Below are 226320 nucleotides of genomic sequence, written 5' to 3'. Positions count from 1 at the left end.
GCGAGGAGCGGAGCGACCGCGGAGGTGCCCCGGGCAGGAGAGCGGGGAGCGGCCCGGGCGCGGAGGCCGGCCGACAGCAACGCCCGATGAGGGGTTCTTGAGGGATCGGCGGCCTTGTGGCCCCCGCACCGGACCGCCAGGCTCGACGGCACGCCCAGCCCGCACCGGAAGGACTCTCGTCATGACCGCACCGGACACCGCCCGCACCGCTCCCGGGTGGTTCACCGCGGACGACTGCCGCCTGGACGACTTCCGCGCCGTCGTCGAGACGACCACCGATCTGTCCGAGTACCCCTCCGCCGACGAGGTGCGGGAGGGCGTCCTGGTCTACGGCTCGCGGCTGCGCGATGCCGTCGCCACCCCCGAGGGGCGCCGGGACGTGCAGGCCGAGCTGGCCCGCGCGCTCACCGACGGGCCGGGGATCCTGGTCTTCGCCGGCGCCTTCGCGGACACCGCGGTGGTCGACCGGGCCACAGCGGTGTTCCACGCCATGATCGACGAGCAGAAGGCGGCCGGGATCGTCGGAGGCGACCACTTCGCCACGCCCGGAGCCAACGACCGGGTGTGGGGCGCGCTGGACAAGTTCGCCGTCCGGGACCCGGAGGCCTTCGCCGCCTACTACGCCAACGACCTGATCGCGCTGGTCTCGGAGGCGTGGCTGGGCCGCGGCTACCAGCTCACCAGCCAGATCAACGTGGTGAACCCCGGAGGCAAGGCCCAGGTCGCGCACCGCGACTACCACCTCGGCTTCATGTCCGAGGAACAGGCCCTGGCCTATCCGGCCCACGTGCACCGACTCTCCCCGGTCATGACCCTGCAGGGGGCCGTCGCCCACTGCGACATGCCGGTGGAGACCGGGCCCACGATGTACCTGCCGCACTCGCAGAAGTACGCCCCCGGGTACGTCGCCTTCCACCAGCCGGAGTTCACCGCCTACTTCGACGCCCACTTCGTCCAGCTGCCACTGCAGAAGGGCGACGCCGCCTTCTTCAACCCGGCCCTGTTCCACGGCGCCGGCACCAACCGGTCGGCCGACGTGCGCCGCATGGCCAACCTGCTGCAGGTCTCCTCGGCGTTCGGCCGGGCGATGGAGGCCGTCGACCGCACGGCGATGTGCCGGGCGCTCTACCCGGTGCTGCGCGCCGGGAGGGCGGCCGGCGGCGACGAGCGCACGCTGCGCAACGTCGTCGCCGCCTCGGCCGAGGGCTACGCGTTCCCAACCAACCTCGACCGCGACCAGCCGATCGGCGGCCTGGCCCCCGAGACGCAGGCCGAGCTGGTCTGGCGGGCGCTGCAGGAGGACCGGTCCCCCGAGGAGCTGGACGCCGAGCTGACCGCCCAGGCCGAGCGGCACGCCAGCGCCCCGTGACGGAGGACCACCCCTCCCCCGACGCCTCGCCGGCTCGGCGTGGGCGGCTGAGGGGCGGCCGTCCGGCGTCGGGGGACCCGGGGGCGCCGGTGCGGCCGTCCGGGCAGGATGACCCGGTGCCCGCAGCGCGCCACGACCCCAGCACCGACGTGCTGCTCGTCCGCCATGGCGAGGTCGTGCCCGCGCACCCCGACCACCCCCACCCCCGGCTCGAGGACGGACAGGGCGACCCACCGCTGTCGCCGCTCGGCCGCACGCAGGCGGAGGCGGTGGGACGGCGGCTGCGCGACGTCGGCGTCGACGCCGTCTACGTGTCGACGCTGCGCCGGACCGTCGAGACCGCGCAGCCGCTGCTCGACGCCACCGGCCTGCTGCCCCGGGTCGAGCCCGACCTGCGCGAGCTGCACCTCGGCGAGTGGGAGGACGGGCTGATCGTGCAGCGCCTGGCCCAGGGGGACACGGTGGCCGTGCGGGTCGTGGCCGAGCAGCGGTGGGACCTCATCCCCGGTGCGGAGCCGGCGGCGTCCCTGGCCGCCCGGGTCCGTGCCGCGCTGCAGGGGATCGCGACCGCGCACCCGGGCCAGCGGGTCGCCGTCTTCACGCACGGCGGGGTCATCGCCCAGGCCCTCGCCCTGGCCACGGGCGCGCCGCCGTTCCCCTTCCTCAGCGGTCGCAACGCCTCGCTGTCCCAGGTGGTCCTGGTCGGGGAGCGCTGGAGCGTCCGCCGGTTCAACGACACCGCGCACCTCGCCGACGACCTCTCCCGCGTCGGCGTCCCCCTCACCTGAGGGAGGACCCCGTCCGGCCCGCTCCTCGCAGGGCTCAGGGCGGGGACGGCGGGACCCTGCACGGACCAAGACGGCGCCCGCCGTCCCCGGACCACGTGGTCCGGGGACGGCGGGCGGGATGTGCCGGGGCGAGCGGCTAACGCTTCAGCTCGTGCGACAGCTCCGCGAGCTCCTGACCGCCGGCCATCTCGGTGGTGAGCTCCTCGAGCGAGACCTCGGAGCGCTTCTTGTCGAGCACCCGGCGGCCGAGCTTGAGGATGATGAAGTGGTCGCCCACCAGATAGGCGTGGTGCGGGTTGTGGGTGATGAAGACGACCCCCAGACCCGCGTCCCGGGCGGCGGCGGTGTACTTCAGCACCACGCCGGACTGCTTGACACCCAGCGCCGCCGTCGGCTCGTCGAGGATCAGCACCCGCGCGCCGAAGTACACCGCCCGGGCGATGGCGACGCACTGCCGCTGCCCGCCGGACAGCGTGCCGATCGGCTGGTTGATGTCCTTGACGACGATGCCCATCTTCTGCAGCTCGGCGTCGGCGATCTCCCGCATCGCCTTGATGTCCAGCGGCGCCATCGGGTACTTCCCCTTGCGGATCTCCGACCCCAGGAAGAAGTTGCGCCAGACCTCCATGAGGCCCACCACCGCGAGGTCCTGGTACACGGTGGCGATCCCGGCGTCGAGCGACTCGCGCGGGGAGGAGAACTTGCGCTCCTGGCCGTCGACCCGGAGCGTGCCCTCGGTGTGCCCGTGCAGCCCCGAGATGATCTTGATGAGGGTGGACTTGCCGGCGCCGTTGTCCCCCAGGACGCAGGCCACCTCCCCCGCGTTCACCGTCAGGTTGATGCCCTCGAGCGCCCGGATGGCACCGTAGCTCTTGCCGACGCCCTCCATCTCGACCAGGGGCGCTCCCTTGGCCAGGTCCCGCGCGGCGTGCTCGGCGATGGTGTCGGTCACGTCATCTCCTCTGGGCGGCGTAGTTCTTGATGTACAGGTTGACGAGCACGGCAAGCAGCAACATCACGCCCAGGAAGGCGCGGAACCAGTTGGGGTCCCAGCCGGCGTAGACGATCCCCTGGGTGGTCATGCCGAAGATGAACGCGCCGAGCGCGGAGCCCACGGCCGAGCCGTAGCCACCGGTCAGCAGGGCGCCGCCGACGACCGCGGCGATGATGTAGATGAACTCGTTGCCGACGCCGAGGCCGGCCTGCACGGTGCTGAAGTTGAACAGCAGGTGCATGCCCAGGAACCAGGCGAGGAACGACACGCCCATGAACAGGCCGATCTTGGTGGCGCGGACGGGCACACCGACCGCGCGGGCGCTGGCCTGGTTGCCGCCGACCGCGGTGATCCAGTTGCCGGTGCGGGTACGCAGCAGCAGCCAGGTGCCGACGGCCACGAACAGCAGCCACCACAGCACGGTGACCTTCAGCGTGATGAAGCCGAGGTCGATGTCGCTGGCGAAGACCGCCTTCGCGGACGCGAACCCGTCGAGGGCGCTCGTGTTCGGCGTGGCGACCGTGCCGGTGACCAGCTTGGTGACGCCCAGGTTGATGCCCTGGAGGATGAAGAAGGTGGACAACGTGATGAGGAAGCTCGGGATCCCGGTCCGCATCACGAGGTAGCCGTTGACGAAGCCGATCACCAGCGCGATGAGCAGGCTCACGACGACGCCGACCCACATGTTGAGGCTGAACTGGTAGCAGATCATCGCCGACGCCAGCGCCGTCGTGGTCACCGCGACACCGGCGGACAGGTCGAACTCGCCACCGATCATCAGCAGCGCCACGCCGACCGCGACGATGCCGATGGTCGAGGAGGCGTACAGGACCGTTGCGAGCGCCGGGAGGGTCCGGAACGGCTCCGCGACGGCGTAGAAGAAGGCGAAGATGACGATCGCCGCGGCCAGCGCACCGATCTCGGGACGGCCGAGGACGCGGGAGACGAGGGATCGCTGGGCGCGGCCCGCGGGTGCGGCCGGGGGTGCGGTGGACGGCTTCGCCGCCACGGATGAGCTCATGGCCTGCTCCAGGGTCGGGAGGACGGGGCGGGGGGAGCCGGGCCGTCCGGCTCCCCCCGAGTGGGTTATCGGGTGTTGTTCCGCGCGTACTCGACGATCGTGTCGATGTTGGACTCATCGACCAGGGACGGGCCGGTGAGCACCGGGCCCCCGCCGCCGATGTCGTTGCCGTTGGTGAGGTTGAGCCACAGCGAGGTCACGGCCATGTAGCCCTGGACGTAGGGCTGCTGGTCGACGGAGAACAGGATGCCGCCGTCCTGGATCTGCTGGGCCACGTCGGCGTTGAGGTCGAAGGTCGCGATGTTGGCCTGGCTTCCCGAGTCGGCCTTGGCCTGCCCGGCGGCCAGCGCGATGTCGGCGCCGAGGGCCACCACGTTGGCGATCGAGGGGTCCTCCTGCAGCTTGGCGCCGATGGTCTGCTGCACCGCAGGCAGGTCGCGGCCGTTGACGTAGAGCACCTCGGTGTCGGGCTGGGTCTTCGCCACGCCGGCGCAGCGGGCCTCGAGCTGGACCTGGCCCTGCTCCTGGATGACGCACACGGTGTGGCCGGGGCTCTCCGCGGCGAGCTTCGTGCCGACGGTCTGCCCGGCCAGGTCCTCGTCCGAGCCGAAGTACATCGTGACGCCGTAGTTCCGGTAGTCGTTGATGCCGGCGTTGAACGCGACCGTCGGGATCCCGGCGTCGACCGCCTTCTGCACGTTCGGGCCCACGGCGTCGGGGGTGGGCAGCGTGGTCGCCAGCCCGTCCACGCCCTGGTCGATGGCGTTCTGCAGGAGCGTCGACTGCTCGCCGGCGTCCTGGTTGTTGGAGTAGTTCAGCGTGATGTTGTGGTTCGCAGCAGCCGCCTCGGCGCCGGCGCGGATCTTGTCCCAGAACGTGTCACCGGGGGCCTCGTGCGTGACCATCGCGATGGTGTAACTCTCGCCTTCCGCAGCAGCTCCACCGCCCTCGTTCTGCGCCCCGCCCTGGCTGCTGCACGCCGCCAGCGCCACGGTCGCTGCGCTGACCGCCACCGCCGCCTGCAGCGACCTCCGGGTGTTCCTCATGCGCGTCTCCTCGTCGGGATGGCCACCCTCCTGGCGGCCGCTGACCTGCCCAGCTCCCGGACGCCGCCCCCCGCGATGAGGTCCGTTTGTCTGGACATAGTGACATGTGGAATGTGACATGGCCCACCAGACGCGTCAAGGGTCCTCTGCGGAAGCGATCACGCCCAGCCCCCACGGCATGGGGCCGGGTCCGCTCAGACCGCCGGGACCTCGACCCGGGTGCCGCTCGCCGAGGAGGCGACGAGGGCGTCGAGGGTGACCGCGGCGCGGACGGCGTCGGAGAGGTCGACGCCCACCGGCCGGCCGGCTCCGATCGAGGCGAGCAGGTCGCGCAGCTCGACCACCTTGAGGTCGTCGTAGCCCATCGCGATCCCGGCGCCGGGTTGAAAGGCGGCATACTCCCCGGCCCCCGGCCCGACCAGCACGGTGGACACCGGCTGGTCCTGCGCCGCAGGTCCGCGGCTGAGCTGGAGCTCGCCCATCCGGCGGAAGTCCCAGGCCAGGCGGCCCGTCGTCCCGTGGACCTCGAAGCCGTAGGCGTTCTGCTCCCCCACCGCCACCCGGCTGGCCTCGAGCACCACCCGGGCCCCCGTCGACAGGCGGAGCAGCGCGGCCACGTGGTCGTCGTTCTCCACCGGCCCGGGCACGCCGCCGGCCGCGACGGCGTGCCCGGACGTCGCGCCGGTCGGGCGCGGTCGTTCGGGCACGAAGACCGTGGTGTCGGCGAGCACGGAGGTGATCTCGCCGTGCAGCACGTGCCGGACGAGGTCGACGGCGTGCGAGGCGAGGTCGCCCAGGACGCCGCTGCCGCCCCGCGCCCGCTCGTACCGCCAGGTCAGGGCGCCCTCGGGGGCGGCGGCGTAGTCGCTGAGGAAGGAAAACCGGGCGTGCGTGACCCGGCCGATCGTGCCCTCGTCGACCAGCCGGCGGGCCAGGGCCACCGCGGGCGCGTGCCGGTAGTTGAACCCCACGGCGCCCTGCACGCCGGCCGCGGCGACGGCGCCGGCCACCGCGCGCGCGTCGTCCGCGGTCAGGCCCACGGGCTTCTCGATCCACAGGTGCCGGCCGGCCTCCGCGACGGCGACGCCCAGCTCGCGGTGCAGCCAGTTCGGCGCGGTCACCGAGACGAGCTCGACGCGCGGATCGGCGAGCAGCTCGCGCCAGTCCGCCGTCGCGGAGGCGAACCCGAACTGCGCGGCGGCCGCCTCGGCCCGGCCGGGGACGTCGTCGGCGACCGCGACGAGCTCCGGGACCAGGCCCAGGTCCGGGAAGTGGTGCCGCAGCCGCGCGTGGGCCTGGGCGTGCACCCGCCCCATCCACCCGAAGCCGATGACCCCCACGCCGATCGTCCCCATGAACGCCCCCTCCGCGGCCGGTCGAGGGCGCGAGCGTAGGGCCGCGGGGACCGGCAGGGCGGGGACGGACGCCCGGGCGGCCGTCAGCGCTGGGCCGGGGTCAGGTCAGGGGCCGCACGGTCAGGAGCTGCTCGGCCCGCCCCACCGGGCCGGTGAGGTCGTGCAGCACGGTCGTGGTGAGGCCGGAACCGTCCGGACCGAAGACCACGGTGGTGTCCAGGCCCACCCAGCGGCCCGCGGGCTGCCGGTGCAGGTGGACCGTCAGGTCGATGTTGGGGAACATCCACTGCCTCGGCGAGCGGCGCACCGCGATGCCGTTGGCGGTGTCGACCAGGCCGACGAACCGGGCCAGCTCGCCGACCGGCTCGTCCGCGACCAGGGCGACCGGGGTGGCGAGCCACACGGTGGCCCGTCCCGGCTCGGGAGGGCGCAGCGGGCGCACGTCGAGCGAGGCGATGTAGCCGCCGGGCCACACCGCCGAGAGGGGCGACGACGGCAGCCCGTCCGGCGGGGGCAGGGGGTCGGGGGCGCCGCCGGCCACCGCCGCGGTGTCGTGCCGCGCCAGCCGCCACGCGCGGGCGCGCAGGACGGCCCGCCCGCCGGAGACGGCGACGGCCTCGAGCAGCTCGACGGTCCGCCCGGGGCGCACGACCTCCACGGAGACGTCGACCTCGTCGATCGGGACGACGCCGAGGATGTCGAACGTGATGCGGCCGGTGACCAGCCCGTCCGGAGCCGCACCGACGACCACGGCGCGCTCCGCGACGAACCGGTCGACCGCGTGCACGAGCAGCCCGTTGAGCGGGCTGATGTGCTGCTCGGTGACCGACCACGCGCCACCGGTGTGCTCGGTGGCCCGGAACCGGCCGGACCCGAGGCGCTCGAAGTAGGCCGGCGGCGCTGCGGTCGGGGCGGGGTCGGGCATGGTCGGCTTCCGGGGAGCAGGGTGGCGGGGCCACGCGGACGGCGGTGTCCCGAGCATGCCAACGCCGGACGCGGACCGGGCACCGTGGGGCGGCTCACCGGTTGATCAACGCAACGATCTGGGACCCTGGAGGCCATGACGGTCGCCCGGTCCCCTCGCGCCCTCGTCCCGGTGCTGGTCTTCGTCGGGACCGTCGTCGCCGTCATCAGCAGCCTGGGTGCGCCGCTGGTACCGGCGATCGCCGAGACCATGCGGACGACGCTGCCGGGCGCGCAGTGGTCGCTGACCGCCACCCTGCTCGTCGGCGCAGTGGCCACGCCGGTCGTCGGGCGGCTCGGCGACGGTCCGCACCGGCGCGGGGTCGTCCTCGCCGTCCTCGCGGTCGTGACGCTCGGCGGGATGCTGGCCGCCCTGCCGCTGGGGCTGGGCTGGCTGATCGCCGGCCGCGCGCTGCAGGGCGTCGGGCTCGGGCTCACGCCGCTGGCCATGGCCACTGCCCGCGAGGCGCTCGAGGGGGAACGCTCGCGGTCCACCATCGCCGTGCTGTCGGTGACGGTGGTCTCCGGTGTCGGGCTGGGCTACCCCCTGGCGGGCCTGGTCGCCGAGCTCGGCGGGGTGCACGCCGCGTTCTGGGCCGGCGCCGCCGTCAGCCTCGCGGCGCTGCTCGCCTGTGCGGTGGTCCTGCCGCCGTCGACGGCGGCCCCGCGGGGGCGGCTGGACGTCGTCGGCGCGCTGCTCCTGGGGGCCGGGGTGGCCGGGCTGCTGTTCGCCCTCGGCCAGGTCGAGGTGTGGGGGTGGACGTCGCCGCTGCTGTGGGCGCTCGCCGCCGCCTCGGCGGTCGCGCTGCTGGCCTGGGTCGGCTGGGAACGCCGGACGGCCTGGCCCCTGGTCGACCTGCGCCTCGCCCGCGGACGCCTGGCGCTCACCGCCCACTCGGCGGCCCTGCTGGTCGGGCTGTCCAACTACCTCCTGCTGACCGCCGTGCCCGTCCTCGCGCAGGCGCCGCCGTCCGACGGCGCGGGGTTCGGCACCTCCATCGTCGTCGCCGGGCTGACGCTGCTGCCGTTCTCGGCGGCGAGCGTGCTGGGCGGGCGGCTCGCCCGGCTCCTGGCCGACCGCGCGGGCCGGCACGTCGTCCTCCCGGTCGCGGCGAGCGTGCAGGGCGCCGCGTTCGTCCTGTTCGCCCTCGCCCGCTCGGACCTCTGGCAGCTCTTCCTCGTCATGGCCGTCGCCGGCCTCGGGGTCGGGGCCTCGTTCGCGGCGTTCCCCGCGCTCGTCGTCTCCGCCGTCCCGCCCTCGGAGACCGGGAGCGCGATGAGCCTCAACCAGGTGCTGCGGTACGTGGGCTTCGCGCTCGGCAGCGCCCTCACCGCCACCCTGCTCGCCGCGGCCACGCCCTCCGGTGCGGCCGCACCCGCGGCCGGCGGCTACACGACCCTCGCGCTCGTCGGCGTCGCCGTGTGCGCGACGACGGCGGCCGTCGCCTGGCTGGGACTCGGGTGGGGGCGGCGCTCCTCCCCCGGCCGGCCCGCGGAGGCCGCGACCCCGAGCGGGCAGCTCTCGGGGCGGTAGCCGGGCCGGTCAAGCCGTGCACCGCCCCGGCGCCGGCGAACAGGGCCGCCCCGACGGGCCGCTCCGCGGCGGTGGGCCCACCGCCCGCCGCCTACCTCGCGGGTAATCGACCGGCGGCTGCACCAGCGGGAGCGTGTCGGGCATGACCACCACCACGGTTCGCCCCGTCCCCTCCCTGCTGCGGCTCGCGCTGCGCCTGGACGCCGTCGTCACCGCGGCGAACGGCGCCGCCTACCTGCTCGCCGCGCCGCTGCTCGGCGACCTGCTCGGCCTGTCCGCCGGGTGGCTGCGCGGTGCCGGCGTCTTCCTGCTGCTCTTCGGCACCGTCGTCGGGGCGGTCGCCGCCCGGCCCGCGCCGACCGCCGTCCGCACCGTCGTGGCGGCCAACGTGCTGTGGGCGGTCGGCAGCGTCGCCGTCGCGGCGACCGGCGTGGGCGGCCCCACCGCCGTCGGCGCGGCGTGGACCGTGCTGCAGGCCGTCGTCGTCGCCGCCTTCGCCGGGCTCCAGGCCGCCGGCCTGCGGCGGTCCTGAGCCCGGGCCCGGGGCGACCGGACCGGCTACGGCCGCGACCCGGCCGCCCCGGCCGCGGCGCGGTCGTCGTCGGCGCTCGTGTCGGGGAAGTGGTGCGGCCCAGCAGGAAGTCCTCGGCGGTGGCGAACCACTCGACCGACTGGGCACCCGTGGCGTCGTCCCAGTACGGCGGCTGCCACCCACCGCGGCCGAACCCGCCCGAGCGGTCCTCGTCGGGTCGCCCGGACGCCTGCACGACGCCGTCCAGGGTCACGAACTCGGTGACGACCAGCTTCCGCACGGCTCCTCCTCGGTCCGGGCGGCCGCTCGCCGGCCGCCTGCACCGGCAGACCGCCGGGGCCGGCTGTCTTCATAGGGCCGCAGTTGGGCATAACGGCAATGGAGGTCGGCTCCGGGCGCGTGCGGGCGTCCGTGGCGGCGGGTCGTGCGACGGTGTGCTGCCACACCCCGACGTCGGGCCAGGAGGACGACCGACATGACCGCACCGGACCGCGAGGAGTCGCTGCGCGCGCTGTACCGGGCCTTCAACGCACGCGACATCGACACGGTGCTGGCCGCCATGACCCCGGACGTCGACTGGCCCAACGGCTGGGAGGGTGGCCGGGTCGTCGGGCACGACGCCGTCCGCCGCTATTGGGAGCGGCAGTGGGCCGAGATCCGCCCCAGGGTCGAGCCGACCGGCATCCGCGAGCGCCCCGACGGCACGGTGGAGGTCGCCGTCCACCAGGTGGTCCGCGACCGCGGTGGCGCCCTGCTCGCGGTCGGCGACGTCCGCCACGTCTACGCCTTCACGGGCGGCCTCGTGCAGCGGATGGACGTCGAGCAGTAGCGGCGGCCCCAGGGACGGCGGAGGCGGCGCCCCCACGTCGGGGACGCCGCCTCCGGGAGTACGGGGTGTCACCGTCTCCGGCGGCCCCTGCCGTCGTCAGCCGGCCGCCATGGCCAGCGGTGCGGCGGAGGCGACGAGCTGCCGCAGCTCCTCCAGGTCGAACGCGGAACCCATGGCGAGGAACCCGGCCCGGTTGGGGTGCAGGTGGTCGCCGGGGCCACCCACCGAGGTGTTGGTGTCGTAGGCGGGCAGCAGCCGACCGGGGTCGGCCGGGTCCTCGGTGGCCGCCGCGAAGTCGACCACGGCGTCGAACACCCCGCTGGTGCGGATGAAGTCGTTCACGGCCCGCCGCTGCTCGTCCGTCCCGGCCGTGCCGTAGTTCGCCAGGCCGGCCTCGGCGCCGCCCGAGGGGGTCAGCGTCGCCCCGATGATCGGGATCCCGGCGGCGTGCACCCGGTCGGCGATCTCCGCCATGCCGGCGGTGACCTCGGCCGCCGTCGCCCCGCCGCCGCCGAGGTCGTTGATGCCCTCCAGCAGGACGACGGCGCGCAGGCCGGGCTGGCTGAGCACGTCCTCGTCGAGCCGGTCGACGGCCGGCGGCCCGTCGCACGGGGTGCAGCCTCCCGGCAGGCGCCCCACCCGGGTCACCATGTTGCCGGCGATGCCCTGGTTCACGACCGAGACGACCTCGTCGTCGCCCTCGGCCAGCAGGCGACGCTGCAGCACGTCGGGCCAGCGGTCGTTGCCGTTGATGGTGGAGAAGAAGCCGTCGGTGATGGAGTCGCCGAGGGCGACCACCGTCCCGGCGTCCTCCCGCAGCACCTCCAGCCCGGTCAGGAAGAACCAGCTCGTCGTGGAGTGCGGGAACGCCTCATCGGTGGCGTCCCCGGTGTGGTCGCCCGCGCCCGGGTCCGTGACGTAGGAGCTGGTGAAGGACGCCGCATGCCAGGTCATCGGCCCGCTCGACCCCTCGACGTGCAGGCTCACCGCCACGTTGGACCGCTGCGCCTCGGCGTCGGTGAGCTCCATGGGGACGGGGTCGCTGCGCACCTCCTCACCCGGCTGCAGGGTCACCGACTGCCGGCCGTCGAAGGTGAGCTGCTGCTCGGTGCCCGGGACGACGGTGGCGCCGCTCTGCTGCAGGGCGGCGGTCGCGCGGCCGAAGGTCACCGGCTGCGTGCCGAACCGGTTGCTGAGCCGCACGCGCCACTCGTCGCCGCCGATGCCCGGGTGCACGACCATGCGCATGGTCTGGTCCTGCGCCTGCTCGTCGGGGAAGGCGTACTCGAGGAGCGGCTGCTCGACACCGGGCACCACCTCGCCCAGCGGCCCGGGCTGTGCCACCGCGTAGCCGAGCGGGTAGACGCCCTGCGGCGCGGTGGTCCACGCCGCCACCCACGGCTCCGCGCCGGGCTCCTGGTGCGTCGCCAGCGGCGGCGCCTGCTGCGGGGGAACCGCCAGCGCCGGTGCGGCCAGGACCACGCACCCGGCCGCCGTGAGGACGGCTGTCGTCAGGGATCGCACTCTCATGCTGCTCCTCCTCGAACCAGCGACCCCGTCGGGGTCTGAGGCGTGGCGGGAGGCTAGGGAGGCCGTCGGCCGTGGTGACAACAGCGCTCGTCCGACGATGTCGAACGGCCCTGCCCGCACCGCGTGTCGCGGCTGGACGCCCCGCGCTCAACCGGCGTCGGCCCAGGAGCGGACGACGGCGACGTCGAGCGGGAAGTCGACGGGGAAGGCGCCGAAGAGCAGCCGCCCGGCCGTCGCAGCGGCGCGGCGCACCTCCTCGGTGACCGACTCGGCGAGGTGCCCGGGCGTGTGGACGACGACCTCGTCGTGCAGGAAGAAGACCAGGTGCGGCCGCTGCTGCAGCGAGCCGGTGCCGCCCAGGCGCCACAGCCGGTTGCGCAGGTCGGCCAGCCAGCACAGGGCCCACTCCGCGCCGGTGCCCTGGACGACGAAGTTGCGGGTGAACCGCCCCCAGGCCCGGCGGTGCCGGTCGTGCTCCTCCCGGGACCCCGTGACCTCGGGCGGCTCGCCCAGCGCGACGGCGCGCTCGGCCCACGCGCCGGTGGGGCGTGGCGAGCCGCGGCCGAGCAGGGTGGTCACGACCTCTCCGCGCTCCCCGGCCCGGGCGGCCTCCTCGACCAGCCCGAGGGCCCGCGGATAGCGGCGGGTCAGCCGCGGCAGGACGCGGCCGCTCTCGCCCCGGGTGGCGCCGTACATCGCGCCGAGGATGGCGACCTTGGCCTGCGCCCGCGTCTCGACCACGCCACCGGCCACCATGCCCTCGTACAGGTCGGCCGCCCGGGCGGCCTCGGCCATCGCGCCGTCCCCGCTCATGCCGGCGAGCACCCGCGGCTCGAGCTGGGCGACGTCGGCGACGACGAGCCGCCAGCCGTCGTCGGCGACCGCGGCCGGGCGGACCTGCACCGGCACCGAGAGCGCTCCTCCACCGTTGGAGGCCCACCGCCCGGTCACGACGCCGCCGGGGACGAACGACGACCGGAACCGGCCCTCGCGCACCCATGCCTCCAGCCACGCCCAGCCGTTGGCGGTCAGCAGCCGGGAGAGCCTCTTGTACTCCAGCAGCGGGCCGACGACGGGGTGGTCGAGCTGCTCGAGGGTCCACGAGCGGGTGTCCTCCACCGCCAGCCCCGCCGACTGGAGCGCCCGCAGCAGGACGCCGGGCGAGTCCGGGTTCAGGTCCGGCGCCCGCAGCGCCGCGCGGACCTCCCGGGCCAGCGCCTCCAGCACCGCGGGGCGCCCGCCGTGCGGCGGACGCGGCCCCAGCAGCTCGGTGAGCAGGCGCGCGTGCACGTCGGCCCGCCACGGCAGACCGGCGTGCGTCATCTCGGCCGCCACCAGCGCACCGGAGGACTCCGCCGCCAGCAACAGCGCCAGGCGGGCGGGGTGCGTCGACGCGGCGAGCGCGGCCTGCTGGCGCTCGTGCTCGGCGAGCGGGTCGAGGCCGTCGGCCGGGTCCTCGAGCGGGAACAGCGCCGGGTCCGCGGGGGGGAACCGGCTGCAGCGCGTCCCAGGCCGCGGTCGCGCCGCCGGCGAGCAGGGACTGGTCGACGGAGGGCGAGCGCCGCAGCACCGCGTGCGTGAGCCGCAGGTCGGTGCAGCGCTCGACCCGGACGCCGGCGTCCAGCAGCCCCGGGTACCAGCGGGTGGTGTCGTCCCACACCCAGCGGACCGGCACGCACTCGCGCTCCCGGACGAACCGGGCGAGCTCGCCGGCGGCCAGCTGCGTCTCCCCGACCGTCGTCCCGTCGTCGGCGAGCTCGCGGGCCGCCACGACCCCCTCGGCCCGGCGCACGAGGACGACCCTGTTCACCCCCGCAGTCTCGCGGCCCGGTCCGACAGGTCGCGGACGCACCGAGAGGGCGTCGGTCACCCCTCGTCGGAGAACCGGTAGACCACGACGTCGATCGAGTCGGTCGCGAACGCGTACACGAACCGCAGCGGACCCTCGCCGGTGTTGCGGGTGCCGTGCTCGGCGTCACCGGGGACGAACACCGCCGATCCCGCCGTCACGGGTGCTCGACGCCGTCCAGGACGACGACCCCGCTGCCCTCGACGACGTGGTAGACCTCGGCCCGGGCGTGCCGGTGCAGCCCCAGCCGGCCACCGGGCGCCAGCTCGGCCAGCCCCGTGTGCAGCGCGGACGTCGGCGTGCGGTCGGCGCTGAAGAGCACCCGGAAGGAGACGTCGCCGCGCACCGGGTCGTCCCAGACCTCGGGCTCGGCCTCGTCGCTGTGCCGGACCTGTGGCGGCACTGCTCCCTCTGGCTCGTCGCTCCCCCGGCGCGTGGCAGAGGAGCCGTCGAGCCGCCGTTCGACCTCGCGGCGACGGGCAGCGGAGGCGGCCGCCTCGCGCAGCGCCCGGCCGACCGTCTCCTCGATCGTCGAGGTCGACAGCGCCACCCGGGCGGCGTCGAGGTCGGCGTCGTCGATGTCCACCAGGCGCTCCGTCACCAGGGGAGTGGACACCTCTGCGCCGACCCGTGGACACCGCCGAGCGGCCGGACGGCGCTGCGGAGTCCGCTGGCACGATGAAGCCCGCTGCGGAGGGCGGCGGTGTCCCTGACGGCGGCCACCCGCACCGCTCCCCCGACACGACCCTCGGAAGGACGCCCATGTCCCCCGCCGGCACCGACGAGACCTCCGTCGAGGCACTGCGCGCCCGCACCCGCGCCCTGTGCGCCGGGTTCCCCGACGCCTACTGGCGCGACACCGACCGGGACCGCCGCTACCCGCAGGAGTTCGTGGACACCCTCACCGCGACCGGCCTGCTCTCGGTCCTGATCCCGACCGAGTACGGCGGCGCGGGCCTCGGCGTGACCGAGGCGTCGGTCGTCATGGAGGAGATCAACCGCTCCGGTGGCCACTCCGCCGCCTGCCACGCGCAGATGTACACGATGGGCGCCCTGCTGCGGCACGGCAGCCAGGCCCTCAAGGACACCTACCTACCGCTGATCGCCCGAGGTGAGCTGCGGCTGCAGGCCTTCTCGATCACCGAGTCCGCGGCCGGGTCGGACACCACCGCCATCGCCACCACCGCGACCCGCGACGGCGACGACTTCGTGATCACCGGGCACAAGAACTGGACCAGCCGGATCCAGGAGTCCGACCTCGCCCTCGTGCTGGCCCGCACCAGCGAGCGGGGGGCCGACAGGACGCGCGGGCTGACCCTCTTCCTCGTCGACCTGCGCCGGGTGCGGGCCGAGCAGCCGGAGAGCCTCGAGGTCGTGCCGGTGCGCACGATGTTCAACTACGCCACCAACCAGGTCTCCTACCGGGGCGTGCGCGTGCCCGCGGACCACGTCATCGGCCAGGTGGACGCCGGCTTCCGGTACGTCATCGACGGGTGGAACGCCGAGCGCGTCCTGCTCGCCGCCGAGGCGGTCGGCGACGGCTACTGGTTCGTCGAGCGGGCCTCCGCCTACGCCATCGAGCGCGAGGTCTTCGGCCGCCCGATCGGCGCCAACCAGGGCGTGCAGTTCCCACTGGCCGACGCCTACATGAAGGTCCGTGCCGCCGATCTGATGCGCTACGAGGCGGCCCGGCTGTTCGACGCCGGCCGGCCGTGCGGGGCCGAGGCCAACATGGCCAAGCACCTGGCCTCCGAGGCCAGCTGGGCCGCGGCCAACGTCGCCCTTGACACCCACGGCGGCAACGGGTTCGTCGACGAGTACGACGTCGAGCGCAAGTTCCGCGAGACCCGCATGTACCAGGTCGCCCCGGTCAACAACAACATGATCAAGGCCTTCGTCGCGACCAAGGTGCTCGGGCTGCCGCGGTCCTACTGACCCGGCGCCCGCTCGCGCCGCGACGGCGCCGGGCGCCTCCCCCGCGGGCTCCCGGTCGCGCGTGCGCGACGCCTTCCCGTCCCCGGGACACTCGGACGCTGCCCACCATCCGGGGCAGGGGGTGACCCCGCCGAGGCACACCCGGTGGCGGGGTCCTGGAAGGGTGGCGCGATGAGCACTCCCCCGACGAACGACGCCTTCACCGAGCCCCACCTGCAGACCTCCGCGCTCCTCGTGATCGACACGCAGGCCGACTTCCTCGACGGCGGGACCGCGGCGGTCGCCGGCACGTCGGCCGTGCTGCCCGAACTCGCCCGGCTGGTCGCGGCCTACCGGGCGGCCGGGCGGCCCGTCGTGCACGTCGTCCGGCTCTACGACGGGGACGTCGACCTCGTCCGCCGGGCCGCCGTCCGGGCGGGCGCGCCGGTCGTGCGGCCGGGGTCGGCAGGTGCCCGGGTGGCCCCCGGCCTGCTGCCCGCGCCCGCGGTCGAGCTCGACGGCGTCCGCGCCATGTCCGCCGCGGAGGTCGCGCACGGGGGGGCGCAGGCAGCAGCGGCCGGCCGGGGCTGCTAGCCGTCCCGGCCTGTCGGTACGGACGGCGAGGATGGCGGCCGTGGTTGCCTTCTTCCTCCCCCGGGCGAGCGACGACGAGCAGGCCGAGCGGCTGTACGAGGCCCTCGCCGAGTTCGCCGGCTGCGAGCCCGCCCCCCCGGGCCGGCGCGTGCAGGCCATCGCCTTCCAGCAGGACGGCGCCCGGTGGGTCGCCGAGGTCGGTGCGGAGCTGCGTGGCGAGCGGACGACGCAGCAGCTCCGGCGCGGCGAGCTGATCGAGCGCACCGAGACGCTGACCTCGACCACCCGGGTGCTCGCCGTCTACCCCGGCACCCCCTTCGTGGTGGTGACCGACGCCCAGCCGATCACCGGCGCGCCGTCGCAGTGGGCCAACCCGTTCACCGCCCGGCCGGACGAGGTGACCCTCTTCGACGCGCCGTGAGCCGGCGGCGCCGGGATGCGGCCGCGTGCGGTCATCCGCCGGGGGACGACGACGACCGGCCGCATCCCGGCCCGCCCGACGGGTGGACGCAGCCGGGTGGGGCACCATGCGGGGGTCGACGGATCACCGAGGGCAGGAGGTGCGGGCGATGGACGCGGAGCTGCTGGGCGTCGCCCCACCGCCCCGTGCGGACGGCGCAGAGGTGACCGGGCCGACCGTCGCCGACGTGATGATCGGCCGGCCGAAGACCCTGCCCGCCGACGCCTCGGTCGCCGACGTCCGGGCGGTCCTCGCCGACGACCACGTCGTGATGGCCCTGCTCACCGAGGACGGCGTCCTCCGCGGCACGCTGCTGCGCGAGGACGTGCCGGACACCGCGCCGGCCGCAGCGCCGGCCCTCCCGCTGTCGCGGCTGGCCGGCCGGACCGTCGCACCGGCCGCCCTCCTCGCCGACGTGCACGCGTCCCTCCTGCGCACCGGCCGGCGCCGCCTGGCGGTGGTGGGCGACGAGGGCCGGCTGCTCGGGCTGCTGTGCCTCAAGCGCCGGCGCACCGGCTACTGCAGCGACGCGGGCGTGGCCGAGCGCGCCCGCTCCCGCCGGTGCACGCCGGAGACCCCTGCGCCGGCGGGGTGAGGGACCGGCGAACCGCTGGCGACCGCCACCACCGGCCGCACCCGCCGCTTCGAGGTGTTCCACGACGCCGCGCACCCGTCAGGGCTGGAGCTGCCCGTCCTGTCGTGACGCGTCGCGGCCCGGGTCCCCAGGAGGGACCCGGGCCGCACGTGCCGGAGACGGGTCGGCCACCCTCCAGGGACCCGCGCCGAGCCTGCGAGGCGTGGCGGGAAGGGTGGTCCTGCGTCAAGGGACGAGGATCGCCCGGCCCCGGACCTTCCCGGCGTCGAGGTCGCGGAGCGCGTCCACGGCCCTGTCCAGCGGGTACTGCTGGGTGTGCAGGGTGACCTTCCCGGCCTGCGCGAGCACCATCAGCTCGGCCAGGTCGGTGTAGGTGCCGACGATGTTGCCGACGATGTTCTTCTCGCCGGCGACGAAGTCCAGCGTCGGGATCCGGAGCTCGCCGCCGTACCCGATGACGAAGTACGAGCCGGCCGGGCCGGTCATGTGCCAGCCGTCCATCTCCGCGCCCTGCTCGGCGACGAAGTCGAGGACGACGTCCGCACCCCCGCCGGTCAGGTCCTGGACCGCCTGCACCTGGTTGCCGTCGGCGACCACGGTCTCGTCCGCGCCGATCTGCCGGGCGAGCTCGAGGGCATCGGGGTTGCGGTCGACGACGACGATCCGGGTGCCCGACAGGGCGGCCAGGCACTGGACGCCGATGTGGCCGAGACCGCCGGCGCCCTGCACGACCGCCGTCGTGCCCGGGTGCAGCAGCGGCAGGGCCTTGCGCACGGCGTGGTAGGCGGTGATGCCGGCGTCGGCGAGTGCGGCGACGTCGGCCGGGTTGGTGGACGGGTCGAGCTTCACGCAGGCGCGGGCGGTGGTGCGCAGGTACTCGGCCATGCCGCCGTCGTTGTTCGACAGCCCGGGGAAGAAGGCGTTCCCGCACTGCATGTCCCGGCCGGCGCGACAGGCCATGCACAGGCCGCAGCTGGGCTGGGGGTGCAGGATCACGGTGTCACCGACGGCGACGTTGGTGACACCCTCCCCGACCTCGTGCACCCACCCGGCGTTCTCGTGCCCGATCACGTAGGGCAGCTCCGGGTTCTGCAGGTCGGCCCACTGGCCCTCGAGGATGTGCAGGTCGGTGCGGCAGACCCCGGCGCCGCCGATCTTGACGATGACGTCGAGCGGACCCTGGATCTGCGGTTCGGGGATGTCGTCGATCGTGGGGTCGGCGTGGTACTCGTGCACGCGGACGGCCTTCACGGGTGGGTTCCCTTCGAGACGGTGAGCGGGAGCAGGGGACGGTCCTCGGGGCGGGGCGTCTGGTCGGCCTCCGACCCGGGGTAGCGGGTGGTGAGCAGACCCCGGCAGAAGTGGGCGTTGCCGTCGACGGAGATGCGCACCGAGCGGGCCCGGCGCAGCACCATCTCCGCCTGTGCGGGGTCGGGCCGGGTGCCGTCGTCGTGCACGAGCACCGGTGCCCCGTCGTCGACGGGCAGGCCCAGGGCCGCCCGCCGGCGCAGCAGCGCGTCGGTGGTGTGCTCGCCGGCCGGCAGGTCGCCGAGGGTGAGCGCCGCGACGTCCACCGTGGGGTCGGTGCGGAGCAGGGCGGTGATCGCCCGCTCCATCGCCGCGGTGTGCGCCTTGCGCTGGAACGTCGCCCGCAGCTCGTCGAGCGACTCCTCCGCCTCGTGCCCGAAGGTGCCCCGGTACCCCAGCCCGGCCGCCATCCCGCGGTTGATCAGGTCGGAGTCGTGGTGGTCGTCGAGCTCGACCAGCACGGACTGCACCCCCGGGACGGCGGACACCGCGTCGTGGGCGTCGGAGACCATGAGCCAGGCGAAGTTGGGCGCGCAGAACGAGGTGGGCAGCCGCAGGTGCACCTCGACGGTGGAGCCGTTCACCGACACCGAGCGGACGAAGCCGACGTCGGTGATCGGCTCGTCCAGCTCGGGGTCGACGACGGTGCCCAGCGCGGCCCTGACCTCGGTCTCGGAGACCTCGGTGGCGAGGTCGGGGAGCAGCGCGGTCATCGGCGTCCTCCTCAGACGGTGGCGAGGTCGGCGGCGGCCGGCTCGCGCGGGCCGGTGGCCGTCTCGTCGGCGTCGGGCAGCTGCAGGTGGGCCGGCACCGGCAGGTCGTAGAGCTTGGCCGCGTTGAGGCCGAGCACCTTCTTCTTCACCGCGGTGGTCAGCGGGGCGTACTCGGTCATGTCCTCGGGGATCTGGAAGTCCACGAAGCGCTCGACCAGCCACTTCGGCGTCCACAGCGCGTAGTCGCTGGAGAAGAGGATGCGGTCCTCGCCGAGCCAGTAGACGAGCTCGCCCATGATCTGCGCGAAGTAGCGCGGCCGGGTGTGGATGAACGGCATCGCGACGGCCAGGCCGGCGTACACGTTCGGCTCCTGCGTGGCGATCCAGCAGAAGTCCTCGAGGCGCGGCAGCCCGCAGTGCTCGACGACGAAGTTCAGGTCGGTGAAGTCCGAGGCCGCGTGGTCGACGTCGGCGACGTCGAAGGCGTCCCGGTCCAGCGGCCGGATGGTCGGGCCCTTGTGGATGTGGATGTTCCTGATGCCCAGCTCACGACAGGCCTCGAAGTAGCGGTAGGCCATGGGGTCGGTGAGCTTCCACCCGCGGGACTCGCCGTGCCAGTCGGCGGTGTAGAGCTTCACGCCCTTGAGCCGCATCCGCTCGGCGTTGGCCCGGAGCTCGTCGAGACCGTTCTCGCCGTCGCGCGGGTCCCAGTAGTGGTTGTAGGTGAGCTTGTCCGGGTGGGCCTGCGCGAGGGCGAACGCCTCCTCGGTCTGACCGAAGCCCCGGTGGTAGAACTCGGCGAGCCGGGCCGGCTGGAAGATCGCGTGGTCGACGATCCCGTCGACGAAGACGTCGCGCATCAGCCGCTCGCCGCCCTGGTAGAGGTACTCCTCGTAGCCCCAGGTCTCGGACTCCGGGCTGAGGTTGCGGTGGTAGTCGTAGAAGCAGTCGATGAACTGCTTGCCGTGGATGTTGCGCTGGTTCTCCGGACGCGCGTCCCACAGGGCGATGTGGGAGTCCACGACGTAGTACTGCTCGCCGTCCTTGCTGTACATCTCCGGCCTCCGTCGGCTCGCTGTGAGAGCGGTCACGCTCCCTGGCCGACGACGCTAGGCAGCGGGACACGGGCTGCAGAGCAGGTCGTTGTCTCACTTTGGGACGTCGTCCCGGCGGAACCGACGCGTACAGTCTCGTGACACACGACACAGCGGGTGAGTCCTCGCCCGCGGCCGGCGGAGGTGCCCGTGGACGTGCACCGGGACGAGTTGTCGAGCGCGGTCGGGCCGGTGACCGACCCCGAGCTGGCCGGGCGGACGGCGGCACCGCGGCTGCGCGCCTCGTGGCGGCGCAGCCAGGGCTACGGCGTCCCACCGGACGAGGTGATCCCCGTCTTCAGCGGCTCGCCGGACACCGGGTCGCTGCTCTACGAGTGCGCCCACCGGGTCCTCACCGACCTGCAGGCGACCATCCCGAACGAGCCGGTCAGCCTCATGGTGGCCGACTCCGAGGGGCTGGTCCTGGCCCGGATCGGCGACGACCGCGACATGCAGCGGTCGCTGGACCGGGTGCACCTGGCGCCCGGCTTCTCCTACAACGAGCGCAACGCCGGCACCAACGGCCTGGGGCTCTCCCTCGCCGACCGGGCGCCCTCGCTGGTCCGCGCCGAGGACCACTACTGCACCGACCTGCGCGGCTACACCTGCGCGGCGGCACCGGTGATCGAGCCGGTCACCGGCGAGCTGGCCGGCAGCATCAACCTCACGACCTGGTCGAGCAGCTCCTCCGGGCTGCTTCTGGGGCTGGCGCAGACGGCGGCCCACGCCACGAGCGCACTCATGCTCGTGCGCGCCGGCGGCCGGACGGTGCGGCCGGCGCCCCGCGGCGAGGTCTTCCACGTCATCGGCAGCCACCTGACCCCGGACGCCGGCGACCCGTGCGTGTCGGCGAGCTGGCGGGCCGCGACGGAGGAGGCGGCGGCCGCCGTCGCCTCCGGCCGGGTGACCGCGGTCGTCGGCGAGCCGGGCGCGGGCAAGGCCACGCTGGCCGCCCTCGCCCGCCGGCGGCTCGCCCCGCGCCAGCGGCTGCTGCACGCCCGGGCCCCCGAGTCCGGCGACGTCGCGGCCTGGCTCGAGCTGTGGACGCCGGAGCTGCGCGACGCGGACACCTGCGTGATCGTCTCCGGGCTGCAGCACCTGCCGGCGTGGGCGGCGGGCGAGCTCGCGCAGACCCTGGCCGCGGTCCGGCGGGCCGGGTCGCCCCAGCCGTTCGTGCTCTCCGCACCCGAGTTCGCGGCGATCCCCGGGCAGCTCGCGCAGCTGGCCGATGCCGTGGTCGAGGCGCCGCCGCTGCGGCTGCGGGCGGACGACGTCCTGCCGCTCGCCCACTGGTCGGCCCGCCAGGAGCGGCACCGCCCGGTCGACTTCACCCCGCGGGCGGCCCGCGCGCTGACCGGTTACGCCTGGCCGGGCAACGTCCGGCAGCTGCGCCGCGTCGTCCGGGACGCCGTGACCCGGGCCGACGTGGTCGACGTCCACCACCTGGCGCCTGAGGTGCTCGACGGCGGCAGCCGCCCGCTCAGCCGGCTGGAGCGCCTCGAGCGGGACGAGATCGTCCGCTGCCTCACCCGGCCCCACACCACGGTGACCCGCGCCGCCGAGGAGCTCGGCATCGGCCGCGCCACGCTCTACCGGAAGATCGCCCAGTACAAGATCACGGTGCCGCGCGCGACGGACTGAGCGCCCGCGGGGCGGTGGTCAGACCTGCCAGGGCGTCGTCTCGTCGAGCGCCACCAGCGCACGGGCCTGGGCCTCGGTGAGGTCGCCCGAGCGGGTCCACTCGTCGCGCAGGCCGCGCCGGGCGGCCGAGAGCGAGTGCAGCCGGGAGCTGTCCGGGGACCAGGAGTCGAGGAGCGCCAGCTGCCCCAGGCTGCGCACCAGGCGGCGGGTCCGCCGAGCTGCGTGGGAGGCGTGGGAGTCGGCCATGTCGCTGTCCTCGGTCTCGCGGGAGGGGGGTCGTCCCGCTGCGCTGGGTCTCGGTTGTCGGACGCGAGCCGCGGGCCGGCGTCCGACGTGTCGTCTCCACCGTACGAGCGGGCCGGCGCGCTCCGGGGGATCGCTGCGGTGAGGCCCCGCACACCGCACCCCGGACCGCGGTCAGGGGGCGGGGAAGGACCGGTCGCCGAAGAGGATGTGGCGGGCCGCCGCCCGACCGACCGGCGTGCGCAGCAGCGTGAACGCCGCCGCGGCGACGGTCGGCGTGCGCACCTGGGCCAGCCCCCGGCGCAGGATGAGCCGCCCCCGGAAGCGGGCGCGCAGCGCGGCACCGTCGTACCGCTCGAGGGCACGCGGCCGCCCGGTGCGCAGCGCGTCGTCGAGGACGTCGGCCGCGTGCTCCGACAGGCGCAGGCACGGGTCGAGGCCACCGGCGGTGAGCGGGGAGACCGCACCCGCCGCGTCCCCGACGAGCAGTCCGTCGGGACCGCTGATCCGACGCAGCAGGCCGCCGACGGGGATCGGGCCGCCCCGCCGCTCGACCTCCTCGGGACGGTGGTCGGCGGGCAGCCCGGGCGCGGAGGCGCGGAACCGGTCCAGGGCCCGTCGCATGCCGTCGGGGAACCGGTCGGCGTAGCCGGCGACGCCGACGTGGGCGTGCCGCCCGTCGTTGACCACCCAGGCCAGGTAGCCGGGCGCCAGGGAGGGGTCGAGCACGCAGTGGAACGTCGGTGGCCCCCCGCCGTGCGGGATCGCGAAGACCTCCTCGGCCCCGACCAGCAGGTGCCGGTTGCGGTCCAGCCCGAGGTCGCGGGCCACGCGCGAGCGGGCGCCGTCCGCGCCGACGACGAACCGCGCCCGCACCCGGATCCGGCCGTCCGGGCCGGCCAGCAGGTGCCCACCGTCCCGCCGGCCGTCGTACCGGGTGCCCAGCGCGACGCGGACGCCGGCGTCGGCCGCCTCCCGGGCCGCGGCCAGGTAGAGGGGGCCCATGTCGCCCACCCGGTACTCGTCGCGCCCGCTGACCAGCTCCACCGGACGGCCGCGTCCCGGGGGGTGGAGCACCACGCGCCGGATCGGCGGGCCGAGGCACTCCGCGGGCAGCGGGAAGTCGTCGAGGGTCTTGCGGACGAAGATGCCGGTGGTGCGGATCGCGCCGGCCAGCCCGGGCCGCCGATCGGCGAGGAGCACGTCGTGGCCTCGGCGGGCGAGCAGCGTGGCCGTGTGCAGCCCGGCCAGCCCGGCCCCCACGACGAGCACGTCGGCGCCGTCCCTCACCGGCGGGCCTCGTGCGCGGCGTGCGGTGCCTCGTGCTCGTCGGGGACCCACTCCAGCAGGTCGCCGGGCTGGCAGCCGAGCACCCGGCACATGGCCTCCAGCGTGCTGAACCGGACGGCCTTGGCCCGGCCGTTCTTCAGCACCGCGACGTTCGCCGGAGTCAGCCCGATGCGCTCGGCGAACTCACCCACGCTCATCTTGCGCTTGGCCAGCTCGACGTCGATGCGCACGACGATCGGCATCAGATGACCGCTTCCATGTCCGTCCGCAGCGTCGTGGCCTGCTGCAGCAGCGCACGCATCACCACCACGAGCAGCCCGACCACGGCGCCGGCCACGAGCAGGAGCAGGAGCACGAGCGGCGGGCCGGGGAGACCCACGCTGACGACGGACCAGACGAACGTGCCCAGGAAGAGGAGCCACGCGGCCGCGATCGCGCCCACGATCGCGTCCACCCAGGCCATGGACGCCGCGCTGAAGATGCGGTCGTCCTCGACCAGGGTGAGCAGCTTCCAGGTGCACACGATGACGACCTGGACGCAGCCCAGCCCCAGCACGGCGACCACGAGCGTCGGCCACCGCAGGTACGCCAGCTCCGGCGAGTCCTCGGCCATCGCCCCCGACAGCGCCGGCAGGAAGACCACCTGCGCCAGCACCAGGGCGGCGAACGCCACCGCGAGCAGGAACCTGAGCGGGCCGACCACCCGACGCGTCGTGATCACGCATCGATTGTCGATAGGTGCTTATCGGAAGTCAATCGATGACATGCGTCATCCCTCCGACGGGGTCGCTCGAGCACCCCGGGGTCAGCGCCCTCCCGCGTCGAGGACGGCGGCCAGCGCGTCCACGGCCCGGTCGACGTCGTCGGGCTCGACGACCAGCGGCGGGGACAGCCGGATGGTCTGCCCGTGCGCGTCCTTGACCAGGACGCCGCGCTCGGCCAGCCGCTCGCACGCGGCGCGCCCGGTCATCAGCGCGGGGTCGATGTCGATCCCGGCCCACAGCCCGCGCGTCCGCACCGCCTGGACGCCGTGCCCGACCAGGTCGTCGAGCCGGTCGCGCAACTGGACGCCGAGCTTGGCCGCGCGCTCCTGGTACTCGCCGGTCTCCAGCAGCCCCACCACGGCGTGCCCGATCGCCGCCGCCAGCGGGTTGCCGCCGAACGTCGACCCGTGACTGCCCGGCGTGAGGACGTCGAGGACCTCGTGCGTGGACACCACCGCCGACACCGGGACGATGCCGCCGCCGAGGGCCTTGCCCAGCAGGTAGACGTCGGGGACGACGCCCTCGAGCTCGCAGGCGAAGGTGGCGCCGGTCCGGCCCAGTCCGGACTGGACCTCGTCGGCGACGAACAGCACCCCGGCGTCGGTGCACGCCTGCCGCACCGCGGCGAGGTAGCCGGGCGGCGGCACGACGACGCCGGCCTCCCCCTGCACCGGCTCCAGCAGCACCGCCACCGTCTCCGGCGTGAGCGCCGCCCGCAGCGCGTCGGCGTCGCCGTAGGGCACCACGGTGAAGCCCGGGGTGAAGGGCCCGAAGCCCTCGCGCGCCGAGTCGTCGGTGGAGAAGCTGACGATCGTGGTGGTGCGCCCGTGGAAGTTGCCCGCCGCGACGACGATCTGTGCCTGCCCCGCGGGGACGCCCTTCACCCGGTACCCCCAGCGCCGGGCCACCTTGATCGCCGTCTCCACGGCCTCCGCCCCGGTGTTCATCGGGAGCACCAGGTCCATCCCGGCCAGCGCCGCCAGGTCACGGGCGAAGGGCCCGAGCCGGTCGTTGTAGAACGCGCGGCTGGTGAGCGTGACCCGCTCGAGCTGCTCCCGTGCCGCCTGCAGCAGGACCGGGTGGCCGTGGCCGAAGTTCAGCGCCGAGTACCCGGCCAGGCAGTCGAGGTAGCGGCGGCCGTCGACGTCGGTCACCCACGCCCCGTGCGCCTCGGCCACGACCACGGGCAGCGGGGCGTAGTTGTGCGCCGTCACCGTCTCGGTGAGCGCCGCGTGCTCGCTCGAGGAGAGCGGGCCGTCGGTACGCCGTGTCGTGGTCATGGGGGGCCTCCTCCGGGTGGGGCGTCGGTCTCTCCACCGGCCGGCGACCCGGTCGTGTCGGGCGGCGGCCGTGCCCAGAGGCTAGGGACGCCGGACAGCGGCATCAATGCTCCTCTGTTGCATGATCAGGGTGCATCCGTTGCGTCTGAGGGCCTACGGTGTTCGATGTGTTGCAGAGGCCTGTCGACCGCCTGGACCCGCTCGACCGGCAGATCATCGGCTGCCTGACGCGCGACGCCCGCGCCACGTACGCCGTCATCGGCGCCGAGGTCGGCCTGTCCGCGCCCGCGGTCAAGCGCCGGGTGGACCGCCTGCTGGCCGACGGGGTGATCCGCGGCTTCACCGCGCTGGTCGACCCCGAGGTCCTCGGTTGGACGACCGAGGCCTACGTGGAGGTGTTCTGGGAGGGGACGCCGTCCCCGCTGGAGCTGCGGCGCAGTCTCGGCGAGGTCCCCGAGGTGGTCGGCGCGTGGAGCGTCACCGGCTCCGCGGACGCGCTGGTCCACATCCTGGCCGCCGACATCCCGCACCTGGAGGAGGCCATCGAGCGGCTGCGGCAGCAACCCAACGTCCACCAGACCCGCAGCGAGGTCGTGCTCTCCCGGCTGATCGACCGCCCCCGCCCCTGAGGCCACCCGTCCCCCGGCTGGAGCGCCGGGCGGACGTGCCGATCAGGCGCCCCCGGCGGTCAGCGGGTCCCAGAACGCGCACTGGTGCTCCTCGGCCAGCGCGGCGTCGGGGACGGCGGTGCTCCCGCCGGCGGGCTGCAGCGAGAGCACGACCTGCTCGGCGTCGTACGACGGCCAGGCCGCCTGGCCGGGCACGCCGGGGTCGCCGCGCTGCACGAAGGCGGCCCAGTACTGCTTCATCTCCGCCGCCAGCTGCTGCTCACCGGCATCGAACGTGGGTGCGATGGGAACGCCGTTGTCGAAGCTCGGGAAGAGGTACGCCAGTTCGGCGGCGTGCCCCGCGCCCCACTCGTAGCCCGGGATCGGCTGCAGCCCGGGTCCGGTGCGGGCGGCGAACTCGTAGGCCCACGTCGGCACGTGCGCGGCCAGGTCACGGGTGAGCGCCCGGTTGGGGCAGCCGCCGATGCCGAACGCGAGGCCGGCGTCGGTGAGGATCGCACCCGAGAGGTAGGCGGGCGTGAACTGGTCCGCGTCGGCCGGCCACGGGTAGCGGGACAGGACGGCGTCGGCGTGCTCGGCGAAGGAGTCGCGGATCCACGTCTCGTACTGCTCCCTGGTCCAGCCGATGTTCCCGGCGGCGAAGGTCCGGCCCTCGTGCAGGGTGGCGCCGACGACCACCGGGACGCGCGCGAGGTCCCCGGTGCCGACCGCGACGCGCGGGTCCGTGGGGAGGAACGGCGTACCGGCGACCGGCGGGACCAGCGGGGTCGGGGCGTCGATCAGCTCACCCACGGGCTTGCCGCGCAGACAGGCCACCGCGCTCGCGAACGGGCTGCACCCGACCGCCTGCGCGACGACCTGACCCGTGGCGTCCGCGGCGTCCTGGCTGCGGCTCGGGCAGGAGCCGCTCTGGATCATGGCCCCGGCGAACAGGCCCCGGGACCCCGGGGCGACCAGGTGCGTGCAGACCGACCACCCGCCGGCCGACTCCCCGCCGATCGTCACCCGCGCGGGGTCGCCGCCGAAGGCGGCGATGTTCTCCTGGACCCAGCGCAGCGCCGCCTGCTGGTCCATGAGCCCGTAGTTGCCGGACTCGCCCTGGCGCGCGGTGAGCTCCGGGTGCCCGAGGAAGCCGAGGAGGCCGAGCCGGTAGTTCATGGTGACCCCGACGATCCCGGTCGCCGCGACGATCGCGGCCATGTCGGCCTGGTTGGAACTGCCGTTGACCAGGCCGCCGCCGTGGATGAACACGTAGACGGGCAGACGGTCCTCCGGCGTGGTCCCGGCGGGTCGTTGCACGTTGACGAACAGGCAGTCCTCGGTCTCCGAGCGCGGACCGTTCGTGCTCTCGGTCGCCGGGCAGCGGTTGCCGTAGGCGTCGGCCGGCCGGACGCCGTCCCACGGCGCGGGCGGCTGCGGCGGGCTCCACCGCAGCTCCCCGACCGGCGGTGCGGCGTACGGGATGCCGAGGTAGCCGTCCACGCCGCCGGCCTGCACGCCGCTCACCGCGCCGGACCCGGTGTGGACGACGGGCGGCTCACTCGACTCGGGCGCGGCCAGGGCCGCCGACGCCGGCAGGCAGGCGAGCACGAGGGCGGACAGCACCGCGGCCGACGTGCCGCGGAGGGAACGGGACATCGCGACTCCTCCTGCTCCGCCCGGCGCGGGCGGGGAGGTCGGCCGTTCTGATGGCTCCGAACGGGGCTGCCCATCCTGCTCCGGCCCGGCTGCCGGCAACAGTGCGGCTCCCCTCCGGTCCTGTGCGGGGCCGGAGGTCGTCAGAGGCAGAACGGACAGTCCGTGCCGCCGGCGGCGACCGTGCGCAGGCAGCGGAGCAGCGGACCGAGACGGGTGCCCTTCGGCACGAGGGCGTGCGCACCGGCGACCACGGCCTCGGGTTCCGCCTCGGGGCCTTCCCCGCTCAGCACGATGACCCGGGCCTCGGGCCGGGCGGCGCGCAGCGCTGCCGTGGCCGTCAGCCCGTCCATCCCGGCCATGGACACGTCCATGAACACGACGTCGGGGGCCAGGCGCGCGGCGGCCTCCACTGCCTGCATTCCGTCCGCGCACTCGCCGACGACGGTGAGGCCGTCCTCGTCGGACAGCGCCTCAGCGAGGGCCCTGCGCACCATCGGGTGGTCGTCGACCAGCAGGACCCGGATGTCGGCGGAGGCGTCGCCGGCGCATCCGTCCTCCGTCATCTGCACCCCTCCTCGCTATGCGGCGTGGACTCCCGGCCGGTCCTCGCCCTGGTCGGCAGTCGTCCTCCACGAGGTGCGACTGCCTACCACACCGGCTCCACCGACGGGCCGCCTGACGGCCGCTCGGCCTCGGCCCACCCAGCGAACGCCCAGCCCATGCCCAGGGCGGTCACACCGCATGCACCGACAGTGCCGGGCAAGACCACGACTCTCGCGCCTCCGACTCCTGCCGAGCCGGACGCCGAGCCGCGTGCCCCGTTCCTCCGCCGCTCTCCCCGACCGATCGTCGGCGGCGTCGCCGCCCTGGCCATCGTGCCGCGGGGCGAGGTCTGCGTCGCCGGCCTCTTCGGGCTGGTGCACGGCGCGGCGTTCGCCCGGGCCGCCTTCCCACTCCGGGGAGCCACGGTGGGTGCGCCTCCGGGGCGTCCGACGGTCCGGTGGGTGACGCTCCCGGGCAGCGGTCCCGCGCGCTGCGGGAGAGACTCCCGGACGGCACGAGGTCCTGCCGGGGACGGCCGCGGACCCGCAGGATCCAGCCTCCAGCCGGTACGCCTCCGGCGCGGCGCGGCGACCTCGGGGGGAGCGAGCGGCATGGACGTGCAGGTGACCGACGTCGTGGGAGCGGTGGGCCTCACCTCGCGCGAGGCGGAGGCACGGCGGCGGCGCGGCGAGGGCAACGTCGCCGTCAGCGCGTCGTCCCGCGGCTACGCCCGGATCCTGCGCACCAACGTCTTCTCGTTCTTCAACGTCATCCTCTTCGTGATCGGCGCGGCGCTGCTGGCGCTGGGCCGCTACAACGACGCCTTCACCAGCGTCGGGCTCGGGCTGGTCAACGCGGCGATCAGCGCCGTGCAGGAGATCCGCGCGAAGCGCAAGCTCGACCGGTTGCAGCTGCTGAGCCGCAGCCCGGTCACCGTGCTCCGCGACGGCCGCGAGGTCTCGGTGGCGCAGGAGGACGTCGTCCGCGGGGACGTGCTCCGGGTGCGCCCGGGCGACCAGGTCGTCGTCGACGGCCCGGTGCTCGACGGCGGCCGGGTGGAGGTCGACGAGTCGCTGCTCACCGGCGAGTCCGAGCCGCAGCTGCGGGGGCCCGGCGAGGACCTGCTGTCGGGCAGCTCCTGCGTGGGTGGCGGGGGCTCCCAGCTCGCCCGGGACGTCGGCGCGTCGAGCTACGCCAGCCGGCTGACCGCCGAAGCGCGCCGGGCGTCCACGGACACCACCCCGCTGCAGCGCCGCATCCAGTTCGTCGTCCGCCTGGTCATGGTCCTGGTGGCGCTGATGAGCGCCACCATCCTGCTGCAGGCCGCGCTCGAGGGGTTCTCGCTCGTGCGCGTCGTGCAGACCACGGCGGTGCTGTCCGGGCTGGTGCCCTACGGGCTGTTCTTCCTCGTGGCGGTTGCCTACACGGTCGGTGCCGCGAAGAGTTCCGACCGGGGCGCCCTGGTGCAGCAGGTGAACGCGGTGGAGTCGGTGAGCAACGTCGACGTCGTCTGCACCGACAAGACGGGGACGCTGACCACCGGCCGCCTCTCACTGGCGGAGGTCCGGCCGGTCGGCCCGCTCGGGGCCGCGGCCGTGGAGCGGCTGGTCGGCTCGCTGGCGCGGAGCGGAACCGCCGCCAACCTGACCTCCTCGGCGCTGGCCGCGGCGCTGCCAGGCGCGCCGTGGGAGGTGCGGGAGGAGGTCCCGTTCTCGTCGTCGCTACGGTGGAGCGCGCTGCGCACGGACGACGGGGTCCACGTCCTGGGCGCGCCCGACGCCCTGGCCCCGTCCCTGTCCGGCGCCCCGCTCACCGACACGGTGCGGGCGCTGACCGGGCAGGGACTGCGGGTCCTGGTGATCGGGCGCGCCGCCGATCCGCAGGCCCGGCTGCGCGACGACACCGGCCGGCCACGGCTGCCGGCCCTGGAGCCGCTGGCCGTCGTCGCCCTCGCCGACGAGCTGCGGCCGGACGTGCCCCGTACCCTCGCCGGACTCACCGCCGGCGGCACCGCGGTGAAGGTGGTCTCCGGCGACGACCCCCGCACGGTGGCTGCACTGGCCCGGCAGGCCGGGCTGGACGGCGGGGACCCGGTGACCGGCGCCGAGCTCGACACCCTCTCCGACCCGGAGTTCGACGACGTGGCGGCCCGGACGACGGTGTTCGGCCGGATCGCCCCGGAACAGAAGGAGCGCCTCGTCGCCTCGCTGCGCCGGCAGGGCCGGTACGTGGCGATGGTCGGCGACGGCGTCAACGACGCCCGCGCGCTCAAGCGCGCCCACGTCGGCGTGGCGATGAGGAGCGGCAGCGCCGTCACCCGCGACGTGGCCGACATCGTGCTCACCGACGACTCGCTGACCGCGCTGCTGCCCGCGCAGCAGGAAGGCCGGAGGATCATCTCCGGCATCGGCACCTCGATGCAGGTCTTCCTCGCCCGGGTCGGCACGCAGGGCCTGGTGATCCTCGCCGTGACGATGCTCGGCCTGGGGTTCCCCTACTCCCCGGCCCAGGTCGGGCTGACCCTGCTGACCGTCGGCCTCCCGACCCTCTTCCTCACCATGTGGGCCCGCCCCGCACTCCCGGACCCCCACCTGCTGACGTCGCTGTGGCGGTTCGTCGTCCCGGCGATGGTGGTCACCGCCGCCGGCGGCGTCGCCGTGTACGCCTACCACTACACGACGCTGCTCGAGGGGTTCACCGCGTCGGACGTCCCCGACTTCGTCGTGACGGACTTCGAGCGCTACACCGGGCTCTCGTCCGGTGAGGTCGGATTCGCGGAGGCCGCGGCGACCATCGGGGCCCAGACGGCGCTGTCCACCTTCGTCTCCTACGCCGCCTTCCTGCTGATCCTCTTCCTGAAACCCCCGCACCGGCTCTTCGCGTCGTGGACCCGGCCCGACGGTGACCGGCGGCCGGCCGTGCTCGTGGCCGTGCTCGTCGCCACGTTCACCGGCGGGCTGTTCGTCGAGCCGTTCACCGACTACTTCGGGCTCACCCACGCCGCCGACCCGGTCTTCACCACGGTCCTGCCGGCGCTGGTGCTGTGGTTCGCCGTCCTGACCGCGGCCTACCGGTTCCGGCTCCTGGAACGGGCCCTGGGACTGGCTCACCTGCCCGGGGCGAGCGCCGACGGACGTGGACCGGCCCACGGCTGACCGACCGGTCCGCTCCTCCCGCCGACGGTCGTCCGGGGCGCGGTCTCGTGCAGCACCCCCCGCCCAGGGTCGTGGAGGGCCTCGGCGGCGACGGTCAGCGCGGCGAGCACACCGTCGACGGCCGGATTGCCGACGGCGGGCCGGGTCAGCACCCCGACGTGTCGGTGGACGCCCACCCCGGCGAGCCGGGACGTTCCCACCCCCGGATCCGGGACGTGGCCCAGGACCGGCACGAGGGCCACGCCGAGGCCGGAGCGGACGAAGCCCCGGACGACGTCGTAGTCGTTGCTCCGGTAGCCCACCCGGGGCTCGAAGCCCGCCTCGGCGCAGATCCGGTGGAGGCACGTGGCACCCGCGGTCCCCTGCCTGGTGGCGACCCACGTGGCGTCCGCCAGCTCGTCGAGGCGCACCTCCCCCGCCCCGGCCAGGGGGTGTGCCGCAGGCAGCACCAGGACCAGGTCCTCGCGGAGCAGCGGGGTCACCGTCAGCGCGTGCGGACGCCGGACGGGGACCCGGGTGTAGCGGTGGACCAGTGCGACGTCGAGGTCGCCGTCGTGGACCCGAGGGGTCAGCTCGTCGGGTTCCCCCTCGTCCAGCAGGACCTCGACGGACGGGTGGCTGGCATCGTCCCGCTGTCAGACCGTGAACTTCACGCCCTGCGCCAGGGGCAGCTCGCCGGAGTAGTTGATCGTGTTGGTCGCCCGGCGCATGTAGCTGCGCCAGGCGTCGGAGCCGGACTCCCGGCCGCCCCCGGTCTGCTTCTCGCCACCGAAGGCCCCGCCGATCTCGGCGCCGGAGGTCCCGATGTTGACGTTGGCGATGCCGCAGTCGGAGCCGTCGGCGGCGAGGAAGCGCTCGGCCTCGGCCTGGTCGGAGGTGAAGATGCTCGACGACAGGCCCTGCGGGACGTCGTTGTTGAGCGCGATCGCCTGCTCCAGCGTCCGGTACGGCAGGACGTAGAGGATCGGCGCGAAGGTCTCCTGCCGCACGATGTCGGTCTGCGCCGGCATCCGCACGATCGCCGGTTCGACGTAGTAGGCGTGCGGAGCCTCGTCCGCGAGCCGGCGCTCCCCGCCCACGACGACCTCGCCGCCCTGCTGGCGCGCGGCCTCCAGTGCGTCCTGCATCGCCTTGAAGGAGGCGTCGTGGACGAGCGGGCCGACCAGCGTCCCCTCCTCGATCGGCGAGCCGATGGGCAGCCTGCGGTAGGCGGCGGCGAGCCGGTCGGTGAGCTCGTCGACGACGTCGACGTGGGCGATGACCCGGCGCATGGTGGTGCACCGCTGCCCGGCCGTGCCGGCGGCGGCGAAGACGACCCCGCGGGTGGTGAGGTCCAGGTCGGCCGACGGCGTCACGATCGCCGCGTTGTTGCCACCGAGCTCGAGCAGCGAGCGGCCGAAGCGGTCGGCCACCCGCGGGCCCACCACCCGGCCCATGCGCGTCGACCCGGTGGCGCTGAGCAGGGCGACGCCGGGGTGGTCCACCAGCGCCTCACCCACGTCGGCGCCGCCGAGGACCACCTGGCTGAGTCCCTCCGGCGCACCCTCCTCGGCGATGGCGCGGTCGAGCAGGGCGGCCGAGGCCAGGGCCGACAGCGGGGCGAGCTCGGAGGGCTTCCAGACCACCGGGTCCCCGCAGACCAACGCGAGGGCGGTGTTCCACGACCAGACGGCCACCGGGAAGTTGAACGCGCTGATCACCCCGACGACGCCCAGCGGGTGCCAGGTCTCCATGAGTCGGTGGCCGGGCCGCTCCGAGCTGATCGTCCTGCCGTAGAGCTGCCGGGACAGCCCGACGGCGAACTCGCAGATGTCGATCATCTCCTGGACCTCGCCCAGGGCCTCCGAGGTGATCTTGCCGACCTCGAGGCTGACCAGGGTGCCGAGGTCGGCCTTGTGCTCGCGGAGCAACTCGCCGAAGCGGCGCACCAGCCCCCCGCGGACCGGCGCGGGCACCGTCCGCCACGTCTGGAACGCCTGGCCCGCGCGGGACACCGCATCGTGCACGTCGGCCGCGCCCTGCCAGCGGACGGAGGCCAGCGGCGCCCCGTTGATCGGGGAGGTCACCGGGTGGTCACCGGAGACGGAGTCGAGGTCGACGCCGCAGCGGGCGGCGGCCTCCCGCGCCGAACGGCTGAGGTCGTCGGCGGTGGGCAGGGTGGTCACGAGCAGCTCCTCGGGTCGGGGGTCGGCGGCCACCACGCGGGGTCCTTCCACGGTGGGGGCACGGTGGTCATCTCAGCGGGTGTTCGGATCAGGCCGGCCACCGTGCAGGGCCCCGCCGCGAGCCTGCGAGTGGTGGGGGGCACGGTGGTCCCTTCTCAGACGATGTTCAGTTCGGGGCGCGCGTCCGCGCCGGCGAAGCGTGCGGCGCTGAGCCCGGAGACGTCCACGAAGGGCTCCTCGCCGAGGTACAGGTCGCGCACGACCTCGCCCACCGCCGGTCCCATGAGGAAACCGTGCCCCGAGAACCCGGTCGCGTACAGGAAGCCCTCCACCGTGTCGGCACGGCCGATCAGGGCGTTGTGGTCCGGGGTCATCTCGTACAGCCCCGCCCACCCGCCGGCGATGCCCACCTCGGCCAGCGCCGGCGCCCGCCGCTCGATCGCCGCCCCGAGACGCGGCAGCCACGCGTCGGACCGGGAGAGCCCGAAGCCGGGGATCTCCTCGGGGTCGGACATGCCCAGCAGCAGGCCCTCCCCCTCGCGGTGGAAGTAGAAGCTGGTCTCGAAGTCGATGGTGAAGGGCGTTCGCGGGTCGAGGCCCGGAACCGGCTCGGTCACCAGGATCTGCCGCCGCAGCGGGGTGACCGGGAGGTCCACCCCGGCCCAGGAACCGATCTCGGCCGACCAGGCGCCGGCGGCGCAGACGACGGTGTCGGTGCGGATCGTCCCGGCGTCGGTGCGCACACCGGTGACCCGGCCGTCCCGGACGTCGACGCCGGTGGCCGCGCAGTGCGGCAGCAGCGTGGCGCCCGCCCGGCGGGCGGCAGAGGCGTAGCCGAGGACGACGGACTCCGGCGTGCAGTGGCCGTCGGTCGGCGAGTACGCCGCGGCGAGCAGCCCCTCGGGTGAGACCAGCGGCGACAGGCGCCGGGCCTCCTCGACGCCGATCAGGCGGCTCGGGACACCGAGGGCGTTCTGCAGGGCGACGTTGGCCTCGAACGCCGCCAGGGCCTCCGGCGTGCTGAGCAGGAACAGGTAGCCGACCTGGTGGAGGTCGATCTCCTGGCCGAACCGCGCGGGGAAGTCGCGGAACGTCTCCAGGCTCCGCGCCCCGAGCGCGACGTTCACCGGGTCGGAGAACTGCGCCCGGACACCTCCGGCCGCCCGGCACGTCGACCCGCTCCCGAGGGCGTCCCTGTCCAGCAGCACCACGTCGTGGACGCCGGCCCGGGCCAGGGCGTGGGCCGTGCTGAGCCCGATCACGCCGCCGCCGATGACGACGACGGACGCGGAGGACGGCAGGTGGCAACGGGGCGCGGTCATTCCGGTCCTCCGTGAGCGGGAGCGCGGGAGCGTGCTGCCATCGTGGCGGTCGACGCCTGTGCAGCACCATCGATGCTTCGTCGCTCGGTCCGTTCAGCGTCTCCGCATGGACGTCGACCTCGACCTCGTCGAGCTCAGGACGCTCGTCGAGGTCCGCGCCACGGGCAGCATGACCGCGGCGGCGGCAGCCCTGGGGTGCACGACCGGGGCCGTCCAGCAGCAGATGGCCGCCCTGCAGCGATCGGTGCGGGCCGGGCTGTTCACCCAGGTCGGGGACTCCTGGCGCTCGGGGAGTCCGACGGGACCGAGCGGGACCTCCGGGCAGGTGCCGACCTAGCCTGAGGGCGTGTCCGCCCGCCCCCGTCCCCGTCGCTCGACGTACGCGCGCATCCCGGAGCGGGCCTGGCGGGCCATCGCGGGGAACTCCCCGCCGACCGCGCCGATCGGCCTGCGGGCCCAGCCCAGCCGGATGGACGACCTCACCGCGCACGCCGCGCTGGGCCTGGCCCTGCGCATCGGGGCGTCGATGCTGGCCGTCGGGGCCTCCGCGGCCGACGTGACGGCGACGGTGCTGCGCGTGACCGCCGCCTACGGGTTGGCCAACTGCCAGGTCGACGTCACCTTCACGTCGCTGACGGTCAGCTACGACCGGGAGAACGCGGTGCCGCTCACCGCGATGCGGATCGTGCGCACCCAGCGGATGGACTACACCCGCCTGCAGGGGATCAGCGACCTGGCGCGCACGGTCGGCACCGGGAGCCTCGACGTCGAGGAGGCACACCGCCGGCTGGACGGCGTCGTGTCGGCACCTCCCACGTACCGCCGCACCGTGCACGCGCTGGGCTGGGCCGGCGTCGCCGGTTCCGTCGGGTTCCTCCTCGGCGGCGGGTGGGCGGAGGCACTGATCGGGGCGCTGACCACCGCCCTGATCGAGCAGGTCATGCGCGTGCTCAACCGGCGCAGTCTGCCGTCGTTCTTCCAGCAGGCGGCCGGGGCCGCGCTCGCTACGGGCGTCGCCGTCGTGCTCCTCGCCTGGGACGTCGACGTGCGGACCTCACTGGTCGTCGCGGCCGGCATCGTCGTGCTGCTCGCCGGACTGTCCCTGGTCGGTGCCGCCGAGGACGCGATCAGCGGCTTCCCGGTGACCGCCGGGGCCCGGGCCTTCGAGGTGGTGACGTTGACCGTCGGCATCGTCGTGGGCATCGCCGGCGTGCTGGACGTCGCCCAGCGGGCCGGGATCCTGTTGGACGTCGTCGACGCCTCGCCGTCGGCCGTGCCCTTCGCCGTGGGGCTGGCGGCGTCGGCCGGGATCGCCGGGTTCTGGGCGCTGGCCTCCCACGCCCGCCCCCGCGCCGTCGTCCTCGCCACGGGAGCCGGGGCGGTGGCGTGGACGACGTCCTGGGCGGCCGGTGGCGTGGGAGCCGGCCCCGCGGTGGCCAGCGGGGTCGCGGCCGTCGTCCTCGGGTTCTGCGGGGAACTGCTGACCGACCGGCTCCGGATCCCACCGGTGCTCGTCGCGGTCTGCGGGATCGTCCCGCTGCTCCCGGGACTGGCGATCTACCGGGGCCTGTTCGCGATCGTCGTCGAGGGCGACGTCCAGGCCGGGCTCGGCGCCCTGGTCGGAGCCGCGGCGGTCGGGCTCGCCCTGGCCGCCGGCGTGACGCTGGGCGAGTACCTCGGCCGACCGTTCAACGGCGAGCGGGACCGCTTCGACGAGCGCGTCCGCCGTCGGGCCATGACCGCCGATTGAGCTCTGGTGCGGCGCCCGCGGCCGCGTGGGTGTGGCCTGGGTCACACGTCAGTAGAGTCGTTCCCCGCAGCCACCCGAACGCCAGCCGACCCGGGACGGGGAGCGCGATGGTCAACCGAGTGCTGATGTGGGCCGCCGGCAGCCCGAGGCTCCAGCGGCAGGTCACGCAGAACCCGATCGCCCGCCGGGCCGCCCACCGGTTCGTCGCCGGGGAGCGGCTCGACGAGGCGCTCGACGTGGCCACGTCGCTCGCTTCCCGGCGCATCGGCAGCATCCTCGACCTCCTCGGGGAGGGGGTCACCGACCTGTCCGGCGCGACCTCCGCCGTCGCGGAGTACGAGGCCGCCGCGCAGGCGAGCGCCGCGCGCGGGCTGGACGCCGCGATCTCCATCAAGCTCTCCCAGCTCGGCCAGACCGTGGACCGGGCGGCGTGCGTGGCGAACCTGACCGAGATCCTCGACCAGGCCAAGGCCGTGGGCGTCCCGGTCGAGATCGACATGGAGGACAGCAGCCTGGTCCCGGACACGGTGGCCCTGTTCCGGGACGCCGCGACCGCGCACCCGCGGACCCGGCTCGCCGTGCAGGCCGCGCTCCGTCGCACCCCCCTGGACCTGGAGACACTGGCGCCGCTCAAGCCGCGGGTCCGGCTGGTGAAGGGCGCCTACGCCGAACCCCTCGAGCGGGCGCACCAGGGCAAGGCCGAGATCAGGGCACAGTTCAAGTACCTGACCGACTGGCTGTTCGAGCACGGCTCCGACCCCGCGTTCGGCACGCACGACGACGAGCTCATCGCGTACGCGCGGACGGCCGCCGCCAGGGCCGGCAAGGGACCGCAGGAGTACGAGTTCCAGTTCCTCCACGGCATCCGCCGCGACCTCCAGCAGGAACTCGTGGACGACGGTCACCGCGTCCGCGTGTACATCCCGTTCGGTTCCGCTTGGTACCCCTACCTGACGCGCCGGATGGCCGAGCGCCCGGCCAACCTGCTGTTCTTCCTGCGCGCCCTCGTCGGTCGATGAACCGCATGACACCCGGAGCGTGATCCGCGATGCTCGACGCCGTCACCCAGGTCCCCCCGCCGGTCAACGAGCCGGTCCACGACTTCGCACCCGGCAGCGCCGAACGGGCCGCGCTGGAGGACCGGCTGAAGCAGCTCGCCGCCGAGCGGGCCGAGCTGACCATGACCATCGGCGGCGAACAGCGGGCCGGCCGCGGCGAGCCCATCGACGTCGTCCAGCCGCACCGCAAGGACGCCGTCCTCGGCACCATGCACAACGCCACCCCGGCCGACGTCGCCGACGCCGTGGAGGCCGCCCGCGCCGCCGCACCCGCGTGGCAGCGGATGTCCTACGACGACCGCGCCGCGGTCTTCCTCAAGGCCGCCGAGCTCCTCGCCGGGCCGTGGCGGCACACCCTCAACGCGGCCACCATGCTCGGGCAGAGCAAGACCTGCTACCAGGCCGAGATCGACACCCCCTGCGAGCTGGTCGACTTCTGGCGGTTCAACGTCCACTTCGGCCGGCAGATCCTCGAGGAGCAGCCGCAGAGCTCCCCGGGGGTGTGGAACCGCTTCGACCACCGGCCGCTCGAGGGCTTCGTGCTGGCCATCACGCCGTTCAACTTCACCGCCATCGCGGGCAACCTGCCCACCGCGCCGGCGCTGATGGGCAACACGGTGATCTGGAAGCCCTCCCCCACCCAGCAGCTGGCCGCCCACCACACCATGCGGGTGCTGGAGCAGGCCGGCCTGCCGCCCGGGGTGATCAACATGGTCACCGGCGACGGGCGCGCGGTCAGCGAGGTCGCACTCGTCCACCCCGACCTGGCCGGCATCCACTTCACCGGCTCCTCCGCGACGTTCGGGCACCTGTGGCGCACGGTCACCGAGAACCTGACCGGCTACCGGGCCTACCCCCGGCTGGTCGGCGAGACCGGCGGCAAGGACTTCGTCATCGCGCACCCCTCCGCCGACGTCGACGTGCTGCGCACCGCCCTGGTGCGCGGGGCGTTCGAGTTCCAGGGCCAGAAGTGCTCCGCGGCCTCCCGGGCCTACATCCCCCGCTCGGTGTGGACCCGGCTGCGGGATCCGTTCCTCGACGAGGTCGAGGGCATGCCGATGGGCGACGTCACCGACTTCTCCAACTTCCTGGGCGCGGTGATCGACCAGCGCTCCTTCGACCGGCTCACCGGTGTCCTGGACCGGGTCCGCGGCGAGCAGGGCGTGGACATCCTGGCCGGGGGCACCGCCGACGACAGCGAGGGCTTCTTCGTCCGCCCCACCCTGGTCCAGGCCGACAACCCCCAGCATGAGGTGTTCACCACCGAGTACTTCGGCCCGATCCTCGGGGTGTTCGTCTACGACGACGCCGACTACGACCGGGTGGTCCACGAGGCCGCCGACGCCGCCCCCTACGGGCTCACCGGGTCGATCATCGCCCAGGACCGCGCCGCCATCGTCGAGGCCATGGAGGTGCTGCGGTTCTCCGCGGGCAACTTCTACGTCAACGACAAGCCCACCGGCGCCGTCGTCGGCCAGCAGCCCTTCGGCGGCGCCCGGGCCAGCGGCACCAACGACAAGGCCGGCTCCCCGCTGAACCTGCTGCGCTGGGTGTCCCCGCGGTCGATCAAGGAGAGCTTCGTGCCGCCCACCGACTACCGCTACCCGCACATGGGCTGACCCCGCCCCGCCCCGGCCGCCCCCACCGGTGGCCGGGGCGCGAGGGTCAGGGCGCCTCGTTGGGATAGCCCTCCTCGTCCATCCGCCGGATGACCCGGGGGTCGAGCCGCCCCTCCCCCACGGCGGCGTCGACCTCCACGTCGACGACGGCGCCGTGCTCGTGCATCCACCGGTCGGCGCGGTGCTCCGCGGCGACCCCCTGCTCGGTCAGGTGGGCCTCGCCGATGGCCCTGCGCCGGACGGCGTAGGCGACGAGCACGACCGCCCAGGCGAGCAGGCTGAGCAGCAGCTGCGACCGGGTGCTGTCCCGGATGAGCATCTGCACGAGGATGCCGACGATGGCGGCCGCCGTGAGCAGGGTCAGGACCGGGTAGAACCACATCTTCACCCGCAGCCGCTCCGGCGGGATCGTCGGCCGCATCCGCAGCTGGGACAGGGTGATCAGCAGGTAGACGAAGAGGATGATCGCGCCGGAGGAGTTGAGCAGGAACAGGAAGACGGTGTCCGGCGAGACGTAGGCCGCGATGACGCAGAGGAACCCGACGACGCTGGACGCGAGGATCGCCCACGCGGGGACACCTCGGCCGTTGATCGAGAGCATCCGGCCGGGTGCCTCGTGCCGGGCAGCGAGCACGAACAGCATGCGCGAGGCCGTGTAGAGGCCGGAGTTCAGGCAGGACAGGACGGCGGTGAGCACGACCGCGTTCATGATCTCGGCCGCCGCCGGGATGCCCATCTCCTCCATCGCCGCCACGTACGGCGAGTCGCCGAGCTCCGTGGAGTTCCACGGCAGGATGGTGGCCAGCAGGAAGATGGAGCCGACGTAGAAGATCAGGATCCGGAAGACGACCGAGTTCGTCGCCCGCGCGATCCCCCGTTCCGGCTCATCGGACTCCGCGGCGGCGATGGTGGCGATCTCGGCGCCGACCATCGAGAAGACCACGATGACGATGCCCGAGACGAGCGTGCCGACGCCGTTGGGGAACAGGCCGCCGTGCTCGGTGAGGTTCGAGAAGTCGAGGTCACGGCCCGGCCACAGGCCCAGGACGAACAGCGCGCCCAGCGCGATGAACGCCATGATCGCCAGGACCTTGACGCCGGCGAACCAGTACTCGAACTCCCCGTAGGAGGCCACCGAGAACAGGTTGGTCGCCGTCATGAGCACCATCAGGACGAGCGCCATGACCCACAGCGGGACGTCGGGCAGCCAGCGCTGCAGGATCGCCGCCCCGGCCACGGCCTCGAAGCCGACCACGATGACCCAGAAGTACCAGTACAGCCAGCCCACGCTGAAGCCGGCCCAGCCGCCGAGCGACTGCCGCGCGTAGTCGGCGAACGACCCGGTCGAGGGGTTCGCCACCGCCATCTCACCGAGCATCCGCATGACCATGACGATCAGGACGCCGGTGAGGGCGTAGGTCAGGAACGCCGCGGGGCCGACCTCTCCGATGATCGCGCCCGAGCCGACGAACAGGCCGGCGCCGATGACGCCGCCGATCGCGATCATCGTGAGGTGTCGCTGCTTGAGACCCTTGTGGAGGTCGCCGCTCTCGGCGGGGCCGTGTGCCATGTCCGCTCCCTCGTGTCACAACGAGTCGGTGGGGGTCAGGCCTGAGCTCCTAAGGATGATGGTGGGGTCGCCCGGGCTGCGCCACTACAACGACTCCCCACGGTGACGCCGTGCGCGCGGGCACCGCTCGGCGCGCGGGAGGGCCACCGGACACCGCGGCTCCCGTGCCTCGCGGACCCCCACCCTCACCTGCCCGGGTAGCCCGGTCCGACCGCCCCCACGGTGGCGGGCCGGTCGAGCGCGGGAGCGCCCAGGGGCACCCAGCCCTCGACCGCCGTCCCCCGCCCGGGAGCGGTCCGGACCTGCAGCTGTCCCCCGACCGCCGCGATCCGCGACGCCATGTTGCGCAGGCCGCGGCCGTGCACGCCGGAGCCGGCCGGGGCCTCCCATCCCGGGCCCTCGTCGCGGACGCTCAAGTACAGCCGCTCCCGCTCGGTCGACAGCCGCACCCGGACCGGCGCACCCGGCGCGTGCTTGCGGGCGTTGCTCACCGCCTCGAGACAGCAGAAGTAGACGGCGGCCTCGACCTCCGGGGAGAACCGCTGGACCGTCACTCCGGTGCGGTCGACCCGGACGTGCGGGTCCCCCTCGAACTCGGCGCACAGGGCGGCGACCACACCGCGTTCGCCGAGGGGGGGCGCGGACAGGCCCGTGGTGGTACGAGCCAGGACGGTCTCCGCGGTCTGGAGCTGCTCGAGGACCTGGTCCAGCCGGGCGCGTGCCTCCCCCAGCCGTCCGGCCCCGAGCTCCACCTCGGCCAGGCCGAGCGCCATGCTCAGCGACACCAGGTGGTGCTGGACCCCGTCGTGCAGGTCGCGCTCGAGGCGTCGCCGTTCGCTGTCCGCCTCGGCCACCGCCCGGCGACGGGCGTCGGCGATCTCGGCGGCATGGGCGAGCGCCGCCCGCAGCTGGCGCTCCAGGTCGATGCCGACGCGCGCGGCCTCCAGCACGATCCCGAGACTGTTCGCGATCGCCTCCAGCAGGTCCTGTCGCTGGTCGTCCGCCCCGGCGACCGCGGCCCGGTCGATCGCCACCGTCCCGACCTCCTGCCCCCCGTGCAGGCTGGGGACCTCCAGGAACGTCTCGGCCTCCTCCTCTCCCGGCCGGACCCACTGGTAGCTCCGGTCGCGCAGCCCCGGCCGGTGCACGGTCAGCCGGCACGTGGTCGCGCCCAGTCCCCGGCCGACCACCTCCGCGATGCCGGCCAGGTCGGGAACGCCCCGGGTGGTCAGCCGTGGCAGTGCGGCCAGCTCGGCCAGCACGCCGTAGGGCGCCGGCCGGGTGCCGTACAGCAACCGGTCGGCCACTCTCTCGGCCATCAGGAAGACGGGGAGAAAGGCGAGAGCGCACAGCGCGACGGCCACTCCCTCGGCGACGACGGAAGCGGCCCGACTGCTCAGGACCGTGTCGACGACCACGTACAGGCAGCCGATCGACGCCGTGACGAGCACGACGACCAGGCTGCGGCTGAACCACCGCTGCGCCCCGACGGCTCCGGACCGCCGGCCGGCCCACAGCACGGCCACGGCCAGGACCGGCAGGGACAGCCGAGCGGCCCACAGGGACAGCACCACCTGTGGCATCGACGGGAACGACGTCCCCACGCCCACGGCGGTCGGATCGATGACGGGGAGTCCCGGCAGCCCCAGCCACACCAGCACCCCGGTGACGACGGCGAGCGCCGCCTCGACCACCACCGTCCCGACCAGTACACCGAAGAGCAGGCGCGCCGGCGCGCGCAACCGCTCGCTGTTGGCGGCGCGGTACCACCGGCGGGTGCCGACGATCCCGAGGAGCGGCAGCACAAGGCCGACCAGGAGCACGCAGCGGACGGACACCGGGTACACCAGGGCGGCGAGGACGGCGGCCAGCGCGACGCCGGCGGCCGCCACCCCCGCCCACGGCTCGGGACGTCCGGCCGGACGGCCCGGCGGCGTCCGGGCCATGGCGAGCACGTAGGCGACGCAGGTGGCCACCGGCAGGACGAACCGGGGGACGAGATCGACCCGATCGAGCCCGGTGACCGTGGCCAGTGCCTGCGACGCCGCACTCGACTGCAGGTTGAAGGCAGCGGCCGAGGCGGCCAGCGCGATCGCGAGCAGGGACCGGGTGGGGTCGTGGACACCGGAGACCAGCAGGGCGGCTCCGAGGGCGAGGACCAGCACGCTGAGGGCCGTGTCCGGTACCAGCTGGTACAGGGGCTCGGTCCGCGGTGCGCCAGCGAGCAGGCCCAGCGCCCAGTCGTGGCCGTCGGCGGCCTGCGCGGCGAGGCTGCGGGCGAGATCCGGTGAGTGGTGCACCACGGCCGCCACCACCCCGAGGCCGAGCCAGCCGACCGACAGCAGCGCACAGCAGACGAAGGCGACCACCGACACCGCACCGGTGCGTCGCCCCGAGCGCTCGGCGGTCACCGGACCGCGGTCCCCGCCTCGACGCTCCCCACGGCGGGCTCCACCCGGTCGGGCACCCAGGCCCGGACGACGACCGGGGGGTTCCCGTTCCCGGTGACGGTCGAGGGCACCCCGCCGTCCCCGTTCGTCTCGGTGATCAGCAGAGCACCGCCGAGGGCGACCAGGCGGTCGGCGTCGTCGGCGAGCAGCGCCTCGAGACGAGCGGCCCCCACCGGTGGGACGGGGTCCTCGATCACCACGCAGACCCGGCCGGGGGCGGGCTCCAGCCTCAGGGAGAGCTCCGGCCCGGCAGGTCGACCGGCCAGGGCACGGAGCACCGAGGCGGCGAGGTAGTAGAGGCCGGACTCCAGCTCCCACGCCAGGCGGGGCGCCGGGTCCGCCAGGAGCCGGACCGGTCGGGGGAGGTCGGCCGCCACCTCCTGGAGCGCGGCGGCCGGTCCCTGGTCACGGAGCACGGTCGGGTAGACGCCCCGGGCCACGGTGCGGAACCGGTCGAGGAGGTCGTCCAGGCGGACCCGCGAGCGGGCGAGGGCCACCCGGACGGAGGACCCGTCAGCCGGTGCACCGGTCAGGCCCGCACGGGCCTGCTCGAGGTCCGCCCGGAGCAGGACCAGACGGTCCCCCATCACGTGGGTGAGCTCGCCGACCAGCCGCCGCCGCTCCGCCTCCCTCGCGGAGTCGAGCCGTAGCCTGGAGGCGCGCAGCTCCTCGGCCAGGTCCGCCGCCTGCCGCACCCGCTCGCTGAGCTCCGCGTTGAGCGCGACGACCCGCAGCAGCAGCGCAGCGCCGTTGGCGACGTCGTTGAGCAGCCTGCGGTCCGCGGCGGTGATCGCCGTGGGCTTGGTGATCACCAGGGCGGCCCGGAGCGCTCCGCCGTCCAGCACCGGCACGACGTAGTCGGTGTCCGGCTCCACGAGCAGGTCCGCGAGCCGCTGCACGTCGCGTGGGGGTCCGGCGAGGGATCCGGCGTCCGGCGGGTGGTGTGCGGCATCCACCAGCCGGTCGCCGACCGCCAGCCAGATCACGGCGCGGTCCGCACCGGTGCCGACGGCGAGCACCTGGGCCAGTCCGGGTAGCACCTGCTCCAGGGAGCCCGCCTGGATCCGCCGGGCTGCCTCGGCCAACGCCGAGTACGGGCTCACCACGCCGAGCCCGGCGACCCGGGTGACCACGCGCCCGAGGGAGGACCACACCAGGAACAGGGCGATGGTCGCGAGCGCGACTGCGAGGAACGGCAGCATCACCCGGAGCTGACGAGGCGTGATCACCGCGCTGCCCGCGTGGACCACCACCAGGAGGACCGCGGCCACGCCCACGGCGACCAGCAGCGCGCGGAGCACCGCTGCCGTGCTGACCTGGGTCATCCTCACCACCGACCCCTGCTGGCCATGACGGCCAGGACACGCCAACGCTAGGCGGATGTGCCGACCGGGCCAACCCCTGCAGCCAGCGGAAACCGTTCCGCGGCCGCCGGTGCAGGCGGCCTCGTCCCGGGCACCCCCGGGTGCGGCTGGGGCGCTGGCTCACCGTCCCCGTGCCGTCAGGGCGGCGTCCGACCGTGCGGCGACCTCGCTCCGGACGCCAGACGTCACGATCGAGCCGGAATGGGTCTTTGTCCGCACATGCCGGACCGCCGTACGTTGGCCGCGTCACACCGGCAGCGATCCGCCGCGGGAGGAGGGGACGTGGAGAACCGCCACCTGCAGTACTTCGTCGCGGTCGCCGAGACCCGCCACGTCGGCCGGGCCGCCGAGCGGCTGCACATGGCCCAGTCCCCGCTGTCGCAGGCGATCCGCCAGCTGGAGTCACAGCTCGGCGCCACGCTGTTCACCCGGACGACCCGGCGCGTGGAGCTGACACCTGCCGGTGAGGCCTTCCTCCGCGATGCGCGCCGCATCCTCGACGCGGTGCAGGCCGCTCGGACCCGTGCGCACCTGATCGGGAGCGGGAACGCCGGGCTGCTCCGCGTGGGCGCGACCGGGCTCGCCACGCTCCGCCACCTGCCGCAGCTGGCGCGCATCGCCGCGCGGGAGCTGCCCGGCCTCGTGCTGCGGTTCCAGCCCGACCTGCTGATGCCGGCCCAGGAGCTCGCGCAGTGGCTGGACAGCGACGTCGCCGAGGCCGTGAAGCCGGAGCTGGTCCTGGACCCGCAGGACACCGGAGAGGGAACCCGCCGGTCGAGTACGACTTCGTGCTCGAGCGGGACGAGGCGACAGCAGCCGCCTGATGAAGGACCTCCCTGCCCCGCGCCGCTCGTGAGGGGCCCCGTCCTCCCCACCCCTCGCACGCTCGGGGCGGGACCCTGGAGGGGGCCGCACCCATCCGATCCTCGAGGAGCCCCAGCATGCTGTTCCACGTCCGCATGGACGTCGCCATCCCCCGCGACCTGGACCCGGACGAGCGCGCCTGGCTGTTGGCCGCCGAGGAGGCCCGCGCACTGGAGCTGCAGCGCAGCGGCACGTGGGTGCACCTGTGGCGGGTCGTGGGTCGGTACAGCAACATCAGCGTCTTCGACGTCGCCGACGGCGACGAGCTCCACGAGATCCTGTGGAACCTGCCGCTGTTCCCCTTCATGAGCATCGCGGTCACCCCGCTGACCGAGCACCCCTCGGCGCTGTCGGCCAACCCCTGACCCGGGCCGCGCGGCGCCCCGGGTCGGTGGCCGGCTCAGACGATGCGCACCTGCACGTGCACCTCCTGGGGATCGGTGTGGGTCATCGCGACGACCAGGTCGAGGGCCATCTCCTCGATGTCGTCGACGGTGTCGGCCTGGGTCGTACCGACACCCGGGACGTCGATCACCCAGTGGTCGCCCTCGCAGATCGCGGTCGCGGTGTAGCTGGCCATCCGTCCTCCACGGTCAGGTCATCGGCAGGGCGTCGCTGAGACCGGGTCACGGCGGTGCTGCGCCCGGTCAGGGCCCCGTGCGGGGCGCGGGTGTCGCTCCGTGGCCGAGGCGCACGTTGATCTGCTTGGTCTGGGTGAAGCCGGCGATCATGCCCTCGAGGGACACCTCCCGGCCGATGCCGCTCTGCTTGTAGCCGCCGTAGGACTGGCCCACGACCTGTCCCCCGCCCTGGTTGACCTGCACCCAGCCGGCCTCGAGCCGGTGTGCGGTGGTGATGGCGTGGTCGATGTCGGAGCTCCAGACGTAGGCCGCCAGGCCGTAGGCGGTGTCGTTGGCCATGCGGACGACCTCGTCGACGTCGGTCCAGGCGATGGCGACGACCACGGGCCCGAAGATCTCCTCGCGGGCGAGCCGGAAGCTGTTGTCGCCGCCGGAGAACAGCGTCGGGACGTGGAAGAACCCCTCGGCGAGGGGCCCGCTGGTGGGCGGCAGCCCACCCACCTCGACGCGCATGGTGGACAGCCCGTCCTCCAGGTACTCCCGGATGGAGTCGAACTGGGTCTCGTTGATCACGGCGCCGATGTCGCTGGCCTCGTCCAGCGGGTCGCCGACCTTCATCGCGCCCAGCCGCTCGCTCAGCCGGGCGAGGACCTCGTCGTGGACGTCGCGGTGCAGGTACAGCCGCGAGCCGGCGGTGCAGCTCTGGCCCTGCCGGCTGATCCGCGAGGACAGGACCAGGCCCTCGATCAGCTCGTCGGTCACCGCACCGGGGAACACGATCGACGGGTTCTTGCCACCCAGCTCCAGGGACAGGTGGGCCAGCCGCTCCCCCGCCTTGCCGGCGATGCCCCGCCCGACCTCGGTGGAGCCGGTGAAGGAGATCTTGTCGACGCCGGGGTGCTCGACCAGGGCGTTGCCCGCGGCCCGGCCGGTGCCGGTCACCACGTTGAGGACGCCGGGGGGCAGGAACTCCTCGCAGATCTCCGCCATGAGCAGGATCGACAGCGGAGCGTCCTCGGCGGCCTTGAGCACGATGGTGTTCCCGGCGGCCAGGGCGGCCGGGACCTTGAAGCCGGCGATCATCAGCGGCGAGTTCCACGGGAGGATCGCGCCGACCACCCCGAGCGGCTCCTGCCGGGTGTACTGCAGCTGCGACGCCCCGGCCGGCAGCGTGGTGCCCTTCACCTCCCCCGCGACACCGCCGAAGTAGCGGAACAGCTCGGCCAGCAGGCCCGCCTCGGGCCGCGCCTGGGTGCGCAGCGCGTTCCCGGTGTCGGCGGCGGTGAGCCGGGCGAGCTCCTCGGCGCGGCCCTCGAGGGCGTCGGCGATCCGCAGCAGCACCCGCTGGCGCTCCTTGAAGTGCTGGTCGCGCCAGGCGGGGAAGGCCTCCCGTGCGGCGGTGACGGCGCGGTCGACGTCCGTGGCGTTGCCGCGCGGGACGCGGGCGAGGACCTGGCCACGGTGACCCGGGCTGGTGATCTCCCGCCACTCCCCGTCGACGGCCTCGACCCAGTTCCCGCCGATGAGCATCAGCCGGGTGGGAGGGGACGTGCTGTCGGTGGAGGGGCTCAGGACGCTCTGCTCGGACATGGACTTCTCCTGTGCCTGGGTGGGGAGGGGTCGGCCGGCCGGGCCGGGCGTCCCGCTCGTCGGAGGGTGCGTCGCGTCGTCAGCCTGCACCCGACGGGCAGCGGCCCGGAACCCCGACGTCGCGTGCCCGCCCGGATCGGTCCGGCCGGCGCCGTCCGACCGTCGGGGTCACCCGGGTCAGGCGGCCGGTCGGCCTCCGCCGCGCGGCCCGCGACTGTGCGCCTTGGGGACGACGGTGGTCCCGATCGCCCGGACGACGACGACGGGCTCGTCCAACACGTCCGCCCCGGACGGGCTCTCGTCGTACCGGGAGGCGATGACCTTGCGGGCCTCCAACTGCACGGTGCGGCTGGTGGTGCCGATCCGGGTGACGGTCCCGGTGATCTCGAGGAAGTCGCCGGTGTGGACCGGCGCCAGGAACTCGACCTTGTCGTAGCCGACGAACAGACCCTCGTCGCCGTCGGTGATGATGGCGACCTCGGTCACGATGTCGCCGAAGAACTTGAGCACGCGTGCGCCCTCGACGAGGTTGCCCCCGTAGTGGGCCTCCTCCTGGCCGATGCGCACGCGCAGGGTGCTGACGATGGGCTCGGTCATGTCCTTGCTCCTCCAGTGGTCGGTGTGCCGGGTGGTGCGGATCAGGGGGCGGTGGTTAGCGCCGCGTCGACGGCGACTGCCCGGGTCCTGCTGACGATCACGGGGTTGACGTCGATGGCGGTGATGTCGGGAGAGGAGGCGCCCAGCCGGCTGACCGCGCACAGGGCGGGGACGACGCCGTCCCGGTCGAGCGCGCCCCCGCGCGCGCCGGCGATCATCCGGCCGACCCGACTGCGCTCCAGGAAGCCCCTCGCCGTCGGCTCGTCCAGCTCGCCGACGTGGACGTCCACGACGTCGAGGTACTCCGTCCACACGCCGCCGAGGCCCACCAGGCAGGTGGGGCCGAACACGGGGTCGCGGTGGAAGCCGACGAGGACCTCGAGGTCCCCGCGGACCATCTCCGCGATGAGCAGCTCGAGCGGCACCTCGTGCTGCGCCGCCCACCTGAGCATGCGGTCGGCCTCGCAGCGGACGGCGTCGGGGGTCGGCAGGCCGACCGCGACCAGCCCTGCCTCGGTCTTGTGCAGCAGGCCCTCCGCGACGCCCTTGAGGACGACGGGACCGCCCAGCTCGGCGAACGCCTCGACGGCAGCCTCCGCGGTCTCCGCCCGGACGGTGCGTGGCACCGTCAGGCCGAGCTCGGCGAGGGCGGCGAGCACCTCGTCCTCGGTGGACGGCAGCGGCCCGGTCGACAGTGGCGCAGCGAGCTGCAGGGATCCAGCGCCGGCGCCGGGGGCTGACTCCGCACGTCGGCCGAGCGCGGCCAGGGCGCCCAGTGCCGGGCGGGCACCGCGCAGCAGCGGGATCCGCGCCTGCGCGCAGAAGGCGGCGAGCTCCTCCGGCGGGTCCTGGCTGGCCGGGCTGAGGACGACGGGCACGGTGGTCGTGTCCGCGACGGCCTCGTGCAGCGCCTTGGCCAGGAACAGACCCAGGTCCTTCTCGTGGCTGCCGGCGGTCTGCTGCTGGTCGATGCCCACGACGAGCAGGTCGCCGCCTTCGGCGGCGGCGGCCCGCAAGGCCTCCGGGTAGATCACCTCGTACTCGTCGGTGCCCCAGGGGTCGAGCGGGTTGCGCGGGGAGAACAGCGGCCAGCGCTCGGTGAGGGACCGGCGGGCGGGCTCGCTCAGGCGGGGCAGCTCCAGACCGACGTCCGCGGCCACGTCCGCGAGCAGGTTGCCCTCGCCCCCGAGTTCGTGACCAGGTGCGCGCGCCGTCCCGCGATCCGCCGCCGGGTGCCCAGGACCTCGCCGAGGGTGAGCAGCTCGTCGAGGTCGGTGGCGATCACGGCGCCGGCCTGGGCGAGTGCGGCCGCGGCCGTCCGCGCGCCCCCGGCCAGTCGGCCCGAGTGGGCCTGGACGCCCTCCTGGGCCGTGGCCGACCGGCCCACGACGCAGGCGGCGAGCGTCTTGCCCGCCTCGGCCAGCTCCCGGCAGGCGGCCAGCGTCTCCTCCGCGTCGCCGATCGCCTCGACGAAGGCCAGGACGGCGGTCGTCTCGGGATCGGCGGCGAAGAAGCGGAGGTGGTCGGCGAGGGAGAGCACGGCCTCGCTGCCCGAGGAGATCGCGGTGGACAGCGGCACCCGCGGCCCGGCGTTGACGAAGGCCTCCACGATGGCGCCGCTCTGGGCCACCAGGCCCACGCTCCCCCGCCGCAGGTGGGGACCGACGCTGCCGATGTAGGGAGCGGCACCGGTCACCAGGTCCAGCACGCCCATGCAGTTGGGGCCCACCACGGCGAGGTCGTGCTCCTGCCGGAGCCGCTGCAGCCCGAGCACCAGCTCGTGCGCGACGGGCCCGGAGTCGGTGTGGCCGGCGCCGGGGACGACGAAGCTGCGCACACCGGCGGCCAGCCCCTCCTCAATCACCCCAAGCACACGATCGGCGCGGACCTGCACGAGCGCGAGGTCGACCGGCTCGTCGAGGTGGGCCAGGGTCGGCACCGCGGCCACGCCGGTCACCTCACGGTGCTTGGGCGTGACGGCGACGAGGCGACCCGCGTAGCCCAGCGCCCGGCTGTTCTCGAGCGCGACGCGGCCGACGAAGCGAGACGGCGACGCGCCGACGACTGCGAGGGAACGGGGCCTGTACCGCACGTCGATGGACACGGGATGAGGATCCGGGCCCTGGGGAGTCCGCGGAGAGGACAGAGTGTCGGGATCCGCCCGGCTCCCCGGACACCGTGCCGCGCCGGACGCCGCCCCGCCCCCGCAGGATCGGCACATGTCCGATCTGCCTTCCTCGGTCCGCGCCCTGCTCGCCGACGCCTCGGGGCCGGAGTCCCGCCTGGAGCTCCGCTCGCTGCCCACTGCCGACCTGGGCGACGGGGACGTCGTCGTCGCCGTCTCGTGGTCGAGCGTCAACTACAAGGACGGCCTCGCCTCCCGCAAGGACGGCAAGGTCGCCCGCATCGACCCGCTCGTGCCCGGCATCGACCTGGCCGGCACGGTCGTCGACCCGGGGAGCTCCGCCCTCGCCACGGGACAGCGCGTACTGGTCCACGGGTACGACCTCGGCGTCGCCCACCACGGCGGATACGCGGAGTACGCCCGCGTGCCCGCCGACTGGGTGGTCCCGCTGCCGGACGGCCTGAGCGAGCGCCAGGCGATGACCCTGGGCACCGCGGGCTTCACCGCGGCGCTGAGCGTCGTCGCCCTCGAGGAGCACGGCCTGACCCCCGGTGCCGGGCCGGTCCTGGTCACCGGGGCCAGCGGCGGGGTCGGCAGCGTGGCGGTGTCCGTTCTCGCCGGGCGCGGGTACGAGGTCACCGCGGTCACGGGGAAGGCGGAGGCGGCGGACTGGCTGCGTTCGCTCGGGGCGGCCGACGTCGTCGACCGGTCCGCGCTGGACGTCTCGCGTCCCCTGCAGCGGGAGACGTGGGCCGGTGCCGTCGACTGCGTCGGCGGGGAGACGCTCGCCGCCGTCCTGGCCTCCCTGCGCTACGGCGCGGCCGTGGCCGCCTCGGGCAACACCGGCGGCGTCGCCGTCCCCACCACGGTCTTCCCGTTCATCCTGCGTGGCGTGAACCTGCTCGGCATCGACTCGGTCCGGTGCCCGATCGAGCGCCGCCGCGCGGTCTGGGCGCGACTGGCCGCCGACCTGCGCCCTGCGTCGCTCGAGGACCTGGCCACCGACGAGGTGCCGCTGGAGGAGGTCCCGGGGGCACTCGCGCGGATCCTGGACGGCGGGGCGCGCGGACGCACCCTGGTGCGGGTCTCCTGAGCGCACCCTGTGGGAGCCGGGCCGGGTCTGCTCCGGGTTGACGGTCCCTAGGCTCGTAGCCCACCGCCGCCGTGCCGGGGGCTTCCCGGCACCGTCCGAGGAGCTCGCCTGTGGCCGGCATGACCGTCCGCGACGCACTGGCCGTGCCGGCCCTGCGCGGCGCCGGCCCGGTCGTGCTCGCCGGCGCCGCGGGGCTGGGCCGCCAGGTGCGCTGGGTGCACACCACCGAGCTCGTCGACATCGCTCCCCTGCTGCGCGGCGGCGACCTGGTGCTCAGCACGGGGATCGCCCTGCCGGACAGCGCCGACGACCTGGCGGCCTTCGCCGAGAGCCTGGACCGCAGCGACGCGGCCGGCCTGGTGATCGAGCTGGGACGGCGGTGGGCGGAGGTCCCGGCGGCGCTGGCGGCTGCCTGCGAGCGGCTGTCGCTGCCGCTGGTCGCGCTCGGCCGGGAGGTCCGGTTCGCGACCGTGGCCCAGGCCGTGGGCGAGCGGATCGTCGACTCCCAGCTCGAGGAGCTGCGCGAGGCGCAACGCGTCCACGAGGTCTTCACCGAGCTCAGCATCGCCGAGGCCGGCCCGGCCGAGATCCTGGAGTCGGTGCAGCGCCTGGCCGGCGCCACGGTCGTGCTCGAGGACGAGCAGCACCGGATCGTCGACTTCCGCTCGGGCCCGGGCGACGCCGCGGGTTTCCTCGCCGACTGGCCCGCCCGCTCACGGGTCGTCGTCCTGGACGGGCGCACCACGTGGGACGAGGCCAACGGCTGGCTGGTGACCCGCGTGGGCAAACGGGACCGCGGCTGGGGCCGTCTCGTCATCGAGTCCCCCGGCCGGCCCGCGCAGCGCCTCGTGGCGACCGCCGAGCGGGCTGCTGCGGCACTGGCCCTGCACCGGCTGCACGACCGGCAGCGCGACAGCCTGGTCCGGCGCACCCACCACGAACTGCTCGTCGGGCTGCTCGCCGACCCCAGCGCGCCGGACGTGCTGCAGCGCTGCGAACTCGCCGGGATGCCCCTGACCCGGCGGCAGCTCGTCGGCCTCGCCCTGCGCTCCCCGGTCGTGTCGGACGAGACCGGCCGGCGCGCCGGGCAGCTGGACGCCGCGGTGGCCGCGGTGGTGCACGCCGTGCACGAGATGCGGGTGCCCGCACTCGTCTGCGAGATCGACGGTGCCGTGCGGGCCCTGCTCTCCTTCAGCCCCTCGGCCGACAGCACCCGGGCGACGGAGGAACTCGCCGGTCGCGTGCACCGGCGGGTCCGCGTCGTCGCCGGCGCGGGCCGTGCCGTGGACCGGGTGGGCGACGTCGGGCGGACCCTGCGCGAGTCGCTGCACGTGGTCGACGCGGTGCGACCAGGCGCGCGGGAGCGCACCGTGCACCGGCTCGAGGACGTGCACCTGCGTGGCCTGCTGACCATGCTGGCCGACGACGACCGGTTGCGGCTGTTCACCGCACGGGAGCTCGACGCGCTGAGGGAGCACGACGCCCGCACGCAGACCGGCCTGCTGGACACGGTGCGCGCGCTGGTCCGCCACCCGGGCAGCAAGTCCGACGCAGCCGCCGAGCTGCACGTGTCGCGGTCGGCCTTCTACGACCGGCTCGCCAGGGTGGAGCAGGTGCTCGGCGTCGACCTGGACGATCCGGACATCCTCGTGTCCCTCCACGTCGCCGTCCTCGCCGACGAGGTGTTCGGCGGGGGAACCGGGTGAGGGGTCGGTCGGCCGGCGGCTCCCCGTGCCGGTCCGCGCCACGGGCGCACCCGCCGGCCGGGTGCGCCCGTGGGGGACGCGGGGTCGGTTCAGGCGGTCATGACGCGCGAGTGGTGATGCTCCTCCCCCTCGGCCGGGCTGGTGAAGATGACGTCGTGCCAGTCCTTGCGCGGCTGCGGGGACAGCGCCGACATGACGTGCTTGACCTGGGTGTACTCGTCGAACGAGTAGGTGGACATGTCCTTGCCGAAGCCCGAGGCCTTGTACCCGCCGTGCGGCATCTCGCTGATGATCGGGATGTGGTCGTTGATCCACACGCAGCCGGCGGCGATCCCGGCGGAGGCCCGCTGGGCACGGAAGACGTCGCTGGTCCACGCCGAGGCGGCCAGCCCGTAGGGGGTGTCGTTGGCGAGCGCCAGACCCTCGTCGTCGCCGTCGAAGGGCAGGGCGACCAGGACGGGGCCGAAGACCTCGTCCTGGACGATTTCGGAGTCCTGCGCCGCGTCGACCACGAGGGTCGGCTCGTAGTAGGCACCGGCCGCCAGGGCGCCGGTGCCGGGACGCCCGCCGGTGACGACCTTGGCCCCGGCTTCGCGGGCGCGGTCGACCATGCCGGCGACGTTGTCGCGGTGATTGAGGGAGATCAGTGACCCGAGGTCGGTGGCGGGGTCGTCGACGGGACCGACCACGACGGAGGACATGAGCTCGGCGACGCGGCTGACGAAGGCGTCGTAGAGGGGGCGCTGCACGTAGGCGCGGGTCGCCGCGGTGCAGTCCTGGCCCGCGTTGATCAGCGATCCGGCGACCGCGCCCCGGGCGGCCGCCTCGAGGTCGGCGTCGTCGAACACGACGAAGGGGGCCTTGCCGCCGAGCTCCAGGTGCACCCGCTTGACCAGGCCGGCGGCCAGCGAGCCGACCCGGCTGCCCGCTCTGGTCGAGCCGGTGAAGGAGACCATGCTGACGTCGCGGTGGGTCACCAGCGCCTCGCCGACGACCGAGCCGCGCCCGGTGAGGACGTTGACGACGCCGTCGGGGATGCCGGCGCGCTGCGCCGCCTCGGCGAAGGCGACCGAGGTCGTGGGGGTGAGCTCGGCGGGCTTGAGCACGATCGTGTTCCCGGCGGCGATGGCGGGCAGGATCTTCCAGGCCGCCATCTGGAGGGGGTAGTTCCACGGGGCGATCGAGCCGACCACCCCGATCGGCTCGCGGCGGATCGTCGAGGTGTGCTCGCCGGAGTACTCGGCACTGGCCTTGCCCTCGAGGTTGCGAGCGGCGCCGGCGAAGAAGGAGACGTTGTCGACGGTGCCGGGGACGTCGAAGCCCTGGGTGAGCCGGATCGGCTTGCCGGCCTGGCGGCTCTCGGCGGTGGCGAGCTCACCGGCGACGGCGTCGAGCTCGGCGGCCAGCCGGTGCATCGCCGTCGAGCGCTCCGCGGGCGTCGCGCCCGCCCAGCCGGGGAACGCGGCCTTGGCGGCGGCGACGGCGGCGTCGACGTCGTCGACCGAGGCGAGCGTGTCGGTGGCGACGACCTCGCCGTTGGAGGGGTTGGTGACCGTCAGCGGGTCGGACGAGCGACCGTGGCGGCGTCGGCCGTTGATGAACTGCTGGCCGGTGTCGTCGATGGCGGTGGACATGCTGCTCCTCGGGGATGGGTTGGGTGCGGGTGTCGCTCGGGACGACGGCGTCCACGCGGTCAGTCGCGGACGGTGCTCCAGACGTCGCCCACGGTCAGACCCGTGGGGAACGGGTCGTCGGGCTGCAGGACGTGCCGCGCGTAGCCGGTGATCCACGCCCGGCCCTGGATCGAGGGCACCACGGCGTCCTGGCCGCCCACGGTGGTGCGCTCGTGCAGCAGGCCGCGGAACGTCGTGCCGAGCACGCCCTGGTGCACGAACGGGGCACCGAGGTCGAGCTCGCCGCGGGCGTGGAGCGAAGCCATCCGGGCGCACGTGCCGGTTCCGCAGGGTGAGCGGTCCAGGGTCCCGCGCCACGACGCCGGGTCGCCGAGGGTGATCCGGCCGGCCGGCAGGACGACGCTGTTGCGCCCCGAGACGCCGGCCGAGTCGCCGGGGCCGTGCAGCATGACCAGGGCGATCTCGGCGACGTCCGGCTTCTCGGGGTGCGCGACCGGCACCTGCTCGCGGGCCGCCGCGAGCAGCGCCGTGCCGGCGCGGGCGATCGCGGGGGCGTGCTCGGGGCCGAGTGCGACCCCCATGTCGGCCGCCCGTGCCTGCACGTAGAACTGGCCGCCGAAGGCGATGTCGGCGGCGATGGTGCCGTACTCGGGGACGACGATCGGGGAGTCCAGCGCCACGGCGAACGACGGCACGTTGCGCACCCGGACCCAGCGCACCCGGCCGCCCTCCACCCGAGCGGTGGCCTCCACCGGGCCGACCGCGGTGTCGATGCGGACCACCGTCTCCGGCTCGGTCGCAGGCAGGCTGCCCGTCTCGAGCAGGGCCGTGACGGCGCACATCGTGTTGCTCCCCGACATGGGCCGGAAACCGCCCTGCTCGAGGACGATGATCCCCACGTCGGCACCCGGGTCGAGCGGCGGGAGCACGAGGACGCCGCACATCGAGGGGTGCCCGCGCGGCTCGCGCAGCAGCAGTCGGCGCAGCCAGTCCAGCTCCGTCACGCACCAGCGCATCCGCTCGGGCCACGTCGTGCCGCGCACGAGCAGGTGGGCGCCGAGCAGGATCCGCCCGGGCTCACCCTCGGCGTGCACGTCGATCGACGTGATGCTCGTCGTACCGGTGGCGGACGGGGTGCCGGTGGAGGACGGGGTCGCCATGTCGCGCCTTCCTGTCCGGAGCTGAGGTCCGTGCCCCGGATCGGAACGGGGCTTGACGAACCGCGTGACAGCCCTCACTCTTTCGAGCTATCGACAGATTGTCAAACAATCTGCGCTCCGGGCCGCGCCTCGCCGCGGTTCCGCGTCCCGGGAAGACCCCACCTGCACACCGAGAGGCACATCGTGACCACCACCGACCTCACCGGCATCCTCGTCGCACTCGTCACCCCCTTCACCGCCGATGGCAGCGAGATCGACGCCACCGCCCTGGACGTTCACGTCGACCGGCTGATCCGGGAGGGCGCGCACGGCCTCGTCCCCGGGGGGAGCACGGGGGAGTTCACCACCCTGAGCCTGGACGAGCGGAAGCAGCTGACCGAGCTGGTCGTCAAGTCCGCCGGGGGTCGGGTGCCCGTGGTGGCCGGTACCGGCGCTCTGTCGACCGCCGATGCGGTCGAGCTGGCCGCCCACGCCGCCCAGGCCGGCGCCTCGGCGCTGATGGTGGTGCCGCCGTTCTACGACGCGATCGAGCTGTCCACCTTCAAGGAGCTGTTGCGCGAGATCCACGCCGCCTCGCAGCTGCCGATCATGTTCTACAACATCCCGTCGGCCACCGGGCTCAACCTGAGCCCGGCGGAGATCGCCTCGCTGGCCGAGGTCGAGGGCGTGCGCTACCTCAAGGACACCTCCGGCGACGCCGTCGGGCTCACCGAGCTCCTGCAGCTGCACACGGACCGGATCACGGCGTTCAACGGCTGGGACACCCTGACCTTCTACGGCCTCGCCGCCGGCGCCAAGGGCTCCGTGTGGGGTGCGACCAACGTCATTCCCGAGCTGTCCCGGCAGCTGTGGGACGCCCTCGCCGTCGACGGCGACCTGGTCCGCGCCCGAGAGCTGTGGGCCAAGATCTACCCAATCTGCCGGCTGCTCGAGGCGCACAACTACGCCGCCGCGGTGAAGACCGGCATGCAGCTGCGCGGGTACGCGACCGGCCCGGTGCGCAAGCCCTTCGCGCTGCTCGACGGGGAGGCCCGGGCCGAGTTCGCCCGGCTGCTGCGCGCCGCGGGCGTCGAGGTCGTCGACTGACGCCGCGCGCACGGTCCCACGCCGGAGGGAGAGAGAGCGGTGAAGATCGTGGTGGTCGGCGGCGGCATCGTCGGACTGGCGAGCGCCTACGAGCTGGTCCGCGACGGCCACGACGTGACCGTCCTGGACGCCGGTGCCCTGGGCGCGGGGGCATCGCACGGCAACGCGGCCAAGATCACGATGGCCGAGGCGACGCCGGTACCGGCGCCGGGGATGGTGCTCCAGGGCCTGAAGTGGATGCTCAAGGCCGACAGTCCGCTCTTCGTCCGGCCGTCGCTGTCCCCGACCTTCCTGCGGTTCATGGTCACGATGGCGCGCCACTGCAACGAGGGCGACTTCCGTCGTTCCCTCCAGGTCCACCTGGAGATGGCCTCGACCTGCGTCGACGTCCTCGACGAGTGGGCCGACGACGGCCTGTGGTTCGAGATGCACCGCAGGGGCGTGCTGCTGGTGTTCGAGAACCGGGAGAGCTTCGCGCACCGGGTGGCGCTCAACGACGCGTTCGCTCCGTTCGGGATGGTGCCCGACCTGCTCGACGCGGACGCGCTGCACGACCGTGAGCCGTGCCTCTCGGACCGGGCGCGCCACGCCCTGTTCTTCCCCGACGACCGGCAGGTGGAGCCGGACTCGCTCACCGGGGCGCTGGCCAAGCGCCTGCGCGAGCTCGGCGCCGAGCTGCGCGAGCACACCCGCGTGCTGGACTTCGAGCAGACCGGTGACCGCGCCACGGCCGTGGTCACCGACGCCGGCCGGGTCGAGTGCGACCAGGTCGTCCTCGCCACCGGCGTGTGGACCGGCGCGCTCGCCGCGAAGCTGGGTCCTGCGCTGCCCATCGGTCCGGGCAAGGGGTACAGCGTCGACTACTCCCCCTCCCCCGTGCGGCTGAACACGCCGCTCACCTTCGAGGACGCGCACGTCGCCGTCACGCCCCTGAACGGGCGGCTGCGACTGGCCGGCACGATGGAGTTCGCCGGGTTCGACACCGGCGTCAACGCGCGCCGGGTCGCGGCCGTGGAGCGGGCGGCCGCCCTCGGGTTCCGCGACTGGGACGAGGACACCCCGCACGCCGAGCCGTGGGCGGGCCTGCGCCCGATGACGGCCGACGGGCTGCCGATCGTCGGGCGGCTGCGCCCGGAGGGCAACGTCCTGGTGGCCTCCGGGCACGGCATGCTCGGCCTCACGCTGGCACCGAGCACGGCCAAGTCCGTGCGCGACCTCGCTCGGGACGTCGAGGCGGGCCGCCCGAGCCCGCTCACGCCCTACGGACCCGAGCGCTTCGTGCGGTCGTCCCGCAGGAGGGCCCGCCGGGCAGGAGCCCCCTCCCGCAGCTGACGCAGGCCCCACCAGGTCGACGTCGGGCACGTCGGTCGGCAGGCCATCAGCACCCGTGTCGCCGCCACCCCGGCGCACAGCCCACCCATGCCTCGGCCCCGCCACGGCGGTCGAGCCCCAGTGCTGCCCGCGGACCGACGTCGTCCCCCCGACCGCCCCGCCGGGAGGAGGCGGGACCGGTCGCGTCCACACCGCGGAGCAGCGGACCACGCACCGAGAGCACACGGGGACCGCACAGCGACAACCACCGCATCCGACCAAGGAGAGAGTCGACATGTCCGCAACGCCAGACGCCCTTCCCGTGGAGGGCGCGTACGAGGCGAGCGACGCTCATCTCAAGCAACAGATCAGCCTCTTCGGCCTGATCGCCCTCGCCGTCAGCGTCCAGGTGGGCTCCGGCTGGCTCCTCGCCACCCTCGCCGCCGCGAGCATCGCCGGCCCCGCCTCCATCCTCACGTGGGTCCTCGGCGCCGTGTTCTTCGGCATCATCGGCGTCACCTGGATGGAGCTCGGCGCCATGCTCCCCCGATCGGGCGCGGGCGTCCGCTATCCCCGGCTGACGCACGGCGCGTTCCTCAGCTGGTTCAACGGCTGGGGTTACCTCATCGCGGCGCTGGCACTGCCCGTGATCGAGGTCCAGGCCGTTCTCACCTACATCGGCGGCAACTGGCCGGAGCTCGGCTTCCTCGAGGAGCGGGCGGGCATCACGGTCCTCTCCTGGCCGCGCGGCATCCTCGTCGGCTTCCTGCTGCTCTTCGTCTTCTTCCTGCTCAACTCCTTCGGGGCGAAGCTGCTCAGCGAGTCGAACAAGTACGTCACCATCTGGAAGCTGGTCATCCCCCTGCTCACGGCGGGGCTCATGTTCACCGCGTTCTCCTCGGCGAACTTCACCATCGGGGGCGGCTTCACGCCGCTGGGCGGTGGCGCGGTCTTCGGTGCCCTCGCCAGCGGTGGCATCGTCTTCGCATACTCGGGGCTCCGGCAGATCCTCGACTTCGGTGGCGAGGTCGTGAACCCGCAGCGCAACATCCCGATCGCGATCGTCGTGGGCGGCCTGATCATCCCGCTGGTCATCTACATCCTGCTGCAGATCGGTTTCCTGGGGGCGATCGACTGGGCGGCCGCCGGGGTGGAACCCGGGGACTGGGCCGGCCTCCTCGGCAGCGACTGGGCGTCCGCCCCGCTGCTCAACGCCGTCGTCGCGGCCGGCTTCACGTGGTTCTCGATCGTCCTGCTCTCCGACGCCGCCCTCTCACCCGCAGCCACCGGATGGGTGTGGCTCGGCATCGGCACCCGGACGGTCTACTCCATGTCGGTCAACAGCGAGGTGCCGAGGGTCTTCCAACGGATCAACCGCCACGGGACCCCGATCGTGGCCCTGCTCGGGTGCACCCTGGCCGGCCTGCTGTTCTTCTTCCCCGCGCCGAGCTGGTACCTGTTCGTCGGGATGGTCTCGATCGCGCTGACCCTCAGCTACGTCATGGGCGGCCCGGTCCTGGCGGTGCTGCGGCGCACCGCACCGGACTTCCCGCGGCCGGTCAAGCTCAAGGGGGCCTTCTTCTGGGCCCTGGCCGGGTACGTCGCGAGCCTCCTGCTCATCTACTTCGCGGGATGGGTGCCCCTGATCAACCTCTTCACCATCGTCTTCTTCGCGCTGCCGATCTACGGCGCCTACACCAGCGTGCGGGAGGGGTGGAGCAGGCCCGGCCCGAGCTGGCTGCTGTCCGCGGCGTTCACGATCGCCTGGATCGTCACCGCGGTCGGCGGGGGCTGGCTGGCCACGCTGGACCAGGAGCAGCGCGAGGGCGGTTGGGGGTTCCCGGTCTACTTCACCGCGATCCTCCTCATCGTCGCCCTGTTCATGGCGGGCCTCTACGCCGTGAGCACCCACGTCGGCCGGCGTCACATCCACGGCGGGACGTGGCTGGTCGCGACGATCCTCGCCCTGCTGTTGATCGCCCACCTCGGCCAGTTCGGGCCGATGGAGAGCCCGGTGCTCCCCAACCCGGTCGACCTGGTCCTCATGGTGCTGGTCTCCGTCGGCTCCTTCCTCTGGTCGGTGCGCGCGGGCGGTCCCACCGAGGAGCTCGGTGAGATCCTCGCCGCGCAGGCGGAACGTGACCGCGCGCAGGCGATGGGCTGATCGTCGTGGTGCGGGCGGTCCGGGTGCTCCGTGGCGGGCGCCCGGACCGTCCGCGTGTCCAGCGCGCGACGTCGGGGCACCTGCGCGGCGACCTACCATCGACGGTCGTGCCCGCCGCCGCCCGTCCCGGGGACCTCGACGTCGCGACGTTGACCGACTTCCTCGGCTCCTGCGCCCCGTTCGACGCCCTGGAGCCTTCCGAACTGGCCCGCATCGTCGCGCACGCCGTCGTCGAGCAGTACGAGGCCGGCGACGTCATCCTCGACGCCTTCGACGCCCGCATCGCCGAGCTCTTCGTCGTGTGGGAGGGCCGGGTCGACATCTGGATCAACAGGGACCGGTTGACCGAGCTGCCGGACAAGACGGAGGGCAGCGGTGGACTCTTCGGCTACGTTGCCGCCCTCACCGGGGCGGCGCTCCGGCCGCGGGCCGTCGCCGTGGGGAGGGTCGTCGTCGTCCGGCTGCCGGCCGACCTGGTCGCACCGGCCTTCGCGTCCCGCCGCGGTGCCCGCTTCCTCGCGCAGGAGGTCTGGTCGACCAACCAGCGCGCGGTCGGGGTCCCCGCGTACACGCTCGTCGACGACCTCGTGGCACGCGCACCGCTGGTCGTCGACGCCGAGGCATCGATCGCCGACGCCGCTCTGCGGATGGCCCAGGCCGACCTCCAGTACGCCGCCGTCCGGATCGGCCCCGGGCGGTTCGGACTCATCACCGACGCCTCCATCCGTGACGTCGTGGCGTCCGCCCTGCCCACCACCATGCCGGTCGTGGAGGTCATGGACCCCGACCCGCCGACGGTGCAGCTCGGGGCCTCGGCGAACGAGGCGCTCATCAAGGTCCTGGAGCGTGCGGCGGACGTCGTCCTCGTCACGGACCGCACGGGCGAGCTGTGCGGCGCCGTCGCGCCGATCGACTTCGTGGTGTCGTCGACGACTGCGGGAGCGGCGCTCCACGAACAGCTGCGTCGCGCGACCACCGTGGCGGAGCTGGAGCACCGCTACCGCGGCGTCCCGCAGCTCGTCAGCGACCTGATGGCCCGCGGCCTGGCCTCGAGCCGGGTCATCACCGTGCACTCGGCGCTGGTGGACACCCTCGTGCGTCGCGCGATCCAGCTGGTCATGGAGGCACACCCCGACCTCGACGTGGACTCGTTCACCTGGCTGTCCCTCGGCAGCAACGGGCGACGCGAGGCGGTGCTCAGCTCGGACATCGACGCATCGGTCTCGTTCGCGGACGGGATGGGCGCCGACGAGATCGGGCGCTACCGTCCCGCGTTCCTCGAGATCGCCGCCGTCCTCGAGCGCGCCGGGCTGAAGCACGACCGCCACGGGGTGAGCCCCGTGAACCCGGAGTTCGCCCTCACGCACCGGCAGTGGGAGGCCGCGGCCCGCGGCTGGCTGTCGAGGCCCAGGGAGGACGACGCGGTCATCAAGACCTGCCTGCTCGTCGACGGCCGGCCGATCCACGGCGACCTCACGTTGCCCGAGGTCGCCCGCGTGTTCGGCGACCTCCGCCTGCACCCGTCGACGATGAAGGTGCTGCTCGCCATCTCGGTCGACCGGTCCAGGACGCCCCGCGGACGGTGGCGTCGCAAGCAGGTCGACCTGAAGACGCAGGCCCTGCTGCCGATCACGAACGTCGCGCGCTGGGCGGCGCTGAGCGTGGGGGCGACCGCAGTCGGGACGCAGGAGCGGCTCCGGGCCGCCGCCGGATCGCCGGTGTTGACCGCCGAGGACGCCGAGACCCTCAGTGACGTGTTCGAGATCGTCCAGCGCATGCGACTGCGACACCAGTTGGAGCAGCTGGGGTCCGGCGCGACGCCGTCGGACACGATCCGGCTGCGCGACCTGTCGTCGATCGAGGCGAGTGTGCTCGACGAGGCGATCGGCGAGATCACCGCGATCCAGCGCAGAATGGCCAACCTGGCGAAGTTCGCCCCGACCCTCCAGGGCTCGCCCCTGGTATGACAGATCCAGAGGTCCGCCCCGAGCCCGCGAGGGGTCCTTCGAGGGCCTCCTACTGCACGAGGAAGACCTGGCCGGTCTCGGCACCCTCGATGGACCGCACGTAGGCCGCCGCCGCCACGTCGACGTCGACGGGCGTGACGCCCGGGAAGAGATCGCCGTACGCGGCCATGCTCTCGGTGAAGACGGTGGGGCTCACGGCGTTGATGCGCTGGGGCGCGATCTCGATGGCCGCGGCGCGCACGAAGGAGTCCACCGCACCGTTCACCATCGCGGCCGCGCTGCCGGTGACGATGGGGTCCCGGTTCAGGACGCCGGAGATCAGGGTGAACGAGCCGCGCTCCGCGACGTGGCGGGTGCCCTGCCGGACGAGTTCGACCTGGGTGGCGACCTTGCCGCGATAGGCGCGCAGGTAGTCCTCGGGGGTCATGTCGGCGATGCGCTTGTACGGGACGTCGCCCGCGGCACTCGCCACCGCATCGAGGTCGCCGACCTGTGCGAAGACGCGGGCCGTCTCCTCGGGGTCGGCGACGTCGGCGCGGATGTCCCCGGCGGTGCGGCCGACGGTGACGACCTGGTGCCCGCGGCCGGTGAGCGCCTCCCCCACCGCGGTGCCGAGCCGCCCCGTCGCTCCCACCAGGAGGATCTTCATGGGTTCTCCCTCTGCTCCACGGCCACGACCGTGACCTCCGTGCCCGCTCGACGCCTCACCGTGCCGCGAGCGCCTCGGCGGGGTCGGTGAACGGCAGCTCGTGCGCCTCGGCGACCGGCCGGTTGACCAGGTTCCCGTCGAGCGTGCTCAGGCCGAGGCGCAGGGCGGGGTCGGCCTGGGCCGCGCCGACCACGCCGTCCCGTGCGACCCGGACGAGGTACGGCAGCGTGGCCGAGGTCAGGGCCAGCGTCGAGGTGCGGGCGACCGCCCCGGGGATGTTGGCCACGCAGTAGTGGACGACCCCCTCCTCGACGTAGGTCGGGTCGGAGTGGGTGGTCGGCCGGCTGGTCTCGAAGCAGCCGCCCTGGTCGATGGCGATGTCGACCACCACGCTGCCCGGCCGCATCGCGGCGATCATCTCCCGGCTGACCAGCTTGGGCGCCTTGGCGCCGGGCACGAGGACGGCGCCGATCACGACGTCGGCCTCGGCGACGTAGGCCGCCGTCCGGGCCCGGTTGGGCGTCACCAGGTCCAGCCGCCCGCCGAAGATGTCGGACAGGTAGGCCAGCCGGCTGGGGTTGGTGTCGAGGACGCGGACGATGGCCCGCATGCCCAGGGCGATCTTCGCCGCCTCGGTGCCGGCCACCCCGCCGCCGATGATGAGGACCTTCGCCGCGGGGGTGCCGGGGACGCCGCCGAGCAGGATCCCTGCTCCCCCCGCGGGGTTCTCCAGGTGGTGCGCGGCAGCCTGCACGGCCATCCGGCCGGCGACCTCGCTCATGGGGGTCAGCAGCGGCAGCTTGCCGTCGGCGTTCTGCACCGTCTCGTAGGCGATGGAGTCGATCCGCCGCTCCAGGAGGAACTCGGTCAGGCCGCGGTCGGCGGCGAGGTGCAGGTAGGTGAACAGCTGCTGGCCCGGCCGGAAGCGGTGGTACTCCGCGGGCACCGGTTCCTTGACCTTGACGATGAGGTCGGCCGCGTCGAAGACCTCGTCGGCGGTCGGCACGACCTTGGCACCGGCAGTGGCGTACTCCTCGTCGGCGAACCGGGACCCGGCGCCGGCGCCGGCCTGGACGACGACCTGGTGACCGTCGTGCACCAGCTCCACGACGCCGTCGGGGGTGAGTGCCACCCGCCTCTCGTTGTCCTTGATCTCGCTGGGTACTCCGACGACGAGCGTGCTCATGGCGTGTCTCCTGCGGTCGGGACCCGGTGCCGTCGCACCGGAGCGGTGGGAGTCGACCACGACGTCGGGTGTGGTCGGAACTGCGTGGGTCGGGCGGCCCCGTCCCGGGCAGGCCCCGTCCAGAGGCTCGCCGCGAGCCTGCGAGGGGTGAGGGGGACGGGTCCTTCTCCGAGCGGTGGAGGCAGGGAGGTCCTGCTTCAGACGAGGCTCTGGGCCTCGGTGAGCGTGTGCCGCAGGATCTGCTCCATCTCGTCGAACTGTGCCTGGCCGCAGATGAGCGGCGGAGCGACCTGCACGACCACGTCGCCGCGGTCGTCGGGGCGGCAGTACAGGCCGTTGTCGAACAGCGCGCCGGGCAGGAAGCCGCGGACGAGCCGCTCGCGCTCCGCGGCGTCGAACGTCTCCCGGGTGGCCTTGTCCTTGACCAGCTCGACGGCCCAGAAGTAACCGTCGCCGCGGACGTCGCCGACGATCGGCAGGTCCAGCAGCTTGCGCAGCGTCGCGCCCAGCGCCGCCTCGTTGTCCAGCACGCGCTGGTTGAGCCCCTCGTTCTCCATGACGTCGAGGTTGGCCAGCGAGATCGCCGCCGCCACGGGGTGACCGCCGAAGGTGTAACCGTGCGGGAACGCCACGTTCGGGCGCAGGAAGGGCTCGATCACCTTCTCCGAGGCGATCATCGCGCCGATCGCGCCGTAGCCGGAGCTCATGCCCTTGGCGCAGGTGATCAGGTCGGGGGTGTAGCCGAACTTCTCGCAGGCGAAGGTCGCACCGTGCCGACCGAACGCGCAGATCACCTCGTCGGACACCAGCAGCACGTCGTGCCGGTCGCAGATCTCGCGGACCCGCTCGAAGTAGCCCGGCGGTGGGACGAGGCAGCCGCCGGAGTTCTGCACCGGCTCCAGGAACACCGCGGCCACGGTGTCGGCACCCTCGAAGAGGATCGCCTCCTCGATCCGGTCGGCGGCCCAGCGGCCGAAGGCCTTGGGGTCCTCGGCGAACTCCGGGTGGCGGTAGAGGTTGGTGTTGGGCACCCGGAACCCGCCCGGGGCCAGCGGCTCGAAGTCCTTCTTCATGGCCGGCAGCCCGGTGATGGCCAGGGCGCCGTGGGGTGTGCCGTGGTACGCCACCGCCCGGCTGATCACCTTGTGCTTCTGCGGCTTGCCGATCAGCTTGAAGTACTGCTTCGCGGCCTTCCACGCCGACTCCACCGCCTCTCCCCCGCCGGTGGTGAAGAAGACCCGGTTCAGATCGCCGGGCGCCAGGTCGGCGACCCGCTCGGCCAGCTCGGCCTGCACCGGCGTGGTGTAGCCCCACACCGGGAAGTACGCCAGCTCGGCTGCCTGCTTCGCGGCCACCTCGGCCAGCTCCCGGCGCCCGTGCCCGACCTGGACGACGAACAGCCCGGACAGGCCGTCGAGGATCTTGCGACCCCGGTTGTCCCAGATGTAGGCGCCCTCCCCGCGGGTGACGACAGGGACGGGGGTCTCGGGGTGGCGGCCCTGGCGGGCGAAGTGCATCCAGAGGTGGTCCGCGGCGCGGGCCGCCGTCGCGTCGGGCACACCGGCCGGGGGCTGCTCGATCGAGGTGGTCATCCCAGGCTCCTCGTGGCTTCGGGTCGGACGGACGTCAGACGTACCCGGAGAGCCCGGACGGCTGCTCCTCGCCGTCGGTCACCGGATCCGTCGCGGCGGAGAGCCGTCGTCCGGCCGGTCGTCATCGACATGAGCTGAGTCTGCGGACACCCGCCCCCGCAGTCACCCGACGATCTGTGTCGCGCTCCTCCACCGACCCGACACTCCGTAGGGCGAGGACCCGGCCGTCGCTGTCCGGGAGTTCCTCCGAAGGGGCCACTTGGGGCCCCGGCCCGGTTCGCCGCGAGGGCGGCCTCAGGGACAGGGCGACCGCACCACGCGAGGCCGACAGGACCACCGGCCCACGGTGGGGGGTGCTCCAGGCACCGACCGGGTCCGTGGACGGCGGTGGCCGGATGTACACCCCGGCCGATGCGGTCGACCGCGAGGCCGCGAATGGGCGGGCCGGTCCTTGACGGCACCGAGGGTCGGGGTCCGCCGCCGGGCAGCTGGACCGGCGGGTCGAATCGGTTCACCTCGGGCGAGGCCAGTGCCGTCACCGCTGAGGCGCCCATCACCACCCGATGTCGATGGGCGGACGGTCCACGTCCCTGTATCAGCGATACCAGCGCGAGTGTCCTTGCTACGACGGTGGGATCCCGCAGTGGAGGGCAAGGGTGGAACTGCAAGCAGCTGTCAACGGATCGCCACGACAGCACGAGAACGGGAATGGGGTCCGGCCCCAGCCCGACGGGGGCGACCGGGAACCTCCCCGGGATCAGGGCACCCCCTGCCTCGACGACCTCATCCACGCATACCCCCACCGCAGGACCCAAGGCTCGAGGGAGGACTTCGCGAGGCTGCGCGAGCAGTACCTAGGGGCTGACTACGAGATCGTCGACCAGTACTTCGCCAAGCACATCCACGCCGGCGCGTTGCACATGCGCCGAAGAGCTCCTCTTGGCAGGCGGGAGACCTTCGAGATCCGCATGAGGTATCCCGGGGAGACTGTCGCCGTCGTGCAGCCCGAGTTCGAGGCCGCGCTCTGGCGAGCGCGCGCGATGGAGCAACAGACCGCACTCGTCGTGACAGGGCGCCCCCGCCGTGTGCTACTCGAGATGCTCTTCTCGATCATCGTGTACCTGCTCGGCGTCCTGGACTCCGTCGAGTGCCTGGAGGCCGTGGGGAAAGAGGCCCGGGAGACCAGGGAGTGCAGCCGTGTGCACCGCATCGAGAAAGCCCTGCAGATTGCGCAGAGCGAATTGACGCGCCTGCAGGAGTTCGCGGATCAAGCTGCGATCAGGGTCGCACTGAGACACTACGTATTCGGTCTGCTCATGGGCGGGATCGTCGTGTTGGCGTCAGCATGGATGGCCAGCACCATACCGATGTTCGAGCAGGCGCCGACACAAGACCTGGTGCGCGCGATCGCGGCCGGGGGATTGGGTGCCATCCTCAGCGTGATGATCAGGATCAGCCGTGGCCAGCGTCTCGACGTGGACACGACGCTGGAATCGTTCATGACCTGCCTGGCCGGTAGCGTCCGCCCCGTCATCGGCGGCGCGCTCGGCGTGGCACTGTACGTACTGCTGAAGGCACACCTCATTCCGCTCCAGATTCCAGCGGAATCCGACGCTGCGGCGCCCTACTTCCTCACGGCCATCGCCTTCCTGGCGGGATTCAGTGAGCGATGGGCCCAGGACACGATAGTCCGGAGCACACCGCTGCCCGCATCAGCGAGCAGTGCACCGATCCCGCCGACGAGCACCGCGCCCTCTGCGCCGACCGAGGGAGCCGCTGGCGCCATGACGGGAGCGGGCCTCGTGAAGCTGACGAACCTGCCGACGAACGCGCCCACCACGCCCGATGGAGCCGACCTCGTCCGGCGCCCCCCCGAGTGATCGAGCGGATGGGCGTGGCGGATGGCCGCAGCCCCTGTGTCGACTGAGCACACCGACCTGGCCGCCCGTCGTCATGAGGTGAGGGGTCGGTCGGCGGCGGCAGACCGTCACGATGGCGCCGACGCGCCCCGCCCGTCTTCGATCCGTCCACGAGCGGGCCGCACGAGGCGACCCGACGGCTCCCGGCAACGGGACGTGACCGACACGGTGGTGCCAACGCTCCACGACGCCGTGTCCCGACGTGGGCCGCTGAGGGACACCGGCAGCGGTGGCGGCGTGCACGATCCGCGGGACAGCACTCAGGCGAGTCGGCGCAGCACCTCGTCGACGCTGCGCCTGATGTGCTCCTCCACCTCGGCGGCGATCGTCGCCTCGTCGCCCTCCTCGATCACGCGGACCAGCCGGCGGTGCAGCGCCGCGTCCCGTTCCGGATCGTGGCGCACCGCCTGGTCCACGCTCAGCGCGACGTGGATCTGGGACCCGACCAGAGGCCAGATCTTGCGCAGCGTCGGGCTGTCGGCCAGGTCCCAGATCGCCCTGTGCAGCGCGATGTGGGTCACGTGGGCCTGCAGGTCGTCCCCGGACTCGATCGCGGCGAGGTGCGACGCCAACGCCTCCCGGACGCCGTCCATCGCCGGCCCGTGCGGGTCCCGCGCCAGGCGCAGGGCCGCCATCGTCTCCAACGTCATGCGCACCTCGGCGACGTCGCGCAGCTCCTCGGCGGTGGGCTGCGCGACGTGGATGCCCTTGTAGGGCACCTGGACGAGGGCCCCTTCGTGGACCAGCTGCTGCAGCGACTCCCGCAGGGTGGGGCGGCTGACGCCGAGCGCCTCGGCGAGGGGGACCTCCTTGATGCGCTGGCCCGGTCGCAGCTCCCCGGTGAGCAGTGCCCGCCGGATCCGCGCCGAGACCTCCTCCCGCCGGGTGGACGAGACGACCACCCCGCCACTCAAGGTCACGGCCGGCTCCGGCACACCCATCTCCTCGCTCGTGCAGATTGCCTGACGATCCTTGCCATTCTCCACGGTCGCGGGCGCATGCGCCCGGAGCGGGTACCGACCCCGCCCGCACGTGCCACGCGCAGGGTGTCCCCCCTTGCTCGTGGGGGGTTGTCTCCCGGTCCACAACGGGGGTTCTGGCCGGTGTCTCGGGGGGTTCACCGGATGTATCAGCGACCGGTCCTCGCTGATCCTCTATCCGAGACGACGGCGACCACGGAGCCTGCGATGAACACCTACGACCCCGCGGACCACATCCGCTACGTGCACCTGTCCGGACCGGCTGCCGCCCGCACGGCTCCCGCGGACGGCACGATCGCGTGCGCCACGTTGCCCTCCGGATACGCCAACCAGTCGCCGCGGACGCGCCTGCAGCGCCGTCCGGCCCGCGTCGCCGGAACCCGCGCGGGAGTCGCCTCGCTCACCGCGTGAGCGATCGCACGTGGCCGGGCGCGGCGAACAGGTCGTCCCCTCAGGAGCTCCGTCCTCCCGCCGCTCGGTGCAGGAGGAACGCGCCGTACCCGACGACGCGGGCGCGCCCCGCTCCGCTGTCCGCCGACGTGGCCAGACGGAGCAGTTCCACGGTCAGCCGGTGCTCGGCGGCGTGGTGCAGCAGGCCGCGCAGGGGGTGGTAGCCGCAGGCGTCGTCCGGCTCCAGGGCGCCGGCGTCGCAGGCCAGGACCGCATCGGCGGTGCGCCGGTCCCGCTGGTGGGCCGAGCGCTCGTCGAGGTAGTGGCTGAGGTCGGTGGAGACGACGGCGAGCGCGTCGTCGGCCGCGAGGGTGGCGGTGAGGAGCGCCGCCACGGACTCCGGCTGCGTGCGGCCGACCAGCACCGGCAGCACCGCCGGCACGGCGCCGAGGACCCGCTGCAGGAACGGCAGCTGCGTCTCGAGGGAGTGCTCGCCGTCGTGGGGACGGTCGTCCACCGCCACGGCGGGCAGCGCGGCGGCCGCCGTCCGGGCGTCGTCGTCGACTCGGACGTCGCCCAGCGGTGTGGCGAAGGCGTCCACCGTCGGCACCGCCATCCCGTCGAGCGGCCAGAAGTGCGCCGGTCCCAGCAGCACGACCCGGGAGACGGCGTCCGGTAGCCGCGCGTACGCGGTCGCGGCCACGGCGCCCGAGTACTGGTATCCCGCGTGCGGCGCCACCACGGCGGCGGGGAGGACCGGCCGGCCCCGACCCCGCCCCCGGCCCCGGACCTCGCCGAGCAGTCGGTCCACCAGGCCGCGCAGCTCCTCCCGGTCGGCGGGGTAGAACCGGCCGGCGACCGCGGGCGGGCGCACCTGCACCGTCAGCTCCCGGCCAGGAACACCGGCAGCCGCCGCGCCCCCCACCGGCCGACCGGCCCGTCGTAGCGGCCCGGGACCGCGGCGCCGCACGAGGTGCAACGCCCGTCGTCGGTGAGCCGGTAGCGCCCGATGACGTACCAGTCCCGCTCCACGACGGCCTCGCCGCAGGCGGGGCAGGTGGTGCGACCACCGTCGGCGTCGTGCACGTTGCCCGTGTAGACGAAGCGCAGTCCGTGGTCCTGGGCGATCCGCCGCGCGCGGGTCAGCGTGGCCGGCGGTGTGGGCGGGACGTCACGCATCTTGAAGTCCGGGTGGAAGGCGGTGAAGTGCAGCGGGACGTCGAGCCCCAGGTGCTCGGCGATCCACGCGCACTCGGCGCCGATCTCCCCGTCGGAGTCGTTGTGCCCCGGGATGAGCAGCGTGGTGATCTCGAACCACACGTCGGTCTCGTGCCGCAGGTACACCAGGGTGTCGAGCACCGGCTGCAGGCGGGCCGCCGAGACGCGCCGGTAGAAGTCGTCGGTGAACGCCTTGAGGTCGACGTTCGCGGCGTCGACGTGCGCGTACAACTCCCGCCGCGCCTCGTCGGCCACGTACCCGGCGGTGACCAGGACGGCCCTGATCCCCCGTGCCCGGCAGGCGTCGGCGACGTCCACCGCGTACTCGAGGAAGATCGTCGGGTCGTTGTAGGTCATGGCGACGCTGCGGCAGCCCAGCCGTTCCGCGGCCTCGGCGATGTCCTCCGGGCCGGCGGCGTCGGAGAGCCGGTCGATCTCCCGCGACTTGGAGATGTCCCAGTTCTGGCAGAAGCGGCAGGACAGGTTGCAGCCGGCGGTACCGAACGACAGCACGGCACTGCCCGGCAGGAAGTGGTTGAGCGGCTTCTTCTCGATCGGGTCCACGCAGAACCCGCTCGACCGCCCGTAGGAGGTCAGCACGATCTGGTCGTCCACGCGGCCCCGCACGAAGCACAGGCCCCTCTGGCCCTCGTGCAGCCGGCACTCCCGCGGGCAGACGTCGCACTGCACGCGACCGTCGTCGAGCCGGTGCCAGAACCGGCCCGGCACCGTGAAACGGTCCTGGAGACTGATGTCGGCGGTCATGACGCCCTCCGTGCTACTCCACCCGGCCGAGGAGCTCCGCGGCCCGCAGGCGCGCCGCCCGGGTGCGGTCATCCGGAGTCCCGTTCCGGCTCCGTGCCCCCTCCGCGCCGCGGGCAGCCGCGGGGACCGCGGAGCCGAGGCGCACGGTGAACCCGCCCGGGGTGGGGTAGGCGTCGAGGCGGTCGCAGGCCTGTCGGGCCAGCCACAGCCCCGCCCCGGTCCGGTCGTCGTCGAGGTCCCTTCGGCTGTATCCGGCGAACAGCAGGTCCGCCCCGGCCCCGCAGTCGGTCGCCGTGCACAGCAGCCGCGACGGCGCCGTCCACACCCGGACGTGCAGCGGCGGCCCGCCGTAGCGCAATGCGTTGGTCATCACCTCGGCGACCGCGCCGACGAACTCCTGGCCGACCCGTGCATCGGGGCAGGCCGCCTCCACCAGGAGTCGCACCTGACCCCGCGCCCAGGCGACGCCGGCCCGGTCGCCGATGCCCTCGAGGTCGAGCGAGGGAGGCGTGGCCTCCAGCGGGTCCGGCGGCGGGATGCCGCCGAGGAGCTCGGCCGGCTGCACGTAGGCGCCGCTGGGCAGGGGGCCGTCCTCGGTCAGCAGGTAGGGGTGGGCCCGCTCGACGTCGTACTGCATCGACGCGGACAACTCCCGGACGTCGTACCCGCAGACGCTGGACAGCGGGAGCGGCGCGAGGACGACGTTGGAGACGGACTCGAAGGCCGCCCACGTCCCCCACGCCTCCGGCGCGCTGCTGCAGGAGGGCTCGCTGCTGCAGGAGGGTTCGCTGACCAACCGTGTCCCGCGGGCACCGTCGGCGAGGAGGCGGTGGACCAGCCGCTCGTAGGTGACGCAGACGTGTGCTGCACGGGTGTACACGGCGTCGCGCGGCAGGACCAGCACGTGCGCGTCCGCGGGGAGCGCGTGGGCCAGCAGGCTGTTGTGCTCCTCCGCGCACACGACCAGCGCGGCCTCCCCGGCGGACAGTCCCTCCTGCAGGAAGGGCACGGCCCGGCCCAGGAACTCCTCGTCCGAGCGGAAGAGGAGCGCGGCGTGCAGGTAGTCCTCGGGCGTCCCTGCGCTCACGCGTCCCTCCCGATCAGCCGGAACCCCGGGAGGTCGCTCAGCTCCAGCAGCCGCAGCGTCCGCTCGACAGGGGACGGGGGCGCGACGAGCAGGACCTGCCCCCCGCACGCACGAAACCCCCAGCTCCCGTGCGCGAGTGCCCGGCAGGCCGCGACGTCGATGAACGACAGCTCCGCGAGGTCGAGGTACAGCACCCGCGGCGGGACGTCGGTGAACGCGGTCACGGCGGCCTCGAGGACCTCGGCGTTGCCGGCATCGGCCTCCCCCCGCAGGACGAGCCCCAGCTCGCCGGCCCCGGTGGCGAAGTACGCCTCGCGGACCCCTGCCACGTGCACGCCGACCGCGCCCCGGAGTGCCGGCCCCGTGGTGACGCTGCGGGCGTACTGGCACAGCGCGGACACCGGGAGGCTGCGGACCAGCTCGTCCATCCGCCGCTCCACGGTGAGGTAGTGCCCCGGCGAGAGGACGGTCACCGCGGCGAGGGCGCCGACCGACATCCGCACCGCGGGGAACCCCTCGGCCAGGGCGCGGTCGACGACCAGCCGCTGTCCGTCCGAGGGGTAGAACTCGGCCAGCGGCACCAGCGCGAGACGCCCGTCGGCGACCGCGGTGGCGGCGTCCACCCCGTGGGCTTCGAGAGCCGCGGTCAGCGAGCCCTTCCCCTCGTCGGGCCCCTCGGCGTAGAGGACCTTCTCGCCGAGGTCGAGGCCCCGCTGCACCCAGGCGGCGACACCCGCCTGCCGCTCGGCGGCGGACTCGTGCAGCAGGAGCAGATGGCCGTCCCACTCGGGGCCGGCCGTGGCGCCGTCCACGCCCCCCACGGGTGGAGACGCTACGCCGCCGGGGCACGCCGGGAAGCCGGTCGCTCCTCCGGACTGCTCGGTCCCGGACGACCGCGGGCCGATGCTCCCGTTCCGTCGTCGTCGCGCCGCCGGGATGCGGCGCGCCCCCTCGACGGGGCGCGCTGCCGGCCCGGCGCAGCCGGCCACGTCGGTCAGCCGCCCGAGCGGTCGCGGTAGCGGGCGGCGCGCTTGGCGTTGGCGGCCCGACGGCGCTCGCTGTCCCGCAGGTCCCGCTGGTGGGCGGCCTGCTCGCGGTGGGCGGTGGCGGTGCCGGCCGGGTAGCCGGCCTTCACGACCCGGTTCTCGGTGGTCTCGGGCATGTACGCCAGCGAGTAGATGAGCCCGAGGAAGATCCCGCCGCCGGCGACCGCCGCGCGCAGGCCCAGCGGGGCCGGCAGGAAGACCATGATCAGCGCGATCGGGACCGCCATCTGGACGAGCATGCGGACGATGTGCCGCGCCCACCACGTACCGGTGGTGGTGTCGAAGAGCACCCAGCGGCGGTGGCGCTCCGGCAGCCCGCCACCCAGCGCGTACCACAGCCAGCGGTGCGGAGCCGGCCGGACGATCGGCTCGGAGGTGTCGTGCTCTGCCGGCTCTGCCATGGCCTCTGTGTGCTCCTGCTCGACGACGGTCACCCGCCCATGGTGCCCCGGATTGCTTGGGACGCAAAATATTGGGCCACCAAGTGTCAGCGAGCTCACACCTGCCGGACGGCCTGCGGCGGCGTCAGGCGACCGTGGCCTCCGGTCCCTCCTCGTCGCGCGCGGCGGGGTGTGCCAGGGCCTGCTGGGAGGCGGCGATCACCTGGGTCAGCGTCTCGTGCAGGCTCATCAGCTGCTCGACCGGCATGCCCAGGCGCTCGACGATGCCGGCGGGGATCCGCTCGGCCTGCTCGCGCAAGGCCGTGCCCTTGTCGGTCAGCGCGAGAGCGAGGTTGCGCTGGTCCTTCGGGTCCCGCTCGCGGCGCAGCAACCCGGCCGCCTCCAAGCGCTTGAGCAGAGGCGACAGCGTGCCGGGGTCCAGCTGCAGCAGGCCGGAGAGCTCCTTGACCGACAGGGTCCCGTGCTGCCACAGCGCCAGCATCACCAGGTACTGCGGATGGGTCAGGCCGAGCGGCTCGAGGACCGGCCGGTAGACGGCGACCACGTTGCGGGCGGCCACCGACAGCGCGAAGCACACCTGCCGGTCCAAGGCGAGCACGTCCTCGGACTCGATCGGGACCTGGGGCGTCTGGCCGGTCGTCACCTCCCCAGCGTAGTTGCGTGCCGGTCCAAGCATTGGGCCACCAACGATCGGTCACCCCACCCGGCCGCGACCGCCCTCCGGCGACGAAATTGGTCGATCGACCAAATCTCTGACAGGATCGGACCGCCGGCCGGTCGGCCGGCGTCCCCCTCCGTCTCGAGGAACGACTGTGAGTCCGCTCCGTCGCTGGTCCGCTCTCGCGGTGCTGGCGCTCCCGGTCCTGCTGATCAGCATCGACATGACCGTGCTGGGCTTCGCCGTGCCCGCCCTGACCACCGACCTGGGCCCGACGTCGACCGAGCTGCTGTGGATCGTCGACATCTACTCCTTCCTGCTCGCCGGTCTGCTGGTGCTGATGGGCAACCTCGGCGACCGCATCGGCCGCCGCCGGCTGCTGGTGGCCGGCGCCGCCGCCTTCGGGTGCGCCTCGCTGGTCGCGGCGTTCTCGACGACCGCGGGGATGCTCATCGCCGCACGGGCCCTGCTCGGGCTCGGCGGGGCCACGCTGATGCCCTCGACCCTGGCGCTGCTGCGCTCGGTGTTCCCCGACCCCCACGAGCGACGGCTGGCCATCGCCGTCTGGGCGGCCGCGTTCTCCGGCGGCGCCGCCCTGGGCCCGATCGTCGGCGGGGTCCTGCTCGAGCACTTCTGGTGGGGCTCGGTGTTCCTGGTGAACGCCCCGGTCATGGTCCTGCTGCTCGTCGGCGCCCCGTTGCTGCTGCCCGAGTCGCGCAACCCGCGGCCGGGCCCCTTCGACGCGCTCTCCGCCGTCCTGTCGATCGCCGGTGTGCTGCCGCTGGTCTACGCCCTCAAGACCGCGGCCCACGGCGGCGGGAGCGGGCCGGTGTTCCTGGGCCTCGCGGCCGGGCTTGCACTGCTGTGGACCTTCGTGCGCCGGCAGCGCCGGCTGGCCGAACCGCTGCTGGACCTGCGCCTGTTCGGTTCCCGCGCCTTCTCCGTCGCCGTGACGACGAACCTGCTCACGGTCTTCGCCCTGCTCGGCCTGATGTTCTTCCTGCCGCAGTACCTCATGCTCGTGCTGGGCATGAGCCCGCTGGTCGCCGGCCTGTGGATGCTGCCGCTCGCGGGAGCGACCGTGGCCGGGTCGCTGGCCGCTCCGTGGCTGACGCGCCACCTGCACCTGCGGTGGGTCATCGGCGGTGGGACGGCGCTGGCCGCGACCGGGCTCGCGGTCGGCACGATGCTCGGGGTCGACGGCGACCGGGTCGTCCTGGTCGTGGCGAGCGTGCTCATCGGTGGCGGCGTCGGGGCGGCCGAGGCGCTGACCAACGACGTCATCCTCGCGACGGCACCCCCCGAGCGGGCCGGTGCCGCCGCCTCGGTCTCCGAGACCGCCTACGAGTTCGGTGGCGCGATGGGCACCGCCGTGCTCGGCACCGTGGGGCTCTCGGTCTACGCGGCGCACCTCGGCGTCGTCGACGGCGTGCCGGCGCAGGGTGCCGAGGCGGCCCGGGAGACCCTCGGCGGCGCCGCGGAGGTCGCAGCAGGGTTGCCGCCGCACACCGCCATGTCCCTCCTCGCCGAGGCCGGGCAGGCGTTCGTCACCGGCATGCACGTGGTCCTGCTCGTCGCCGCCCTGCTGGCGGCGTACGTGGCGGTGCAGGCCGTCGTCCTGCTCCGCGGCAGCGCGGTGCCCGGCGCGGGTCCGGTGCCCGCCGGCCTCCCGGCAGGTGAGACCGTGGCCCGGTGACGGAGGCGAGGCGCGCGCACCTGCCCGTCGAGCAGCGCCGCGCCCAGCTCGTGGCGGCCGCCATGCGGGTGATGCAGCGCGAGGGGGCGTGGGCGCTCACCACCCGGGCGGTGGCCAAGGAGGCGGGCGTCCCGCTGGGGGCGGTGCACTACGCCTTCGGCTCCAAGACCGAGCTGGTGCGCGCGGTCTTCCGGGCCGACCGTGACCGCTCCACCGCGCTGCTCCGGCGGGCGGTGGAGACCGGGGGCACCCCCGCGGAGATCCTGACCCGCGCCCTGGTCGGCTACGTCGACAGCGTCATCGCCGATCCCGGAGCCGAGATCGTGCTCCAGGAGCTGACCATGATGGGCGGCCGGGACGACGACCTGCGAGCCGCGGCGCGGGAGTCCACCGAGCAGTACCGCGGCGACGTCCTCGACCTGCTGCACCGCGTCGCCGAGGCATCCGGCGGTACCTGGTGCGGGGACGTGGAGGTGCTCGCCGAGTCTGTGCTGGGCCAGCTCTTCGGGTTGTCGGTGAACTGGTTGTGCACCGGCGACGACGACCTCTTCCGCCGCTCCGCCACGGACGCCGCCCGGACCCTCGCCGCCCGCCTGACGGGAGGGACCCACGCCTGAGTCGGGTGCCGCCGGTCCGCGGCCCGTGACCCCGACCGGCCCGCGGTCGCTCAGGGGCTCCCACCCATCCGGTCGGTGAGCGTGTCCAGGGCGACGCCGACGGACTGGAAGGCGGCGGCGGCCTCGGTGAAGTCGACCGGGTAGTGGAGGGCGAGCAACCGGGCCTCCTGCTCCGGAGTCAGTCCCATGATCGGCAGCAGGTCCACGACGTGCTGCCGGGTGATCCGCAAACGGCTCAGGTCCATCAGGGGTCTCCTGGGGGCTCACGTGTGGGTGGGTGTCCGTCCAGACTCGACACACCGCCCTGGTACCACCAGAGGAACACGCAGGAGTGCGGTTCCTCGTCGTCGCGGCGACCGACCGCGCCGGCGTGGCCCTTCGTCCGCCGTGGGCCGGCGCCGCCGTGGCTCGGCGCTGCATCGGCGGTCCGCCTGCCTCCGTCCGGGGCGAACGAGGGGTCGCCGGTGCGGCCGGGCAGTGGACGCGGCCCGGCCCCACCGCGGGTGTCACGCGGGGATCGACGTGACCGCCTCCACCGCCGCCAGGATCGTGGCGGCGACCTCGTCGGGCCGTGAGACCGAGATAGCGTGCCCGAGCAGGCCGCGGAGCCGGACCTGGTCCGGCTGGCACGCCTGTGCGACCACGTCCCCCTGGCGCTGCGCATCGCCGGCAACCGCGTGGCCAGCCGACCCGGGTGGACGGCGGCCGGGCTGGTGCAACGCCTGCGGTGAGGGCACGCCGTCTGGACGCGCTGACCGCCGGCGACCTGCAGATGCGGGCGGCCATCGGGTCGTCCGTCGACCAGCTCGGGCCGTCGACCCGGCAGCTGTCCCGACGGCTGGCGCTCGTGGAGGACCCGACCTTCGTGGCCGGTCTGGCCGCTGCCCTCGTCGGGGCGCCGCGGTGGCGTGCGGAGGACATGCTCGACGAGCTCGCCGACCTCGACCTCGTCCAGCCCGCGGCCGGCAACCGCTACGCCCTCCGCGGTCTGCTCCGGCTCTACGCCGAGGCGGAGCTCGCCGCGCACGAGCCACCGGCGGCCCGTGAGGCGGCGCGCGCGGCCGCGGACCGGTGGCGCGTGCCCATGTCGAGCTCCCCGGGGCGACCCGGTGCGGGTGTCCGTCGGAGGAGCCGGCGCTTCCCGTCCCCGGGACGGCCGGCCCGCCCCGGTCTCCTCCGCGGGACGCGGCGAGCGGCGGCACGAGGATGAGGAGCGGTGCGGATCAGCCCGCCTGGCGCAGGCCGATGAGGTTGCCGTCGCCGTCCCGGGCCAGGGCGACGAGGAGGCCGCCGCCGACGTCGGTGGGCTCCTGCACCGTCTCGGCGCCGGCCGCCAGGAGGGCGGCGAGGCTCGTCGCGACGTCGTCCACGTGCCAGTAGGCGACCGGGCCGGACTGCCCGTGCCGGTGGCCGTGCGGGTCCAGGCCGATCGCCTGACCGTCGGCGTCGAACTGGGCGTAGTACGGCGCGTCCACCACCGGCTCGGTACCGAGCAGCGCACCGAACAGCGCCTTGGCGCGGGCCAGGTCGTCCACGGGGTAGATGACGGTGCGGATCCCGGTCGTCATGGTGTGCTCCTCGGATGGTGGGGTTCGTCTGCCACCTCTCTGACACGCGCCGACCGAGGGATGTGACGACGTGAGCGCAGCCGACGTCCTCGCGGGGCGGTTCGAGGAGCACCGCGACCGGCTGACCGCCGTGGCCCACCGCCTGCTCGGCTCGCGCGCCGAGGCCGAGGACGCCGTCCAGGAGGCCTGGCTGCGGGTCAGCCGGGCCGGCAGCGCCGACGTGGAGAACCTCGGCGGCTGGCTGACGACCGTCGTGGCCCGCGTGGCGCTCAACCAGCTGCGTGCTCGGGCCAGCCGGCGCGAGGACCCCCTCGACGACGCGCCGCCGAGCCGTCTGCACGCCGTCGCCGACCCCGCCGAGGAGGCGGTGCTCGCCGACTCCGTCGGGCTGGCGCTGCTCGTCGTCCTCGACCAGCTCGCGCCCGCCGAGCGGCTGGCCTTCGTGCTGCACGACCTGTTCGACGTGCCCTTCGACGAGATCGCGCCGATCGTCGACCGCTCCCCTGCCGCTGCTCGGCAGCTGGCCAGCCGGGCCCGGCGCCGGGTGCGCGGAGCCGAGCCGCCCGATGCCACCCAGCGGCGCCGCGAGGTGGTCGCGGCCTTCCTCGACGCGTCGCGCAACGGCGACTTCTCCGCCCTGCTCCAGCTCCTCCACCCCGAGGCGGTGCTGCGGTCCGACGCCGTCGCCACCCGGATGGGCGCCGACGCCGAGGTCTCCGGGGCGACCGCGGTCGCCCGGTTCTTCTCCGGCCGGGCGCGGGCCGCGCGGCTCGTGCTCGTCGACGGCACGCCCGGAGCGGTGTGGTCACTGAGGGGGACGCCGCAGGTGGTCTTCGCCTTCACGGTCGAGGACGGCGTCGTGACCGCGATCGACCTGCTCGCCGACCCGGCGACCCTGGCGGATCTGGACCTGCAGCCCCTCGGGCAGCGGTAGCCGTCCACCCCGGATCACGCCGGGCGGCCCCGGATCGCCGTCGTCATGACACCGGTCAGCGCCGTCGACGCCGGTGGCGTCGCCAGCCCGGCGGCCACCGGGGCCGCCGGACCAGCCGAGGAGCTCCTGCGTGCCGTGGCCGATGAACGGACCACCGCGTCGATCGTCCGGACCGTTCCACAACCCCGCGGTGTGGTGCGGGGACATCACTGCGTGCAGTACCCCCTCTCGGCCAGCCCGTCCAGGATCATCGGCAGGGCTGCGGGGGTGTTCTGCCCCGTGGCGTCGTGCAGGAGGACGATGCTCCCCGGCCGCACCTGCTGCAGCACGCGGTCCCGGATCGTCGTCGCCGGCGGATCCGCCCAGTCGCGGGGGTCGACGGTCCACAGCACCATCGAGTCCAGGCCGACCTCCCGGGCCGCCGCCTGTACGAGGTCGTTGGTGGCGCCGTACGGCGGGCGCCACTCGCCGGGGACGCTCCCCGTCGCCTGCTCGATGGCCTCGTTGGTGCGCCGCAGCTGGGATGCCACCTGCGCCCGGTCGAGCGTGGTGAGCTCCGGGTGGCTCCACGAGTGGTTCCCGATCCGGTGCCCCTCCTTGCTGGCGCGGCGCACGATGTCGGGTCGGGCAGCGGTCATCTGACCGGTGACGAAGAACGTCGCCTCCGCTCCCCGGTCCGCGAGCGTGTCCAGGATGTCGGGTGTGGCGGTCCGGTGGGGCCCGTCGTCGAAGGTGAGCCGCACGTAGCCGGCCGCGCACTGCGGTGCCGACGCCGCCTGAGCCGGGACGGCCTGCAGCACCAGCAGGAGGGCCCCCGTCACCGACGCCGTCCAGCGCTGCAGGGTCGGGCTCACCGGGCGTGTCGGTGTGCGATCCCGACCCACCCTGCGGCCGCTGCGCATGCTCGGCTGCGGCCCGGCGGACCCGCATCGACGCGGGTAGAGGGAGTCCTGCGACCGGGCATCGGACGACGTTGCGGGAGTGCGGCTGGGCTCACCGCGCCGACGGGAACGTCGGGGTGTGTCCGCCGTGGGCGGGCACACCGATCCCGAGGGCGTACTCCCGCAACGCGTCTCAGGTTCAGGCACGGTCACGTGCCTCCGGTGACCTGGGCTCAGCTGAGTCGGCTGACCGCAGCCCGGGCCGCGGGCAGGTGGTTCCGGTACGAGCCGTTGGTGTAGGCCGCCCAGGACCTGAAGTTGGCGCCCTTGGCGGAGATCCGATACGCGGCGTTGGCGTTGCACTGTGCGTCGAAGGCGCAGCTCCTGGAGACCGAGGGGTGCCAGCAGCTGTTGATCTGCCAGAGACCACGGTCCACCGAGCCGTTCGGACAGCCCTTGGTCGGGCCGTTGGCGTTCTGCGCGTTCGGCCGACAGGACGACTCCCCCATGCCGACCGCGACCGCGGTGACGAGCCGATCGCCGCTGAAGCCGGCCCGCGAAGCGACCTGCGCGCACAGGTCTGCTGGTGCACGGGCCGAGGTGTCAGGGGCTGCCATCGCCGGAGCCGGTACTGCGAGGGCGATGAGCGCCAGGCTCACCACGATGCCCAGACGGATGGGGCGCCCCGCCTGGACGGAATCGGGCATGCCGAGGACAGATCTGTGCATGAGATCCTCCGAGCGCGCCTGCGGGATGAGCTGTCGGGTTCGGGCGGGAGGACTGCCCGGCCGTGGCGGACACGGCTTCACCCCGAGGGCCGCTTACTGGGCCCGGAGGTCCTGCGATCTCCCGTTCCTGCCTCAGGTGTGTCGAGGTCGGTCCGGCCAGCGGCAGGATTCGGCGTGCTGCCGGACCGTCCCGCGGATGCGAGCGCCCTGACCGTAGAATGTGACTTAGGTCACAGCAAATGCAGCGTGCAGGGACGAGCAGGAGCCGCAGCGCCGTCACTCCTCCCCGGCCGTGCACTCACGGTCCGGAACTGCCCTGCGCCTCGTGCGGCCCGGTCGACGACAGGCGTGGGGACCGGACGGCACCGCCATCGACCGGTGGTGCAGGGGCCCACTGCTCGCGTCGAGTCGGCCCTGCGCACGTGTCGGTGACCCGGCCGACGGGCCGCGCACCGTGGTCCCCGTTCCGGCGCGGCGCGCTGGCATCCTCCGGACGTCGCCAACGGACAGGAGACCGACATGACCAGCGGTTTCACCTTCCCGAAGCCGGAGTTCGACATCGAGTCGACCGTCGAGCGCGCCATGGCGCTGATCAACCGGACCCTCCAGCCCTCCCTCGAGGAGGCCCAGAAGGTGGTCGACAAGGTCCGTGCGGGCAAGCCCCTGGTCGCGCCGGGAGACCTGGTCGGCCAGGTGACGCGCGGAAACCGGATCAGGGCGGCGCGAGCGGTCTCCTACTCCCTGCCGTCGATCCTGCCCGGTTACGGGACGGCGATCTCGGCAGCCGCGGTCCCGGTCGCGTTGAGGGAGGTCCTGAAGGAGGCGGTGAGTGCGGCCATCAAGGTCGGACTGCTCTACGACAGGGACCTCACCGACCCCGAACTGACCCGCATCGCCGTCCTCCTGGTCCTCACGGACGGAGCGGTCGGGCTCGACAAGACCGGGAGGATCCGCCCCGACGCGATCCTGGGACGCCACGCGTCGCTGTTGGGGCAGCCCGCTGCGCACGACGCCCTGGCGGCCCTGACGGCGGAGGAGCGGCAGGAGATCGCCGCCTCGCAGTCGGAGATTCTCCGGTCGTGGGCACTGGCGGTCGGACCGCCGCTCCTCGCCGGGCTGTTGCCCTTCGGCCTGGGTCCCATGGCCGCCGCGAACTACGTGCAGCACGTCCTGAAGGGGACGATCACGGCCGCCGTGAAGGTCTTCGGGCCCGCCGCACCCGGAACGGTGACCGTCGGAGAACTCCCCGAACGGGAGGTCCAGCGGGGCGATCCCGGATCCTGAGCCGGCACGTCGGCGCCGGACGGTGGTCGACACGGCGGTGGACACCACGACGAACCGCCACCGGGTCGATGTCCCCGAGGGGTGTCGGAGTCACTGGAGGCGGCTCCGGGGGAACGCCTACGGCCCGTGGCCCGACCTCGGGGCACGGTCGTGGCGCCGGCAGCGGGCGACACCGAGCCGTCGACGTCGCGGGACCGCCCGCCGGGTCGATCCGCACGGGCAGCGGGCGCGGTGCCCGTGCGGCGGGTGCACGAGTCGGAGGGGCTCAGTGCTCGGCGCTCGACCGGAGCGGGGCCCCGCCGAGTTCCCGCAGCGCGGAGACCGCCAGCACCCGGCTGGTGGGGTACAGCTCGATGTCTGCGTCGTCGGTGAGACCGTCGGCCACGGTCAGCCAGCCGGGCGGACCGAACCGCACGATCCGCACCGGCATCTCGCTCCGGGCCGTCGGGTCCTCGGGATCTCGCAGGACGACCCGGCCCTGGTACAGGTGCCGGTCGTTGACGGTCGTGATGTCCATGCGCGCAGCCTCCTCCGTGCGGCCCTCCCGGTCAGCGGATGGCCTTGGCCGCTCCGTCGGACGAGCCACCCTCGGCCGGGTCCCGAGCCGGCCCGCGCGCGTCCACGCGGGACGACGGTGCAGGACGCGCACCGACGAGGTGGCTCAGGTGGTGGGCTGTCCCGGGCTGCCCGCGTCCTCACGCAGCTGCTCGGGCCGCAGACGCCGCTCGACCAGGTCGATGGCCACGTCGTCGGCCGTCCGGCCGGCCGCGTAGGCGTACCCGCGCAGGACCGCCAGTGCGTCCGGAGCCGGCGCCTGCAGGGCGAGCATCAGCATGCCCACCGCCAGCCACAGCCGGCCCCGGCGCCGCGCATCGGGGGTGTCCGACCAGGCCGGCAGCTCGGTCGGCGTCCACACCGACCAGTCGGCGGCCAGGTCCAGGTGGTCGGAGACGAGCTCGGCGACGCACCGGGCCGCGAAGACGTCCACGGCGATCGCCCCATCGGCTGCGGCGAGGTAGAGGTCCATCCCGCCCAGGCCCTTCAGCCGTCCGGGCAGGGACAGGGCGAGGACGCTGCGCAGCGGCGTGTGGGTGACCAGCAGGTCGTGGAAGGCCGGCCACCGGCGGGCCAGGATCTCCTCGGTCGCGAACACCGGCAGCCCGGACTCGGCGGCGAACAGGCACGGCCCGCTGCCGGCGGTGAACTGCAGTCGCTCGGCGATGGCGACGACCTCGCTGCTGGCCGCCAGGGGTGTCCGCAGGCCCGGCTCCCCGTGGATGCTCAGCCCGACCCCTTCGACGGGGAGCACGGTGGCCGCGGCGTGCGCCAGGCGCACCGGCAGCAGGTCGGGATCGTCGGCGGCGGCACGAGTGTCGGCATCGAGCGTCTCGACGAATCGGGTGGCGGTGTCCACGACTGCCCCTTCGACGTCCGGGTGTGGCAGCGCAGCGACGATCGGTACGCAGCGGGCGCCTCTGCATGCCCCCGCCACCTGGCCGCAAACCCGAACCCGCCTCGTGTCGGGGCTGGCCGGGACTCGGCTCACGAGACGCACACCGGCGCGGTGGCCGGGTCCGCGGATCGCGCGCAGCGCAGCCGGCGCGTGTCAACGGGCACCGGACGACGCCCGCGGCGGCGTCGTCGCCGGGCGGCTCGCCGGCGAGCACCGCGCCGGGCGCTACGAGACGCGCGTCAACCAGTCGACCGGCGGTCGAGCGCGCCTGGCGGTGAAGGCCTGCACCTGCTCCGCGCTGAGGCCGCAGCCGCGCGGACAGTCGAACTCGGTGGGCCGCCCGTCCACCCAGCCGACAGCCGCCGGCCGTCGGCAGTTGGGGCAGTCCTCCCAGGTGACCCGCTCACTCGGTTCCACCACGTTGCCTCCCGATCCCAGCGAGCCGGCCAGGGACGGGAGGGGCCCTGCCGCGCGGTTCGAGGCAGGGACCCCTCGGATCGGGCGTTTTCTAGCCCCAGGCGCTGGCGGGAAACGCAGGGTTGACGGACGGCTTGTTCCGGATCAGCCTCGTTCTGGAGCACCTGGGTGCCGTGCGACCACGTCACCGTCCGCCGGGGCGAACCGAGCGTCGACGTGCGGCGTCCACCGGCTCGGGCCGAGGACCCTCACTGCGGCGGCGGCACGTCGGGCGGCACCCGGTTGGGGCCGGCCTGCGGCGGCCGGCGCCGGTCCTGGGGGTGCAGTCGGATCGCGATGAGGGCGACGTCGTCGCCGGGGTTGGTCGGCAGCATCCGGGCCAGCACCTCGTCGCACAGGTCGTCGAGGTCACGACCGGCCAGCTCACCGAGGACGGCCTGCAGCCGGTCCAGCCCGTGGTCGAGGTCCTCGTGCCGGTTCTCGACCAGCCCGTCGGTGTAGAGCAGGACCACGCTGTCCCACGGCAGCGTCACCTCCACCTCCCGGCGCGGAGCCCCGGGGCGGACCCCGAGCAGCAGGTCCGGGCGGTCACCGGCGAGGACGTGCACCTGGCCGTCCGGGGTGATCACCATCGGCGGCGGGTGGCCGGCGTTCGACCAGCGCAGTCGGGTCAGCCCGGCCGCCCGCTCCCCGTGGGTCTGCTCGAGGCGGGCGACGACGGCGGTGGCGAGGATCTGCGACTGGAGCGTCTGCATCACCTGGTCGACCTCGCGCAGCACGGCGGCCGGCCCGTCGTGGTCGCGGGCGGCGAGGGTCCGCACGATGGTGCGCGCCTGCCCCATCCGCGCGGCCGCCTGGGCGTCGTGACCGACGACGTCACCGATGACCAGGACCGCGGCCCCGGAGGGCTGCAGTAACGCGTCGTACCAGTCCCCGCCCACCTCGGCGGCCTGGGCGGCCGGCACGTACCGGACGACGATCTGCACGTGGTCGGGCTCCGGTGGTGGGGTCAGCAGTGACCGCTGGAAGCCCTCGGCCAGACCGCGCTGCTGCCGGTAGAGGCGCGCGTTGTCCAGCACCACGCCGGCGCGGGCGGCGACGTGGCGGGCGGTGACCAGGTCCTCCGGGGTGAGCGCCCCTCGCTCGGCGCCGGTGCACAGGGTCAGCAGCCCGACCGGGCCGTCGCGGCCGGGCAGCGGGAGGACGGCGATCGACTCCGGCGCCAGCTGTCGCACCAGGTCGCGCACCGGGCCGGGCTGCAGCATCGCCTCGGCCTGGGCGGTGGCACCTTCGCTCAGCCGCTGTGGCTTGCCGGTGCGCATCGCCCGGACGAAGAGCGCGTCGTCGCGCAGGGATCCCAGCCGTGTCTGCGCGTAGGCGTCCACGGCGCCCCGCAGCTCGGCATCGCGGTGCCAGGACGTGACCTTGCGCAGGGCGCGGCGGTCGCCGCTGGCATCCTCGTCGTGGACGAGGGTGACGATGCACCAGTCGGCGATGCCGGGCACGACCAGCCGGGTCAGCCGGCGCGCGGCCTCGTCGGCGTCCAGCGTCGCCGACAGTTCCTCGGTGATGCGCGACAGCAGCCGCTCGCGCTCCGCGGCCCGCTCCGACAGTTCCTGCGCACGCCGCCGGGCGGTGATGTCGAGGAAGTACAGCGCCACCCCGTCGGCACTCGGCACGGCGCGGACCTCGACCCAGACCTCGAGCGGGCCGGGGTAGAGGGCCTCGAACACCACCGGCTGACCGGTGTCGGCCGCACGCCGGTAGTTGTCCTCGAAGTCGGTGCCCACCGCCGCCGGGAACGCCTCCCACAGCGTCCGTCCGAGCAGCTGGGCGCGCGGCACGCCGGCGATCCGCTCGGCCTCGGCGTTGAGGTGGGTCATCACCCAGGCGGAGTCCGTCGCGATGAACCCGACCGCCATCGACTCCACCAGTTGCGCCAGCCGGTCCTGCGCCTGCCGGCGGACCGAGATGTCCCATGCCGCGCCCAGCAGGCGGACCGCGACGCCCGCCTCGTCGGCCAGCGTGCGCCCGCGGGCGGCGACCCACCGCTGCTCTCCACCGGAGAGCACGACCCGGTACTCCGCGGAGTACTCACCCACGGTGTCGATGGCCCGCCGCAGCAACTCGCCGACCCGGTCCACGTCATCGGGGTGCAGCCGGGCGTTGAACGCCTCGATGCTGCGGTCGAACGTGGTCGCGTCGTAGCCGAACAGCTCGATCAGGCGGGTGTCCCAGCTCAGCGTCCCTGTCACCAGGTCCCAGTCGAAGGTACCGATCCCGGCGGCGTCGATCGCCAGGGTCAGCAGTTCCCAGGCGGTGCCGGTCGAGCCGCCCACGAGGTCCGGCAGTCCGCCGGGACCCCCGTGCCCGTGGTCGCTCATGTCCTCCGTCTCCCACCTGGCGCATCCCGGCAGGGCCGGCCGAGTCCCATTGTGGAGGACCGGCCTCCGCCGGCCGCACGCCCGTCCCGGTGGTCACCACGGGCTCGGGCTCCCGCTCCACGCGGCGACGACCGCGGACAGGTGGTCGCGCACCACCCGCCGGGCACGACCGCGCACGGCCGAGCAGCGTCGCGCCGTCACCTCCACCGAGCCGGCGAGGGTCTGCGCCCACGGCGTCGAGCCCCGCTCGTGGGCGCGCAGGGGTCCCGCCGGGGTCGGCTTTCTGTCGTACCCCTGAGCCACGCTGTGCCCGTCCGGATCGCACCGCCGGTGTCGCCATCGCAGACCGCGGCCACCGCACCGGCAGCTCCGGGAGGAGGCGAGGACCAGATGAGGACGTACGACCCCGCGGACGGCATCACCTACGTCCACCTGGCGCAGCACCCCTCCGCTCCCGCACCGCCGCCGCACGTCCACGATGAGTGCCACCGGCTGCCGACCGGCTACGCGAACGCGTCCCTCCGGGCCAGGCTCGGCGGACCGCGAGCGGTCGGTGTCCGTCCCGCGCTCGTCGTCCTCCCCGGAGGGTCGGCAGCGGCCGACGGCCCCGTCCCGGTCGCGCCGGCCCTGCGGTTGGCTCAGTGACCGGTCCACGACGACGGGCCCGCTCCACCTCCGCCGGGGATGCCCCCGCTCGCCCTGGACGTCCCGCTGCTCGTCGTCCCCCTCCGGCTTCCTCGTCACCGGCGCCCTGCGCGACCTGCTCGCCTCGGGCGAGGCCTGTCCCCGACCGACACTGCCGGAGACCAACAACCTGATGAGCGACCTGGCCCACCGCCTGGACGACCGCGCGACGGACTGAGGCGGTCCTCCGCTCGTCGACGGCCGGCCGCCCGGAGACCCCTCGGTGCGGGCCCTCGTCCCGGCCACGACGGCCCTCCGCGACCGTCCGTCACGACACCCACCGGAGGCGGTCGCACATCAGCGCCCCTGCCGACCTGACCGCCGGATCCTCCCCGCGCTGCACGGACCGTGACGCCGGGACCGGACGCCGCCGTCCGCGCCCGGAGTCGGGGTCCGGCTTATTGCGGTGCGGACCGTCGTACCCCTCCCCGACCATGAGCCGACCGACCCGATCGGGAGGAACCCGCCATGACCGCCCTGCCGCGCGCGCTCGCGCCGCTGCGGAACCGGTACTACCGGCTGCTGGCGGCCTCGATGGCGCTCACGCTGACGGCCGCCGGGCTGTGGGCGGTGGCCGTGGTCTGGCAGGTGGTCGCCCTGGGCGGCGGCCCGGCCGCGCTCTCGCTGGTCACGGGCCTCACCGCCGGGGGGATGCTGGCCAGCACCCTGCTCGGCGGCGTGCTCGCCGACCGGGTGCCGCAGCGGCACCTGCTGCTCACGGTGGCGCTCGTCCAGGCGGGCGCCGTCGCCGTGGTCGCCGTCCTCTCGTTGGTGGGCGTGCTGGCACTGGGGCAGCTGGCGGCGGCCGCCCTGGCCGTGGGGCTGGCGACGGGGCTGTACTACCCGGCCTACTCAGCGCAGCTGCCCGCCCTCGTGCCGGAGGGGGAACTGCTCGCGGCCAACGGACTGGAGGGCGCCGTCCGTCCCGTCCTGCAGAACGCCGCCGGCCCGGCCGCGGCCGGGTTCCTCGTCGCCGCGCTGTCCCCCGGCGCGGCCCTGGCCGCGACCGCGGCCGTCTCCCTGCTCGCCGCCGCGTACCTCCTCGCCCTGCCGGTCACCCCGGTCCGGCGCGGGACGACCGCCGGGGACGCCGCCCCGTCCGGGGTGCTGACCGACCTGCGGGAGGGCTTCTCCTACATGGTCCGCACACCCTGGCTGTTCGCGACGCTGCTGTTCGCGTCGCTGATGGTGCTGGCCTTCCTCGGTCCGCTGGAGGTGTTGGTCCCGTTCGCCATCCGCGACGCCGGGGGCGGGCCGACGCAGCACGCCTACGTCCTGGCCGCCTTCGGGATCGGTGGGGCGATCGGCTCCCTCGTCGTCGCGTCGCTGCGGCTGCCGCGGCGCTACCTCACCGTGATGCTGTCGCTGTGGGGGCTGGGCTGCGTTCCGATGGCGGTCTTCGGCCTCACCACGAGTCTGTGGCTCATGGTCGCCGCGGGCGCCGTGATCGGTGCGACGTTCGAGGCCGCCACCGTCATCTGGGGCACGCTGCTGCAGCGACGCGTGCCGCCGTCCCTGCTCGGACGCGTGTCCAGCCTCGACTTCTTCGTCTCGCTGAGCCTCATGCCGCTCTCGATGGCCCTGGCCGGCCCGGTGAGCGGGCTGATCGGGTCGGCCGCGACCTTCCTCGTGGCTGGCCTGGCGCCACCGGTCCTGGCGATCGTGGCCCTCCTCGCGGCGCGCCTGCCGGCCGACGAGGTCGCGCACCCGCTCGACCGGGCGCCCGCGGCCGCCCCACCGGCCGAGGAGGTGCCCGGGCGGCAGGTCTGCAGCACGGCGGCGGACCGGCCCCGCTGAACAGCGTCCTCGTCTCCGCCTGCCTGCCGCACCGGTCGACACGTTCCCGTCCGGCGCCGCACCCCGCAGGCGTGCCGCGCCTTCCGTGCCCGGAGGAGGACGCCCCCGATGACCCGGCACAGGTCCCCGCGTACTCCGTGGAGCACCCGCTGGGCGTCGGGGCGTCGCTGGCGCCGATCCGCCCGCCGTTCGGTCCCGCTGCTGCGGGAGGCGTGGCCTGCTGGGGCAGCGGTGCCGGCGTTCGTCGCCGTGCTGGTCCTGTCATCGCTGCCGTTCTGGCTGCTGCTGGGATCGGTGCGGCCGGCGGGGTTGGGACTGCTCCTGCCGGCGAGCGCGCTGATGTTCGTCTGCCCCGCGATCGTCGCGACGGCGCTCGCGGCGATCGAGGGCGGCCGCACCGGGGCCGCGACGCTGTGGCGCCGGTCCGTCGACGTCACCGCCACGTCGCACGCCGGCTGGGTCCCCGCCGCCGTGGCCCTCTTCCCGGCACTCGTGCTCCTCGCGACGCTCCTCGACCGCGGGCTGCCCCTCCCGCCGTCACCGGTGGCGCCGGCCGCGGTGCTGCTCCTCACCCCGGCCTACCTGGCCGCGGCGCTGCCCGAGGAGGTCGGCTGGACCACCTACCCGACCGACCGGCTGCTCCCCCGCCTGGGCACCGCGCCCACCGGGCTCGTCGTCGGTGCGATCTGGGCCGCCTGGCACCTGGTGCCCTACCTGCAGGTCGGCCGCGACGCCCGGTGGATCGCATGGCAGTGCCTGGGGACGGTGAGCGCGCGGGTGCTCGTCGTCGAGGCCTACACGCGCTCCGGTTGCTGCGTGCCCCTCGCAGTCGCCATGCACGCCGCCCCCAACGTCGCCTCCGCGGCACTGCCCGGCAGCGGCCCGGACCTCGACCCCGCACCCGTCGCCGTCGTCCTGACCGCCGCCGCCACGGTTACCGGGATCCACCGCACGTGGCGGGCGCAGCGGGCTGCCCGGCGCCTCGGTGCACTCGACCGGGCGCGACAGGACTCCTCGTCCCTAGCCGACCCGTCGTAGGACGAGGAGCGTCGGACAGCCCCACTCGGCGTCGGTGTCGACCGGGACGGCGAACGTCAGGCCAGCGACCGCGAAGCCGTCCAGGACGCCGCGCCGCGAGAGCGCGCCAGGCCGGGACACCACCCGCCGAGGGTGGTGCCCCGGCCTCGCCCGAGAGGCGGGACGAGCCGGCCGTGCAGCTCCCGCCCGTCGCCGGCCCAGTGTAGGAACTCCTCCTCCCACGGCCGGTCGAGCAGTGCCGCGCGCTCGTGCAGCTCGACCTGGACGGCGAGGAACTCCCGGAGTCCCCGCCACATCCGCAGCGTCGTCGTCCTCCAGTGACCCATCGGTCCCCTCCCGGACTCGTCGACCTCCGGCGACATCTGCCACCGGCCCCAGGGTCGACCCCGCGAACCTCCGGGACGAGTGGCAGGAATGACGGCGACCGCGTCATTCCTGCCAGCCTCCGCCGGGCGGTCGGCGGGCACCGGGACGCTCGCGGTCGACGGATCAGGTCGCCGGGCCGAGCAGCCGGCGGGCCTGCCATGTCAGGCCCGCGGCGATCTGCCGCGGGGAGCGCCTCCGCTCGTACCGCTGGTAGCGGTAGACCTCCGGATCGAGCGGGGCGAGCAGGAGGTCCACGACGGTGTCCGGGTCGGGGACCTGCGCGTCGAGGAGCAGAGCCCGGACGTGCACCCGCCAGAACCCGTAGGCGCCGACGGTGAAGCGGGCCGCACCGGACTCGCCGCCGAGGGCCAGGTGCAGGTGCTGGTCGAGCAGGTCGACCATGGCGGCGTAGAAGGCGGCGAGCCGGTCGGCCGGCGGCGCCCCCGGCCCCAGCGGCGGCGGCCCGCTGAGGAGTTCCTGCTGCAGGCGCCGCTCGTGCTCACCGAGCAGGGCCGCGGCCACCGACGTGGTGTCCGGGAACCGGCGGTACAGCGTCGCGCGGCCGACGCCCGCAGCTCGGGCGATGTCTCCCATCGTCACCGCGCCCGGGTCCGCGCCGAAGAGTCGATCCGCCGCGGCGAGGATGCGTTCGCGGTTGCGGGCCGCATCCGCCCGCTCGCGGGGCCGTCTCCCCGCCGCCGACCCGCCGTCGTCTCCGGCCGTTGGAGCGACGACCGGCAGCTCGGGGATCTCTCCGGTCGCCATTCCCGGCAGCGTACCGACGGCGACGGAATAAGTGGACAGGCCGTCCGGTTCAGCTCCCCGCCGGAATTAACCGGACATGGTGTCCGCTTCATCCAGACGGGAGTCCCCGTGATGGTCCTCCTAATCGCCGCCCTCCTCGTCGGCGTGCTGCTCGCGGTCCAGGCATCGGCGAACCAGCAGCTCAGCAAGGCCGTCGGCACCCCGTACGGCGCGTCCACCCTGCAGCTGGTCCTGGCGGCCACGCTGCTGGTGGCGCTCGCCGCCGGGACCGGCACGAGCGGCGCGCTGCGGTCGGCCGGTGGGGTCGAGCCCGGCTGGCTGCTGCTCGCCGGCATGGCCAGTCCCCTCTACATCACCGCCGGCATCCTGTTGCTCCCCCGGCTCGGCGCGCTCGCCGCGATGGGACTGTTCGTGACCGGCCAGGTGCTCGCCTCGCTCGTGCTCGACCTCTCCGGGCTCCTGGCCGTCCCGCGCCAACCGCTGACCCCCGGCATCCTGCTCGGCGGCGTCGCCCTCGTCGTCGGCATCGCGGTGATCGTCTCCGCCTCGGCCGCGATCTCGCAGGTGCGCCTACCGGCGAGCGCGGCTCCCGGGCTCCCGGCGGTGGGAGGGCACGTCTCCACGCCCGGGGCCGCCGGCCGCCCGGCGACCGCGGTCCGACCGACCGCTGCCCACCCCGGCTGGATCGCCCTGGGTCTGCTGGCGGGAGCGGCCCTGCCGGTGCAGGGGGCGCTCAACGCGCAGCTCCGCCGCCAGATCCCTGCGCCGCTGGCGGTCGCCACGATCAGCTTCACCGTCGCGACGCTCACGATCGCGGCCCTGCTGCTCGCTCTGCTCGCGCTGCGGCGGACACCGACGCCACGACTGCGGCCGCTGCGGGGCATGCCGTGGTGGGGCTGGCTGGGCGGACTGTGTGCCGCCGCCTACGTCACGGCCACCTTCGTGCTCATCCCGGTCGTCGGAGCCGCGGTCACGGTGGCCCTGACCGTCACCGGCCAGCAGATCGCTTCCGCCCTCATCGACCACTTCGGCTGGTTCCGGATGGCACGCCGGGCCCTGACCTCGGCGCGGGCCGCAGGGCTCGCCCTGCTGGTGACCGGCTCCGTCCTCGTCCAGCTCGCCTGACCCCGACCGCACGAGCTGACCGCGATGCGTTCCGGTCGGCCCGGACACCGGGCCGTCCTCCCGTACACCCCCCGTTCGCAGAGAGGAGATCCGTCGTGTCCTTCACCCTCGACCCCGAGGTCGCCGAGGCCTTCGTCCCCTTCGCCGCAGAAGCGGCCGGCCGCACACCCCCGCCGGTCGGGGACGTGCCCACCCGCCGCGCCACGCTGGAGGCCGTCTTCGGTCACCTGGACACCGCCCAACCGTTCCCGGACGACGTCACGACCAGCGACCACGAGCTCGCCACCGTCGATGGCGCGACGATCCGGCTCCGCTGGTACACCCGCACGGACGCCTCCGGCGAGCCGGGCCCTGCCGTGCTGTACCTGCACGGCGGCGGCATGATCGCCGGCCACGTCGGCCTGTTCCACGGGTCGGTCTCCCGCTACGTGTCGGCCAGCGGCACCCCGATCCTGTCGGTCGACTACCGACGCGCCCCCGAGCACCCCCATCCCGCCCCGGCCGAGGACGTCTACGCCGCCCTCGTCTGGCTGCACGAGCACGCCGCCGAGCTGGGCGTCGACCCGGCCCGCATCGGTGTGTTCGGTGACAGCGCGGGCGGCGGCCTGGCCGCGGCGGTGTCGATCCTCGCCCGCGACCGCGGGGGCCCGGCCATCGCCAAGCAGATCCTCGTCATGCCGATGCTCGACGACCGCACGGTGACACCCGACCCGCAGCTCGCGCCGTTCGTCGTGTGGTCGTGGGACGACAACCGCACCGGCTGGCAGGCCCTGCTCGGGAACACCGCAGGCGGCCCGGACACCCCGGCCCACGCCGCCCCGGCGCGGGTCGCCGACCCGGCCGGGCTGCCGCCCGCCTACATCGAGGTCGGCCAGCTCGACGTCTTCCGGGACGAGGACCTCACCTACGCCCTGCGCCTCGGCCAGGCAGGCGTCCCGGTCGAGTTCCACCTCCACCCGGGCGTTCCGCACGAGTTCGACTTCTTCGCCTTCGACTCCGCCGCCGCCCGGCGCGTCATCGCCGACCGCGTCCGCGCGCTCGCCTCCCTCTGACCGCCCGTCACGGCACACCTCCCACGGCGAGGGCGGAAGGGCGCCGTCATGGCCCCACGGCCGGCTCGCTCACCCACCGCGTCCCGCCGGAGGCCGTCCCGGAGGTCCTCGGCACTCCCCGATCGCGGCCTCCGGCGACCGCACCACCCGGGTGGTCCCACCGGCGGGGTGGTGACGGTCCACCCGGGCGGAGCCCTCACTGGGATCGCGGGGCCGACGACGGGCGCCGCAGCGCCCGAGCCCCTGGCAGGACGGTCGTGACCGCGATGAGTTCCATCGGTGGCCGGTCGGCCGGCGTCACGCGTGATGGACGCACGCTGGCCTTCGCGTGGCTGGTGACCCTGGTCCTGAGCAGCCTGCCCGCGATCACCGCGGTCGAGCTCGCCGGAGTCGCTCCTGCTGCAGCGCACTGGTCGACGCTCGCCGCCGCGGCCCCCTTGTCCGCTGTCGCCTGGACGTGGCCGCCGGCCCGACCCGTCCTGCGGTACCTGCTGGTGGTGCTCGCCGCCTTCTGCGCGGCGTATCTGCTGCCGCCGCTGCTCGGCGGCTGGACCGGAGCCGGCGGATCGGACCTGGGTCGTGCCCTCTTCGGCAAGACGGTCTTCCTCCTGGTGGCGGCGGCGATGGCCGGCCTCCTCGTCACGGTCCTCCGGATGACACCGACGGAGGCGTTCCTCACGCCCGGGGACATGGCAGCACCGAGCGGGGCGAGACTGCCGGGACGGTCGAGCGCGGTGAGCTGGGCCGTCCTGGGGCCCGTCGCTGCCGGCGCCCTGTTCGCTCTGTTGGCGACGATGACGTGGCTGGAGTCGGGCCTCGAGCCGGCGGCGTTGGAACGGCTCACCCCTCTGCTGCCGCTCGTCATCGGCTGCGCGGCCTTCAACGCACTCGGCGAGGAGGTGGTCTACCGATCCGGTCCCCTGGCCACCCTGGTCGGCGTCGTGGGCTCGCGTCAGGCCGTCCTCCTGACGTCGGTCTGGTTCGGGCTCGCCCACTACTCCGGCTCGGTCCCCGAGGGGTTCGGTGGAGTGCTCCAGTCCGGCGCGCTGGCGCTCCTGCTGGGCGGGGCGATGGTCGCGACCAGGGGGCTGGGCTGGCCCTTCCTGATCCACGTCGCCGTCGACCTCGTCGTCTTCGCGTCGATCGCCGTCGTGGGCACCTGACCGGGAGTGCACCAGCACCGTGCGGCGCTGGTGCCCCAGGTGGCGTGCGTCACCGAGCTCGGTCGCGCACGGCCTCAGGTCGGCGTGGCCGCGGTCCCGCCGTCCGACGGCGGCGGCCGGAGTCCGCCGCTGACCGCCAGCTGGACCACCAGCAGCCGGACGACGCCCAGCAGCAGGCCGGCCGTGACCGGCCCTCTGCGCCCCAGCAGGCGGGGCAGCGAGAACCCGCGCCAGCCCAGATCCTCGCCGATCCCGTCCGTCAGGGCCGGCACGAGGAACAGGGGGACCAGTCGGCCGGCCCTGGCTCGACCGCCTGGGGCCGGACCTCGGACGCGTCCCCGCCGAGGACCACGTACAGCCCCGCGGTGACCAGCCACAGCACCACGGGCCCGGCGAGCACCACGGCCCACCAGCGGACACCGACGCGCCACCGGGTCAGCCGGGTGCCCAGCTCCCGAGGGCCGGACGACCGACCCACGCCGCGGTGAGGACGGCGGCGAGCGCGGGGCCGTACGTCCACCCGGCGCCCAGGCCGGACGCCCACCGGCTGTGCAGCACCCCCGCGGACTGCAGCGCCCGCGGCACCCACACCGCCCAGATGACCAGGAAGGCCAGCAGCGGGAAGCCACCGAGCGCTGCGCGTTCCCGACCGGACCGGGCGACCGGGGTGCGTGTCCCGTTCACCGTGAGCCCGGCCCGTCGCCGGCGAGGATCCGATCGGCGGTCCAGGCCGGGTCCTCGAGAGCGAGCAGGTGCCCGACGCCCGGCCGCACCTCGAACGTCCAGTCCGGCCGGCTCGCGGCGAGCGCGCGGGCCGCGTCGGGCTTCGCCAGCGGGTCGTCGTCTCCGTGCAGCCACAGTGTCGGGGCGGCGACGCCGGCGACCGTCCGCCGCCAGGACCGCGGTCGGGCGAGGAGGGCCATGGTGCCCAGGAGGGCCGCCCACTGCTCGGCCTGACCGGCCACGGCGTCGGGGCGGGCGGCCCGGTCGCGGGTCTCGGTGACGGCGGCCGCGATGCCGTCGGCGGGGATCCGGTGCAGGTGCGGCGTCGCCCGGCGCAGCTGCCGTTCGACCACCTGCTCGGGGGACAGTGCGGCCAGCTCCCGGGAGACCACGCCGGCCACGCCGGGCAACCGGAGGAACGCCAGCTTGGCCGCGATGGCCAGGTCCAGCCGACCGGCTGTGCCCGGCACCGGCGGGCTGAGCAGCACCAGCCGGCGGACCGTCTCCGGCGCCGTGGCCGCCTGCAGGATGGTCAGGACGCCGCCCATCGAGTGCCCGAGCAGCACCACCGGATCCCCGACGACCTCGCGGACGAACCGGTCGAGGAGTCGGCGGTCGGCGGTCACCGCATCGGGGCGGGAGCCGGTGGGCACCCCGCTGCCGCCGTGGCCGAACAGGTCCACGGCGAGGACCCGGTGGCTGCGCGCGAGCAGGGGGGCGAGCAGCCCCCAGTTGAGGGCCGAGCCGCCGAGGCCGTGCACGCAGAGCACGACCGGCGCGCCGGCCGGACCGCCCAGGTCCAGGTGGCGGACGGGGCCGTCGAGGTCGGTGACGGTGGAGACGGCGCCAGGCGGCCACGCTCCAGGGGTTCGTCGCGGGCTGGTGGGGGTGGGCGGGAGGGACACGGCGGGCTCCTCGGCATCGGGTGCCGCGAACGCTCCCGGCCGCCGGGGTGGTCGCGCACCACGCCGCTCGCCGGATCACCCCGGGTGGGGTCAGCAGAGCCCGAGGGCGCGTCCCCGTTCGACCGCTTCGCGCCGGGATCCCACGTCCAGCTTGCGGTACAGGCTCCTGGTGTAGCTCTTCACCGTGTTGACCGACAGGTGCAGTGCCGCGCCCACCTCCCGCTGGCTGAGCGGACCGCGCAGCGCCCGGAGCACCGAGACCTCCCGCTCGGTCAGCGGTTCGCCCAGCGCCGGTCGCGCCCGCGCGGCCGCCCGCTGGCCGGCCCGCGCCTCCACGGCGGCGACCTGCCGGTCGAGGACCGGGGAGGGCGGCGCGCTCAGTTGCGCCTCGCGGGCCCGGTCGAGGAAGCCCAGCGCCGCCGTCGGGTCGCCGTCGGCCAGGGCGGTCTCCGCGGCGCTGAGGAGCACCAGCACGACGACCGCGGGATGCGCCTGCACGCCCACCAGGTCGGCGGCACGGTCCGAACGGGCACGTGCGGACCCGAGCCGGCCGGCGCGCCGGTCGAGCACCCCGGCCGTGGCGTACAGCAGCGCCAGCGCTGCCGCGGCGGCGTCCCCCAGGTGCGCCTCCAGCGCCGCGGCGTCGTCCCGGGTCGACCGCAGCAGGCGCTCGGCGCGCGCGTCCCGGTCGGGGTCGGCGGCGTCGTCGCCGGGCTGCACGAGGCACCAGGCGAGGAGCCCGGCCACCTCCAGACGGGAGAAGACCGGCAGGGCGGAGGAGGCCGGGGCCTGCCAGGCGGCGTCGAGCTCAGCCAACGCCTCCGCCCACCGTCCACCGGTGAGCAGCGCGCCGCCGAGGGCGACCCGGGCGACGACCCAACCGGCCAGCCCGGGATCGGTCTCGGCCGCCACCGCCTCGCGGGCCGCGTCCAGGGCCACCTCCGGTGGGTCCACGGCCGCCGACCCGTAGACCGCGCGCAGCGCGGCGATCGCCCCCACGGGGCTGGCGAAGCCGGGGAAGCCGGGGCCGGGACGGCCCGCCCGGACCTGCTCGGCGGCCCGGTCGAGCAGCCCGGGCACCCGGTCCAGCCGGCCGGTGACACCGGCAGCCCAGGCCAGTGACAGCAGCAGGGGGACCGAGTCCGCGACCACGGCCGGGTCGAGCCGGTTGCCGAGCTCGGCGAACACGCCGACGCGCGCCGTGGCGAGGAACGTCCCGGTGCTCTGCACCAACCAGTCGGCGGCCCCGGCGGAGTCGCCGGCGTCGAGCCGCGCGCGGATCGCCTCCTCGACCAGACCCTGCTCCCAGAACCACGCCGCAGCCCGGTGCTGCACCTCGGCGGCACCCGCGGGGTCGTCCAGCTCGCGTCGCAGCGCCGCCCGGAACAGCGGGTGCACGCGGTACCAGCGCCCGCCGCCGTCCACCGCGGTGACGAAGACGCCGTCCCGCTCGAGACCGGCCAGGACGGCGCCGGAGTCGGCGCGGTCGAGCACCGCGTCGCAGAGCGGGCCGCACAACCGGTTCAGCGGAGCGCTGCGCACCAGCAGCTCCCGTCGGTCCGGCGTCTGACCGGCGAGCACCTCGGCGAGCAGGTAGTCCACGGCGTGCCGCAGACCGGGCGGACCGTGCGGCACCGCCCGGCCGTGGGCACGGTCCCGCAGGGTGAGCGCGCCGAGGACGAGCCCGGCCGCCCACCCCTCGGTGCGGGCGAGCAGCCCGGCCAGTGCCGCAGGCTCGGGCCCGGAGTCGTCGGGCCCGCCGCGGATCACCGCGGTCAGCAGCGCGCGGGCCTCCTGGGTGGTGAAGCGCAGGTCGGTGGCGCCCAGCTCGGTCAGCCGGCCCCGGGCCCGCAGCCGGGCGAGGCCGATCGGGGGCTCCGTGCGGCTGGCGAGGACCACGCGCAGCGCGGCGGGCAGGTGGTCGAGGAGGAACTCCAGCCCCTCGGTGACCCGGGCGTCGGTGACCTCGTGCAGGTCGTCGAGGACGAGCACGGTGGGCTCGTCCCGGGCTGCGAAGCCGTTGAGGAGTTCGGGGACGGCGACACCGAGTGGGTCGACCGAGGGCACGGCCAGCGCGCGGAGGACCGGGCCGGCCACGTCCGGGGCGGGGCCGGCGAGGGCGGTGGCCACGTACGTCCAGAACCGCGCCGGATCGTCCTCGCTGCTCTCGAGGGTGACCCACGCGATCGGCACGTCGGCGTGCCGGGCCCAGGCGGCCAGCAACGTCGACTTCCCCCAGCCGGCCCCCGCCACGACCACGGTCACCGGTGTGGTGCGGACGGCGTCGAGCCGGTGCAGCAGCCGGGGACGAGGCACGAGCGAAGGAGGGACCGGCGGCACGGTGAGCTTGCCGACCAGCAGCGGACCGCCTGCGCCCGTCGGCCCCGCCACAACCGCTCCTCCCCCGGCCGGCGCGTGCCGCCCCTCCCCGGCAGGTGTACCGGCGCGGACGCCCACCGTCCATGCTCTGCACCGCGTCGTTCCGACGAGACCCGCCGGCGCCGACCCGGGTGGCCTCACTGCCGGGCGACCCGCAGCCGGGTCGCTCCGGACGAGATGTCGCGAGCGTCTTGCGCCCCACGTGGGGGCAACCCACCCTTGACAGCAGGCCGCGTCGGCTGAGTGGGTGCTTCCGAGCGGTCGAGGCTTCGCCGGTCAAAGAGCGGCTGGCGGAGCCTTCCCCTCGCCGGTCGTCGTCGAGCGGTGGTCCCCGATGGCCGCGCAGTGGTCGCAGCCGGCGACATCGCCGTGATCCACCGATCCGGCCCAGGTGCCGGTCCGGGATCCCCCTGCACCTGCCGCTGCAGCGGGACGAGCCGACGAGGACACCGGCCGGGCCCCTCTCCCTGCGGACCGGCCGGGTCGCCCGGTCAGGGCTCCGCGGGACGCCGGCCCATCGACGCATGCCCCGGGCGGTGGAGCACCGACGAGGCCTCCTGGGCGCTGCGCCGGCAGGTGCCCGACGACGTCCGCGCGCTGCCCACCGGCTCGCTGCACGTCTGGTTCGAGCGCGGCGCCGGGTGCAGCCTGCCCGTCGACGGCGTCCACGCCGGGATGATGGACCTGGCCGCGGTGGGCTGCCCGAGGACGCCACCTACCACCTGCGCGGTCCGCTGCCGTTCATGGAGGCCGTCCGCAGATCGCTCATCGACCGCGGCGTCGCCCCCGCGACGTCCTGTACGAGGTGTTCGGACCGGACCTGTGGCAGGCCGCACCCGCCCCCAGCTGAGCGGTGCCCCGGTGGCCCCTGCGCACGACCGGTGTCGGGCGCACCGGCGGGTCGCCTCCGGGACGTGGCGGCTCCGCCGGCGGGCGACCCGGCACGTCGCCGCCGGGCGGCAGACGGCGCACCCGCACCTCCCCCAGCGTCGGCTCCGGCCGGGCGCTGCCCGCACCCGGCACTCGGACATCGGGAGGCCGCCATGACCACGGAGCGGGACGGGCCTGCGCTCCGGCTGCCCACCGGCGAGCGGATCACCGTGCTCACCTCGGGAGCCGACAACGGCGGCACCGCCTTCGAGGTCGAGGCGCTCCTGCCACCACACCTGTCCGGCCCGCCCCGCCACCGGCACCGGTACGAGACCGAGGTGTTCACCGTGCTCGACGGGGTGCTGCGGGTACGGCTCGGCCGGCACACGCGGACGCTGGTCGCCGGCGAGTCGGTCACCGTTCCCCCCGGAACGGTGCACGCCTTCGCCAACCCCTCCGGCAGGCCCACCCGGATCCGCACGCTGGAGACCCCGGCCGGCCCGCTGGAGGAGCAGTTCCGGGCCCTGGCCGCCGGCGGCCGGCTGCCGCCGATCGGCCGGCTGGCGCGGATCACCGTCGACTCGGGGTACTCCTTCGCCCTGGCCGGGATCCCCGACCGGATCCAGCGGCCGCTGTGGCGCCTGCTGGCGGCCCTGGACACCGGCGGACGGTGACGAGGCGCCCGCGGTCCTACTCCCCGGGGACGACGAGTCCGGTCTCGTAGGCCAGCACCACCAGCCGGGCCCGGTCGCGGGCGCCCAGCTTGGTCAGCAGGCGGGAGACGTAGGTGCGGGCGGTGGCCGGGGAGATGAACAGCTCCCGGGCGATCTCCTCGTTCGACAGCCCCCGGCCGACCTGGCCCAGCACCTCCCGCTCCCGCTCGGTCAGCTCCCGCAGCGGGGCGTCGTCCACCGAGGACCGCAGCCGGTCGGCCAGCGTGCGCATCACGGTGCGGGTGACCGACGGGGACAGCAGCGACCCGCCGGCGGCGACCGTGCGGATCGCCTGCCGCAGGTCGGTCGGCGAGACGTCCTTGAGCAGGTAGCCGGCCGCGCCCGCGCGGACCGCCTCGAAGACGTGCTCGTCCTCGTCGAAGGTGGTCAGCACCAGCACCCGGACGCCGTCCAGCCGCGAGTCGGCGACGATCTCCCGGGTGGCCCGCAGGCCGTCCATCTCCGGCAGCCGGACGTCCATGAGGACCACGTCGGGGCGCAGCTCCCGGACCCGGGACAGGCCCGACCGGCCCGTGCCGGCCTCCCCGACGACGACGATGTCCCCGTCCCGCTCGGCCAGGGTCCGCAGCCCCGCGCGCACCACCTCCTGGTCGTCGACCAGCACGATGCGGATCACGGCGCCAGCCTCGTGGGGAGCACCGCGTGGACCACGAATCCACCGCCGGTGCCGCGTCCGGCGTGGACCTCGCCGCCGAGCACGGCGGCCCGCTCGCGCATGCCCGCCAGCCCGGCGCCGCCGGGCGGCTCGTCCTCGGGGCGCGCTCCGACCTCCGGGCGGTGCACCGTCCCGGGGCGTGGTCCACCGTCCGGGCCCGCACCCGGGCCGTCGTCGGCGACGACCACCTCCAGCCGGTCACCGCGGACCCCGGCGGTGACCGCGGCGTGGGCGGCCCGCGAGTGACGGAGCACGTTGGTCAGCGACTCCTGCACGATCCGGTAGGCCGCCGCCTCGATCGCCCCGTCCAGGCAACCCCCGGGCACGTCGACGTCCAGGTCGACCCCCAGACCGGCCTCGCGGGCGCCCTCGGCCAGCCGGTCCAGGCCGGACAGTCCCACGGTGCCGCGTTCGGCGCCGGCCGCCGGGGAGCGCAGCAGCTTCACGGTCGCCCGCAGCTCGCGCAGCTGGTCCGACGTCGCCGCGCCGATCTGCTCCACCGCGCGCCGGGCGGTCTCGTCGTCGCGGCCGATGGCCTCGGCGGCGACGTTGCTCTGCAGGGCGATGACCGACATGGTGTGCCCGACCGAGTCGTGCAGGTCCTGGGCGATGCGGACCCGCTCGGCCTGCAGCCGGCGGTCGGCCTCCCGGGCCTGCTCGGCGGCGGTCAGCGCCCGGAGCCGCTCCTGGGACTCCCGGGTCTCCCGCCGGGCGCGCACGCTCACGCCCAGGGCGACCGCCGCGGCGACGAGGGCGACGTTGGTGAGCAGCTCGTAGCTGAGCAGGTAGCTGGTGGGCAGGCCGTCGGCGACCCGGGCCCAGGCGGCCACCGCGACCAGCACGCTGCCGGCGCCCACCGCCCAGCGGGTGGCGCCGACGTCGGCGGCCCGGTACAGCGCCGCGACCGCGGGCAGCGCGATGCCGATCGGGGGGAGGTCGAGGGCGTAGTACGCGAAGACCCCCAGCACGGTCAGCACCAGGACCGCGACGGGCACCCGCCGCCCGGCGAGGACGAGCACGCCGAAGCCGACGGCGAACACGTAGGCACCGAGGGCCGCCCGGCCGGTCCCCTCCAGATCGGCGGCGACGACCAGCGCCACGGTCAGCGTCTGCGCGGTGGCCAGCAGGGCATCGGTCAGGCGCTGGTCCACCCCGTCGGGGCCGCGGCCGGCGGGCACGTCCCTGGGCACGCCGACAGCCTAGGAAGGTCCTCCCCGGCCGGGCAGCCCTCCTGCGTCGACCGCCGTCGTCGACCGTCGACGTCGCCGGACGTCGACCAGGAGCGACCGCAGGCGGGTTCCTCGACCGACGCGGGCGCCCGGCGGCCGTTCCTAGCGTCGCCGGCATGCCGGACCGGTACGCACCCGTCGGGCCTCCCGGCCCCGGATCCCGGGAGCCGGTCAGCTGGCCGGTCGTCCTGGGGCTCGGTGCCCTGGCGCTGCTGTTCCCGCTGGCCGAGCTCAGCGGCGTCACCGGCATCCTCGGTGCGGCACCCACCGCGCTGCTGCTCGTCGGGCTCGTGGCCGTCGTGTGGATCGGCGGCATCGGTCTCGGGCGGGTGCCGCGGCCGGTGCTCACCGCCACCCTCGCCGGGGTGGTGTTCGGCGTGGTCCTCGTCGCCCTGTCGCGGGCTCTCGGCACGGGACCCGACGTCGACGGCGCCTCGGCCGTGGGTGTCGCGGCCTTCGAGATCGGCCGGTCCGCCGCGCTGGGCGCGCTGGCGGGCCTGCTGGCCGCCGCCGTCCAGCGGAACCGGGGGCCGCGACGATGACCCGGGCCCCGCTGCTCCCGCCCGCGCCGCACCGGCTGCGCCCCGCCGCGAGCGGAGAGGTCCTGCTCATCCCCGTCGTCGGTCGGGTGCGCACCGAGACCTGCTCGACGTACGTCGGGGAGCGACCCCGGTGTCCGCCGGCGGTCGGCAGACCCGGGAGCCCGCCGCACCCAGCATGGCCGAGCGACGACCGCCCGGGCGTCGCGTCGACCAGCGAGAGGACCCATGGACATGTCGCGCACGAGACTCACCACGGTGGCGCTCATCGCCCTCGTGTGGACGGCGATGCTGTCCTTCGGCGGCGTGGCCGCCGAGACGGTGATGCTCTACCCGAACGTCTTCGGCGACCCCCCGGAGTCGCTCGACCGGGCCCGCGAGTTCCTCGTCGCGGGCGGCCCCAGTGACTACTTCCCGCCCCTGGGCGCCACGGTCGTGCTCACCGGCCTGGCCGCGACGGTGCTGACGTGGCGCGAGCCGCGGCTGCGGTGGTGGGTCGTCGGCGCGGCTGCGGTGTTCGTCACCTGCGAGTTCCTGTTCTCGGTGGTGTTCTTCTGGCCGCGCAACGAGATCATGTTCGTCGACCCGGCCGGCACCCACACGGCGGAGTACCTGCGTCAGGTCGCCGCAGAGTTCGTCGCCGGGCACCGGGTGCGCCTCGCCGGCGGTGCGGTGACCTCCGCTCTGGCGTTCACCGCGCTGCTGCGCTGGGTCCGCGCCACTGCCGTCGCCCCGGCCCGGCCCCACACTGCCGGAACGGTGGGGGTCCGCGATGATCTCGACTGAGGACACGACCTCGGGTCAGCGGCCGGCGGACGCTGCCGCGGACCTGCACGAGCCGCACCGGACGCGGCGGATCGGCCACCACGCCCGGGGTCGAGGACGAGCGCGGACGGCGAGGTCGTGGGGACGCGGCGAGGAGTGGACGTGGACGGAGCGGTCGCCGTCGTCACCGGCGGAGGCAGCGGCATCGGGGCGGCGACGGCGCTGGCCCTCGCCGCGGAGGGCTGGCGGGTCGTCCTGGCGGGGCGCCGGCGCGAGGCGCTGCAGGCGGTCGCCGAGCAGGACGGCGCCGGGCGGCTGCACCCGGTCCCGACCGACGTGACCGACGAGGCGTCCGTGCGGGCCCTGTTCGACGCCGCCGTCGACACCCACGGTCGGGTCGACCTGCTGTTCAACAACGCGGGTTCGTTCGGTACCGCGAGGAGCATCGACGAGATCCCGCTGGCCGAGTGGCAGGCGGCCGTCGCCGTCAACCTCACCGGCGTCTTCCTCTGCACGCGTGAGGCGTTCCGCGTCATGCGCTCCCAGCAGCCGCAGGGTGGCCGCATCATCAACAACGGCTCCATCTCCGCCCAGGTCCCCCGCCCGATGTCCGCGGCCTACACCGCGACGAAGCACGCGGTCTCCGGCCTCACCAAGTCCACGTCCCTGGACGGCCGCGCCCACGGCATCGCGTGCGGCCAGATCGACGTCGGTAACGCGGCCACCGACATGACCGAGACCATGGCCAGCGGGGTCCTGCAGGCCGACGGCAGCATCCGGGCGGAGCCACGGATGGCGGCCGCGGACGTGGCCCGCGCGGTCGTCTACATGGCGAGCCTGCCGCTCGAGGCGAACGTCGCGAACATGACCGTGCTCGCCACCGCGATGCCGTACATCGGCCGCGGCTGACCGCTCGCAGCGGGCTCGGTCCGGCGGAACTCCGGCCCGGTTCCGCCGCGGGGCGGTCAGAGCTGGACGCGGCGAGCGAGCCCCTCGAGCCGGGCGCGGTCGACGCCGGTCAGCTCGGCGGCCTCGTCCGGAGCCACGGCGCCGCAGTCCATACCGCGCAGGACCGCGCCGGCGAGCGCCTGAGCCGTGGCCGGCTCGTCCATGACCCCGCCCTGCGCACGGCCGAGATAGGCCCTGATCCGTGCGGCCGCCGCCGGCAGCCCGGCGCGGAAGAAGGAGTACGTGGCCAGGTAGCGGGTCGGCAGGTGCCCGGGGTGCATGTCCCAGCCCTGGTAGTAGCCCCGCTCCAGGGATCGTGCGACGAGGCGGGCGTGCAGGCGCCAGGCTGCGTGCACGGCGTCCCGGCCTCCCGTCGGCAGCACGTTGGTCGACCCGTCGGAGAGGCGCACCCCGGTGCCGGCCGCCGCGACCTGCATCACCGCCTTGGCGTGGTCGGCAGCCGGGTGCTCGAGGCTCTGCTGGGCGGCGGTGATCCCGAGGGCGGCGCTGTAGTCGTAGGTGCCGTAGTGCAGGCCCGTGCAGCGCCCCTCCGCCGCCGAGATCATGCCGGCCACGGTCGCCGTCCCGTCCGCGCCGACGATGGCCTGCGGCGTCTCCACCTGGATCTCGAACCGCAGCCGCCCGGCGGGCAGCCCGTGGGCCTCCTCGAGCCGGGTGCAGACGTCGGCCATGGCCGCCACCTGCGCCACCGAGGTCACCTTCGGCAGGGTCAGCACCAGGCCCGCGGGGAGGCCACCGGCGTCGAGCAGCCCGGTGAGGACGGCGTCCAGCGTGCGCAGGCCCCGCCGGCGGGTGGGGGCCTCGAAGCTCTTGAACCGGATCCCCAGGAACGGCGGCGCACCCTCCGCTCGGGCGGCCGCGGCGAGGGCGACGGCCGCCCCGGTGGCCGCCCGGTCCTCCTCCTCGTCGGAGCGCTGCCCGTAGCCGTCCTCGAAGTCCACCCGCAGGTCCTCGACCGGTTCGCGGACGAGCTTCGCGCGCACCCGTTCGTGGACGTCGTCGACCAGGGCTCCGGGCACGCCCGTGGCCGCCGCCAGGGCCTCCGCCGTCGGGGCATGCCGGTCGAGCAGCTCCACCGCCGCCGCCCCCCACCGCTGGTGGGTGTCGGCGGAGAACCGGTCGGCCGGGACGTAGACGGTGTGCACCGGCTGCCGGGTCCCCGGGTCACCCGGGTAGCGCGACCGGAGCTCCTCGTCGGCGGCGGCGAGCCGGGCGTCCAGGACGTCGGCGAGGTCGTCGCTGAGTCGGGTCATCCGTGCGGTCCTTTCCGTGTTCGGCGCGTGCACCGGTCGGCGCCCCCGTGGTCGGGGACGTGCGGAGCTCGTCGGCGAGGTCGTGCCGGAGCGAGGGTCCGGCACAGTTCGGCCACGTGACCGACGGCCTGGACGTCGTACAGCGCCACCTCCACCCGGCCCTCCTCGTCGAGGACGACGGTCGAACGGATGACACCGGTCGTCGTCCTGCCGTCCACCTGCTCCTCCCCCAGGCGCCGTAGGCCTCGCAGACGGCGTGGTCGCGGTCGGCGAGGAGGGCGAAGGTCAGGGCCTCCTGCTCGCGGAACTGCGCGAGCGTCCGCGGGTCGTCCGGCGAGATGCCGTAGACGGCGTAGCCGGCGCCGCGCAGCGACCCCAGGTCGTCCCGGAGGTCGCAGGCCTGCGTGGTGCAGCCCGGCGTCATCGCAGCCGGGTAGGAGTACAGGACGGCCCTGCTCCCGCGCAGGGCCTCCGACGAGACCTCGTCCCCGTCCGCTGTGGGCAGGGTGAACCCGGGGGCCGGGTCCCCCGCTGGAGCCGCTCGGACACCGTTCTCCCTTGCTGGATCGCCTCGGGGCCGCTCGCGTGACCGGCGCTCAGATCGCCTCGATCCGCGGGTACTCCGGGCGCCACATCGCCGCGTGCACCTGCTGGACCGGGTCGTGCAGCTCGACCTGGGCCAGGCCCTCGGCCGCCGCGGCCCGGGCCACCGCGATCCCGACCGCGGCGGACACCGGCCGCAGGTCGTCCACCGGTGGGAGGAGCGCCGACCCGGCGGCACCCGCGTCGGAGAGCTCGGCGACCGCGGCGGCAGCCGCGGTCAGCATGCCGGTGCTGACCCGGCGTGCCTTGACCACCGAGACCCCCAGCCCCAGGCCGGGGAAGATCAGGGCGTTGTTCGCCTGCGCGATGACGTGGGTCCGCCCGTCGTGGTCCACCGGCGCGAACGGGCTGCCGGTCGCCACCAGCGCGCGGCCGTCGGTCCAGGCGATCAGGTCCTCGGGCAGCGCCTCGCACAGGGAGGTGGGGTTGGACAGCGGCAGGATGACCGGTCGCTCGGCGGAGGCGGCCATCGTGCGCACGATCGGCTCGCTGAAGGCGCCCGGCTGGGTCGAGGTGCCGATCAGGATCGTCGGCCGGGCCCGGGCCACGACCTCGGCGAGCCCGATGGCCCCGTTCGGTCCGGCCCAGCCGGCCGTCTCGCCGGCGGGACGGGCGTACGCCACCTGGAAGTCCCGCAGCTCGGAGGCGCGTTCCTCGGTCAGGAGCCCGCGGCTGCCCAGCGCCCAGAACCGCTGCACCGCCTCCTCGCGGGACAACCCCTCCCGCACCATGGCGTCGCGGAGCATGTCGGCGATCCCGATCCCCGCGGTCCCGGCGCCGTAGACGACCACCCGCTGGTCGCGCAGCCGCGCGCCGGTGGAGCCCAGTGCGGCGAAGACCGCCGCGAGCACGACCGCCGCGGTGCCCTGCATGTCGTCGTTGAAGGTGCAGCAGGTCTGGTTGTACCGCTCGAGGATCCGCCGGGCGTTGCTCGCGCCGAAGTCCTCCCAGTGCAGCAGGGCGTTGGGGAACAGCTTGGTGGCGGCGGAGACGAAGGCGTCGATGAAGTCGTCGTAGCGCTCGCCGCGCACCCGGGAGTGCCGGTTGCCGAGGTACATCTCGTCGTTGAGCAGCCGGAGGTTGTCGGTGCCGACGTCGAGCACGACGGGGATGACCCGCCGCGGGTGGATGCCCCCGGCCGCGGTGTAGACGGTCAGCTTGCCGATGGAGATCTGGATGCCGCCGACGCCCTGGTCGCCGATCCCCAGGATGCCCTCGGAGTCACTGGCGACGATGAGGTCGCAGTCGTCGGGACCGAGACCGTAGTCCCGCAGGGCCCGCTCGATGTCCTGCGGCTCGTCGACGGACAGGAAGACCCCCCGCGGCCGGTTGTAGTCGTGGCTGAAGCGCTCGATGACCTCCCCGATGGTCGGGGTGTAGACGATCGGCAGCATCTCCTCCAGGTGCTCGCTGAGCAGCCGGTAGAAGAGCACCTCGTTCCGGTCCCGCAGACTCGCCAGGTAGACGTGCTTGGCCAGCGCGCTGGGCTGTCCGCGGTACTGCTCGTACGTGCGGCGCACCTGGCCCTCGATCGGCGAGACCGCGCTCGGCAGCAGCCCGCCCAGCCCCAGTGCCTCCCGCTCGGCCCTGGTGAAGGCCGTGCCGCGGTTGAGCATCGGGTTGCGCAGCACGTCGTTGCCTCGGGCGCGGATGCGCGCGATCAGGCTCTCCGGCGCACCGACCAGCTCGTAGGGCCGTTCGTACATGGGGTCGCTCCTCGCTGTCGTGGTTGCACCGGTGGCTGGTCAGGGGTCCCGGCGGGCCCGGCCGCGGGGCACGCGACCCCGGACCTCGACCCGTCCCCTTCACGGCGGGTCCCCGGAACCACCTCGTCGAGCAGGTGAACGCCCGCTCGGCCCCCGCGGGCGCGAGGACCGGGGCGAGCGCGTCGATCCCACTCCTGCGTCCCGGCCGGGTCCAGGGACTCGAGCACGGCCGGCCTCCTCGGAGGCGACGGCGCTCGCGGCGGTGGCCCCGCGCGCTGGGCTGGCGAGGACGGCGGGGCGGGCCTGGATCGGCCCGCCCCGCCGTTCCGGCGGTCAGTGCGTCGCGCGCGGGTTGGGCATCCGGGGCCTGGTCGGGGTGGGGTGGTCGGTGTCGGTGTGCTCGACGACGATCCCCTCGGCGTCGCCCTCGTAGGTGGTGCCGATCGCCGGCGCCTCGGCGAAGATCGGCCCCTCCTCGACGTGCCCGCGACGCACGTTGAACAGCAGGTTGAGCAGGATCGCGGTGATCGCGGCGGCGCTGATGCCGGAGTCGAAGATGACCTGGAACCAGCTCGGGAAGGGCTCGTAGAACTCCGGGATGGCGATCGGGATGACCCCCATCCCCAGCGCGGCGGCGACGATGACCAGGTTGGCGTTGCCGTCGTAGTCGACCTTGCTCAGCGTGCGGATGCCGCTGGCGGCGACCGTGCCGAACAGCACCAGGCCGGCGCCACCGAGGACGGGCAGGGGCACGACCGCCACGATCCCCCCGAGGACCGGGAAGAGCCCGAGCAGGAAGAGGATGACGCCGCTCACCGCGACGACGAACCGGCTCTTGATCCCCGTCACCGCGACCAGTCCGACGTTCTGGGCGAACGCGCTGACCGAGAAGCCGTTGAAGACACCGGCGACGGTCGTGGACAGCATGTCGGCCTGCAGACCGCCGGTCACGTCGCGGCGGGTGAGCGGCTTCTCGACGACCTCGCCGATGGCCAGGATGTCGGCCGTCGTCTCGGTCATGATCACCAGCATCACGATGAGCATCGACACGATCGCGCCGACGGCGAAGGTCGGCGTCCCGAAGTGGAAGGGCGACGTCAGCTGGAAGGGAGCGGCGTCGGTGATGCGGCCGAAGTCGGTGGCGCCGAACGGGATGGCCACCAGCGTGCCGAGCACCAGGCCGAGCAGGATCGCGACCCGGTTGAAGAAGCCGCCGAGGAAGCGGTAGATCAGCACGATGATCAGCAGGGTGGCCGCGGCCAGCCCGATGTTGCGCATCGACCCGTGGTCGGGGGTGTTCGTCGGCCCGAGCGCCCACCGCATCGCCACCGGTAGCAGGGACACCCCGATGACGGTGATGACCGTGCCGGTCACGACCGGGGGGAAGAACCGCAGCAGCCTGGTGAAGAACGGCGCGATCACCAGGGCGATGGCGCCGGCGACGATCAGCGCCCCGAAGATGGCCCGCAGTCCGGCCTCGCCGCCCAGCGGGGCGCCGATGGCCAGCATGGTCGAGACGGCCGCGAACGACGTCCCCTGCACGATCGGCAGCCGGGCGCCGATCCGCCAGACGCCGAGGGTCTGCAGCAGCGTGGCCAGGCCGGAGATGAACAGCCCGGCGCTGATCAGGTAGGTGGTCTGCGCCGGGGTCAGCTGGAGCGCGGTGCCGACGATGATGGGCACGGCCACCACGCCGGCGTACATGCTCAGCACGTGCTGCAGGCCGTAGGCCACCATCGGTCCGGGCGGGAGCACCTCGTCGACCGGGTGCACGCCGGTCCTGGCCGCACCGGTGTGGCGCCGCTTGTTCCACAGGGCCATCGGTCTTCCTCCTCGGTCAGCGGGTCGGTGCGGTCACCAGCCCTGGCCGGGGTCGAAGGCCAGGCCGGGGGCGGGGGCGTCGTCGCGGCGGACGGTGAGCTCCTGGAGCCCGTAGGGACGGTCGTCGGCGTGGAAGACCTCGTTGTCGTTCTCGATGCCGAAGCGCGCCAGGTCGTAGACGAAGTGGTGCTTGTTCGGGGCGGTCATGCGGATCTCGGCGATCTCCGGCTGCTCGTCCAGCACCGCCACGCCGGCGTCGTAGAGGGTCTGCTGGTGCGCCAGGCTGTGGTGGTTGCCGTAGGTCTCCAGCAGCGTCTGCACCGCCCGGTCGTGGGACTTGCCCCAGTCGACGTCCTCGCTGGTGTGCAGCCACTGGGCGCGCATCGACGTCGCCATGAGCCGGTCGTGCGTGGGCGCCAGCGTCGTGAACCGGTCCTCCAGGAAGTCCGCGAACTCGGAGTCGGTCGTCTTCAGGATCCACAGGTCCTCGACCCCGGAGACCACCCAGGTGGTCGAGCCGTCGTAGGTGACGGTGGCGGTGCGGACGTAGCGGCCGTCGCGGGTGAAGGCGTGCGGGTTGCCCAGCCGGGTCCAGGGGTACATCTCGATGTGCACCCGCGCGTGGGTGATCGGCTCGGTGTCGTCGACGAAGTGGCGGGCCAGCCGGATGCCGAACGACTCCGGCTGCGCGACGACGTCGTCCTCCTTGGCGAACGCGTAGACGGTGTTCTTCTGCGTGTCCGTCGGGAGCACCGGTGAGTTGTCGCCGGTCAGGTGCGGCGCCTCCTGCCCGCCCCAGAGCGCGACGCTGACGTTGTAGTCGACGATGTCGTGGGGGTCGCTGTCGCGGAAGACCCGGACGACCCGGTTCTCCGCCTTGCCGTACTGGTTGTGGCCGAGCACGAATGCCATGGGGATCACACTCCTGTCTAGGAACCTCGGTAGGTGGAGAACGCGTAGGGGCTGAGCAGCAGGGGGACGTGGTGGTGCCGGTCCTCGGTGACGGTGAAGGCCACCGCCACCTCGGGGTAGAAGCCGGTCTGGCCGGTGGCCGCGAAGTACTCGCCCGTGGCGAACACGAGGCGGTGCACCCCGGTGTCCAGTCCGTCGGGGGCGAGGTCGCGCAGCCGGCCGTCGGCGCCGGTGACGCCGTTCCCGAGCGGCTGCCACCCGTCGTCGGTCCGGCGCTCCAGGACGACCCGCACGCTCGCGGCGGGCTGCCCGGAGACGGCGTCGAGCACGTGGGTCGACAGGGAGCTCACGGCTGCAACGACCTCTCCAGGCGCAGGCGGGTGATCTGCCGCAGCTGCTCGGCGACCTCGCGCCGTTCGGTCTCGGGGTCGTTCCGCAGCCGCCGGTGCAGTTCGGCGAGCATCTCCGCGGGAGACCGGCCGGCCGCACGGATCAGGAAGACCTGGTCGAAGCGCTCCTCGTAGGCGAGGTTGCCCTCGCGCAACGCGGCGCGGACCTCGGCGCCGGCGTCGTCCATCCCGGACTGCTCCTGCCGGGACCAGGCGGCCTCGGTGGACGAGCCCCCCACCCGCTGGCCGATGCGCGGGTGCGCCGCCAGCGCCTCGGCCAGGTCGTCGGGTCCGAGCTCCTTGACCGCCCGGTCGCTGGCGGCCAGCAGCTCGTCGACGTCGGCGTAGGGCCGGTCCGCGACCATCCGCGCGACCCAGGCGCGGGCCGCGCAGCAGGTGGCGAACTGCTCCTCGGCCCGGTCGGCGGGCAGCGTGTCCAGGGTCCGGAGACCGGCCTGCAGCACGTCCACCGACCCGCTCATCGCGCGTCTCCCGCGAGCAGGGACCGGACGGCGTCGGGGAGCGCGTCCAGGGCCTGGACCGGCCGGGCGGTGAGGACGTCGTCGGCCGTGCCACCGTCCAGTCCGCACTCCTCCCCCAGCACCTGACGGGCCTGGGCGGCCGGCAGGCTGTTGAACCAGCGCAGCCCCAGCCGGGCCCGTCCCTGGTCGCTGAGCGCGCCGTGCAGCCGCACCCGCGCCATGCCGCCGTCGGGGAAGACGTCGAGCCGGACGGTGTCGACCTCGCCGGCGTCGGGCAGGCGGAAGAGGTGGCGGGTGTCCGGCTGCAACCGGGTGCGGGGCAGCAGCTCGGTCCACTCCCCCGAGCCGGCCGCCGCACCGGTTCCGCGGCGGGTGCCGCGGAGCGAGGCCCACCCGGGGGCGTTGCCCACGAAGTAGCTGGTGTCCAGCTCGGCCAGGCGCACCACGCCGGGCCCGGCCAGGGAGAACTCCACCCAGTCGTTGCCCCCGTCGCGGCGGCGGGCGGTCTCCCACCCCTCCCCCATCACCCGCGCCTGGCCCGGGGAGATCAGGTTCGTCGGCGACGAGAAGAACGTGTTGCTGCAGCCGCTCACCACACCCCCGTTGGCGAGGGCGGCGAGGTCGACGGCGCCGGCCCCCAGGAACCGGGGGTCGGGGACCACCTCGCCGTGCACCCGCAGCCGCGCCACCCCGCCGTCGGGGTACATGCACAACCGGACGTGGGTGAAGCGCTGCGGCCGGTCGACGGCGAAGGCGTTCCTCGTGTCCCCGGCGGCCGGCGACCGGGGCACCAGGGGTACCCACTCGGCGTCCTGCAGCTCGCTCGGCGACGGGTAGCCCTCCACCGCGGCGCCCTCGACCGACACCGCCGGCGGGTAGTTGCCCTTGAAGAAGGCCGTGTCGACGACGACCCCCCGCACGATCCCCGGCACGCCCAGGCGGACGATGGCGAAGTCGAAGCCGGGCTCGCGCCGCCGGCGGGTCTCCCAGCCGTCGTAGACCTGACCCTTGTGCCCGAAGGTGTACGTCGAGTACGTGGGCGCCTCCGGCTTGATCAGGTTCTCCCGTTCGGCGAACAGCTCGTCGTTGGCGTGCACGACGCTGCCGCCCAGGCTGCGCGAGGCCAGGTCGGGCAGGTGGGTGAAGTCCTGCACCGGCGCCGCGTCGGCTCCGGAGCCCACGACCGCGACCCCGGGCTGCTCCTGGACATGGCTGGTCATCGTCACGCTTCTCCTCGGGTCAACAGGTGGCCCCGCGGTTGCTCGCCGGCCAGCGCTGCACGGTCGATCTCGTGGCCGCGCAGCCAGGTGCTGCGGACGACTCCGTCGAGCCGCCGGCCCGCGTACGGGGTGATCGGATTGCGGTGGAAGAGTGCGGCCGGGTCGACGACGAAACCGTCGTCCGGCGCGAAGACGCAGAAGTCGGCGTCGTAGCCGGGCTCGATGCGGCCCTTGCGCTGCAGCCCGACGAGCTGCGCCGGCCGCTCGGCCATCCAGCGCGTGACGTCGGCCAGGGAGAAACCGCGCTGCCGCGCCTCGGTCCACACGTCGGAGAGGCCGAGCTGGAGGGAGGAGATGCCGCCCCACGCCTCCGCGAAGTCGCCCAGGTCGAGCCGCTTGAGCTCCGGGGTGCACGGTGAGTGGTCCGAGACGATGCAGTCGATCGTCCCGTCGGCGAGTCCCTGCCACAGCAGGTCGCGGTTGGCCGCTTCCCGGATGGGCGGGCAGCACTTGAACTGCGTCGCCCCTGCCGGGATCTCCTCGGCCGCGAACGTCAGGTAGTGCGGACAGGTCTCGGCGGTGATCCGGACGCCGTCGCGGCGCGCCTCGGCGAGGAGCCCGAGGGCGTCGCTGCTGGACAGGTGCAGGATGTGCGCCCGCGCTCCCGTGGCCCGGGCGGCGTCGATGACCCGGCTGACGGCGCGGTCCTCGGCGACCCGTGGCCGTGAGGAGAGGAAGTCGCGGTAGTGCCCGCCGTGGGGGCTGGGGGCCTCCTCGATCGCGTCGGCGTCCTCGGCGTGGACGATGAGCAGCCCGTCGACCGTCCGCAGGACGCGCAGGTACTCCTCGAGGTCGTCGGGACGCAGCGGCGGGAACTCGTCGACGCCCGAGTGCACCAGGAAGCACTTGAAGCCGAAGACGCCCGCGGCGTGGAGCGCGGTCAGCTCTCCCACGTTCCCGGGGACCGCGCCGCCCCAGAAGCCGACGTCGACGAAGGACTGCCCGAGGGCGCTCTTGCGCTTCACCTCCAGCGCAGCCACGTCCACCGTCGGCGGGATGCTGTTGAGCGGCATGTCCAGGATCGTGGTGACGCCACCGGCGGCAGCCGCCCGCGTCGCCGACGCGAAGCCCTCCCACTCGGTGCGGCCGGGTTCGTTGACGTGCACGTGGGCGTCGACCAGGCCGGGGAGCAGCACGACGTCGTCGTCGAGCTCGACGACCCGCCGTCCCTGCAGACCCGACTCCAGCGGCTCCACGGCGGCGATGCGCCCGCCGGTGATCCCGACGCAGCCGGCCTGCTCGCGTCCGGCCGTCACGAGACGGCGAGCGCGCAGGACCGTGTCGAACCGGGTCACGAGGCCTCCCGTTGCCGAGTGGGGAAGGTGGTGGGGTCGCCCGAGCCGGCCGGACGACCGGGGGGACGGCGGGCCGGTCGCGACGTCTCGACCGGGCTCCCGCCGGACGGGTCGGCGGGGCCGCCCGATGCCGGAGGACGCTATGAGCGGGGATGTGACCCGGTCAACAGATCCGGGCAGATATACGAAATACCGACCCCGGCGGGAATGGCGTCCGCGGACTCGGGGTGTATATCCGATATATCCGTCGCCTCCGCCGGGATTGTGTCGACGGACCGCTTGACCACGACATTCGGCAGCGCCTACGGTCCCAGGCACATTCATCCGGACGCCGTCCTCCGAAGACGACGACCCGGTTCACGGAAATCCCCGGTCCCGGCAGGCTGACCATTCATTCCCTGTCCGACCGGCTCTACTCCCCCGGAAGACGTGATGGTCGTTCGCACCCTTCGGTACGAGGTCAACTGCTCCATCCTGTTCACCGAGCTGCCCCTCCTGGCGCGCCCGGAGGCCGCGAAGGCGGCCGGGTTCGACGCCGTCGAGTTCTGGTGGCCCTTCCCGGTCGCCGTGCCCTCCGACGCCGACGTCGACGGCTTCGTCCGCGCCATCCGCGACGCCGGCGTGCAGTTGGTCGGGCTCAACTTCTCCGCCGGGGACATGCCGGGCGGGGACCGGGGCCTGGTGTCCTGGCCCGCGCGCACCCAGGAGTTCCGGGACAACATCGACGTCACCGTCGGGATCGGTGAGCAGCTCGGCTGCCGCGCCTTCAACGCCCTCTACGGCAACCGGGTCGACGGCGCCTCGCCGGAGGAGCAGGACGCGCTGGCGGTGGAGAACCTGGCCCTGGCCGGTCGGGCCGCGAGCCGGGTGGGCGGCACGGTGCTGGTCGAGCCGGTCAGCGGCGCACCGCGGTACCCGCTGCGTACCGCGGCCGACGCCATCGGGGTGATCGACCGCGTCGCCGAGGAGACCGGGGTGACGGACCTGGGCTTCCTCTGCGATCTGTACCACCTGGCGGTCAACGGGGACGACATCGACCGGGTCATCGAGACCCACGGCCGGCGGGTCGCGCACGTGCAGATCGCCGACGCCCCCGGCCGGAACGAACCGGGGACGGGGGAACTCGACCTGGACCGCTACCTCGGCCGGCTGGCGGCTGCCGGTTACGACGGCTGGGTCGGGCTGGAGTACAAGCCCAGCGGCGCCTCGGCCGACAGCTTCGGCTGGCTGCAGTAAGGACCTCCCTGCCCCCCACCACTCGCGGGCTCGCGGCGGGCCCCTGCAGGGAGGCCGCGCCCGATTGATCCGGAGGAGAATCCCTATGACAACGGTCGCCTTCATCGGCCTCGGCATCATGGGTGGCCCGATGGCCGGCAACCTGGTCCGAGCCGGCTTCGACGTCATCGGCCACAACCGGAGCCCGGAGCCGGTCCAGCGGCTCGTCGAGCAGGGCGGGCGCGGCGCCGGCAGCCTGGCCGAGGCCGTGCGCGACGCCGACGTCGTCGTGACCATGGTGCCGGACTCGCCGGACGTCGAGGCGGTCACCATCGGCGAGGACGGGTTCTACGGGCTGGTCAAGCCGGGGACCCTGCACGTCGACATGAGCTCGATCCGCCCCGACGTGGCGAAGCGAGTCGCCGAGGCGGGCCGCGAGCGAGGCGTGCGCGTCCTGGACGCCCCGGTGAGCGGCGGTGAGCAGGGCGCGATCGACGCGACCCTGTCGATCATGGTCGGCGGCAGCCCGGAGGACTTCGCCGACGGCCGGCCCGTCCTCGAGGCGGTCGGCAGGACGATCGTGCACGTCGGGCCGGCCGGATCCGGCCAGACGGTCAAGGCGGCCAACCAGCTCATCGTCGCCGGCACCATCGAGCTCGTCGCGGAGGCCATCGTCTTCCTCGAGGCCTACGGGGTCGACACCGAGGCCGCGGTGCAGGTCCTCGCCGGCGGCCTGGCCGGCAACGCCATCCTCGACCGCAAGGCGGCCGCGATGCTCCGTCGCGACTTCAAGCCCGGGTTCCGCGTCGAGCTGCACCACAAGGACCTGGGCATCGTCACCTCCGCCGCCCGCGAGGCCGGAGTGGTCATCCCCCTCGGGGCGGTCGTCGCCCAGCTCGTCGCCAGCCTGAAGGCCCAGGGCGACGGCGCACTCGACCACTCGGCGCTGCTCAAGCTCGTCGAGCAGCTCTCCGGCCGGTCCTGACCACCACATCCACGAGACGACGCGGGCCCGCGAGCGGGCCCGCGGAGACAGGAGACCCATGCCTCGCATGAGGGCCGTCGAGGCGGCCGTGCAGATCCTCCAGCGGGAAGGCGTGACGCACGCCTTCGGAGTGCCCGGAGCGGCGATCAACCCGCTGTACGCCGCGCTCCGCGAGAACGGCACCATCTCGCACGTGCTCGCCCGGCACGTCGAGGGCGCCTCGCACATGGCCGAGGGCTACACCCGCGCCGAGGCCGGCAACATCGGGGTCTGCATCGGCACGTCCGGGCCGGCCGGCACCGACATGATCACCGGGCTGTACTCGGCCTCCGGCGACTCCATCCCGATCCTGTGCATCACCGGCCAGGCGCCGACCGCGCGGCTGCACAAGGAGGACTTCCAGGCCGTCGACATCGCCGCGATCGCCGCGCCGGTGACCAAGATGGCGACGACCGTGCTCGAGCCGGCGCAGGTGCCGCGCGCCTTCCAGCAGGCCTTCCACCTCATGCGCTCCGGGCGACCCGGCCCGGTGCTGATCGACCTGCCCTTCGACGTGCAGATGGCCGAGATCGAGTTCGACGTCGACGCCTACGAGCCGCTGCCCGTCTACAAGCCGCAGGCCACCCGGGCCCAGATCGAGAAGGCCCTGGACATGCTCCAGGCCGCCGAACGGCCGCTGGTCGTCGCCGGCGGGGGGATCATCAACGCCGAGGCCGCCGACCTGCTGGTGGAGTTCGCCGAGCTCGTCGACGTCCCGGTCGTCCCGACGCTGATGGGCTGGGGCGCGATCCCCGACGACCACCGGCTGATGGCCGGCATGGCGGGGCTCCAGACGTCCCAGCGCTACGGGAACCAGAACCTGCTGGCCTCGGACTTCGTGCTCGGCGTCGGCAACCGGTGGGCCAACCGGCACACCGGCGGGCTGGAGACCTACACCCGCGGGCGCACCTTCGTCCACGTCGACGTGGAGCCCACCCAGATCGGGCGGGTGTTCACGCCCGACCTCGGGATCGTCTCCGACGCCAGAGCGGCGCTGCGGCTCTTCGTGGAGGTCGCCCGGGAGCGGCGGGCGGCCGGCCGGCTGCCCGATCGCACGACCTGGGTCGAGGAGTGCGCCCAGCGCAAGCGGACCCTGCTGCGGCGCACCCACTTCGACGACGTCCCGATCAAGCCCCAGCGGGTGTACGAGGAGATGAACAAGGCGTTCGGCAGGGACACCCGCTACGTCAGCACCATCGGCCTCTCCCAGATCGCCGGCGGCCAGTTCCTGCACGTCTACCGGCCCCGCCACTGGATCAACGCCGGCCAGGCCGGGCCGCTGGGCTGGACGGTGCCCGCGGCCCTCGGTGTCTGCGTCGCCGATCCGGAGGCGACGGTGGTGGCGCTGTCCGGCGACTACGACCTCCAGTTCCTCATCGAGGAGCTGGCGGTCGGGGCCCAGTTCCACCTGCCCTACATCCAGGTGCTGGTGAACAACTCCTACCTGGGGCTCATCCGGCAGGCGCAGCGGGCGTTCGACATGGACTACGCCGTGCAGCTGGCCTTCGACAACGTCAACTCCCCGGAGGTGGGCGGCTACGGCGTCGACCACGTCAAGGTCGCCGAGGGCCTCGGCTGCAAGGCCCTGCGGGTGCAGGAGCCCGACCGGATCGGCCCCGCGCTGGAGGAGGCCAAGAAGCTGCTGGTCGAGCACCGCGTCCCGGTGGTCGTCGAGATCATCCTCGAGCGGGTCACCAACATCTCGATGGGCACGGAGCTCGACAACGTCGTGGAGTTCGAGGAGCTGGCCAGCGAGGGCGACCACGCGCCCACCGCCGTCTCCGCGCTCGCCCTCGGGGAGATGCAGCTGCTCGACTGAGGGGGGACCACCCTCCCCACGCCCCGGAGGAGGACCCCGTCCTCCTCCTCGCACGCTCGCGGCGAGCCCCTGGACGGGGCCGGCGGCCCCTGGAGGGTGGCCGTTCCGGTGGCCACGGCCGTGCCAGTCCGTCACCAGCTCGAGGAGGATGCATGCGCGTCGTGGTGGCGCCGGACAAGTTCAAGGGCTCCCTGTCCGCGCCGGAGGTGGCCGCTCACCTCGCCGCCGGGCTCACCCGTGCCGCCCCGAGGACCGAGGTCGTCCAGGTGCCGGTGGCCGACGGGGGCGACGGGACGCTCGACGCGGCGGTCTCCGCCGGGTACCGGCGGGTCCCGGTGTCCGCACAGGGACCCACCGGCGAACCGGTGGCGACCGCCTACGCCGAGCGGAACGGCACCGCCGTCGTCGAGATGGCCGACGTGTCGGGGCTGCGCCGGCTCCCCGGTGGGCGGCCGGCCGCCCGCACCGCGTCGAGCCACGGCACGGGTGAGGTCATCGGTGCCGCGCTCGACGCGGGCTGCCGGCGCATCGTGCTCGGCATCGGGGGCAGCGCGTCCACCGACGGCGGGGCCGGGCTCGTGCAGGCGTTGGGCGCACGTCTGCGGGACGCCGGAGGCCGCGAGGTAGGCCGCGGCGGTGCCGCTCTGGCGGCCGTCGATGTGCTGGACCTCTCCGGGCTCCACCCGGTTCTGCGAGAGGCGGAGGTCGTCGTCGCCTCCGACGTCGACAACCCGCTGCTGGGCCCGCGAGGTGCGGCGGCCGTCTACGGTCCGCAGAAGGGAGCCTCGCCCGACGACGTCACCGAGCTCGACGGCGCACTGGCCCGGTGGGCGGAGGCCGTGCGGGCGGCGACCGGCGTCGACGTGGCGGACCGCCCGGGCGCCGGTGCGGCCGGTGGCGTCGGGTTCGCGGCGATGGCCGTGCTCGGCGCGACGGTGCGACCGGGCATCGACCTCGTCCTCGACCTCGTCGACTTCCGCGCCGCGCTGCCCGGTGCGGGCCTGGTGATCACCGGCGAGGGCTCCCTGGACGAGCAGACCCTGCACGGCAAGGCACCCGCCGGCGTCGCTGCGGCCGCCCGCGGGGTGGACGTGCCGGTCGTCGCCGTCGCCGGCCGCTCACTCCTCACGCACGAGGACCTCGCGCCCACGGGGATCCACGCCGCGTACGCGCTGACCGACATCGAACCCGACCCCGCCCGGTGCATGAGCGAGGCCGGCCTCCTCCTCGAGCGGCTGGCCGAGCGGCTCGCCGCCGACTGGGTCCCCGACGAGGAACAGGAACCGACCACATGACGGCGACAGCCGGCCCCGGAGGGGACGTCGTCGTCCCCCTCTTCCTCAACGGTGAGGGCATGCGCGGTGGTCGGGTGCACCCCGGCATCGCGCGGTACGCGTTCCTCGGTGAGGCGAGCACCGCTCCGCGCTACCGCTTCTACGCCTGCGAGGGGGGTTTCCCGGCCCTGTGGCCGGTCACCGAGGGTGGGGTCCGCGTACCCGGGGAGCTGTACGCCCTCCCCCTGGCGGCCGTCCGCGACGAGTTCATGCCGGTGGAGCCGCCGGAGCTCGAACTGGCCGTGATCGAGCTCGCCGACGGGTCCGCGAGCCTGGCCGTCCAACTCCGCCCTGAGGTCCATGCCGAGGGCCACGGTCTCGTCGACATCTCCGACCACGGCGGCTGGCGCGCCTACCGAGCGGGTCGCGTGCAGCGACGACCGGTCCGGGACGGGCACACTACCTGCCACGAACGCCAGCAGAGCGAGGTGGCAGGTGGCTCCCACGTTCCGACCGCAGACCATGCAGGAGGCGGTCCTCCAGGAGCTGCGCCGCCGCATCCACGACGGGGAGCTGCGACCCGGGACCGTGATCCGGGTCGATGCGGTGGCAGGAGCGCTGGGGGTCAGCCGGATCCCGGTCCGCGAGGCGCTCATGATCCTCGAGGGAGAAGGCCTGGTCACGCACCGGCCGCACGTGGGCTTCACCGTCCCCAGCCTCACCGCTGAGGAACTGGAGGAGATCTACTTCGTTCGTGCGTTGCTCGAGGACGAGGCCCTGCGCCGAGCCCTGGCGAACACCACGGACGCCGACCGCGCCGCGGCCCGAGAAGCCTGCGAAGCGGCCGAGGAAGCCCTCCGCCACGGTCAGGTCAACGCCTTCAGCGACAACGGACGACGTCTCCACGAGGCTCTGCTCGCGCCCTGCCGCATGCCGCGACTGCTCCGCCTGCTCGCGGGCCTGTGGGAGGCCACCGAGAGCTATCGAGCGGCGAACACACTCGACAGGAGCGGGCAGGAGATCCTGCAGGCCGAGCACCAGGTCATGCTCGACGCCTTCGTGGCCGGCGACGAGCAGCGACTGATCCAAGCGGCGGAGCAGCACCGGCGGCACCTGCTCGCCGGAGCCCTGCTGGGCACGGGTCCCGCGACGGACACGCCCGCCGGCCGGCCCTGACGACACGGCCAGGCGCAGGCCGCCGGTCGAGGCGAGCCGTGGGTGGTCGACCGGCGTCAGCGCCGGCGGTCGAGGACGCCCAGCACCTCGGCGATGTCCTGGACGTCGCCCACCAGTGCCGGGCCGGCACGCCGGTGCCCCGAAGGCTGCCGCGCGGCACGCCGGGTCAGCCCGGCACGGGCGAGCCCGACCTGGAGGTGGTCCTCCCAGGGGGTGCTCCGGAGGTCGGCGGGAGAACCGTCGTTCATGTCGTCCATCTCGTCGGGGATCGGAGTCCTCATCCTCCTCGTCGGCCCCGACGTCCGTGGTGAGACAGGACATGACGTCGGACACCGCAGCGAGGGGGCCACGAACACGTCGACACGTCGGGGAGCGGTCGCCGGCGAGGTCGTCGCGCCCAGGGCCGCCGCTCACCCGGGCACCCAGCGATCGCGGAGGACCTCACGCCAGGAGCGGACCAGGTTCCACCCGGTCTCGTTGCCGGTCGTCGGCAACGCGGCGCGGCCCGAGTTGACCGGCTGCTGCCGTGTCCGGGCCGGCAGCGCGCGGGCACGGTGGGCTCAGGTCCGCGGGGGCGTGGCGCTCCCGCGCCCGCGAGGGCCTCGGCTGTCGGCTACCACGTGTTAGTGCGCGGGGGTGGACGGGGTGCTCGGTACGGACGAACGCGGGGTCCTGGCGGAGATCGACCGCCTGCTCCGGTCGGCCGAGAGCTCTCCCAACCCGCGCTGACCCACGACGAGAGGGGTGACCCCGGTGAACGCGCCGACCCCGACGACGCCCGGCCCCGCCGGTGCGGTCGTACTCGCCGGGTCGCACGCGGGCCGCCCCTCGCCGGTGACCGGCGGCGGACTGCTGGCCCTCGCGCTGAGCCTGCGGGCGCGCGGGTTGCGTGGCCTGGACGTGCTGCGACGCAGCCAGGACCGGGCGCCACCGGCGTGCGCCTGACGTTCCCGGTCTCTCGGCCCTCGTCCTGCGCGTCCCGCTCCCGGTGGGGCGCGTTTCTCGTCATCCCAGGAGGACACCCATGACCACGCTCACCACCCCTGGCACCACCGGATCCCCGGCCCCGACCACCGACTGGGCGCCGTTCCGGGTGCTGCTCGAGACCCAGCGGGCCGACTGCGTCCGGCAGCGCGAACTCGCCCTGGCCGAGACGGCCACCTCGATGCCGGACCCGGTCGCGGTCAGCCGCGCGACCACCCTGCTGCGCACGATCGGGGACATCGACGCAGCCCTGGAGCGGATCGCGGCCGGCACCTACGGCGTGTGCGTGCACTGCCGGGCCGCCATCCCCGCCGAGCGGCTGGAGTTCCGGCCGTTCGCGGCCGCCTGCGTCTCCTGCCAGCAGACCCGCTGAGCGGTCGCCGCCGCGGACACGCGTCCCCGCGCGGGCTACCCCCGTCAGCCACCTCCCGGGCAGCCACCGGTCCGACCCCGGCGTCCGACCGGCGGCGCAGCACACCCAGTGCCGGTCGATGCCCGGTCGACTCGGCCCGACCACCGGGCAGTTGGTCGCCCGGACCGTGCTCGAGGGCGAGGCCCCACCGGAGCTGGGCCCGCTCGACCCGCTGCGCTGACCCGCCTCCGCACGCCCACCCGTCGGCGACCACCCCCGGACGCCGGCGGGTGGCGGGTGGGTCCCTCCCCGATTGGAGCCCCCGTGCTGCACACGCCCGCCCACCGACCCGCTCCCGACACCGGTCAGCTGCTGTCGGTGAGCACTGTTCCCGACCCCCGTCCCGGACGGGTGGTCGTCGAGGTGGTCGGCGAGGTCGACAGCTACACCGCCCCGGCGCTGGACCTCTGCCTCACCTCGCAGGCGCGCCAACCCGGCGTCCGCGAGCTCGTCGTCTCCCTGGGGCGGGTGACGTGCCTCGACGCGGCCGGAGTCGAGGTGCTCGCGCGGGCGCACCGCTGCTGCCGGATGCGCGGCATCCGGCTGGTGGTCCGCACCGGCGGCCGTCACCGCGTGCTCCGCCCGTTGCAGCTGACCGGGCTGGCCGACCTCGTCGCCGTCGACCCGGCCGACGTCGAGGGCCCGCAGCCGCGCGGTCGGCCGACGCGCGGGCGGCCACAGACGACTCCGCGACGTCCCTCGGCGCGGCGTCCGCGGCGGGTGTGCCGGTGAGCGGCGCAGTGCGGCCGCCGCTGCCTATGCGTGCCGCGGCGGCGGCCTACCGGTTCCGGGAGAGCCTGTTCGCACTGCCCGCACTCATCGTCATCGCCAGCATCGTCCTCGCCGAGGCGGCCGGTGCGGCCGACCGGGCCGCGGGCGCGGGAGCCCTCCCCTTCACCGTGACGATGCGCAGCAGCACCGCCACCTGGCTGCTGAGCACCGTGGCCGGCGCGACCATCACCACCGCCGGGGTGGTGTTCTCCCTGACGGTGGTCAGCCTGCAGCTGGCCAGCAGCCAGTTCAGCCCCCGGGTGATGCGCTCGTTCATCCGCGACCGGCTCAGCCAGGTCGTCATCGGCCTGCTGATCGCCACGTTCGTCTACTGCGTGCTGATCCTGCGCCGCGTCGACGGGGACGCCGCCGGCCCGGCGCCCCGGATCTCGCTGACCGTCGCCGTCGTGCTGACCGTGGTCACCGTCCTGCTCATCGTGGCCCACCTGGACCACCTCGCGCACAGCCTGCAGGTGGGTGAGGTCGTCGAGCGCATCGGTTCCGAAGGCCGGCAGGTCCTCGCCGCCGCCGCCCGCACGACCACCGCCGAGCGTCCCGCCGCGGCCCCGGAGCTGCCGGCCGGGCAGCCGGTGCTGGTGGTGCCGGCGCCGCGCGACGGCTGGATCACCCAGGCGCCCAGCGACCGGCTGCTGGCCGCCGTCGAGCCCGGCACCACCGTTCGTCTGGACACCCGCATCGGCGCCTACGTCCACGCCGGTGAGCCCCTCGTCACCGTGTGGCCGGCACCCGAGGACCGACGAACGACGACACGGCGTCTGTCGGCGACGGTGCTCATCTCGGCCACTCGCACCATGCAGTCCGACATCGACTTCGCCCTGCGGCAGCTGGTCGACATCGGGCTGCGTGCACTGAGCGCGGCGATCAACGACCCGAACACCGCCGTCGAGGTGGCCCTGCGGATCGGCAGCCTGCTGCGCCGGGTTCTTCTCACCGCCGCCCCGGCCGACGCGGTCACCGGCCCCGGCGGACGACTGCTGCTGCGGCCCTGGCAGCTGTCCGGCGCGGAGTACGTCGCGCACGGCTTCGACCAGCTCCGCCACGCCGCCCCGGCCCAGCCACAGGTCGCCGCCGCCCTGCTGCGCGTCCTGCGCATGCTCGTCGACCACGTGGAGACCGCCGGCCGGCCCGAACACGTGCCGGCGCTCCGTCGCCAGGTCGACCTGCTGCTCGGCGCACTCCGCACGGTGCCCGGCCTGGTGCCGGCCGACCTGGCCCGGCTCGAGGCGATCGGCACCGGCGACGATCCGGCCGACCACAGCCACCGGTGGGCGACGGCCCGCACGCGTGCGCTCAACGGCCACCGCACGGCCGGTGCGGTGTGAGCGGGGCCGTCACCACCGGCCGGCTGATGACCGTCGCGGCGGTCGCCGTCGTCGCCGGGGCGGCGATCGCCTCCACCGCCGGCAGCGTCGGCACGGCCGCGACGTGCCGGCTCCACGGCGACCCTGCGACCGGGCCGGGGGCGTTGCCCCCGGGCGGCACGGTCAACCGAAGGTGACGTCGGTGATCTCGGCGCGGAAGAACTCCCCCGCGCCCTGCCGGTCGGTGCCCCACCACCAGCCGGCGCGCAGCGCGGACGGGACCGTCACGCCGCCGAAGGCACGTTCGGTCTCGATGGCGACGCCGAACGGGTGGCGGCCGAACCCCTGCCCGTCCGGGTTGCCCCAGCGTTGCAGCCGGACCTCCCGGAGTGCACCGTCGCGGTCGATACGCAGGGAGACGGACTCGTCGACGTCGTCGATCCGCCAGGTGGCCACGGCGGTGTCCGGTTCGGGACCGTCCGCCCAGCGGGCCGCGCCGTAGGCCGTCGGCAGCCAGCAGGCGCCCTCGCCGGCGAGCCGGCCGGCGGCGCTTCGGGTGACGTCCGGGTTCGCAGCGGTCACCACCGGGACCAGGCCCAGCAGCCGCCAGCGCATCTGGCCGGTGCCGGAGCCGTACCGGTCGAAGCCGGTCACCGGCAGCCCGGCGACGCGGGCGGTGGCCGCCCAGATGAACCCGTGCGGTGGGGCGAGCACCTGCCGGGCCGTGAACGACCGCCACGCCCCGATCTTGATCTCGCCGCGCATCCGCAGCCGCACCGAGGGCCACAGCGGTGTCCCCGGGGCGAGGGCGTGCGTCAGCCAGCGACGGGCCGGCTCCGGCAGCCCCGCCACGAGATCGGGGCTGAACCGGCCAGGCGGAGCCGGTACGGCTGCGAGCCGTGCCCACTCGGCGCGCAGCGACCGCGGCGCGGCGGACGCGCTCGACCCGTCGGTGGTCACGCGGCCTGCTCCTCCCTCTGCGGGCTCGCCCCCCGGCACGCGAGCGGGTCCCGACGACGACCGGTCCCCCGAACCGGCGAACACGTCGCGGGCGGCTGCGAACCCGGATCCACCGCAGCCTGGTGGTCAGCCCAGCCCGGCCGGGATCGGAAGACCTCCCGGCCGGACGACCGCGGGCCACCGCCGCCCTGCGTCCTCGCACAGCATCGGCACGGGATCGTGGACGCGCCACTCCTCGCGCCGGTGACGCCCCGTGCCCCGGCTCGCATCGACGCTCGCGGCGTGACCACCTCCGCCGGGCTGCAGCGCCTGCCGGCCCGGAGGATGGAGGCGGCGCCGGACCCCGGCCTGCCGCTGCCGACCCGCTGGGACCCCTACTGCGCCGGGGGGATGCTGCTGCGCCGGCGCCGATCCCCCACCCGGCACTCCGAGCACCACCGCCGCCGGCCTCCCCCGCCCGGCGCGTCCTGATCACCGGCCCGCGGCGCGCCCCTCCACGGTGGGTGCCGCCGTTACGATCACCCAGCGGCCGCCGTTCGGCGGAGGGGGTAGCCATGACGTCGCCACCGAGCACCCGTACGGACCGTGAGCTGCTGCGCTCCAGCGGCGCGCTGCTGCTCGGCGGGTTCCTCTTCACCACCGTGGTCACCGTGCTGTTCCATCCGGGTGGGAACGAGGACGTCCACGAGGACATCTTCGCCAGGTACGCGGCGAGCGCCGCGTGGGAGTGGGTCCACTTCGCCCAGTTCGTCGGCGTGCTGGCGGCCCTCGGCGGGCTGCTCGTCCTGCACCAGGTGCTGCGGCCGCGGGCCCGGCGACTGTCGGCGTTCGCCGCCGGGACGACGGTGGCCACCGCCGCGGTGTGGGCCGCGCTGCAGGCCGTGGACGGGGTGACCCTGAAGCAGGCCGTGGACGCCTGGGTCGCCGCCGACGGACCCGAGCGGGCCGTCCGGCTCGGCGACGCCGAGGTGGTGCGCTGGACCGAGTGGGGTCTGCAGAGCTACTTCCGCGTGACGCTGGGCGTGGCCCTGCTGCTGTTCGGCGCGACGATCCTGATCACTCGTGCCGTGGCCGCCTGGGCCGGTTGGGTCGCCGTGCTGGCCGGGCTCGTCTCGGTCGCCGTCGGGGTCGACGTCGCCTACAGCGGCCTGGAGAGCGCCTTCCAGGAGCTGGCCGTGCCGGCGTTCCAACTGCTGATGCTCGTCCTCGCCGTCGGTGTCCTGGTCTCCGCCCGCGGGGAACTCGCGCCTGCCGCCGCCTGACCGTCCGCTCCCCTCCCGGTGCCGGTGAGACGGCCGGGGCCCTCTCGTTCGACGAGGACGGCGCTGCGCCGCCGCCTGCCGGGGCCCGGCGGAGGTCCTGCGCGGCGCATCGGCCGTCACCTGGGGCATCTGGGGCAGGGCCTAGCGGGTCCACCGCCCGCCTCCCCGTCGCCGGGTGGTGGGGCCGGGCCTCCGTACCTCACCCCACCGGGATCGTCAGGAGGTCCGCCCGCGCGGCCAGGTGCGCCGGCGAGGCCCACGCGGGCGCCCGCCGCGTGGTCGGGCCGCCTCCACCGAGCCGGCCTCCGCCCACCGCCGGCGGCGCGCATGCGACGGGCATCACACCCCCTTGCGGAAGGTACCCCAGGGGGGTACACCTTGTAGGGCGTACCCCCAGTGGGTATTCAACCGCTCGGAGAGGAGAACACCGTGAGGACCACCGACTACGCCGTCCGCGGCATGACCTGCGGCCACTGCGCCAGCGCGGTCACCGAGGAGGTCTCGAAGATCCCGGGAGTCACCGGCGTGCAGGTCGACGTGGCCGGCGGCCGGGTGACCGTCGAGAGCGACCAGGCGGTGTCCGTCGACGCGGTCGCCGCGGCGGTCGACGAGGCCGGCTACGAGGTCGTGCCCGCCTGATCCGCGTCCGGTGGGGCGAGCGCCGGCTCCCCACCGGACCGGCGCTCGCCCACCGGACGCACCCCGCCAGCCACGACCACGGCACGAGGAGGACGACATGGCCGGCTACACCCACGCGAAGGACGAACACCTCAAGCGCCTGCGCCGCATCGAGGGCCAGATCCGCGGGTTGCAGCGCATGGTGGAGGACGACCAGTACTGCATCGACATCCTGACCCAGGTGTCGGCGGCGACCCGCGCGCTGCAGTCGTTCTCCCTCGGCCTGCTCGACGAGCACCTGGCCGGCTGCGTGGTCGACGCCGCGCAGCAGGGCGGCCCCGAGGCCGACGCGAAGGTCCGCGAGGCATCCGAGGCGATCGCCCGCCTCGTCCGCTCCTGACCCGGAGGACCCGCGATGGACACCCCCACCCGGCTCGGCGCCTACACGCTCGGGCTGGTCGCCGTCTTCGGCGCGGCCGCCGGCATCGGTTCGGTGGTCGGCCCCATCGGCGAGCCCACCCAGGACACCGCCCCCCACACCCAGCCGCACACGGAGTCCCCGATGGACACCAGCGCACAGCCGGCTGCCGCCAGCCACCTGCCCGGCGGCCTGCAGATCTCCCAGGACGGGTACACCCTCGACGTGGCCGACCACCTCCCGGCCGGCGCGGCCACCTCCGTGTCGTTCCGGGTCCTCGGCCCGGACGGGCGCCCGGTCACCGCCTACGACACCGCCCACGACGAGGACCTGCACCTGATCGCCGTGCGCCGGGACCTGACCGGGTACCAGCACGTGCACCCCGACCTGGCCGCCGACGGCACCTGGTCGGTCCCGCTGGACCTGAGCGCCGGCAGCTGGCGACTGTTCGCCGACTTCGACCCCGCCGGTGAGGACCCGGCGCTCGTCCTGGGCGCCGACGTCGCCGTGGCCGGCGACCAGGTCCCGCAGCCGCTGCCCGAGCCCTCCACCACGGCCTCGGTCGACGGGTACACCGTCACCCTGAACGGCCGGCTGACCCCCGGCGCCGAGTCCCAGCTGACGCTGTCGGTCAGCCGGGACGGGCGGCCGGTCACCGACCTGCAGCCCTACCTGGCCGCCTACGGGCACCTGGTCGCGCTGCGCGACGGCGACCTGGCCTACCTGCACGTCCACCCGGCCGGTGAGCCCGGCGACGGCACGACCCAGCCGGGCCCGGACATCACCTTCTACGCCACCGCCCCCTCGGCCGGGGACTACCGGCTGTTCCTGGACTTCCAGCACGGCGACGTGGTGCGCACCGCCGAGTTCACCGTCCACGCCGGCGACACCACCGCCGCAGCCACCGGGGCACCCGCCACCGAGGGCGCCGACGGGCACGACGACGCCGGTCACGCCCACGGCTGAGGACCACATCCGGACCACCGCCAGCACGCTCCGAGGAAGACGATGATGAGCTCCACACCACCCGACACCGCCGGGCCCGCCACGGCCGGCGACACCCAGGTCGAGCTGGCGATCGGCGGGATGACCTGCGCCTCGTGCGCCGCGCGCATCGAGAAGAAGCTGAACAAGCTCGACGGCGTGACCGCCACGGTCAACTACGCCACCGAGAAGGCGAAGGTCTCCGTCACCGGCGACGTCACACCCGCCGACCTCATCGCCACGGTGGAGAAGACCGGCTACACCGCGCAGCTGCCCGAGCGGCCGGAGGCCGGCACCGAGGACGGGCAGCCGGCGACATCGGAGGCCGACGACCACGTCCGCAGCGTGCGGCAGCGGCTGACCGTCTCCGCGGTCCTCACCGTGCCGGTCGTGGCGATGGCGATGGTCCCCGCGCTGCAGTTCACCTCCTGGCAGTGGCTCTCGCTCACCCTGGCCGCGCCGGTGGTCGTCTGGGGCGCGTGGCCGTTCCACCAGGCCGCCTGGACCAACGCCCGCCACGGCGCGGCCACGATGGACACGCTCATCTCGATGGGCACCCTCGCCGCGCTGGCCTGGTCGCTGTACGCACTGTTCCTCGGCACCGCCGGCGAGCCGGGCATGACGCACCCGTTCGAGCTGACCATCGCCCGCACCGACGGGGCCGGGAACATCTACCTCGAGGCCGCCGCCGGGGTGACCACGTTCATCCTCGCCGGACGCTACTTCGAGGCCCGCTCCAAGCGCCGCGCCGGTGCGGCCCTGCGCGCCCTGCTCGAGCTGGGCGCGAAGGAGGTCTCCGTCCTGCGCGGCGGGCGCGAGAAGCGCATCGGCATCGACCAGCTGACCGTCGGCGACCTGTTCGTCGTGCGCCCCGGCGAGAAGATCGCCACCGACGGTGTGATCGCCGAGGGCTCCTCGGCCGTGGACGCCTCGATGCTCACCGGCGAGTCCGTGCCGGTCGAGGTCGGCCCTGGCGACGCCGTCGTGGGCGGCACCGTCAACGCCGGCGGCCGGCTGGTCGTGCGCGCCACCCGCGTGGGCTCCGACACCCAGCTGGCGCAGATGGCCCGGCTGGTCGAGGACGCCCAGAACGGCAAGGCCGCCGTCCAGCGGCTCGCCGACCGGATCTCCGGCGTCTTCGTGCCGATCGTCATCGCCCTGGCCGTGGGCACCCTCGGCTTCTGGCTGGGCACCGGCGGCGGGCTGGCCGCGGCCTTCACCGCCGCGGTCGCGGTGCTGATCATCGCCTGCCCCTGCGCGCTGGGGCTGGCCACACCGACCGCGCTCATGGTCGGCACCGGCCGCGGCGCTCAGCTGGGCATCCTGATCAAGGGCCCCGAGGTGCTGGAGAACACCCGCCGCGTCGACACCGTCGTCCTCGACAAGACCGGCACCGTCACCACCGGCCGGATGACCCTGCTCGACGTCGTCGCCGCCCCCGGCGAGGACCGGCAGCAGGTGCTGCGGCTGGCCGGCGCACTCGAGGACGCCTCCGAGCACCCCATCGCCGCCGCCATCGCGAAGGGCGCCACCGAGCTGGTCGGCACCCTGCCGCCGGTGGACGGCTTCACCGCCATCGAGGGCCTCGGCGTGCAGGGCGTCGTCGACGGCCACGCGGTCCTCGTCGGCCGCACCCGGCTCCTCGAGGACTGGTCGGTGCACCTGAGCCCCGACCTGGAGCAGGCGAAGGCCGCGGCCGAGGCCGAGGGCAGGACCGCCGTCGCGGTCGGCTGGGACGGCGCCGCCCGCGGCGTCCTCGTCGTCGCCGACGCGGTCAAGGACACCTCCGCCGAGGCCATCGGTCAACTGCGCGACCTGGGCCTGACCCCGGTGCTGCTGACCGGTGACAACGCCACCGTCGCCCGCTCGGTCGCCGAGGCCGTCGGCATCGACGAGGTGATCGCCGAGGTGCTGCCCGCCGACAAGGTCGACGTCGTCAAGCGGCTGCAGGACCAGGGCAGGGTCGTGGCGATGGTCGGCGACGGCGTCAACGACGCCGCCGCGCTCGCCCAGGCCGACCTCGGCCTGGCGATGGGCACCGGCACCGACGTGGCGATCGAGGCCAGCGACCTCACCCTGGTCCGCGGGGACCTGCGGGCGGCCGCGGACGCCATCCGGCTGTCCCGCAGGACGCTGGGCACGATCCGCACCAACCTGGCCGCCGCGTTCGTCTACAACGTCGCGGCGCTCCCGCTGGCGGCCGCCGGCCTGCTCAACCCGATGATCGCCGGCGCGGCGATGGCGCTGTCGTCGGTGTCGGTCGTGGGCAACAGCCTGCGGCTGCGCCGCTTCGCCCCGCTGGCCTCCGACACCGCCGGCGGTGGCGCCGCTGCGCACACGCCCGCCCGCGGCACCCTCGCCGGCGCCACCCGCTGACCCGCGGCCCGTCCCGCCTCGAGGGCGGGACGGGCCCGGCACCCACGACGGTCGGACACCGACCACCTGTCCGCACACCCGATCGAGGAGCAGTGATGGACCACTCGACGCACACCCAACGGCCCACGGGCACGGCCCTGACCCGGCTGGCGGTCTCGGCCACCCTGCACTGCCTCACCGGCTGCGCCATCGGCGAGGTCCTCGGCATGGTCATCGGCACCGCGCTGGGTTGGTCCGATGTGCAGACGATCGTGCTCGCCGTCGCCCTGGCCTTCGTGTTCGGCTACTCGTTCACCATCGGCCCCGTGATGCGCTCCGGCCTGTCGCTGCGTGCGGCGATCCCGGTCGCGCTGGCCGCCGACACCCTCTCCATCACCGTGATGGAGCTCGTCGACAACGCCATCATGCTGGCGGTGCCCGGCGCGATGGAGGCACACGTGGACAGCTGGCTGTTCTGGGGTTCGCTGGCGTTCGCGCTCGCCGTCGCGTTCGTCGTCACCGTGCCGGTCAACCGCTGGCTGATCAGCCGCGGGAAGGGTCACGCCGTCGTGCACGCCTACCACGGCGCCGGGCACGGGAGCGGGCACGAGGCCGATGAGCGCCGGGCCGCCGACGCACGAGGCGAGGGGCACGACGGGCACGCGCACCACTGAGGTAGGCGCCGGCACCTGCCCTCGCGCACGGGAACAGGCACCTGTTGCTGCGCGTCGGTGCCGGTGCGCTGGAGACGGCGACGCGCCCGACCAGGGGGGTGAGCGAGGACGACCTCGACCGGAGCCGGCCGTGGTCGTCGTCGCCGCCGGGGCCGTGGGGCACGGGTGCCGTCGGGGAGCTCACGGTCGACGGTGGCACGGGCCTCGTCGTGGACGTCCCGGAGCGCCGCCCAGCACCGATCAGGTCGTGGTCGTGGTCGGGTCCGTCCGGCCCAGCCGAGGCCAGTGGCGCCACAGCGCCCACCCGAGGGCGGTGGCGACACCGACCGACAGCCCGGCGACCAGTGCACCGAGGAGGATCAGCAGGATCGCACCCCAGACGCCGGCGACCACGAGGGCGGGCGGACCGGCCAGGTCCCGGGGCGCCGGCCGTGCGACCGGCACCGGCCGCGGAGGCTCCACGGCATCCTCGGCCCAGAACCGCTCGACGTCGTCCCACACCCGCTGCTCGGAATCGCTGAGCATGACCACCTCCGTTGCCGACTCCGACCATCCCCGCCGTCGGCACCATCGGCTACGGGCCTGCCCGGTCAGATGAGGCGCGCTGGCGTTGCCGGTCACCGGCAACCGACGTCCGCGCCCGCCGAGCGAGCCGTGACCGCCCGAGTGGTGGTCACAGGAGGAGGCAGGACCACCGGGCGCACCCACCCTCCGGCCGGCGACGCCCTCGTCAGTGCGACGTGGCCGCGCGGATCTCCGTGGTCGCCCGCTCGATCTCCCGACGCAGCTCCCGGCGGCGCCCCGCGGCCTCATGGCGCCGGCGCTCCTCGGCGGTCCGGGGCCGCCACGGCGGGACCTCCACCGGCCGACCGTCCGGCCCGATCGCGACCATCGTGAAGTAGCAGCTGTTGGTGTGCCGGACGACCTGGCTGACCAGGTCCTCCGTGGTCACGCGCACCCCGATCTCCATGGAGGTGCGCCCGGTGCGGTTGACGCTGGCCTGGAAGGTCACCAGCTCACCGACGTGGACCGGCTCCCGGAAGACGACCTGGTCCACCGAGAGAGTGACGGCGTAGGTCCGCGCCCAGCGGGTCGCGCAGGTGTAGGCGACCTGGTCGAGGTACTTCAGGAGCAGCCCGCCGTGGACGTTGCCCGCGAAGTTCGACATGTCGGGCGTCATCAGGATCGTCATCGACAGGCGGTGGAGGTCCTCGTCCGCGCTGCTGCGGTCGGTCGGTGGCTCGGTGTCGGTGGACATCCCCGGATCCTCCCCGGGCGAGGCGACCCGGTCACACGGACGTCGCGGTCGCGCCGGCGGTGCTGGTCGGTCGACCTGCGACCGGGGTGCGCGCGGTGGGAGCCCCGCGAGCGACCCGTCCCCTGCCGACGAGCGCGGCGGGCACCGGGCTCCCCCCGTCAGGGCAGGGCCGTGCCGGCCAGACCCGATCTCGGGTGGGCGCCGCCCCTCGACGGACGGCGCCCAGCGCTGCGGCCCGCCATCCCCGGAGCGAACTGAGCACCGCCAACCCCTCCACCCGCTCGAGGTCGGCCACGGAGAGCACCCGCTCCTGCAGTCGGCCCGTCTCGAGCAGCCGCGCGCGCTCCACCCCCGGGAGGCACCCGGAGTCCAGTGGAGGCGTCCACCACCGCCCATCCAGCTTCAGCGCCAGGGTTGCCCGGGTCGCCTCCGTGAGCTCTCCCCTCGTGTTGACCATGATCACGTCGTCGACGTCGGGTCGCCGCCCGCGTCGCCGGTCGTACGGTTCCCGGACGGTCGTCTTGTGGAAGAGCCAGGCCTCCTGGGGGTCCACCGGCTCGTCGTCGACCGCGAGCAGCACCGGGCCGGGAGAGGGCGAGGGCAGGGCCTCCACGTCGACGGCGAGGGTCCCGTCGCGGCGGAGCCGGAGCCGGACCCGTGCTGCCGGGCGTCCGTCCAACGACGAGCTCAGGACCTCGCGCGCGGCCGCCAGGTCGAACCGGAACCCGAGGTGCTCGGCGGACTCCCCCAGGCGCCGCAGATGGCGCTCCCGGTTGCGCAGACCGCGCTGCGGCTCGTACCGCATCGTCTCCACCAGCTCGAACTCGCGGGGTCGGGCACGGAGGACGGCCGCCTTGGCGAGCACCTCCTCGTGCTCGGCCGCGGCCTGCGAACTCCAGGTGATGCCGCCCCCGGTGCCGTACACGGCCTCACCCGTGGCCGTGTCGACCACGGCGGTGCGGATGGCCACGGTGAAGCGGGCGCGCACCGGTGCGTCGGGTGGCCCGACCAGACCGATGGCCCCGCAGTAGACGCCACGGGGCTCGGGTTCGACGGATCGGATGATCTCCATGGAGCTCGGCTTGGGTGCCCCCGTGACCGAACCGCAGGGGAAGAGGGCGCGGAACAGCTCCACCAGCCCGGTTCCGGGCCGGAGGCGAGCCGTGACGTCGGAGGTCAGCTGGAGCACCGTCTCGTACCGCTCGACGGTGAAGAGCGCCGGCACGTCGACGCTGCCGATCTCGGCGACGCGGGCGATGTCGTTGCGCATGAGGTCGACGATCATGACGTTCTCGGCCCGCTCCTTCGCGCTGGATCGGAGCTGGGCCGCCAGGCGCCGGTCCTCGTCCCGGTGTCGTCCCCGCCGCGCCGTTCCCTTCATGGGACGGAGCAGCACGTCGTCACCACGGCGTTCGAAGAACAGCTCGGGGCTGGCACTGGCCACGACGAAGCGGCCGAGGTCGAGGTAGGCGTTGTAGGCCCCGCGTTGGCCGAGCGCCAGGTCGCGGTACAGGGCGAACGGGTCGGCGGCCACGCGCCCGGCCATGCGGACGGTCAGGTTGCACTGGAACGTGTCCCCAGCGGCGATGCGCTCCCGGATGCGGGCGACGGCGTCAGCATGTCCTGCCGCCGTCCACGTGGGCCGCCACTGGGTGGCGCCGGACGTCCGGACGTCGCTCGGCCGTGCCGTCCCAGCGGCCACGAGCGGTGGCACCGGGATCGGCTCGTCACAGATCCCGAACCACGCCAGCGGCATCCCCAGGGGCGTGGACCGGTGCACCGCGAGGTGCGGATCCAGCCCGGCAGCCGCCTCGTAGGCGACGTACCCGAACGCCCACCGGCCGGCGTCGGTGGCCCGTTCGACCTCGGCCAGCACGCCGACGACCTCACCGGGGTGGTCGGCCACCAGGATCCGGTCGGGCGCGGGACACCGGAGCGCCGTTCCGGTGCGGAGGTCGTCGAAGCGGGCCCCTGCGCAGGACGGGGTCAGCCTGCCGGCCACTGCGGCACCGTGACGCCGTGGACGGCGCCGAGCAGGTGGAACGAGCCGCTCACCACGAGCGGCACCGCCTCGTCCGCCTCCTCGGCAGCACGGCTCACCGCGAGCACCGGGTCCCGCTCCACCGCGGTCGGGATGCCCCGGTCCGCCGCCGCCGCGGCGACGAGCTCGGCCCGGACGGAGGCGCCGGCCGGGTGGTCGCCGCCGTCGGAGCGGAACTCCGTCGCGACGACCACGGAGGCCGCCGGGGCGACGACGTGGAGGGCCGCGTCCAGGTCCTTGTCCTGCTTGAACGCCAGGACCCACGGGAACCGGGCGCCGGGGTGGACCTCCTGCAGGGTCGCCACCAACGCCGCGAGCTTCATCGGGTTGTGCGCACCGTCGAGGACCGCGGTCCGGCCGCCGATCGTCCGGCGTTCGAACCGGCCGGGCAGCGTGGCGCTCCGCAGCCCCAGCCAGACGGCGTCCGCGTCGAGGGCCCACCCGTCGCGCGCAGCCAGCGCCTCGACGGCACGCAGCGCCAGGTGGGCGTTGCCGGCCTGGTGCCGCCCGGTCAACCCCAGGGACAGGGGCGGTTGGCCCCGCAGGCACAGTTCGGTGCCGCCCGGTCCGGTCCAGGCCTGCACCGCCGGGGGGCCCAGGTCCACCCACCGGAGAGCGCAGCTCCGGCGGGCCGCCTCTGCGCCGAGCACGTCCTCCACCCCCGGACCGCCCTGGCGAGCCGCCACGGCGCGACCGCCGGAGGGCAGGATGCCGGCCTTCTGAGCCGCGATGTCGGGGAGCGTGGCCCCGAGCACGTCCTGGTGGTCCAGGCCGATCGGCGTGACGACCGCCAGCTTGTCCGCCCGGGAGATCGTGTTGGTGGAGTCGAGCAGTCCACCGAGCCCGGTCTCGACGACCCCGTAGTCGAGACCGTCGGCGAACAGGTCGAAGGCGATGCCGTTGGTGACCTCGAAGAAGGACGGCCGACCGTGCCCGGCCTGCTCCACCGCCTCGACCGCCGGCCGGATCCGGGCCAGCGCGGCGTCGACGAGCTCGGCGGGAGCCGGGGCGCCGTCCAGCTGGAACCGCTCGAGGAGGCAGTAGGCGTGCGGTGACAGATGGGCGCCGACCCGGAACCCGTGCGCCCGGAGCAGGCTCGCGACGAAGGTGCTCACCGAGCCCTTCCCGGCGGTGCCCGCCACGTGGACGGCGCGGAAGCGGTCCTGCGGGTCCCCCAGCGCCCCGAACAGGGCCCGGGCGCGGACGAGCCCCGCTCCGGCCGGGCCCTGCTGGGGCCCGAGTTCCTCGTACAGGTACCGGCGGACGCGGTCGAGCGCGGCCCGGGACGAGGATGTGCCGGCGGGCGACAGCCGGTCCACCGTCCCGGTCGACATCAGACCTCCCGCGACCGGTTCACCGGAAGACGACCGTGCTGTGCCCGTTGAGGAGCACCCGCCGCTCGCTGTGCCACCGGACGGCCCGCGACAGCGCCAGCGCCTCGGCGTCCTGGCCGACGGTGGCCAGCGCGCGCGGGTCGTAGGTGTGGTCGATGCGGATGACCTCCTGCTCGATGATCGGCCCCTCGTCGAGGTCGGGGGTCACGTAGTGGGCCGTCGCGCCGACCAGCTTCACGCCGCGGTCGAAGGCCTGGTGGTAGGGCTTGGCGCCCTTGAAGCCCGGCAGGAAGGAGTGGTGGATGTTGATCGCCCGGCCGTGCAGGGCGGCACACGTCTCGTCGGAGAGGATCTGCATGTAGCGGGCCAGGACGACCAGGTCGGCCCGGTACTCGTCGACCAGCTCGAGCAGCCGCGCCTCGGCCTCGCGCTTGGTCGCCGGCGTCACGGGGACGTGGACGAACGGCAGGCCGGCCGCCTCCGCCATCGGGCGCAGGTCCTCGTGGTTGGACACCACCGCGACGAGCTCGGCGCCGAGGCTGCCGGCGCGCCAGCGGAAGATCAGGTCGTTGAGGCAGTGACCGAGCTTCGACACCATGACGAGCACGCGCTGCGGCTGGTCGCCGGTGACCCGGTGGCTCATGCCGAACTCGTCGGCCACCACTCGGAAGTCCGCCGACAGGCGGTCGGCGCCGGTGTCCTCGGCGCAGACGAACTCGGTGCGCAGGAACAGCTGCCCGCGGAGGGGGTCGTCGAACTGCTGGTGCTCGACGATGTCGCAGCCGTGCTCGAACAGGAACGAGCTCACCGCGTGCACGATGCCCGGACGCTCCGGGCAGCTCAGCGTGAGGGTGAACGGGTGGGACACGGGTGCCTCCTCAGCACTCGACGATGTTGAGGGCCAGCCCGCCGCGGGCGGTCTCCTTGTACTTGTCCTTCATGTCCGCGCCGGTCTCGCGCATCGTCTTGATGGCCTTGTCCAGCGGGACGTGGTGCCGGCCGTCCCCGCGCACGGCCATGCGCGCCGCGGTGATGGCCTTGACCGAACCGACGGCGTTGCGCTCGATGCACGGGATCTGCACCAGCCCGCCGACCGGGTCGCAGGTGAGGCCGAGGTTGTGCTCGATGCCGATCTCGGCGGCGTTCTCCACCTGCTCCGGGTTCCCCCCGATCACCTCGGCGAGGCCGGCGGCGGCCATGGAGCAGGCCGAGCCGACCTCCCCCTGGCACCCCACCTCCGCACCCGAGATGGAGGCGTTCTCCTTGAACAGCAGCCCGACCGCGGCCGCGGTCAGCAGGAACCGCACCACCCCGTCCTCGGAGTAGGAGTCGACGAAATCGCGGTAGTAGTGCAGGACGGCCGGCACGATGCCAGCGGCGCCGTTCGTCGGCGCGGTGACCACCCGCCCGCCGGCCGCGTTCTCCTCGTTGACCGCCAGGGCGTACAGGGTGACCCACTCCATCGCACGGAGCGGGTCGTCCTCGTCCGGACGGTCCTCCAGCTGGGCGCGCAGCGCAGCCGCCCGGCGGCGGACCTTGAGCCCACCGGGGAGGACGCCGGTGGTCCGGGTGCCGCGCTCGACGCACTCCTGCATCACCGCCCAGATGTGCAGGAGCCCGGCGCGGACCTCCGCCTCACTGCGCCAGGCCAGCTCGTTGGCCAGCATCACGTCGCTGATCCGCAGCCCCGTCTCCCGGGTCCGGGCCAGCAACTCCTCGCCGGTGCGGAACGGGTACCGGACGGGCCTGGGGTCCTCGACGACGACCGGGTTGCCGGCGTCGTCCTCGTCGAGGACGAATCCACCGCCCACCGAGTAGTACTCGCGCCGGTCGACGTCGTTGCCCTCCGCGTCCAGTGCCCGGAAGAGCATGCCGTTGCTGTGGAACTCCAGCCGCTTGCGCCGGTGCAGGACGACGTCGTCGTCCACCGAGAACGCGATGAGGTGCTCGCCGGCCAGGGCGAGCTTGCCCTCGCGACGGACGGCGTCGACCCGTGGCTCGGCTGCGACCGGGTCGACCAGGTCCGGTCGCTCCCCCTCGAGGCCGAGGACGACCGCCTTGACGCTGCCGTGCCCGTGCCCGGTCGCCCCCAGCGACCCGAACAGCTCGCAGCGCACCCCGGCGACCCGTCCCAGCAGGCCCTCGTCGCGGAGCCGGGACACGAAGGCGCAGGCCGCGCGCATGGGGCCGACGGTGTGCGAGCTCGACGGGCCGATCCCCACCTTGAACAGGTCGAAGGCGCTGATGGTCACCCGTGCCTCCCTCTCCCCCGCCGATGCGTTGGACACCAACCACGGACCCAGGTACACAGTTGGTATATCAGATGTAGTCTGAAGGTATGTCGATCCCTCTCAAGAGGCAAGAGCCGTTGGCCGACAACCTCTACGATCTGCTCGTGACCGCTGCGCCCCTGGATCTCGACTCGTCCGCTGTCGCGTCCCTGGCGGACAAGGCCTACGTGGCGATCCGGGACCGGCTGATCATGCTCGACATCCGTCCGGGCGACCCGATCGACGACGACGAACTGGCCAAGGACCTCGGCGTGGGCCGGACCCCGGTCCGCGAGGCGCTGAAGCGTCTGGAGGGCGACCGGCTCGTCGTGTCCTACCCGCGGCGAGGGACCTTCGCGACCGGTATGGACATCTCCGACCTGGCGCACATCTCCGACATCCGCGCCCAGCTCGAGCCGTTGGCGGCCCGCCGCGCCGCCGAGCGAGCCGTCCGCACGCCGCACGCCGAGCTCGAGGACCTCGCCTCGCGCATCCAGCACCTGGACGTCGACCGGATCGACCGCACCGAGCTGATGCGCTGGGACCTCGCCGTGCACCGGGCCATCTACCGAGCCGCCGGCAATCCCCACCTGGAGGACGTCCTCATCCGCTACGACAACCTGGCGACGCGGATCTTCTGCCTGTTCCTCGACCGGCTGCCCACGGTCGACGAGCACGTCGGGGAGCACGTGGAGCTGCTCCGCGCGATCGCCGCCGGCGACGCCGACCAGGCCGACGACCTCGCCCGTGAGCACGTCCTGGGATTCGAGCAGGCGATCCGCGCGGTGATCTGAGGAAGTCGAAGGACCCCGTCCTCCTCACCGCTCGCAGGCTCGCGGCGAACCTCCGCACGGGACCGCGGCGGGGCCCTGCAGGGGGCCGGCCGCCGGCCGTTCACACCGGGCCGACGGCGTCCAGGACGGCGAGGACGTCCCGCGTGGCCGCGACGTCGTGCACGCGGAGCACGGAGGCTCCTCGTTGGACCGCGACGAGCGCCGCGGCCAGGGATCCGGGCAGCCGGTCCCCCACGTCCCGTCCGGTGAGCTGCCCGAGCATCGACTTGCGGGACAGCCCCACCATGACCGGGACCCCCAGGCCGGTGAACGCGTCGAGCGACGCCAGGAGCGCGACGTTGTGCGACAGCGTCTTGCCGAACCCGAACCCCGGGTCCACCACCAGGTGCTCCGGCCGGATGCCGGCGTCGAGGCAGGCCCGCGTCCGCTCGGCGAGGAAGGTGCGCACCTCCACGACGACGTCCTGGTAGCGGGGATCGCGCTGCATGGTCTCCGGCGAGCGCTGCATGTGCGTGAGGCACACCGGTACGCCGAGCTGAGCGGCGGCCTCCAGGGCGCCCGGCCGCTGCAGCGCCCGCACGTCGTTGACCATGCTGGCGCCGGCGGCCACGGCTGCCCGCATGACCTCGGGACGGGAGGTGTCCACGGAGAGCGGCACGGGGACCTGCCGGACCAGGGCCTCGACCACCGGGACGACGCGGTCGAGTTCCTCGGCGAGGGTCGGCGGGCGCGAGCCGGGTCGGGTGGACTCCCCGCCGATGTCGATGAGGTCGGCCCCTTCGGCAGCCAGGGTGCGCCCGTGCTCCACGGCTCGGTCGAGGCCGTCGAAGCGCCCGCCGTCGGAGAAGGAGTCGGGGGTCACGTTGAGGATGCCGCAGACCAGAGGCCGCCTCGCCGCGAGGGCCCCACTGAGGGGGTGCCTCGAGGTGCCGGTGCCCGCGGGCGTGCGGCCGGCCAACGCCGTGCCGGTCATCTGGCTGCTCCGATCTGGGTGGTCCGGAGGGCGGAGCGGCGGGGGTCCACGGCCGCCCGAGGCCCTTCTCGGGCGTCGCCGGCCCGCCCCGGCCCCGCTGCAGGGTCGCGCCGCGAGCCTGCGGGGGGCAGCGGGGTCCTTCGTCAGCCGCGCGCGGACGCGAGCGTGTGCCGCAGGAGCAGGGCGGTGGTGACCGGGCCGACGCCGCCGGGGACCGGGGTCAGTCCGGCGACGCGCCCGGTGACCGAGGCGGCGTCGACGTCCCCGACCAGTCCGCCGTCGGGCGTCGGGTTGGTCCCGACGTCGATGACGACCGCGTCCGCGGCGACGTGCTCGGCCGTGATGAGGTCCGGGCGCCCGACGGCCGCGACGAGCACGTCCGCGGACCGCGTGACCTCGGCCAGGTCCTTGGTGCCCCGGTGGCAGACGGTCACGGTCGCATCCCGCTGGAGCAGCAGGTGCGCCGCGGGCTTGCCGACGACGTTCGAGCGCCCCACCACGACGGCGTGCGCGCCGGACAGGGGGATCCCGTGGTGGTCCAGGAGGGCGAGCACGGCCTCGGCGGTCGCCGGCGCGAAGGCGGGCAGGCCTGCGGCCAGCCGTCCCAGGCTCAGCGGGTTGGCGCCGTCGACGTCCTTGGCGGGGTCGATCGACGCGGCGAGGTCCTCGAAGACGGCGTCGGCCGGCAGCGGGGTCTGCAGGATGATGCCGTGCACCGCGGGGTCTGCGCTGAGCGCGGCCAGCTCGGCGCGGATCCGATCCGGCGTCGCCGTCTCCCCGAGGTCGACCACGGAGCAGGCGATGCCGGTCCTCTCCGCGGCCCGGGCGATGGAGCGGACGTACCAGGCGCTGGACTCGTCCGCCGTCGCGACGACCACGGCCAGCCGGGGCGGTGTCCCGGCGGCGGCCAGGTCGGCGGCCGCGGCGGCGACCTCGGCGCGGATGCCGGCGGCCAGTTCGGTCCCGCTCAACGTCGCGGTCATCGGACCAGCCCGTCGCGGACGGCGGCGGTGACCTTCTCCGCGCGCAGGACCAGGTCGTCGACGGTGTCGACGACCGCGGTGAGCTCCCCCCAGGTCGCCGGGTCCTTGATGCCGCCGAGGTTGATCTCCACGTTGACCCGGGCCGTCGTGGCCGCGGCCCGGGCCGCCTCTGCGGCGGCGGCGACGTCGCTGATCACGTTGCGGTTCCCGACGGGCAGCAACTGCTCGGCGAGGCCCAGCACCTGGTCGGCGACGGAGATGACGATCGCCGGCACGTGCGCCGCGGCGACCAGGGCCCTCGCGATGGCCTCGGACCGGGCCGGGGCCTCGTCCGACGTCCCCTTGGGGAGCCCGTAGGCCTCGGTGACCGCGGTGAAGGCCGCGGCGTCCTCCTCGGCCAGGCCCACGGCGTTCTGGCGCAGCCGGTCGGCGGTGGCCGTGATGGTGGCGATCTCCTCGGCGTGCTCGGCGTACTTCGCCGAGTCGCTGTAGCGGGCGACCATCGCCACCAGGGCGGCGGCCTGGGCCGCGTGCAGTGCGGCGGTGGCCCCGCCTCCTGGGGCGGGCACCCTGGCGGCGAGCTGCGCCAGGAACGTCTCGATGGTGTCGGTGCGCATGAACGAGTCCTCCGGGGTGAGCGAGGCCGCGGGCCGGCGGGCGGCCCCGGGAGTGGTCGGGGTCGCCCGCCGGTCCAGCGGAGAGGTGGTGGTCGAGCGGCCACCCTTCAGGGGCCCGCCGGCCCCGTCCCGAGGCTCGCGCCGAGCGTGCGAGGCGTGAGGAGGACGGGGTCCTTCGAGGAGGCGTGGGGGGAAGGGTGGTCCTCTCTCAGCCGCGGAGCCGGGTCATCTCCGGGTCCACGAGCGGCTCGGTGGCGACGGTCGCAGGGATCCGGGTGCCGAAGTACTCGATCTCGACCTCCGTGCCGACGGTCGCCGAGGCCGGCAGCCAGGCGTAGGCGATCGGCCGGCCGACGGTGTGCCCGAAGGCCGCGCTGGTCACGTAGCCGGCCGGGTGGCCGTCGACGAGGACCGGCTCGTGGCCGAGGACGACGCTGCGGCCGTCGTCGATCGTCAGGCAGGACAGCCGGCGGCTCACCGTGTCGTCGCCGATCCCGGCGAGGGCCTGCCGCCCCACGAAGTCGGCCTTCTTCTGCGTGCGGACGGCGAACCCGAGACCGGCCTCGTACGGGTTGTGCTCGGTGGTCATGTCGTGGCCCCAGGCGCGGTAGCCCTTCTCCAGCCGGAGGCTGTTGAAGGCCGCGCGGCCCGCGGCGATGACGCCGAGGTCCTGACCGGCGGCCCACAGGACGTCCCACAGCCGCTGGCCGTTGTCGGCGCTGGTGTAGAGCTCCCAGCCGAGCTCGCCGACGTAGGACAGTCGCATCGCCGTGACCGGGACTCCCCCGATCCGGGCCCGCTTGGCGCGGAAGTACTTGAGCCCGTCGTTGGAGAAGTCGTCGGCGCTGAGCCGCTGCACGAGGTCGCGGGCCCGGGGACCCCACAGGCCGATGCAGCACGTGCCGCCGGTGATGTCCCGGATCTGCACGCTGCCGTCCGCCGGCGCCTGGCGCTGCAGGTAGTCGTGGTCGAGGGGCCCGTTGGCGCCGACCTGGAACAGTTGCTCGCCCAGCCGCGCGACCGTGAGGTCGCTGCGGATGCCGCCGGCCTCGTCGAGGGCGAGCGCGTAGGTCACCGCCCCGACCGACTTGTCCATCTCGCCGGTCGTCAGCCGCTGCAGGAGGCCGAGGGCCCCGGGGCCGCTGACCTCCAGCCGCTTGAGCGGGGTCATGTCGTACATCGCCACGGCCGTCCGCGTGCGCCACGCCTCGGCCGCCGCGATCGGCGAGTGGAACTGCGCGCTCCACGCGTCCCGCTCCGGCGGCACCCACTCGGTCGGCAGCTCCTCCACCAGCGGGGCGTTGGCCTCGTACCAGTGCGGCCGCTCCCAGCCGGCGGCCTCGAGGAAGACCGCGCCGAGCTCCTGCTGCCGGGCCTGGAAGGGGCTGACCCGCAGGTTGCGCGGGGACAGCCGCGGCTGCAGCGGGTGGATCACGTCGTAGATCTCGACGAAGTTCTGCTGCGAGGTCTCGCTCACGTACTCCGGCGCGAGCTGGACGTCCTCGAAGCGGTGCACGTCACAGCCGTGCAGGTCGATCTCGGAGCGGCCGTCGACCAGGAGCTGGGCCACCGCCCGGCCGACCCCGGCGGAGTGGGTCACCCAGACCGCCTCGGCGATCCAGAAGCCGGCCACGTCCCGCGACTCCCCGATCAGCGGGCCGCCGTCGGGCGTGAACGAGAAGACGCCGTTGAAGCCGTTGTCGATCTTCGTGGCGCGCAGCGAGGGCAGCAGCAGCTGGCTCTGCTCCCACGCCGGGGCGAAGTCCTCCTCGGTGAAGGGCAGCATCGAGGGCATCGACGACTCCCGCACGCCGTCCCCCTGCGGCAGCTCGCGCAGGTCGACCGGCATCGGCCGGTGGGCGTAGGAGCCGATGCCCAGGCAGTCGACGCGCTCGCGATAGTAGAGGTCCTGGTCCTGGTGGCGCAGGATCGGCAGGCTCGCCTCGCTGAGCTCGTCGTTGCGCCCGACGAGGTCCGGCACCTGCCCGGTCCAGACGAACTGGTGGGCCAGGGGCAGCAGCGGAACGTCCATCCCGACCATGGCGCCCAGCTCCACCCCCCAGAAGCCGGCGCAGGAGACCACGAGGTCGGCGGGGATGACGCCGTCCGGGGTCCGGACGCCGGTGACCCGGCCGCCGGCCTGCTCGATGCCGGTCACCCGGGTCGAGCCCTGGAACCGGGCGCCGCGCGCCTCGGCGCGGCGAGCCAGGGCGACGACCGCCCGGGAGGCCTTCGCCAGGCCGTCGGAGGGGATGTGCAGCCCGCCGAGGATGCGGTCGCGATCGACCAGCGGGTGCAGCCGCACGCACTCCTCCGCATCGACCACCTGCGCCTCGACGCCCCAGGAGGTCGCCCAGCCCTGCTTGCGGTGCAGGTCGGCGAGCCGCTCCGGCGTGGTGGCGACCTCGAGGCCACCGACCTGGTTGAAGCACCAGGCACCGTCGACGTCGATGCCCTTGAGCTTCTCCACGGTGTAGCTGGCGAGCGCCGTCATGGTCTTGGAGGCGTTGGTCTGAAAGACCAGCCCCGGCGCGTGCGACGTGGAGCCCCCGGTCAGCGGGAGGGGCCCCTGGTCGACCACGGTGACGCGGTCCCAGCCACGAGCGGTCAGCTCGTCGGCCAGGTTGGCGCCGACGATCCCCGCTCCGATGATGACCACACGAGGGGTGGTGGACATTGCTTTCGCTCCTGACGTGCCGGTTGGTCTGGGTCGGCCCCTCTGCAGGGTCCCGCCGCGAGCCTGCGAGGGGCGGGGGCAGAGGGGTCCTTCATCAGCTGTCGTGGGTGGTGGTGAACTCGAGGGCCGCGTCGAGCAGCCAGTCGGCGAGGTAGCCGGCGAAGGACGACCGGACCAGGACGACGAAGTCGTCGGCGGCGTCGGACAGGGCCAGCAGCACGACGCCGGCCTGGCCGAGCATCGTCTGCGCGCTGCTGCCCCGGCCGAACACCCGTGGGTGCAGGTCGATCGAGCAGCCCTTGGCCAGGACGTCGCGCACCCGCGCACCGGTCAGCCGGAGTGCGATCCGCTGGGCGGAGACGTCCGTCGCGGATCCGCCCAGCGGGAGGACGGCGGCGCGGACGCGGGGCTCCAGCTCCTCGGGCGCCTCGGTGGTGCTGGTGAGCAGCCACTCGTCGGGGCCGAGCCAGACGGCCCGCCCCGTGCCGGCCGGCACCCAGGTGTTGGGAGCCGTCGGCAGGGCGACGCCCAGCGCCGCCGACGCCTCGGCGCCGACGGTGCCGAGCCGGACGTCGACCGTCGCCACGTACGGCTCGACGGCGATGCCGACGGTGTCGGGCAGTTGCGCGAAGGCGGTGCTCCAGGCCTCGAGCGGGTGGGTGCGCAGCAGCTCAGCCATCGCGACGGGCTCCTTCGGGATCGACCAGCACCGACCCGGTGACCTCGACCGGGACGAGGGTGCCGTTGACGGGGACGTGGACGGTCTCGCCGACGCGCGCCCGGCCGCCCTTGACCAGGGCGAGGGCGAACGGGCGCTCGAGCTCGGCGCTGCGGTAGCTCGAGGTGACGTGGCCGAGCATCGGGACCGGCGGGGGCGGCAGCTGGCCGTCGGCGCGGAACTCCACGATCTGCGAGCCCTCCGGCAGCACGGTCTGCCGGTCCACGGGCAGCAGCCCGACCAACTGCTTGCGCAGCGGGTCCTGGTTGGCCTGGCGGGCGAAGGAGCGCTTGCCGACGAAGTCGGGCTTCTTCTTCGAGACCGCCCAGGCCATGCCCAGGTCGTGCGGGGTGACGGTGCCGTCGGTGTCCTGCCCGATGATCGGGTAGCCCTTCTCCGCGCGCAGGACGTGCATGGTCTCCGTGCCGTAGGGCGTGATGCCGTACGGGCGGCCGGCCTCGAGCAGTCGCTGCCAGACCGCGACCGCGTACCACGGGTTGACGTAGACCTCGAAGGCGAGCTCGCCGGAGAAGCTGATCCGGGCCAGCCGGACCGGCACGCCCTCCAGGGTGGTGTCCCGCCAGGTCATGAACGGGAAGGCCTCGTTGGAGACGTCCACCTCGGGGAAGACGGCGCCGATGACGTCCCGGGAGCGGGGGCCGACGACGGGGACGGTGACCCACTGCTCGGTGACCGAGGTGCAGTGGACCCGCAGGTCCGGCCACTCGGTCTGGACCCACTCCTCCATCCAGTCGAGGATCTTCGCCGCGCCGCCGGTGGTGGTGAGGACGAGGAAGCGGTCCTCGGCCAGGCGCAGCACCGTGCCGTCGTCGATGACCATGCCGTCGACGCCGCACATGACCCCGTAGCGGACCGAGCCGACCTTCAGGCTGCTCATCAGGTTCGTGTAGAGCCGGTCGAGGAGGACGGCGGCGTCCGGGCCCTGGACGTCGATCTTGCCGAGGGTGGAGCCGTCGAGGATCCCGACGCCGGTGCGGGCTGCGGCGCACTCCCGGAGGACCGCGGCCTCCATGTTCTCGCCGGGCCGCGGGTAGTAGCGGGGACGCTTCCACTGGCCGACGTCCTCGAAGACCGCCCCGGCCGCCACGTGCCAGTCGTGCAGCGCGGTGACCCGCTCGGGGTCGAAGAGCCGGCCGCGGTCGCGGCCGGCCAGCGCGGCGAACGCGACGGGGGTGTAGGGCGGCCGGAACGTGGTGGTCCCGGTGTCCTGCACCGGGATCCCCAGCAGCTCGGCGGTGATCCCCGAGGTGAGGACGCCGGAGGTCTTGCCCTGGTCGTGTGCCGTCCCGATCGTCGTGTACCGCTTGACGTGCTCGATCGACCGCAGGCCGGCACCCACCGCGCGGGCGATGTCGGCGACCGTGGCGTCGCGCTGCAGGTCGACGAACTGGGTGCTGCCGTCGGCGCCGGAGGTGTCCGGCACCCGCCACAGCACCAGCGGGGCGGTCGGGGTGACGGGCGCCGGGGCGGACGGCAGCCGGTCCTCCCCCGCCGGCGCGATCCCCAGCGCGGTCAACGTCCCGCGAGCCACCCGCTGCCCATCGGCCAGGCATCCGGCCAGGTCGAACACGCCGGCGGCCGAGCCGGTGACCGACAGGCCGTCGAGCTCCTCCCCGGGGAGGAAGGCCCCGAGGGCCTCGTCGTAGCGCAGCCGGCCGCGGGCCTGGCTGAACAGGTGGACCGCGGGGTTCCAGCCCCCGCTGACCAGGAGCAGGTCGCAGGCGATGGCGCTGCTGGCGCCCACCTCTCCGTCGGAGAACGGGGCGACGAGGGCGTGCGTGACCCGCTCCACGCCCTGGGTGCCGACCACGACCGCCCCGGACAGGACGCGGATGCCTGCGCGCTCGCACTCCTCCCGGCGCTGCGGTGAGCCCTCCGGTCGTGCGTCGACCACCGCCTGCACCCGCACGCCGGCACGGTGCAGGTCGAGGGCGGCCTCGTAGGCGCTGTCGTTGGTGGTGAACACGACCGCCTCGCGGCCGGGCAGCACGCCGTAGCGGTGCAGGAACGTCCGGGCGGCGCCGGCGAGCATGGTGCCCGGGCGGTCGTTGTCGGCGAACACGACCGGGCGCTCGTGCGCCCCGGTCGCGACGACGATCGACCGCGCCCGGATGCGCCACACCCGCTGACGGGACAGGTGCTTGGGTGCGGCGGCGCCGAGGTGGTCGGTGCGCCGCTCGAGCGCCAGGACGAAGCCGTCGTCGTAGCTGCCGAAGGCGGTGGTGCGCTGCAGGTGCAGCACCTCGGGGTGGCGGGCCAGCTCCGCGACCGCGTCGGCCACCCAGTCCGCCGCCGGGACGCCGTCGAGCCGGTCGGTGCCCGACAGCAGGGAGCCGCCGGCCTCGGACTGCTCGTCCACCAGGGCGACGCGGGCGCCGGCACGGGCGGCGGTGAGCGCGGCGGTCAGCCCCGCGGGTCCGGCACCCACGACGAGCACGTCGACGTGGTGGTGGACCGCGTCGTAGCGGGCCGAGTCGGGGACCTCGGCGAGGCGCCCCTGCCCCGGCAGGCCGTGGGCGGCCAGCCCGTCGTGGAGCTCGACGGTGGTGGCCAGCAGCATGGGCTCGGGGAAGGGCTCCTCGAGCTGCACCAGGCCGCCCGGGTCCTCTGCCCAGGCCGCGGCGATGCCGCGGGGCCGGCCGAACTTGATGCTCGTGGCGACCTGGTGCCGGCCGTTGGCGAGCAGCGCCGAGGCCAGGGTGTCGCCGGGATGACCGGGAAGGGTCTGCCCGTCGAAGGTGAACTCGACGGTGGTGGCGCGGTCGATGCGGCCGCCCTCGGGGGTGCGGAACGGACTCGTCATGGGGTCACCGGCTTCGGGTCATCGAGGCGGTAGACGCGCTCGAAGCGGTAGGTGGCGGTGTCGCGGACCGCGTTGAACCAGCGGCGGCAGCCCGCGCTGTGGTTCCAGCGCTCGGCGAAGCGGCCCTTGGGGTTGTCGCGGAAGAAGACGTAGTGCGCCCACTCCTCGTCGGAGAGCTCGGCGGGGCTGTCCGGGTACGGGACGTGGGCCTGGCCGCCGTAGTGGAACTCGACCTCCTCGCGGGGGCCGCACCACGGGCATGCGATGAGTTGCACGGGAGACTCCCTGGGTCAGTGGGCCACGGCGGCCGCGCCGTGCTCGTCGACGAGCGCGCCGGTGACGAAGCGGTCGAGGGTGAACGGCGCCACGTACGGGTGGGGCTCGTCGTGGGCGATGGTGTGCGCCAGGGCCGAGCCGATGCCGGGCGTGGCCTTGAACCCGCCGGTGCCCCAGCCGCAGTTGAGGTAGACGTTGTCGTAGGGGGTCCGGCCCACGATCGGCGAGGCGTCGGGGCTGACGTCGACGATGCCGCCCCAGGTGCGCAGCAGGTGCGCCCGCGCGAACACCGGGAAGAGCTCGACGGCGGCGGCCATCTGGCGCTCGATGATGTGGAAGGCGCCGCGCTGGCCGTAGCCGTTGTAGGAGTCGACCCCGGCGCCCATGACCAGCTCGCCCTTGTGCGCCTGGGAGACGTACACGTGCACGGCGTTGGACATGACCACCGTGGGGTGCACCGGCTCGAGCAGCTCGGAGACCAGCGCCTGCAGCGGGTGGCTCTGCACCGGCACGCGGATGCCGAGCATGTCGGTGAGCACGGAGGTGTGGCCGGCCGCGCAGAGGGCGACCTTGCCGGCGGCGATGGTGCCGCGGGTGGTCTGCACCCCGGTGACCCGGTCGCCGTCGGTGGTGAACCCGGTGACCTCGCAGTCCTGGATGAGGTCGATGCCGGCCTCGTCGGCCCGGCGGGCGAAGCCCCAGGCCACGTAGTCGTGCTTGGCGATGCCGGCGCGCGGCTGGTACGTCGCCCCCAGGACCGGGTAGCGGATGTCGGCCGACGTGTTGACGACCGGGCAGATCTTGCGGACCTCGTCCGGCTCCAGCCACTCCGCGTCGACGCCGTTGAGCTTGTTGGCCTCGACCCGGCGCACGCTGTCGCGGACGTCCTGCAGGGTGTGGGCGAGGTTGAGCACGCCGCGCTGGCTGAACAGGATCGGGTAGCCGAGGTCCTCCTCGAGACCCTCCCACAGCTTCAGCGCGTGCTCGTAGATGGCCGAGCTCTCGTCCCACAGGTAGTTGGAGCGGATGATCGTGGTGTTGCGGGCCATGTTGCCGCCCGCCAGCCAGCCCTTCTCCAGCACCGCGACGTTCGTGATGCCGTGGTTCTTGGCCAGGTAGTGCGCGGTGGCCAGGCCGTGCCCGCCGCCGCCGACGATGACCACGTCGTAGGAGCGCTTCGGCTCCACGTCGCGCCACAGGAAGTCCGGGTGCTCCGGCAGGTCCGCGCCGGGGGTGCGTGGGGTGCGGGTGGCGTGGGAGGAACCGAGGCTCATCGGGGGACCTCCGTCAGGTCGGGGTAGAGCGGGTGGCGGTCGGCGAGCCGGGTGACCCGCGCGCGGAGCGCGGCGAGCTGGTACTCGCCGACGGAGGGCCGCAGCGCGGCGGTGATCACGTCGGACACCTCGGCGAAGTCGTCGAGGTCGAAGCCGCGCGCGGCCAGCGCCGGGGTGCCGATGCGGACACCGGAGCTGACCATGGGCGGACGGGGGTCGAAGGGCACGGCGTTGCGGTTGACGGTGATGCCGATCGCGTGCAGGCGGTCCTCGGCCTGCCGGCCGTCGAGCTCAGACTCGCGCAGGTCCACCAGGACGAGGTGGACGTCGGTGCCGCCGCTGACCACATTGATGCCGGCCTCGCGGGAGTCGGGGGCCAGCAGCCGGTCCGCCAGGATCCGGGCGCCGGCGAGGGTGCGCTCCTGGCGCTCCCGGAAGGCCGGCTCCGCGGCCAGCTTGAAGGCGACCGCCTTGGCGGCGATCACGTGCTCCAGAGGCCCGCCCTGCTGGCCCGGGAACACCGACGAGTTGAACTTCTTCGCCAGGTCCGCCGTGGCCAGGATGACCCCACCGCGCGGGCCGCCCAGGGTCTTGTGGGTGGTCGAGGTGACCACGTGGGCGTGCGGCACCGGGGAGGGGTGCAGCCCGGCGGCGACGAGCCCGGCGAAGTGCGCCATGTCCACCATCAGGTAGGCCCCGACCTCGTCCGCGATCCGGCGGAACTCGGCGAAGTCCAGGTGACGGGGGTAGGCCGACCAGCCGGCCACGATGAGCTTGGGCCGCCGCTCCAGCGCCAGCTTCTCCACCTCGGCCATGTCGACCCGGTGGTCCTCGCGGGCCACGTGGTAGGCGGCCACCTCGTAGAGCTTGCCGGAGAAGTTGAGCCTCATGCCGTGGGTCAGGTGACCCCCGTGGGCCAGGTCGAGGCCCAGGATGGTGTCACCGGGCTCCAGCAGCGCGGACATCGCCGCGGCGTTGGCCTGCGCGCCCGAGTGCGGCTGGACGTTGGCGTACTCCGCACCGAACAGCGCCTTCAGCCGGTCGATGGCCAGCTGCTCCACGACGTCCACGTGCTCGCAGCCGCCGTAGTACCGCCTGCCCGGGTAGCCCTCGGCGTACTTGTTGGTCAGCACCGAGCCCTGGGCCTGCATGACCGCCACCGGAGCGAAGTTCTCGCTGGCGATCATCTCCAGCGTGGTCTGCTGGCGCGTCAGCTCGGCGGAGATCGCGTCGAAGACCTCCGGGTCGGTGTCCGCCAGCGATCGGTTGAGCACCCGGTCCGAGATGGCCGGGGCCTGAGGCGCTCCGTCGACCTGGACGACCATGCCGCAGTCCCTTCTGTCATGAGATAAGCCCGAGGACTGGTATATCAGTCGTCCAACACCGTAGGGTGGTGCTCGAGCAGGGTCAAGGGGGGCCGCGAAAGGACCTCACCGGCCCGCACCGTGAAAGGACCCTCCCTGCTCCCCCACCGTCCGCGCGCTCACCGCGGGGCCCTCCAGGAGGGCCGCGGCGGGCCTCTCCAGGGAGGCCCGCACGTCCGCACACCCCCGAGAGGAGAACAACCGCCATGGCCTACGAGGTGAAGGGCGTCGTCGCCCGCAGCAAGGGAGCCCCCGTCACGGTGGAGACGGTGATCGTCCCCGACCCCGGCCCCGGCGAGGCCGTGGTCGACGTCCAGGCCTGCGGGGTGTGCCACACCGACCTGCACTACCGCGAGGGCGGCATCAACGACGAGTTCCCGTTCCTGCTCGGCCACGAGGCCGCCGGCACCGTGGCCGCGGTCGGCGCGGGGGTCACCAACGTCGCGGTCGGGGACTACGTGATCCTCAACTGGCGGGCGGTGTGCGGGCAGTGCCGGGCGTGTGCCAGGGGGGAGCTGCAGTACTGCTTCGCCACGCACAACGCCGCGCAGAAGATGACCCTGGCCGACGGCACCGAGCTGAGCCCGGCGCTGGGCATCGGCGCGTTCGTGGAGAAGACGCTGGTGCACTCCGGGCAGTGCACCAAGGTCGATCCGGCCGCGCCGGCCACCGCCGCCGGGCTGCTGGGCTGCGGGGTGATGGCCGGGGTGGGCGCGGCGATCAACACCGGCGGGGTGCGCCGTGGCGAGTCGGTGGCGGTGTTCGGCTGCGGCGGGGTGGGCGACGCCGCGATCGCCGGGGCGACGCTGGCCGGGGCGACCACGATCATCGCCGTGGACATCGACGACCGGAAGCTGGAGTGGGCCCGCCGGTTCGGCGCCACCCACACCGTCAACTCCCGCGAGACCGACGCGGTGGCGGCGATCAAGGGCGCCACGCACGGCTTCGGGGTGGACGTGGCGATCGACGCGGTGGGGCATCCGGCGGTGTTCGAGCAGGCCTTCTACGCCCGTGACCTGGCCGGGCGGGTGGTGCTGGTGGGCGTCCCGACCCCCGACATGCAGATCACGCTGCCGCTGCTCGAGGTCTTCGGCCGGGGCGGGGCGATCAAGTCCTCCTGGTACGGCGACTGCCTGCCCTCCCGGGACTTCCCGATGCTGGTCGACCTGTACCGGCAGGGCCGCTTCCCGCTGGACGACTTCGTCAGCGAGACCATCGGTCTGGACGACGTCGAGGAGGCCTTCGACAACCTGCGCCGGGGCGAGGTGCTGCGCTCCGTGGTGGTGTTGGACAAGTGATCGAGCTCGCGAGCCCACCGATGAGCCCGGTACCGCGGGGAACGGGTACGACGAGCGTGCGAGGAGGACGCGGGACCGCCCGCATCGACAAGGCCGTCGTCTCCGGCGTCTTCAGCCTCGACGGGCAGGACTTCGACGTCGACAACAACGTCTGGCTGGTCGGCGACGACGACGAGGTGCTCGTCATCGACGCCCCGCACGACGCGGCCCCGATCCTCGACGCCATCGGCGGGCGTCGGGTGACCGCCATCGTGCTGACCCACGGGCACAACGACCACATCACCGCCGCCGTGGCGCTGCGCGAGGCCACCGGGGCGCCGATCTGGATCAACCCCGCCGACCTCATGCTGTGGAGGAGCGTCCATCCGGAGGCGTTGCCCGATGCCCCCGTCGGCCACGGCACCCGCTTCTCCGTGGCCGGGACGTGCCTGTTCTCGATGCACACCCCGGGCCACAGCCCGGGCAGCACGTCGCTCTACGCACGCGACCTGGCCACCGTCTTCACCGGCGACACGCTGTTCTGCGGCGGGCCCGGCGCCACCGGGCGCTCCTACAGCGACAGGCCGACCATCCTGAACTCCATCCGGTCGTGTCTGCTGACCCTGCCCGAGGACACGGTCGTCAAGACCGGCCACGGCGACGACACGACCATCGCCGCGGAGGTGTGCCGTGTCCGTTGAGAGCCCGGGCCGGGCACGTGCGCCCGGGGGAACAGGACCACCACCTCCGGTGGAGGGCCGGCCGACGCGGCAGCGGACCCGCCTCGCGCTGCAGCGGGCGCTGCGAGACGCGAGCTACGAGGTCCTGCCGCTGCGGGGCGCCGAGGAGTCGGTCGTCGGGCACGTCCCCCGGACCGTGCCCCTCACCGTGACGGTGACCGAGGCCAAGGGCTTGACGCCGACGCTCGAGTTGGCCGAGCGGTTGTCGGGTCACGGGTTCGTCGCCACGCCCCACCTGGCCGCCCGCCTCGTCCGGGACCGGGCCCATCTGGCCGACGTCGTGGCCCGCCTGCGGACCGCCGGGGTGAACAGCGTCTTCGTCATCGGGGGCGATGCCGCCGAGCCCGCGGGGAGGTTCCCCGACGCGCTCTCCCTGCTCGAGGAGCTGGAGACCGTCGGCCACCACTTCGAGGACGTGGGCATCGGCGGCTACCCCGAGGGGCACGGACACATCAGCGCGGAGCTGATCGAACGCGCCCTCGAGCGGAAGGCCCCGCACGCGACCCACGTCATCACCCAGCTGTGCTTCCACCCCTCGACGACGACGGCATGGGCACGGCAGGTCGAGCTGCGGGGCGTCGACCTGCCCATCCGGATCGGAGTCCCCGGCGCGGTGACACGCCAGAAGCTGGTGCGCATCTCGGCCGGGCTCGGGCTCGGCCAGTCGGCCCGGTTCCTGGTGAAGCAGCAGAGCATGTTCTGGCGCTTCTTCCTGCCCCACGGCTACCGGCCGGACCGTCTCGTGGAAGCCCTCGCACCCAGCCTCGGCCGGCCCGAGCACAACCTGCAGGGCTTCCACTTCTTCACGTTCAACGAGGTGGCGGGGACGGAGGCGTGGCGGCAGGAGTGGCTGGCCCGGCTGTCCGACGCAGACCCGAGGTAGCGGGGGCGGCCGCCGTCGGCGAGCCGATGGCACGACCGGGGAGGACGGCATGCCGGGCCCGGTGTGCAGTACGGAGGCGTTCCACTCCTCCCCTCGCCGGAGGGCGGCCGCCGGCCCTCCGGCAACTCCCTGCTGATCAGCGGGACGGACCGCACCGTGCTGGTCGACCCCTCGATCGGCGAGGCGGGTCGTCATCGGCCATGCCCACGAGGACCCACTGGCGGGACTGCACCCCTTCCCGGACCTGCCGGTCCCCGCACACCCCGCCGAGGTCGGCGCCGTCCGCTCCCCCGAGGTCCTGCTCCCCGGCTTCGGGATGGGACCCTCCGAGACCGGGTCCTCCGGGAGCAGCTCCGCGACACCTCCCACCTGAGCGAGCGCCAGGACGTCGGCACGTTCGAGGACGGCGACGTGGTCGACCTCGGTGGCCGGACCCCGACCGTCCTGCACCTGTCCGGGCACACCGCGGGTCACTGCGGCTCGCTCGTCGAGCCCGACGGTTCCCGCGTTCCTCGCGGACATCGACCTGACGTCCCTCGGCCCGTACCACGGCGACCTGTCGAGCGTCGGACCGCCCTCCTGCACCGGGAGCGACTCGAGCGCCACGGCGTGGTCGTGCCCACCGACGCCGGCCACCTCGCCGTGTGACGGACACGGCTCCGTGGCGCCGTACCGCTCGGCCACGGACACCCCAGCGGGGCCGAGGACGTCGTCCTCGGCCCCGCTGGGCGGCCCACCCTTCAGGAGCTCGCCGGCCCCGTCCCGGGTCCCGCTGTCCCCCTGCAGGGTCCCGCCGCGAGCCCGCGAGCGGTGGGGGGCAGGGGGTCCTCCCTCAGTCCGACAGGCGCTGCGTCAGCCACTCGTGGAACTCCCCGATGTGGTGCTCGGAGGGCACCAGGACGCCGCCGTTGGCGTAGGCGCGGGAGGACATGGCCGGCTGGGTGCGCTCACAGGCCTCGAAGTCCTGCTCGTTGACCCGGTGGAACAGCTCCACCGACCGGGACACGTCCTTCCCGGACTCCACCACCTCGCGGGTGTACAGCCAGTCGCACTCCACGATGGTCCGGTCGACCGACACCGGGAACATGCGGTGGAAGATGACGTGGTCGGGCACCAGGTTGACGAAGACCGTCGGCCGGACGGTGATGGCGTAGTAGCGGCGGTCCTGGTCCTCGTCGACGCCGGGGAGCCTGCCGAAGCCCTCGCTGCCGTCGACGGTGAAGCCCTGGACGTCGTCGCCGAACTCCGCGCCGTGCCCGACGAAGAACTGCGCGGCGTAGCCGTCGGCGAACTCCGGGAGCACCTCGGTGAGCTCGGGGTGGATGGTCGCGCAGTGGTAGCACTCCATGAAGTTCTCGATGATGAGCTTCCAGTTCGCCTTCACGTCGTAGGTGATGCGGCGGCCCACCGTGAGCGAGTCCAGCTCGTAGTGGTCGATGGACTCCAGGTCCCCGAGGCGGTCGGTGATGGCGCCCATGACGTCGTTCTCGAAGGACGGGGGCTCCTTGGCCAGGGAGACCCAGGCGTACCCCAGCCACTCCCGCAGGTGCACCGGCACCAGGCCGTACTGCACGCGGTCGATGTCGGGCATCTTCGTCAGGTTCGGGGCCGCGACCAGCTTGCCCTCGAGGTCGTAGGTCCAGGCGTGGTACGGGCACTGGAAGGCCCGCTTGACCTCACCGGAGTCGTCGGTGCAGATCTGCGCGCCGCGGTGCCGGCAGATGTTGAGGAAGGCCCGCAGCTGCCCGTCACGGCTGCGGACGATCAGCACGCTCTCCCGGCCGACCTGGACCTTCCGGAACTTCCCGGGAGTCGGCAGGTCGGCCGACCGCACGGCGCAGAACCACATGGTCTCGAAGATCCGGCTCTGCTCGAGGGCGAAGACGGCCGGGTCTGTGTAGTAGTGGCCCGGCAGCGTGGAGATGAGGCTCGCGGGCAGGTCGGTGGTGGTCATACGGCACCTCGGGGATCTGGGGACACCGGAAGTCGGGACAACGCCTGTCTGCGACAAGCCGCGGTCGTCGCCCGCCAGCGAGCTCAGGACGACCGATGTGTTGCACATTACTCAGCGGCTCGCGCAGGACGCAACAGTCTTGCCGCCGAGAATTCCCCGGATCCGCGCGGAGGATCTCCGAACGGGCCGGGACACCACCGCGCCCCCACCGCGACCACCCGGTGGCACGGCGGGCCCGGGCGACCGGACGGCGGCGGACGGAACGACGTGCACACGTGGCGCTTCCGACGCCGTCCCGCTCGCGCTGGGTGCCCACATGGCGCCGAGGGGACGCAGCGAGGTCAGCGGGACGTCTCGACCACCACGGGAGCAGCGCCCCGCCGGGTCAGCGGGCCCGGGCGAAGAAGCCCAGCTTCCTGCTCAGCTCCTCTGCGCCCGACACCACCCGCCGGGCGAGCTTCGGGAAGTCCTCGGGATCCATGCGGAAGGACGGCCCCGAGACGCTGAGGGCCGCGATCACGTCACCGTCCGCGCCTCGGACGGGTGCGGCGACGGCGTTGAGCCCGATCTCGAACTCCTCGACCGTGGCACCCCACCCCTGCTCGACGATCCGGTCGAAGTCCTGTCGCAGCACCTCGGGATCGGTGATCGTGGCAGGGGTGAAGCGCTGCAGCTCCCGGGAGAGCACGTCCTTGCGGACGGCGTCGGGAGCGTAGGCCAGGAGCACCTTGCCGCTCGACGTCGCGTGCAGGGGGGTGCCCTGCCCCACCCAGTTGTGCGTGCTGAGGGCCCCCGGCCCCCGGGCCTGACTGACGTTCACCGCCCGGTCGACGTCCAGGATGGCGATGTTGACCGTCTCCTCGAGGTCGGCGGCCAGTGCGTCGCAGATCGGCCGCCCCTCCCGGGCGATGTCCAACTGCGCGGCGGCCGCGCCGGCCAGGCGCACGACGCCGAAGCCCAGCCGGTACTTGCCTCGGTCGGCCAACTGCTCGACGAAGCCCCGGCTCTCCAGTGCCGCCACCAGGCGGAAGGCCGTGGACTTGTGCACCCCGAGCTCGGCGGCGACCTCCGTGACGCCGGCCTCACCGTGGGCCGCGAGGATCTCCAGGACGCTCAGGGCCCGGTCGACCGACTGCACGACGGCGACCGAGCCCCGCTCCGCGTTCTCACCCTGCGACCCACTCATGACCTCAGCGTAGGTGGCGGATGGCAGGGTGCCGCGCGCCTCTTGACGTCACCGGGGAGGCTGGACCATGCTGTTGCGTCATCGGCGAAGAGTTGCGTTGACCGCAACAGTGACGAGCCTGGAGCGCCCATGATCCCGGTCTGCCCCACGACCGCGTTGCCGCCCGGCGAGGCGACCCGCGTAGAGGCCGACGAGCCCATCGCGGTCTTCAACGTCGACGGCGACTTCTACGCGATCGACGACACGTGCACCCACCAGGACGCCTCGCTGGCCGACGGGTGGCTGGACGGCTGCGCGGTCGAGTGCCCCCTGCACGCCTCCTGCTTCGACCTGCGCACCGGGAAGGTGTCCGGCCCGCCCGCCAAGACACCCGTCCGCACGCACCAGGTCGTCGTGCAGGACGGCATGATCTATGTGCAGCCCGGGGCCGCCGCGGACGGTGCCGCATGAGCCCCACCGTCGCCGTGGTCGGGGCCTCGCTGGCCGGTCTCTCGGCTGCGCGCGCGCTCCGGGACCAGTCGTTCGACGGCCGCATCGTGGTCATCGGCGACGAGGTGCACGCCCCCTATGACCGCCCGCCGCTGTCCAAGGAGTTCCTGGCCGGCACGGCCTCGCTCGACGACATCGCCCTGGGCGCGCCCGACGACGAGGACCTCGGCTTCGAGTGGCGGCTGGGCACCACGGCGGTCGGCGTGGACCACCTCAGCCGCTCGGTGCTGCTGGACGACGGCAGCGAGGTCCGCGCCGACGGCGTCGTCCTCGCCACGGGCGCCCGCGCCCGACGGCTGCCCGGCAGCGACGGGCTCGACGGCGTGCACGTGCTGCGCTCCCTGGACGACGCGATCGCCCTGCGGGAGGACCTGGCCGCCGCCGAACGGCTCGTCGTGATCGGGGCCGGCTTCATCGGGGCGGAGGTCGCCTCCACGGCCCGCAAGCTCGGGCTGGACGTCACGGTCGTCGAGACCCAGCCCGTCCCCCTCGCCGGCCCGCTGGGCGCCGACATGGGCGCGGTCTGCGCCGGGTTGCACGCCGACCACGGCACCCGCCTGCTGGTCGGCACCGGGGTCTCCGGGCTGATCGGCACCGAGAGGGTCGAGGCCGTCGAGCTGACCGACGGCACCCGCCTGCCCGCGGACGTGGTGGTCGTGGGGATCGGCGCCATCCCGAACATCGACTGGCTGGCCCACTCCGGCGTGGCCCTCGGCAACGGCGTCCTCACCGACGCGCGCGGGGCCACGAACATCCCGGGCGTGGTCGCGGTCGGTGACTGCGCCGCGACGTGGTGGCCCTCCGCGGAACGGCACGTGCGCATCGAGCACTGGACCAACGCGCTCGAGCAACCGGCCACCGCGGTCGCCACGCTGCTGGGCAGCGGCGAGCCGGCGCCGACGCCGGTGCCCTACTTCTGGTCGGACCAGTACGGCGCCCGCCTCCAGTTCGCGGGATCGCGCCGCGAGGGCGACGTCGCCCGTGTGGTGGAGGGCGACTGTGCCGACCGCAGCTTCCTCGCGGTCTACGAGCGCGACGGGCACCCCGTGGCCGTCCTCGGGATGAACCAGCCGCGCCTCTTCACCCGGTGGCGCCGACAACTGCGCTCGGCCGTGCCGGCCGCGTCCTGACCCCCGGCCGCCCCCGCACGCAGCGGTGCGGCGGCCCACCCCCGTGGCTCCGCACGCCTGGACCGCCGTCGCCGTGGTGACGGCGGTCCAGGCGTGCGGTTCCGGCTACGGCCTTCGCGCTGGGGACGCCCGCACCGCCTGGTCCGGCCGGTGCGTGACCGTGGCCGTTCGGCCGAGGACCGGCCGTCGCGGACGGCCCGACCGCTCCCCCGGTCACAGGTCGCGTGCCTGGCGACCACCCTGCTCCCCTTGTCGCGTGCCCGCGCGGGAGGCTGCATGAGCGGACGGCCGCCCGCACGGCGCCACCAGCGGGTGACCGACGCCACGACGGCAGACCGGGACGCTTCCCCGAGCTCGATCAGAGCGGAGTGGGAAAGGCGAGATCGAGTGCTGCGGTGTAGACGGCAGGGTCGACGTTCCCGCCGGAACAGACCAGGGCGACGTCGCGGTCGGTGAAGTCGTCCTGCCGGGACAGCACGGCCGCCAGGGCGGCGGCGCCGGCGGGCTCGGCGACGAGTTTGAGGTGCTGGTACGCGCCGGCGACCGCGAGGCGTGCCTGGTCGTCGTCGACGGTGAGCGGAGTGACGCCCAACTCGGCGAGGACGGTCAGCGGGCGCTGCCCCGCGACGGGTCCGGCGATGCCGTCCATGACGGAGGTGCACACGGCCGGGTTGCTGCACACCTGGCCCTCGGCGAGGGACCGGGCCATCTTGTCGTAGCCCCGCGGTTCGACGATGTACTTCTCGATGCCCGGGAAATGGTGCTCCATCGCGACCAGGACGCCCGAGGCCAGCCCTCCGCCGCTGCAGCTGACCACGACCGCGTCGGGTCGAACTCCGCGCGTGAGCAGGTCCTGGGCCAGCTCGAGTCCAGCTGTGCCGGCGCCGGCCATGATGGCGTGGTCGTCGAAGGGCGGGATGAACGTCATCCCTCGCTCCGCCACGATGGTCGCTGCGACCTCGGCACGGTCCTCGGTCGCCGGGTCGTAGAAGACGACCTCGGCGTCCCATGCACGGCAGTTGTCGACCTTGATGCGCGGGGCCGAGGTGGGCACGACGACGACAGCCGGGCATCCCACGAGGCGTCCGGCCGCCGCCACGGCCGCGGCGTGATTGCCGGCGGAGTAGCCGATGATCCCGTTGCGCAGCGTGGGCCCGTCGTACCCGAGCACCTTGTTGAGGGCGCCCCGGACCTTGAACGACCCGGTCACCTGCAGAGACTCCGCCTTCACGAACAGGCGGGCTCCGCAGCTCGCGTCGAGCGCGCGCGAGGTCAGGACGGGCGTCTCCATCACATGGGGTGCGATGCGGTCGGCTGCTCGACGGATGTCGTCCACGCCGAACTCGCGCCGCTCCGCCGACCTGTCAGCGACCACGGCCGCTCACCTCCCAGACGATGGAGATCTCGACCGGCGTGATGGGCTCCCGAGGATCATCGCCCCGAGGAACGGGACACGCCGTGTCACAGACGGCTGTGCCCGTAGCGCCGGCAACAGCCCGATCCGGCCTCCGGTGCGGCCCGAGGAGACCGCCCCGGGCCCGTGACGGCTGTCGTCACCTCATACCGAGGGCCGGCGTGACAGACCTGCCACGGCGGCCGTCGGGACAGTCGACCGGTCCGCCTCGCCTCGAGGTCGCACTCCGCGCCCCCGGGCCGCCGGCTCCTCACGCGTCCCGGTCGGCACGGCCCCTGGACACAGCGAGGCCTCCTGGCGATGGAGCGGCACGCAGCTCCATCGCCAGGAGGCCTTCACCCGTCGCCCGGCCCCTTGCAGGCACGAGGACCCCGTCCCCCCGCTCACGAGTTCGCGGCGAGCCTCTGGACGGGGGCTCGCGCGAGCCTGCGAGCGGTGGGAGCAGGGGGTCCTGTCAGTCGCGCGGATCCTGCGGTCGGCCGATGGCCTCCGCCTTGGCCTGGCTCTGCGCGGGGACGGACGTGCCCCCTGCCGGTGCCACGAAGTTGCCGCCCGGGCTGACCGACAGCTGGTCCGCCGGCTGCGAGCTCGTCGAGGACGGCGCCGCCGCCCCGGTCGCGGTGTCCGTTGCGCCGGGGATCCGGGCCGGTTCCACCATGAGGACGAAGTCGTCGCCGTGGCGGCTGATCCCCTCGACGACGGCCTGCTCGATCGCCAAGGAGGCGTAGTTCCCGCGCAGGACGATGGGATCGCGGCGGAGGTCCTTGACCAGGCTGACGGCCATCGCCGCCATCACCAGCGCGAACGGCAGTGCCGCGATGATCGTGAGGTTCTGCAGCCCCGTCAGGGCGGCGCCGTCCTCGCCCAGGAGCAGCATGATCGCTGCGACGGAGCCCATCACGACGCCCCAGAAGACGACGACCCAGCGGCTCGGTTCCAGGGTGCCGCGCTGCGAGAGCGACCCCATGACGATCGAGGCCGCGTCCGCACCGGACACGAAGAAGATCGCCACGAGGACCATCACGAGCACGGTCGCGGCGGTGGCCAGGGGGTACTGCCCCAGGACGGCGAACAGCTGCCCCTCCGTGGTGCCCTGGCCGGCGACGTCGACGCCGTCGCGCTGGGCGGCGATCCCGGCCCCGCCGAACACGGCGAACCACAGCAGGCTGACCAGGCTGGGCACGAGCAGCACGCCCGTGACGAACTGGCGGATGGTCCGGCCGCGGCTGATGCGGGCGATGAACAGCCCGACGAACGGCGTCCAGCTGATCCACCAGGCCCAGTAGAAGACCGTCCAACCGCGCAGCCAGGTGGCCATCGGGTCGCCGCCGGTGGCCTCGGTCCGCGCGGCCATCTCGCCCAGGTCGGAGAAGTAGCTGCCGACCGCGTCGGGGATCAGGTTCAGGATGAAGATCGTCGGGCCGAGGACGAAGACGAACACCGCGAGCAGCAGGGCCAGGACCATGTTGGTGTTGGACAGCCACTGGATCCCACGCTCGATGCCGGAGACGGCCGAGGCGACGAAGGCGGCGGTCAGGATCGCGATGATCGCGACCAGGACGCCGTTGCCGACGTCCCCGGCCCAGCCGAGGATCTCGACCCCGCTGCCGATCTGCAGCGCACCGAGGCCGAGGGAGGCCGCCGACCCGAACAGCGTCGCGAAGATGGCCAGGACGTCGATGACCCGGCCGACCGGCCCCTCGGCGCGCCGCTGGCCGAGCAGCGGGATGAACGCGGAGCTGATCAGCTGGCGGCGGCCGCGCCGGAAGGTGCCGTAGGCGATGGCCAGCCCGACGACGGCGTACATCGCCCACGGGTGCAGCGTCCAGTGGAACAGCGTGGTCGCCATCGCCGTCTCGATCGCCTGGGACGTCTGGGGCTCGGCCGTGAGCGGCGGCGGGGCGGCGTAGTGCGACAGCGGCTCGGCGACCCCGAAGAACATCAGCCCGATGCCCATGCCGGCGCTGAACATCATCGCGATCCACGAGATGGTGCGGAACTCCGGCCGCTCGTCGTCCCGGCCGAGCGGGATCCGCCCGTACTTCCCGGCCGCGAGCCAGATCACGAACACCACGAACGCCGAGGCCAGCAGCACGAACATCCAGCCCAGGTTGCCGGTGATCCAGTCGAGGATCGAACCGCTCGCGGTGCCCAGGCCCGTGGGGCTGGCGAAGCCCCAGACGACGAAGCCCAGTGCCATGACCGCCGCGATGGCGAACAGGACCCTGTCCACGGCCGCGTGCCGGTCGGCGACGCAGGGTGGCGGCTCCGCGATGGCCGGGTGGGTCCCGGTCACGGTCACCTCGGCGGCGTCGGCGGTACTGCGCTCCCGCCCGGTTCCGGCGCCACCGGCTGACGTCTGACCAGCCCCGACGGCCTCCGACCGGCTCGGTTGGCGGGAGGGCGAGGCTTGCTCGCTGCGCGGTTGCTCCATGACACTCCCCAATCCCTGTTGCGTCATTCGAGACCGACTTCACATGAGGGAACCAGAGGGGCAGCCGGAGGACAAGGGCCCCCAGTGACTCTTTACACAGTCTGGCTTCGACGGAGCCCCGCGTCACACCGGCGTAACGAGGCGGACGGCCGGTCCCGGGCCGGCCGGCCAACTCGGTCGGGGACCGTCAGTGCCCCCGGTGGGCGTTGAGCCGGGCGGCCTGGCGCGTCAGGTGCTCGCGCTCGGCGAGGACGGGTGCCTTGTGGGCCGCCTCGGCGTACAGCCGTGCCGCCGTCACCAGGTCGCCGTCGCGCTCGTGGAGGTACGCCGCCACCGCGGCGTGGCGGGGCAGTGAGTCGTCCAGCGCCGCGAGCGCCGCCAGGCCGGCGCGCGGTCCGTCGGCCTCGCCGACGGCCACGGCGCGGTTGAGCCGGACGATCGGGCTGTCGGTCAGGCGCGCGAGCTCGTCGTACCACTCGACGATCTGCACCCAGTCGGTCTCCTCGGCGGTGGGCGCGTCGGCGTGGAGCGCCGCGATGGCGGCCTGGGCCTGGAACTCGCCCAGCCGGTCGCGGGCGAGGGCCGCCTGCAGGATCTCGACGCCCTCGGCGATCAGCCCGGTGTCCCACCGGCCGCGGTCCTGCTCGGCGAGCGGCACCAGGCTGCCGTCGGGTGCGGTCCGGGCGGCGCGCCGGGCGTGGTGGAGCAGCATGAGGGCGAGCAGTCCCGCCACCTCGGGGTGGTCGATCGCGGCCGCGAGCTGCCGGGTGAGCCGGATGGCCTCGGCGGCGAGGTCGACGTCGCCGGAGTAGCCCTCGTTGAAGACCAGGTAGAGGACGCGCAGCACGGTGGCGACGTCGCCGGGCTGGTCGAACCGCACGCCGGAGACGGTGCGCTTGGCCCGGCTGATGCGCTGGGCCATGGTCGCCTCGGGCACCAGGTAGGCCTGGGCGACCTGGCGGGTGGTCAGCCCGCCGACGGCGCGCAGCGTGAGCGCGACCGCGGAGGACGGCGTCAGCGACGGGTGGGCACACAGGAAGTAGAGCTGGAGCGTGTCGTCCACGCCGGGCGTGGGTCCGGGCGCGGGCTCCTCGTCGACGAGGTCCTCACGCCGGCGGCGGGCGGCGTCCGCCCGGGTCGCGTCGAGGAACCGGCGCCAGGCCACGGTGACCAGCCAGCCCTTCGGGTCCCGCGGTGGGTCGGCCGGCCAGACGCGGATCGCCCCGACCAGCGCGTCCTGCACGGCGTCCTCGGCCGCCGCGAAGTCGGCTCCGCGGCGGACGAGGATCCCGAGCACGCTGGGCGTGAGGCTCCGGAGCAGGACCTCGTCCAGCTGAGCGGTCATTCCGTGATGGTGGGCGGTGCGGCCAGGAACGGGCGCACCTCGAGCCACTCGTGGATCGGCTTCCCACCCGCCCCGGGAGCGGCCGACAGGTCCCCGGCCAGCTCGATGGCGCGCTCGTAGCTGTCGACGTCGATCACCATCCAGCCGGCGATGAGGTCCTTGGTCTCGGCGAACGGGCCGTCGGTGACCGGTGGGCGACCCTCGCCGTCGTACCGGACGAAGGTCCCCTCGGGGGCGAGCGCCTGACCGTCGACGAACTCGCCGGTCGCCTCCAGCCGGGCCGCGAAGTCGTGCATGTACTGCACGTGAGCCGAGATCTCCTCCGGCGTCCACTGGTCCATGGGCACGTCGTTGACCGCGGCCGGGGCGCCGCGGTAGTGCTTGAGCAGCAGGTACTTGGCCATCGTGTCTCTCCTCGGTGCTGGTGCGACCCATCGTGGTCGCTCGCACCCCGGGGACGGAGCCGGTTCCGGGTTCTCGACACCGCCGTCCGGATCCTCTCGGCGGACGCGGGCGACACGACGGACGGAGCGGCCGTCCCGCTGACCGTGCACGAGGTCGCCGGTCCCGCGGCGCGGATGACATCCCGGCCGGCGAAGGCGTCCGTCACGCACTCTGGTCGGATGCGCATCCTGATCTGGCACGGCTATCTCCTCGAGGGCAGCGGGTCGAACGTCTACACCCGAGAACTCGCCCGGGCGTGGAGTCGGATGGGCCACGAGGTCGTGGTCCTCTGCCAGGAGCCGCATCCCGAGCGCCACGACCTGGGCGGCGCCGCGGTCGTCCGGCCGGGTCTGCCCGGGCCGCTCCCGGTCTTCGTGATGGGCCCGTACGAGGACGTGCAGCCGCGGCTGTTGACGGAGATGAGCCGCGCTGACCGGGAGGCGTTCGTGGCGGCGAACGCGGCGGCCGTACGGGCGCAGGGACCCGCGGACTTCCTGCTGGTCAACCACGTGCTGCTCGGTGCTCCGGTCGGGGCGGCGTCCGGGCTGCCGTACGTCGTCAAGGCGCACGGGTCGGAACTGCAGTTTGCCATGCGGGGAAACGCCGAGTTGTGCGCCTGGGCCGGGGAGACCCTCTCCGGCGCGGCTGTCGTCCTGGCCGGGTCCCGCCACGTGGCCGGTGTCCTCGGCGAGCTCGTGGGCGGAGACGCCGAGCGGGTCGCCGTCGTCCCCCCGGGCGTGGACGTCGACACGCTGCGCCCCCGCGAGCGGGCCGCCGCGCTGACCGCCCTCATCGAGGAGAGCCGGCGGGATCCGGCTCATCCGGCCGCGGGGCACGACGAGCGGTTGCCCGACGAGGGCAACGCCGAGCGCCTGGCGGGGTTCCTGAGCGGGAACCGCAAGACGGTGCTCTACGTGGGCAGCCTCAGCGCCGAGAAGGGGGTCTCACTGCTGCTGGAAGCGCTGCACGGACTGGACGCCCGGGCGGTGGTGGCGGGCTTCGGCCCGGCCCGCGCTGAGCTGGCGGCTCTGGCCGGCCCGGACGTCCTGTTCACCGGCCCCCTGCAGCACCGCCACCTGGCCCAGCTGTGGCCGCTGGCGGACGTCAGTGTCGTCCCGTCGGTCTTCCCGGAGGCGTTCGGCATGGTGGCTGCGGAGGCCGCGGCCTGTGGGTCGCCTCCGCTGGTCGCCCGGCACTCCGGCTTGGCCGAGATCGCGGCCGGCCTGGAGGGCGAGTACCCGCCGCACCTGCGACACCTGGCGTCCTTCACGAGCGGGAGCGCCGAGGACCTCCGCACCCGGCTGCGCGAGCTGCTGGACCTGGACACCGGGTCCTGGCGAGCGCTCTCCCAGGGAGCCCGCAGAGCGGCCGTACGGCTGTGGAGCTGGGACCACGTGGCCGGCCGCATCCGCGAGCTCGCCGCCGGGGCCGGGGACGATCGGCCGGTGGCCGGGCGGCAACCAGCGGGGCCCACGGCCGCCGGGTGACCCACGGCCGCCGGGTGACCCACGACCGCACCGCCCACCGCGGCCGCGGCGTCATCGAGCGGGTCGTCCACGGCGCGCTCGGCCCCCCGGCTGCAGTGGCTCCGCAGGTCGGTGGAACCGCCCTCGGGCCCGAGCACCGGTGGCCGTTGCCTCGGCCTCGGAGGGAGAGCACAGTGTGCCGCGCGGCGATGCCGCAGGGGCGTCGCCGTCACGAGGAAGGAGTGGTGGCATGTACGCCCGATCCACCACGATGCGGGTCCGCCCCGAGACCCTCGACGACCTCGTCGCCCACATCCGCGACGACGTCATGCCCATGGTCACGCACCTCGACGGCTGCGTCGGTCTCTCCCTCCTGACCGACCGCCAGACCGGCCGGTGCATCGTCACCAGCGCCTGGGAGACCGACTCCGCGATGCACGCCAGCGCCGAGCGGGTCGGCGCGTCACGACGACGCGCAGCCGAGATGTTCGGCGTCACGCCCGAGGTCCAGGAGTGGGAGATCGCCGTCCTGCACCGGGCACACCGGGCCGGGGACGGCGCGTGCGCGCGGGTGACGTGGACCCGGACCGCCCCGGCGAACCTGGACCGGGTGATCGACGCCTACCGGGAGAGTCTGATGCCCTGGTGGGAGGAGACGCCGGGGTTCTGCAGCAACAGCCTCATGGTGGACCGTCGGGACGGGCGGTGCGCCTCGGCGGTCGTCTTCGAGAGCCGAGAGGCGATGTCGCACACCCGTGACCAGTTCACGACCCTGCGCGAGGAGTTCGTGGCCAGGATGGGGATGGACATCCTCGAGGTGGCGGAGTTCGACCTCGCCCTGGCCCATCTGCGGGTACCCGAGACGGTCTGACCGACAGGCCGGTCCGCGCCGCACCGGAGAGGGTGGACACCCGTCGGCCCTCGGGGTCCATCGTCTCCGGCCCGCGGCGCACCACGGGGTGCGGCCGTCACCCCGACCTCCCGCCGTCTGCCGGTGGCGTCGCGGCCGGGAGTCGTGGCCGCGCTCCGGCGGCCAACCTCACGCCGCGGTCCCGGACGGCCTGGCGCCACTCGGTCGGTACGACGGTGAACTCCCCTCGTCCGGTGGCGTCGAGCGCCTCGACTGCCACGTCGTGGGGATCGGCTCCCTCGGCGGACATGCCCGACCGCACGAGCGCCGGGCACGACACCGTGACCGTGACCCTGCTGTCGGACAACTCCAGTGCCGTCTGCTCGGCGACCGTCACGACCGCGTGCTTCGAGGCGGCATAGGCGCCACCGCCGGGCCAGGTGGCCAGACCCGCGAGGGAGGCGGTGATGAGGACGTGGTGCGGCTGGTCGTCGGCGAGCATGCGGGGGACGAAGGCCCGTAACCCGTTGACCACGCCTCCGAGGTTGACGCCCATCACCCGTGCCCACTGATCGGGCGGGGTCAGCCACACCGGTCCGACGTGGCTGCCGGTCACGCCTGCGTTCAGGCACAGGACGCGAGTGGGACCTGCCACGTCAGCGAGCGCTTCGTTGTCATCCGGGCTGGCCACGTCCGTGACGACCGCGGTCGCCCCCACCTCGCGGGCGGTGGCCGTCAGAGCCACGCCGTCGATGTCAGCGAGCACGAGGCGGGCACCGGCCTGAGCCAGGCGCCGGGCCAGGGCTCGTCCGATGCCACTGGCCGCGCCCGTGACCACGGCGGTCTCGCCGAGCAGCTGCATCCGGATCCCTCCAGGGTGAGTCCTGCGCCGGGACACCGCCGCCGAGCAGCGGCCGATCGGGCGGTGCGCAGCGGGCACGATGTCCCCGGCAGAGCTTGGCTGCTCCGAGGGGGCGGCACACCACGTCGGCGCGCGGAGGGCGACCGTCGTCCTCGATGGCCGGTCGCGCCACGGCAGTCCCGGAGCCCGGCCACCGCCGTCGCGGCGGCACGAGGTACGACTGTCGACGGCACCGGCAGGCTGCCACGTGTCCGGAACCCGTCCGTCAGGCACCACGTCCGGCCCATCCTGGATGCCCCGTGTCCCGCGTGGGAGGAGTCGAGCATGGAGCTGAGCCTCCACGCCCCCGAGAGACTGGGGTACAGCACGCTCGCCGATGGACGACGGCTGGCGTGGGCCGAATGGGGCTCACCGCGAGGAACACCGGTGCTGCTGTCCCCTGGCGCAGCGATCAGCCGCCACCTGGGCATCAGCACGCGCGCCGTGGCAGCGCTCGACGTGCGACTCGTCTCCGTGGACCGGCCCGGCCTCGGCGCATCGACGCCGGCACCCGGCCGCACACTCGCGGACTTCGCCGCAGACGTCGGCGAACTCGTCGAACGGCGCGGACTCGGACGCCCGGCGCTGATCGGCAACTCACAGGGAGCCCCCTTCGCCCTCGCCTGCGCCGCGGCGGGCATCACCAGGGCCCTGGCTCTGGTCTCCGCCAGCGACGAGGTCGCCGCCCCGGAGTTCAGGACCGCGCTGCCCCCGCACCTGCGGGATCTCGTCGACCTCGTGGCCACCGATCCCGACGGCGCCACGGCGGTGTTGCGCCGCTTCGACGCGGACGCGATGTGGGACCTGGTCATGACGGGGGCGGCACCGCGCGACCGGGCCGTGTACCGCACCAGGGACTTCGAGCGGGCCTATCGCACGGCGCTGCGGGAGGGCTTCGCCCAAGGGCCGGAGGGATACGTCCGCGACACCCTGCTCGCCATGAGCCGCTGGCCCATCCCCCTCGCGCACATCGGGATCCCCGTCGACGTCTGGTACGGCGAAGAGGACACGAGCCACTCCCCCGACAACGGCGCGACGCTGACCGGCCGGATCCCCGGCGCGCACCGCCACGTCGTTCCCGGCATCGGTGGCGCCGTCCTGTGGACCCACGCACGACCCATCCTCGAGACCCTGGTCGCACGCGGCTGATCGGGAGATCCCCAGGCCCGCGTGCTGCCCCGGTCGCACACCTTCCCGCCGTCCACGGAGTGGCCCGGTGCGCCGGCTCGGCCCCGCAGCAGGTGCGAGTGCGCCTGCAGCGTGTCGCGCCGCTGATGCCGCATCGCCCCCGGTCCCTGCAGGGCCGGGGCGCGGACACGTCCGTCACGACCGGGCCCCTGGACCACCGGATGGTCGTGCCCGGAGGCCGACGGAGGCGGGCGCTCCGCGAACCGCGCCCGTGGTGGTCAAGCCGTTCTGATCGTCGTGCCGGCGAAGCGGCCCGGTGCCGCGTCGGCGCGGGCGAGCACCGAGCCGTCCGGAGCCCACACCGTGGAGGAGCCGGCGGTCTCGTCGTAGGGACCCCCGACGGGCCCGGCGGCACTGGCGAAGACGACGTGCGCTGCGCAGGTGGCCGCGATGCGCACCCCTCGGGCGTCCTGCTCGGCCAGCTCATCCGGCGCGTGCACCAGACCGGCGGCGTAGACGTCGACGTCCAGCGCCGCGGTGGCGATGACGTGCTCGGCGACGCCGGTGTCCTTGCACACCCCCAGACCGATCCGCCACCCATCGACCTCGACCACCGCGGGCCCGTCCCCGGCGGTGAAGTGAGCCGGCTCGTCCCCACCCAGGTGCGTCTTGCGGTAGACCACCCGCACCCCGCCACCGGTGACCAGCAGCACCGCGATGCTCCTCCGGCCCGCGCCGTCGATCACGGGCGCACCGACCAGGGCGGCGGTGTGGGTGGCTGCACACGCGGTCACCAGCGGCCCGAGCACCGGGTCCTCGAGGGTGAGCGGCGCTGCGGAGAGCAGATAGCCGGTCAACGACAGCTCGGGGAAGACCACCAGCCGGGCCCGAGCCTCGTGGATGGCCTCCACGTGCGCCGCCACGTTCGTGGCCACGTCACCGGCCACACAGCGTGGCTGAGCCGCCGCGACCACCAGCGACGCCCGCCGCACGTCAGCCCGTGCGGCCGGAAGGGGCGGCTCGACGGACATGAAGGACCTCCACCACGGGTCACCGCCGGCTTCTGAGGAAATCACCTCCCTCGGGTCCTGCACAGCCGTACGCATCGCAGGACTCACCACCGGCCACGTCCCTCGTCCCGGAGCTCGGGCGCGGCGACGGCCACCCGCTGGCGGCGATGCGGGCTCGCCCGGCGCCATCCGAGAGGGCGCTGTTGCGGATGTCATGGGCAGGTCGGCCGGTCGAGGGCCGGACAGCGGGCCCCACCGACATAGCCTGATGACGTGCTCCGGCCCGACAGTCGCAGGCCTCTCGCGCGCTTCCCCGAGCGGGCATGGCGGGCCATCGCGGGGAACTCCCCACCGACCGCGCCCATCGGCCTGCGGGCCCAGCCCAGCCGGATGGACGACCTCACCGCGCACGCCGCGCTGGGCCTGGCCCTGCGCATCGGCGAGTCGATGCTGGCCCTCGGCGCCCCGGCGGCCGACGTCACGGCGACGGTGCTGCGGGTCGCCGCCGCCTACGGCCTCACCAGTTGCCAGGTCGACATCACCTTCACGTCGCTCATCGTGAGCTACGACCGGGAGGACGCGGTGCCGCTCACCGCCATGCGGATCGTGCGCACCCAGCGGATGGACTACACCCGCCTGCAGGGCGTCACGGACCTGGCGTCTGCGGTCGCCGCGGGCGGGGTCGACGTCGAGCGGGCACACCGCCGACTGGACCGGGTGCTCTCGGCGCCTCGCACGTACCGCCGAGAGGTCCCCACCCTCGGGTGGTCCGGCATGGCCGGCTCCGTCGCCCTCTTCCTGGGCGGTGGCTGGGTGGTCGCCCTCATCGCGGCGGTCACCACCGCACTGATCGACCAGCTCATGCGGGTCCTCAACCGGCACGGCCTGCCGTTCTTCTTCCAGCAGGCGGCCGGCGCGGCCGTCGCGACGGGGGTCGCCGTCCTCCTCGTCGCCTGGGACGTCGAGGTGCGCAGCTCGCTCGTCGTCGCGGCCGGCATCGTCGTCCTCCTCGCCGGGCTGTCCCTGGTGGGCGCCGCCGAGGACGCGATCAGCGGGTTCCCGGTGACCGCCGGGGCCCGGGCCTTCGAGGTGGTGACGCTCACCGCCGGCATCGTCGTGGGCATCGCCGGCGTGCTGGACCTCGCCCAGCGCGCGGACCTGCTGCTCACCGTCGTGGACAACTCGCCGATCGCCGTGCCGTTTCCCGTCGGGCTGGTCGCGTCGGCCGGCATCGCCGGGTTCTGGGCGCTGGCCTGCCATGCTCTGCCGCGCGCCGTCGTCCTCGCTGCGATGGCCGGGGCACTGGCGTGGACGACGTTCCGGGCAGCTGCCGGACTGTGCGCCGGTCCTGCGGTGGCCAGCGGGGTCGCGGCCGTCGTGCTCGGGTTCGCCGGAGAGGTGCTGACCGAACGGCTGCGGGTGCCACCGCTGCTCATCGCCGTCTGCGGGATCGTTCCGCTGCTGCCCGGCCTGGCCATCTACCGAGGCCTGTTCGCGATCGTCGTGGACGCCGACCTCCAGAACGGCCTCGCCGCGCTGGTCGGAGCCGCGGCGGTCGGGCTCGCTCTCGCTGCCGGCGTGACGCTGGGCGAGTACCTGGGCCGACCGTTCAGTGGCGAGCGGGACCGCTTCGACGAGCGAGTCCGCCGTCGGGCCATGACCGTCGCCTGACCCGCCCGGACCAGCAGTGCCGCAGGGCGGGCGAGACCAGCTCGTCGGCGCCGGACGTCCGGCCGTCCGCCCCGTGCGGTGACCAGCGCAGTCGGGCAGCCGAGGGCACGGCATCGTTGCGCTCCCGGGACCACTCCGACTGCGCCGCCGCAGCCCGCCTGACGAAGTCACATCGCGGATTCGCGCCGATCGAGCCGGCTCTGGTGACGATCGACGATCCGGACGATCTCGAACATGGCGCCACCATCAACGGTGAGGTCGTCCAGCGCGGTCGCACCTCGCGGATGGTCTTCTCCGTGCCGGAGACGCGGCACGTGGGGCGAGACGCGCGTCCGACTGCAGGGCAAGGCGGCAGCCATCGTCCTGACCGGTGCGAGCGGCGCCCACTTCCTGGCCGTCAACGACCTCCGGGACGTCCTCGCCGGGTCCTTCGCCGTCCAGGTGCTCTACCTCGACCACGCGGCCCATCTCGACCGCAACACCCTCACGGACGACAACGCAGCCCTCGCCGCGGGTTCCGGCTCGGCACTGGTCGACCTGGCAGTCGCGGTCCGCTCCTCCCCTGCCCTGACAGCACTGCGGCCGCAGGTCTGAGCAGCACCGCGGCACGGCCACCCACACCCAAGGGCGGTCGTGGGAGCAGTCGGACAGGCCGGCACCGCAGGGAGTTCGCCGCCCGGCGGCAGGCCCCCGGCCCGCTCCCCGTCGCGCCACCGTGTCGAGCCCAGGGGACGCAGCGGCGTCACGAGACGACGTTGCGGATGAAGCGGGTGACGCCGTCGTACACATTGACGTAGGCGTAGGCCTGCGCGCTGGAGTACGTGGCGTGGTCGCCGGCAGCGAGGTCCACCGGCCCCTCGTCACGCTCGATCCGGAGCCGGCCCTCGGTGACGAGGACCATCTCGTGCCATCCGGCCGGATCCGGTTCGGCGTCGTAGCGCTCCCCTGCGCCGAGCGCCCAGGACCACAGCTGCACCTCGCTGCGCGCCGGCACACTGCCCAGCAGCACCGCCTCACTCTCCGGCGCCGAGCCACGCCAGGCCACCGCCTCGATGCTGCGCGTGGACGCGGCAGGGGCGCTGACGAGATCGACGAAGGTGGCGCCCAGCGCCTCGGCAAGACGATCGAGACCGGACAGGCTGATGTTGGCCTCACCGGCCTCGAGGTTGATGATCGTCCGCCGGCTGATGCCCGACGCCTCGGCCAACATCGTCTGACTCATGCCCCCGACCTGCCGAAGGCGGCGCAGGTTCTCCCCGACGTGGACCAGCACGTCTCGACGCGAGGCTTGCATGTGCAGGATCCTACACCTACGGTGTGCAGAATGCTGCACATCCTTGCCGGCCGCCCCATGCCAGCCCGCCGGCCGACACGGCTGTTCAGCCGCCAGGAACTCGCGCTGGTGGGCATCACCGCGGTCTGGGGGGCGACGTTCCTCGTCGTCCACCTCGCCGTCCAGCACAGCGGGCCGCTGTTCTTCGTGGGTCTCCGGTTCATCACCGCCGGGTTGATCAGCCTGGTCGTGTTCCGTCGGACGCTGGTCGGGCTCACGCGGCGCGAGCTCGGTGCGGGGACGGCGATCGGGGTGACGATCTTCCTCGGCTACGCGCTGCAGACGCTTGGGTTGCAGACGATCCCCAGCAGCACGTCGGCGTTCCTGACCGCGCTCTACGTCCCGATCGTGCCGCTGCTGCAGTGGGCCGTGTTCCGCCGCGCACCCAAGCCCGCGGCCCTGGCCGGGGTGACGCTCGCCTTCGCCGGACTGGTCCTGCTCGCCGGCCCAGGCGCGACGGGACTGGGCCTCAGTGCCGGAGAGGTCGTGACACTGGTCAGCACGGTCGCGATCGCTGCGGAGATCGTCCTCATCGGCGTGTTCGCCGGCACGGTCGACCTCGGCCGCGTCACCGTCGTGCAACTGCTCGTCGGAGGGGGCCTGTCGCTGGCGATCATGCCCATCGTCGGCGAGGGTGTCCCGCCCTTCTCCTGGGTCTGGCTGCTGGCCGCCACCGGACTCGGGGTCGCCAGTTGTCTCATCCAGCTCACCATGAACTGGGCACAGCAGTCGGTGTCGCCGACCCGGGCGACGGTGATCTACGCCGGTGAGCCGGTGTGGGGTGGTGTGGTCGGTCGCCTCGCCGGCGACCGGCTGCCCGACCTCGCGATCGCCGGCGCGGTACTGGTCGTGGCCGGCGTGCTCGTCAGCGAGCTCGAGCGGCGTCCACGAGGGCAGGCGGAGCGCAGCTCCGGCTCGATGGCCGACGGCGGCCCCGTTCCCGTCGATGTCGACAGGGCCGCTCGACCTCGTCGTCGACCGGGACGCCGTGCCACGGCGGGCGGCGGCCCGCCGGACAGGCCGACGGGCCGCCGGTGGCGGCGCGGTGAGCTCAGCCGACCTGGAGTAGGTCGGCGAGCCCGGCGGCGGTGAAGGCGGCCACGACGTCGTCCCGGCTCACTCGAACCGCACGGGCTGGCCGGTGGCCTCGAGCACCGACATCCACAGGTCGCCCAGCGGGTCGACGTGGTTGCGGCGGCTGACCGCCAGGGGCATGGGCATGTGCACGAAGCGCCGCCGCCTGCGCGCGACGATGACCTCCGTGCGCCCGGCCATCGCGGCGTGCACCGCGGCGTGCGCAAGGCGGAGGCAGTAGGCGCTGTCGTACGGGTTGGCGGGCACGCTGCGGATGGCGTAGCTGGGATCGAAGTACCGGACGTTGTTCTCCACCCCGGCCGCGTCGAGGTGCTCGATGATCCGCTTGCGCAGCAGTCGTCCGATGTCGCCGAAGCGGATGTTGCCCGAGGCGTCCCGGCCCGGCTCCTCTTCCTGGACGTGCTCCTGCCCGGCGCCCTCGGCGACGACCACCACGGCGTGCCCTCGCTCCTGCACGCGGCGGCGCAGGTGCTCCAGCAGCCCGCGCTCCCCGTCCAGGGCGAAGGGCACCTCGGGGATGAGGACGTAGTCGGCGTCGTCCTTGGCCAGGGTGGCGTAGCAGGCGATGAAGCCCGAGTGGCGGCCCATGAGCTTGACCAGGCCGATGCCCCCGGGCGCGGAACGGGCCTCGACGCTGGCCGCGTGGATGGACTTCGTCGCCTCGGCCATCGCGGTCTGGAAGCCGAAGCTCTGGTCGATGTAGGGGATGTCGTTGTCGATCGTCTTCGGGATCCCGACCACCGCCACCTTCAGGCCGCGCTCGCCGACCACGCGGACGATCTCCATCGCCCCACGGATGGTCCCGTCGCCACCGATCACGAAGAGGATGTTGATGTTCAGGCGCTCCAACGCGTCGACGACCTCCTCCGGGTCCTGCTCGCCGCGGGAGGTGCCGAGGATCGTGCCGCCCTCGTCGTCGATGTGCTGGACGACCTCCGGGGTCAGGTCGAGCACGTCCTCGCCGTAGCGGGGGATGAACCCGCGGTAGCCGTTGCGGAAGCCGACGATGCGCCGCACCCCGTAGTGCCGGGAGAGCTCGAGCACCAGCCCGCGGATGACGTCGTTCAGGCCGGGACACAGGCCCCCGCAGGTGACGATCCCGACCCGCGTCTTGGCGGGGTCGAAGTAGATCCGCTTCCGGGGGCCGCCGGGCTCCAGGCTGGGCAGCTGCTCGACCGGGAGGCCGCGGGCACCGGCCATGGAGATCGTGTCGTCGAAGAGGATCCGGTCCTCCTCCACGACCGAGTGCTGGGTCGTCTCCCGCCCGCCCAGCCGGGAGGCGAGCGGCGAGTCGATCCGGCAGGGCCCGAGCGTCCGCACGGCGAGGTCCTCGTGTCCGACCATGCCGGGAACGCTTCCACACCCCCCAGGCGCCCACCACGCCCGTACCCGGGCACGGCCACGCGCCTCGACGGTCGCCGGCAGCACGACGTCCCGAGTCCTGCCGGCAGCATCCGCGGGCCATGGTGCCCGACTGCCCGTTGACGTCGTGGTCGCCTGGCCGTCCGAGCGTGACGGCTGGGCTCGCAGGAAGCAGGCTCCCCGGCACGGATCCGAGCCGACCATCGGCGGCACGGACCCCGGCTCGATCACATCTGCGCCGCCAGACCCGACGCCCGGTCGACTCGGCTGCCGGCGCTCGTGTCGAGCCACTGACGCAGCACGGTGGCCAGCGTGAACCGTGTGACCGGGGTCAGGTAGTGCTCGTAGTCCAGGGTCTCCGGAGTGTCCGACGTGGCGTGGTAGTGCGGATTGCCCTCACCCTCGTAGGCGCCGATCACCACGTAGCCCTTGGCCTCGAACGGCATGTAGTCGCTGGAGTAGATCGGCCCCAGCTTGACCGGCAGGTCGGTGTAGTCGGCCGCCGCCTGGGCCATCACCGCACCGAACGCCTGGGAGTCCGCGTCGTTGTGGGCCACCTGGTTGCCGAGGTCACGCTCCACCACCACCGAGCCGTCCTCCGGCGGCCGGCCGACCATGTCCATGTTGATCACCCGGTGGACGTCCACGCCGGCCGCGTGCAGCGCATCGGCGTAGGCCGACGATCCCCACAGCCCCTGCTCCTCCCCGGAGAAGGCGACGAACTGCACGGTCTCGGTGAGGTCGACACCGTGCAGCAGCCGCGCGATCTCCAGGACCGCGGCCACACCGCTCGCGTTGTCATCCGCACCCGGTGCGCGGGCCGACGAATCGCCGAGACTCTCCATCCGGCAGTCGTAGTGGGCGCACAGGATGACGATGCGGCCGCCCCCGCTCGTCCCGGGCTTGGTGCACACCACGTTGTCGGCGGTGCGCCCGTTGCGGATCCAGGGCAGCTTCACCACCTCGGCGTAACCGGCGGCGGTGAACGTCGCCGCGATCAGGTCCGCGGCCCGGTGGATGTGCGGGGAGAACGTGTGCCGGGTGGGCAGTCCCGCCAGCTCCTCGACCGTGGTGCGCAGTCGACTGGTCGACACCCGCTCGACCAATCGGGTGACGCCCCCGTCCGGCCCCGTTCCGGTCCGGACCTTCCGCGGCGCCGGGGATGCCAGGACCGCCGGTGCCGGAGGAGTTCGCTTGTCGGGCGGCGGGAAGTCCAGCGGCCCGGTCACGGTGAGCACCTCTGCTCCCGGGTCCCCCTGTCGGAGGCGTTGCCGTCGCCGCTCCAGCTCGGTGCCGACGTGTCCACGACCGTCCGCTGCTCGTTCACCTGATCTCCTCGTCCACGGGTGCGGCGGGCGATCGGGGCGGCAGGCTGAAACGCGTGTCGGCCGTGGCGCCAGGGACGTGTCCGCTCGTGCGCAGCCGGCCGTCGGGCTCCGCTGCCTGGACGGCGACCGTGCGCTGCCCGATGTTGTTGTCGAAGCGGGCCAGCTGCTCGTGCGGTACCGAGCCGAGGAGGGTCGCGGTGATCGCCGGATCCTCGGTGCCGTGCACGAGCGCCACGAGACCCGCCTCATCGGCGCTCTGCGGCGTCCAGGTGAACGGGCCGACCCGGAGGGCGCCGCCGGCCGGAACCGGATCCGCGACGGTCAGCGTTCCCAGCGACTGGAAGTGGTCCGGCCACGTGGTGGCGGTCGCCGGGTCGCAGCGGAACACCTCCACCTGGAACGTGTCGGCTGGGGCCGTCCGAGCACCACGGTTGCGGAGCCGCACGTAGAGGTGGTTGGGCTGACCCTCGATCGCTGCCTGGTGGCCCTGCTCGGGGTCGTCGCCGTCGCTCATGGCGAGATTGCGCACCCAGATGTCCGGCGAGGTCCAGTGCGGAGCAGGGCTGGGGATGACACCCACGTCTCCGGCGCTGTCGGTGATGTAGAGGTCGACCGTCCTCCGTGCCCACAGCCCGCGTCTCACGAAGGCCTCGTCCATCACCTTGCTGTACAGGCCCCCGGTGAGAGCCATGTCCGCGACGATGAGGTCCTGAGCCAGTCGACGAGCGTGCGCAGCGTCGGTCGAGGAGTCGTCCGGCGTGATGAGCAACATCTCGATGACCGTCGCGATCAGCGCATCCGCGGCCCGCCGCCGTACGAGCGGGTCGGGCGAGCCACCGCCCATGCCCAAGTAGGACTCCCACACCGCGGTACCGAGCATCGAGTTGCGGAGGTTGAACCCGTAGCCGGCGAATCCTGCGTCGTCGAACCGCTCGGCACGGTCCAGCGTCCGCTCGTCGCTCCACCGGTTCGTGGCGTTGTTGTCGAACGGGAAGGTCTCCGTCCGCCGGTGCTGGTTGGCATTGAACCTGTCCCGGTAGATGGCCGGGACCGCGTCGCAGAAGCTGTGCTCGTAGGAGAGGGATCCCCCGTGGTTGCTGCCGAGGAAGTCGAACACCCCGTGCATGTACTCGTGGATGATGACGCTCATGTCGGCGGCATCCGGCGCACCGCCCTCACCGTGCCGGATCCGTGGTGGATTCGTCGCCCCCAGCCACTGACTGTTGTCCGCGCCGTCGAACCCCTGCGCGTCGACGTCGACCCGCACCATGTTCGCGTTCAGGGTCGTGTTGCCGAAGGTGCGCAGATAGCGGGCGAACGAATCGAGCCAGAAGTAGGCGTTGGCGCTCAGTGACCTGCGATCCGCCGGATAGCTCTGGTAGTCGAAGGTCGGGGTCGGCTCGGCGGGTTGGGGAAATGCAGGGGTGTCCCAGTCGTCGCAGTTCACCCAGTCCCCGCGGAGATGGAACGTGCCACCCGTCGCCGCCTCGATCTCAGCCTGCACGGGGTGCAGGAACTGGTCGAGAGCGGCGGCGCTCGACCCGCCGTGCAGGGTGGCGTCGTCGGACTCGCTCACCGGATCAGGGACGAAGACCCGTAGGCTCGCGGTCACGTACTTGCTGAGCAGTTCGATCCACAGCACGGTGGGTGTCACCGCGTCGACGACCACTCGGAAGATCTCGAACGGTTCACCGGTCTGCACCTTGACGTCGTGCACCAGGTGCACCGCGCCGTCGGGCGGAGTCCCGGTGGACAGCAGCGCCACCGACGCCGTCGGATAATCGGCCTCCGGCAACGAGGGCCGTTCGACGTCCCTGAGATAGGCCAGCTGGCTGCCCACGATCTCGGCAGAGCCGAACTCGGCCTCGAACGGCGCCAACACCGTGGGGTGCAACTCACCGATCGAGCGCGCCTGTTCCGGTGACGGGGCCCCACTCAGATCCTGATCGGCGGCATTGCTGACCTTGACGACACTGTTGGTGCGCATGCTGGCCACCGCCTGGAGCGTGGCCCCGAGCACCGGGAGGTCGTTGTGGAACTGGCCGTATCGCACCCGCAGTGTGCCGGCACCCTCAGCGGAGTCCAGCTCGCGCAGGTCGGCCCCGCCGGCCTTCAGGTCGCCACCGCGCTGCTCCATGAAGCGATCGATGGCCGCCCGCGGGCTCTCCGATCGGTATGACGTGCCCCGTGGGTCGGTGAACTCCCGCAACACACCGTTCCGCACGACCTCCCCGGCCTCGGAGATGATGCGCAAGGCCTCCATGGGCGATTCGCGGTGTTCGTTTCCGCTGACGGTCACCTGCACTCCTCCGCCATGTGGTCCCTACGGTGGGGACCCTCGGTATGAGCATCCGAACCCAGGATCCGGACGGTGCTACACCCTCGCGCCGCTCCAACCGGATTCCTGGTCCGCGGAGCGACTGCCGAACGGACGACCACGGTCGATCACCATCGGCTTCGCCATCACCCACGCTGCACGACAGGAATGGCGCCGCGGAGCTGGGCGGTCGCGCGCCGCGCCATGAGCCCGAGCAGGGGAATGCCGGCCGCGCAGTTCCTGAGGGAGTCAGGGCGCGGTCCCCTCGCGCTCGTCATGCGATTCGCTTCCACATGCACGTCCAGCCTCGTCTCCGCTTGCATTCCCCACCGCCTGTCCGGCACCGGCAGGAGGCTCAGGTGTCACGCCGGCACAAGAGCACGGAGGCCTCTCACTCGGCGGCCTGCGAACAACTCGGTTCACGGTAGAGGCGTGTCCGTCACAGCGTCGTCACCGTCGTGTCACAGCACATGCTCCTCGACCACCTGACATGAGGACACAGGCGAGTCCGCAGCGGGCGTCCGGATCCTGATCCGGCCTCCACACCAGGCGCTGCACCGAACCGTCAGGACGGCGCAGCGGCCGACGACCTCCTTCTGCGAGGCTGGTGAGGACTGCGCGAGTTCCGGGCCCGGTGATGGCGCGGTGACGACGTCATGACGGGCGCCGCGGAGCCTCGGGTCGTCGGGATGGCGTGCGGTGGGCGGTCGGTCCACGGTCCTCCTGCGCCCCCGGCCCCACCCCAGTGAGCACCGGACACGACCCACTCCGGGCCGACGCCGGGATGCGCGGTCTCCGCGGTGTGAGCCGTCGACATCCGTTCCCGGCTCAGGCCTCCCCTGACGGAGGCGCAGATGCCACTCCCCCGCCTGGCCCCGACCCCCGACCCGGTGCTCGTCCAGGACACCAGCCTGGCGATCGACGGTCTCGCCCGGAACGTCTGCAACACCTGGGAGGAAGCCACTGCCAACGGGGGGCCGCCCTTCTCCGTCGTCGTGGTCGGGGCCGGCGCCTATGGCGGCTACCTCGCGGCCAAGTTGGCCGAGTTCCAACCCCAGCGGCGCGTCCTGGTCCTGGAGGCCGGGCCGTTCCTGGTCGGCGAGCACGTGCAGAACCTGGGCCCGGTCGGTCTCGGCGTCCCCTCCGCCATCGATCCCGCGCAGGACCCGATGAGAGCGCGCGAGCTGGTCTGGGGACTGCCCTGGCGCGGCAACACCCCGTTCCCCGGGACGGCGTACTGCTGTGGCGGCAAGTCGCTCTACTGGGGCGGCTGGTGCCCGCGGCTGACCGACGCCGACCTGGCGCAGTGGCCGGCCGACGTCGGAGCCCACCTGGAGGCCGAGTACGACCGCGTCGAGAGCGAGCTCGGCGTCGTGCCCGGCACCGACTTCCTGTCCGGTGACCTGCTCTCGCAGCTGCACACGCGCCTCACCGCCGTGATACCGGGGATGCCGAACCTCGACACGACGCTCCCCGGTGGTCCGGTGCAGCCGGCCCCGGTCGCCGTCCAGGGCAGTGCCCCGGCGTCCGGCCTGTTCAGCTTCGACAAGTACAGCAGCCTGCCGCTGCTGGTCGCCGCGCTCCGCCGCGACAGCGCGCAGGCGGGCTTCGACGACGCGCAGCGCCGGCTCTTCCTCGTTCCCCGGTGCCACGTGATCCGGGTCGTCGTCCAGAACGGGGTCGCCCAGGCCCTCGAGGTCGACGTCGATGGCGCCCGCAGGACGCTGCCGCTCGGTCCGGGCGCCCGCGTGGTGCTCGCCGCCGGGGCGATCGAGACCACCCGGATCGCGCTGCTGTCGTTCCCGACGCCGCTCATGGGGCGCAACCTCATGGCCCACCTGCGCACGGACCTGACGTTCCGCATCCGCCGGTCGGTGCTGCCGTCCTCGGGGCCGCTCGTCCAGACCGCCGCCCTCCTGGTGCGCGGAACCGCTGCCGGCCGGCGCTTCCACCTCCAGCTGACGGCGTCGACGAGCAGCGGGGGGTCGGACGCTCTGCTGTACCAGATGATCCCGGACCTCGACATCCTCGACGAACAGCTGGCCAACGTCGATCCGGAGTGGGTCACCCTCACCGTCCGGGGGATCGGCGAGATGGTCCCCGACACCACGTCTCCCACACCGAACGACGTCGGCAGCTGGATGGACCTCAGCCCGCACGAGATCGACGAGTACGGCGTTCCCCGCGCCTACGTTCACCTGCAGCTGCGCCCCGGCGACTGGACGACGTGGCAGGCGATGGACCAGACGGCACAGGACCTCGCCCGGGCGATCGCCGGCACGGCGCAGGACATCCAGTACCTCTACGACGGGGGCTGGCAGACGCAGCCCCACCCGCTGCAGCGACCGTTCCCGAGCTGGCACTGGGGGCTCGGCACCACCTACCACGAGGCCGGCACGCTGTGGATGGGCGGCACGGCCGCGGACTCCGTGACCACCAGCCTCGGGCGCTTCCACCACGTGCAGAACGTCCATGCCTGCGACCAGTCGCTCTTCCCGACCGTCGGCTCCGTGAACCCCGTGCTGACCGGAACGGCGCTCGCCCGGCGGCTGGCACGACAGCTCCCCTAGCGGGTCGGTCGTGCCGTGACGTCACGCGCCCGCCGGATGCTCGAGCTCTGCAGCCGGCCCGGATCCCCGCGGCTCAGCCGGGGCCCGCGGGTACCGACGGGTGCAGGCGACCGATGAGGGTGTCCAGCCACGTCACGTCGACGCCCCGCGCGGCTCGCGCGCGGCCGATGAGGCGGAGGTTGTCGGCGGTCGTCCTGCGCTGCCAGCGCTCCGGCGCCTGACTCCGGCACTGCGCGAGAGCGCGCTCCGCAGCCTCCGGGTCGTCGTGCAGGACGGCCAGCTCCAGCCGTGTCGCGGACACCCAGTAGTCGGCCGCCTCGGTACGCGCCCGCTGCTCCACCGCGAACCGGACCACGGGGAGCAGGTCGTTCTTCCGGGCCAGGCTCTCCGGCGTCCCCAGGACGTCGAGCAGCGTCACCGCGTTCACGCCCGGGTAGTAGTCCCGCCAGTCGGCCTCGAAGCCACGGACGTACTGGTCCACCGCCTTCTCCAGCAGGGCCACGGCCCGCGTCTCGTCCCCTGCTGCCGCGGTCTCGACCCACTGCGCCTTGTACACCCGCCCGCGCAGCCCGTGCGTCTCGGACGACGGACCCCACTCCCGCTCCAGCTCGTCGAGCAGCGACAGGGCCGTGGCACGTCGCTCCTGCCGGTGCGGGGTGCCCGGGTCCTCGGCCAGCCGGTTGTGGGCGAAGGCCACGAGCTGCCGGACGGCGGGCTGACGGCGGAGGTGCTGGGGCATCTCGTCGTAGACCTCGATCATCGCGCTCCAGTCCTCCAGCGCCCGGTAGGCCAGGACGAGGTCGGTCCAGACGCCGAGGTCCTCCGTGTCGCTCCCTCGCACGCTCGCGTGGACGGCGTGCAGCGCGGTTCGCGCCTCCTCCTTCCCGTCCTCCGAGCCCGCCATCCGCCGGACGACCTCGAGCCGTCCCTTGAGCGCCTCGCCGACCCGGATCTGTCCCCGGAAGCTGCCGGCGGCCTCGGCCGGCATCTGCTGGGGTCGCCACGCCGAGATCAGCTGGAACAGCGGGCTGTCGGTCACCTCCTCCCTCCGCGCCAGCTCTCGCAGCTCGGTCAGGTGCTCGGCGGTCCTCGCCCGCAGCCTCTCGGCCGACTTCTCGGTCAGCCTGTTCGTCGCCGTCAGCTGGTACCGCTGGGTGCGCAGGAGGGCGACGTCGAAGGGCAGCGGTTTCTGGGCGGCGTACACGGTGAGGGTGGTGCGGGGGCGTGCGGCGTGGCGGATGCCCAGCTCGTACAGCACGTTGGGGTTGGCCGTGGTCAGGTCGGCGACCGCGAAGTCGCACAACAGCAGCCGCTCGTACATGGCCTGGTGGATGATGCCCCCGAGCTTCTCCTCGTCGGCCCGGATCGGGGTCATCCCCGCGTCCTCGATCCCGGGCTGCAGGGCCCGCTGGTAGACGGCGTCGAAGTTGATGGGCGCGCCGCCGGCCGGGTCGGGCTTCCTCCCGAAGGGCATGAGGACGAAGCACAACGGACGGTCGGTCATCGCTGGCTCCCCTCCCGCGCCGGGCGCGCGGTGATCACGGCGCCGCGGCCGCCTCGGGGCCGCCCAGGGGCTCAGGGTGCACCGGATCCGGGCGGCTCGGTCGCGTCGCTGCCGTGGCCTGCGGAACGGGACGGCGGCCTGGTGACGCGCGGGCGCGGATCGACCATCGTGCTGACCGTCACGCGCGGCCGAGCGGGAGGTGCGCCCACGATGCCCGACCCCCCTGGCGTGGTGGCCGTCAGCGGCCACATGGTCGACACGCCGGACCGAGAGGTGCCGCGCTTCCCGCCCTGTCAGGTCGGGCGCGTGGCGCGGGAGGTCGACGAGGCGTTCGAGACCTGGCGCGTCGGCCCCGGGACGACGGTGGTCTGCGGCGGCGCCCGCGGCGCCGACATCCTCGCGGCAGATGCCGGGCTGCGACGGGGTGCACGGGTCCGGTTGTGCCTCGCCCTGCCGGCCGACGAGTTCCAGCGGCAGTCGGTCGACCTCCCGGACAGCGACTGGGCGGCCCGCTTCCGCGAGCTCCTGCAGCGGAGCGAGGTCGAGGTCCTGCCCCCTGGCGACGCAGGGCCCGACGACGAGGACGTCTTCGCCCGAGCGAACACCCGGCTGGTCGAGGTGGCGCGCTCGATGACCGCGTCCCCGCACGCGTTGCTGGTCTGGGACGGGCAGCGCGGGGACGGCCCGGGTGGGACGGCGGACTTCGTCCGCCGGCTCGGCCACACCGGTCCCGATCGGCGGGTGCGCGTCATCGACCCGACGCCGCGCCGGTACGAGGACCGTCAGGACGCACCGGGCCCCAAGAGGCTGCTGGCGCTCGACGGCGGCGGGATCCGGGGCGTCCTGACGCTGGAGGTGCTCGCCGAGCTGGAGCGGCAGCTGCGGCACCGCCGCGGCGAGCCCGACCTCGTCCTGTCCGACTACTTCGACTACATCGGCGGGACCAGCACCGGCGCGATCATCGCCGCGGCCCTGGCCATGGGCAGGTCGGTCGGCGAGGTGCAGGAGCGCTACGCCAGCCTCGACCGCAAGGTCTTCCGGAGGCGGTTCCTCCCGCTGCGCCTGCGGTCGCTGTACCGGGACGGACCGCTGACCGAGGAGCTGGAAACGTTCTTCGGGGCCGGCACCACGCTGGGCGACCGGGAGTTCCGGTCCCTGCTGCTGGTCGTCCTGCACAACACCGTCACGGACTCGCCGTGGCCGCTGAGCAACTGCACACGGGCCAGGTACAACCGCGCCGACCGGTACCTCAACCCCGTACCGGACCGGAACCTCGACCTCCCGCTGAGCACGCTGGTGCGCGGCAGCACCGCGGCTCCCGTCTACTTCCCCCCTCAGCACCTGCGGGTGGGGGTCTCCGAGTACGTCTTCCAGGAGGGCGGGATGACACCGTTCAACAACCCCGCCCTCCTGCTCTTCCTCATGGCGACCCTGCCCGAGTACGGCCTGTGCTGGCCGGCCGGGGAGGACCAGCTCCTCGTCGTCTCCGTGGGCACGGGCTCGGCGGCGTCCGTCCACCCCGGACTGCACCACCGCAAGGTCGACCTGTTCTTCAACGCCGCCAACCTCCCCGCGGTCTTCATGCGCGGAGCCTCCGTGGCCCAGGACCTCGTCTGCCGGTCGCTGGCCCGGACCCGCGCCGGAGGGGTCATCGATCGCGAGTTCGGCAGCCGTCTGGACGCCGAGGCGCCGGGTGGCTGTCCACTGTTCACGTACCTGCGCTACGACGCGGACCTCAGCGACGACGCCCTGGCCGCCCTCGGCATCGCCGCGCGCGATCGCAGCCGGCTGCGGAGGCTCGACGCCGTCGGCGCCGTGGCCCAGCTGCAGACGGTCGGCCGGGAGGTGGCCCGCCAGGTCGACGTCGACCGTCAGTTCGCGGGTTTCGACTGAGAGGTCGGCGTTGGCCGAACCGGTCACCCCTCCCCCGCGGTGTGCGACGCTGATCCCGCTGGACCTGACCGGTCCGGACGAGGCCGCGGCGGCGCGGCTCCGCGACCGCCTCTCCGGAGGGCGCCGCCCCGCCCCTCACCATTGCCGCTCCCGGCGCCGAGCGATGGTCCGAGGGGCCGACCGAGGTCCCAGGCGCCGGTCTCACCACCGAGGGGGATCGATGAAGGTGTCGGGAAGCCAGCGCGCCAGACTGCGGGCGGTGCTCGTCGCCGCCCTGTCCGCGCTCCTCTTCGCCGGCCTCGTCGGCACGGCGAGCGCCGCTCCGTCCACCGAGGCGCCGAGCGCCTCCGCCGGCCGCAGCATCCCGGCGAGCAAGGTCTCCATCCAGCTGTGGACCTTCGCCGAGTACATCGGCCTGGGCTCCGACGCCGCCACCCAGGCGCGCCACGAGGAGGTCCTGCGCCGGCTCTCCGAGATGGGCTACCGCAACGTCGAGCCGTTCACCCTGAGCGGGTTCACCGCCGAGCAGTACGCGGCGCTGCTGCGGGAGTACCGCCTGAAGGCCTCCGGACGGCACGTGGACGTCGGGGCGCCCGAGTCCCCGGTGGACATCACGCCGATCCTGGAGGAGAACCGGATCCTCGGCATCGGGTACTTCGGCTCGGGCAGCACCCCGCGGACCTACACCACGGAGGCGCAGTGGACCGCATACGCCCAGTACCTCGACACCCTCGGCGCGCAGGCCCGCACGGCCGGCCAGACGCTGATGACGCACAACCACAACTGGGAGTTCGCCGCCCTCGGCGACGGCCGCACCGGCTTCGAGATCCTGATGCAGCACACCGAGCCGAGGAACGTCGTCTTCCAGCTCGACCTGTACTGGGCGACCTTCGCCGGCGCGGACCCGGTCCAGCTGGTCGAGGAGTACGGCGACCGGATCCAGCTTTTCCACGTCAAGGACCTCAACCCCACGCTGGACGACCGGATCGAGATCGTCGGCCGAGGCAGCATCGACTTCCCGGCCGTCTTCGCGGCGGCCGGCGGCAGCACCCGGTACTTCGTCGTCGAGCACGACCCGCGCTTCGGCGACCCCACGTTCGACCCCTTCGAGGCCGCCCGGGAGGGCTTCGCCTACCTCACCTGCACGTCCTACTGACGCACAGGGCCACCACACCTCCACGGGACGCGGTCCCGGGATCTCGGGGCCGCCCCTCCCTCGTCCGGCGGTGCGACGAGCGACCGACCGTGGGTCTGCAGTCGGCATCCATCCCTGCATCCACGCGGGCCCGCAGCCACCCGAGACGCCGTCACCACGTGGACGCCGTGCACCCTGCAGACCAGCCGGGGAGGCCCGTGGTCAGTCGTGCACCAGGACGACCTCGTACTGGTCGGCGGTGGGCGGGATGCCGGTGTCGAAGTGGGCGTTCACGACGGCGAGGTGGCCGGAGTACCTGATCGCCGTGGCGGGGGTCGCGAACCGGTCATCGGTGATGACCTCCCGCACGACCCCGGAGGACAGGTCGCGGCTGAGCCGCACCTGGGTGACCGCGTTGCCGTTCTGCACCGCCCACAGGTCCCGGCCGTCCAGCACGAGCCCGTCCACGCCGGGCACGCTGACCCCGGCGAGGACCGCGCTGTCCCCGGTGGCCGGATCCACGGTGCACAGCTCCCCGTTGCCCGCGTGGGCGACGACGAGCCGGCCCTCGTGGTCGGCGGCGACGATGCCGTTGAGGTTGAACGCGTCGCTGGTGTCGGCCGCCGGCCCGGTCAGCTCCAGCGTGCGGAACTCGCCCAGCTCGCCCCGGCGACCGGTCGGCACGAAGTACAGCCGGGCCTGCCGGCTGTCGGTGAACCAGGCTCCCTCCCGGGTGAGGGTGACGTCGTTGACCAGCGTCGTCGGCGGTAGACCGGGCGCGGACGGTGGGGCGAACTGGTACACGGCGACGGTGGCACCTGAACGGAGGTCGTACACGTACGCCTGACCGGTGAAGCCACCGGCGACGAACAGCAGCCCGTGGCGTCGGTCTGCGGACATCCCGACGGCCATGCGGCCGTCCGGGGCGTCGATGAAGAACTCCGCCGTTCCGCGCTCGAGGTCCCCGCGGAAGATGTCACCGGCGAAGAGGTCGCCGGCGTAGAACGTCGCGCCCCGGCCCTTGGCGATCCCCTCGGCCGAGGACGCGCCGGGCAGGACGATGACGCCGTGCGCCGGTCCCGCCGCCGCCGGGGTGGTGGTCACGGTGATCAACCCGGCGACGCAGGCCAGGACCAGTGCCGCCGCCCGGGATCGGCGGGCTGCCTCGTTCTCGGACCTGGGCATGAGAGCCTCCCCGGTCGGCGCGACTGGTTCCAGCGGCAGCCCACGATGGCACCGCGGAAGGCGGTCGGGAAGGGACCGACGTCGCGCCCGGTGGGGAGTCCTCGTGCTCGAGCCGCGCCGCCACGGTCTTCGTGGCGCTCGCCGTCCGGATCTCGACCGCGTCGACACGGTTCGATGGAGAGTCGAGCTTGAATTGGTGGAGAGCGACGTCCAGGCCCGGGCCAGGCGCGCGGCGGAGCCCTTGCCACGGCGACGTCCAGGCTCGGCTCGGCCGGCGTACTCGACCTCAGACACGCGGGGCCGGCCGTCGTCCCGGGCAGCCGGTCCACCCGCGCGGCGAGCGAATCGACGCCGACGCCGGGGGAGGACTTCGTGACGCGCTGGCTGGCGTCGGCGGGACGGTTCGCCAGCTCAGTGTGGGAGGCGCAAGGCAATCCGCTGGCGCTCGTGGAGCTGCCCACCGCCCTGACGTCCGCGCAGCGGACGGCGCTGTCGCCGCTGCCACCGGTCCTGCCGCTGAGCGGGCGGCTCCAGCAGCTGTTCTCGCAACGGATCGGACAATTGCCGCCTTCGGTGAGGCGCTTGCTATTCCTCACCGCGGCCAGACCCGGGCGCAGGCCGAGCGGCGGCTGCGAGAGGCCCTGCGTGACCGCGGCACCGGCGCCACTCCCCCGGTACCGGCTGACAGCCGGCTACGCACCATCGCCGTCCGCTGGCTGGCCGACATCGACGGCAGCGACCGGGCCTCCGGCACCAAGCGCCTGTACCGGTTCGCCCTGCACGCCTACGTCCTGCCCGGCCTCGGCGAGCTGCGCCTGCGGGAGGTCACCGTCCCGGCCCTCGACCCTCTGCTCACCTCGGTGCACGGCGCCCACGGCCCCGCGGCGGCCAAGACCACCCGCAGCGCCCTCTCCGGCATTCTCGGCCTCGCCGTCCGGCACCGACTGCTCGCCACCAACCCGGTCCGCGAGACCCCGGCCCGCCGAGGGCCGCGCGGCTCCCGCCGCCGTCCTCGAGCGCTCACCCTCGAAGAGGCGCACCAGCTGCGAGCCCGACTGACCGCCGACCCCACCGCCGTCCGCCAGGACCTACCCGACCTCGTCGCCTTCCTGCTCGGCACCGGCCTGCGCATCGGCGAGGCCTGCGCCGTCCGCCCAACCGACCTCGACCTCGACCTCGAAGAAGGCACGCTCACCGTCGCCGGCACCGTGACCCGCGACCCACTCCTGGGCCTGCTCATCCAGCAGCGGCCCAAGACCGACGCCGGCCGACGCACCATCGCGCTGCCACCGCAGACCCTCGACCTGCTACGCCGGCGCCTGGCCCGCCTGCCCGCCGCAGCCGACCCGCCGGTGCTCTTCCCCAGCCCGAAGGGCCTCCTGCGCGATCCGAACAACACCAGCGGCGACCTGCGCCAGGCACTCGCCTGTCGACCCGCTCAGCTCCGCGTCGGGTCATGTGGCGGATGCGGGAAAGTAGAGGTCAAGGCGACTCTGGTGCGATGGCGCCGGTCTCCGCGGGCGCAGGCGGGAGGCCGGCGTGGCGAGTGAACGAGACGATGCGGCCGACCCGACCCTGCCCGTGATGCCCCCGACCCCGCCCGGTGAGGGCGAGGTCGACTACCGCTGGTCACTCGCCAACGAGCGCACCTTCCTGGCCTGGATCCGCACGTCGCTCTCCCTCATCGCCGCCGCGGTGGCCGTCGTCCAGCTGATCCCACCCTTCCCTCGCACCGACGTCCGTTGGGCGCTCGGCGCCTTCCTGGCGACCCTCGCGGTCGGGACCGCGTCGCTGGCCTACTCCCGGTGGGCGGCGACCGAGAAGGCAATGCGCGAGCGGGAGGCTCGACCTGCAGGGCACAGCCTGCTGCTCCTCACCACAGCCCTCATCATCCTGGCGGTGGTCGTCTTCGCGGTCGTGCTGGGGACGCGGTGACGACCGACCGGGACACGGCTCACGCCCGCACCCGTCTGGGCTGGCAACGGACGGCGCTGGGGCAGGTGGTCCTCGGCCTCCTGCTGCTGCGACAGGGCTGGTCACGGGAGTCGTGGCCGGTCTGGATCGCCGGACTGCTGGCGATCACCTGCGCCGCGGCTTGCGCGCGATCGGCCGGACCACCGCGGCGGCCCACCACATCCGGCCTCAGCAGACCCCTGCTGCTCACCGCTGGTGTGCTCATCGTCTGTGGACTGACCTCCGCGGGCGTCCTCACCGGCTGACCCGGGCCCTCCAACCGACTCCAGGAGCGCCGCACCACGGGTGCATCACCGCGGGGCGCGGCGGGCTGTACCGCCGGTGCCGGGCGCCCGCGGTCGCGGACGCGAAGGTCACGGGCACGCTCTCCCCGATCGGCGAGTCCTCGGTCGGCCCGGTGAGCCGCAGGTGGGCCGCAGGTGGGCCGCAGGTGGGCCGCAGGTGGGCCGAATTCTTCATCGCGTCGACCTCCCCACCGGCGGGGACGGCATGCCGGCGGCGGCCGTGCCCCGTCAGCGGCGCGCAGTTCGACGGACGCGGCCGCCGGCGTGCTGACCGTCATGAGCCGGTCGTCGTCGTTGGACAGCACCGCCCGGAAAGCGATGTCGCCTCCCGCGGGCACGGTGCTCCGGTGTCGAGGACGGCGTCGAGGACCTGGACCGACCCGGCGGAGGCATTCACTCCCGCGGTGGCGGGAGCGTCCGTCTCGGTCGCTGCGTCCTTCCCGGCGTAGCAGTCGGCGAGCAGGACGGCGACGGTGGCAGCGCGGTGAGGGGCCGTCTCACCGCGGTCGCCCGGCCTCGGCGACGAGCTGCTCGAGCAGGCCGCGCAGCTTGCCCAACGTCGCCTCCTCGGAGCCCACCTCGTAGCGGTCAGCGAGCGCGGCCGGGTCCTGGTAGGCCAGCCGCGTCGTGCCGTCCTGGGACCACACCAGCATCCGCAACGGCAGGTCGACCCCGGATCGGGGATCGGCCTGCATGAGCGCCGTTCCGACCGCCGGGTTGCCGAACACGAGCAGGACCTCGTCGGGCAGGTCCAGGCCGGCGGCGCGCGCGCCGGCCGCGTGGTCGATGGTGGCGAAGACCTCGACCCCGCGGTCGCGCAGGTCCGCGGTCAGCCGATCGACGACGGATGCGACGTCTCCGGGGACCTCGGACACCCGCAGCTCGTCGGACACCTGTCCTCCCTCCGGTGGCGCCGTGGCCGGCGCCCCTGCCGACCCTGTCCCCGACGGCCGGTGCGCGGCATCCGCCATCCGACCACCGTCGGAGCCCGGGATGGACGGTGCCGCGCACCGCGGCGGACATCGCGCCGTTCCCAGTGGTCCCTGCTGCCGTACGTGGCCTGCACGTCGCGCACGCCATCGGTGACGGCGATGTCGCGGTAGTGGCGGCTCATCGGCCCGCCTCCCGCCGGCCCGCGGCCCCGGACGCGGTACCCGCCCCCGCCGGTGCCCCGGGTGCGCGACCGCCTTCGGACTCCTCCGAGTCCGGCCGGCTCGGCGCCGCATCGGCCATCTGACCGCCCTCCGTGAGGAGCCGAGGTCGGGGGCGATGTGCAGTCAGCTGACCGATGAACCCGGTGGGTGGAGCGGGGAAGTTCAGGCCCGGCTCGGCCGGACCGGGCCCCGACCGCACGACGGGAGACCCCGTGAACGCGAAGCAGACCATCGTCCTCGTCCACGGCGCTTACGCCGAGTCCTCGAGCTGGAACAGCGTCATCCGCCCCCTGGCGGCCGAGGGACACCGGGTCATCGCCTGGGCCAACCCCCTGCGCAGCGTCGCCGGCGACGCCGCGGCGCTCAGCGACCTGGTAGGCAGCATCCAGGGACCCGTGCTCCTGGTGGGGCACTCCTACGGCGGCTCGGTCATGACCAACGTGGCCGCCGATGCCGGGGACGTCGTCGGGCTGGTGTTCGTGGCCGGGTTCGCGCTGGAGTCCGGGGAGAGTTCCGCGGACGCCTCCTCCCTGGTTCCCGGCAGCACCCTGGGCGAGACGCTGGTGCGCGTGCCCCTGGCCGACGGCGGCGCCGACACCTACATCGCACCGGACCGCTACCACCAGCAGTTCTGCGCCGACCTGCCCCGGGAGGAGGCGATGCTGATGGCGGTCACCCAGCGTCCGATCACCGAGGCCGCGTTGGGCGAACCGTCGGGCGACCGGCCGCTGTGGCGTGCACTGCCCAGCTGGTTCCTGTTCGGGGAGCTCGACCACAACATCCCCGCCGGGGCACACCGCCGCATGGCCGAGCGGGCCGGAGCACGGCGCGTGCTGGAGATCCCTGGCGCCTCGCATGTGGTCGGGATGTCCCACCACGGCGAGGCGACCCGGTTGGTGCTGGAGGCCGCCGAGGCGACGGCGTCGGTCTCTGCATGACGCGCCGTCCACCGCGACACCACGGCAGGGACTCCGACACCGCCCTGGAACCCGCGGTCCGGCGAGACGCCCCGCGCATGCCCGCGCCCGAGCACTGGCCGGCCCTGCCCTACGAGCAGTGGCGGGCGACCCCCCACACCCTGCACGCGCACACGCAGGTCCTCGCCAAGCTCTCCGCCGCGCTCGCGCCGCCGGAACCGCAGCTGCAGCACGCCGCCCTGCGCCTGACCGCCAGGGGCTGGGAGACACAGCCACTGCCCGCACCCGACGGATCCGGGACCCTGGTCGTCGTCCTGGACCTCCACGCGCACGAGGCGGGCGTGGAGCACAGCGGCGGACGCCGGCACCGGATCGGCCTCGGGCCTTCCCGCTCGGTGGGCGAGGTGACGCGCGAGGTCCTCGCCGCGGTCCGCGATGTGGCGGGAGCGGTGACGATCGATCCCCGTCCGCAGGAGACGTCGGTCACTGAGCCGCGCCAGGCCGGCTCCGACGAGGTCGGCCGGTCAGGTCGTCGCCGCCGCCGGTCCTTCGTCCGCAGCGTCCGAGGGGAAACGTCCCCAGCGGGTCAGTTCCTGCCAGCTCACCCGCTGGTGCGGCCTCATCGTGGCGGCGTCGGCGGGGGCTGAGCTCATGCCGGCTGGCGCTCGGCGTGCAGGGGGCCGATCAGGTAGGCGGCCAGGGAGTCCGCGTCGGCGCGGGTCGACAGGTGGCCGAGGTAGCCGTCGGGCCGGATCAGGGCCATCCCGGAGTCCCCGATGCCGTAGTGGCGGGCCACCTCCCCTCCGGGGTCGACCAGGGCCCCTGCCGGGGCACCAGCCGCGGTCTGGACCACGGGCACGGCCGTGCCGAGCGAGCCGAGGATGCCCTGGAGCCGGTCGAGCGTCGACGGGGCGACCGCGGTAGTGAGAAGCACGAACCCGGGGCGGCGGAGGAGGTCGCCGATCCAGGCCGGGCTCCCGTCGACCGTTGTGAGCCCAGGAATGTCGGGGGCGTGGTCGCCCGGGGCGGCGTGCCGCCCCGGGCCGGTGTCGCCGCTGACGGCCGGGCTCCCGCGGTAAGCGACCGCGGTCTCGGTCATGTCCGCGAGGAGCCGGTCCTCCAACGCCGGCAGGTGCCCGAGGAACAGCAGCCCGAGGTCGCGCAGGTCCGCCCCGAGCCCGTGGGCGGACATCACGTCGGTCAACCGGCTGGTCTCTCGCACCACCGCCGCGCCGACGGGGTGCCGCTCGGCGTGGTAGGTGTCCAGCAGGTCCGACCCGGCCCGGCCGGTGGTGACCAGCGCCAACTTCCATGCGAGGTTCACGGCATCCTGGATGCCGGTGTTCATGCCCTGGCCCCCCGCGGGGCTGTGGACGTGCGCGGCGTCCCCGGCCAGGAGGACACGGCCGTGCCGGTACTGCGGGACCTGCCCGTGGTGCACCTCGAAGTAGGTCAGCCACCTCGGGTCGCTGAGCTGCCACTGCCCGCCCATCCGCTCGTCCACCAGCTGCTGCGCCTCCTCGAGGGTGGGGGTGGTGCCCGGGTCCGGGACCGCGACGAGGCACAGGAGCCGGGTGCGCCCGTCGGGCATGGGGAAGGCCCCGGCGATCCCGTCCGGATGGGCGAACATGCGAATGGTGTCCGCCGAAAGCCCGGTGCGCGCGGCCACATCGGCGAAGAGGAAGTGCTGACCCTGGAACACGCCCTCAAGCCGAGTGCCCAGGGCCGCACGGACCTTGCTGTGACCGCCGTCGGTACCCACCACCCAGCCGTACCGGTGCCGCGTGGTCCCCGCCGGTGAGGTCAGGGTCACGCTGACCCCGTCGTCGTCCTGGACCAGACCGTCGAGGGTCACCTGGCGGTCGACGACGATGCCCAGCCCGGCGGCGTGCTCCGCGAGGATGGCCTCGGTCTCCGGCTGCGCCAGGTCCAGGATGCGCCGGTAGCGGGACGGCACGTCGTCGGTGGTCAGGTGCACCCGCAGGCTGGCGTCCCGGCCGGAGTAGATCTCCATCGCGGTCTGGGCGAGGCCCCGGGCCTCGAGCCGGTCCAGGACGCCCATTGCGGCCAGGTGCTCCTGCGTGCGCGGGTGGATCACAACCGCGCGGGACTGCGTCGTGGGCTCCGCCAGCGTCTCGATCAGCCGGACCCGCGCGCCCTGGCGGACCAGCTCGCACGCCGCCACCAGCCCCACGGGCCCGGCCCCGACGACGAGGACGGTGCGCCCGTCGCGCCCGGTCGCGGGGTCCTGGACCTTCGTCGTGTCGTCCACGATGCCTCCTCGTCGTCCCGTTCCCCGACGCGGGACACGGTGCACCGGGGCGCTTCCAGCGCGCTGCACGCCCGCGTGCAGGGCTCGCACCGCCATCGGCTCCGGTCATCCGAGGCCCCGGGTGCCGCGGTCGACAAGGAGTCGGCCGCAGCACGAGACCGAGGCTCCGGGAGTGTCTCTGCGTGTCCCCCCTCTTGGTCGAGGCGGGATGACTCCGTGTTCGGTGCGCGAAGGCACATCGAGCAGAGCTTCGCCGAGCGTGAGCAGGCGAGCGTGCCCGCAGCCGCTCGCTGCGGTCGTCGCCGGGCACGGTCCCGTCGTCCGGGGGTAGCTGGTGAACGCGGCGGCGAGGGTCTGCGCGATCTCCGGCAGTTCTACCGGGGTCGCCCGGTCCAGCAGGCGCTCGTCGCCGGGTCGGAACGGGACACGGCTGATGTGCCCAGCCGGCTCTCTGAACCGCCCCGGGATTGATGGAGGCTCCACTGAACTCGGGGCGGTTCACGCGACCTCGACGAGGGCATCACCCAGCTCACCACCGTCCTCGGCTAGTTGGCCCAGCCGCCCCTCGACGAGCTGTGCGACCGAGTGCTCGAACGGCTGATCACCGGCCGCACCGACGATGACATCGCCCTGCTCGCGATCCGGGACGCCCGCACCGAGCCCGCCAACAGGGCAGTGATCGGGCAGAGCAGGCCCACCCCCGGATGACCGAACGCGGCGTCGTAGGTCGGCGCAGAAGCCAGCGGTGAGCAGCCGCGGTGCGCCTCGGGCAACGCACTGCCCATCCTGGGGGCATCGCCCAAAGGGCCCTGACGTGTTTGTCCGGGCCGCTGTCTGCTCATGGCCGTGAAGGTGACGGCGAGCGAGGGGGCGGAGTCGCGGGCCGGCTTCACCGACCGGGACGAGGGCCGGCCGGCAGTCGAGAGCGTGGGCGAACGGCTGCTGGGTGCCCTGCTCGACCGGGTGCATCTGATCGCACCTCGGCTGGTCGGCCAGCTCATCGCGCAGGAGGCGCGGATCGCCGGTGCCACCGACGTCAGCATCCACCTGCAGGACCTCGCGCAGCTGACGCTGCGGCCGCTGACCGGGCCTGGGCTGGTCGGCGATCCGCTCCCCATCGCCGGCAGCCTGGCCGGGCGGGCGTTCAGCACCGAGGAGTCGGTCGAGGAGCCGCTCCCCGACGGCTCGGTCCGGCTGCACCTGCCACTGCTGGACGGATCCAACCGGGTCGGCGTGCTCGGCCTGACCCTCCCCCGGCTGGCCCACTACGACCGGCAGCTCGCCCAGCGGCTGGCCGGCCTGGTCGCGGACATGATCGTCACCAACGACAGCTACACCGACGCGTTCACCCGGGTGCGCACCGCCGGGCCGCTGAGCCTGTCGGCGCACCTGCAGTGGCGGATGCTGCCGCCGCTGTCGATGAGCACCCCCGTCCTGGACCTGTCGGGGGTCTTGGAGCCGGCGTATGAGGTCGGGGGCGACAGCTTCGATTACGCGTTCAACGAGCACGTGCTGCACGTGGCGGTGTTCGACGCGATGGGCCACGGCCTGGAGGCCGCGACGATGGCCACCGTCATCATCGCCGCCTACCGGCACGGGAGGCTGGCCGAACTCCCGTTGACCGAGCTGTACCCGGCGATGGACCAGGCGGTGGCCACCTCCTTCCCGGGGCGTTTCGCGACCGCCCAGCTGGGCCGGCTGGACACCGAGACAGGTCTGCTCAGCTGGGTCAACGCCGGCCACCCACCCGCGCTGTGGGTGCGCGGCAGCCGGGTGATCGGTGAGCTCACCGGTCCGGTCAGCCGGCCGGTCGGCTTCGGCGCCGGCACCCCCGTCGTGCAGACCGCGCAGCTGCAACCCGGGGACCGGGTGCTGTTCTTCACCGACGGGGTCGTCGAGGAGCGCTTGCCCGGCGGTGAGCAGTTCGGCGAGCAGCGGCTGCGCGACCTGATCGAGCAGACGACCGCGGCCGACCTGACCTGCGCGGAGACGGTGCGGCGGCTCTCGCACGCGCTGATGACCGCGCGTTCGGGCCGGACCAGTGACGACGCCTCGCTGCTGCTGCTGGAGTGGAAGGGCCCACCCCGGGACGACGAGCTCGACCGCGACATCCCCGAGGCCACCCCCACCGGCTGACGCTCAGCCGGCGTCCGGCCTGTGTCCACCGCACTGCCTCCCCGCCGCTCCCTACCGGGAATGGCTCATTGATCGGCCAGAGCCCTGGGCAACGGTACCGATGCGGCTCGGGCGATGGAAACAGCGCAGCGATCCGCTTCCACAGCCCGTGGAACATGAGATCCTCGATCAGCCCATCACAGCCTCGGCACGGCCGGCCGGCGCTCGAGGACGGCACGCCGACCCTCGTCTTCAAACGATCTCCAATTGATCGGAACTGCAGGCCCGGGGGCGCTGGATGAACCTGAAACGAGGACCACGACCATGGCGGCGGGTGACGACGCTCGCCGCCGCGCTGCTGGCGGTCTCCGCCCTCGCGGTCACCCCGTCCGCGGCCGCCGACCCGGGCCGGCCGGCGGTGCCGGGGGCCGCGCCCGACCTCGCGCGGCACGTCAACCCGTTCTCCGGTACCCAGCCGGGCGGGCCGGACTTCGGTACCGGCGGCGGTGGCGGGAACACCTTCCCGGGCGCGGTCGTGCCCTTCGGCATGGTGCAGTGGAGCCCGGACACGGTGGCCACCCAGCCCGGCGGCTATTACTACCCGGACAACCGGATCCGCGGCTTCAGCCTGACGCACCTCTCCGGCGCCGGCTGCAATGCGGCCCAAGACCTGCCGTTCCTGCCGTTCGTCGGTCAGGTCACCACGTCCCCGGCCAGCGACCCGAGCCGGTACGCGTCCACCTTTTCTCACGCGCACGAGTCGGCCGCCCCGGGGTACTACGGGGTCACGCTGGATTCCGGCGCGACCATGGAGCTGACCGCAACCCAACGCTCCGGAATGGCCCGGATCACCTACCCGGTCACCACTGAGGCGACGCTGCTGATCAACGTGTCCGGCTCCATCAACGGCGTGACGGACGCACAGGTCGATGTCGACGGGAACACCATCAGCGGCTGGGCCACCAGCGGCCGCTTTTGTGGCGCCGGCAACGTCTACCGGGTCTACTTCTCGGCCGCCTTCGACAGGCGCTTCGCCTCCGTCGGCACTTGGCACAACGACGCGGTCAGCACCGGCGGCACGTCGGTGCGCAGCGGCGCGGTATCCGGCCCGTCCGGCACCCCGGCCAAGCCGCGCGGCACGGCGCCCGCTCCGCCGGCCGAGGGCCGGGCCGCACCGGACGTCTCGGTCTCCGGTCCCGGCTCCGGCGCCTTCGTCACGTTCGACTCCAGCAACGACCGCACGGTCGACCTCCGGGTCGGCCTGTCCTACGTCAGCGTGGCCAACGCCACCGCGAACGCGAAGACCGAGCAGGGGGGCGAGGCCTTCGACACGGTCGCCGAGGCGGCCCGCGCGGCGTGGAACGCGCGGCTCGGGCAGATCCAGGTCAGCGGCGGTTCGCCGGATCAGCTCACCGTCTTCTACACCGCGATGTATCACGCGCTGCTGCACCCGAACGTGTTCAGTGACAGCGACGGTCAGTACCTCGGCTTCGACGGGCAGCGCCACCGAGCGGCAACCGGCCACGCCCAGTACGCAAACATCTCCGGCTGGGACATCTACCGGTCGGAGGCGCAGATGCTGGCGCTGCTCGCCCCGCACGAGGCCGCCGATATCGCCCAGTCCATGGTCAACCAGGCGCAGCAGGCGGGCGACGTGTGGGACCGGTGGTCGCAGAACAACGACTTCACCGGCGTCATGGTCGGCGACCCGTACCACTCGATCGTCGCGAGCATCTACGCGTTCGGCGCCACCGACTTCGACGCGGCCGGCGCGCTGGCCGCGATGGTGCACGGCGCGACGAGAGTACAGCCGCCGAACGCCAGATACGTCGAGCGCCCGGGCCTGGCGGACTTCCAGTCACTGGGGTACCTGCCGGGGGATCCGAGCACGACCCTCGAGTACACCAGCGCTGACTTCGGCATCGCGCAGCTGGCCGACCGGCTCGGTGAACCGGGCATCCGGCAGGAGTTCATGGCGCGGGCGCAGTACTGGGAGAACCTGTACAACCCGGCGACCGGGTACCTGCAGCCGCGCAATCGCGACCGCTCGTTCCCGACTCCGTTCGACCCGGCAGATCCGAGCCGTTACGTGGAGGGCAACGGCGCGCAGTACACGTGGATGGTGCCGTACAACACGCGCGGGCTGTTCGACGCGATGGGCGGCGACGCGGCGGTACGGGCCCGGCTGGACACCTTCTTCACCGAGCTCAACGCCGGCCCCACCGAGCCGTACGCGTTCCTGAGCAACGAGCCGTCCAGCCAGACCCCGTACCTGTACGACTTCGCCGCCGCGCCCTACCGCACCCAGGCCGTCGTACGGCAGGCGCTGAACACGCTGTGGCGCCCCACCGCAGACGGCTTCGTGGGCAACGACGACCTCGGCCAGATGGCCGCCTGGTATCTCTGGGGAGCGCTGGGCGTCTATCCCTCGATCCCCGGTCGGGCGGAACTGACGGTGGGCAGCCCCTTGTTCCCGCACATCGTCGTCAAGCGCCCGAGCGGGCAGACCATCACCATCGACGCGCCCGGCGCGTCAGCGGACACCTTCTACGTGCAGAGCCTCAGCGTCAACGGCAGGGCAACGAGCAAGCCGTGGCTGCCCGAGTCGTTCGTCCGCACCGGCGGCACGCTGTCGTTCACCATGGCGAGCACGCCGAACACCGCATGGGGCGCCGATCCGGCCGACGCGCCGCCATCGTTTCGGGAAGGCGAGCTGTCGCTCCGGTGAAGCTGGCCGGCAAGCCGATCGGGAGCCTGGCTCTGCCCACGTCGGTCACCGGCGGGGACATGCATGTGTTCCCGATGGCTGCCGCCTGAACGCAGCCGACACCACCTCGGCGCAGACGAGAAGCGGCCACGCACCACCGTGGCCCCGACGGCGCGGTCCCCGCCGCTGGCGAGATACGACCGGGTAGGAAGTCGACTCGGTCTGCGTCGTGGTCGCAATGAATGCCATGAAGACGGGGACCTCCCCCCGGAGCACGCTGCTGGTGAGGCCGGCAGTCGTGACGAGAGGAGGCCTGGTCCTCATGTTGCACGTTGGGCTGGACCTGAGCAGGACCCGTGTGGATGTGCACGTCATGAATGAGACGGGCGCGCCGATGCTGGTGACCACCGCGGCGCCGGACGCCGGCGGCCTGGCCTCGCTGGCCGCCCGGATCGGTGCGTTCGAGCAGCCGGTGACGGCGGCGATCGAGTCGATGACCGGCGCCCGCTTCGTCCATGACCAGCTGGAGCTGCTCGGCTGGGAGGTCCAGGTCGCCGATGCGGTCAAGGTCAAGGGGCTGGCGCCGCTGGCGGCCAAGACCGATCGCATCGATGCGTGGGTGCTCGCCGAGCTGTCCCGGCGGGAGTTGGTACCGGCGATCTGGTTGCCCGATCCGGATGTGCGCGCCGAGCGGGAGCGGGCCCGGTGGCGGTTGCACCTGGTGCGCCATCGCACCGCGCTGAAGAACCGCATCCACGCCATCCTGATGGCCTTTGGCCATCCGTGCCCGGTGTCTGACCTGTTCGGCGCCGCCGGCCGCCGCCTGTTGACGGGCCTGGCGCTGCCCGAGCCGTGGGCCGGGGACGTCGCGGCGGCGCTGCGGCTGATCGACGACCTCGACGACCAGATCGCCGACTGCGAGGCGGCGCTGCGCCGGCTCGGCGCCGATCACCCGTACGTGCCGTTGCTGGTGACCGTGCCGGGCATCGGGCCGGTGCTGGGTTACACCATCGCCGCTGAGATCGGCGACATCGCCCGGTTCGCCACGCCGAAGAAGCTGGTCGGCTACACCGGGCTGTGCCCGACGGTCTACCAGTCTGGCCGCCGCGATCACCGGAACTCACTGGCCAAGAACGGGCCGAAGTACCTGCGCTGGGCGCTGATCGAGGCGGCCACCCACGCCGCCCGCCACCCGGCCTACGCCGAGCGCTACCAGCGGACCCGGACCCGCCTGGGCAAGCAGCGCGGGGCCCGGATCGCCCGGGTCGACCTCGCTCGCCGGCTGGCCGAGGCGATCTGGTTCATGCTCACCACGAATAAGCCCTTCGCTCCGGCAGGCGCCGTAAAACCTCTGGCCGCGTAGACGGCCCCGCATTGAATTGCGCCACCGGAGCGAAGCCCCTCCCATCCGACCTGGTCCTCCTGCCGAGGAGGCGATAGAGAGATGAGCGCGGCTCTTCACCCACCCGGCCGATCCCCTCCGAATCGGTGTCCCTGATCGGTGTCCCTGATCGGTGTCCGTGAGTGGTATCCCAGGGATCCCACGTTCTCCGCGGCCGGTCATTCTGCCGCCGGGTCCTCGCACGTCCAGGTCGTTCGTCCTCGCCGCTGTGCGGCTGCGGGCGCTCCACCTGGACCCGCTGCGGCACCCCGCGGCGCCAGGCTCCTACGCGGGAACGACAGGATCCTTGACAGCGGCCCCCGTCTTCATAGAGAGGTCTTCTCACCAGAAGTCGCCCTCCCCGGACGCCTGGACGAGGGTGACGTCCCGCTGAGTGGCGGATGTAGTCCTCACCGTGTCGGTCAGCGGTGTGGTGACTATGACGCGATCAGCGCCGGCTGCGCCACCTCCTCGTCGGTCCGGGTCAGCAGTGTCATGGAACCTTCGGAGAGGTAGCGGCGGTCGGAGACCTGCCATTCGTCGTGGGCCTCGACCAGCACCGCGCCGGCGAGGCGCAGCAGGGCTTCGGGGTTGGGGAAGACGCCGACGACGTCGGTGCGCCAGCGAGTGTCGATCGCCGCCCGGCGGAGCCTGCCCTGGGGAGCCGCGCGCAAAGTCCTTGGCGCCTCGCTGCAGACCTGGCCACCGGCGTCGATCGCACCCTTCAACTGGGTGCGGATTCCTGGTGAGAAAGCCTCATTACAAGATTAACGACCTCGTGCACGGTTAGCCGCGGGCCGTCGTGGACCCGTTCAGGGCTAGTTCGATCACGCGGTGGTGCCGGCCGGGAGAGCTCTTGGCGGGCGGTGAAGCTGATCAGGTTGTGGGGTTCGTTCCTGGCTGGAGACCAGGCCGGCGACCGCGGGCAGGATCGTGTCGAGGTGCTCGCGCCGGCCGAGGTGTCGGAACAGGGCTCGCCAGTCCTTCAGGTGACCGATGCCGTGCTCCACGCGGATCCGCTGCGCCGAATGAGCTCTGCGTTCGGCCTCGCGCGCCGCGGCGACGGCGGGGAAGACCGGGATCTGGTTCTTGCGCCGGGCCGGCCGCGGGGTGAGGACCGCCCCGGCGGTCTGCGCGCTCAGGCCCTGGTAGCCGGCGTCGGCCAGCAGGGTGGCGCCGGGGATGAGGGCCAGCGTCTCGACCAGGCCGGCCTGGCGGACCTGGGTCAGGTCATGGATCGAGCCCGGGCGGGTGTGCCCGCAGAACAGCAGCCGCCCCTCAGCATCGGTGATGACCAGCGCCTTGACGGTGTTGGCGCGGGCCTTGCCCGAGACGAACCGAGTCCGGCCCGACCCGCGGCCGGGCGGCGCACCCGGACCTCCGTGGCATCCAGCAGGCCCAGCTGCCCGCTGGCGCCCAGATGGGCGACCACATCGGCCAGCGTGCGCAGCCGGAGCCCGCCCTCCACGGTGCAGCCGCGCTCGGCCAGCAGCGGACGCACCTCCCCGACCGCCCCCGGTGATCGTCGACCGGGACACCCCAAACCAGCAGGCCAGCACGTCATGGGTGACCCCGTGGCGCAGGTGCACCAGCGTGGCCAGCAGCCGGTCAAGGAACACCAGCCGGTACCGGGCACCGGTTCCAACCGCCCGCCGACGCGGCCGATCGGCCAGCCGCGCGTCCTGGCGCGCCTGCCAGCGCGGTCCCAGCTCGGCGACCAGCTCGGCCAGGACCTCTCGAGACAGTCCGGTCACTCGGCGATCGGCGACAGCGGCGGCACGGGGAAGAGTGCTCGACACATCACGACCCTGCTCGTCCTGCACACAGCACGGTCAAGTCGTCGGGCTAACCATGCACGAGGTCGTTAGGGACCTCGAGCGTCGTCACTGAAAAGATCGTTAGTAGCTTGATCTGCATCGAGTAGGCGCGGACGATCGAGGAATGCGGGAGGACGACGGCCGCAAGCTCGACCACCAAACCCTTGAGGCCTTGCGGCTGCGGGCGGTCGAGCAGGTGGCCGGGGCGTCCCGGCGGCCGAGGTCGGTGCGGGGCTGGCCGCGTTGGGCCTGCATCGGCGGACGATCTACACCTGGCTGGCCACCGAGCGCACCGAGGGCCACGAGGCGCTGCGGGCCCGCCCGGTGCCCGGGCGGCCGCGCAAACTCGCCGAGGAGCAGCTGGGCGAGCTGGCCGGGCTGATCGCCGAGAGCGATCCCCGCGCTCATGGGTTCGCGGTGGCGCTGTGGACCCGCGAGGTTGTCCGCCAGCTGATCGCCGCCCGGTTCGGCGTGCAACTCACCGTGGCCAGCGTCGGGCGCACTCTGCACCACCTGGGCTTCTCCGCCCAGCGGCCGCTGTATCGGGCCGAGCAGGCCGACCCCGTCGCGGTGGCCCGGTGGCGGGAGATCGAGTATCCCAAGATCGCCGCGGCCGCCAAGGCGGCCGGCGGGACGGTCTACTTCGTCGACGAGGCCGGCGTGCGTTCGGACTACCACCCCGGCACCACCTGGGCCCCGGTCGGGCGGACCCCAACGGTGGCGGCCACCGGCGCGCGCTTCGGATTGAACATGATCTCGGCGATCAGCGCGCGGGGCGCCCTGCGGTTCTCGGTGCTGACCGGCACGCTGACCGCCGCCGGGTTCATCGCCTTCCTCAAGCGGTTGCTGCACGACGCCGAGCACCACGGCAGCGACCCGGTGTTCTGCATCGTCGACAACCACCCGGCCCACCGAGCCAAGGCGGTGGACCGCTTCGTCGACTCCACCGACGGGGCGCTGCGGCTCTACCGGCTGCCGGCCTACTCTCCGCAGCTCAACCCGGACGAATGGGTGTGGAAGAACGTCAAGCACGACGGGGTGGCCCCCGCCGCTCCAAAGGGACCCGAGCAGATGAAGGCGGTCGTCACCGCCCGCCTGCGCCGGCTGCAGCGCCTACCGCACATCGTCCGCGGCTTCTTTGGCGACCCCGAGTTGGCGTACATCGCCGTTGTCGCCTGAAGTCAACCTCCCTGCAATCTCATTGGTAATTAGCGACGAGGACATGGCTGGGTGGGCCGCAGCCATTGGGATAAAGATTGCGGCCCACTCACCTTAGAGAGATCCGGGGCTAGGGGGTGCGGAGGTCGCGGATCAGTCGTCGAGCCACCAGATATAGTACTTCTTCTCCTGTCCGAAGAATGTCACGGCGGCCAAGTCTGATTTGTTGAGCTCCTTGGTGACAGCCTTCGTGTCGTCATCGCTGTTCAAGTCAAATGGAATCTCCTTGAAGTGCCAGTCCTTGTGATCATGCGAAGGGACATACCAGACATTGAATCGCTTGTGTTGATTCTCCTGCCCGACAGCCGCCACTCTTGCCTTACGGGCCCTCTTGTCTTTGAGGAGGTGGGTGACGTCCCCCGGTGAGGCGACAGCCGCGAAGGTGTAGTTGTCAGGCATTTCAGGCTTCCTTCCTCCCAGTGTGGGTGAAGCTTCGGGCAGTCCCCACCCTCCGCATGCTGCGTCACATCACCGTCACCAACTCGTCACCGCCGGTGACCTGCGGAGATGGGACGGATCGAGGTCGTGTGCGACGTCCACCCCGACACAATCTTGGACATCGCCCCGGTGCACCTCATGCGTGAGTCCGTGAACCGGGAGGTGCGCAACATGGCCGAGAACGTCGGTCGGGTCATGGCGGTCGTCCACTTCGGCGGAAAGGTGCCAGACCTCTTGGTCAAGCACCCCAAGCCGGGTCCGTTCGTCGTGACGGCCCACCTGGCGCTGGTCTACCGGATCAACTAACGATCGTTGAGGGCGGCTGTTTCAGGAACGGTCCGAACTCGAGCCCCGTGCTGGCGAGGAAGCCGGCCAGCAGGCCGGGGCGGTACTGCATCCGTCTCAGGCGGGTCTTCACCACTGCGGTCAGCTCGGCGATGGTGTGCTTGGTGAGGTTGGTCAGCGACCGCTTCAGGTGCGCCCAGATCAACTCGACCGGGTTGAGCTCGTGGGCGTACGGCGGCGGTCGGTGATCGGTCAGCCACGGCCGGGCCGCGATCCGCTCGGCCTGGCCTTGCTCGTGTGAGTGCTCAGTTGTCCCAGACCAGCACGATCGGCCCGCGCAGCTGGTGGTGGGCGCATCGAGCAGGGCGGCGTAGTCGGCCTCGGTGAAGCCCTTGCGCCCGCCGCCGCGCCGGCCGCGGTGGGTGCGGTAGATCAGCCGCGGCTGGTGCCCGGACCTGACCGCGACCAGCGCGGCCACCGACAGCCGCGGGCTGATCGCCGCGGTCACCCGCACTACCGGCGTGCAACCCCGACGCCCTCCAGGTGCGGCCCTTGGGCGGCCTGGAGCCCCGTGGCCGGACTCGTCGTCGAGAACCAGCCAGGCGCCCTGGTCCGCCACCGTCCTCTTATCTCCGGCCGGGTCGCCTCGCCCCAGGCGGTGATCCGCTCCTCATCCCGCTCCGCGGCCTGCCGGGCCGACACCTGCACACTCCAGCCCAGCCGGTGCAGCAGCAGGTCCCGCCCGGGCAGGGTGTAGTCCACGCCGAACCGCTCTCGCACGACCGCGGCGATGCGCAGCAGCGTCCAGCACTGATCCGCCCAGCCCCACGCCGCCGGGCCGGCGTCGAGGAGGTCCTGCAGCTCGGCCAGCTGGGCCGAGGTGAGCTTGCAGCGCGCCCCGCCGCGCCCTTGGAGGCCAGCGCCGGGCGACCGCCGACGGCCAGCGCGCGCCGCCACCGGTTGCCCGACATCCGGGTGACCCGGAACCGGGCCGCGACCTCCCGGTCGCTGGCTCCTTCTTTGATCCACTCGGCCGCCGCCAGCCGCACCCGTTCTCGCCGGGCCCTCTCCTCGGCGGTCAGCCCACCACCATCGGGATACTGCATGCCATCGGCATAGCGCACACCACGCCACCCGTCAGCAGGGCCCGGAACCTCCGCCGTTAATGATCTTTAGTACGACAGGCGGCGCCTTCAACAGGTCAACATGACGGCCAGGACGCGTTTACGTCCACGGCATCCCACCGGCATCCGGCAGTCGCTGCCGGACGGTCCAGGCCATGTGCTGTGGGGCTAAGGACCTACAGAACTCATGCGCCTCATCGTGAGAACGGTGAGTCCCCCGTATCAGACCGGCCGGTTCGACGCTCGATCTCCTTAACCGCGCACAAGGGGGAAGCCGTGACCGTGAGTGGGCCAGCGGGCGCTGCAGCTGGCGGCGCGACCCCGTGGAGCGTCACCGGTGAGCAGACCGACTTCTTCATCAGCCACGCCGGGCGGGACACCGCCTGGGCGGAGTGGCTGGCCTGGCAGCTGCAGGAAGCCGGCTACCGCGTCGAGCTGGACGTGTGGGACTGGGCGCCGGGTGAGGACTTCGTGACCCGCATGCAGACGGCCCTGGAGTCCGCCGATCGGCTGCTGGCGGTGTGCACCGAGGCCTACTTCTCCAGCACCTTCGGCGGGGTGGAGCTGCGTGCCGCCTTCGCCGGGTCCGCGGCAGCGGCGGGGCGGATCGTGCCGGTGCTGGTCGAGCCGGTCACCCTGCCCCCGCTCTACGCACCGCTGATCTACCTGGACCTGACCGGCCTGAACGAGGCCACGGCGGCGACCCGGCTACGAGACCGACTAACGCGGGTCCGACCGACGAGCGCGCCACCGTTCCCCCGGGCCGGACCGGCGCCGCCGGACAAGCCTGGGTTCGCCGGCGCCCTGCCGCGGGTGTGGCGGGTGCCGGCCCGCAATCCCCGCTTCACCGGCCGGGACGGCATGCTCACCGAGCTGCGGCGGCGGCTGGGTGCCGGTGAGGCCACGCTGGTGGTGCAGGCCCTCTACGGGCTGGGTGGGGTGGGCAAGACCCAGCTGGCGATCGAGTACGCGCACCGCTTCGCCGCCGACTACGACCTGGTGTGGTGGGTCGACGCCGAGCAGCCGGTGCTCATCCCCGAGCAGCTGGCCGCACTGGCCGCCCGGCTTAAGTTTGCTCCGGGGCCCACCGTCGCCGACACCGTCGACCGGCTGCTGGCCGAGCTGCGCGGCCGGGACCGCTGGCTGCTGATCTTCGACAACGCCGAGCTTCCGGCCGACGTCGCCCTCTACCGGCCCGGCGGGGCAGGGCACCTGTTGATCACCTCCCGGTCCCCCGGCTGGGGCGCGCTGGGTGGGCGGCTGGAGGTCGACGTGCTCGCCCGGGCGGAGACGATCGCGCTGCTGCGGGCCCGGATCCCGGGCCTGGATGAGGAGCTGGCCGACAAGCTCGCCGCCGAGCTGGGCGACCTGCCGCTGGCCGCCGCGCAGGCCGCCGGCTATCTGGAGCAGACCGACCTGCCGCCCGCCGACTATCTGCGCCGCTTCCGCGCCCACCGCGCCGGCCTGCTCGCCCGCGGCGAGGTGCCCTGCTATCACGGGCGGATCGACACCACCTGGGGGCTGTCCCTGGAGCGACTCCGCAGTGAGGACCCGGCCGCGGTGGCGCTGCTGGAGCTGGCCGCCTTCCTCGCCCCCGAACCCATTCCGTTGACCCTCTTCATCGGCCACCCGGATCTGCTTGACGAGCCGCTGCGCAGCACCGCCGCCGATCCCGACGCCCTCACCGACACCGTCGGCGCGCTGGTCGGCTACTCCCTGGCCCGCCGCCACCCCGATGGCTTCCAGCTCCACCGGCTGGTGCAGGCGGTCATCCGGCACCAGCTCGAAACCGACCGGCAGCAGCCCACCGAGCAGCGGGTGGTGGCGCTGCTGGCCGCCGCCGCCCCCGGCGATCCGGACGATGCGACCGGCTGGGCCGCCTATGCCCAGCTCGCCCCACACATCCTCGCCACCGCCCCGCTGGGCGACTCCTCTCCCGCCGGCCGGCAACTGGTCCTGAACACCACCCGCTACCTGCAAACCAAAGGAGACAGCCACGCCAGCCGGGCTCTCTCCGAACAGCTGCTCGACCACTGGCGGGCGATCCTCGGCCCCGACCACCCCGACACCCTGGCCGCGGCGAGCAACCTCACCCTTGCCCTCTTCGCGGTAGGCGACGTGGCAGCGGCGCGTAGCGTCGGGGAGGACACGTGGGAGCGCTGCCGCCGGGTGCTCGGCCCGGACCATCCGACTACTTTATGGGCGGCGGCTTCTCTCACGCTCGCCCTGGTTCAGCGGGGGGCGGCCCAGCTGGCCCGCGCCCTGGGCGAGGACACGCTGCAGCGCTGCCGCCGGGTGCTCGGCCCGGACCATGCCACCACCTTGGGGGCGGGGACCGCCCTCACGTTCGCCCTGATTCAGCTGGGTGAGGCGGAGCCGGCCCGCGCCCTGGGCCAGGACACGCTGCAGCGCTGCCGCCGGGTGCTCGGCCCGGACCACGGGATCACCCTGTCGGCGGCGGGCGGCCTCGCTCACGCCCTGGCCCAGCTGGGCGAGGCCGAGCCGGCCCGCGCCCTGGGTCAGGACACGCTGCAGCGCTGCCGCCGGGTGTTCGGCCCGGATCACCCGCCCACCCTGTGGGCGGCGGGCGCCCTGACCTACGCCCTGGCCCAGCTGGGCGAGGCCGAGCCGGCCCGCGCCCTGGCCCAGGACGTCCTGCAGCGTGGGGTGCTCGGCCGGCACCACCTGATCACCCTGTTGGCGGCGGGCGCCCTGACCGGTGCCCTGGCCCAGCTGGGCGAGGCCGAGCCGGCCCGCGCCCTGGGCGAGGACACGCTGCAGCGCTGCCGCCGGGTGTTCGGCCCGGATCACCCGATCAGCCTGTGGGCGGCGGGCGCCCTGACCCTCGCCCTGGTCTCGATGGGGGAAGCGGAGCCGGCTCGCGCCCTGGGAGAGGACACCCTGCGGCGCTGCCGCCGGGTGTTCGGCCCCGACCACCTGATCACCCTGCGGACGGCGACCGCCCTCACCGAGGCCCTGGCCTTGTTGGGCGAGATGCAACCGACCCACGCCCTTCGGGCGGACACCCTGCAGCCCTCCCGCCGGGTGCTCGGCCCGGACCACGCACCACCCTGTTGACGGCGACCGCCCTGACTGTCGCGCTGGTCCGGCTGGGCGAGGCGGAGCCAGCCCGCGCTCGGCGAGGACACCCTGCAGCGCTCCCGCCGACTGCTTTCCCGCCCCCCATCACGCTGTATCTGGCTCAGGTCGCTGTGACCAACGATTCCCTACTCGGAGATGAAGACGCCGCAGACGACCCGACTCCGCCGCGGTGATCCCGTCCCGTGGCGGACTCGGAGTCGTCGTGCGCTCCCTGCTCGCCTCGCCAGACAATGCCGAGCGGAGGCGGGGCTCGTACACGGGTGCCGGTCAGTACGCAGCAACACGCTGACGTGCGTGTGGCCCAGCTCTAGCGTCCGGTGCCGGAGGAGCGGGCGGCGGCACGGGCTCCTCGAGCCGGGCCGCTGACGCCACGGGCGGAGTCCGACCCGCGGCCGGGCGGTGCCGCATGACGGCCCGATGAGTTGGGCACCACCCAACGGTGAAGACCGCTGTCGTCGCCGTCCTCGGCGGCTTGCTGACCCTCGCCGGCATCGCGCTGCTCGTGCTGCCCGGTCCCGGCTTCGTGCTCGTCGCCGCAGGCCTGGCGGTGCTGGCCACGCGCTTCTCCTGGGCGCAGAAGCCGCTGGACTACGCCAAGGACAAGGCGCAGGAGGGCGTCGAGCAGGTCGCCAAGAGCCCGTGGCGCGCCGCCGCGGCGGTGCTGGCCGCCCTGGCGCTGGTCGCGCTCGGCGTGCTCGCCCTGGCCGGCGTGGACCTGCCGTTCGTGAACGCGTTCACCGCCGTCGTGCTCCTCCTCTCCGGGCTCTTCCTCATCGGGACGGTCGTCTTCGCGCGTCGCCAGGAGAAGCTCGAGCAGGCCTGGGCGCATCGCCCGGCGGGCCAGCGGGGCACGGCCGGCGCCTACCGAGCCGCGCCCCGCGGCAACTGAGCACCACGACTCCACCCAGGACGGGGCGACGGCGACCGGACCCGGCCGCCCGCTCCAAGGCGTGCCCGACTCCCGGCACCGCCGGTCGGCCCTGCGGTGCGGTGACGGCCTGGCGGCCCACCGGTAGCCCGTCGGCGCTGAACCCGCTGCGTACCGACGGCGCCGGACGGCCGGTCACCGAAGGCGCGCGCATCAGCGCCTTCAGCCCAGACAAGTCGCCGAACTCCACCCCCCTCACGGGGTGGGGTACGGCAGCCTCACCGAGATCCCACTCGTGTCCTGCGCGGCCAACGCCTCGCCTGTTGGCCCTCGACCGGCCATGCCACGCCGACGTCCCGCTCAAGCTGGCCGATGACCACGGGCAGCCCGAGGCCGGCGACGAGTAGCTGAGCAGGCGGAGGCCGTCGCCGGCCCCGGCCTGCCCCGTCGGGCACGCGCCGGCCGGAGGCAGTGCGCTCAGTTGCCGGCGGCCCGGAACTGCTCCACGACCTCTGCCCTGATGCGCCCGCGGGCGTTGACCTCGATGCCCTGCCCGGCCGCCCACGCGCGCACCGCGGCCGGGTCGTACCCGGAGAAGGTCGGCTTGGGCGCCGGCGCGCTCCGGCGTCCGCCGCCGCTCACCTTCCGCGCAGCCTCAACGTACCGAGAAAGTCCTTCCCGCATTTCCGCTGCGTTCTCATTTGAGAGGTCGATCTCGTACTCGGTCTTGTCCAGGGCGAACTTCACGGTGGTGTCGGCCGGGTCGCCGGTGAGGTCATCGATCAGAACAACCTGAGTCTTGGTAGCCATAGAGCCAAGGAATCAGGAGCGCAGACGGATTGTCAACCGAGCGGAACCCCGCAAGGGTGAGGATGAGCAGACCTCAGTGCTGTTCGTCGCCGAAGCAGATGACCAGCGGTTAGCCTGAAAGGCGACGGCTCATGACTGAGCAAGGCATGGCCGTGCGTTGGACTTCCCACTTCGGCATATCAGGCTCGAGTGGGGCGTGTGGCGTGACGTTGCCATGTGGTGGGCGCCGGCGCCATCCACCTCAGCGCTCCCGGCCGTGGGAAGAGTTCGACCGCAGCAACGACGGCGCCGGCTGTAAGCAAACGTCCACAGGGTCGGCGAACACGGCGCTGGCGGTCGCCGCACGAGGCCAGGGTCTGTGGGGCCCCGCGGGCCGCCGGACCTGCGCCTGGCTGCTGGCGGGCGGGCACCTGCGCATGGTCCTGGCCGGTCGGCTTGACTGTTCCGACCTCTCAGACCTCGTCACCGTCGCCCAGTCGCCGACCGCCCTCTCCAGCGGAGCGTCCGCCGACGTCGACAGGCCAGCGGAACCGGCATCCCGCCGGCTCGATCGACCGCTTTGGCCCTGCCTTTCTTCCGGGGTCGGAGTGGCCGGTCCACGACCTCCTCATCCTCATGCCTCGACACGCGGACAGATCACCGGCGTGCCATGCTCGTTCCCCGGACCATCGACACACTGGAGGCCGACGTGGCCGTACAAGCGGACCTCAACGCCTTCCTGGACAAGGACTGGGAGAACAAGTCCTTGGCCGACATCCTCAAGGCGCCGGTGAGCGCCCTGCAAGGTGTCAGCGAGGGCGATGCGGACTTGCTCAAGCAAGCCTTCAACATCAAGACCGTTGGCGACCTCGGCAAGAACAAGTACTTTCGGGCGGCGCAACTTCTGGCTCAGCTTTCCGAGGCCGGAGCCAAGTAGGGCCCGTCCACCGATTGTGTCGGACATGGGCGATCACCAGCCGTCGTCCTGTCGGACGCGTCCAGAGCCGTTCTCCCGTTCCTCGCGCCGGTGGCCGTCGCGAGGAACGGGAGTCTCACCTCGGGATAGTGCTTACGCGGTCGGCGGCTGGTAGTTCGGCTGCACCTGGCCCGCCGCGTCGACCTCTTCAGGGGTCATGAGGACGACGGTGCGCAGGCTGATGGCGCCACTAGCGTTGACCGTGAGCGCGATGGCGGTCGCCGTTCGGGCGTCGGGGAGCTCGACGATGGTGTAGACGTCGTCGGACCCGAACGCGAAGTCGAAGGTCTCCACGCGACCGCCCAGGTCCGAGACCATCTTCTCGATGACAGCCCGGCGAGCGGTGCCACCGGCTGCCAGGACCCCCTTTGAGCCCTGCGGGGAGTAGCTGCCGACGAAAAGGTAGCGGGGCATGGGTGCCTCCTCTCTCGGCCCCCGTGCGGGCGGCATGGTCCCGCCGGTGGGACCCGGCGACAACGACATCGGCAGCAGCGGGTCAGTCTCCGGCGTGGCGCCGACGGACGGTCAGATTCGGTTCGCCACGCGGCGCCGCGCTATCCACGCCACCGCCCGTGCGCGATGTCCTCTCACCCTCACCGCCCGCCATCTGACCCCCGCGACGTCCCCTGTCGCGGCCGACGTGTGTGGTCATCACTCCGTGGCCGGCCCGGCGGAGGAACCAGCTGCCGCTCTGGCCCGCCGCCGTTCACGAGACCGAACACGGGGCTCGCTGCGCGCCTGACCCGCGGCCGTCCGAGCTTGGGCCAAGAGCCAGGGCATCGAAGTTTCTCCGCGCGGCCGCATCAAGAGCGACGTGGTCGAGCAGTTCCGGGCCGCCGGCAACTGATGGTGGGGCAGGCCGCCTTTGGGTGCTTGCTCACCCTCTGACGCCTTCCCCAGGAGCAGGCGACCCTTCAGGGCGCTGAAGTCGATTACCTGTAGCCCCGTGTCGACGTTAGCTGTCGGCGCGGGGCTTTACGTTCCAGCGGTGCCGATCACCGAACAGCTGAAGCCGGGGCGACTCAACGGCGACCGGGGACCTTCCTCGACCGTGGCGAGCTCGTACTCGACAAACCAGCTTATGGCCGAGGGGATGCGGCAGGCGTCCGCGGCCGAGCGGCAGAACTAGGAGTGGCGCGCCAAGCCCGATGGCATGACGTCGGCGTACGACGTGGTCACCGTGGCCCGCCGATACACCCTCGACGGTGTCGCCACGCAGATCACGACCCCGATGCTGATCACCGATCCCGACGGTGAGCAGTTCTGGCCGGGCCAGTCCCGGCGGCTCTACGACGCGCTGCCCGGACCCAGGCAGTTGGTCCGCTTCACCGCCGCCGAGGGCGCCGACCGGCACTGCGAGCCGATGGCCCGCTCCCTGCTCGAGCAGCGCATCCTCGATTGGCTCGACGAGACCCTCACCCGATAACGTGGGCCGCGGATCGTGCAGATGCCCGCTGTCGATACTCGAAGCACCCGTCGGTGCCTCCCACGTAAGCAGGTCTCGTTCGCCTGACCCTCGCGGACTCCTGAGCAACTGCCTCCGGCGCCGTCCTGGCCGTCTTCCTGTTCTGCCGGCTGGTTCGCCGCCGAGGCGGTCGGTGGCGCACGGCCAACGCCGTGCTCGTCAGTGGTGCTCCGGGCGTGACCACAGCGGTGGAGGAACGCGCTCAGCGAGGGTGCTCACTGAAGTTGGCGTAGAGGTCGTGCTCGGTAAACTCCCGGCCCAACTGGCGGCGGAAGAACGCGTTGGTCGAGTAGCGGGTAGAGGAGAGGAAGAAGCGCTCCTCGTTGTTCCTGACCATGGCGAAGAAGGGATCCGCCGCGTCAGGGCCGAGGTCGAAGTTGTCGTAGTTGACGACGACGTGCACCCGCCGGTCGAGCGCGGAGAACCGGCGGTCGAGCTCCCGGGCCAGGTCGTCGGCGTCCTGCGCCGTCACCAGCCGCAGCCCCTCGAAGTTGACGTAGACGGTGTCGGTGGCCGCGTCGAACCGGAAACGCTCCTCCATGTCGACGGGAGGTCGGTCGCGCAGCCCCATCGGCCGGTCGCGGAAGATCGCCGCGTCCATCGCGCACAGGTCGTCGCCGATGACGGGAGCGACGTCCATGTGGGCCAGCACGTCCCGCTCTACGTCGACGCCCGGGGCGACCTCGACCAGTTCGAGGCCACGCTCGGTCAGCCGCAGGACGCACCGCTCCGTGATGTAGTACACGCACTGCCCGCGCTCCGCAGCCAGGCGCCCGTTGAAGGTCACCTGCCCGACTCGGTCGCGGAACTTCGCGACCGCGCCGGTGTCGTCGACGACCAGCGCGCCGTCGCGCACCCCCACCCGCGAGCGGGCGGTGAACGTGCCGAGAAAGAAGACCGCCTTGGCGTTCTGGCTGATGTTGATGAAGCCGCCCGCACCGGCGACCCTGCGACCGAACCGGCTGACGTTGACGTTCCCCTCCGCATCGGCCTCGGCCATGCCCAGGAACGCCTGGTCCAGCCCGCCGCCGTCGTAGAAGTCGAACTGGTACGGCTGGTCGATGATCGCCTGCGGGTTGGCGACGGCGCCGAAGCTCAGCCCGCCGGCCGGGATGCCACCGACACCGCCGGGCTCGACGGTCAGCGTGATCAGGTCGAGGATCCGCTCCTCGGCAGCCACTGCCGCCACCCCCTCGGGGATGCCGATCCCGAGGTTCACTACCGCGTTCGTCGACAGGAACATCGCGGCGCGACGGGCGATCACCTTGCGCACGTCGAGGGGCATCGGGGCCAGCCCGGTGCTGGGCGCGGTGATCTCCCCCGTGTAGGCGGGGTTGTAGGCCTCGGCGAAGGTCTGACCGTGGTGGGCGGGCTGCGCGACCACGACCGCGTCGACCAGGATCCCGGGGACCTTCACCTCGCGCGGGCTCAGCGTCCGGTGCTCGGTGACCCGCTCAACCTGCACGATCACCACGCCGCCGGAGTTCTTGGCCGCCTGCGCCATCGACAGCACCTCGAGGGTGAGCGCCTCGCGCTCCATCGTGATGTTGCCCTCGGGGTCGGCCGTCGTCCCGCGCAGCAGGGCGACGTGCACCGGCTGCGCGGGGAAGAACAGGTGCTCCTCCCCGCGCAGCGTCACCAGCTCGACTAGTTCCTCCGTCGTGCACTCGTTCATCCGGCCGCCCCCGTGGCGCGGATCGACGAACGTGCCGAGCCCGACCTTGGTCACCACACCCGGGCGCCCACCGGCGGTCTCCCGGAACAGGTGGCTGATCACCCCCTGCGGCCAGCAGTACGCCTCGATGCGGTCGTCGAGGGCGAGCACGCCGAGGCTCGGCACGAGCCCCCAGTGTCCACCGATGACCCGGCGCACCATGCCGTCGGCACCGAAGTGGTTCAGCCCGCGCGTGCCGCCGTCGCCCTGGCCCGCCGCGTAGACCAGGGTGAGGTCCCGCGGCGAGCCGGTGGCCTCGAACCGCCGTTCCAGCGCGAGCGCCAGTTCCTCGGCGAACCCGACGCCGACGAATCCGCCGGTGGCGACGGTGTCGCCGTCGAGGACGATCTGCGCCGCGGCGTCGGCCGAGATGACCTTGTTGCGGTGCACCGGACGGCGGGTCTCAGAGCCGGCCGGCGCCGACCGACGCCCGATCGGCGGCGGGGTCCCGCGTCAGGTCGCTGCGCGCGGTCTCCCGGCTGAGCACGACGGCGATCACCGTGAGCACCGCGGCACCGGCGAGGTACATCGAGATCGGCAGGGAACTGCCATACTCGATCAACAACGCCGTGGCGATGATCGGCGCCAGGCTGCCCGCCACGATCGAGGACACCTGACCGGCCACCGACAGGCCGCTGTAGCGCACCTGGGTGGAGAACAGCTCGGAGAAGAACGACGCCTGCGGCCCGTACATCGCTCCGTGGAAGATCAGGCCGATCGTGCCGGCGAGCGCCAGGAGCAGGAACGACTGCGAGTCGTACAGGGCGAAGAAGACGAAGCCCCACACCCCGACGCCCACGGCCCCGACCAGATAGACCGGCCGGCGGCCGAAACGGTCGGACAACGCCCCCATGGTGGGGATGGCTCCGAAGTGGACCGCGGAGGCGATGAGCGCCGCGTTCAGTGCCGTGCCCTGCGAGACGCCCGCCTCACCGGTGGCGTAGGCCAGCGCGAACGCGGTGAAGATGTAGTAGCCGATGTTCTCGGCCAGGCGGGCGCCGATGGCCAGGATGATCTCCCGCGGGTACTCCTTGAGCACCTGGACGACGGGCAGCTTGGGTGCCTCCTCCGCCTTGGCGGACTGCTCCCGGGCGGCGCGGAAGACCGGCGACTCCTCGATCGAGACCCGGATCCAGAGACCCACGCCCACCAGCACCGCGCTGAGCAGGAACGGGATGCGCCAGCCCCAGGACTCGAACTGCTGGTCAGTGGTCACCGCCGAGACGAGCGCGAGGACGGCGACGGCAAGGAGGTTGCCCGCCGGCGCGCCGGCCTGCGGCCAGGAGGCCCAGTACCCGCGTCGCTCCGGCGTGCCGTACTCGGCGGCCATCAGCACCGCGCCGCCCCATTCGCCTCCGAGGGCGAAGCCCTGCACCAGCCGGAGGACGATCAGCAGGATCGGTGCCCAGATGCCGATCGTGGCGTAGGTCGGTAGCAGGCCGATCAGGAACGTCGCGCCGCCCATCAGCATGAGCGTGATGACCAGCATCTGCTTGCGGCCGATCTTGTCGCCGAAGTGCCCGAAGATCACCCCACCGATCGGGCGGGCCGCGAAGCCCACGGCGTACGTGGCGAACGCGAGCAGCGTGCCGACGAGCGGATCGAAATCGGGGAAGAACAACTTGTTGAAGACCAGCGCGGCGGCCGAGCCGTAGAGGAAAAAGTCGTACCACTCCACGGTCGTCCCGACGAGGCTGGCGCCGACGACCTTGACGATGGACGTGCGGGATGCCGGCGGGACAGCTGCTTCCTGGTGAGACCTGGACAAGGCTCATCCCCTCTGCGTGTGCAGGATCTGTCGAGGTTCCCGATGTCTCCGGCCGAGGGGCGGGAGCCCCCGGGGATCGAGGCGGCCGCCCGCTTCCGAGTGGCCGGCTCGGCGTTCGGGACCGGTGCAGCGGCTCGAGAGGCGACCGGGCGACGGGCCGGAGGTCCTGCGCAGGACACAGGGCACGGCCCCCGCGAACGCCGTTGTGGAGGTGGCTGTCGGCGGTACGCGGCTCGGCGCCGCACTGGAACGGGCAGGGCGCACGGACGACTGTGCAGATCCACGGTCACCCCCTTGCTGCCCGAGCTCCGGCGACAGCATCCCCGGGTTGCGGCACATCGGCGAATTATGGGCGTTCTCGATCCGGTGACCGGCGACGGCCATGGGAAGAGAAGCGCCAGCGAGAGGTGGCCCACCTCAGGGGGGCGCTGCGGGAGGGACACCGTCCGCGATCCCACACGGCCCCGGGAACGACTCAGACCGCCCTCCCTGCCGAAGGACGCTCGGAGTGGAGCTGAGGGGACTCGAACCCCCTCCACACTGCCAGGGCGGCTGGTGGAGGTCCGTGGACGTCCGCCGGTGTCCATCACTGCAGGTCAACGCCACGTACGGTCGTCGACGAATCCCTGCGGACCACTGTGAACAGCAGGGTTTGGCCACCGCCGTGGCACCACGCAGAGACCGCCTGACCGGGCCCCTGGCGAGAACAAAAGTGGGAACACCGTCTTCGCCGAGGGACGTTCCCCGGTGCACAGTGGACTTGAGTCCCGCCCCCTCTGGCGATGTTCCCAGTGGCTCGAGCCGGCTGTTCACGGACAGGCCGCATCGTCGACCCGCGCCAGACTGACACGACCGAGGAGACGCCATGAACCACCTGCGCCGACTGCAGGCTGAGCAGCCGGTCCTCTTCTGGGTCCTGGTGGCGCTGGGCCTCTTCCTCGGCTTCCAGCTCGTGCTCTCTGTCGTGGGCCTGCTGCTCGGACCGTTCGGGCTGCCGTCGTGGGTGCCCATCGTGGTCGTCGTGGGCGGCCTCGTCCTCATCGCCCGGGGCCAGCAGAGATCCCGGTGAACACGCCTGCCGCCCCCCGCTCCTGACCCAGGGCTTCCTCACGACCTGCTGTGTCCGGGCCAGCCCGGCCAGGGCGCTCGCGGTCCCCTGCAATCGACTGGCCACCGATCGGGGAGGCCCTGCTTGCCGCAGCCTCACCATTACATGCTGCGAGGAGCGGGATGTGGACAGGAGAGGTCTCGACTGCCGGGCCCGGAGCGGTCGAGACACGCCCGAAGACCTAGCCGTCGGCCGCGGGTTCACGACCACGTTCAACTGCCCAGGTCGGGCGGCATACGGAGCGACGTCGGACGAAGGCAAACCGTCCCGAGTCAGGGGGGATGGTGGTCAACGAGCCGGTACTCGACCTGTGGGAAGAGGCTTCCGTGGCCCTGTCCAGGTCGGAGTGCGATCAGCGGCTCGACCGGCGCCCACAGCCCGTCGCTGATCAGCCGGGGCGGCGGGGAGGGCGCCGGTGAAGACATGCGCGGCACCCCGCGGCCGACGGTCAGGACGGAGCAGAGCCCGACGACCTTCTGCAACGTCTCCCTCCTGAGGGCGCCGGTCAGGCAGTCGAGGCCAACGTGCGCCCGATGCCTCGGGCGGCGGCCCGGACTCCGGGGATGTAGGGGCGGACAGCCGACGGCGAACTGCCGCGGACCACGATGGACAGCGCGGCGACGACACTCCCGCGGACCTCGACCGGCGCGGCCACCGAGACCGCGTCGCCGGTCACCTGCCGGTCGCTGATGGCCACCCCGCTGCGGCGGACCTCGGCGAGGACGCGGCGCAGCTGCCCCGCATCGGTGATCGTGTGCCGCGTGTACCTCACGAGGGGGTGGGCGAGGACCTCCTCCTGGACCTCGACCGGGGCATGAGCCAGCAGCACCAGGCCCACCCCGGTCGGCGGCAGGGTGAAGCGCCCGCCGACGCGGGTGAGCACGCCGACGGCCGACCGCCCGGCGATCCGCTCGACGAAGACGAGGTCGGTGCCGTCGCGCACGGCCAGCTGCACGTTTTCATGGGTGACCTCGTAGAGGTCCTCCATGAAGGGCAGCGCCGCCTCGCGGAGCCCGAGACCGCGGGGGGCCAGCGCGCCGAGCTCCCACACCCGCAGGCCAACCCGGTAGCGGCCGTCCTCGTCCCGTTCGACTCCGCCCCACGCGCACAGCTCGGCCACGAGACGATGCGCGGTCGACAGCGGCACGCCGACGTCCCGGGCGATCTCCGACAGCGTGAGCGCCGGCCGCTCGCGGGTGAAGGCGTCGAGGACGGCGAGCAGCTTGCCGCCCGCCGTCCGCCGGGCCGCCAGCGGCCCGGCACGGAGATCGCTGGTCACGGGACGTCGATGGTGACGACCCCCGGCCGCCCGTCGGTGCCGGAGAGCCCGCCGGTCCGGGCGCTGACGACGCGGGAGACGCAGCACTGCAACCGGTCGCCCGCCCGGTGCTGCTCGTCGCTGAGGAAGACGTCACGGTGGTCGATGACGCCCTCGACGTCGATGACCTTGACCTCGCAGAGGCCGCACTCGCCGCGGCGGCAGTCGAACATCATGTCCGCTCCGCAGGCCTCCAGCGCCTCGAGCATGGACACGTCGTGCGCCACCAGTGTCTCCAGGCCCAGCCGCGGGATCCGCACGGTGAACGCCTCGGGAGCGAACCGGCCGCTGCTGCCGAACGTCTCGAAGCGCAGGTCCGCCGGTCGCCGTCCGGCCTGGGCCCAGGCGGCCTTGATCGCGTCGAGCATGGGCGTGGGACCGCAGACGTACAGCTCCCCGCCGTCCGGCACGCCGGCGACGAGGTCGGGGACGTCGAGGGATCTCCCCTCGTCGTCGATCCGCAGGTCGAGGCGGTCACCGTGCTCGGGGACCAGCTCGTCGAGGAAGGCCATGAGGTCTCGCGACCGCGCGCCGTAGACGAAGCGGTAGTCCGCGCCGCGGGCCTTGAGCGCCTTGCCCATGCCCACCAGGGCCGTGATGCCGATGCCCCCGGCAGCCAGGACGTATCCGGGCTTGCCGTAGTTGAGCGGGAAGTTCTGCAGCGGCTGGGTGATCGACACCTCCTGTCCCCGCCGCAGGTTGTGCATGTAGGCCGAGCCACCCCGGCTCTGCCGGGCCAACTGCACACCGAGGACCAGCTCGGTGCCGTAGCCGCTCATGCCCACGACGGAGTACGAGCGGACGTCGGCGCGACCGTTGACGTAGACCCCGATGTCGATGTGGCTGCCGGGGGGCGCGGGCGCCTCGAGCCGCTCGGGCTCCAGGACGATTCGCCGGACGTGCTCCGCGACCTCGCGGACGTCGATCACCCGCGCCCTCCGCCACCGCTTGGCGCTCGTGGCTGCCATGTCGACGCTCCCGCTACAGCCCGCGACCCATCAGGCCGGCCGTCGGCTGCTCCCGGTGCCGGGCCACCCCGCCGGCCACCTCCGCTGCCTGGCCGGTTCCGCCGTCGCCCGGCGGCTCGGCGTTGGCCGCGGCGGTGACCTCGGCCATCGTGGCGGCGGCGTGCCCCGCCTCGTCGCTCACCGCACCGATGTCCGAACCGAGCTCGGCGTCGATCATGCGCTGCACGATCCGGCGGGTCCACATGCTGCCCGCGTCGATGTTGAGGTTGTAGAAGTCGTAGTCGGGGTTGGCCTCGATCCCCCGCTGCTGGGCCTCGAGCATCAACTCGTCCTCGAAGAAGACGTTGGACACGCCCTCGCGCAGCCGGGTGGTGATCACCTGCTTGTCCAGGCACCAGTCGCGGGCGAACGCCCACAGGTAGTGGCAGGTGTTGTCGGTCTCCGGTGTCATGGTGTTGATCACCGTTCCGGTGACCCCCTGACTGCGGTCGCCCTCAGGTGCACCGGTACCGGCCTTGGCCACGCCCACGTCGATCGCGATGGTCGACGGCGCCGTGTAGTGGATGATCTGCCAGCGGTCGACCGGCCCCTCGTAGCCGGGGAAGCGGTCCTGCAGGTTGCGCTTCCAGAACGGCGGCGGGTCGATCCCCAACATCCACTTGGTCACCGTCACCGTCCGCTCGGTGTGGGTCACGGTGAACTCCGACTCCGACAGCGCGTCGTGGCCGATGCTCGACCCGTGCACGAACTGCTCGTGGGTGAGGTCCATCAGATTGTCGACGATCAACTGGTAGCTGCAGTTGACGCGGATCGTCTTGCCGTCGCCGGCCCAGTCGGGGTGCTCGTTCCAGTACAGGTCGGGCACCAGCGCCGGGTCGGCCAGCGCCGGGTCGCCCGGCCAGATCCACACGTAGCGGTGCCGCTCCACCACCGGATAGGAGTGCACCGTGGCGCTGGGGTTGATCGTCTCCTGCGCCGGCATGAACGTAGCCCGGCCGTCGGGGTCGTAGCAGATGCCGTGATAGCCGCACATGATCTCGTCGTCGCCGCGCAGCTTGCCCATCGACAGGGGCGCCAGCCGGTGCCAGCAGGCGTCGGCCAGCGCGACCGGACGACCGCCTGTGGTCCGGTACAGGACGACCGGCCGGTTGGCGACCGTCTTGGGCAGCAGGTTGCGCCCGACCTCGTGGTCCCACGCCGCCGCGTACCAGGCGTTGAGCGGGAACGAGCGGAACGCGGCGTGCCCGGTTGGGCGGCCGATGGAGGCGGGAGAGGTCGAACCGGTCATGTCGGGGTCCCTTCAGAGGTCTCGGAGGGGGCGGGAGACGATCAGGCGGGGATGGGGTCCTCGTGGCGGGCCGGTGACTCCCGGACCAGCGCGTAGAGGAAGAAGGAGACGATCATGATCCCGGCGGCGACGTAGACCCCGGGAGCCCAGCTGCCGGTCGCGTCGCGCAGGATGCCGCTGACCACTGGGCTCAGCACGGCGCCGATCTCGGAGACGAGGTTGAGCATGCCGAAGGCCGAGCCACGCTCGCTGGGGGGCACCAGGTCGCCGGTCATGCCCTGCACGATCGGCTGCAGCGCGTTGAAGAAGACGCCGGAGCTGAACAGCAGCAGTCCGAGCAGCGCCAGCGAGGGCAGCTGGTCGCCCTCCCCGCCGGAGATGCTCCAGCCGAAGATCAGCACGAGCACCGAGTAGACAGCGGTGCACACCAGCGCGAGGGGCTTTCGGCCGCGGCCGCGGCGGATGGCGCGATCGGCGAGCCAGCCGCCGACGGGGAACCCCAGGATGCCGGCGCCGGCGTTGAAGGCCGCGGTGAGCGCGGCGGCCAGCAGGCTGCTCTGCGCCGCCTCGCGGACGATCTGCACCGACCAGAAGCTGAAGAACCACAGATTCCACAGGATCGCGATGTAGGCCAGGTAGATCAGCCACATGTTGCGGTTGAGCAGGGCGGCGCCGCGGCCGGACCGCTGCACGCTGCGCACGATGATCCCGATGTAGACCAGCGCGATGACCGACGCGATGGTCGCGGTCAGCCACTCGGGCCACTCGAGGGTCTCGGCCAGCAGGAAGAGCGCGACGATGATGACGAAGGTCGGCGCCGAGAAGAGGATCAGCCGCAGGAACGGAGGACCCAGCCGCAGCGCGCCCCCGAGCCTGGACCGGAAGAACGTGAACGCCACAGCGGCGACGACGAAGGTGAAGGCGGCGAAGACGAAGAAGGGCATCCGCCAGGCCCCGTCGCCCATGCCCAGGGACGCGCCCCACCCGATGAGGATCGGCGTGAGGATGATGCCCACGGTCAGGCCGATGGACAGGCCGGTGATCACGATGCCGAGGCCGAGCGTGCGCCGGGCCGCCGGCGTGTGCGTGATGATCAGGGTCCGGTCGTTCGAGTAGAAGACGCCCTCGCCCAAGCCGGTCAGCACGCGGGCCGCGACAAAGGCGACCAGTCCCGCCACGAGGCCGGAGACGACGGTCAGGACGCCGGCCGCCAGCAGGGAGACGATGATCATCTCGCGGTGCCCGAACCGATCGCCGAGCCGCCCGCCCGGGTACTGGGTGAGCATGTAGCCCAGGAAGAACATCGAGCCGACCAGACCGCCGAGCGTCGCCGGGTTGGACGCGTCCCCGATGAAGCCGGACTCGTTCTGGATCATCCACGCGATGACCGGGCCGGTGACCGTCCGGTCCGCGTAGCTGACCACCCATCCGAGCAACAGCACCGCCCACAGGGCCCGGTAGGGCACGACGGGCCTGTCGTCGCGGCCGGCGTCCAGGAGCTGCTCCTCCCGGGCGGTGTCGCTCTCGGAACTCCCTGACGCCATGCCTCGCTCCTCCGTGAGGGGCCTCGCCGACGATCGGCGATGTCCGAGGGAAGAGTGACGGAGGTCACGGCTCAGGGTGTACGCCCCTTCCACGTGACGGAAGACAGATCCGCCGAATCTCCGCGTTGACCGCATCGGTGCTGATCACGACACCCAAGGACCGCCGGCAGACATCGCTGACCGGCCTGGACGGCGCCACATGGTGGTCAGTGCAGGTGGCTGCGACGACGTGCGCGGACAGATGTCCATGGGCTTGCACCGAGCCGTTCCGCACCGGGGCCGGGTACACCGATGGCTCGGTCGACCACTATTCGCGGGGACCGCGACGGCCTGCCGCCGGTCGAGGCGCAGCTCCGGCGTCTGGGCACGACGCGAAGTCCTCCGTCCCCTCGACCAAGGGGCGGCCGGCATGGTCACCACCCCGCGGAAGCATGGCGTCCCGGCTCCTGGGTCCCGAGTTCCGGGCTCGCGCGGACGGCGGCGCCGGCTCACCCGGATCACGGAACCGGGCCACGAACTCCTCAACCGGTTCCGGGACGAGGTGACCCACCCAGTTCGAGCACGGTCGCCCTGCTGACCCCGGCACAGGCCGAAGGAGCCTGCGCTACGTCCGCGCTCTGCCAGGCAGCCCTGGACAGCCCACCGCCCCACCGAAGGCACACGGGCGGGTCGCCGTCCGTACGGACCTCTGGACCAGACCGGGACCCGCCGGTCCGGGGCGCGTGGCACCCCGGACCGGCCGGGTCGCCGGCGGTCAGCGGTCCCGGTCGCGCCCCGGCTCCCCGAGCCCGCCGACGAGCCGCGACGGGTCGAACCGGGTGAACCGGGCGGTGGTCCCGAGCTCGAGTGCGTCGGCTGCGGCGTTCAGCCGAGCCGGGTCGGCCAGGTCGTCCCAGCGACCGGTGTCGAGCCGCTGCTCGAGGGCCTGCAGCGCCGCTACGTGCTCCGCGGGCTGGAACTCGCAGTGGCCGGCCCCCTCCACGTAGGCCTGGCGCAGCAAACCTGCCTCACCCTCGCTGAACACCTGCTCGGCGTACCAGTCCTCCTGCTCCACCGGGACGAGTTCGTCGGCAATGGTGTGGATCGCCAGCTCCGGGATCTCCAGCTCCCCGGTCACCATCGACGAGCGGGTCAGGTCGGCCACGGCCTCGGGGTCGGCCTCGACGTCCGCGTCGCGGGTCAGCGTGGCCAGGTCGGCGTCCAGGTCGAGCCCGGCCTCGCGGTACAGCGCCCGCACCTGGTCGGCGTGGGGACTGCTGTCCAACAGCGTGCGGTAGTCCACGCCGGCGTTATAGGCGCTGTTGCCCCCTGCTACGAGCTCGATCTGCTGCCGGCCGGTCACGTACCGCTCGAGGCCGCCGTCGACCAGTGCCTCGAACTGCTGCAAGGACGCGCCACACCTCACCGCGGAACAGGCGCAGGCCCTCCTCGAAGCGATCAAGGGTGACCGGCTGGAGACCCTGTTCCGGGTCATGCTCGCCACCGGGCTCCGCCGCGGCGAGGCGCTGGGGCTGCACTGGTCCGACGTCGACCTCGACGCCGGGCTGCTGAGGGTCCGGGACCCTCTCCCGAACCTCCCAGGGGCTGCAGCTCGACGAGCCCAAGACCGACAAGTCCCGCCGGACCGTGCCACTCCCCCGCTCGGCGATCGAGACGCTCCGGCCCACCGGACCCGGCAGCTGGAGAAGCAGCAAGCGGCCGCCGGGGCCTGGCAGGAGCACGGGCTGGTCTTCCCCACCGAGATCGGGACACCGCTGGAGCCCCGCAACGTGCTGCGGCGCTTCGAGGTCCTCGCGCAGCGCGCCGGCCTGCGCGGCGTCACCCTGCGCACCCTGCGGCACTCCGCCGCCAGCCTCCTGCTGGCCGCCGGAACCCACACCAAGGTCGTCCAGGAGCACCTGGGCCACTCGTCGTACGCCATCACGGCGGACATCTACAGCCACGTCGGTCCGGCGCAGCAGCGCGAGGCGGCCGACCGGCTCGACCAGGCGCTCCGCTGGTGACCGTTGCTGTACGTCGGCCGCGCTACTGTACGCGTTGCTGTAGTGATGCGAGAGGCGGGCCGGCCCTCACGGCCGACCCGCCTCTGACCTGCGGTTTCACTGTCGGGCTGACAGGATTTGAACCTGCGACCCCTTGACCCCCAGTCAAGTGCGCTACCAAGCTGCGCTACAGCCCGAGCGCCGGGCGACTCGCACCGCCCGGACGCTTGCGTAGAGCAGGTTACCGCACCCGGTATCGCGCCCCGACCGGTGGTCAGCTGCCCGCTGCCACCGTGTCGCGGTCGCCGGCCAGCACCTCGCGCAGCCGCGCCGCCACCGCGTCGACGTCCGGCGGCGGGCCGTAGCCGGTGTCGAGGAAGCTCCCGTGGTCGCCGGGGAACTCGACCGGCGCCGTGCCCAGCCGCTCCGCCAGGGCCAGACCGCCGCGGTGGGCCAGCTGCCCCGCCGAGCCGATCCCGACCGCGGGCAGGATCCGCGTGGACGCCCGGCGCAGCGCCTCGACATCGTGCTCGTACCCGGTGCAGGTCAGCAGGTTCTGGGCCAGCAGCACGTCGTCCCGCGAGCCGTCGTCGTCGGCCGGCAGGCCGAACGCAGCGGGGTCCGGACCCGGCTGCCGTACGTAGTCCTCGGTGACCGGCCCCGAGTGCAGGACGAGCCGGATGAACTCCGCCATCCCGGCGCCGTACCCGGCGCGCACGTAGGTGTCGTGCACGTGCCGGACGGCGGCCGACGCCGGCCCGCGGTCGGGCAGCAGCGGCACCAACGGCGGCTCGTGCGCGACCAGCGTGCGCACCTGCTCGGGGTGGCGGACGGCGAGCACCAGCGCGTTGACCGCTCCCCCGCTGCTGGCGAAGGCGTCGACCGGCCCGGCGTCCAGCGCGTCGATCAGCCGGGACAGGTCGTCGGCGTGCTCCTCGGGCGTGGACTCCGCCGCGCCGTCGGTGCGCCGGCTGCGTTCGGCCCCGCGCGGGTCGTAGGTGACGACGGTGCGGTCGGGGAAGCGCGCGGCCAGCGAGGCGAAGCCCGAGGCGGCCATCGGTGAGCCGATGAGCAGCAGCGGCGGCTCCGCGGCCGAGGAGCCCGGCCGGACGTCGTAGGCGAGGACGGCGCCCGGCGTCTCCAGGGTGTGCGTCTGCGGTGCGGTCATGCCGGGAAGACCGCCGTCGGCGGCCGGACTCATCGGTTGCGGCGGTCGAGGTCGACCACCTGCCACCGCGCGTCCAGGGCGGCCGCGTCGTGTGTCACCAGCAGGACGGCGCGGGGGTCGCAGGCGAGCAGGTCCAGGACGCGGGCCGCCAGCGCGGCGTCGAGGTGGGCGGTGGGCTCGTCGAGCAGCAGCACGTCGGCCCGGCTGAGCAGCGCCCGGGCGAGTGAGACGCGGGCGCGTTCACCGGCGGACAGGCGCTCCCCCGCCTCCCCCACCCAGCCGTGCAACCCGGGGTCCGCGAGGAGGCCGTCGAGCCCGACGTCGGCCAGGACGGCGGCCAGCTCCTCGTCGGTGGCGTCGTGCCGGCCGAGGCGGAGGTTGCCGGCCAGGGTGCCGGCGAGCACCTGGGGCGACTGGGCCGACCAGGCCACGCGGGAGCGGACGCCGTCGAGGGCCAGGTCGCGCAGGTCGGTGCCGCCCAGGGTGACCCGCCCGGCGTCGGGGTCCCGCACCCGCATCGCGAGCCCCAGGACGCTGCTCTTGCCCACGCCGCTGCGCCCGGTCAGCGCCACCTTGGCGCCGTCCGCCACCGCGAGGTCCAGGCCGGCCACCGCGGCGTCCGCGGCGCCGGGGTACCGCAGGCCGACGCGCTCGAGGCAGAGCGCGGACCCGGCAGGCAGCGGCCGCGGTGCCTCCGGGTCGGTCACCGCGGGACGCAGCTCGCCGAGGGCGCGCACCCGCTCGGCCGCGGCCCGCATCCCGCCCGCCGCGCTCCACGCTCCGCCCAGCCCTCCGACGGCCTCGAAGGCCCCGAGCACCCCGAGGGCGCAGGCCGCGAGGAGCAGCGGGCCGGTCGTCCCCGCGGCGACGTCGGCCCCCACCAGCCAGAGCGCCACCACGAGCCCCAGGCCGGGCACGCCCTCCCGGCACACCGTGGTCACCGCGGTGAGCCGCGCCCTGGTCCGCTCGGCCTCCTCCTGCCGGAGGAGGGAGTCGTCCAGCGCGCGCAGGGCCGTGGCCCCGCCGTCCCCGCTGAGGTGGTCGGCCAGGCCGCGCACCAGGTCCAGGGTGTCGGCCGCGACGGCGGCGTCGGCCAGCGCCGCGGCGACCGCGGCCCGCCGTCCCGCGCGCGCCGCGGCGGCCGGCACCGCGACGCCGAGGACGAGCAGCAGCCCGGCCAGGACGGCGGCGGTGGCCGGCGACACCAGCGCGGTCAGGACCACCGCCGTCCCGCCGGCGAGCACCGCGACACCCGCGGGCACCAGCAGGCGGGCGACGACGCCCTGCAGTTCGTCGACGTCGGTGCGCACCCGCGAGAGCAGCTCACCGCCCCGCGCGCCGGTGAGCGCGGCCGGCGCGAGCGGCGTCAGCTGCTCGAGCAGCCGCCCGCGCACCCGCGCGACCACCCGCAGGGTGACGTCGTGGGTGACCAGCCGCTCGGCGTAGCGCAGCGCGGCCCGGGCCACGCCGAACAGGCGCACCCCGGTGATGAGCGGCAGGAGGACCAGCAGTGTCGAGGGCCGCTGCGCCGCGCCGGTGATCAGCGCCCCGGAGGTGGCCAGCAGCGCCGCGCCGGACAGCACGGTGAGCGCCCCGAGGACGACGGCGAGCGCCGTGCGCGGGCCCCAGGCCGCCGCGAGGACCTCCCTCACCGTGGCACCG

The 226320-nt window shown here is 73.6% G+C and carries 204 protein-coding genes, 1 tRNA gene, 8 pseudogenes and 1 riboswitch (1 of these 214 running past the window's edge); of the genes and pseudogenes, 94 read left to right on the top strand and 119 right to left on the bottom strand.

Annotated elements, in window-relative coordinates; all coding sequences use genetic code 11:
* Nucleotides 1-181 precede the first annotated feature (181 nt).
* The gene (locus ACU610_RS06645; RefSeq protein WP_446766920.1) at nucleotides 182-1369 is read left to right on the top strand and encodes a phytanoyl-CoA dioxygenase family protein; all 1188 of its coding nucleotides are present in this window, start codon (nucleotides 182-184) and stop codon (nucleotides 1367-1369) included.
* Between the two features lie 116 nt (nucleotides 1370-1485).
* Complete coding sequence (locus ACU610_RS06640) at nucleotides 1486-2157, top strand: histidine phosphatase family protein (protein WP_446766919.1); 672 nt, start codon at nucleotides 1486-1488, stop codon at nucleotides 2155-2157.
* Between the two features lie 136 nt (nucleotides 2158-2293).
* Here ACU610_RS06640 and ACU610_RS06635 read toward each other — a convergent pair whose 3' ends face one another.
* From ACU610_RS06635 to ACU610_RS06615, 5 genes are all read right to left on the bottom strand, one after another.
* Complete coding sequence (locus tag ACU610_RS06635; RefSeq protein ID WP_446766918.1) at nucleotides 2294-3109, bottom strand: ATP-binding cassette domain-containing protein; 816 nt, start codon at nucleotides 3107-3109, stop codon at nucleotides 2294-2296.
* 1 nt (nucleotide 3110) lies between these two features.
* A complete protein-coding gene (locus ACU610_RS06630; protein WP_446766917.1) occupies nucleotides 3111-4172 on the bottom strand; it encodes an ABC transporter permease in 1062 nt (353 codons plus the stop codon).
* Nucleotides 4173-4237: 65 nt separating this feature from the next.
* Nucleotides 4238-5218, bottom strand: coding sequence for a substrate-binding domain-containing protein (locus tag ACU610_RS06625; RefSeq protein WP_446766916.1), 981 nt, complete (start codon nucleotides 5216-5218; stop codon nucleotides 4238-4240).
* Between the two features lie 194 nt (nucleotides 5219-5412).
* On the bottom strand, nucleotides 5413-6573 hold the full coding sequence (locus ACU610_RS06620; protein WP_446766915.1) for a Gfo/Idh/MocA family protein: 1161 nt from the start codon (nucleotides 6571-6573) through the stop codon (nucleotides 5413-5415).
* A 100-nt stretch (nucleotides 6574-6673) separates the two neighbouring features.
* Nucleotides 6674-7498 (bottom strand): acyl-CoA thioesterase domain-containing protein, encoded by an 825-nt coding sequence (locus tag ACU610_RS06615; protein ID WP_446766914.1) that lies wholly within the window; start codon nucleotides 7496-7498, stop codon nucleotides 6674-6676.
* 135 nt (nucleotides 7499-7633) lie between these two features.
* Here ACU610_RS06615 and ACU610_RS06610 point away from each other — a divergent pair, with 135 nt between their 5' ends.
* The 3 genes from ACU610_RS06610 to ACU610_RS06600 all read left to right on the top strand — a co-directional run bounded on the left by ACU610_RS06610 (nucleotide 7634) and on the right by ACU610_RS06600 (nucleotide 10431).
* Nucleotides 7634-9070: an MFS transporter gene (locus ACU610_RS06610; protein ID WP_446766913.1), complete on the top strand. Its 1437-nt coding sequence runs from the start codon at nucleotides 7634-7636 to the stop codon at nucleotides 9068-9070.
* A 142-nt stretch (nucleotides 9071-9212) separates the two neighbouring features.
* Nucleotides 9213-9602 carry a hypothetical protein gene (locus ACU610_RS06605; protein WP_446766912.1) on the top strand — a complete coding sequence of 130 codons (390 nt, stop codon included), beginning with the start codon at nucleotides 9213-9215 and terminating at the stop codon, nucleotides 9600-9602.
* A gap of 475 nt (nucleotides 9603-10077) precedes the next feature.
* Complete coding sequence (locus ACU610_RS06600; protein ID WP_446766911.1) at nucleotides 10078-10431, top strand: nuclear transport factor 2 family protein; 354 nt, start codon at nucleotides 10078-10080, stop codon at nucleotides 10429-10431.
* Nucleotides 10432-10527: 96 nt separating this feature from the next.
* On the opposite strand, the gene ACU610_RS06595 is transcribed toward ACU610_RS06600, so the two are convergent.
* The 4 genes from ACU610_RS06595 to ACU610_RS06580 all read right to left on the bottom strand — a co-directional run bounded on the left by ACU610_RS06595 (nucleotide 10528) and on the right by ACU610_RS06580 (nucleotide 14411).
* Complete coding sequence (locus ACU610_RS06595) at nucleotides 10528-11961, bottom strand: SGNH/GDSL hydrolase family protein (protein WP_446766910.1); 1434 nt, start codon at nucleotides 11959-11961, stop codon at nucleotides 10528-10530.
* 147 nt (nucleotides 11962-12108) lie between these two features.
* Nucleotides 12109-13431: a bifunctional 3'-5' exonuclease/DNA polymerase gene (locus ACU610_RS06590; protein WP_446770697.1), complete on the bottom strand. Its 1323-nt coding sequence runs from the start codon at nucleotides 13429-13431 to the stop codon at nucleotides 12109-12111.
* Nucleotides 13432-13827: 396 nt separating this feature from the next.
* Complete coding sequence (locus ACU610_RS06585; protein ID WP_446766909.1) at nucleotides 13828-13971, bottom strand: hypothetical protein; 144 nt, start codon at nucleotides 13969-13971, stop codon at nucleotides 13828-13830.
* Entirely contained in the window at nucleotides 13968-14411 is a 444-nt protein-coding gene (locus ACU610_RS06580; protein WP_446766908.1) for a cupin domain-containing protein, read from the bottom strand. Before ACU610_RS06580 ends, ACU610_RS06585 begins: the two co-directional genes overlap by 4 nt.
* 161 nt (nucleotides 14412-14572) lie before the next feature.
* Between ACU610_RS06580 and ACU610_RS06575 the strand changes: the two genes are divergently transcribed.
* The 4 genes from ACU610_RS06575 to ACU610_RS06560 all read left to right on the top strand — a co-directional run bounded on the left by ACU610_RS06575 (nucleotide 14573) and on the right by ACU610_RS06560 (nucleotide 17373).
* Nucleotides 14573-15745: an acyl-CoA dehydrogenase family protein gene (locus ACU610_RS06575; RefSeq protein WP_446766907.1), complete on the top strand. Its 1173-nt coding sequence runs from the start codon at nucleotides 14573-14575 to the stop codon at nucleotides 15743-15745.
* 171 nt (nucleotides 15746-15916) lie between these two features.
* Complete coding sequence (locus tag ACU610_RS06570; RefSeq protein WP_446766906.1) at nucleotides 15917-16318, top strand: cysteine hydrolase family protein; 402 nt, start codon at nucleotides 15917-15919, stop codon at nucleotides 16316-16318.
* Nucleotides 16319-16349: 31 nt separating this feature from the next.
* Nucleotides 16350-16739 (top strand): hypothetical protein, encoded by a 390-nt coding sequence (locus tag ACU610_RS06565; RefSeq protein WP_446766905.1) that lies wholly within the window; start codon nucleotides 16350-16352, stop codon nucleotides 16737-16739.
* Between the two features lie 148 nt (nucleotides 16740-16887).
* Nucleotides 16888-17373 carry a CBS domain-containing protein gene (locus ACU610_RS06560; RefSeq protein ID WP_446766904.1) on the top strand — a complete coding sequence of 162 codons (486 nt, stop codon included), beginning with the start codon at nucleotides 16888-16890 and terminating at the stop codon, nucleotides 17371-17373.
* A 225-nt stretch (nucleotides 17374-17598) separates the two neighbouring features.
* Here ACU610_RS06560 and ACU610_RS06555 read toward each other — a convergent pair whose 3' ends face one another.
* Genes ACU610_RS06555 through ACU610_RS06545 form a run of 3 tightly spaced genes read right to left on the bottom strand, consistent with a single transcriptional unit; the run spans nucleotide 17599 to nucleotide 20449 of the window.
* A complete protein-coding gene (locus ACU610_RS06555) occupies nucleotides 17599-18624 on the bottom strand; it encodes an NAD(P)-dependent alcohol dehydrogenase (protein WP_446766903.1) in 1026 nt (341 codons plus the stop codon).
* Nucleotides 18621-19394, bottom strand: coding sequence for an iron-sulfur cluster assembly protein (locus tag ACU610_RS06550; protein ID WP_446766902.1), 774 nt, complete (start codon nucleotides 19392-19394; stop codon nucleotides 18621-18623). The genes ACU610_RS06555 and ACU610_RS06550 overlap by 4 nt, the downstream gene beginning before the upstream one ends.
* Before the next feature lie 11 nt (nucleotides 19395-19405).
* Entirely contained in the window at nucleotides 19406-20449 is a 1044-nt protein-coding gene (locus tag ACU610_RS06545; RefSeq protein ID WP_446766901.1) for an amidohydrolase family protein, read from the bottom strand.
* Between the two features lie 189 nt (nucleotides 20450-20638).
* Here ACU610_RS06545 and ACU610_RS06540 point away from each other — a divergent pair, with 189 nt between their 5' ends.
* Nucleotides 20639-22129 carry a helix-turn-helix domain-containing protein gene (locus ACU610_RS06540; RefSeq protein ID WP_446766900.1) on the top strand — a complete coding sequence of 497 codons (1491 nt, stop codon included), beginning with the start codon at nucleotides 20639-20641 and terminating at the stop codon, nucleotides 22127-22129.
* A gap of 18 nt (nucleotides 22130-22147) precedes the next feature.
* Here ACU610_RS06540 and ACU610_RS06535 read toward each other — a convergent pair whose 3' ends face one another.
* The 5 genes from ACU610_RS06535 to rocD form a co-directional block, all read right to left on the bottom strand.
* A complete protein-coding gene (locus ACU610_RS06535) occupies nucleotides 22148-22375 on the bottom strand; it encodes a hypothetical protein (RefSeq protein WP_446766899.1) in 228 nt (75 codons plus the stop codon).
* Nucleotides 22376-22546: 171 nt separating this feature from the next.
* Nucleotides 22547-23662: an NAD(P)/FAD-dependent oxidoreductase gene (locus ACU610_RS06530; protein ID WP_446766898.1), complete on the bottom strand. Its 1116-nt coding sequence runs from the start codon at nucleotides 23660-23662 to the stop codon at nucleotides 22547-22549.
* On the bottom strand, nucleotides 23659-23904 hold the full coding sequence (locus ACU610_RS06525) for a helix-turn-helix domain-containing protein (protein WP_446766897.1): 246 nt from the start codon (nucleotides 23902-23904) through the stop codon (nucleotides 23659-23661). The genes ACU610_RS06530 and ACU610_RS06525 overlap by 4 nt, the downstream gene beginning before the upstream one ends.
* Nucleotides 23904-24383, bottom strand: coding sequence for a DUF2975 domain-containing protein (locus ACU610_RS06520; protein WP_446766896.1), 480 nt, complete (start codon nucleotides 24381-24383; stop codon nucleotides 23904-23906). The genes ACU610_RS06525 and ACU610_RS06520 overlap by 1 nt, the downstream gene beginning before the upstream one ends.
* A gap of 84 nt (nucleotides 24384-24467) precedes the next feature.
* Entirely contained in the window at nucleotides 24468-25706 is a 1239-nt protein-coding gene (rocD, locus tag ACU610_RS06515; RefSeq protein WP_446766895.1) for an ornithine--oxo-acid transaminase, read from the bottom strand.
* Nucleotides 25707-25873: 167 nt separating this feature from the next.
* On the opposite strand from rocD, the gene ACU610_RS06510 reads away from it, so the two are divergent.
* Nucleotides 25874-26335 carry an Lrp/AsnC family transcriptional regulator gene (locus ACU610_RS06510; RefSeq protein ID WP_446766894.1) on the top strand — a complete coding sequence of 154 codons (462 nt, stop codon included), beginning with the start codon at nucleotides 25874-25876 and terminating at the stop codon, nucleotides 26333-26335.
* Nucleotides 26336-26377: 42 nt separating this feature from the next.
* Here ACU610_RS06510 and ACU610_RS06505 read toward each other — a convergent pair whose 3' ends face one another.
* The gene (locus tag ACU610_RS06505; protein WP_446766893.1) at nucleotides 26378-27973 is read right to left on the bottom strand and encodes a carboxylesterase/lipase family protein; all 1596 of its coding nucleotides are present in this window, start codon (nucleotides 27971-27973) and stop codon (nucleotides 26378-26380) included.
* Between the two features lie 140 nt (nucleotides 27974-28113).
* The gene (locus ACU610_RS06500; protein WP_446766892.1) at nucleotides 28114-28536 is read right to left on the bottom strand and encodes a response regulator; all 423 of its coding nucleotides are present in this window, start codon (nucleotides 28534-28536) and stop codon (nucleotides 28114-28116) included.
* Nucleotides 28537-29127: 591 nt separating this feature from the next.
* Between ACU610_RS06500 and ACU610_RS06495 the strand changes: the two genes are divergently transcribed.
* Entirely contained in the window at nucleotides 29128-31671 is a 2544-nt protein-coding gene (locus ACU610_RS06495) for an HAD-IC family P-type ATPase (protein WP_446766891.1), read from the top strand.
* On the opposite strand, the pseudogene ACU610_RS06490 reads toward ACU610_RS06495, so the two are convergent.
* The 3 genes and pseudogenes from ACU610_RS06490 to ACU610_RS06480 form a co-directional block, all read right to left on the bottom strand.
* Nucleotides 31623-32282, bottom strand: a pseudogene (locus ACU610_RS06490) (LysR substrate-binding domain-containing protein); the annotation flags it as partial. The gene ACU610_RS06495 and the pseudogene ACU610_RS06490 overlap by 49 nt on opposite strands.
* A gap of 24 nt (nucleotides 32283-32306) precedes the next feature.
* A complete protein-coding gene (amaB, locus tag ACU610_RS06485) occupies nucleotides 32307-33872 on the bottom strand; it encodes an L-piperidine-6-carboxylate dehydrogenase (protein WP_446766890.1) in 1566 nt (521 codons plus the stop codon).
* Nucleotides 33873-33991: 119 nt separating this feature from the next.
* The gene (locus tag ACU610_RS06480; protein WP_446766889.1) at nucleotides 33992-35158 is read right to left on the bottom strand and encodes an NAD(P)/FAD-dependent oxidoreductase; all 1167 of its coding nucleotides are present in this window, start codon (nucleotides 35156-35158) and stop codon (nucleotides 33992-33994) included.
* 106 nt (nucleotides 35159-35264) lie between these two features.
* On the opposite strand from ACU610_RS06480, the gene ACU610_RS06475 reads away from it, so the two are divergent.
* From ACU610_RS06475 to pruA, 4 genes are all read left to right on the top strand, one after another.
* Complete coding sequence (locus tag ACU610_RS06475) at nucleotides 35265-35495, top strand: helix-turn-helix domain-containing protein (RefSeq protein ID WP_446766888.1); 231 nt, start codon at nucleotides 35265-35267, stop codon at nucleotides 35493-35495.
* A 9-nt stretch (nucleotides 35496-35504) separates the two neighbouring features.
* The gene (locus ACU610_RS06470) at nucleotides 35505-36908 is read left to right on the top strand and encodes a threonine/serine ThrE exporter family protein (RefSeq protein ID WP_446766887.1); all 1404 of its coding nucleotides are present in this window, start codon (nucleotides 35505-35507) and stop codon (nucleotides 36906-36908) included.
* A 107-nt stretch (nucleotides 36909-37015) separates the two neighbouring features.
* Nucleotides 37016-37927, top strand: coding sequence for a proline dehydrogenase family protein (locus ACU610_RS06465; RefSeq protein WP_446766886.1), 912 nt, complete (start codon nucleotides 37016-37018; stop codon nucleotides 37925-37927).
* Nucleotides 37928-37956: 29 nt separating this feature from the next.
* Nucleotides 37957-39585 carry an L-glutamate gamma-semialdehyde dehydrogenase gene (pruA, locus tag ACU610_RS06460; protein ID WP_446766885.1) on the top strand — a complete coding sequence of 543 codons (1629 nt, stop codon included), beginning with the start codon at nucleotides 37957-37959 and terminating at the stop codon, nucleotides 39583-39585.
* Between the two features lie 46 nt (nucleotides 39586-39631).
* Here the strand turns inward: pruA and ACU610_RS06455 are convergent, their stop codons facing one another.
* The 3 genes from ACU610_RS06455 to ACU610_RS06445 all read right to left on the bottom strand — a co-directional run bounded on the left by ACU610_RS06455 (nucleotide 39632) and on the right by ACU610_RS06445 (nucleotide 44930).
* The gene (locus ACU610_RS06455; protein ID WP_446766884.1) at nucleotides 39632-41155 is read right to left on the bottom strand and encodes an amino acid permease; all 1524 of its coding nucleotides are present in this window, start codon (nucleotides 41153-41155) and stop codon (nucleotides 39632-39634) included.
* Nucleotides 41156-41340: 185 nt separating this feature from the next.
* Nucleotides 41341-43566, bottom strand: coding sequence for a sensor histidine kinase (locus ACU610_RS06450; RefSeq protein ID WP_446766883.1), 2226 nt, complete (start codon nucleotides 43564-43566; stop codon nucleotides 41341-41343).
* A complete protein-coding gene (locus ACU610_RS06445; RefSeq protein WP_446766882.1) occupies nucleotides 43563-44930 on the bottom strand; it encodes a hypothetical protein in 1368 nt (455 codons plus the stop codon). Before ACU610_RS06445 ends, ACU610_RS06450 begins: the two co-directional genes overlap by 4 nt.
* A 240-nt stretch (nucleotides 44931-45170) precedes the next feature.
* On the opposite strand from ACU610_RS06445, the pseudogene ACU610_RS06440 reads away from it, so the two are divergent.
* Both ACU610_RS06440 and catC read left to right on the top strand, forming a co-directional pair.
* A pseudogene (locus tag ACU610_RS06440) lies at nucleotides 45171-45425 on the top strand (helix-turn-helix domain-containing protein); the annotation flags it as partial.
* 485 nt (nucleotides 45426-45910) lie between these two features.
* Nucleotides 45911-46198 carry a muconolactone Delta-isomerase gene (catC, locus tag ACU610_RS06435; protein WP_446766881.1) on the top strand — a complete coding sequence of 96 codons (288 nt, stop codon included), beginning with the start codon at nucleotides 45911-45913 and terminating at the stop codon, nucleotides 46196-46198.
* Between the two features lie 35 nt (nucleotides 46199-46233).
* Here catC and ACU610_RS06430 read toward each other — a convergent pair whose 3' ends face one another.
* The 5 genes from ACU610_RS06430 to ACU610_RS06410 all read right to left on the bottom strand — a co-directional run bounded on the left by ACU610_RS06430 (nucleotide 46234) and on the right by ACU610_RS06410 (nucleotide 50705).
* Complete coding sequence (locus ACU610_RS06430; protein ID WP_446766880.1) at nucleotides 46234-46413, bottom strand: hypothetical protein; 180 nt, start codon at nucleotides 46411-46413, stop codon at nucleotides 46234-46236.
* 67 nt (nucleotides 46414-46480) lie between these two features.
* Entirely contained in the window at nucleotides 46481-48004 is a 1524-nt protein-coding gene (locus tag ACU610_RS06425; protein ID WP_446766879.1) for an aldehyde dehydrogenase family protein, read from the bottom strand.
* Nucleotides 48005-48181: 177 nt separating this feature from the next.
* Complete coding sequence (kal, locus tag ACU610_RS06420) at nucleotides 48182-48601, bottom strand: 3-aminobutyryl-CoA ammonia lyase (protein ID WP_446766878.1); 420 nt, start codon at nucleotides 48599-48601, stop codon at nucleotides 48182-48184.
* Nucleotides 48602-48642: 41 nt separating this feature from the next.
* Nucleotides 48643-49761: an acetate--CoA ligase family protein gene (locus ACU610_RS06415; protein ID WP_446766877.1), complete on the bottom strand. Its 1119-nt coding sequence runs from the start codon at nucleotides 49759-49761 to the stop codon at nucleotides 48643-48645.
* Nucleotides 49725-50705: a CoA-binding protein gene (locus tag ACU610_RS06410; RefSeq protein WP_446766876.1), complete on the bottom strand. Its 981-nt coding sequence runs from the start codon at nucleotides 50703-50705 to the stop codon at nucleotides 49725-49727. Before ACU610_RS06410 ends, ACU610_RS06415 begins: the two co-directional genes overlap by 37 nt.
* Nucleotides 50706-50820: 115 nt before the next feature.
* On the opposite strand from ACU610_RS06410, the gene ACU610_RS06405 reads away from it, so the two are divergent.
* Nucleotides 50821-51819, top strand: coding sequence for an acrylyl-CoA reductase family protein (locus ACU610_RS06405; protein ID WP_446766875.1), 999 nt, complete (start codon nucleotides 50821-50823; stop codon nucleotides 51817-51819).
* A gap of 119 nt (nucleotides 51820-51938) precedes the next feature.
* Entirely contained in the window at nucleotides 51939-53525 is a 1587-nt protein-coding gene (locus ACU610_RS06400) for a PucR family transcriptional regulator (protein WP_446770696.1), read from the top strand.
* Between the two features lie 89 nt (nucleotides 53526-53614).
* Here ACU610_RS06400 and ACU610_RS06395 read toward each other — a convergent pair whose 3' ends face one another.
* Nucleotides 53615-55159 carry a gamma-aminobutyraldehyde dehydrogenase gene (locus ACU610_RS06395; protein WP_446766874.1) on the bottom strand — a complete coding sequence of 515 codons (1545 nt, stop codon included), beginning with the start codon at nucleotides 55157-55159 and terminating at the stop codon, nucleotides 53615-53617.
* A gap of 59 nt (nucleotides 55160-55218) precedes the next feature.
* Nucleotides 55219-56319 (bottom strand): proline racemase family protein, encoded by a 1101-nt coding sequence (locus ACU610_RS06390; RefSeq protein WP_446766873.1) that lies wholly within the window; start codon nucleotides 56317-56319, stop codon nucleotides 55219-55221.
* A 183-nt stretch (nucleotides 56320-56502) separates the two neighbouring features.
* Here ACU610_RS06390 and ACU610_RS06385 point away from each other — a divergent pair, with 183 nt between their 5' ends.
* The 4 genes from ACU610_RS06385 (at nucleotide 56503) to ACU610_RS06370 (ending at nucleotide 62847) form a co-directional block, all read left to right on the top strand.
* The gene (locus tag ACU610_RS06385) at nucleotides 56503-57405 is read left to right on the top strand and encodes a dihydrodipicolinate synthase family protein (protein ID WP_446766872.1); all 903 of its coding nucleotides are present in this window, start codon (nucleotides 56503-56505) and stop codon (nucleotides 57403-57405) included.
* 39 nt (nucleotides 57406-57444) lie between these two features.
* Nucleotides 57445-58737, top strand: coding sequence for an NAD(P)/FAD-dependent oxidoreductase (locus tag ACU610_RS06380; protein ID WP_446766871.1), 1293 nt, complete (start codon nucleotides 57445-57447; stop codon nucleotides 58735-58737).
* A 274-nt stretch (nucleotides 58738-59011) separates the two neighbouring features.
* Nucleotides 59012-60880, top strand: coding sequence for an APC family permease (locus tag ACU610_RS06375; protein ID WP_446766870.1), 1869 nt, complete (start codon nucleotides 59012-59014; stop codon nucleotides 60878-60880).
* 107 nt (nucleotides 60881-60987) lie between these two features.
* Complete coding sequence (locus ACU610_RS06370; protein ID WP_446766869.1) at nucleotides 60988-62847, top strand: putative nucleotidyltransferase substrate binding domain-containing protein; 1860 nt, start codon at nucleotides 60988-60990, stop codon at nucleotides 62845-62847.
* A 49-nt stretch (nucleotides 62848-62896) separates the two neighbouring features.
* On the opposite strand, the gene ACU610_RS06365 is transcribed toward ACU610_RS06370, so the two are convergent.
* The 3 genes from ACU610_RS06365 to ACU610_RS06355 form a co-directional block, all read right to left on the bottom strand.
* Entirely contained in the window at nucleotides 62897-63496 is a 600-nt protein-coding gene (locus ACU610_RS06365; RefSeq protein ID WP_446766868.1) for a short chain dehydrogenase, read from the bottom strand.
* 55 nt (nucleotides 63497-63551) lie between these two features.
* On the bottom strand, nucleotides 63552-64682 hold the full coding sequence (ald, locus tag ACU610_RS06360; protein ID WP_446766867.1) for an alanine dehydrogenase: 1131 nt from the start codon (nucleotides 64680-64682) through the stop codon (nucleotides 63552-63554).
* A gap of 197 nt (nucleotides 64683-64879) precedes the next feature.
* The gene (locus ACU610_RS06355) at nucleotides 64880-66274 is read right to left on the bottom strand and encodes an aspartate aminotransferase family protein (RefSeq protein WP_446766866.1); all 1395 of its coding nucleotides are present in this window, start codon (nucleotides 66272-66274) and stop codon (nucleotides 64880-64882) included.
* Between the two features lie 998 nt (nucleotides 66275-67272).
* Between ACU610_RS06355 and ACU610_RS06350 the strand changes: the two genes are divergently transcribed.
* The gene (locus ACU610_RS06350; protein WP_446766865.1) at nucleotides 67273-68154 is read left to right on the top strand and encodes a hypothetical protein; all 882 of its coding nucleotides are present in this window, start codon (nucleotides 67273-67275) and stop codon (nucleotides 68152-68154) included.
* 299 nt (nucleotides 68155-68453) lie between these two features.
* Here the strand turns inward: ACU610_RS06350 and ACU610_RS06345 are convergent, their stop codons facing one another.
* The gene (locus ACU610_RS06345) at nucleotides 68454-69113 is read right to left on the bottom strand and encodes a GntR family transcriptional regulator (protein ID WP_446766864.1); all 660 of its coding nucleotides are present in this window, start codon (nucleotides 69111-69113) and stop codon (nucleotides 68454-68456) included.
* Nucleotides 69114-69380: 267 nt separating this feature from the next.
* Here ACU610_RS06345 and ACU610_RS06340 point away from each other — a divergent pair, with 267 nt between their 5' ends.
* Nucleotides 69381-69584: a hypothetical protein gene (locus tag ACU610_RS06340; protein WP_446766863.1), complete on the top strand. Its 204-nt coding sequence runs from the start codon at nucleotides 69381-69383 to the stop codon at nucleotides 69582-69584.
* Between the two features lie 40 nt (nucleotides 69585-69624).
* On the opposite strand, the gene amrB is transcribed toward ACU610_RS06340, so the two are convergent.
* The 6 genes from amrB to ACU610_RS06310 form a co-directional block, all read right to left on the bottom strand.
* Nucleotides 69625-70443: an AmmeMemoRadiSam system protein B gene (amrB, locus tag ACU610_RS06335; RefSeq protein ID WP_446766862.1), complete on the bottom strand. Its 819-nt coding sequence runs from the start codon at nucleotides 70441-70443 to the stop codon at nucleotides 69625-69627.
* 2 nt (nucleotides 70444-70445) lie between these two features.
* Nucleotides 70446-71546: an AmmeMemoRadiSam system radical SAM enzyme gene (amrS, locus tag ACU610_RS06330; protein WP_446766861.1), complete on the bottom strand. Its 1101-nt coding sequence runs from the start codon at nucleotides 71544-71546 to the stop codon at nucleotides 70446-70448.
* A 13-nt stretch (nucleotides 71547-71559) separates the two neighbouring features.
* Nucleotides 71560-72633 (bottom strand): anti-sigma factor RsbA family regulatory protein, encoded by a 1074-nt coding sequence (locus ACU610_RS06325; RefSeq protein WP_446766860.1) that lies wholly within the window; start codon nucleotides 72631-72633, stop codon nucleotides 71560-71562.
* Nucleotides 72630-73454, bottom strand: coding sequence for an MEDS domain-containing protein (locus tag ACU610_RS06320; protein WP_446766859.1), 825 nt, complete (start codon nucleotides 73452-73454; stop codon nucleotides 72630-72632). The genes ACU610_RS06325 and ACU610_RS06320 overlap by 4 nt, the downstream gene beginning before the upstream one ends.
* 173 nt (nucleotides 73455-73627) lie before the next feature.
* Nucleotides 73628-74113: a DUF5313 family protein gene (locus ACU610_RS06315; RefSeq protein WP_446766858.1), complete on the bottom strand. Its 486-nt coding sequence runs from the start codon at nucleotides 74111-74113 to the stop codon at nucleotides 73628-73630.
* 91 nt (nucleotides 74114-74204) lie between these two features.
* Nucleotides 74205-74723, bottom strand: a complete 519-nt coding sequence (locus ACU610_RS06310) for a MarR family winged helix-turn-helix transcriptional regulator (protein ID WP_446766857.1) — start codon at nucleotides 74721-74723, stop codon at nucleotides 74205-74207.
* A 169-nt stretch (nucleotides 74724-74892) separates the two neighbouring features.
* Here ACU610_RS06310 and ACU610_RS06305 point away from each other — a divergent pair, with 169 nt between their 5' ends.
* On the top strand, nucleotides 74893-76434 hold the full coding sequence (locus tag ACU610_RS06305) for an MFS transporter (RefSeq protein ID WP_446766856.1): 1542 nt from the start codon (nucleotides 74893-74895) through the stop codon (nucleotides 76432-76434).
* Complete coding sequence (locus tag ACU610_RS06300; RefSeq protein ID WP_446766855.1) at nucleotides 76431-77051, top strand: TetR/AcrR family transcriptional regulator; 621 nt, start codon at nucleotides 76431-76433, stop codon at nucleotides 77049-77051. Before ACU610_RS06305 ends, ACU610_RS06300 begins: the two co-directional genes overlap by 4 nt.
* A gap of 50 nt (nucleotides 77052-77101) precedes the next feature.
* Here the strand turns inward: ACU610_RS06300 and ACU610_RS06295 are convergent, their stop codons facing one another.
* Entirely contained in the window at nucleotides 77102-77296 is a 195-nt protein-coding gene (locus ACU610_RS06295) for a hypothetical protein (protein WP_446766854.1), read from the bottom strand.
* Nucleotides 77297-77638: 342 nt separating this feature from the next.
* Between ACU610_RS06295 and ACU610_RS06290 the strand changes: the two genes are divergently transcribed.
* A complete protein-coding gene (locus tag ACU610_RS06290) occupies nucleotides 77639-77782 on the top strand; it encodes a hypothetical protein (protein ID WP_446766853.1) in 144 nt (47 codons plus the stop codon).
* A complete protein-coding gene (locus ACU610_RS06285) occupies nucleotides 77779-78261 on the top strand; it encodes a hypothetical protein (protein ID WP_446766852.1) in 483 nt (160 codons plus the stop codon). The genes ACU610_RS06290 and ACU610_RS06285 overlap by 4 nt, the downstream gene beginning before the upstream one ends.
* Nucleotides 78262-78274: 13 nt before the next feature.
* On the opposite strand, the gene ACU610_RS06280 is transcribed toward ACU610_RS06285, so the two are convergent.
* Nucleotides 78275-78619: a VOC family protein gene (locus ACU610_RS06280; protein ID WP_446766851.1), complete on the bottom strand. Its 345-nt coding sequence runs from the start codon at nucleotides 78617-78619 to the stop codon at nucleotides 78275-78277.
* A 70-nt stretch (nucleotides 78620-78689) separates the two neighbouring features.
* On the opposite strand from ACU610_RS06280, the gene ACU610_RS06275 reads away from it, so the two are divergent.
* Nucleotides 78690-79553: a sigma-70 family RNA polymerase sigma factor gene (locus ACU610_RS06275; protein ID WP_446766850.1), complete on the top strand. Its 864-nt coding sequence runs from the start codon at nucleotides 78690-78692 to the stop codon at nucleotides 79551-79553.
* 206 nt (nucleotides 79554-79759) lie between these two features.
* Here ACU610_RS06275 and ACU610_RS06270 read toward each other — a convergent pair whose 3' ends face one another.
* Nucleotides 79760-80407, bottom strand: coding sequence for a polysaccharide deacetylase family protein (locus tag ACU610_RS06270; RefSeq protein ID WP_446766849.1), 648 nt, complete (start codon nucleotides 80405-80407; stop codon nucleotides 79760-79762).
* Between the two features lie 260 nt (nucleotides 80408-80667).
* Nucleotides 80668-81141: a hypothetical protein gene (locus ACU610_RS06265; RefSeq protein WP_446766848.1), complete on the bottom strand. Its 474-nt coding sequence runs from the start codon at nucleotides 81139-81141 to the stop codon at nucleotides 80668-80670.
* 22 nt (nucleotides 81142-81163) lie between these two features.
* Nucleotides 81164-81347, bottom strand: a riboswitch (cyclic di-AMP (ydaO/yuaA leader).
* 334 nt (nucleotides 81348-81681) lie between these two features.
* Here ACU610_RS06265 and ACU610_RS06260 point away from each other — a divergent pair.
* Nucleotides 81682-82446 carry a hypothetical protein gene (locus ACU610_RS06260; RefSeq protein ID WP_446766847.1) on the top strand — a complete coding sequence of 255 codons (765 nt, stop codon included), beginning with the start codon at nucleotides 81682-81684 and terminating at the stop codon, nucleotides 82444-82446.
* A 265-nt stretch (nucleotides 82447-82711) separates the two neighbouring features.
* Here ACU610_RS06260 and ACU610_RS06255 read toward each other — a convergent pair whose 3' ends face one another.
* The 3 genes from ACU610_RS06255 to ACU610_RS06245 all read right to left on the bottom strand — a co-directional run bounded on the left by ACU610_RS06255 (nucleotide 82712) and on the right by ACU610_RS06245 (nucleotide 86700).
* Complete coding sequence (locus ACU610_RS06255; RefSeq protein WP_446766846.1) at nucleotides 82712-82963, bottom strand: hypothetical protein; 252 nt, start codon at nucleotides 82961-82963, stop codon at nucleotides 82712-82714.
* A 144-nt stretch (nucleotides 82964-83107) separates the two neighbouring features.
* Nucleotides 83108-83860, bottom strand: coding sequence for an ANTAR domain-containing protein (locus tag ACU610_RS06250; RefSeq protein WP_446766845.1), 753 nt, complete (start codon nucleotides 83858-83860; stop codon nucleotides 83108-83110).
* A gap of 704 nt (nucleotides 83861-84564) precedes the next feature.
* Nucleotides 84565-86700 (bottom strand): SpoIIE family protein phosphatase, encoded by a 2136-nt coding sequence (locus tag ACU610_RS06245; RefSeq protein ID WP_446766844.1) that lies wholly within the window; start codon nucleotides 86698-86700, stop codon nucleotides 84565-84567.
* Between the two features lie 390 nt (nucleotides 86701-87090).
* Between ACU610_RS06245 and ACU610_RS06240 the strand changes: the two genes are divergently transcribed.
* The 3 genes from ACU610_RS06240 (at nucleotide 87091) to ACU610_RS06230 (ending at nucleotide 90219) form a co-directional block, all read left to right on the top strand.
* On the top strand, nucleotides 87091-87345 hold the full coding sequence (locus tag ACU610_RS06240; RefSeq protein WP_446766843.1) for a hypothetical protein: 255 nt from the start codon (nucleotides 87091-87093) through the stop codon (nucleotides 87343-87345).
* Nucleotides 87346-87852: 507 nt separating this feature from the next.
* Complete coding sequence (locus ACU610_RS06235; RefSeq protein ID WP_446766842.1) at nucleotides 87853-89181, top strand: MFS transporter; 1329 nt, start codon at nucleotides 87853-87855, stop codon at nucleotides 89179-89181.
* Between the two features lie 231 nt (nucleotides 89182-89412).
* On the top strand, nucleotides 89413-90219 hold the full coding sequence (locus tag ACU610_RS06230) for a CPBP family glutamic-type intramembrane protease (protein WP_446766841.1): 807 nt from the start codon (nucleotides 89413-89415) through the stop codon (nucleotides 90217-90219).
* A gap of 56 nt (nucleotides 90220-90275) precedes the next feature.
* Here ACU610_RS06230 and ACU610_RS06225 read toward each other — a convergent pair whose 3' ends face one another.
* Nucleotides 90276-90545: a hypothetical protein gene (locus tag ACU610_RS06225; protein WP_446766840.1), complete on the bottom strand. Its 270-nt coding sequence runs from the start codon at nucleotides 90543-90545 to the stop codon at nucleotides 90276-90278.
* Nucleotides 90546-90708: 163 nt separating this feature from the next.
* Complete coding sequence (locus tag ACU610_RS06220; protein ID WP_446766839.1) at nucleotides 90709-91350, bottom strand: TetR/AcrR family transcriptional regulator; 642 nt, start codon at nucleotides 91348-91350, stop codon at nucleotides 90709-90711.
* Between the two features lie 111 nt (nucleotides 91351-91461).
* On the opposite strand from ACU610_RS06220, the gene ACU610_RS06215 reads away from it, so the two are divergent.
* From ACU610_RS06215 to ACU610_RS06205, 3 genes are all read left to right on the top strand, one after another.
* Entirely contained in the window at nucleotides 91462-92475 is a 1014-nt protein-coding gene (locus ACU610_RS06215; RefSeq protein ID WP_446770695.1) for a DMT family transporter, read from the top strand.
* A 95-nt stretch (nucleotides 92476-92570) separates the two neighbouring features.
* Nucleotides 92571-93527 carry an alpha/beta hydrolase gene (locus ACU610_RS06210; protein ID WP_446766838.1) on the top strand — a complete coding sequence of 319 codons (957 nt, stop codon included), beginning with the start codon at nucleotides 92571-92573 and terminating at the stop codon, nucleotides 93525-93527.
* A gap of 266 nt (nucleotides 93528-93793) precedes the next feature.
* Nucleotides 93794-94690, top strand: coding sequence for a CPBP family intramembrane glutamic endopeptidase (locus tag ACU610_RS06205; RefSeq protein WP_446770694.1), 897 nt, complete (start codon nucleotides 93794-93796; stop codon nucleotides 94688-94690).
* Nucleotides 94691-94764: 74 nt separating this feature from the next.
* Here ACU610_RS06205 and ACU610_RS06200 read toward each other — a convergent pair whose 3' ends face one another.
* The 4 genes from ACU610_RS06200 to ACU610_RS06185 form a co-directional block, all read right to left on the bottom strand.
* A complete protein-coding gene (locus tag ACU610_RS06200; RefSeq protein ID WP_446766837.1) occupies nucleotides 94765-94962 on the bottom strand; it encodes a hypothetical protein in 198 nt (65 codons plus the stop codon).
* A gap of 163 nt (nucleotides 94963-95125) precedes the next feature.
* The gene (locus ACU610_RS06195) at nucleotides 95126-95374 is read right to left on the bottom strand and encodes a hypothetical protein (protein WP_446766836.1); all 249 of its coding nucleotides are present in this window, start codon (nucleotides 95372-95374) and stop codon (nucleotides 95126-95128) included.
* Nucleotides 95371-96318 (bottom strand): alpha/beta fold hydrolase, encoded by a 948-nt coding sequence (locus tag ACU610_RS06190; protein WP_446766835.1) that lies wholly within the window; start codon nucleotides 96316-96318, stop codon nucleotides 95371-95373. The genes ACU610_RS06195 and ACU610_RS06190 overlap by 4 nt, the downstream gene beginning before the upstream one ends.
* A 90-nt stretch (nucleotides 96319-96408) precedes the next feature.
* Complete coding sequence (locus ACU610_RS06185) at nucleotides 96409-98709, bottom strand: LuxR C-terminal-related transcriptional regulator (RefSeq protein WP_446766834.1); 2301 nt, start codon at nucleotides 98707-98709, stop codon at nucleotides 96409-96411.
* Between the two features lie 1031 nt (nucleotides 98710-99740).
* Here ACU610_RS06185 and ACU610_RS06180 point away from each other — a divergent pair.
* Nucleotides 99741-100241, top strand: a complete 501-nt coding sequence (locus tag ACU610_RS06180) for a cupin domain-containing protein (RefSeq protein WP_446766833.1) — start codon at nucleotides 99741-99743, stop codon at nucleotides 100239-100241.
* A gap of 16 nt (nucleotides 100242-100257) precedes the next feature.
* Here ACU610_RS06180 and ACU610_RS06175 read toward each other — a convergent pair whose 3' ends face one another.
* Both ACU610_RS06175 and ACU610_RS06170 read right to left on the bottom strand, forming a co-directional pair.
* Entirely contained in the window at nucleotides 100258-100917 is a 660-nt protein-coding gene (locus ACU610_RS06175; RefSeq protein WP_446766832.1) for a response regulator, read from the bottom strand.
* The gene (locus tag ACU610_RS06170; protein WP_446766831.1) at nucleotides 100914-102146 is read right to left on the bottom strand and encodes a sensor histidine kinase; all 1233 of its coding nucleotides are present in this window, start codon (nucleotides 102144-102146) and stop codon (nucleotides 100914-100916) included. The genes ACU610_RS06175 and ACU610_RS06170 overlap by 4 nt, the downstream gene beginning before the upstream one ends.
* Before the next feature lie 155 nt (nucleotides 102147-102301).
* Between ACU610_RS06170 and ACU610_RS06165 the strand changes: the two genes are divergently transcribed.
* The 3 genes from ACU610_RS06165 to ACU610_RS06155 all read left to right on the top strand — a co-directional run bounded on the left by ACU610_RS06165 (nucleotide 102302) and on the right by ACU610_RS06155 (nucleotide 104398).
* On the top strand, nucleotides 102302-102727 hold the full coding sequence (locus ACU610_RS06165) for a hypothetical protein (RefSeq protein WP_446766830.1): 426 nt from the start codon (nucleotides 102302-102304) through the stop codon (nucleotides 102725-102727).
* A gap of 231 nt (nucleotides 102728-102958) precedes the next feature.
* The gene (locus ACU610_RS06160) at nucleotides 102959-103510 is read left to right on the top strand and encodes a hypothetical protein (protein WP_446766829.1); all 552 of its coding nucleotides are present in this window, start codon (nucleotides 102959-102961) and stop codon (nucleotides 103508-103510) included.
* 141 nt (nucleotides 103511-103651) lie between these two features.
* The gene (locus ACU610_RS06155; RefSeq protein WP_446766828.1) at nucleotides 103652-104398 is read left to right on the top strand and encodes an SDR family oxidoreductase; all 747 of its coding nucleotides are present in this window, start codon (nucleotides 103652-103654) and stop codon (nucleotides 104396-104398) included.
* A 56-nt stretch (nucleotides 104399-104454) separates the two neighbouring features.
* Here the strand turns inward: ACU610_RS06155 and ACU610_RS06150 are convergent, their stop codons facing one another.
* From ACU610_RS06150 to allB, 9 genes are all read right to left on the bottom strand, one after another.
* Nucleotides 104455-105711, bottom strand: a complete 1257-nt coding sequence (locus ACU610_RS06150; RefSeq protein ID WP_446766827.1) for a DUF6986 family protein — start codon at nucleotides 105709-105711, stop codon at nucleotides 104455-104457.
* Nucleotides 105623-106216: a peroxiredoxin gene (locus ACU610_RS06145; RefSeq protein ID WP_446770693.1), complete on the bottom strand. Its 594-nt coding sequence runs from the start codon at nucleotides 106214-106216 to the stop codon at nucleotides 105623-105625. Before ACU610_RS06145 ends, ACU610_RS06150 begins: the two co-directional genes overlap by 89 nt.
* Nucleotides 106217-106307: 91 nt before the next feature.
* Nucleotides 106308-108020 (bottom strand): NAD-dependent malic enzyme, encoded by a 1713-nt coding sequence (locus ACU610_RS06140; protein ID WP_446766826.1) that lies wholly within the window; start codon nucleotides 108018-108020, stop codon nucleotides 106308-106310.
* 333 nt (nucleotides 108021-108353) lie between these two features.
* A complete protein-coding gene (locus ACU610_RS06135; protein ID WP_446766825.1) occupies nucleotides 108354-109841 on the bottom strand; it encodes a nucleobase:cation symporter-2 family protein in 1488 nt (495 codons plus the stop codon).
* Nucleotides 109842-109874: 33 nt separating this feature from the next.
* Nucleotides 109875-110753 (bottom strand): factor-independent urate hydroxylase, encoded by an 879-nt coding sequence (gene pucL, locus ACU610_RS06130; RefSeq protein ID WP_446766824.1) that lies wholly within the window; start codon nucleotides 110751-110753, stop codon nucleotides 109875-109877.
* A 17-nt stretch (nucleotides 110754-110770) separates the two neighbouring features.
* The gene (gene uraH, locus ACU610_RS06125) at nucleotides 110771-111103 is read right to left on the bottom strand and encodes a hydroxyisourate hydrolase (protein WP_446766823.1); all 333 of its coding nucleotides are present in this window, start codon (nucleotides 111101-111103) and stop codon (nucleotides 110771-110773) included.
* Nucleotides 111100-111624: a 2-oxo-4-hydroxy-4-carboxy-5-ureidoimidazoline decarboxylase gene (gene uraD, locus ACU610_RS06120; RefSeq protein WP_446766822.1), complete on the bottom strand. Its 525-nt coding sequence runs from the start codon at nucleotides 111622-111624 to the stop codon at nucleotides 111100-111102. Before uraD ends, uraH begins: the two co-directional genes overlap by 4 nt.
* The gene (gene alc, locus ACU610_RS06115) at nucleotides 111621-112844 is read right to left on the bottom strand and encodes an allantoicase (RefSeq protein WP_446766821.1); all 1224 of its coding nucleotides are present in this window, start codon (nucleotides 112842-112844) and stop codon (nucleotides 111621-111623) included. The genes uraD and alc overlap by 4 nt, the downstream gene beginning before the upstream one ends.
* 2 nt (nucleotides 112845-112846) lie before the next feature.
* A complete protein-coding gene (gene allB, locus ACU610_RS06110; RefSeq protein ID WP_446766820.1) occupies nucleotides 112847-114199 on the bottom strand; it encodes an allantoinase AllB in 1353 nt (450 codons plus the stop codon).
* A 432-nt stretch (nucleotides 114200-114631) separates the two neighbouring features.
* On the opposite strand from allB, the gene ACU610_RS06105 reads away from it, so the two are divergent.
* From ACU610_RS06105 to ACU610_RS06080, 6 genes and pseudogenes are all read left to right on the top strand, one after another.
* Nucleotides 114632-115435, top strand: a complete 804-nt coding sequence (locus ACU610_RS06105) for a hydroxypyruvate isomerase family protein (protein WP_446766819.1) — start codon at nucleotides 114632-114634, stop codon at nucleotides 115433-115435.
* A gap of 64 nt (nucleotides 115436-115499) precedes the next feature.
* Nucleotides 115500-116399, top strand: a complete 900-nt coding sequence (locus ACU610_RS06100; protein WP_446766818.1) for a 2-hydroxy-3-oxopropionate reductase — start codon at nucleotides 115500-115502, stop codon at nucleotides 116397-116399.
* Nucleotides 116400-116457: 58 nt separating this feature from the next.
* Complete coding sequence (gcl, locus tag ACU610_RS06095) at nucleotides 116458-118257, top strand: glyoxylate carboligase (protein WP_446766817.1); 1800 nt, start codon at nucleotides 116458-116460, stop codon at nucleotides 118255-118257.
* Between the two features lie 152 nt (nucleotides 118258-118409).
* Entirely contained in the window at nucleotides 118410-119552 is a 1143-nt protein-coding gene (locus tag ACU610_RS06090) for a glycerate kinase (protein ID WP_446766816.1), read from the top strand.
* Nucleotides 119549-119938 (top strand): annotated as a pseudogene (locus ACU610_RS06085) (allophanate hydrolase-related protein); the annotation flags it as partial. The gene ACU610_RS06090 and the pseudogene ACU610_RS06085, both read left to right, overlap by 4 nt.
* An 88-nt stretch (nucleotides 119939-120026) precedes the next feature.
* Entirely contained in the window at nucleotides 120027-120707 is a 681-nt protein-coding gene (locus ACU610_RS06080) for a GntR family transcriptional regulator (protein ID WP_446766815.1), read from the top strand.
* Between the two features lie 56 nt (nucleotides 120708-120763).
* On the opposite strand, the gene ACU610_RS06075 is transcribed toward ACU610_RS06080, so the two are convergent.
* Entirely contained in the window at nucleotides 120764-120988 is a 225-nt protein-coding gene (locus ACU610_RS06075) for a hypothetical protein (RefSeq protein ID WP_446766814.1), read from the bottom strand.
* 472 nt (nucleotides 120989-121460) lie between these two features.
* Between ACU610_RS06075 and ACU610_RS06070 the strand changes: the two genes are divergently transcribed.
* From ACU610_RS06070 to ACU610_RS06050, 5 genes are all read left to right on the top strand, one after another.
* A complete protein-coding gene (locus ACU610_RS06070; RefSeq protein ID WP_446766813.1) occupies nucleotides 121461-121652 on the top strand; it encodes a hypothetical protein in 192 nt (63 codons plus the stop codon).
* A 79-nt stretch (nucleotides 121653-121731) separates the two neighbouring features.
* Nucleotides 121732-122064: a TraR/DksA family transcriptional regulator gene (locus tag ACU610_RS06065; protein WP_446766812.1), complete on the top strand. Its 333-nt coding sequence runs from the start codon at nucleotides 121732-121734 to the stop codon at nucleotides 122062-122064.
* Nucleotides 122065-122367: 303 nt separating this feature from the next.
* Nucleotides 122368-122835, top strand: a complete 468-nt coding sequence (locus ACU610_RS06060; RefSeq protein ID WP_446766811.1) for an STAS domain-containing protein — start codon at nucleotides 122368-122370, stop codon at nucleotides 122833-122835.
* Nucleotides 122832-124217 carry a DUF2254 domain-containing protein gene (locus tag ACU610_RS06055; RefSeq protein WP_446766810.1) on the top strand — a complete coding sequence of 462 codons (1386 nt, stop codon included), beginning with the start codon at nucleotides 122832-122834 and terminating at the stop codon, nucleotides 124215-124217. Before ACU610_RS06060 ends, ACU610_RS06055 begins: the two co-directional genes overlap by 4 nt.
* Nucleotides 124214-124393: a hypothetical protein gene (locus ACU610_RS06050; protein WP_446766809.1), complete on the top strand. Its 180-nt coding sequence runs from the start codon at nucleotides 124214-124216 to the stop codon at nucleotides 124391-124393. Before ACU610_RS06055 ends, ACU610_RS06050 begins: the two co-directional genes overlap by 4 nt.
* Here the strand turns inward: ACU610_RS06050 and ACU610_RS06045 are convergent.
* Entirely contained in the window at nucleotides 124380-125156 is a 777-nt protein-coding gene (locus ACU610_RS06045; RefSeq protein ID WP_446766808.1) for a DUF6544 family protein, read from the bottom strand. The two genes, ACU610_RS06050 and ACU610_RS06045, sit on opposite strands and share 14 nt — an antisense overlap.
* 282 nt (nucleotides 125157-125438) lie before the next feature.
* Between ACU610_RS06045 and ACU610_RS06040 the strand changes: the two genes are divergently transcribed.
* The 7 genes from ACU610_RS06040 to ACU610_RS06010 all read left to right on the top strand — a co-directional run bounded on the left by ACU610_RS06040 (nucleotide 125439) and on the right by ACU610_RS06010 (nucleotide 131467).
* A complete protein-coding gene (locus tag ACU610_RS06040) occupies nucleotides 125439-125627 on the top strand; it encodes a hypothetical protein (RefSeq protein ID WP_446766807.1) in 189 nt (62 codons plus the stop codon).
* A gap of 83 nt (nucleotides 125628-125710) precedes the next feature.
* Nucleotides 125711-126418 carry a hypothetical protein gene (locus ACU610_RS06035; RefSeq protein ID WP_446766806.1) on the top strand — a complete coding sequence of 236 codons (708 nt, stop codon included), beginning with the start codon at nucleotides 125711-125713 and terminating at the stop codon, nucleotides 126416-126418.
* A 429-nt stretch (nucleotides 126419-126847) separates the two neighbouring features.
* Nucleotides 126848-127057: a heavy-metal-associated domain-containing protein gene (locus tag ACU610_RS06030; protein WP_446766805.1), complete on the top strand. Its 210-nt coding sequence runs from the start codon at nucleotides 126848-126850 to the stop codon at nucleotides 127055-127057.
* A gap of 97 nt (nucleotides 127058-127154) precedes the next feature.
* Entirely contained in the window at nucleotides 127155-127436 is a 282-nt protein-coding gene (locus ACU610_RS06025) for a metal-sensitive transcriptional regulator (protein WP_446766804.1), read from the top strand.
* Nucleotides 127437-127451: 15 nt separating this feature from the next.
* On the top strand, nucleotides 127452-128420 hold the full coding sequence (locus ACU610_RS06020; protein ID WP_446766803.1) for a hypothetical protein: 969 nt from the start codon (nucleotides 127452-127454) through the stop codon (nucleotides 128418-128420).
* Between the two features lie 45 nt (nucleotides 128421-128465).
* The gene (locus ACU610_RS06015; RefSeq protein WP_446766802.1) at nucleotides 128466-130814 is read left to right on the top strand and encodes a heavy metal translocating P-type ATPase; all 2349 of its coding nucleotides are present in this window, start codon (nucleotides 128466-128468) and stop codon (nucleotides 130812-130814) included.
* Between the two features lie 95 nt (nucleotides 130815-130909).
* Nucleotides 130910-131467: a DUF4396 domain-containing protein gene (locus ACU610_RS06010; RefSeq protein WP_446766801.1), complete on the top strand. Its 558-nt coding sequence runs from the start codon at nucleotides 130910-130912 to the stop codon at nucleotides 131465-131467.
* A 240-nt stretch (nucleotides 131468-131707) separates the two neighbouring features.
* On the opposite strand, the gene ACU610_RS06005 is transcribed toward ACU610_RS06010, so the two are convergent.
* From ACU610_RS06005 to ACU610_RS05980, 6 genes are all read right to left on the bottom strand, one after another.
* Nucleotides 131708-131992 (bottom strand): hypothetical protein, encoded by a 285-nt coding sequence (locus ACU610_RS06005; protein WP_446766800.1) that lies wholly within the window; start codon nucleotides 131990-131992, stop codon nucleotides 131708-131710.
* A 205-nt stretch (nucleotides 131993-132197) separates the two neighbouring features.
* Nucleotides 132198-132725, bottom strand: a complete 528-nt coding sequence (locus ACU610_RS06000; protein WP_446766799.1) for an acyl-CoA thioesterase — start codon at nucleotides 132723-132725, stop codon at nucleotides 132198-132200.
* Nucleotides 132726-132756: 31 nt separating this feature from the next.
* Complete coding sequence (gene pabB / locus ACU610_RS05995) at nucleotides 132757-134727, bottom strand: aminodeoxychorismate synthase component I (protein ID WP_446766798.1); 1971 nt, start codon at nucleotides 134725-134727, stop codon at nucleotides 132757-132759.
* Complete coding sequence (locus ACU610_RS05990; protein ID WP_446766797.1) at nucleotides 134712-136100, bottom strand: bifunctional folylpolyglutamate synthase/dihydrofolate synthase; 1389 nt, start codon at nucleotides 136098-136100, stop codon at nucleotides 134712-134714. The genes pabB and ACU610_RS05990 overlap by 16 nt, the downstream gene beginning before the upstream one ends.
* A gap of 19 nt (nucleotides 136101-136119) precedes the next feature.
* Nucleotides 136120-136968 carry a formyltetrahydrofolate deformylase gene (gene purU / locus ACU610_RS05985; RefSeq protein ID WP_446766796.1) on the bottom strand — a complete coding sequence of 283 codons (849 nt, stop codon included), beginning with the start codon at nucleotides 136966-136968 and terminating at the stop codon, nucleotides 136120-136122.
* 10 nt (nucleotides 136969-136978) lie between these two features.
* Nucleotides 136979-138352 carry an L-serine ammonia-lyase gene (locus tag ACU610_RS05980; RefSeq protein WP_446766795.1) on the bottom strand — a complete coding sequence of 458 codons (1374 nt, stop codon included), beginning with the start codon at nucleotides 138350-138352 and terminating at the stop codon, nucleotides 136979-136981.
* A 143-nt stretch (nucleotides 138353-138495) separates the two neighbouring features.
* On the opposite strand from ACU610_RS05980, the gene ACU610_RS05975 reads away from it, so the two are divergent.
* Nucleotides 138496-139164: a GntR family transcriptional regulator gene (locus tag ACU610_RS05975; protein ID WP_446766794.1), complete on the top strand. Its 669-nt coding sequence runs from the start codon at nucleotides 138496-138498 to the stop codon at nucleotides 139162-139164.
* 100 nt (nucleotides 139165-139264) lie between these two features.
* Here the strand turns inward: ACU610_RS05975 and folP are convergent, their stop codons facing one another.
* The 9 genes from folP to glyA all read right to left on the bottom strand — a co-directional run bounded on the left by folP (nucleotide 139265) and on the right by glyA (nucleotide 150831).
* Nucleotides 139265-140137 carry a dihydropteroate synthase gene (gene folP / locus ACU610_RS05970; protein ID WP_446766793.1) on the bottom strand — a complete coding sequence of 291 codons (873 nt, stop codon included), beginning with the start codon at nucleotides 140135-140137 and terminating at the stop codon, nucleotides 139265-139267.
* Between the two features lie 143 nt (nucleotides 140138-140280).
* Entirely contained in the window at nucleotides 140281-141120 is an 840-nt protein-coding gene (locus ACU610_RS05965) for a bifunctional 5,10-methylenetetrahydrofolate dehydrogenase/5,10-methenyltetrahydrofolate cyclohydrolase (protein ID WP_446766792.1), read from the bottom strand.
* A complete protein-coding gene (locus tag ACU610_RS05960; protein ID WP_446766791.1) occupies nucleotides 141117-141737 on the bottom strand; it encodes a cyclodeaminase/cyclohydrolase family protein in 621 nt (206 codons plus the stop codon). Before ACU610_RS05960 ends, ACU610_RS05965 begins: the two co-directional genes overlap by 4 nt.
* A gap of 208 nt (nucleotides 141738-141945) precedes the next feature.
* Nucleotides 141946-144414 (bottom strand): GcvT family protein, encoded by a 2469-nt coding sequence (locus ACU610_RS05955; RefSeq protein WP_446766790.1) that lies wholly within the window; start codon nucleotides 144412-144414, stop codon nucleotides 141946-141948.
* A 94-nt stretch (nucleotides 144415-144508) separates the two neighbouring features.
* Nucleotides 144509-145093: a sarcosine oxidase subunit gamma gene (locus tag ACU610_RS05950; RefSeq protein WP_446766789.1), complete on the bottom strand. Its 585-nt coding sequence runs from the start codon at nucleotides 145091-145093 to the stop codon at nucleotides 144509-144511.
* Nucleotides 145086-147956: a 2Fe-2S iron-sulfur cluster-binding protein gene (locus tag ACU610_RS05945; RefSeq protein WP_446766788.1), complete on the bottom strand. Its 2871-nt coding sequence runs from the start codon at nucleotides 147954-147956 to the stop codon at nucleotides 145086-145088. The genes ACU610_RS05950 and ACU610_RS05945 overlap by 8 nt, the downstream gene beginning before the upstream one ends.
* Nucleotides 147953-148231 carry a sarcosine oxidase subunit delta gene (locus ACU610_RS05940; RefSeq protein ID WP_446766787.1) on the bottom strand — a complete coding sequence of 93 codons (279 nt, stop codon included), beginning with the start codon at nucleotides 148229-148231 and terminating at the stop codon, nucleotides 147953-147955. The genes ACU610_RS05945 and ACU610_RS05940 overlap by 4 nt, the downstream gene beginning before the upstream one ends.
* Before the next feature lie 15 nt (nucleotides 148232-148246).
* The gene (locus ACU610_RS05935; RefSeq protein WP_446766786.1) at nucleotides 148247-149506 is read right to left on the bottom strand and encodes a sarcosine oxidase subunit beta family protein; all 1260 of its coding nucleotides are present in this window, start codon (nucleotides 149504-149506) and stop codon (nucleotides 148247-148249) included.
* Nucleotides 149503-150831: a serine hydroxymethyltransferase gene (gene glyA, locus ACU610_RS05930; RefSeq protein WP_446766785.1), complete on the bottom strand. Its 1329-nt coding sequence runs from the start codon at nucleotides 150829-150831 to the stop codon at nucleotides 149503-149505. Before glyA ends, ACU610_RS05935 begins: the two co-directional genes overlap by 4 nt.
* A gap of 245 nt (nucleotides 150832-151076) precedes the next feature.
* Between glyA and ACU610_RS05925 the strand changes: the two genes are divergently transcribed.
* Genes ACU610_RS05925 through ACU610_RS05915 form a run of 3 tightly spaced genes read left to right on the top strand, consistent with a single transcriptional unit; the run spans nucleotide 151077 to nucleotide 153770 of the window.
* Nucleotides 151077-152168 (top strand): S-(hydroxymethyl)mycothiol dehydrogenase, encoded by a 1092-nt coding sequence (locus ACU610_RS05925; RefSeq protein WP_446766784.1) that lies wholly within the window; start codon nucleotides 151077-151079, stop codon nucleotides 152166-152168.
* A 56-nt stretch (nucleotides 152169-152224) separates the two neighbouring features.
* The gene (locus tag ACU610_RS05920; protein WP_446766783.1) at nucleotides 152225-152848 is read left to right on the top strand and encodes an MBL fold metallo-hydrolase; all 624 of its coding nucleotides are present in this window, start codon (nucleotides 152225-152227) and stop codon (nucleotides 152846-152848) included.
* A 49-nt stretch (nucleotides 152849-152897) separates the two neighbouring features.
* Nucleotides 152898-153770 carry a methylenetetrahydrofolate reductase gene (locus ACU610_RS05915; protein ID WP_446766782.1) on the top strand — a complete coding sequence of 291 codons (873 nt, stop codon included), beginning with the start codon at nucleotides 152898-152900 and terminating at the stop codon, nucleotides 153768-153770.
* 832 nt (nucleotides 153771-154602) lie between these two features.
* On the opposite strand, the gene ACU610_RS05910 is transcribed toward ACU610_RS05915, so the two are convergent.
* Entirely contained in the window at nucleotides 154603-155724 is a 1122-nt protein-coding gene (locus tag ACU610_RS05910; RefSeq protein WP_446766781.1) for an aromatic ring-hydroxylating oxygenase subunit alpha, read from the bottom strand.
* 385 nt (nucleotides 155725-156109) lie between these two features.
* Entirely contained in the window at nucleotides 156110-156910 is an 801-nt protein-coding gene (locus ACU610_RS05905; protein ID WP_446766780.1) for an IclR family transcriptional regulator, read from the bottom strand.
* A 129-nt stretch (nucleotides 156911-157039) separates the two neighbouring features.
* Here ACU610_RS05905 and ACU610_RS05900 point away from each other — a divergent pair, with 129 nt between their 5' ends.
* Both ACU610_RS05900 and ACU610_RS05895 read left to right on the top strand, forming a co-directional pair.
* Nucleotides 157040-157360, top strand: coding sequence for a bifunctional 3-phenylpropionate/cinnamic acid dioxygenase ferredoxin subunit (locus ACU610_RS05900; RefSeq protein ID WP_446766779.1), 321 nt, complete (start codon nucleotides 157040-157042; stop codon nucleotides 157358-157360).
* Nucleotides 157357-158529, top strand: a complete 1173-nt coding sequence (locus ACU610_RS05895) for an NAD(P)/FAD-dependent oxidoreductase (RefSeq protein ID WP_446766778.1) — start codon at nucleotides 157357-157359, stop codon at nucleotides 158527-158529. The genes ACU610_RS05900 and ACU610_RS05895 overlap by 4 nt, the downstream gene beginning before the upstream one ends.
* 358 nt (nucleotides 158530-158887) lie before the next feature.
* Here ACU610_RS05895 and ACU610_RS05890 read toward each other — a convergent pair whose 3' ends face one another.
* The 4 genes from ACU610_RS05890 to ACU610_RS05875 form a co-directional block, all read right to left on the bottom strand.
* Entirely contained in the window at nucleotides 158888-159904 is a 1017-nt protein-coding gene (locus ACU610_RS05890; protein ID WP_446766777.1) for a threonine ammonia-lyase, read from the bottom strand.
* A gap of 493 nt (nucleotides 159905-160397) precedes the next feature.
* Nucleotides 160398-162239, bottom strand: a complete 1842-nt coding sequence (locus ACU610_RS05885; protein WP_446766776.1) for a BCCT family transporter — start codon at nucleotides 162237-162239, stop codon at nucleotides 160398-160400.
* A 325-nt stretch (nucleotides 162240-162564) separates the two neighbouring features.
* Entirely contained in the window at nucleotides 162565-163722 is a 1158-nt protein-coding gene (locus ACU610_RS05880; protein ID WP_446766775.1) for an RNA polymerase sigma factor, read from the bottom strand.
* A complete protein-coding gene (locus tag ACU610_RS05875; RefSeq protein WP_446766774.1) occupies nucleotides 163719-164126 on the bottom strand; it encodes a YciI family protein in 408 nt (135 codons plus the stop codon). The genes ACU610_RS05880 and ACU610_RS05875 overlap by 4 nt, the downstream gene beginning before the upstream one ends.
* Before the next feature lie 219 nt (nucleotides 164127-164345).
* Between ACU610_RS05875 and ACU610_RS05870 the strand changes: the two genes are divergently transcribed.
* The gene (locus tag ACU610_RS05870; RefSeq protein WP_446766773.1) at nucleotides 164346-165653 is read left to right on the top strand and encodes a glycosyltransferase family 4 protein; all 1308 of its coding nucleotides are present in this window, start codon (nucleotides 164346-164348) and stop codon (nucleotides 165651-165653) included.
* A 229-nt stretch (nucleotides 165654-165882) separates the two neighbouring features.
* Complete coding sequence (locus tag ACU610_RS05865; RefSeq protein ID WP_446766772.1) at nucleotides 165883-166503, top strand: antibiotic biosynthesis monooxygenase; 621 nt, start codon at nucleotides 165883-165885, stop codon at nucleotides 166501-166503.
* Nucleotides 166504-166600: 97 nt separating this feature from the next.
* On the opposite strand, the gene ACU610_RS05860 is transcribed toward ACU610_RS05865, so the two are convergent.
* Nucleotides 166601-167344 carry an SDR family oxidoreductase gene (locus ACU610_RS05860; RefSeq protein ID WP_446766771.1) on the bottom strand — a complete coding sequence of 248 codons (744 nt, stop codon included), beginning with the start codon at nucleotides 167342-167344 and terminating at the stop codon, nucleotides 166601-166603.
* A gap of 324 nt (nucleotides 167345-167668) precedes the next feature.
* On the opposite strand from ACU610_RS05860, the gene ACU610_RS05855 reads away from it, so the two are divergent.
* A complete protein-coding gene (locus ACU610_RS05855; protein ID WP_446766770.1) occupies nucleotides 167669-168532 on the top strand; it encodes an alpha/beta fold hydrolase in 864 nt (287 codons plus the stop codon).
* Between the two features lie 257 nt (nucleotides 168533-168789).
* Here ACU610_RS05855 and ACU610_RS05850 read toward each other — a convergent pair whose 3' ends face one another.
* Nucleotides 168790-169542: a carbon-nitrogen hydrolase family protein gene (locus ACU610_RS05850; RefSeq protein WP_446766769.1), complete on the bottom strand. Its 753-nt coding sequence runs from the start codon at nucleotides 169540-169542 to the stop codon at nucleotides 168790-168792.
* 252 nt (nucleotides 169543-169794) lie between these two features.
* Between ACU610_RS05850 and ACU610_RS05845 the strand changes: the two genes are divergently transcribed.
* The 3 genes and pseudogenes from ACU610_RS05845 to ACU610_RS05835 all read left to right on the top strand — a co-directional run bounded on the left by ACU610_RS05845 (nucleotide 169795) and on the right by ACU610_RS05835 (nucleotide 171786).
* Complete coding sequence (locus ACU610_RS05845) at nucleotides 169795-171192, top strand: threonine/serine ThrE exporter family protein (protein WP_446766768.1); 1398 nt, start codon at nucleotides 169795-169797, stop codon at nucleotides 171190-171192.
* Between the two features lie 116 nt (nucleotides 171193-171308).
* Nucleotides 171309-171440, top strand: a pseudogene (locus tag ACU610_RS05840) (hypothetical protein); the annotation flags it as partial.
* Nucleotides 171441-171444: 4 nt separating this feature from the next.
* Nucleotides 171445-171786: a hypothetical protein gene (locus ACU610_RS05835; RefSeq protein WP_446770768.1), complete on the top strand. Its 342-nt coding sequence runs from the start codon at nucleotides 171445-171447 to the stop codon at nucleotides 171784-171786.
* Between the two features lie 148 nt (nucleotides 171787-171934).
* Here the strand turns inward: ACU610_RS05835 and ACU610_RS05830 are convergent, their stop codons facing one another.
* Nucleotides 171935-172486 carry a helix-turn-helix domain-containing protein gene (locus ACU610_RS05830; protein WP_446766767.1) on the bottom strand — a complete coding sequence of 184 codons (552 nt, stop codon included), beginning with the start codon at nucleotides 172484-172486 and terminating at the stop codon, nucleotides 171935-171937.
* A 30-nt stretch (nucleotides 172487-172516) separates the two neighbouring features.
* On the opposite strand from ACU610_RS05830, the gene ACU610_RS05825 reads away from it, so the two are divergent.
* Nucleotides 172517-173617 (top strand): DMT family transporter, encoded by a 1101-nt coding sequence (locus ACU610_RS05825; RefSeq protein ID WP_446766766.1) that lies wholly within the window; start codon nucleotides 172517-172519, stop codon nucleotides 173615-173617.
* 24 nt (nucleotides 173618-173641) lie between these two features.
* Here ACU610_RS05825 and ACU610_RS05820 read toward each other — a convergent pair whose 3' ends face one another.
* The 3 genes from ACU610_RS05820 to ACU610_RS05810 all read right to left on the bottom strand — a co-directional run bounded on the left by ACU610_RS05820 (nucleotide 173642) and on the right by ACU610_RS05810 (nucleotide 178609).
* Nucleotides 173642-174964, bottom strand: a complete 1323-nt coding sequence (locus tag ACU610_RS05820) for an ATP-dependent 6-phosphofructokinase (protein WP_446766765.1) — start codon at nucleotides 174962-174964, stop codon at nucleotides 173642-173644.
* A gap of 245 nt (nucleotides 174965-175209) precedes the next feature.
* Nucleotides 175210-176211 (bottom strand): M28 family metallopeptidase, encoded by a 1002-nt coding sequence (locus ACU610_RS05815; protein ID WP_446766764.1) that lies wholly within the window; start codon nucleotides 176209-176211, stop codon nucleotides 175210-175212.
* Nucleotides 176212-176305: 94 nt separating this feature from the next.
* On the bottom strand, nucleotides 176306-178609 hold the full coding sequence (locus ACU610_RS05810; RefSeq protein WP_446766763.1) for a hypothetical protein: 2304 nt from the start codon (nucleotides 178607-178609) through the stop codon (nucleotides 176306-176308).
* Nucleotides 178610-179481: 872 nt separating this feature from the next.
* Here ACU610_RS05810 and ACU610_RS05805 point away from each other — a divergent pair.
* Complete coding sequence (locus tag ACU610_RS05805) at nucleotides 179482-181197, top strand: GMC oxidoreductase (RefSeq protein WP_446766762.1); 1716 nt, start codon at nucleotides 179482-179484, stop codon at nucleotides 181195-181197.
* Nucleotides 181198-181270: 73 nt separating this feature from the next.
* Here the strand turns inward: ACU610_RS05805 and ACU610_RS05800 are convergent, their stop codons facing one another.
* Nucleotides 181271-182701, bottom strand: coding sequence for a TRAFs-binding domain-containing protein (locus ACU610_RS05800; RefSeq protein WP_446766761.1), 1431 nt, complete (start codon nucleotides 182699-182701; stop codon nucleotides 181271-181273).
* 210 nt (nucleotides 182702-182911) lie between these two features.
* Between ACU610_RS05800 and ACU610_RS05795 the strand changes: the two genes are divergently transcribed.
* A complete protein-coding gene (locus ACU610_RS05795) occupies nucleotides 182912-184594 on the top strand; it encodes a patatin-like phospholipase family protein (protein ID WP_446766760.1) in 1683 nt (560 codons plus the stop codon).
* Nucleotides 184595-184814: 220 nt separating this feature from the next.
* Nucleotides 184815-185750 carry a sugar phosphate isomerase/epimerase family protein gene (locus ACU610_RS05790; protein WP_446766759.1) on the top strand — a complete coding sequence of 312 codons (936 nt, stop codon included), beginning with the start codon at nucleotides 184815-184817 and terminating at the stop codon, nucleotides 185748-185750.
* 201 nt (nucleotides 185751-185951) lie between these two features.
* Here the strand turns inward: ACU610_RS05790 and ACU610_RS05785 are convergent, their stop codons facing one another.
* Nucleotides 185952-186914, bottom strand: coding sequence for a hypothetical protein (locus tag ACU610_RS05785; protein WP_446766758.1), 963 nt, complete (start codon nucleotides 186912-186914; stop codon nucleotides 185952-185954).
* 416 nt (nucleotides 186915-187330) lie between these two features.
* Here ACU610_RS05785 and ACU610_RS05780 point away from each other — a divergent pair, with 416 nt between their 5' ends.
* From ACU610_RS05780 to ACU610_RS05770, 3 genes are read left to right on the top strand one after another with little or no spacing between them, the layout of a single operon-like run.
* Entirely contained in the window at nucleotides 187331-188464 is a 1134-nt protein-coding gene (locus tag ACU610_RS05780; RefSeq protein ID WP_446766757.1) for a site-specific integrase, read from the top strand.
* Between the two features lie 34 nt (nucleotides 188465-188498).
* Nucleotides 188499-188849, top strand: coding sequence for a YidH family protein (locus ACU610_RS05775; RefSeq protein ID WP_446766756.1), 351 nt, complete (start codon nucleotides 188499-188501; stop codon nucleotides 188847-188849).
* Nucleotides 188846-189133, top strand: coding sequence for a hypothetical protein (locus ACU610_RS05770; RefSeq protein ID WP_446766755.1), 288 nt, complete (start codon nucleotides 188846-188848; stop codon nucleotides 189131-189133). The genes ACU610_RS05775 and ACU610_RS05770 overlap by 4 nt, the downstream gene beginning before the upstream one ends.
* Before the next feature lie 536 nt (nucleotides 189134-189669).
* Here the strand turns inward: ACU610_RS05770 and ACU610_RS05765 are convergent.
* A complete protein-coding gene (locus ACU610_RS05765) occupies nucleotides 189670-190065 on the bottom strand; it encodes a DUF302 domain-containing protein (RefSeq protein WP_446766754.1) in 396 nt (131 codons plus the stop codon).
* Nucleotides 190066-190538: 473 nt separating this feature from the next.
* On the opposite strand from ACU610_RS05765, the gene ACU610_RS05760 reads away from it, so the two are divergent.
* Nucleotides 190539-191264 (top strand): alpha/beta fold hydrolase, encoded by a 726-nt coding sequence (locus ACU610_RS05760; protein WP_446766753.1) that lies wholly within the window; start codon nucleotides 190539-190541, stop codon nucleotides 191262-191264.
* A gap of 77 nt (nucleotides 191265-191341) precedes the next feature.
* Nucleotides 191342-191890 (top strand): DUF5996 family protein, encoded by a 549-nt coding sequence (locus ACU610_RS05755; protein ID WP_446766752.1) that lies wholly within the window; start codon nucleotides 191342-191344, stop codon nucleotides 191888-191890.
* Between the two features lie 2 nt (nucleotides 191891-191892).
* Here the strand turns inward: ACU610_RS05755 and ACU610_RS05750 are convergent, their stop codons facing one another.
* Nucleotides 191893-193515 carry an FAD-dependent monooxygenase gene (locus ACU610_RS05750; RefSeq protein ID WP_446766751.1) on the bottom strand — a complete coding sequence of 541 codons (1623 nt, stop codon included), beginning with the start codon at nucleotides 193513-193515 and terminating at the stop codon, nucleotides 191893-191895.
* 549 nt (nucleotides 193516-194064) lie between these two features.
* Here ACU610_RS05750 and ACU610_RS05745 point away from each other — a divergent pair.
* From ACU610_RS05745 to ACU610_RS05730, 4 genes are all read left to right on the top strand, one after another.
* Entirely contained in the window at nucleotides 194065-194223 is a 159-nt protein-coding gene (locus ACU610_RS05745) for a hypothetical protein (RefSeq protein WP_446766750.1), read from the top strand.
* A gap of 132 nt (nucleotides 194224-194355) precedes the next feature.
* On the top strand, nucleotides 194356-195651 hold the full coding sequence (locus ACU610_RS05740; protein WP_446766749.1) for a PP2C family protein-serine/threonine phosphatase: 1296 nt from the start codon (nucleotides 194356-194358) through the stop codon (nucleotides 195649-195651).
* 313 nt (nucleotides 195652-195964) lie between these two features.
* Nucleotides 195965-198358 carry a GH92 family glycosyl hydrolase gene (locus tag ACU610_RS05735; protein WP_446766748.1) on the top strand — a complete coding sequence of 798 codons (2394 nt, stop codon included), beginning with the start codon at nucleotides 195965-195967 and terminating at the stop codon, nucleotides 198356-198358.
* Between the two features lie 217 nt (nucleotides 198359-198575).
* Nucleotides 198576-199700 carry an IS110 family transposase gene (locus ACU610_RS05730; protein ID WP_446766025.1) on the top strand — a complete coding sequence of 375 codons (1125 nt, stop codon included), beginning with the start codon at nucleotides 198576-198578 and terminating at the stop codon, nucleotides 199698-199700.
* A gap of 455 nt (nucleotides 199701-200155) precedes the next feature.
* Here the strand turns inward: ACU610_RS05730 and ACU610_RS05725 are convergent.
* Together ACU610_RS05725 and ACU610_RS05720 are read right to left on the bottom strand one after the other, a co-directional pair.
* A pseudogene (locus ACU610_RS05725) lies at nucleotides 200156-200368 on the bottom strand (transposase); the annotation flags it as partial.
* Nucleotides 200369-200545: 177 nt separating this feature from the next.
* Complete coding sequence (locus ACU610_RS05720) at nucleotides 200546-201472, bottom strand: transposase family protein (protein WP_446766747.1); 927 nt, start codon at nucleotides 201470-201472, stop codon at nucleotides 200546-200548.
* Between the two features lie 306 nt (nucleotides 201473-201778).
* Between ACU610_RS05720 and ACU610_RS05715 the strand changes: the two genes are divergently transcribed.
* The gene (locus ACU610_RS05715; RefSeq protein WP_446766746.1) at nucleotides 201779-202714 is read left to right on the top strand and encodes an IS630 family transposase; all 936 of its coding nucleotides are present in this window, start codon (nucleotides 201779-201781) and stop codon (nucleotides 202712-202714) included.
* 132 nt (nucleotides 202715-202846) lie between these two features.
* On the opposite strand, the gene ACU610_RS05710 is transcribed toward ACU610_RS05715, so the two are convergent.
* Entirely contained in the window at nucleotides 202847-203152 is a 306-nt protein-coding gene (locus ACU610_RS05710; protein ID WP_446766745.1) for a hypothetical protein, read from the bottom strand.
* A 108-nt stretch (nucleotides 203153-203260) separates the two neighbouring features.
* Here ACU610_RS05710 and ACU610_RS05705 point away from each other — a divergent pair, with 108 nt between their 5' ends.
* The gene (locus tag ACU610_RS05705) at nucleotides 203261-203497 is read left to right on the top strand and encodes a hypothetical protein (protein WP_446766744.1); all 237 of its coding nucleotides are present in this window, start codon (nucleotides 203261-203263) and stop codon (nucleotides 203495-203497) included.
* Here ACU610_RS05705 and ACU610_RS05700 read toward each other — a convergent pair.
* The 3 genes and pseudogenes from ACU610_RS05700 to ACU610_RS05690 form a co-directional block, all read right to left on the bottom strand.
* Nucleotides 203490-203984, bottom strand: coding sequence for a hypothetical protein (locus tag ACU610_RS05700; RefSeq protein WP_446766743.1), 495 nt, complete (start codon nucleotides 203982-203984; stop codon nucleotides 203490-203492). The two genes, ACU610_RS05705 and ACU610_RS05700, sit on opposite strands and share 8 nt — an antisense overlap.
* Nucleotides 203985-203989: 5 nt before the next feature.
* On the bottom strand, nucleotides 203990-204433 hold the full coding sequence (locus ACU610_RS05695; RefSeq protein WP_446766742.1) for a helix-turn-helix domain-containing protein: 444 nt from the start codon (nucleotides 204431-204433) through the stop codon (nucleotides 203990-203992).
* 20 nt (nucleotides 204434-204453) lie between these two features.
* Nucleotides 204454-204582 (bottom strand): annotated as a pseudogene (locus tag ACU610_RS05690) (hypothetical protein); the annotation flags it as partial.
* A 294-nt stretch (nucleotides 204583-204876) separates the two neighbouring features.
* Here ACU610_RS05690 and fxsT point away from each other — a divergent pair.
* A complete protein-coding gene (gene fxsT / locus ACU610_RS05685; RefSeq protein ID WP_446766741.1) occupies nucleotides 204877-207678 on the top strand; it encodes an FxSxx-COOH system tetratricopeptide repeat protein in 2802 nt (933 codons plus the stop codon).
* Between the two features lie 463 nt (nucleotides 207679-208141).
* Nucleotides 208142-208591, top strand: coding sequence for a PGPGW domain-containing protein (locus ACU610_RS05680; RefSeq protein WP_446766740.1), 450 nt, complete (start codon nucleotides 208142-208144; stop codon nucleotides 208589-208591).
* Between the two features lie 456 nt (nucleotides 208592-209047).
* Here the strand turns inward: ACU610_RS05680 and ACU610_RS05675 are convergent, their stop codons facing one another.
* Entirely contained in the window at nucleotides 209048-209380 is a 333-nt protein-coding gene (locus ACU610_RS05675) for a histone-like nucleoid-structuring protein Lsr2 (RefSeq protein ID WP_446766739.1), read from the bottom strand.
* Nucleotides 209381-210029: 649 nt separating this feature from the next.
* On the opposite strand from ACU610_RS05675, the gene ACU610_RS05670 reads away from it, so the two are divergent.
* Nucleotides 210030-210296, top strand: coding sequence for a hypothetical protein (locus ACU610_RS05670; RefSeq protein ID WP_446766738.1), 267 nt, complete (start codon nucleotides 210030-210032; stop codon nucleotides 210294-210296).
* A gap of 132 nt (nucleotides 210297-210428) precedes the next feature.
* Here the strand turns inward: ACU610_RS05670 and ACU610_RS05665 are convergent, their stop codons facing one another.
* Nucleotides 210429-210749: a GYD domain-containing protein gene (locus ACU610_RS05665; protein ID WP_446766737.1), complete on the bottom strand. Its 321-nt coding sequence runs from the start codon at nucleotides 210747-210749 to the stop codon at nucleotides 210429-210431.
* A 340-nt stretch (nucleotides 210750-211089) separates the two neighbouring features.
* Here ACU610_RS05665 and ACU610_RS05660 point away from each other — a divergent pair.
* Nucleotides 211090-211182 (top strand): annotated as a pseudogene (locus tag ACU610_RS05660) (Lsr2 family DNA-binding protein); the annotation flags it as partial.
* Nucleotides 211183-211488: 306 nt separating this feature from the next.
* A complete protein-coding gene (locus tag ACU610_RS05655; protein ID WP_446766736.1) occupies nucleotides 211489-211761 on the top strand; it encodes a hypothetical protein in 273 nt (90 codons plus the stop codon).
* A gap of 241 nt (nucleotides 211762-212002) precedes the next feature.
* Here ACU610_RS05655 and ACU610_RS05650 read toward each other — a convergent pair whose 3' ends face one another.
* Nucleotides 212003-213904, bottom strand: a complete 1902-nt coding sequence (locus ACU610_RS05650) for an acyl CoA:acetate/3-ketoacid CoA transferase (RefSeq protein ID WP_446766735.1) — start codon at nucleotides 213902-213904, stop codon at nucleotides 212003-212005.
* Between the two features lie 13 nt (nucleotides 213905-213917).
* On the bottom strand, nucleotides 213918-215282 hold the full coding sequence (locus ACU610_RS05645) for an MFS transporter (RefSeq protein WP_446766734.1): 1365 nt from the start codon (nucleotides 215280-215282) through the stop codon (nucleotides 213918-213920).
* Nucleotides 215283-216147: 865 nt separating this feature from the next.
* Here ACU610_RS05645 and ACU610_RS05640 point away from each other — a divergent pair.
* The gene (locus ACU610_RS05640; RefSeq protein ID WP_446766733.1) at nucleotides 216148-216351 is read left to right on the top strand and encodes a hypothetical protein; all 204 of its coding nucleotides are present in this window, start codon (nucleotides 216148-216150) and stop codon (nucleotides 216349-216351) included.
* Nucleotides 216352-216713: 362 nt separating this feature from the next.
* Here ACU610_RS05640 and ACU610_RS05635 read toward each other — a convergent pair.
* The 6 genes and pseudogenes from ACU610_RS05635 to ACU610_RS05610 all read right to left on the bottom strand — a co-directional run.
* Nucleotides 216714-216815, bottom strand: a pseudogene (locus ACU610_RS05635) (IS5/IS1182 family transposase); the annotation flags it as partial.
* 80 nt (nucleotides 216816-216895) lie between these two features.
* Nucleotides 216896-217669, bottom strand: coding sequence for an IclR family transcriptional regulator (locus ACU610_RS05630; RefSeq protein ID WP_446766732.1), 774 nt, complete (start codon nucleotides 217667-217669; stop codon nucleotides 216896-216898).
* Nucleotides 217666-218676, bottom strand: a complete 1011-nt coding sequence (locus tag ACU610_RS05625; protein ID WP_446766731.1) for a PDR/VanB family oxidoreductase — start codon at nucleotides 218674-218676, stop codon at nucleotides 217666-217668. The genes ACU610_RS05630 and ACU610_RS05625 overlap by 4 nt, the downstream gene beginning before the upstream one ends.
* Before the next feature lie 13 nt (nucleotides 218677-218689).
* Complete coding sequence (locus tag ACU610_RS05620) at nucleotides 218690-219964, bottom strand: aromatic ring-hydroxylating dioxygenase subunit alpha (protein ID WP_446766730.1); 1275 nt, start codon at nucleotides 219962-219964, stop codon at nucleotides 218690-218692.
* A gap of 41 nt (nucleotides 219965-220005) precedes the next feature.
* A complete protein-coding gene (locus ACU610_RS05615; protein WP_446766729.1) occupies nucleotides 220006-221508 on the bottom strand; it encodes an MFS transporter in 1503 nt (500 codons plus the stop codon).
* A gap of 754 nt (nucleotides 221509-222262) precedes the next feature.
* Nucleotides 222263-222895, bottom strand: coding sequence for a hypothetical protein (locus ACU610_RS05610; protein ID WP_446770767.1), 633 nt, complete (start codon nucleotides 222893-222895; stop codon nucleotides 222263-222265).
* On the opposite strand from ACU610_RS05610, the gene ACU610_RS05605 reads away from it, so the two are divergent.
* Nucleotides 222810-223511, top strand: coding sequence for a tyrosine-type recombinase/integrase (locus ACU610_RS05605; protein ID WP_446766728.1), 702 nt, complete (start codon nucleotides 222810-222812; stop codon nucleotides 223509-223511). The genes ACU610_RS05610 and ACU610_RS05605 overlap by 86 nt on opposite strands.
* Nucleotides 223512-223613: 102 nt before the next feature.
* Here the strand turns inward: ACU610_RS05605 and ACU610_RS05600 are convergent.
* From ACU610_RS05600 to cydD, 4 genes are all read right to left on the bottom strand, one after another.
* Nucleotides 223614-223687 (bottom strand) — tRNA-Pro (locus ACU610_RS05600).
* 77 nt (nucleotides 223688-223764) lie between these two features.
* A complete protein-coding gene (locus ACU610_RS05595; protein WP_446766727.1) occupies nucleotides 223765-224658 on the bottom strand; it encodes an alpha/beta fold hydrolase in 894 nt (297 codons plus the stop codon).
* Between the two features lie 29 nt (nucleotides 224659-224687).
* Nucleotides 224688-226310, bottom strand: a complete 1623-nt coding sequence (gene cydC, locus ACU610_RS05590) for a thiol reductant ABC exporter subunit CydC (protein ID WP_446766726.1) — start codon at nucleotides 226308-226310, stop codon at nucleotides 224688-224690.
* Nucleotides 226307-226320 carry the 3' end of a thiol reductant ABC exporter subunit CydD gene (gene cydD, locus ACU610_RS05585; RefSeq protein ID WP_446766725.1) on the bottom strand. 1645 nt of this gene lie beyond the right edge of the window, so 14 of the gene's 1659 nt are visible here — the last part of the coding sequence; its start codon lies off the right edge, out of view — the gene reads right to left on this strand; its stop codon occupies nucleotides 226307-226309. Before cydD ends, cydC begins: the two co-directional genes overlap by 4 nt.

It is taken from the genome of Geodermatophilus sp. URMC 61 (assembly GCF_052931555.1).
The sequence above is the reverse complement of the archived record's forward strand: the minus strand, read 5'-3'. Positions and strand labels throughout refer to the sequence as shown.

Excerpts from the sequence above, each read along its gene's own strand:
- ACU610_RS06245 (WP_446766844.1), bottom strand. The coding sequence starts at position 86,700 with ATGAGCGACCACGGGCACGGGGGTCCCGGCGGACTGCCGGACCTCGTG.
- ald (WP_446766867.1), bottom strand. The coding sequence starts at position 64,682 with ATGAGCACGCTCGTCGTCGGAGTACCCAGCGAGATCAAGGACAACGAG.
- ACU610_RS06525 (WP_446766897.1), bottom strand. The coding sequence starts at position 23,904 with ATGCCGATCGTCGTGCGCATCGACGTCGAGCTGGCCAAGCGCAAGATG.
- ACU610_RS05670 (WP_446766738.1), top strand. The coding sequence starts at position 210,030 with ATGCTCGTTCCCCGGACCATCGACACACTGGAGGCCGACGTGGCCGTA.
- ACU610_RS05850 (WP_446766769.1), bottom strand. The coding sequence starts at position 169,542 with ATGTCCGTCGAGCCGCCCCTTCCGGCCGCACGGGCTGACGTGCGGCGG.
- ACU610_RS05790 (WP_446766759.1), top strand. The coding sequence starts at position 184,815 with ATGAAGGTGTCGGGAAGCCAGCGCGCCAGACTGCGGGCGGTGCTCGTC.
- ACU610_RS05705 (WP_446766744.1), top strand. The coding sequence starts at position 203,261 with ATGGGACGGATCGAGGTCGTGTGCGACGTCCACCCCGACACAATCTTG.
- ACU610_RS06365 (WP_446766868.1), bottom strand. The coding sequence starts at position 63,496 with ATGAAGATCCTCCTGGTGGGAGCGACGGGGCGGCTCGGCACCGCGGTG.
- ACU610_RS05655 (WP_446766736.1), top strand. The coding sequence starts at position 211,489 with ATGACGTCGGCGTACGACGTGGTCACCGTGGCCCGCCGATACACCCTC.
- ACU610_RS05795 (WP_446766760.1), top strand. The coding sequence starts at position 182,912 with ATGCCCGACCCCCCTGGCGTGGTGGCCGTCAGCGGCCACATGGTCGAC.
- ACU610_RS05615 (WP_446766729.1), bottom strand. The coding sequence starts at position 221,508 with ATGGCGTCAGGGAGTTCCGAGAGCGACACCGCCCGGGAGGAGCAGCTC.
- ACU610_RS06560 (WP_446766904.1), top strand. The coding sequence starts at position 16,888 with ATGGACGCGGAGCTGCTGGGCGTCGCCCCACCGCCCCGTGCGGACGGC.
- ACU610_RS05910 (WP_446766781.1), bottom strand. The coding sequence starts at position 155,724 with ATGACCACCACCGACCTGCCCGCGAGCCTCATCTCCACGCTGCCGGGC.
- ACU610_RS05640 (WP_446766733.1), top strand. The coding sequence starts at position 216,148 with ATGAACCACCTGCGCCGACTGCAGGCTGAGCAGCCGGTCCTCTTCTGG.
- ACU610_RS06265 (WP_446766848.1), bottom strand. The coding sequence starts at position 81,141 with ATGCCCGATTCCGTCCAGGCGGGGCGCCCCATCCGTCTGGGCATCGTG.
- ACU610_RS05945 (WP_446766788.1), bottom strand. The coding sequence starts at position 147,956 with ATGACGAGTCCGTTCCGCACCCCCGAGGGCGGCCGCATCGACCGCGCC.
- ACU610_RS06005 (WP_446766800.1), bottom strand. The coding sequence starts at position 131,992 with ATGCTCAGCGATTCCGAGCAGCGGGTGTGGGACGACGTCGAGCGGTTC.
- ACU610_RS06505 (WP_446766893.1), bottom strand. The coding sequence starts at position 27,973 with ATGTCCCGTTCCCTCCGCGGCACGTCGGCCGCGGTGCTGTCCGCCCTC.
- ACU610_RS05955 (WP_446766790.1), bottom strand. The coding sequence starts at position 144,414 with ATGTCCACCACCCCTCGTGTGGTCATCATCGGAGCGGGGATCGTCGGC.
- ACU610_RS06570 (WP_446766906.1), top strand. The coding sequence starts at position 15,917 with ATGAGCACTCCCCCGACGAACGACGCCTTCACCGAGCCCCACCTGCAG.
- catC (WP_446766881.1), top strand. The coding sequence starts at position 45,911 with ATGCTGTTCCACGTCCGCATGGACGTCGCCATCCCCCGCGACCTGGAC.
- ACU610_RS06630 (WP_446766917.1), bottom strand. The coding sequence starts at position 4,172 with ATGAGCTCATCCGTGGCGGCGAAGCCGTCCACCGCACCCCCGGCCGCA.
- ACU610_RS05755 (WP_446766752.1), top strand. The coding sequence starts at position 191,342 with ATGCCCGCGCCCGAGCACTGGCCGGCCCTGCCCTACGAGCAGTGGCGG.
- ACU610_RS05775 (WP_446766756.1), top strand. The coding sequence starts at position 188,499 with ATGCCCCCGACCCCGCCCGGTGAGGGCGAGGTCGACTACCGCTGGTCA.
- ACU610_RS06135 (WP_446766825.1), bottom strand. The coding sequence starts at position 109,841 with ATGGCCCTGTGGAACAAGCGGCGCCACACCGGTGCGGCCAGGACCGGC.
- ACU610_RS06225 (WP_446766840.1), bottom strand. The coding sequence starts at position 90,545 with ATGGGTCACTGGAGGACGACGACGCTGCGGATGTGGCGGGGACTCCGG.
- ACU610_RS06140 (WP_446766826.1), bottom strand. The coding sequence starts at position 108,020 with ATGTACGAACGGCCCTACGAGCTGGTCGGTGCGCCGGAGAGCCTGATC.
- ACU610_RS05730 (WP_446766025.1), top strand. The coding sequence starts at position 198,576 with ATGAATGCCATGAAGACGGGGACCTCCCCCCGGAGCACGCTGCTGGTG.
- ACU610_RS06215 (WP_446770695.1), top strand. The coding sequence starts at position 91,462 with ATGGTCCTCCTAATCGCCGCCCTCCTCGTCGGCGTGCTGCTCGCGGTC.
- ACU610_RS06240 (WP_446766843.1), top strand. The coding sequence starts at position 87,091 with ATGAGGACGTACGACCCCGCGGACGGCATCACCTACGTCCACCTGGCG.
- ACU610_RS05805 (WP_446766762.1), top strand. The coding sequence starts at position 179,482 with ATGCCACTCCCCCGCCTGGCCCCGACCCCCGACCCGGTGCTCGTCCAG.
- ACU610_RS06235 (WP_446766842.1), top strand. The coding sequence starts at position 87,853 with ATGACCGCCCTGCCGCGCGCGCTCGCGCCGCTGCGGAACCGGTACTAC.
- ACU610_RS05960 (WP_446766791.1), bottom strand. The coding sequence starts at position 141,737 with ATGCGCACCGACACCATCGAGACGTTCCTGGCGCAGCTCGCCGCCAGG.
- ACU610_RS06465 (WP_446766886.1), top strand. The coding sequence starts at position 37,016 with ATGGTCAACCGAGTGCTGATGTGGGCCGCCGGCAGCCCGAGGCTCCAG.
- ACU610_RS06180 (WP_446766833.1), top strand. The coding sequence starts at position 99,741 with ATGACCACGGAGCGGGACGGGCCTGCGCTCCGGCTGCCCACCGGCGAG.
- ACU610_RS05830 (WP_446766767.1), bottom strand. The coding sequence starts at position 172,486 with ATGCAAGCCTCGCGTCGAGACGTGCTGGTCCACGTCGGGGAGAACCTG.
- ACU610_RS05825 (WP_446766766.1), top strand. The coding sequence starts at position 172,517 with ATGCTGCACATCCTTGCCGGCCGCCCCATGCCAGCCCGCCGGCCGACA.
- ACU610_RS05620 (WP_446766730.1), bottom strand. The coding sequence starts at position 219,964 with ATGACCGGTTCGACCTCTCCCGCCTCCATCGGCCGCCCAACCGGGCAC.
- ACU610_RS06495 (WP_446766891.1), top strand. The coding sequence starts at position 29,128 with ATGGACGTGCAGGTGACCGACGTCGTGGGAGCGGTGGGCCTCACCTCG.
- ACU610_RS06425 (WP_446766879.1), bottom strand. The coding sequence starts at position 48,004 with ATGTCCGAGCAGAGCGTCCTGAGCCCCTCCACCGACAGCACGTCCCCT.
- ACU610_RS05935 (WP_446766786.1), bottom strand. The coding sequence starts at position 149,506 with ATGAGCCTCGGTTCCTCCCACGCCACCCGCACCCCACGCACCCCCGGC.
- ACU610_RS06090 (WP_446766816.1), top strand. The coding sequence starts at position 118,410 with ATGCGCGTCGTGGTGGCGCCGGACAAGTTCAAGGGCTCCCTGTCCGCG.
- ACU610_RS06645 (WP_446766920.1), top strand. The coding sequence starts at position 182 with ATGACCGCACCGGACACCGCCCGCACCGCTCCCGGGTGGTTCACCGCG.
- ACU610_RS06610 (WP_446766913.1), top strand. The coding sequence starts at position 7,634 with ATGACGGTCGCCCGGTCCCCTCGCGCCCTCGTCCCGGTGCTGGTCTTC.
- ACU610_RS06615 (WP_446766914.1), bottom strand. The coding sequence starts at position 7,498 with ATGCCCGACCCCGCCCCGACCGCAGCGCCGCCGGCCTACTTCGAGCGC.
- ACU610_RS06565 (WP_446766905.1), top strand. The coding sequence starts at position 16,350 with ATGGCGGCCGTGGTTGCCTTCTTCCTCCCCCGGGCGAGCGACGACGAG.
- ACU610_RS06455 (WP_446766884.1), bottom strand. The coding sequence starts at position 41,155 with ATGGCACACGGCCCCGCCGAGAGCGGCGACCTCCACAAGGGTCTCAAG.
- ACU610_RS06015 (WP_446766802.1), top strand. The coding sequence starts at position 128,466 with ATGAGCTCCACACCACCCGACACCGCCGGGCCCGCCACGGCCGGCGAC.
- ACU610_RS05740 (WP_446766749.1), top strand. The coding sequence starts at position 194,356 with ATGGCCGTGAAGGTGACGGCGAGCGAGGGGGCGGAGTCGCGGGCCGGC.
- ACU610_RS06355 (WP_446766866.1), bottom strand. The coding sequence starts at position 66,274 with ATGACCACCTCGATCGAGCAGCCCCCGGCCGGTGTGCCCGACGCGACG.
- ACU610_RS05820 (WP_446766765.1), bottom strand. The coding sequence starts at position 174,964 with ATGGTCGGACACGAGGACCTCGCCGTGCGGACGCTCGGGCCCTGCCGG.
- folP (WP_446766793.1), bottom strand. The coding sequence starts at position 140,137 with ATGACCGGCACGGCGTTGGCCGGCCGCACGCCCGCGGGCACCGGCACC.
- ACU610_RS06430 (WP_446766880.1), bottom strand. The coding sequence starts at position 46,413 with ATGGCCAGCTACACCGCGACCGCGATCTGCGAGGGCGACCACTGGGTG.
- ACU610_RS06020 (WP_446766803.1), top strand. The coding sequence starts at position 127,452 with ATGGACACCCCCACCCGGCTCGGCGCCTACACGCTCGGGCTGGTCGCC.
- ACU610_RS06545 (WP_446766901.1), bottom strand. The coding sequence starts at position 20,449 with ATGTACAGCAAGGACGGCGAGCAGTACTACGTCGTGGACTCCCACATC.
- ACU610_RS05785 (WP_446766758.1), bottom strand. The coding sequence starts at position 186,914 with ATGCCCAGGTCCGAGAACGAGGCAGCCCGCCGATCCCGGGCGGCGGCA.
- ACU610_RS05800 (WP_446766761.1), bottom strand. The coding sequence starts at position 182,701 with ATGACCGACCGTCCGTTGTGCTTCGTCCTCATGCCCTTCGGGAGGAAG.
- ACU610_RS06595 (WP_446766910.1), bottom strand. The coding sequence starts at position 11,961 with ATGAGAGTGCGATCCCTGACGACAGCCGTCCTCACGGCGGCCGGGTGC.
- ACU610_RS05950 (WP_446766789.1), bottom strand. The coding sequence starts at position 145,093 with ATGGCTGAGCTGCTGCGCACCCACCCGCTCGAGGCCTGGAGCACCGCC.
- ACU610_RS05865 (WP_446766772.1), top strand. The coding sequence starts at position 165,883 with ATGTACGCCCGATCCACCACGATGCGGGTCCGCCCCGAGACCCTCGAC.
- ACU610_RS06400 (WP_446770696.1), top strand. The coding sequence starts at position 51,939 with ATGACCGTCCGCGACGCACTGGCCGTGCCGGCCCTGCGCGGCGCCGGC.
- ACU610_RS06000 (WP_446766799.1), bottom strand. The coding sequence starts at position 132,725 with ATGTCCACCGACACCGAGCCACCGACCGACCGCAGCAGCGCGGACGAG.
- ACU610_RS06165 (WP_446766830.1), top strand. The coding sequence starts at position 102,302 with ATGCCGGACCGGTACGCACCCGTCGGGCCTCCCGGCCCCGGATCCCGG.
- alc (WP_446766821.1), bottom strand. The coding sequence starts at position 112,844 with ATGACCAGCCATGTCCAGGAGCAGCCCGGGGTCGCGGTCGTGGGCTCC.
- ACU610_RS05860 (WP_446766771.1), bottom strand. The coding sequence starts at position 167,344 with ATGCAGCTGCTCGGCGAGACCGCCGTGGTCACGGGCGCGGCCAGTGGC.
- ACU610_RS05625 (WP_446766731.1), bottom strand. The coding sequence starts at position 218,676 with ATGGCAGCCACGAGCGCCAAGCGGTGGCGGAGGGCGCGGGTGATCGAC.
- ACU610_RS06280 (WP_446766851.1), bottom strand. The coding sequence starts at position 78,619 with ATGACGACCGGGATCCGCACCGTCATCTACCCCGTGGACGACCTGGCC.
- ACU610_RS06205 (WP_446770694.1), top strand. The coding sequence starts at position 93,794 with ATGAGTTCCATCGGTGGCCGGTCGGCCGGCGTCACGCGTGATGGACGC.
- ACU610_RS06255 (WP_446766846.1), bottom strand. The coding sequence starts at position 82,963 with ATGGACATCACGACCGTCAACGACCGGCACCTGTACCAGGGCCGGGTC.
- ACU610_RS06475 (WP_446766888.1), top strand. The coding sequence starts at position 35,265 with ATGGACGTCGACCTCGACCTCGTCGAGCTCAGGACGCTCGTCGAGGTC.
- ACU610_RS06150 (WP_446766827.1), bottom strand. The coding sequence starts at position 105,711 with ATGACCCGACTCAGCGACGACCTCGCCGACGTCCTGGACGCCCGGCTC.
- ACU610_RS06445 (WP_446766882.1), bottom strand. The coding sequence starts at position 44,930 with ATGACCCAGGTCAGCACGGCAGCGGTGCTCCGCGCGCTGCTGGTCGCC.
- ACU610_RS05710 (WP_446766745.1), bottom strand. The coding sequence starts at position 203,152 with ATGCCTGACAACTACACCTTCGCGGCTGTCGCCTCACCGGGGGACGTC.
- ACU610_RS05595 (WP_446766727.1), bottom strand. The coding sequence starts at position 224,658 with ATGACCGCACCGCAGACGCACACCCTGGAGACGCCGGGCGCCGTCCTC.
- ACU610_RS06260 (WP_446766847.1), top strand. The coding sequence starts at position 81,682 with ATGACCAGCGGTTTCACCTTCCCGAAGCCGGAGTTCGACATCGAGTCG.
- ACU610_RS05665 (WP_446766737.1), bottom strand. The coding sequence starts at position 210,749 with ATGCCCCGCTACCTTTTCGTCGGCAGCTACTCCCCGCAGGGCTCAAAG.
- ACU610_RS06295 (WP_446766854.1), bottom strand. The coding sequence starts at position 77,296 with ATGGACCTGAGCCGTTTGCGGATCACCCGGCAGCACGTCGTGGACCTG.
- ACU610_RS06025 (WP_446766804.1), top strand. The coding sequence starts at position 127,155 with ATGGCCGGCTACACCCACGCGAAGGACGAACACCTCAAGCGCCTGCGC.
- ACU610_RS06395 (WP_446766874.1), bottom strand. The coding sequence starts at position 55,159 with ATGTCCACCGCCATCGACGACACCGGCCAGCAGTTCATCAACGGCCGA.
- ACU610_RS06625 (WP_446766916.1), bottom strand. The coding sequence starts at position 5,218 with ATGAGGAACACCCGGAGGTCGCTGCAGGCGGCGGTGGCGGTCAGCGCA.
- rocD (WP_446766895.1), bottom strand. The coding sequence starts at position 25,706 with ATGACCACGACACGGCGTACCGACGGCCCGCTCTCCTCGAGCGAGCAC.
- ACU610_RS06340 (WP_446766863.1), top strand. The coding sequence starts at position 69,381 with ATGAACACCTACGACCCCGCGGACCACATCCGCTACGTGCACCTGTCC.
- ACU610_RS06105 (WP_446766819.1), top strand. The coding sequence starts at position 114,632 with ATGGTCGTTCGCACCCTTCGGTACGAGGTCAACTGCTCCATCCTGTTC.
- ACU610_RS06620 (WP_446766915.1), bottom strand. The coding sequence starts at position 6,573 with ATGGGGACGATCGGCGTGGGGGTCATCGGCTTCGGGTGGATGGGGCGG.
- ACU610_RS05855 (WP_446766770.1), top strand. The coding sequence starts at position 167,669 with ATGGAGCTGAGCCTCCACGCCCCCGAGAGACTGGGGTACAGCACGCTC.
- gcl (WP_446766817.1), top strand. The coding sequence starts at position 116,458 with ATGCCTCGCATGAGGGCCGTCGAGGCGGCCGTGCAGATCCTCCAGCGG.
- pruA (WP_446766885.1), top strand. The coding sequence starts at position 37,957 with ATGCTCGACGCCGTCACCCAGGTCCCCCCGCCGGTCAACGAGCCGGTC.
- ACU610_RS05990 (WP_446766797.1), bottom strand. The coding sequence starts at position 136,100 with ATGTCGACCGGGACGGTGGACCGGCTGTCGCCCGCCGGCACATCCTCG.
- kal (WP_446766878.1), bottom strand. The coding sequence starts at position 48,601 with ATGACCGAGCCCATCGTCAGCACCCTGCGCGTGCGCATCGGCCAGGAG.
- amrS (WP_446766861.1), bottom strand. The coding sequence starts at position 71,546 with ATGACCGCCGACATCAGTCTCCAGGACCGTTTCACGGTGCCGGGCCGG.
- ACU610_RS06605 (WP_446766912.1), top strand. The coding sequence starts at position 9,213 with ATGACCACCACCACGGTTCGCCCCGTCCCCTCCCTGCTGCGGCTCGCG.
- ACU610_RS06010 (WP_446766801.1), top strand. The coding sequence starts at position 130,910 with ATGGACCACTCGACGCACACCCAACGGCCCACGGGCACGGCCCTGACC.
- glyA (WP_446766785.1), bottom strand. The coding sequence starts at position 150,831 with ATGGTCGTCCAGGTCGACGGAGCGCCTCAGGCCCCGGCCATCTCGGAC.
- ACU610_RS05675 (WP_446766739.1), bottom strand. The coding sequence starts at position 209,380 with ATGGCTACCAAGACTCAGGTTGTTCTGATCGATGACCTCACCGGCGAC.
- ACU610_RS06390 (WP_446766873.1), bottom strand. The coding sequence starts at position 56,319 with ATGGCGACCCCGTCCTCCACCGGCACCCCGTCCGCCACCGGTACGACG.
- ACU610_RS06075 (WP_446766814.1), bottom strand. The coding sequence starts at position 120,988 with ATGAGGACTCCGATCCCCGACGAGATGGACGACATGAACGACGGTTCT.
- ACU610_RS05965 (WP_446766792.1), bottom strand. The coding sequence starts at position 141,120 with ATGACCGCGACGTTGAGCGGGACCGAACTGGCCGCCGGCATCCGCGCC.
- ACU610_RS06480 (WP_446766889.1), bottom strand. The coding sequence starts at position 35,158 with ATGACCGCGCCCCGTTGCCACCTGCCGTCCTCCGCGTCCGTCGTCGTC.
- ACU610_RS05900 (WP_446766779.1), top strand. The coding sequence starts at position 157,040 with ATGATCCCGGTCTGCCCCACGACCGCGTTGCCGCCCGGCGAGGCGACC.
- ACU610_RS06550 (WP_446766902.1), bottom strand. The coding sequence starts at position 19,394 with ATGACCGCGCTGCTCCCCGACCTCGCCACCGAGGTCTCCGAGACCGAG.
- ACU610_RS05875 (WP_446766774.1), bottom strand. The coding sequence starts at position 164,126 with ATGGCCAAGTACCTGCTGCTCAAGCACTACCGCGGCGCCCCGGCCGCG.
- ACU610_RS06375 (WP_446766870.1), top strand. The coding sequence starts at position 59,012 with ATGTCCGCAACGCCAGACGCCCTTCCCGTGGAGGGCGCGTACGAGGCG.
- ACU610_RS06035 (WP_446766806.1), top strand. The coding sequence starts at position 125,711 with ATGACGTCGCCACCGAGCACCCGTACGGACCGTGAGCTGCTGCGCTCC.
- ACU610_RS06600 (WP_446766911.1), top strand. The coding sequence starts at position 10,078 with ATGACCGCACCGGACCGCGAGGAGTCGCTGCGCGCGCTGTACCGGGCC.
- ACU610_RS06065 (WP_446766812.1), top strand. The coding sequence starts at position 121,732 with ATGACCACGCTCACCACCCCTGGCACCACCGGATCCCCGGCCCCGACC.
- ACU610_RS06160 (WP_446766829.1), top strand. The coding sequence starts at position 102,959 with ATGTCGCGCACGAGACTCACCACGGTGGCGCTCATCGCCCTCGTGTGG.
- ACU610_RS05870 (WP_446766773.1), top strand. The coding sequence starts at position 164,346 with ATGCGCATCCTGATCTGGCACGGCTATCTCCTCGAGGGCAGCGGGTCG.
- ACU610_RS06405 (WP_446766875.1), top strand. The coding sequence starts at position 50,821 with ATGTCCGATCTGCCTTCCTCGGTCCGCGCCCTGCTCGCCGACGCCTCG.
- ACU610_RS05925 (WP_446766784.1), top strand. The coding sequence starts at position 151,077 with ATGGCCTACGAGGTGAAGGGCGTCGTCGCCCGCAGCAAGGGAGCCCCC.
- ACU610_RS05905 (WP_446766780.1), bottom strand. The coding sequence starts at position 156,910 with ATGAGTGGGTCGCAGGGTGAGAACGCGGAGCGGGGCTCGGTCGCCGTC.
- ACU610_RS06575 (WP_446766907.1), top strand. The coding sequence starts at position 14,573 with ATGTCCCCCGCCGGCACCGACGAGACCTCCGTCGAGGCACTGCGCGCC.
- ACU610_RS05880 (WP_446766775.1), bottom strand. The coding sequence starts at position 163,722 with ATGACCGCTCAGCTGGACGAGGTCCTGCTCCGGAGCCTCACGCCCAGC.
- ACU610_RS05895 (WP_446766778.1), top strand. The coding sequence starts at position 157,357 with ATGAGCCCCACCGTCGCCGTGGTCGGGGCCTCGCTGGCCGGTCTCTCG.
- ACU610_RS06500 (WP_446766892.1), bottom strand. The coding sequence starts at position 28,536 with ATGACGGAGGACGGATGCGCCGGCGACGCCTCCGCCGACATCCGGGTC.
- ACU610_RS06535 (WP_446766899.1), bottom strand. The coding sequence starts at position 22,375 with ATGGCCGACTCCCACGCCTCCCACGCAGCTCGGCGGACCCGCCGCCTG.
- ACU610_RS06220 (WP_446766839.1), bottom strand. The coding sequence starts at position 91,350 with ATGGCGACCGGAGAGATCCCCGAGCTGCCGGTCGTCGCTCCAACGGCC.
- pucL (WP_446766824.1), bottom strand. The coding sequence starts at position 110,753 with ATGGCATTCGTGCTCGGCCACAACCAGTACGGCAAGGCGGAGAACCGG.
- uraD (WP_446766822.1), bottom strand. The coding sequence starts at position 111,624 with ATGAGCGGGTCGGTGGACGTGCTGCAGGCCGGTCTCCGGACCCTGGAC.